The 230028-nt window shown below is 62.6% G+C and carries 196 protein-coding genes, 4 tRNA genes and 2 pseudogenes (1 of these 202 only partly in view); 85 read left to right on the top strand and 117 right to left on the bottom strand.

All coding sequences use genetic code 11. The annotated features are described in order from the left end of the window. Nucleotides 1-120: 120 nt before the first annotated feature. The 4 genes from AC1MEK_RS13085 to AC1MEK_RS13070 all read right to left on the bottom strand — a co-directional run bounded on the left by AC1MEK_RS13085 (nt 121) and on the right by AC1MEK_RS13070 (nt 4637). Nucleotides 121-1815, bottom strand: a complete 1695-nt coding sequence (locus AC1MEK_RS13085; RefSeq protein ID WP_480396702.1) for a multidrug ABC transporter permease/ATP-binding protein — start codon at nt 1813-1815, stop codon at nt 121-123. Between the two features lie 50 nt (nt 1816-1865). Continuing rightward, nucleotides 1866-2417: a sigma-70 family RNA polymerase sigma factor gene (locus AC1MEK_RS13080; protein ID WP_480396701.1), complete on the bottom strand. Its 552-nt coding sequence runs from the start codon at nt 2415-2417 to the stop codon at nt 1866-1868. A gap of 355 nt (nt 2418-2772) precedes the next feature. Next, on the bottom strand, nt 2773-3831 hold the full coding sequence (locus AC1MEK_RS13075) for a hypothetical protein (RefSeq protein ID WP_480396700.1): 1059 nt from the start codon (nt 3829-3831) through the stop codon (nt 2773-2775). Nucleotides 3832-4067: 236 nt separating this feature from the next. Beyond that, the gene (locus tag AC1MEK_RS13070) at nt 4068-4637 is read right to left on the bottom strand and encodes an NUDIX domain-containing protein (protein WP_480396699.1); all 570 of its coding nucleotides are present in this window, start codon (nt 4635-4637) and stop codon (nt 4068-4070) included. Between the two features lie 209 nt (nt 4638-4846). Here AC1MEK_RS13070 and AC1MEK_RS13065 point away from each other — a divergent pair, with 209 nt between their 5' ends. Continuing rightward, on the top strand, nt 4847-6592 hold the full coding sequence (locus AC1MEK_RS13065) for an OPT family oligopeptide transporter (protein WP_480396698.1): 1746 nt from the start codon (nt 4847-4849) through the stop codon (nt 6590-6592). A 324-nt stretch (nt 6593-6916) separates the two neighbouring features. Here AC1MEK_RS13065 and AC1MEK_RS13060 read toward each other — a convergent pair whose 3' ends face one another. Further along, nucleotides 6917-7696, bottom strand: a complete 780-nt coding sequence (locus AC1MEK_RS13060; RefSeq protein ID WP_480396697.1) for a molybdate ABC transporter substrate-binding protein — start codon at nt 7694-7696, stop codon at nt 6917-6919. Nucleotides 7697-7891: 195 nt separating this feature from the next. Between AC1MEK_RS13060 and AC1MEK_RS13055 the strand changes: the two genes are divergently transcribed. From AC1MEK_RS13055 to AC1MEK_RS13045, 3 genes are all read left to right on the top strand, one after another. Then, nucleotides 7892-8569: a response regulator transcription factor gene (locus AC1MEK_RS13055; RefSeq protein ID WP_480396696.1), complete on the top strand. Its 678-nt coding sequence runs from the start codon at nt 7892-7894 to the stop codon at nt 8567-8569. Continuing rightward, complete coding sequence (locus AC1MEK_RS13050) at nt 8547-9947, top strand: sensor histidine kinase (protein WP_480396695.1); 1401 nt, start codon at nt 8547-8549, stop codon at nt 9945-9947. Before AC1MEK_RS13055 ends, AC1MEK_RS13050 begins: the two co-directional genes overlap by 23 nt. A 111-nt stretch (nt 9948-10058) precedes the next feature. After that, the gene (locus tag AC1MEK_RS13045; protein ID WP_480396717.1) at nt 10059-11225 is read left to right on the top strand and encodes a D-alanyl-D-alanine carboxypeptidase family protein; all 1167 of its coding nucleotides are present in this window, start codon (nt 10059-10061) and stop codon (nt 11223-11225) included. Nucleotides 11226-11259: 34 nt separating this feature from the next. Here the strand turns inward: AC1MEK_RS13045 and AC1MEK_RS13040 are convergent, their stop codons facing one another. Together AC1MEK_RS13040 and AC1MEK_RS13035 are read right to left on the bottom strand one after the other, a co-directional pair. Then, nucleotides 11260-12186, bottom strand: a complete 927-nt coding sequence (locus tag AC1MEK_RS13040; protein ID WP_480396694.1) for a Gfo/Idh/MocA family protein — start codon at nt 12184-12186, stop codon at nt 11260-11262. Nucleotides 12187-12223: 37 nt separating this feature from the next. Next, nucleotides 12224-13399 (bottom strand): XylR family transcriptional regulator, encoded by a 1176-nt coding sequence (locus AC1MEK_RS13035; protein WP_480396693.1) that lies wholly within the window; start codon nt 13397-13399, stop codon nt 12224-12226. A 173-nt stretch (nt 13400-13572) separates the two neighbouring features. Between AC1MEK_RS13035 and xylA the strand changes: the two genes are divergently transcribed. The 7 genes from xylA to AC1MEK_RS13000 all read left to right on the top strand — a co-directional run bounded on the left by xylA (nt 13573) and on the right by AC1MEK_RS13000 (nt 20501). After that, nucleotides 13573-14889, top strand: coding sequence for a xylose isomerase (gene xylA / locus AC1MEK_RS13030; protein ID WP_480396692.1), 1317 nt, complete (start codon nt 13573-13575; stop codon nt 14887-14889). Nucleotides 14890-15179: 290 nt separating this feature from the next. Next, nucleotides 15180-16181, top strand: coding sequence for a D-xylose ABC transporter substrate-binding protein (gene xylF, locus AC1MEK_RS13025; RefSeq protein ID WP_480396691.1), 1002 nt, complete (start codon nt 15180-15182; stop codon nt 16179-16181). A gap of 188 nt (nt 16182-16369) precedes the next feature. After that, nucleotides 16370-17938 carry a D-xylose ABC transporter ATP-binding protein gene (xylG, locus tag AC1MEK_RS13020; RefSeq protein ID WP_480396690.1) on the top strand — a complete coding sequence of 523 codons (1569 nt, stop codon included), beginning with the start codon at nt 16370-16372 and terminating at the stop codon, nt 17936-17938. Then, nucleotides 17939-19075, top strand: a complete 1137-nt coding sequence (locus tag AC1MEK_RS13015) for a sugar ABC transporter permease (protein WP_480396689.1) — start codon at nt 17939-17941, stop codon at nt 19073-19075. A 217-nt stretch (nt 19076-19292) separates the two neighbouring features. After that, complete coding sequence (locus AC1MEK_RS13010; RefSeq protein WP_480396688.1) at nt 19293-19883, top strand: eCIS core domain-containing protein; 591 nt, start codon at nt 19293-19295, stop codon at nt 19881-19883. Nucleotides 19884-19984: 101 nt separating this feature from the next. After that, nucleotides 19985-20227 carry a CopG family ribbon-helix-helix protein gene (locus AC1MEK_RS13005; protein WP_480396687.1) on the top strand — a complete coding sequence of 81 codons (243 nt, stop codon included), beginning with the start codon at nt 19985-19987 and terminating at the stop codon, nt 20225-20227. Further along, nucleotides 20217-20501: a type II toxin-antitoxin system RelE/ParE family toxin gene (locus tag AC1MEK_RS13000; protein ID WP_480396686.1), complete on the top strand. Its 285-nt coding sequence runs from the start codon at nt 20217-20219 to the stop codon at nt 20499-20501. Before AC1MEK_RS13005 ends, AC1MEK_RS13000 begins: the two co-directional genes overlap by 11 nt. Before the next feature lie 100 nt (nt 20502-20601). On the opposite strand, the gene dusA is transcribed toward AC1MEK_RS13000, so the two are convergent. Next, nucleotides 20602-21612: a tRNA dihydrouridine(20/20a) synthase DusA gene (dusA, locus tag AC1MEK_RS12995; protein ID WP_480396685.1), complete on the bottom strand. Its 1011-nt coding sequence runs from the start codon at nt 21610-21612 to the stop codon at nt 20602-20604. A 123-nt stretch (nt 21613-21735) separates the two neighbouring features. Beyond that, nucleotides 21736-22245 carry an N-acetyltransferase family protein gene (locus AC1MEK_RS12990; RefSeq protein ID WP_480396684.1) on the bottom strand — a complete coding sequence of 170 codons (510 nt, stop codon included), beginning with the start codon at nt 22243-22245 and terminating at the stop codon, nt 21736-21738. A 568-nt stretch (nt 22246-22813) separates the two neighbouring features. Here AC1MEK_RS12990 and tal point away from each other — a divergent pair. Continuing rightward, nucleotides 22814-23740: a transaldolase gene (gene tal / locus AC1MEK_RS12985; RefSeq protein ID WP_480396683.1), complete on the top strand. Its 927-nt coding sequence runs from the start codon at nt 22814-22816 to the stop codon at nt 23738-23740. Between the two features lie 904 nt (nt 23741-24644). On the opposite strand, the gene rssC is transcribed toward tal, so the two are convergent. Both rssC and rssB read right to left on the bottom strand, forming a co-directional pair. Continuing rightward, complete coding sequence (gene rssC, locus AC1MEK_RS12980; RefSeq protein WP_081569474.1) at nt 24645-25127, bottom strand: anti-sigma factor antagonist RssC; 483 nt, start codon at nt 25125-25127, stop codon at nt 24645-24647. Then, nucleotides 25127-26308 (bottom strand): two-component system response regulator RssB, encoded by a 1182-nt coding sequence (gene rssB, locus AC1MEK_RS12975; protein WP_480396682.1) that lies wholly within the window; start codon nt 26306-26308, stop codon nt 25127-25129. Before rssB ends, rssC begins: the two co-directional genes overlap by 1 nt. Nucleotides 26309-26574: 266 nt before the next feature. Here rssB and AC1MEK_RS12970 point away from each other — a divergent pair, with 266 nt between their 5' ends. Beyond that, nucleotides 26575-26874, top strand: coding sequence for a PilZ domain-containing protein (locus AC1MEK_RS12970; RefSeq protein ID WP_480396681.1), 300 nt, complete (start codon nt 26575-26577; stop codon nt 26872-26874). 312 nt (nt 26875-27186) lie between these two features. Further along, on the top strand, nt 27187-27408 hold the full coding sequence (locus tag AC1MEK_RS12965) for a hypothetical protein (RefSeq protein WP_480396680.1): 222 nt from the start codon (nt 27187-27189) through the stop codon (nt 27406-27408). A 40-nt stretch (nt 27409-27448) separates the two neighbouring features. Here AC1MEK_RS12965 and AC1MEK_RS12960 read toward each other — a convergent pair whose 3' ends face one another. The 6 genes from AC1MEK_RS12960 to AC1MEK_RS12935 all read right to left on the bottom strand — a co-directional run bounded on the left by AC1MEK_RS12960 (nt 27449) and on the right by AC1MEK_RS12935 (nt 33565). Continuing rightward, nucleotides 27449-28243 carry an acyl-CoA thioesterase gene (locus AC1MEK_RS12960; RefSeq protein ID WP_480396679.1) on the bottom strand — a complete coding sequence of 265 codons (795 nt, stop codon included), beginning with the start codon at nt 28241-28243 and terminating at the stop codon, nt 27449-27451. Between the two features lie 99 nt (nt 28244-28342). Further along, a complete protein-coding gene (locus AC1MEK_RS12955; protein WP_480396678.1) occupies nt 28343-29122 on the bottom strand; it encodes a CHAD domain-containing protein in 780 nt (259 codons plus the stop codon). 20 nt (nt 29123-29142) lie between these two features. Then, complete coding sequence (locus AC1MEK_RS12950; RefSeq protein ID WP_480396677.1) at nt 29143-31146, bottom strand: transglutaminase TgpA family protein; 2004 nt, start codon at nt 31144-31146, stop codon at nt 29143-29145. A gap of 13 nt (nt 31147-31159) precedes the next feature. After that, a complete protein-coding gene (locus tag AC1MEK_RS12945) occupies nt 31160-32143 on the bottom strand; it encodes a DUF58 domain-containing protein (protein ID WP_480396676.1) in 984 nt (327 codons plus the stop codon). Next, nucleotides 32113-33030 carry an AAA family ATPase gene (locus AC1MEK_RS12940; RefSeq protein WP_480396675.1) on the bottom strand — a complete coding sequence of 306 codons (918 nt, stop codon included), beginning with the start codon at nt 33028-33030 and terminating at the stop codon, nt 32113-32115. Before AC1MEK_RS12940 ends, AC1MEK_RS12945 begins: the two co-directional genes overlap by 31 nt. A gap of 256 nt (nt 33031-33286) precedes the next feature. After that, nucleotides 33287-33565, bottom strand: coding sequence for a hypothetical protein (locus AC1MEK_RS12935; protein ID WP_166595210.1), 279 nt, complete (start codon nt 33563-33565; stop codon nt 33287-33289). A 177-nt stretch (nt 33566-33742) separates the two neighbouring features. On the opposite strand from AC1MEK_RS12935, the gene AC1MEK_RS12930 reads away from it, so the two are divergent. Beyond that, entirely contained in the window at nt 33743-34801 is a 1059-nt protein-coding gene (locus tag AC1MEK_RS12930; RefSeq protein WP_480396674.1) for a patatin-like phospholipase family protein, read from the top strand. A gap of 12 nt (nt 34802-34813) precedes the next feature. Here AC1MEK_RS12930 and AC1MEK_RS12925 read toward each other — a convergent pair whose 3' ends face one another. The 6 genes from AC1MEK_RS12925 to kdpF form a co-directional block, all read right to left on the bottom strand. Continuing rightward, nucleotides 34814-35503 carry a response regulator gene (locus AC1MEK_RS12925; protein WP_480396673.1) on the bottom strand — a complete coding sequence of 230 codons (690 nt, stop codon included), beginning with the start codon at nt 35501-35503 and terminating at the stop codon, nt 34814-34816. Between the two features lie 247 nt (nt 35504-35750). Next, a complete protein-coding gene (locus AC1MEK_RS12920; RefSeq protein WP_480396672.1) occupies nt 35751-38408 on the bottom strand; it encodes a DUF4118 domain-containing protein in 2658 nt (885 codons plus the stop codon). 181 nt (nt 38409-38589) lie between these two features. Beyond that, entirely contained in the window at nt 38590-39147 is a 558-nt protein-coding gene (gene kdpC, locus AC1MEK_RS12915; protein WP_480396671.1) for a potassium-transporting ATPase subunit KdpC, read from the bottom strand. Nucleotides 39148-39222: 75 nt separating this feature from the next. Beyond that, nucleotides 39223-41289 carry a potassium-transporting ATPase subunit KdpB gene (gene kdpB, locus AC1MEK_RS12910; protein WP_480396670.1) on the bottom strand — a complete coding sequence of 689 codons (2067 nt, stop codon included), beginning with the start codon at nt 41287-41289 and terminating at the stop codon, nt 39223-39225. A 10-nt stretch (nt 41290-41299) separates the two neighbouring features. Then, nucleotides 41300-42994 carry a potassium-transporting ATPase subunit KdpA gene (kdpA, locus tag AC1MEK_RS12905; protein WP_480396669.1) on the bottom strand — a complete coding sequence of 565 codons (1695 nt, stop codon included), beginning with the start codon at nt 42992-42994 and terminating at the stop codon, nt 41300-41302. 5 nt (nt 42995-42999) lie between these two features. After that, the gene (gene kdpF / locus AC1MEK_RS12900) at nt 43000-43095 is read right to left on the bottom strand and encodes a K(+)-transporting ATPase subunit F (RefSeq protein WP_037009437.1); all 96 of its coding nucleotides are present in this window, start codon (nt 43093-43095) and stop codon (nt 43000-43002) included. Nucleotides 43096-43529: 434 nt separating this feature from the next. Here kdpF and AC1MEK_RS12895 point away from each other — a divergent pair, with 434 nt between their 5' ends. The 3 genes from AC1MEK_RS12895 to xopAW all read left to right on the top strand — a co-directional run bounded on the left by AC1MEK_RS12895 (nt 43530) and on the right by xopAW (nt 46435). Then, nucleotides 43530-44282 (top strand): response regulator, encoded by a 753-nt coding sequence (locus tag AC1MEK_RS12895; RefSeq protein WP_480396668.1) that lies wholly within the window; start codon nt 43530-43532, stop codon nt 44280-44282. After that, nucleotides 44279-45379 carry a sensor histidine kinase gene (locus AC1MEK_RS12890; protein ID WP_480396667.1) on the top strand — a complete coding sequence of 367 codons (1101 nt, stop codon included), beginning with the start codon at nt 44279-44281 and terminating at the stop codon, nt 45377-45379. Before AC1MEK_RS12895 ends, AC1MEK_RS12890 begins: the two co-directional genes overlap by 4 nt. Before the next feature lie 300 nt (nt 45380-45679). Further along, nucleotides 45680-46435 carry a XopAW family type III secretion system calcium-binding effector gene (gene xopAW, locus AC1MEK_RS12885; RefSeq protein WP_480396666.1) on the top strand — a complete coding sequence of 252 codons (756 nt, stop codon included), beginning with the start codon at nt 45680-45682 and terminating at the stop codon, nt 46433-46435. Between the two features lie 55 nt (nt 46436-46490). On the opposite strand, the gene AC1MEK_RS12880 is transcribed toward xopAW, so the two are convergent. The 8 genes from AC1MEK_RS12880 to AC1MEK_RS12845 all read right to left on the bottom strand — a co-directional run bounded on the left by AC1MEK_RS12880 (nt 46491) and on the right by AC1MEK_RS12845 (nt 52857). Beyond that, nucleotides 46491-47543, bottom strand: a complete 1053-nt coding sequence (locus AC1MEK_RS12880) for an AI-2E family transporter (protein ID WP_480396665.1) — start codon at nt 47541-47543, stop codon at nt 46491-46493. A gap of 99 nt (nt 47544-47642) precedes the next feature. Continuing rightward, nucleotides 47643-48473: a DUF4892 domain-containing protein gene (locus tag AC1MEK_RS12875; protein WP_480396664.1), complete on the bottom strand. Its 831-nt coding sequence runs from the start codon at nt 48471-48473 to the stop codon at nt 47643-47645. A gap of 138 nt (nt 48474-48611) precedes the next feature. After that, complete coding sequence (locus AC1MEK_RS12870) at nt 48612-49466, bottom strand: alpha/beta hydrolase (RefSeq protein WP_480396663.1); 855 nt, start codon at nt 49464-49466, stop codon at nt 48612-48614. Continuing rightward, nucleotides 49463-50296 carry an alpha/beta fold hydrolase gene (locus AC1MEK_RS12865; RefSeq protein WP_480396662.1) on the bottom strand — a complete coding sequence of 278 codons (834 nt, stop codon included), beginning with the start codon at nt 50294-50296 and terminating at the stop codon, nt 49463-49465. The genes AC1MEK_RS12870 and AC1MEK_RS12865 overlap by 4 nt, the downstream gene beginning before the upstream one ends. 116 nt (nt 50297-50412) lie before the next feature. Continuing rightward, nucleotides 50413-50856 (bottom strand): hotdog fold thioesterase, encoded by a 444-nt coding sequence (locus tag AC1MEK_RS12860; RefSeq protein ID WP_480396661.1) that lies wholly within the window; start codon nt 50854-50856, stop codon nt 50413-50415. Nucleotides 50857-51010: 154 nt separating this feature from the next. Then, on the bottom strand, nt 51011-51469 hold the full coding sequence (gene sixA, locus AC1MEK_RS12855; RefSeq protein WP_480396660.1) for a phosphohistidine phosphatase SixA: 459 nt from the start codon (nt 51467-51469) through the stop codon (nt 51011-51013). Next, nucleotides 51466-51810 carry a DUF4389 domain-containing protein gene (locus AC1MEK_RS12850; RefSeq protein WP_480396659.1) on the bottom strand — a complete coding sequence of 115 codons (345 nt, stop codon included), beginning with the start codon at nt 51808-51810 and terminating at the stop codon, nt 51466-51468. Before AC1MEK_RS12850 ends, sixA begins: the two co-directional genes overlap by 4 nt. 21 nt (nt 51811-51831) lie before the next feature. Then, nucleotides 51832-52857, bottom strand: coding sequence for an NAD(P)H-dependent glycerol-3-phosphate dehydrogenase (locus AC1MEK_RS12845; protein WP_480396658.1), 1026 nt, complete (start codon nt 52855-52857; stop codon nt 51832-51834). 283 nt (nt 52858-53140) lie between these two features. Here AC1MEK_RS12845 and AC1MEK_RS12840 point away from each other — a divergent pair, with 283 nt between their 5' ends. The 3 genes from AC1MEK_RS12840 to fabB all read left to right on the top strand — a co-directional run bounded on the left by AC1MEK_RS12840 (nt 53141) and on the right by fabB (nt 57010). Then, nucleotides 53141-55066: a response regulator gene (locus tag AC1MEK_RS12840; RefSeq protein ID WP_480396657.1), complete on the top strand. Its 1926-nt coding sequence runs from the start codon at nt 53141-53143 to the stop codon at nt 55064-55066. A gap of 197 nt (nt 55067-55263) precedes the next feature. Next, nucleotides 55264-55779, top strand: a complete 516-nt coding sequence (gene fabA, locus AC1MEK_RS12835) for a 3-hydroxyacyl-[acyl-carrier-protein] dehydratase FabA (protein WP_480396656.1) — start codon at nt 55264-55266, stop codon at nt 55777-55779. Between the two features lie 10 nt (nt 55780-55789). Beyond that, the gene (fabB, locus tag AC1MEK_RS12830) at nt 55790-57010 is read left to right on the top strand and encodes a beta-ketoacyl-ACP synthase I (protein WP_480396655.1); all 1221 of its coding nucleotides are present in this window, start codon (nt 55790-55792) and stop codon (nt 57008-57010) included. An 84-nt stretch (nt 57011-57094) separates the two neighbouring features. Here fabB and AC1MEK_RS12825 read toward each other — a convergent pair whose 3' ends face one another. Then, nucleotides 57095-58720, bottom strand: coding sequence for a methyl-accepting chemotaxis protein (locus tag AC1MEK_RS12825; protein ID WP_480396654.1), 1626 nt, complete (start codon nt 58718-58720; stop codon nt 57095-57097). 212 nt (nt 58721-58932) lie between these two features. Here AC1MEK_RS12825 and AC1MEK_RS12820 point away from each other — a divergent pair, with 212 nt between their 5' ends. Then, nucleotides 58933-59802 (top strand): pirin family protein, encoded by an 870-nt coding sequence (locus tag AC1MEK_RS12820; protein ID WP_480396653.1) that lies wholly within the window; start codon nt 58933-58935, stop codon nt 59800-59802. A 202-nt stretch (nt 59803-60004) separates the two neighbouring features. Here AC1MEK_RS12820 and AC1MEK_RS12815 read toward each other — a convergent pair whose 3' ends face one another. After that, complete coding sequence (locus tag AC1MEK_RS12815; RefSeq protein ID WP_480396652.1) at nt 60005-60730, bottom strand: dienelactone hydrolase family protein; 726 nt, start codon at nt 60728-60730, stop codon at nt 60005-60007. 76 nt (nt 60731-60806) lie between these two features. Next, nucleotides 60807-62711, bottom strand: coding sequence for a molecular chaperone HtpG (gene htpG / locus AC1MEK_RS12810; RefSeq protein WP_480396651.1), 1905 nt, complete (start codon nt 62709-62711; stop codon nt 60807-60809). A 330-nt stretch (nt 62712-63041) separates the two neighbouring features. On the opposite strand from htpG, the gene AC1MEK_RS12805 reads away from it, so the two are divergent. Beyond that, on the top strand, nt 63042-63296 hold the full coding sequence (locus AC1MEK_RS12805) for a hypothetical protein (RefSeq protein ID WP_480396650.1): 255 nt from the start codon (nt 63042-63044) through the stop codon (nt 63294-63296). A 74-nt stretch (nt 63297-63370) separates the two neighbouring features. Here AC1MEK_RS12805 and brnQ read toward each other — a convergent pair whose 3' ends face one another. The 10 genes from brnQ to sdhC form a co-directional block, all read right to left on the bottom strand. Then, nucleotides 63371-64684: a branched-chain amino acid transport system II carrier protein gene (brnQ, locus tag AC1MEK_RS12800; protein ID WP_480396649.1), complete on the bottom strand. Its 1314-nt coding sequence runs from the start codon at nt 64682-64684 to the stop codon at nt 63371-63373. A 1185-nt stretch (nt 64685-65869) separates the two neighbouring features. After that, a complete protein-coding gene (gene sucD, locus AC1MEK_RS12795; RefSeq protein ID WP_480396648.1) occupies nt 65870-66754 on the bottom strand; it encodes a succinate--CoA ligase subunit alpha in 885 nt (294 codons plus the stop codon). Then, complete coding sequence (sucC, locus tag AC1MEK_RS12790) at nt 66754-67920, bottom strand: ADP-forming succinate--CoA ligase subunit beta (RefSeq protein ID WP_480396647.1); 1167 nt, start codon at nt 67918-67920, stop codon at nt 66754-66756. Before sucC ends, sucD begins: the two co-directional genes overlap by 1 nt. A 204-nt stretch (nt 67921-68124) precedes the next feature. After that, nucleotides 68125-69564, bottom strand: a complete 1440-nt coding sequence (gene lpdA / locus AC1MEK_RS12785; protein ID WP_480396646.1) for a dihydrolipoyl dehydrogenase — start codon at nt 69562-69564, stop codon at nt 68125-68127. Between the two features lie 164 nt (nt 69565-69728). Then, nucleotides 69729-70967 carry a 2-oxoglutarate dehydrogenase complex dihydrolipoyllysine-residue succinyltransferase gene (gene odhB / locus AC1MEK_RS12780; protein ID WP_480396645.1) on the bottom strand — a complete coding sequence of 413 codons (1239 nt, stop codon included), beginning with the start codon at nt 70965-70967 and terminating at the stop codon, nt 69729-69731. A gap of 41 nt (nt 70968-71008) precedes the next feature. Beyond that, nucleotides 71009-73840 (bottom strand): 2-oxoglutarate dehydrogenase E1 component, encoded by a 2832-nt coding sequence (locus AC1MEK_RS12775; protein ID WP_480396644.1) that lies wholly within the window; start codon nt 73838-73840, stop codon nt 71009-71011. Nucleotides 73841-74125: 285 nt separating this feature from the next. Next, nucleotides 74126-74830 (bottom strand): succinate dehydrogenase iron-sulfur subunit, encoded by a 705-nt coding sequence (locus tag AC1MEK_RS12770; protein WP_480396643.1) that lies wholly within the window; start codon nt 74828-74830, stop codon nt 74126-74128. Nucleotides 74831-74841: 11 nt separating this feature from the next. Continuing rightward, on the bottom strand, nt 74842-76614 hold the full coding sequence (gene sdhA, locus AC1MEK_RS12765) for a succinate dehydrogenase flavoprotein subunit (protein ID WP_480396642.1): 1773 nt from the start codon (nt 76612-76614) through the stop codon (nt 74842-74844). Between the two features lie 3 nt (nt 76615-76617). After that, on the bottom strand, nt 76618-76986 hold the full coding sequence (gene sdhD / locus AC1MEK_RS12760) for a succinate dehydrogenase, hydrophobic membrane anchor protein (RefSeq protein WP_480396641.1): 369 nt from the start codon (nt 76984-76986) through the stop codon (nt 76618-76620). Continuing rightward, entirely contained in the window at nt 76980-77366 is a 387-nt protein-coding gene (gene sdhC / locus AC1MEK_RS12755) for a succinate dehydrogenase, cytochrome b556 subunit (protein ID WP_480396640.1), read from the bottom strand. The genes sdhD and sdhC overlap by 7 nt, the downstream gene beginning before the upstream one ends. 350 nt (nt 77367-77716) lie before the next feature. Here sdhC and gltA point away from each other — a divergent pair, with 350 nt between their 5' ends. Then, a complete protein-coding gene (gene gltA, locus AC1MEK_RS12750; RefSeq protein ID WP_480396639.1) occupies nt 77717-79006 on the top strand; it encodes a citrate synthase in 1290 nt (429 codons plus the stop codon). A 75-nt stretch (nt 79007-79081) separates the two neighbouring features. Here gltA and AC1MEK_RS12745 read toward each other — a convergent pair whose 3' ends face one another. From AC1MEK_RS12745 to AC1MEK_RS12705, 9 genes are all read right to left on the bottom strand, one after another. After that, complete coding sequence (locus tag AC1MEK_RS12745; protein ID WP_480396638.1) at nt 79082-79687, bottom strand: START domain-containing protein; 606 nt, start codon at nt 79685-79687, stop codon at nt 79082-79084. Nucleotides 79688-79755: 68 nt separating this feature from the next. After that, nucleotides 79756-80013: a YkgJ family cysteine cluster protein gene (locus AC1MEK_RS12740; protein WP_480396637.1), complete on the bottom strand. Its 258-nt coding sequence runs from the start codon at nt 80011-80013 to the stop codon at nt 79756-79758. A gap of 94 nt (nt 80014-80107) precedes the next feature. After that, nucleotides 80108-80812 carry a translation initiation factor 2 gene (locus tag AC1MEK_RS12735; protein WP_480396636.1) on the bottom strand — a complete coding sequence of 235 codons (705 nt, stop codon included), beginning with the start codon at nt 80810-80812 and terminating at the stop codon, nt 80108-80110. Between the two features lie 118 nt (nt 80813-80930). Beyond that, complete coding sequence (locus AC1MEK_RS12730) at nt 80931-82370, bottom strand: aminotransferase-like domain-containing protein (protein WP_480396635.1); 1440 nt, start codon at nt 82368-82370, stop codon at nt 80931-80933. Nucleotides 82371-82597: 227 nt separating this feature from the next. Continuing rightward, entirely contained in the window at nt 82598-83413 is an 816-nt protein-coding gene (locus AC1MEK_RS12725) for an OmpA family protein (protein WP_480396634.1), read from the bottom strand. After that, nucleotides 83410-83775, bottom strand: a complete 366-nt coding sequence (locus tag AC1MEK_RS12720) for a DUF4398 domain-containing protein (RefSeq protein ID WP_480396633.1) — start codon at nt 83773-83775, stop codon at nt 83410-83412. Before AC1MEK_RS12720 ends, AC1MEK_RS12725 begins: the two co-directional genes overlap by 4 nt. 10 nt (nt 83776-83785) lie before the next feature. Continuing rightward, nucleotides 83786-84610, bottom strand: coding sequence for a substrate-binding periplasmic protein (locus tag AC1MEK_RS12715; RefSeq protein ID WP_480396716.1), 825 nt, complete (start codon nt 84608-84610; stop codon nt 83786-83788). Between the two features lie 141 nt (nt 84611-84751). Next, nucleotides 84752-85681, bottom strand: coding sequence for an electron transfer flavoprotein subunit alpha/FixB family protein (locus AC1MEK_RS12710; protein ID WP_480396632.1), 930 nt, complete (start codon nt 85679-85681; stop codon nt 84752-84754). Then, nucleotides 85682-86431: an electron transfer flavoprotein subunit beta/FixA family protein gene (locus tag AC1MEK_RS12705; RefSeq protein WP_480396631.1), complete on the bottom strand. Its 750-nt coding sequence runs from the start codon at nt 86429-86431 to the stop codon at nt 85682-85684. It abuts the gene before it with no gap. A gap of 528 nt (nt 86432-86959) precedes the next feature. Between AC1MEK_RS12705 and AC1MEK_RS12700 the strand changes: the two genes are divergently transcribed. Next, complete coding sequence (locus AC1MEK_RS12700; protein ID WP_480396630.1) at nt 86960-88624, top strand: electron transfer flavoprotein-ubiquinone oxidoreductase; 1665 nt, start codon at nt 86960-86962, stop codon at nt 88622-88624. Between the two features lie 139 nt (nt 88625-88763). On the opposite strand, the gene AC1MEK_RS12695 is transcribed toward AC1MEK_RS12700, so the two are convergent. Further along, nucleotides 88764-89669 (bottom strand): AraC family transcriptional regulator, encoded by a 906-nt coding sequence (locus tag AC1MEK_RS12695; protein ID WP_480396629.1) that lies wholly within the window; start codon nt 89667-89669, stop codon nt 88764-88766. Between the two features lie 178 nt (nt 89670-89847). Between AC1MEK_RS12695 and AC1MEK_RS12690 the strand changes: the two genes are divergently transcribed. Continuing rightward, nucleotides 89848-90900: an NAD(P)-dependent alcohol dehydrogenase gene (locus AC1MEK_RS12690; RefSeq protein WP_480396628.1), complete on the top strand. Its 1053-nt coding sequence runs from the start codon at nt 89848-89850 to the stop codon at nt 90898-90900. A 110-nt stretch (nt 90901-91010) separates the two neighbouring features. Here the strand turns inward: AC1MEK_RS12690 and AC1MEK_RS12685 are convergent, their stop codons facing one another. From AC1MEK_RS12685 to AC1MEK_RS12665, 5 genes are all read right to left on the bottom strand, one after another. Further along, nucleotides 91011-91811: an IclR family transcriptional regulator gene (locus AC1MEK_RS12685; RefSeq protein WP_480396627.1), complete on the bottom strand. Its 801-nt coding sequence runs from the start codon at nt 91809-91811 to the stop codon at nt 91011-91013. 65 nt (nt 91812-91876) lie between these two features. Beyond that, nucleotides 91877-93190, bottom strand: a complete 1314-nt coding sequence (locus AC1MEK_RS12680) for an MFS transporter (protein WP_480396626.1) — start codon at nt 93188-93190, stop codon at nt 91877-91879. A gap of 194 nt (nt 93191-93384) precedes the next feature. Continuing rightward, nucleotides 93385-94533: a galactonate dehydratase gene (dgoD, locus tag AC1MEK_RS12675; protein WP_480396625.1), complete on the bottom strand. Its 1149-nt coding sequence runs from the start codon at nt 94531-94533 to the stop codon at nt 93385-93387. A gap of 66 nt (nt 94534-94599) precedes the next feature. After that, the gene (locus AC1MEK_RS12670; protein WP_480396624.1) at nt 94600-95232 is read right to left on the bottom strand and encodes a 2-dehydro-3-deoxy-6-phosphogalactonate aldolase; all 633 of its coding nucleotides are present in this window, start codon (nt 95230-95232) and stop codon (nt 94600-94602) included. 1 nt (nt 95233) lies between these two features. Continuing rightward, entirely contained in the window at nt 95234-96250 is a 1017-nt protein-coding gene (locus AC1MEK_RS12665; RefSeq protein WP_480396623.1) for a 2-dehydro-3-deoxygalactonokinase, read from the bottom strand. 252 nt (nt 96251-96502) lie between these two features. Here AC1MEK_RS12665 and AC1MEK_RS12660 point away from each other — a divergent pair, with 252 nt between their 5' ends. After that, nucleotides 96503-97666: an acyltransferase family protein gene (locus AC1MEK_RS12660; protein WP_480396622.1), complete on the top strand. Its 1164-nt coding sequence runs from the start codon at nt 96503-96505 to the stop codon at nt 97664-97666. A 182-nt stretch (nt 97667-97848) separates the two neighbouring features. On the opposite strand, the gene asd is transcribed toward AC1MEK_RS12660, so the two are convergent. From asd to leuC, 4 genes are all read right to left on the bottom strand, one after another. Next, nucleotides 97849-98961 carry an aspartate-semialdehyde dehydrogenase gene (gene asd, locus AC1MEK_RS12655; protein ID WP_480396621.1) on the bottom strand — a complete coding sequence of 371 codons (1113 nt, stop codon included), beginning with the start codon at nt 98959-98961 and terminating at the stop codon, nt 97849-97851. A gap of 81 nt (nt 98962-99042) precedes the next feature. Continuing rightward, nucleotides 99043-100125, bottom strand: coding sequence for a 3-isopropylmalate dehydrogenase (leuB, locus tag AC1MEK_RS12650; RefSeq protein WP_480396620.1), 1083 nt, complete (start codon nt 100123-100125; stop codon nt 99043-99045). Nucleotides 100126-100351: 226 nt separating this feature from the next. After that, entirely contained in the window at nt 100352-100996 is a 645-nt protein-coding gene (gene leuD, locus AC1MEK_RS12645) for a 3-isopropylmalate dehydratase small subunit (protein WP_480396619.1), read from the bottom strand. A 10-nt stretch (nt 100997-101006) separates the two neighbouring features. After that, nucleotides 101007-102431, bottom strand: coding sequence for a 3-isopropylmalate dehydratase large subunit (leuC, locus tag AC1MEK_RS12640; protein WP_480396618.1), 1425 nt, complete (start codon nt 102429-102431; stop codon nt 101007-101009). Between the two features lie 158 nt (nt 102432-102589). On the opposite strand from leuC, the gene AC1MEK_RS12635 reads away from it, so the two are divergent. Both AC1MEK_RS12635 and AC1MEK_RS12630 read left to right on the top strand, forming a co-directional pair. Beyond that, nucleotides 102590-103483 (top strand): LysR family transcriptional regulator, encoded by an 894-nt coding sequence (locus AC1MEK_RS12635; protein ID WP_480396617.1) that lies wholly within the window; start codon nt 102590-102592, stop codon nt 103481-103483. An 87-nt stretch (nt 103484-103570) separates the two neighbouring features. Further along, a pseudogene (locus AC1MEK_RS12630) lies at nt 103571-105655 on the top strand (putative bifunctional diguanylate cyclase/phosphodiesterase); the annotation flags it as partial. A gap of 207 nt (nt 105656-105862) precedes the next feature. On the opposite strand, the gene AC1MEK_RS12625 reads toward AC1MEK_RS12630, so the two are convergent. The 9 genes from AC1MEK_RS12625 to gltX form a co-directional block, all read right to left on the bottom strand. Continuing rightward, entirely contained in the window at nt 105863-106306 is a 444-nt protein-coding gene (locus AC1MEK_RS12625; RefSeq protein WP_480396616.1) for an Hsp20 family protein, read from the bottom strand. A gap of 113 nt (nt 106307-106419) precedes the next feature. After that, nucleotides 106420-107379 carry a tRNA dihydrouridine synthase gene (locus tag AC1MEK_RS12620; protein WP_480396615.1) on the bottom strand — a complete coding sequence of 320 codons (960 nt, stop codon included), beginning with the start codon at nt 107377-107379 and terminating at the stop codon, nt 106420-106422. Nucleotides 107380-107446: 67 nt separating this feature from the next. Next, nucleotides 107447-107887, bottom strand: coding sequence for an acyl-CoA thioesterase (locus AC1MEK_RS12615; RefSeq protein ID WP_480396614.1), 441 nt, complete (start codon nt 107885-107887; stop codon nt 107447-107449). An 82-nt stretch (nt 107888-107969) separates the two neighbouring features. After that, nucleotides 107970-108509: a TetR/AcrR family transcriptional regulator gene (locus AC1MEK_RS12610; RefSeq protein ID WP_480396613.1), complete on the bottom strand. Its 540-nt coding sequence runs from the start codon at nt 108507-108509 to the stop codon at nt 107970-107972. A gap of 156 nt (nt 108510-108665) precedes the next feature. After that, nucleotides 108666-108741 (bottom strand) — tRNA-Glu (locus AC1MEK_RS12605). 48 nt (nt 108742-108789) lie between these two features. Next, a tRNA-Ala gene (locus tag AC1MEK_RS12600) sits at nt 108790-108865 on the bottom strand. A 52-nt stretch (nt 108866-108917) separates the two neighbouring features. Then, a tRNA-Glu gene (locus AC1MEK_RS12595) sits at nt 108918-108993 on the bottom strand. Nucleotides 108994-109078: 85 nt separating this feature from the next. Next, nucleotides 109079-109154: transfer RNA gene (locus tag AC1MEK_RS12590), tRNA-Ala, on the bottom strand. Between the two features lie 234 nt (nt 109155-109388). After that, on the bottom strand, nt 109389-110870 hold the full coding sequence (gene gltX, locus AC1MEK_RS12585) for a glutamate--tRNA ligase (RefSeq protein ID WP_480396612.1): 1482 nt from the start codon (nt 110868-110870) through the stop codon (nt 109389-109391). Nucleotides 110871-111099: 229 nt separating this feature from the next. Here gltX and AC1MEK_RS12580 point away from each other — a divergent pair, with 229 nt between their 5' ends. From AC1MEK_RS12580 to AC1MEK_RS12560, 5 genes are all read left to right on the top strand, one after another. Then, complete coding sequence (locus AC1MEK_RS12580; RefSeq protein WP_480396611.1) at nt 111100-112155, top strand: HlyD family secretion protein; 1056 nt, start codon at nt 111100-111102, stop codon at nt 112153-112155. Further along, nucleotides 112145-113695 (top strand): MDR family MFS transporter, encoded by a 1551-nt coding sequence (locus AC1MEK_RS12575; RefSeq protein WP_480396610.1) that lies wholly within the window; start codon nt 112145-112147, stop codon nt 113693-113695. The genes AC1MEK_RS12580 and AC1MEK_RS12575 overlap by 11 nt, the downstream gene beginning before the upstream one ends. A gap of 155 nt (nt 113696-113850) precedes the next feature. Beyond that, nucleotides 113851-118104, top strand: coding sequence for an RHS repeat-associated core domain-containing protein (locus AC1MEK_RS12570; RefSeq protein WP_480396609.1), 4254 nt, complete (start codon nt 113851-113853; stop codon nt 118102-118104). Between the two features lie 2 nt (nt 118105-118106). After that, the gene (locus AC1MEK_RS12565; RefSeq protein WP_480396608.1) at nt 118107-118430 is read left to right on the top strand and encodes a hypothetical protein; all 324 of its coding nucleotides are present in this window, start codon (nt 118107-118109) and stop codon (nt 118428-118430) included. Between the two features lie 217 nt (nt 118431-118647). Further along, nucleotides 118648-118905, top strand: a complete 258-nt coding sequence (locus AC1MEK_RS12560; RefSeq protein WP_480396607.1) for a hypothetical protein — start codon at nt 118648-118650, stop codon at nt 118903-118905. 175 nt (nt 118906-119080) lie between these two features. Here the strand turns inward: AC1MEK_RS12560 and AC1MEK_RS12555 are convergent, their stop codons facing one another. The 3 genes from AC1MEK_RS12555 to AC1MEK_RS12545 all read right to left on the bottom strand — a co-directional run bounded on the left by AC1MEK_RS12555 (nt 119081) and on the right by AC1MEK_RS12545 (nt 121996). Next, the gene (locus AC1MEK_RS12555) at nt 119081-119515 is read right to left on the bottom strand and encodes a RidA family protein (protein WP_480396606.1); all 435 of its coding nucleotides are present in this window, start codon (nt 119513-119515) and stop codon (nt 119081-119083) included. 67 nt (nt 119516-119582) lie between these two features. Beyond that, nucleotides 119583-120899 (bottom strand): flavin-containing monooxygenase, encoded by a 1317-nt coding sequence (locus tag AC1MEK_RS12550; RefSeq protein ID WP_480396605.1) that lies wholly within the window; start codon nt 120897-120899, stop codon nt 119583-119585. A gap of 143 nt (nt 120900-121042) precedes the next feature. Then, on the bottom strand, nt 121043-121996 hold the full coding sequence (locus AC1MEK_RS12545; protein WP_480396604.1) for a GlxA family transcriptional regulator: 954 nt from the start codon (nt 121994-121996) through the stop codon (nt 121043-121045). Nucleotides 121997-122445: 449 nt separating this feature from the next. On the opposite strand from AC1MEK_RS12545, the gene AC1MEK_RS12540 reads away from it, so the two are divergent. From AC1MEK_RS12540 to AC1MEK_RS12520, 5 genes are all read left to right on the top strand, one after another. Continuing rightward, nucleotides 122446-123309, top strand: a complete 864-nt coding sequence (locus AC1MEK_RS12540) for an alpha/beta fold hydrolase (protein ID WP_480396603.1) — start codon at nt 122446-122448, stop codon at nt 123307-123309. Further along, nucleotides 123306-124025: a hypothetical protein gene (locus tag AC1MEK_RS12535; protein ID WP_480396602.1), complete on the top strand. Its 720-nt coding sequence runs from the start codon at nt 123306-123308 to the stop codon at nt 124023-124025. The genes AC1MEK_RS12540 and AC1MEK_RS12535 overlap by 4 nt, the downstream gene beginning before the upstream one ends. An 11-nt stretch (nt 124026-124036) precedes the next feature. After that, on the top strand, nt 124037-125071 hold the full coding sequence (locus AC1MEK_RS12530) for an alcohol dehydrogenase (RefSeq protein ID WP_480396601.1): 1035 nt from the start codon (nt 124037-124039) through the stop codon (nt 125069-125071). 25 nt (nt 125072-125096) lie between these two features. Further along, nucleotides 125097-126104 carry a zinc-binding alcohol dehydrogenase family protein gene (locus tag AC1MEK_RS12525; RefSeq protein ID WP_480396600.1) on the top strand — a complete coding sequence of 336 codons (1008 nt, stop codon included), beginning with the start codon at nt 125097-125099 and terminating at the stop codon, nt 126102-126104. A gap of 265 nt (nt 126105-126369) precedes the next feature. Beyond that, nucleotides 126370-126702: a helix-turn-helix domain-containing protein gene (locus AC1MEK_RS12520; protein WP_480396715.1), complete on the top strand. Its 333-nt coding sequence runs from the start codon at nt 126370-126372 to the stop codon at nt 126700-126702. On the opposite strand, the gene AC1MEK_RS12515 is transcribed toward AC1MEK_RS12520, so the two are convergent. Continuing rightward, nucleotides 126681-127286 (bottom strand): TetR/AcrR family transcriptional regulator, encoded by a 606-nt coding sequence (locus AC1MEK_RS12515; protein WP_480396599.1) that lies wholly within the window; start codon nt 127284-127286, stop codon nt 126681-126683. The genes AC1MEK_RS12520 and AC1MEK_RS12515 overlap by 22 nt on opposite strands. A 174-nt stretch (nt 127287-127460) precedes the next feature. On the opposite strand from AC1MEK_RS12515, the gene AC1MEK_RS12510 reads away from it, so the two are divergent. The 3 genes from AC1MEK_RS12510 (at nt 127461) to argE (ending at nt 130848) form a co-directional block, all read left to right on the top strand. Then, entirely contained in the window at nt 127461-128855 is a 1395-nt protein-coding gene (locus AC1MEK_RS12510) for an aspartate aminotransferase family protein (protein WP_480396598.1), read from the top strand. A 165-nt stretch (nt 128856-129020) separates the two neighbouring features. Continuing rightward, nucleotides 129021-129695 carry a DUF1028 domain-containing protein gene (locus AC1MEK_RS12505; protein ID WP_480396597.1) on the top strand — a complete coding sequence of 225 codons (675 nt, stop codon included), beginning with the start codon at nt 129021-129023 and terminating at the stop codon, nt 129693-129695. Then, nucleotides 129688-130848, top strand: coding sequence for an acetylornithine deacetylase (gene argE / locus AC1MEK_RS12500; RefSeq protein WP_480396596.1), 1161 nt, complete (start codon nt 129688-129690; stop codon nt 130846-130848). Before AC1MEK_RS12505 ends, argE begins: the two co-directional genes overlap by 8 nt. 123 nt (nt 130849-130971) lie before the next feature. On the opposite strand, the gene AC1MEK_RS12495 is transcribed toward argE, so the two are convergent. Next, nucleotides 130972-131877 (bottom strand): LysR family transcriptional regulator, encoded by a 906-nt coding sequence (locus AC1MEK_RS12495; protein ID WP_480396595.1) that lies wholly within the window; start codon nt 131875-131877, stop codon nt 130972-130974. 235 nt (nt 131878-132112) lie between these two features. On the opposite strand from AC1MEK_RS12495, the gene AC1MEK_RS12490 reads away from it, so the two are divergent. From AC1MEK_RS12490 to AC1MEK_RS12460, 7 genes are all read left to right on the top strand, one after another. Beyond that, nucleotides 132113-133639 (top strand): aldehyde dehydrogenase, encoded by a 1527-nt coding sequence (locus AC1MEK_RS12490; protein WP_480396594.1) that lies wholly within the window; start codon nt 132113-132115, stop codon nt 133637-133639. Nucleotides 133640-133855: 216 nt separating this feature from the next. Beyond that, the gene (locus AC1MEK_RS12485) at nt 133856-135256 is read left to right on the top strand and encodes a purine-cytosine permease family protein (RefSeq protein WP_480396593.1); all 1401 of its coding nucleotides are present in this window, start codon (nt 133856-133858) and stop codon (nt 135254-135256) included. Next, nucleotides 135253-136887, top strand: a complete 1635-nt coding sequence (locus tag AC1MEK_RS12480; RefSeq protein ID WP_480396592.1) for a GMC family oxidoreductase — start codon at nt 135253-135255, stop codon at nt 136885-136887. Before AC1MEK_RS12485 ends, AC1MEK_RS12480 begins: the two co-directional genes overlap by 4 nt. A 466-nt stretch (nt 136888-137353) precedes the next feature. Beyond that, nucleotides 137354-138340, top strand: coding sequence for an ABC transporter substrate-binding protein (locus AC1MEK_RS12475; protein WP_480396591.1), 987 nt, complete (start codon nt 137354-137356; stop codon nt 138338-138340). A 23-nt stretch (nt 138341-138363) separates the two neighbouring features. Further along, nucleotides 138364-139167: an ABC transporter permease gene (locus tag AC1MEK_RS12470; protein ID WP_480396590.1), complete on the top strand. Its 804-nt coding sequence runs from the start codon at nt 138364-138366 to the stop codon at nt 139165-139167. Further along, the gene (locus AC1MEK_RS12465) at nt 139155-139994 is read left to right on the top strand and encodes an ABC transporter ATP-binding protein (protein ID WP_480396589.1); all 840 of its coding nucleotides are present in this window, start codon (nt 139155-139157) and stop codon (nt 139992-139994) included. Before AC1MEK_RS12470 ends, AC1MEK_RS12465 begins: the two co-directional genes overlap by 13 nt. A 125-nt stretch (nt 139995-140119) precedes the next feature. Further along, a complete protein-coding gene (locus tag AC1MEK_RS12460; RefSeq protein ID WP_480396588.1) occupies nt 140120-140992 on the top strand; it encodes an NAD(P)-dependent oxidoreductase in 873 nt (290 codons plus the stop codon). 12 nt (nt 140993-141004) lie between these two features. Here AC1MEK_RS12460 and AC1MEK_RS12455 read toward each other — a convergent pair whose 3' ends face one another. Beyond that, entirely contained in the window at nt 141005-141556 is a 552-nt protein-coding gene (locus tag AC1MEK_RS12455; RefSeq protein ID WP_480396587.1) for a helix-turn-helix domain-containing protein, read from the bottom strand. A gap of 147 nt (nt 141557-141703) precedes the next feature. On the opposite strand from AC1MEK_RS12455, the gene AC1MEK_RS12450 reads away from it, so the two are divergent. Together AC1MEK_RS12450 and AC1MEK_RS12445 are read left to right on the top strand one after the other, a co-directional pair. Further along, nucleotides 141704-142486, top strand: coding sequence for an aldolase (locus AC1MEK_RS12450; protein WP_480396586.1), 783 nt, complete (start codon nt 141704-141706; stop codon nt 142484-142486). A 26-nt stretch (nt 142487-142512) separates the two neighbouring features. Further along, nucleotides 142513-143400: a dihydrodipicolinate synthase family protein gene (locus AC1MEK_RS12445; protein ID WP_480396585.1), complete on the top strand. Its 888-nt coding sequence runs from the start codon at nt 142513-142515 to the stop codon at nt 143398-143400. A gap of 45 nt (nt 143401-143445) precedes the next feature. Here the strand turns inward: AC1MEK_RS12445 and AC1MEK_RS12440 are convergent, their stop codons facing one another. After that, nucleotides 143446-144375 (bottom strand): LysR family transcriptional regulator, encoded by a 930-nt coding sequence (locus AC1MEK_RS12440; protein ID WP_480396584.1) that lies wholly within the window; start codon nt 144373-144375, stop codon nt 143446-143448. Nucleotides 144376-144510: 135 nt separating this feature from the next. Between AC1MEK_RS12440 and AC1MEK_RS12435 the strand changes: the two genes are divergently transcribed. Then, on the top strand, nt 144511-145638 hold the full coding sequence (locus AC1MEK_RS12435) for an alkene reductase (RefSeq protein WP_480396583.1): 1128 nt from the start codon (nt 144511-144513) through the stop codon (nt 145636-145638). Nucleotides 145639-145687: 49 nt separating this feature from the next. Here AC1MEK_RS12435 and AC1MEK_RS12430 read toward each other — a convergent pair whose 3' ends face one another. From AC1MEK_RS12430 to AC1MEK_RS12415, 4 genes are all read right to left on the bottom strand, one after another. Beyond that, the gene (locus tag AC1MEK_RS12430; protein WP_480396582.1) at nt 145688-146263 is read right to left on the bottom strand and encodes a VapC50 family PIN domain-containing toxin; all 576 of its coding nucleotides are present in this window, start codon (nt 146261-146263) and stop codon (nt 145688-145690) included. Continuing rightward, nucleotides 146260-146727 (bottom strand): helix-turn-helix domain-containing protein, encoded by a 468-nt coding sequence (locus tag AC1MEK_RS12425; RefSeq protein ID WP_480396581.1) that lies wholly within the window; start codon nt 146725-146727, stop codon nt 146260-146262. The genes AC1MEK_RS12430 and AC1MEK_RS12425 overlap by 4 nt, the downstream gene beginning before the upstream one ends. A 320-nt stretch (nt 146728-147047) precedes the next feature. Then, on the bottom strand, nt 147048-147566 hold the full coding sequence (locus tag AC1MEK_RS12420; protein WP_480396580.1) for a cytochrome P460 family protein: 519 nt from the start codon (nt 147564-147566) through the stop codon (nt 147048-147050). A gap of 139 nt (nt 147567-147705) precedes the next feature. Continuing rightward, complete coding sequence (locus AC1MEK_RS12415) at nt 147706-148521, bottom strand: AraC family transcriptional regulator (RefSeq protein ID WP_480396579.1); 816 nt, start codon at nt 148519-148521, stop codon at nt 147706-147708. A 153-nt stretch (nt 148522-148674) separates the two neighbouring features. Here AC1MEK_RS12415 and AC1MEK_RS12410 point away from each other — a divergent pair, with 153 nt between their 5' ends. The 4 genes from AC1MEK_RS12410 (at nt 148675) to AC1MEK_RS12395 (ending at nt 153284) form a co-directional block, all read left to right on the top strand. Then, nucleotides 148675-149901 carry an MFS transporter gene (locus tag AC1MEK_RS12410; RefSeq protein ID WP_480396578.1) on the top strand — a complete coding sequence of 409 codons (1227 nt, stop codon included), beginning with the start codon at nt 148675-148677 and terminating at the stop codon, nt 149899-149901. Between the two features lie 498 nt (nt 149902-150399). Further along, a complete protein-coding gene (locus AC1MEK_RS12405) occupies nt 150400-151170 on the top strand; it encodes a substrate-binding periplasmic protein (protein ID WP_480396577.1) in 771 nt (256 codons plus the stop codon). 2 nt (nt 151171-151172) lie between these two features. After that, nucleotides 151173-152516, top strand: coding sequence for a GGDEF domain-containing protein (locus AC1MEK_RS12400; RefSeq protein ID WP_480396576.1), 1344 nt, complete (start codon nt 151173-151175; stop codon nt 152514-152516). A gap of 18 nt (nt 152517-152534) precedes the next feature. Further along, nucleotides 152535-153284, top strand: coding sequence for a substrate-binding periplasmic protein (locus tag AC1MEK_RS12395; RefSeq protein WP_480396575.1), 750 nt, complete (start codon nt 152535-152537; stop codon nt 153282-153284). Nucleotides 153285-153362: 78 nt separating this feature from the next. Here the strand turns inward: AC1MEK_RS12395 and AC1MEK_RS12390 are convergent, their stop codons facing one another. Together AC1MEK_RS12390 and AC1MEK_RS12385 are read right to left on the bottom strand one after the other, a co-directional pair. After that, nucleotides 153363-154058 (bottom strand): ATPase, encoded by a 696-nt coding sequence (locus AC1MEK_RS12390; protein WP_480396574.1) that lies wholly within the window; start codon nt 154056-154058, stop codon nt 153363-153365. Between the two features lie 313 nt (nt 154059-154371). Beyond that, a complete protein-coding gene (locus AC1MEK_RS12385) occupies nt 154372-155709 on the bottom strand; it encodes an aminotransferase-like domain-containing protein (protein ID WP_480396573.1) in 1338 nt (445 codons plus the stop codon). 89 nt (nt 155710-155798) lie between these two features. On the opposite strand from AC1MEK_RS12385, the gene AC1MEK_RS12380 reads away from it, so the two are divergent. Beyond that, complete coding sequence (locus tag AC1MEK_RS12380; protein ID WP_480396572.1) at nt 155799-156695, top strand: DMT family transporter; 897 nt, start codon at nt 155799-155801, stop codon at nt 156693-156695. A 51-nt stretch (nt 156696-156746) separates the two neighbouring features. Here AC1MEK_RS12380 and AC1MEK_RS12375 read toward each other — a convergent pair whose 3' ends face one another. Together AC1MEK_RS12375 and AC1MEK_RS12370 are read right to left on the bottom strand one after the other, a co-directional pair. Then, a complete protein-coding gene (locus AC1MEK_RS12375; RefSeq protein ID WP_480396571.1) occupies nt 156747-157706 on the bottom strand; it encodes a 3-hydroxyacyl-CoA dehydrogenase family protein in 960 nt (319 codons plus the stop codon). A gap of 36 nt (nt 157707-157742) precedes the next feature. After that, nucleotides 157743-159110, bottom strand: a complete 1368-nt coding sequence (locus AC1MEK_RS12370; RefSeq protein ID WP_480396570.1) for an MFS transporter — start codon at nt 159108-159110, stop codon at nt 157743-157745. A gap of 215 nt (nt 159111-159325) precedes the next feature. Between AC1MEK_RS12370 and AC1MEK_RS12365 the strand changes: the two genes are divergently transcribed. Next, complete coding sequence (locus AC1MEK_RS12365) at nt 159326-159955, top strand: histidine phosphatase family protein (protein ID WP_480396569.1); 630 nt, start codon at nt 159326-159328, stop codon at nt 159953-159955. Between the two features lie 7 nt (nt 159956-159962). Here the strand turns inward: AC1MEK_RS12365 and AC1MEK_RS12360 are convergent, their stop codons facing one another. Further along, nucleotides 159963-160763 (bottom strand): DeoR/GlpR family DNA-binding transcription regulator, encoded by an 801-nt coding sequence (locus AC1MEK_RS12360; protein WP_480396568.1) that lies wholly within the window; start codon nt 160761-160763, stop codon nt 159963-159965. Between the two features lie 435 nt (nt 160764-161198). Beyond that, nucleotides 161199-162089, bottom strand: coding sequence for an RluA family pseudouridine synthase (locus AC1MEK_RS12355; protein WP_480396567.1), 891 nt, complete (start codon nt 162087-162089; stop codon nt 161199-161201). A 365-nt stretch (nt 162090-162454) separates the two neighbouring features. Between AC1MEK_RS12355 and AC1MEK_RS12350 the strand changes: the two genes are divergently transcribed. Continuing rightward, nucleotides 162455-162718 carry a hypothetical protein gene (locus AC1MEK_RS12350; protein WP_480396566.1) on the top strand — a complete coding sequence of 88 codons (264 nt, stop codon included), beginning with the start codon at nt 162455-162457 and terminating at the stop codon, nt 162716-162718. 42 nt (nt 162719-162760) lie between these two features. On the opposite strand, the gene AC1MEK_RS12345 is transcribed toward AC1MEK_RS12350, so the two are convergent. The 3 genes from AC1MEK_RS12345 to AC1MEK_RS12335 form a co-directional block, all read right to left on the bottom strand. Next, nucleotides 162761-163000 carry a glutaredoxin family protein gene (locus AC1MEK_RS12345; RefSeq protein ID WP_480396565.1) on the bottom strand — a complete coding sequence of 80 codons (240 nt, stop codon included), beginning with the start codon at nt 162998-163000 and terminating at the stop codon, nt 162761-162763. A 44-nt stretch (nt 163001-163044) separates the two neighbouring features. Continuing rightward, complete coding sequence (locus AC1MEK_RS12340) at nt 163045-164130, bottom strand: acyltransferase family protein (protein WP_480396564.1); 1086 nt, start codon at nt 164128-164130, stop codon at nt 163045-163047. 120 nt (nt 164131-164250) lie between these two features. Further along, on the bottom strand, nt 164251-165459 hold the full coding sequence (locus tag AC1MEK_RS12335) for an ammonium transporter (RefSeq protein ID WP_480396563.1): 1209 nt from the start codon (nt 165457-165459) through the stop codon (nt 164251-164253). Between the two features lie 356 nt (nt 165460-165815). Here AC1MEK_RS12335 and AC1MEK_RS12330 point away from each other — a divergent pair, with 356 nt between their 5' ends. The 8 genes from AC1MEK_RS12330 to AC1MEK_RS12295 all read left to right on the top strand — a co-directional run bounded on the left by AC1MEK_RS12330 (nt 165816) and on the right by AC1MEK_RS12295 (nt 174880). Then, nucleotides 165816-166130, top strand: coding sequence for an ElaB/YgaM/YqjD family protein (locus AC1MEK_RS12330; RefSeq protein ID WP_480396562.1), 315 nt, complete (start codon nt 165816-165818; stop codon nt 166128-166130). Between the two features lie 5 nt (nt 166131-166135). Next, a complete protein-coding gene (locus tag AC1MEK_RS12325; protein WP_480396561.1) occupies nt 166136-166522 on the top strand; it encodes a phage holin family protein in 387 nt (128 codons plus the stop codon). Continuing rightward, complete coding sequence (locus AC1MEK_RS12320) at nt 166519-166860, top strand: hypothetical protein (RefSeq protein ID WP_480396560.1); 342 nt, start codon at nt 166519-166521, stop codon at nt 166858-166860. The genes AC1MEK_RS12325 and AC1MEK_RS12320 overlap by 4 nt, the downstream gene beginning before the upstream one ends. Before the next feature lie 122 nt (nt 166861-166982). Next, the gene (locus AC1MEK_RS12315; RefSeq protein ID WP_480396559.1) at nt 166983-168146 is read left to right on the top strand and encodes an EAL domain-containing protein; all 1164 of its coding nucleotides are present in this window, start codon (nt 166983-166985) and stop codon (nt 168144-168146) included. 86 nt (nt 168147-168232) lie between these two features. Continuing rightward, entirely contained in the window at nt 168233-169564 is a 1332-nt protein-coding gene (locus tag AC1MEK_RS12310) for a deoxyguanosinetriphosphate triphosphohydrolase (protein WP_480396558.1), read from the top strand. 275 nt (nt 169565-169839) lie between these two features. Continuing rightward, nucleotides 169840-170238 (top strand): response regulator, encoded by a 399-nt coding sequence (locus tag AC1MEK_RS12305; protein ID WP_480396557.1) that lies wholly within the window; start codon nt 169840-169842, stop codon nt 170236-170238. Between the two features lie 362 nt (nt 170239-170600). Beyond that, entirely contained in the window at nt 170601-171227 is a 627-nt protein-coding gene (locus tag AC1MEK_RS12300) for a response regulator (RefSeq protein WP_480396556.1), read from the top strand. Between the two features lie 8 nt (nt 171228-171235). Beyond that, on the top strand, nt 171236-174880 hold the full coding sequence (locus AC1MEK_RS12295; protein WP_480396555.1) for a transporter substrate-binding domain-containing protein: 3645 nt from the start codon (nt 171236-171238) through the stop codon (nt 174878-174880). Between the two features lie 33 nt (nt 174881-174913). Here AC1MEK_RS12295 and AC1MEK_RS12290 read toward each other — a convergent pair. Beyond that, nucleotides 174914-175489: pseudogene (locus tag AC1MEK_RS12290) on the bottom strand (transposase); the annotation flags it as partial. 216 nt (nt 175490-175705) lie between these two features. Here AC1MEK_RS12290 and AC1MEK_RS12285 point away from each other — a divergent pair. Beyond that, nucleotides 175706-175912 carry a DUF2790 domain-containing protein gene (locus AC1MEK_RS12285; protein WP_480396554.1) on the top strand — a complete coding sequence of 69 codons (207 nt, stop codon included), beginning with the start codon at nt 175706-175708 and terminating at the stop codon, nt 175910-175912. 51 nt (nt 175913-175963) lie between these two features. On the opposite strand, the gene AC1MEK_RS12280 is transcribed toward AC1MEK_RS12285, so the two are convergent. The 9 genes from AC1MEK_RS12280 to yghX all read right to left on the bottom strand — a co-directional run bounded on the left by AC1MEK_RS12280 (nt 175964) and on the right by yghX (nt 189842). Continuing rightward, complete coding sequence (locus tag AC1MEK_RS12280; RefSeq protein ID WP_480396553.1) at nt 175964-176668, bottom strand: GntR family transcriptional regulator; 705 nt, start codon at nt 176666-176668, stop codon at nt 175964-175966. A 128-nt stretch (nt 176669-176796) separates the two neighbouring features. Next, on the bottom strand, nt 176797-178623 hold the full coding sequence (atzF, locus tag AC1MEK_RS12275) for an allophanate hydrolase (RefSeq protein WP_480396552.1): 1827 nt from the start codon (nt 178621-178623) through the stop codon (nt 176797-176799). A 157-nt stretch (nt 178624-178780) separates the two neighbouring features. Then, nucleotides 178781-179641 carry an alpha-amylase family protein gene (locus AC1MEK_RS12270; RefSeq protein ID WP_480396551.1) on the bottom strand — a complete coding sequence of 287 codons (861 nt, stop codon included), beginning with the start codon at nt 179639-179641 and terminating at the stop codon, nt 178781-178783. A 19-nt stretch (nt 179642-179660) separates the two neighbouring features. Next, nucleotides 179661-181628, bottom strand: coding sequence for an NfrA family protein (locus AC1MEK_RS12265; RefSeq protein ID WP_480396550.1), 1968 nt, complete (start codon nt 181626-181628; stop codon nt 179661-179663). Then, a complete protein-coding gene (locus AC1MEK_RS12260) occupies nt 181625-183757 on the bottom strand; it encodes a glycosyl transferase family protein (RefSeq protein ID WP_480396549.1) in 2133 nt (710 codons plus the stop codon). The genes AC1MEK_RS12265 and AC1MEK_RS12260 overlap by 4 nt, the downstream gene beginning before the upstream one ends. 11 nt (nt 183758-183768) lie before the next feature. Then, nucleotides 183769-185985, bottom strand: coding sequence for a hypothetical protein (locus AC1MEK_RS12255; protein ID WP_480396548.1), 2217 nt, complete (start codon nt 185983-185985; stop codon nt 183769-183771). 153 nt (nt 185986-186138) lie between these two features. Further along, complete coding sequence (gene wecB / locus AC1MEK_RS12250) at nt 186139-187371, bottom strand: non-hydrolyzing UDP-N-acetylglucosamine 2-epimerase (RefSeq protein ID WP_480396547.1); 1233 nt, start codon at nt 187369-187371, stop codon at nt 186139-186141. Between the two features lie 644 nt (nt 187372-188015). Further along, nucleotides 188016-188831: a TolB-like translocation protein gene (locus AC1MEK_RS12245; RefSeq protein WP_480396546.1), complete on the bottom strand. Its 816-nt coding sequence runs from the start codon at nt 188829-188831 to the stop codon at nt 188016-188018. 123 nt (nt 188832-188954) lie between these two features. Then, the gene (gene yghX, locus AC1MEK_RS12240) at nt 188955-189842 is read right to left on the bottom strand and encodes a YghX family hydrolase (protein WP_480396545.1); all 888 of its coding nucleotides are present in this window, start codon (nt 189840-189842) and stop codon (nt 188955-188957) included. Between the two features lie 786 nt (nt 189843-190628). Here yghX and AC1MEK_RS12235 point away from each other — a divergent pair. Then, nucleotides 190629-192758, top strand: coding sequence for a cytochrome-c peroxidase (locus AC1MEK_RS12235; protein WP_480396544.1), 2130 nt, complete (start codon nt 190629-190631; stop codon nt 192756-192758). Nucleotides 192759-192900: 142 nt separating this feature from the next. Next, a complete protein-coding gene (locus AC1MEK_RS12230; RefSeq protein WP_480396543.1) occupies nt 192901-193761 on the top strand; it encodes a CAP domain-containing protein in 861 nt (286 codons plus the stop codon). A 665-nt stretch (nt 193762-194426) separates the two neighbouring features. Here AC1MEK_RS12230 and AC1MEK_RS12225 read toward each other — a convergent pair. Next, nucleotides 194427-195311 carry a LysR family transcriptional regulator gene (locus AC1MEK_RS12225; RefSeq protein ID WP_480396542.1) on the bottom strand — a complete coding sequence of 295 codons (885 nt, stop codon included), beginning with the start codon at nt 195309-195311 and terminating at the stop codon, nt 194427-194429. Between the two features lie 115 nt (nt 195312-195426). On the opposite strand from AC1MEK_RS12225, the gene argC reads away from it, so the two are divergent. After that, on the top strand, nt 195427-196350 hold the full coding sequence (gene argC, locus AC1MEK_RS12220; protein WP_480396541.1) for an N-acetyl-gamma-glutamyl-phosphate reductase: 924 nt from the start codon (nt 195427-195429) through the stop codon (nt 196348-196350). Between the two features lie 11 nt (nt 196351-196361). On the opposite strand, the gene AC1MEK_RS12215 is transcribed toward argC, so the two are convergent. After that, a complete protein-coding gene (locus AC1MEK_RS12215) occupies nt 196362-197270 on the bottom strand; it encodes a LysR substrate-binding domain-containing protein (RefSeq protein WP_480396540.1) in 909 nt (302 codons plus the stop codon). Nucleotides 197271-197474: 204 nt separating this feature from the next. Here AC1MEK_RS12215 and AC1MEK_RS12210 point away from each other — a divergent pair, with 204 nt between their 5' ends. Together AC1MEK_RS12210 and AC1MEK_RS12205 are read left to right on the top strand one after the other, a co-directional pair. Next, nucleotides 197475-198449, top strand: a complete 975-nt coding sequence (locus tag AC1MEK_RS12210; protein ID WP_480396539.1) for a DMT family transporter — start codon at nt 197475-197477, stop codon at nt 198447-198449. Beyond that, entirely contained in the window at nt 198446-199600 is a 1155-nt protein-coding gene (locus tag AC1MEK_RS12205) for a gamma-butyrobetaine dioxygenase (protein WP_480396538.1), read from the top strand. Before AC1MEK_RS12210 ends, AC1MEK_RS12205 begins: the two co-directional genes overlap by 4 nt. A 214-nt stretch (nt 199601-199814) precedes the next feature. On the opposite strand, the gene eutC is transcribed toward AC1MEK_RS12205, so the two are convergent. From eutC to eat, 3 genes are read right to left on the bottom strand one after another with little or no spacing between them, the layout of a single operon-like run. After that, nucleotides 199815-200633, bottom strand: a complete 819-nt coding sequence (eutC, locus tag AC1MEK_RS12200; RefSeq protein ID WP_480396537.1) for an ethanolamine ammonia-lyase subunit EutC — start codon at nt 200631-200633, stop codon at nt 199815-199817. Nucleotides 200634-200678: 45 nt separating this feature from the next. Then, on the bottom strand, nt 200679-202070 hold the full coding sequence (locus tag AC1MEK_RS12195) for an ethanolamine ammonia-lyase subunit EutB (protein ID WP_480396536.1): 1392 nt from the start codon (nt 202068-202070) through the stop codon (nt 200679-200681). A 27-nt stretch (nt 202071-202097) separates the two neighbouring features. Further along, nucleotides 202098-203450, bottom strand: a complete 1353-nt coding sequence (gene eat, locus AC1MEK_RS12190; RefSeq protein WP_480396535.1) for an ethanolamine permease — start codon at nt 203448-203450, stop codon at nt 202098-202100. A gap of 472 nt (nt 203451-203922) precedes the next feature. Here eat and qhpR point away from each other — a divergent pair, with 472 nt between their 5' ends. The 3 genes from qhpR (at nt 203923) to AC1MEK_RS12175 (ending at nt 207323) form a co-directional block, all read left to right on the top strand. Then, nucleotides 203923-204966 carry an AraC-like transcriptional regulator QhpR gene (qhpR, locus tag AC1MEK_RS12185; protein ID WP_480396534.1) on the top strand — a complete coding sequence of 348 codons (1044 nt, stop codon included), beginning with the start codon at nt 203923-203925 and terminating at the stop codon, nt 204964-204966. A 300-nt stretch (nt 204967-205266) separates the two neighbouring features. Continuing rightward, nucleotides 205267-206580, top strand: coding sequence for a C4-dicarboxylate transporter DctA (locus AC1MEK_RS12180; RefSeq protein WP_480396533.1), 1314 nt, complete (start codon nt 205267-205269; stop codon nt 206578-206580). Nucleotides 206581-206621: 41 nt separating this feature from the next. Continuing rightward, complete coding sequence (locus tag AC1MEK_RS12175) at nt 206622-207323, top strand: FadR/GntR family transcriptional regulator (RefSeq protein WP_480396532.1); 702 nt, start codon at nt 206622-206624, stop codon at nt 207321-207323. A gap of 220 nt (nt 207324-207543) precedes the next feature. Here AC1MEK_RS12175 and AC1MEK_RS12170 read toward each other — a convergent pair whose 3' ends face one another. The 5 genes from AC1MEK_RS12170 to AC1MEK_RS12150 all read right to left on the bottom strand — a co-directional run bounded on the left by AC1MEK_RS12170 (nt 207544) and on the right by AC1MEK_RS12150 (nt 212225). Next, nucleotides 207544-208812: an MFS transporter gene (locus AC1MEK_RS12170; protein WP_480396714.1), complete on the bottom strand. Its 1269-nt coding sequence runs from the start codon at nt 208810-208812 to the stop codon at nt 207544-207546. Nucleotides 208813-209000: 188 nt separating this feature from the next. Beyond that, nucleotides 209001-210161 carry an L-talarate/galactarate dehydratase gene (locus tag AC1MEK_RS12165; RefSeq protein ID WP_480396531.1) on the bottom strand — a complete coding sequence of 387 codons (1161 nt, stop codon included), beginning with the start codon at nt 210159-210161 and terminating at the stop codon, nt 209001-209003. Between the two features lie 178 nt (nt 210162-210339). Then, nucleotides 210340-211392 carry a LacI family DNA-binding transcriptional regulator gene (locus tag AC1MEK_RS12160; RefSeq protein ID WP_480396530.1) on the bottom strand — a complete coding sequence of 351 codons (1053 nt, stop codon included), beginning with the start codon at nt 211390-211392 and terminating at the stop codon, nt 210340-210342. A gap of 288 nt (nt 211393-211680) precedes the next feature. Further along, a complete protein-coding gene (locus tag AC1MEK_RS12155; RefSeq protein WP_480396529.1) occupies nt 211681-211917 on the bottom strand; it encodes a hypothetical protein in 237 nt (78 codons plus the stop codon). A gap of 44 nt (nt 211918-211961) precedes the next feature. Next, complete coding sequence (locus tag AC1MEK_RS12150) at nt 211962-212225, bottom strand: DUF2790 domain-containing protein (RefSeq protein ID WP_480396528.1); 264 nt, start codon at nt 212223-212225, stop codon at nt 211962-211964. 305 nt (nt 212226-212530) lie between these two features. Here AC1MEK_RS12150 and AC1MEK_RS12145 point away from each other — a divergent pair, with 305 nt between their 5' ends. Both AC1MEK_RS12145 and AC1MEK_RS12140 read left to right on the top strand, forming a co-directional pair. Continuing rightward, on the top strand, nt 212531-213271 hold the full coding sequence (locus AC1MEK_RS12145) for a response regulator (RefSeq protein ID WP_480396527.1): 741 nt from the start codon (nt 212531-212533) through the stop codon (nt 213269-213271). Then, nucleotides 213268-214581, top strand: coding sequence for a sensor histidine kinase (locus tag AC1MEK_RS12140; protein WP_480396526.1), 1314 nt, complete (start codon nt 213268-213270; stop codon nt 214579-214581). Before AC1MEK_RS12145 ends, AC1MEK_RS12140 begins: the two co-directional genes overlap by 4 nt. 133 nt (nt 214582-214714) lie before the next feature. Here the strand turns inward: AC1MEK_RS12140 and AC1MEK_RS12135 are convergent, their stop codons facing one another. Next, complete coding sequence (locus tag AC1MEK_RS12135; protein ID WP_480396713.1) at nt 214715-216850, bottom strand: TonB-dependent siderophore receptor; 2136 nt, start codon at nt 216848-216850, stop codon at nt 214715-214717. Nucleotides 216851-217229: 379 nt separating this feature from the next. On the opposite strand from AC1MEK_RS12135, the gene AC1MEK_RS12130 reads away from it, so the two are divergent. Together AC1MEK_RS12130 and AC1MEK_RS12125 are read left to right on the top strand one after the other, a co-directional pair. Further along, nucleotides 217230-219395, top strand: a complete 2166-nt coding sequence (locus AC1MEK_RS12130) for a PA5441 family protein (protein WP_480396525.1) — start codon at nt 217230-217232, stop codon at nt 219393-219395. A gap of 23 nt (nt 219396-219418) precedes the next feature. Next, complete coding sequence (locus AC1MEK_RS12125; protein WP_480396524.1) at nt 219419-220132, top strand: DUF3142 domain-containing protein; 714 nt, start codon at nt 219419-219421, stop codon at nt 220130-220132. A 158-nt stretch (nt 220133-220290) separates the two neighbouring features. Here AC1MEK_RS12125 and AC1MEK_RS12120 read toward each other — a convergent pair whose 3' ends face one another. Genes AC1MEK_RS12120 through AC1MEK_RS12110 form a run of 3 tightly spaced genes read right to left on the bottom strand, consistent with a single transcriptional unit; the run spans nt 220291 to nt 223256 of the window. Continuing rightward, the gene (locus tag AC1MEK_RS12120) at nt 220291-220608 is read right to left on the bottom strand and encodes an AtuA-related protein (RefSeq protein WP_480396523.1); all 318 of its coding nucleotides are present in this window, start codon (nt 220606-220608) and stop codon (nt 220291-220293) included. Next, complete coding sequence (locus tag AC1MEK_RS12115; protein ID WP_480396522.1) at nt 220605-221963, bottom strand: acyclic terpene utilization AtuA family protein; 1359 nt, start codon at nt 221961-221963, stop codon at nt 220605-220607. Before AC1MEK_RS12115 ends, AC1MEK_RS12120 begins: the two co-directional genes overlap by 4 nt. Continuing rightward, the gene (locus AC1MEK_RS12110) at nt 221964-223256 is read right to left on the bottom strand and encodes a CitMHS family transporter (RefSeq protein WP_480396521.1); all 1293 of its coding nucleotides are present in this window, start codon (nt 223254-223256) and stop codon (nt 221964-221966) included. Between the two features lie 267 nt (nt 223257-223523). Between AC1MEK_RS12110 and AC1MEK_RS12105 the strand changes: the two genes are divergently transcribed. The 5 genes from AC1MEK_RS12105 to efeO (AC1MEK_RS12085) all read left to right on the top strand — a co-directional run bounded on the left by AC1MEK_RS12105 (nt 223524) and on the right by efeO (AC1MEK_RS12085) (nt 228978). After that, nucleotides 223524-224417, top strand: coding sequence for a LysR family transcriptional regulator (locus AC1MEK_RS12105; RefSeq protein WP_480396520.1), 894 nt, complete (start codon nt 223524-223526; stop codon nt 224415-224417). Between the two features lie 237 nt (nt 224418-224654). After that, nucleotides 224655-225524 (top strand): iron uptake transporter permease EfeU, encoded by an 870-nt coding sequence (gene efeU, locus AC1MEK_RS12100; protein ID WP_480396519.1) that lies wholly within the window; start codon nt 224655-224657, stop codon nt 225522-225524. Between the two features lie 8 nt (nt 225525-225532). Then, nucleotides 225533-226741, top strand: coding sequence for an iron uptake system protein EfeO (gene efeO / locus AC1MEK_RS12095; RefSeq protein ID WP_480396518.1), 1209 nt, complete (start codon nt 225533-225535; stop codon nt 226739-226741). 68 nt (nt 226742-226809) lie between these two features. Beyond that, complete coding sequence (efeB, locus tag AC1MEK_RS12090; protein ID WP_480396517.1) at nt 226810-228129, top strand: iron uptake transporter deferrochelatase/peroxidase subunit; 1320 nt, start codon at nt 226810-226812, stop codon at nt 228127-228129. Nucleotides 228130-228156: 27 nt separating this feature from the next. Further along, nucleotides 228157-228978 carry an iron uptake system protein EfeO gene (efeO, locus tag AC1MEK_RS12085; RefSeq protein ID WP_480396516.1) on the top strand — a complete coding sequence of 274 codons (822 nt, stop codon included), beginning with the start codon at nt 228157-228159 and terminating at the stop codon, nt 228976-228978. 320 nt (nt 228979-229298) lie between these two features. Here the strand turns inward: efeO (AC1MEK_RS12085) and AC1MEK_RS12080 are convergent, their stop codons facing one another. After that, nucleotides 229299-230028, bottom strand: the 3' portion of a protein-coding gene (locus AC1MEK_RS12080) for a molybdopterin-dependent oxidoreductase (protein WP_480396515.1). 41 nt of this gene lie beyond the right edge of the window; the window shows 730 of its 771 coding nt (coding positions 42-771); the start codon falls outside the window, past its right edge; its stop codon occupies nt 229299-229301.

The following is a 230028-nucleotide window of genomic DNA, read 5'->3' as shown; positions in this document are numbered from 1 at the left end:
TGTGTGAACCGCGTCGCAGAGTTTTTCTGGCAGTGAGCGCGCATCGAGAATGAGTAAGACTGATTATCATTACAAAGACGCCTGAGCCTTCAGGCTGTTTAGTCTTGTGCGCAGAAAAACTTACAAAGCCTTTACATTTTTCATCTGATACGCGCCGCCGATTTCATGGACGGCATCACGGCTGGCGTTCTCCCGGCGATCACCCTGCAATTCGCTGAGTTGGCCGGACTCCATCTTCACCAGCCGGTCGGCCAGGTCGAAGTATTGATCGTCGTGGCTGATGGCGAATACGGTGATGCCCGCCTGTTTGAACATCGGCAACAGCTCGCGGTAGAAGAAGCGGCGGAACAGCGGGTCCTGATCGGCGGCCCACTCGTCCAGCAGCAGGATGTCGCGCTTCTCCAGCAACGCCAGCAACAGCGCCAGGCGCTTGCGCTGGCCCTGAGAGAACCGGGTGTCGAGCAGATGCCCGTCGCCGATCTGCACCTTGTGCTTCATGTGCAGTTGTTCGAGCCAGTGCTCGATGTGGCTGGCGTCAGCGTTTTCGCCGTTGTCGCCCAAGAGTTGCGAGAACAGGTGGAAGTCGGTGAACACGCTGGCGAAAAGGTGACGGTAGGCCAGCCAGTCGTCTGCGCCGATGGCCTGGCCATCGATCAGGATGGAACCGGCCGACGGGCGATACAGGCCACTGAGCAGGCGCGCCAGGCTGGATTTGCCGCTGCCGTTGCCGCCCATCAGGAACACCGTTTCGCCACGCTTGAGGGTCAGGCTGACCGGGCCGACATCGAAACCGGGCTCGTCGCCCTGGGCCGGGTAGTGATACTCCACGTCACGCAGTTCCAGGGTCTGCCAGTGGCCGACGATATGGCTCGGCGCGACTTCGAAGCTCTCGTGATGCTCGGCCAGGGCCAGCGACTCGACCTTGTCCAGCGCCACGCGCCCGGAGACCTGCGCCGGAATCGCCGCCACCGCCAGCACCAGCGGCGTGCGCATGAACAGCACGGTCAGCGCGTAGGTCGCCGCCACTTCAGTGGGCGCCCAGCCCAGGCCGTTGGCCAGATAGAACGCCAGGCCGATGGTGCCCAGCACCATGATGTTGGCCCAGTTGCTGGCCAGGCCGTGGTAACGGTCAGCCAGGGTGAAATGCTCGCGATAGCGCAGCGCGGCGGCGTCGAAGGTTTCTTCGTACAAACGCCGGGCGCGGTCGCGGTTGAGGGTCAGTTCCTTGCGCCCGTCGATCACGCCCTGATAGCTCTGGTACAGCTTGTCTTCGGACTCACGCAGCGCGCGGATGTGGGCATTGAGCTTGCCCACCAGCAGCCAGCCGACGCCCAGGGTGAAGGCCATCCAGCACAGGGTGGTGACGAACAGCGAGGGCGACAGCCAGGCCAGGTAACTGAACGCCGCAACGCTCAGCACCGTGCCGTAGATCAGGTCCGGCAACTGCACGAAGGCCATGGTCACGGCACGGATGTCGCTGGACAGGCTGGCGAAAATCTTCGCCCCGCCAATGGATTCGATGCGCTCGATGTTGGTGTCCAGCAGGCGCTTGACCATCACCCGGCGCAGGCCGTAGACGAAGCGATGGCCCAGCGCGGTCAGCGACAGCGAGGCGCCCGAAGCCAGCGCCAGCAGCACCACCAGCATCAGGCCGAACTGCCACAAGGCCGTGCCCAGGCCGTCGTGGGTGCTGATCATGCGCTGGTTGACGAAGGCGATCACGCCGACGCTCAGCAGGCCGCTGCTGATGCTCAGCAACAGCACCATCGCGAGCGGCCAGCGGTATTGCGCAAAGACCAGACGAATTAATTTCATGGATGACTCCGGGCAGTGAAAACAAAAACAGAAAGTGGAAATGCCGGCGATCAGATCTCGCCCAGCCGCGAGCGACAGTGGGACAGCGTGTCGCGCAGGAGGAAATTGACCATGGTCGGCGAGGTGCCAATGACCTTGGCCACATCGCGCTGGGTGTAGCCCTGGATCTGGCTGAGGTTGAAGACGATGCGCATGCGCTTGGGCAGTTCGTTGAGGGCGCCGACCAACTGGTTGACCGACTCGCGCCCCGCCAGCACCCGCTCGGGGGACACGTCGAAGCGCGGTTGTTCGTCGAGTTCGGTTTCAACGCCGTGGTTGCGTTCCAGGCGCTGACGACGCAGGCGGTCGATGGCCAGGTTGCGCACCACACGGAACATGTAGCGCGCAGGCTCGATGGAGGCCAGGTCGCTTTCGAGCATTTTCACGAACGCATCCTGCACCACGTCTTCAGCGCGGGCACGGCAGCCGAGGAATTTTGCCGCCAGGCGCAACAGCCCTTCGCGGTGCGTGTGATAGGTGCCCGTCAGGGCGTCGAGGTGCGGATCAATCGCCACACAGCCCTTGCCCACACCGGTCGCGCGAAGCCTTATTGGCTGGCTCATTGCTGGATGAAAATCCATGTTATTCGACATCCCCGGTTACAAAGGAACGCGAAGAATAACGCAAACGATTCTCATTGCAATGTAAGAAAATTTACCGTCCTGTGAAACTTTCGTTATAACGACGTGGTCGTTTTGTTGTCCGACGAGTGGTAGCCGTATAGTGGCAAATATCATCTAAGCCAATGATTTAAATGGATTAAACCAAGTGGTTCGTTTGTCGGACGAGGAGATGATTGAGGCTAGACGAGGATTTTTCCCTGTCAAAAAAATTGTTTCAGGGACGATACAAATCGCTTCAGTCCTGCGACCTGCGTCGCAAAATCTGCCCTGTTCGCCACCCTCCCCGACATGCCCGTCACTGCAGCAACAACTCAGCCCCCGCTGCGGCGGATCCGCTGGGCCTGGGGTTGGATTTCTCGGGTGAGGTTCCACCACTGGGTCCGCTCTTGCCGGTCACCGCCGTGCCGTTGACCGTAGAGCTTTCATCGCCCTGGGAGGCTTTTCCCGGTGCAGCAGGCGCGGCCTTGTTATCAACGGGTTTTGCCGCGCCCTTGTCCGCGCCGCCCTCCTTGACCTCGCTGCCCGCATCCACGGAGCGACCGGGCAGTGCAAAGGCTTTCACCAGCTCCGAACGACGCTGGTACTGCTTCATGAGATCTTCCCTGAGTTGAGCTTTCTGCTCCTGGGTCAGGCCCAGATCATCACTGAGGATGGCATTGCGCGTGGTCAGAATCTCGGCATCCAGCGCCGCGAGCATTTCCGTACTGCTCAATGTCTTCTTGGCTTCCAGTGTGGTGGCTTTGCTCACGATGGAAGAAAGTGCCACGGTCAGCGAGCACAAGTTGTGGTAGTAAATGGCGTCCGACACCGCAGTGTAATAACTGTACTCGGCCGTGGAGTCTCCAAACTTCAGAGAAATGGCATCGCGCAGAACAGAACGTGAACTTCTGATCTCTTTGACGATGTTGGGCATCAGAATGCCCGAGAACATTTCATCGTTGATCGATTGTTCAGTGGCCGATGTCACGGCCGACACCCCAGCCAGGTTCTGTCCGGCACGCCCGGACACGATCGCCGCCGCCGTTGCGGTGGCAGTGGCGAGAAACCCGAAAGACACGTTGTTGGCGGCACGCCGGGTGTCGACTGCCTCGATGAACTGATTACAGTTGATGTCCGATTTGGCCAGCAGCCGGGCCTGCACCTGATTGCGGTACGCCGGGTTGGCGGCCTGCGCATCCGTGGGGCTGAACAGCTGGTCCAGTTGTTCTTTTTCCAGGCTTTTATCATCGACGATGCCGCTGGAGCGACCGGATTTCACCAAGTCGAGTTTTTTCGCGGCCTCGGAAGGATTCAACGGGCTGGTGCCGCTGCAGGCGCAGAGAAGAGAGCACACCACAATGACTGAAAGTTTCATGTTCACGTCCCTTTGAATGAACTCTTTTATCCACTGAAGTTCATGAAAAAGACCGCGTCAACACAATGTTTAAAAATATAAAATGACGCCATTAAACCGCCAAGCGCCAACGAAGCTTTATAGATTACTTTGCCAGCGCTAGGCACCTTCAAATCAAGTTGAACAACACCGTTATGAATGAAAAGCACATTTAAACCTTCACTCGTTTGAGTGAAAGTTCCACTCGAATTGATGTATTACTTGATCAAGCGTAACTCCAGATACTGCAGCAGCATGATGGTCTTGCCATCAGCGATTTCCCCACTTTCGACCATGGCGATGGCCTGTTCGAACGACAACTCCAGCACTTCGATGTCTTCCCCCTCCTCTTCCAGCCCGCCGCCGTCGCTGATGCGATCGTCAGGCGCATATTCGCCGACGAAAAAGTGAATGCGCTCGGTGACCGAGCCCGGGCTCATGAAGGCATCGAAGACCTTGCGTACCGACCGGACCACGTAACCGGTTTCTTCTTCGGCTTCCAGGCGGATGCGCTGTTCGGGGCTGGCGTTGTCCAGCAGGCCCGCTGCCGCTTCGATCAGGTAACCGCTGTGATCGTTGACGAACGCCGGCATGCGAAATTGCCGGGTCAGTACCACGGTGCGTCGTTCCAGGTTGTACAGCAGGATGGTCGCGCCGTTGCCGCGGTCATACACCTCGCGGGTCTGCGACTGCCAGCTGCCGTCGCGGCGCTGCAGGTCGAAGCTGTACTTCTTGAGCACGTACCAGTTGTCGGAGAGGGTTTGTTCGGCAGTGATGCGGATCGGCATCCGGTGCTCCTTGGCGGCATTGATTACAGAGACCTCTGAAGGCGGGCAGTTATAGCGCGAATCGGCCTGTCGCAGGCGAATGCCGCGCTATCACCCCGGACTATTCAGCGCGTTGTTCCGGCACCTGAACAGTGCCCGAGGATGAACCTTCGGCAGCGCAAGGACTCACTTGTTCAAGTCCGGATTCGACCGCCAGCACAGGATTGCCCATGGTTCCAGCCACCGTCAGGCCCGGGTCAACGACCCGCATCGAACGCGAACTGAGCCTGCGCGCGGTCATGACCGGCGCGGTGCTGGGCATTTTGCTCACTCCGTCGAACGTCTACGCCGGATTGAAGATCGGCTGGTCGTTCAACATGTCGATCATCGCCCTGCTGGTGGGTTTCGGCCTGTGGCAGAACCTGGCGCGGCGCCATGCCCGGCAACCTGCGTGGACGCTGCACGAGAGCAATATCAACCAGACCGTGGCCTCGGCGGCGGCGTCGATCATCTCCGGCGGGTTGGTGGCGCCGATTCCCGCCTGGACACTGCTCACCGGCCAGCAACTGGACCCGCTGCCGATGATGGCCTGGGTGTTTTCCGTGAGTTTTCTCGGCATCTGGATCGCCTGGTATTTGCGCCCCACCCTGCTCAACGACCACGGCCTGAAATTTCCCGAGGGCATGGCAACCCTGGAAACCCTGCAGCACATCTACCGCCATGGGCAGGAAGCGGTGGTGCGGATCAAGGTGCTGTTCGGCGCAGCGTTGCTGTCGGGCCTGGTGAAGTGGGTCGACGGTTTCGTCTGGGCGATTCCACGCTGGGCGCCAAACGCGCAACTGGAGCGGCTGACGTTCACCTTCGATCCGTCGCTGTTGTTGCTGGGTTTTGGCGGGATCATCGGCATTCGTGTCGGCTTGACCCTGCTGTTTGGCGCGGCGTTGGCCTGGGGCGGGTTGGCACCATGGCTGATCGCTAACGCGTGGGTGCCGATTGCTCCGGACGCCAGCGGCCCGCAGTTCGCCAGACTGGTGGAGTGGCTGTTGTGGCCCGGCGTGAGCCTGATGGTGTGTTCGACGCTAACCGCTCTGGGGGTGCGGTTATTCAAGGTGCCCAAGGCTGTATCCGCCAGCAGGACGCCACGAGCGCGGGCGCCCTTCTCGCCCGGCCCCGCGCTGGGCCTGGTGTTGTCGGTCGCGCTGGTGGTGGCGTTGCAGGTCGCGCTGTTCGGTATCGATCTGTGGATGGCGCTGCTGAGCATTCCGCTGGCGATCTGCCTGGCCGTCGTGGCCGCGCGGGTGGTGGGTGCCACCGGTATCGCGCCGATCGGCGCCATCGGCAAGCTGTCACAGCTGACCTTCGGCCTGATTGCGCCGGGGCAGGTGTCGATCAACCTGATGAGCGCCAACACCGCCGGGGGCGCGGCCGGGCAATCCACCGACCTGATGAACGATTTCAAGGTCGGCCTGGCGATTGGCGCGACACCGAAAAAGCAGGTGGTGGCGCAATGCATCGGGATTTTCATCGGCAGCGTGGTGGGCGTGCTGGTGTACCTGGCGCTGATTCCCGACCCGCAGCACATGCTGCTCACCGAGCAATGGCCCGCCCCCGCCGTCGCCACCTGGAAAGCCGTGGCGCAAACACTCAGTCACGGGCTGGAGGCGCTGTCGCCGCAGATCCGCTGGGCGATCTTCATCGGCGCATTTTTTGGTGTGCTGCTCGGCGCGCTGGACAGCCTGCTGCCGCCCCGCCTGGCACGCTGGCTGCCCAGCAGCGCAGCGCTGGGGCTGGCCTTCGTGCTGCCCGCGTCGACCTCGCTGATGATGGGCCTGGGCGCGGTGCTGACCTGGATCGTCAGCCGCCGCTGGCCCAGCCTCACCGAACGCTTCGCGATCACCGCAGCCGCCGGGCTGATTGCCGGGGAAAGCATCGTCGGGGTGGGGGCTTCGTTCTTCGAGATGTTCAAGAACCTCTGATCTCCCCTGGAGGAGCGAATTCATTCGCGAAAAGATTTTCAGGCGACACCGATGCAGCGCCTGCCCCACCGCACTCGCGAATGAATTCGCTCCTACAGGATCGTGCAACACGCAGCATCGCGGCTGGGGATGGGCAGCGACTATCGATTGTATCGATAACCAACATACGCCAGACCGCCGTTCATTTTATCGGCGCGGTTGGGGATCATGGCCACCTCGAAAACCCGAACAAGGATTGCCCCGATGTCCATCAACCTGACCATTGCGCTGATGCTGGTTGTTTCGTTCTCCATTGCCCTGGCAGGTGTCGGTCACTTCTGATGGTCAGCGCGCCGGTATCAGCCCGCCCTTGCTGATCGCTTCTTTCCCCGCCTTCGAATTCAGGAACGCCAGCAACGCCCCCGCCTGCTCCGAGCGGGCGCTGCCTTTGACGATGGCCGCCGAGTAGAGCTTCATCTGCTGGAACGGGTCGGGAATCAGGCCGACGATCTCCACGCCGTTCACCGATTGCAGCTCGCTCATCTGTTGCAGGCCGATCTGTGCTTCGCCGCTGGCCACGCTCTCGCCTGCCGACGTGCCCTCAATCAACTTGCTCTTGAACTCGGCAGGCATTTGCAGGTGCGGGAACAGCCAGTGGGTCAGGTACAGGCCGCTGGCGTTGTTGGAATAGGCCACCGATTGCGCATTGAGCAGGGTTTCGCGAAACGCCGATTCGCTGCCGATGTCGGGCTTCTCGGCGCCGGCGCGTACGACCAGGGCGATGAAGGATTTGCCGAAATCGACCCGCGAGGCGCTGTCCACCCGCCCCTGGGCCACCAGTGCATCCATGGTCGAACGGGTGCTGAACACCAGGTCCGCCGCCGACGCTGCGGCCAACTCGGCCCCGGTGGACTGGCGCGAGGCCTCGGAAAATCCCACGACCTCAAGCTTCAGCCCGTCAGTGTTTTCATAACCGGCGACGATGTTCTGCATGGCCGCGGCGATGGTGTCGGCGCTGAACAGCGTCAGGGTCTGCAGCGGCTTCTTCGCGGGCAGGGCCGCGTGCAGCTGGCTGGCGCACAACAGCGAAAGGCCCAGCATCAGGGCCGTCAGTGAACGTCTCAAAACAGGCGTTTCCTTGCGGGTAAAAATGATCAGCCATGTCACAGGTCACGTGCATGTCATGGGTGGGCAACGCTACCCCAGACCCACCCCATCAGGCATTAACCCAGGTTAAGAAAAGTTTAGTTTGCCGTTCAACGGTCCTGTTAGCCGCCTCAATGGTCTTACAATGCCCGGTCATCACAGCTGGAGCACCCCATGAACCGAGCGTTGGTCATCGAGGATGACGAAGTCACCGCCCAGGGCATCATCGCGGAACTGGCCGCCCACGGCTTCACCGCACAATGGGCCGCCACCGGCCGCGACGGCCTGTCGCTGGCCATCGCCGGCGGCTTCGACGCCATCACCCTGGACCGCATGCTGCCGGACTTCGACGGCCTGACCATCGTCAGCACCTTGCGCGGGCTCGACATTCAGACACCGGTGCTGATGATCAGCGCGCTGTCTGACGTCGACGAGCGCGTGCGCGGCCTGCGCTCCGGTGGCGACGACTACCTGACCAAGCCGTTTTCCATGGTCGAGATGGTGGCGCGCCTGGAAGTGCTGCTGCGCAACCCCGCCGCCAGCGGCAACGACCATTGCCTGTCTTTCGGCAACCTCAGGCTGGACTTGATCGACCAGCGCCTGACCTGTGACGGGACGCACATCGCGCTGTTGCCCACCGAGTTCAAGTTGTTGACCTACCTGATGCGCAACGCCGGCCAGCTGGTCACCCGCACCATGCTGTTCCAGGAAGTCTGGGGTTATCACTTCGACCCCGGCACCAACATCATCGAGGTGCACATCGGCCGGCTGCGCAAGAAGATCGAGGCCCACGCCACGCCGGTGATCCAGACCGTACGGGGAGCAGGCTATGTTCTGGTCGAAAAGGACTGACCGCTGGCGCTCCAGCAACAGCCGCCTGATCGGCCTGTACGCGCTGTTCTTCGTGGCCTGGGGCGCGATGTTCACGGGCGTGCTGTACTGGGAGATTTCCCAGTATCTAGGCAAGGTCGCCGAGCGCACGCTGATGCAGCGGGCGCATTACTACCAGAAGATCGACGACGCCTCGCTGGTCAGCGAGCTGGCCGCCAGCGAAGCCTATGCGGTGGCAGGCATCGACGCCTACGGCTTGTTCGAAGCGGACGGCACGCACATCGCGGGCGATCTTTTGAAACTGCGCGCCAGCCTGCCCGATGACGCCAAGGTGCACTACCTGGAGCGCGGCCTGAGCATCGCCCTGCCCGACGAGCAGACCCGCAGCAGCCACGCCTTGCGGGTGACCCGACCGGACGGTCGAATCCTGATCCTGGCCCGCGATGGCGGCTCGATTTCCGCCGTGGGCGGGATCATCGGCCAGGCGCTGTTCTGGGGGCTGTCGCTGACCCTGATTCCCGGGCTGATCGGCTGGTGGCTGCTCAGGCGCCGCCCGCTGCGCCGGGTCGAACGCTTGCAGCGCAGCACCGAAAGCATCGTCTCGGGCAATCTGCGCGAGCGCCTGCCGCTGTCCAGCCGCCGCGACGAACTGGACATGCTGGCCGACGCGGTGAACGTCATGCTCGAACACATCGAGCAGCTGATGCACGAGGTCAAGAGCGTCTGCGACGGCATCGCCCACGACCTGCGCACACCGCTGACACGCCTGCGCACGCGGCTCTATCAACTGCAGCAACTGCCCCTTCAGGCGCAGCACAGCCAGACGCTGGACCTGGCGCTGGAAGAGAGCGAGTCGATCATGCTGCGCTTCCAGGGCCTGCTGCGCATTTCCGAGCTGGAAGACACGCGGCGCCGGGGGGCTTTCGAGCCTTTCGCCGCCGATGAGCTGCTGCGTCAGGCCCATGAATTCTACGAGCCCATGGCCCATGACAAGGGCCAGAGCCTGCACCTGCAGCTGCACGCCGACATCCCGCCGTTGCAGGGCGACGTGGCGCTGTTGTTCGAGGCGCTGGTCAATCTGCTTGACAACGCGATCAAGTTCACACCCCACGGCGGCAGGATCGATCTGGCCTGTCGGCACGACGCCGATGCGCTGCTGATCGAGGTCTGCGACAACGGCCCGGGCATTGCGCTCAATGAGCGCAGCAGCGTCACGCGCAGGCTGTATCGCGGCGACGTGTCGCGGCAGACACCGGGGCATGGCCTGGGGCTCTCGCTGGTCACCGCCGTGGCGCGCCTGCACGGTTTCAGCCTGAGCATCGGCGAGGGCGACGGCGGTGTCGGCGCGCGGGTTGTGCTGCGTTGCCCGCTGCGCAATCCGGCGCTGGCGCCAACCTAAACTTTTCTTAACTTCGCTTCATTTGAGGCGCGGGCCCGGGGCCACTAGTTTGGCGGCCTTTCTGTCCAGCCAAGGCCCCTTTCTGTGAAGCATCCGATTCTGCGGCTCAGCCTGTTTCTCGTCTGTTCGCACCTGACCTGCGCCTTCGCGGCGCCCATTCCAGCAGGCCCCGCAGGCGCGATGGTGCCAGCCCCGCCGCAACTGACCGCCAAGGCCTGGGTGCTGATGGACGCCGCCAGCGGCAACGTGATCGCCAGTGAAGACCCGGACGAACGCCTGCCGCCGGCCAGCCTGACCAAGCTGATGACGGTGTACGTGGCCACCCGGCAGATGCAGGCCGGCGGCCTGAAACCTGACGATCTGGTGACGGTGAGCGAAAACGCCTGGAACACCGGTGGCTCGCGGATGTTCTTGAAGCCAGGCAGCCAGGTGGCGGTGCACGACCTGCTCAAGGGCGTGGTGATCGACTCGGGTAACGACGCGGCGGTGGCCCTGTCCGAGCACATCGCCGGCAGCGAAGACAGCTTTGCCGAACTGATGAACACCACCGCGCAGAAGCTGGGCCTGAGCAACACCCACTTCATGAACCCCACGGGGCTGCCGGCCGAGGGGCATTATTCCTCTGCCGACGACATGGCCAAACTGGCCCGGGCGATCATCAACGACGAAACCGCCTACTACGAGTTGTATGCTCACAAATACTTCACCTGGAACAACATCAAGCAGCCCAACCGCAACCTGTTGCTGTGGCGGGACAACACGGTCGACGGCCTGAAAACCGGCCACACCGAGGCGGCGGGCTACTGCATGGTGACCTCGGCGGTGCGCGACGGGCAACGGCTGATCACGGCCACCTTCGGCTCCACCAGCATCGCCAACCGCGCGGCGGACGCGGAAAAACTGCTGACCTACGGCTACCGGTTCTATGACACTCAGACCTACCAGAAAGCCGGGCAAGCCGTGGCCACGCCCATGGTCTGGAAGGCCGAAGGCAGCAGCGTGCCAGTCGGGCTGCTGGACGACGTCAGCCTGACCCTGCCCAAGAACCCGCACCGCAAGACCGAAGCCCGCGTTCACATCGACAAGCCGCTGGTAGCGCCCATTGCGATCGGCGATGTGGTGGGCACGTATGCGCTGTACGAGGGCGACAACAAACTCGCCGAACGGCCACTGATCGCCCTGCAGGCCGCCCAACCCGGCCCCTGGTGGAGCCGGGCGTGGGATTCGTTGCGGTTGTTCGTGGGCCATCTGTTCGGGGAGTGGTCGGACGCGGCGTAAATTCGTTCGTGTTCACCCTCCCGTGGCGGCACGATCACTCATGAAACGCGGGAACCGTTTCCTTGCTGCCCACGAAGAAGCTGTCCGCCACGATGCGCAGCGGCTGCAGGTCCAGGTCGCTCTTGCGATCGGCGATCAATTGCGCGAAGTGGCGGTACATCGCCGGGTACTCGCCCTCCTCCGACACCCGCTGCACCACGCCATCGACCGTCACCTGCGCGCCGCCCGAGTCGAGCCTGAGCATGCCTTCGTCGCAGTGCAGTTCGATGCGCCACAGCTCGTTGTCGCTGTGGTCGAAATCGAATTCGGCCAGCACCTCGATCTGCCCGCTTCCACGGATCGCCAGGTTCGCGGCGATCGGCGACTGGCAGTTCTGCGGCACGCTCAATTGCGCGGACTCGACGAACAGCGCCCCCGGCAACAGCTCGGTGACGATCGACAGCGCGTTGATGCCCGGGTCGAACACCCCCAGCCCACCGGCCTGCCAGATCCAGGTCTGGCCCGGGTGCCATTTGCGCACCTGCTCTTTCCACTCCACGCGCACCTGTTTGAGGGTCTTGCCCTTGAGCCACGCTTGAGCGTTCTGTACACCGGGAGCAAAGCGCGAATGCCAGGCGAACAAGCCAGTGACACCGGCCTTTACGACGTCATCGACCAGGGCCATGGCCTCGCCCAGGGTCGAGCACGGCGGCTTTTCCACCAGCACGTGTTTGCCTGCATCCAGCGCCTGTTGCACCAGCGCGAAGCGCCCCTGGGGCGGGGTGCAGAAGGCAATCGCATCCACCGGCGGCCCGTCGCTGAGCAGCTCGGCCAGCGAGCGGAAATTGGCCACGCCCGGGCAGGGCTGGCCCAGTGTCGCCACCGCCACCAGCTCCAGGCCCGGGTTGGCGAGGATCGCCGGCACATGCTGGTCCTGCGCGATCTTGCCGTAGCCCACCAGCCCTATTCGAATCGGATGCATCGATGACTCCTGTTTTGTTGTTATCTGGATAAACGAATCAGTGGACCTGCGCCTGATATTCCCGAGGCGTACAGCCGAACTCGCGGCGGAACACCGTGTGCAGATACTGCGCCGATTTGAAGCCGCAGTGCTGGGCGATGTCGGCGATGGCCGAGTCGCTCTGCTCGAGCCTTGAAGCTGCGGCGGTCAGTTTGAAGCGCAGGATTTCATCGTGCACGCTGCAGCCACGCTCCTTGCGAAAGTGCGACTCCAGCGACGAGCGCGACACGCCGACGTACCCAGCTACCTGCGCAGTCTTGATGCCCTGGCAGGCGTACTGCCGAATGAAATGCAGCGCCTGCATGACGTACGGATTGCCCAGCGGCTGATGCAGGCTCGACGCCTGGACGTTGATCGCTTCCGGCGGCACCAGAATCTGGCTGCTACTCGATGGCATGCCATGCAGCATCTGATGCAACAGCCGCGCAGCGGTGCGGCCCATGCTCTGGGTGCCCTGAATCACGGAACTCAGTGGCACGCGGGTCAGGGTGCGGGTCAGCGGATCGTTGTCGATGCCGATCAGCGCCACCTGCTCGGGCACGGCGATCCCGGCGGTCAGGCAGGCTTGCAGCAACTGGCGGGCGCGGGCGTCGGTGACGGCGATGATGCCGATGGGCTTGGGCAGGCTGTGCAGCCAGGCGATCTGCTGCTCCACGGCGCTGTCCCACAGCGGTGCACTGGTGCCCAGGCCACGGTAGATTTCCCCACGCAGGCCATCGCGCTTGAGCAACCGGCGAAACGCCCGCTCGCGCTCCTGGGCCCAGCGATTGCTCTGGGCCTCGGGCAGGCTGAAGCAGGCGAAGCGTGTGAGCCCGGCCTCGATCAGGTGCTCGTACGCCAGCTTGATCAGGGCGAAATTGTCGGTGGCCACATAGGGGATGTTTTTTGGATAGGCGTCCGGGTTCTCAAAGGAGCCGCCCACCGCCACCACCGGCAGTTTGCTCCCGGCCAGCGCTTCGCCGATCAGCGGATCGTCGAAGTCGGCAATGATGCCATCGCCCTGCCAGCGTTCGATGCCCTTGAGGCGGCAGAGAAAATCCTCCTCCAGAAACAGGTCCCACGATGCGCGGGTGCTGCTCAGGTAGTTGCCGATGCCGCTGATGATGCCGCGGTCGTAGATCTTGCCGCCGTTGAACAACAGGGCGATGCGGTGAACGGGCGGGACGGTTTTCATTGTTTTTCCCCGGGCCTGTCTCGAAACAGATGGCACAGACTAGGCCCGCGCAAGCCGAATCTCAATACTCAAAATCGAACACCGGGTTGGTGATTTTCGTAATCGGCGGGCCTAGGGCCGTTGCTAGTATCGGCTCGACAACGGCTTGAACCAGAACAACAAGGAACCCACCGATGCCCTGCTTCCCCGAGATCGACCGGATTCGCTACGAAGGCCCGGACAGCGATTCACCCCTCGCCTTTCGCCACTACGAGGCCAACAGAATCGTGCTCGGCAAGCCGATGCGCGAGCACCTGCGCATGGCCGCCTGCTACTGGCACACCTTCGTCTGGCCGGGGGCCGACATGTTCGGCGTCGGCACCTTCAAGCGGCCGTGGAACCGGCCGGGCGACGCCATGGAACTGGCCCGCCTGAAGGCCGACGCCGCGTTCGAGTTCTTCTCCAAACTGGGAATCGACTACTACAGTTTCCACGACACCGATGTGGCGCCGGAAGGTGCGAGCCTCAAGGAATACAGCCGCAACTTCGCACAGATGGTCGACGAGCTCGAACGCCATCAGGAACAGAGCGGCATCCGCCTGCTGTGGGGCACCGCCAACTGCTTCAGCAACCCGCGTTTCGCCGCCGGCGCTGCGAGCAACCCGGACCCGGAAATATTCGCCTGCGCCGCCACCCAGGTGTTCAGCGCGATGAACGCCACGCAACGCCTCAAAGGCGCCAACTATGTGCTGTGGGGTGGCCGCGAGGGCTACGAAACCCTGCTCAATACCGACCTCAAACGCGAGCGCGAACAGCTCGGGCGCTTCATGCGCATGGTGGTCGAGCACAAGTACAAGATCGGCTTCAAGGGCGACCTGCTGATCGAGCCCAAGCCTCAGGAACCGACCAAGCATCAGTACGATTACGACAGCGCCACGGTGTTCGGCTTCCTGCATCAGTTCGGGCTGGAGAAGGAAATCAAGGTCAACATCGAAGCCAACCACGCGACCTTGGCGGGCCATAGTTTCCACCACGAAATCGCCACGGCGGCCTCGCTGGGCATTTTCGGCAGCATCGACGCTAACCGTGGCGACCCGCAGAACGGCTGGGACACCGACCAGTTCCCCAACAGCGTTGAAGAGCTGACGTTGGCGACCTACGAGATTCTCAAGGCGGGCGGTTTCAAGAGCGGCGGCTTCAACTTCGACTCCAAGGTGCGCCGCCAGAGCCTGGATGAAATCGACCTGTTCTACGGCCACGTCGCCGCCATGGACGTGCTCGCCCTGGCTCTGGAACGCGCCGCCGCGATGATCGAAAACGATGTGCTGCAGCAGTTCAAGAACCAGCGCTACGCCGGCTGGGACAAGCCGTTCGGCCAAGCCTTGCTGTCAGGGGATTTCAGCCTGGAATCCCTGGCGCAGCACGCGCTGGAGCATGAGTTCGATCCGCAGGCAGTCAGCGGGCGGCAGGAGATGCTCGAAGGGGTTGTGAACCGGTTTATCTACAAATGACCCCAACCCCGTAGCAGCGCGGCTTGCGCACTCATAAGCGTGAGCTTGCGAGCTGCAAACCTGTGGGAGCCAACTTGCTGGCGAATGTGGTGTGTCAATCGTCATCTTCTTCACTGACACACCGCCCCGCCGGCAAGCCGTGCTGCTACGAAATCGGGAGATCCGGAGGGCGGTTACATTCTCGCGACAATTCGTTGCTCCGCGCGCGCAACCAACGCTCTACAGTTTCACCCGCTGCACGTTTCACGCTCAGGAAGTGCCTCTAAACAAAAATAAAAGGACGCACCACAATGAAAAACCTGAAACTCACCCTGCTCGCCAGTGCCCTGGCGCTGCTCAGCCTGCCGGTCATGGCCGATTCGGCCCATCCGAAAATCGGTTTCTCCATCGACGACCTGCGCCTGGAGCGCTGGTCCCGCGATCGCGATTACTTCGTCGCGGCGGCGGAAAAGATGGACGCCAAAGTGTTCGTGCAGTCGGCCGATGCCAACGAGCAGAAGCAGATTTCCCAGATCGAAAACCTGATCTCCCGTGGCGTGGACGTGATCGTCATCGTGCCCTTCAACGCCACCGTGCTGACCAACGCCGTGGCCGAGGCCAAGAAGGCCGGGATCAAGGTGGTGTCCTATGACCGCCTGATTCTCAACGCCGACATCGACGCCTACATCTCCTTCGACAACGAGAAGGTCGGCGAAATGCAGGCCGCCGGCGTGCTCAAGGCCCAGCCCAAGGGCAACTTCTTCCTGCTCGGCGGCGCGCCCACCGACAACAACGCCAAGGTGCTGCGCGAAGGCCAGATGAAAGTGCTGCAGCCGGCCATCGACAAGGGCGACGTGAAGATCGTCGGCCAGCAGTGGGTCAAGGAATGGAACCCGACCGAGGCACTGAGCATCGTCGAAAACGCCCTGACCAAGAACAGCAACAAGATCGACGGCATCGTCGCCTCCAACGACGCCACGGCCGGTGGCGCGATTCAGGCACTGGCCGCGCAGAAGCTCGCCGGCAAGGTGCCGATCTCAGGGCAAGACGCCGACCTTGCCGCGGTCAAGCGCGTGCTCGAAGGCACCCAGACCATGACCGTCTACAAGCCGCTGAAACTGATCGCCTCCGAAGCGGCCAAGCTCTCGGTGCAACTGGCGCGCAACGAGAAACCGGCGTTCAGCTCGCAGTACGACAACGGCACGAAAAAGGTCGACACCATCCTCCTGACCCCGACGCCGCTGACCAAGGACAACATCGATCTTTTGGAGAAGGACGGGTTCTACACCAAGGCGCAGTTGGCCGGGCAGTAATCCCTGGCTCAACCCCGGCCCGTAGCAGCACCGCTTGCGCACTAACAAGCGCGAGCTTGCGAGCTGCAAACCTGTGGGAGCCAGCTTGCTGGCGAATGCGGTGTGTCAATCGCTATCTTCTTCACTGACACACCGCGCCCGCCGGCAAGCCGTGCTGCTACGGATCTGCGTACTCTGGAATCCGCACCATGTCCGACTACCTGCTGCAAATGAACGCCATCGTCAAAACCTTCGGCGGCGTGAAGGCCCTCAACGGCATCGATATCAAGGTTCGTCCCGGCGAGTGCGTCGGCCTGTGCGGCGAGAACGGCGCGGGCAAATCGACGCTGATGAAAGTGCTCTCGGCGGTCTATCCCCACGGCACCTGGGAGGGCGAAATCCTCTGGGACGGCCAACCGCTACGTGCCCAGTCGATCCGCGACACCGAAGCGGCCGGCATCGTCATCATCCACCAGGAACTGACCCTGGTGCCCGACCTGTCGGTGGCCGAAAACATCTTCATGGGCCATGAGCTGACCCTGCCCGGCGGGCGTATGAATTACCCGGCGATGATCCACCGCGCCGAAGCCCTGATGCGCGAGCTCAAGGTGCCGGACATGAACGTCTCGCTGCCGGTTTCGCAGTACGGCGGGGGCTATCAGCAATTGGTGGAAATCGCCAAGGCGTTGAACAAGCAGGCGCGTCTGCTGATCCTCGACGAGCCCTCGTCGGCCCTGACCCGCGCCGAGATCGAGGTGTTGCTGGACATCATCCGAGACCTCAAGGCCAAAGGCGTGGCCTGCGTCTACATCTCGCACAAGCTCGATGAAGTGGCAGCCGTATGCGACACCATCTCGGTGATCCGCGACGGCAAGCACATCGCGACCACGGCCATGGCCGACATGGACATCCCGAAGATCATCACCCAGATGGTCGGCCGCGAAATGAGCAACCTCTACCCCAGCGAGCCCCACGCCATCGGCGAGGTGTTTTTCGAGGCGCGCAACGTCACCTGCTTCGATGTCGACAACCCCCGGCGCAAGCGCGTCGACGACATTTCGTTCTCCCTCAGGCGTGGCGAAATCCTCGGCATCGCGGGGCTGGTCGGCGCCGGGCGCACAGAGCTGGTGTCGGCGCTGTTCGGTGCCTATCCCGGGCGCTACCAGGCCGAGGTCTGGCTGGACGGCACGCTCATCGACACCCGTACCCCGCTCAAATCCATTCGCGCCGGGTTGTGCATGGTGCCCGAGGATCGCAAGCGCCAGGGGATCATTCCCGATCTTGGAGTGGGCCAGAACATCACCCTGGCGGTGCTCGACAGTTTCTCGCACCTAACGCGCATCGACGCCGAAGCGGAACTGGGCAGCATCGACCGGGAAATTGCGCGTATGCACCTGAAAACCGCCAGCCCGTTTTTGCCCATTACCAGCCTGTCCGGCGGCAACCAGCAGAAAGCCGTCCTGGCCAAAATGCTGCTGGCCAAACCCCGGGTGCTGATCCTCGACGAGCCTACGCGCGGCGTGGACGTGGGCGCCAAATACGAGATCTACAAGCTGATGGGCGCGCTGGCCGCCAGCGGCGTGTCGATCATCATGGTGTCTTCGGAGCTGGCCGAGGTGCTGGGCGTTTCCGACCGGGTGCTGGTGATCGGCGAAGGCCAGTTGCGCGGCAACTTCATCAACAAGGACCTGACCCAGGAACAGATCCTCGCCGCCGCCCTCACCGCACCTGCTGCACAGAACAATAACGAACGGCCAAATGTCGAGAGAACGCTGTAAATGAATCAGCTCAAACAATTGTTCACCCGCTACAAGATGCTCGCACTGGTCATCGCCATCGCCCTGATCTGGCTGTTTTTCAGCTGGCAGACCGAAGGCGGCTTTCTCACCCCGCGCAACCTCTCCAACCTGCTGCGGCAGATGTCCATCACCGGGATTCTCGCCTGCGGCATGGTGCTGGTGATCATCAGCGGCGAGATCGATCTGTCGGTCGGCTCGCTGCTCGGCTTGCTCGGCGGGCTGGCGGCGATTCTCGACGTGGTCTATCACCTGTCGCTGCCGCTGAACCTGGCCATCGTGACCCTGTGCGGGCTGCTGATCGGCCTGGCCAACGGCAGCATGACCGCCTACCTGCGCATTCCTTCGTTCATTGTCGGGCTGGGCGGCATGCTGGCGTTTCGCGGGATTCTGCTGGGCATTACCGGCGGCACCACCATCGCGCCTGTGTCGCCGCAACTGGTGTATGTCGGCCAGGGTTATCTGCCGCCGCTGGCCGGGATCACCCTGGGCGTGGTGTTGTTCGCCCTGGCCCTGTTCCTGACCTGGCGCCAGCGGCGCAACCGCGCCCTGCATGGGCTGGCTGCGCACTCGATAGTGCGTGACGGATTGCGCATCGTGCTGATCGGCGCGGTACTGGCCGGGTTCGTTCATACCCTAAACAGCTACGACGGCATCCCGGTGCCGGTGCTGTTGCTGCTGGTGTTACTGGGACTGTTCAGTTACATCACCAGCCAGACCGTGTTTGGCCGCCGCATCTATTCGGTGGGCAGCAACATGGAAGCCACGCGCCTGTCCGGGATCAACGTGCAGGCGGTGAAACTGTGGATCTTCGGCATCATGGGCGTGATGTGCGCCCTGGCCGGCCTGGTGAACACCGCCCGGCTGGCCGCCGGTTCGCCCTCGGCCGGCAACATGGGCGAACTCGACGCCATCGCCGCGTGCTTCATCGGCGGCACCTCCATGCGCGGCGGCTCGGGGACGGTCTACGGCGCACTGCTCGGTGCCCTGGTGATCACCAGCCTGGACAACGGCATGTCCATGCTCGACGTCGACAGCTACTGGCAGATGATCGTCAAGGGCAGCATTCTGGTGCTGGCGGTGTGGGTGGATGTGAGTACGCGCGCAGGGCGGCGGTAGATTCCGCCGCGCAGGGCGGCGGTAGATTCCGCAGGTCCCGTGGGAGCCGGCTTGCTGGCGAATGCGGTGTGTCATTCAACCTATCGTTGACTGACCGGACGCGTTCGCCAGCAAGCCGGCTCCCACGGCCTTCGGCCAGAAGCGGATCGCGGTTATCTTGCATTTATCCAGTGAGGGCACTATTTACAGCAGGGCCAAAGCCTTTTTGGAACCGCCCATGCGCCACCACCTGCTCGCCCTGCTCCTGACCTGCCTCACCGCGAGCGCCAGCGCCGATCCGACCTCCTGCCCTATCGGTGAAAAACTCATCTGCCTGAACGGCTGCTTCTGCCTGCCGGACATCGGCCAGGTGCTGGGCAGCGGCATGCCCACCGACGTCACCCAGATCGCCGCGCCTGCGCTGGCGCTGTGGCTGACACAATCGCGAGCCGAGGCGGCCCTGAGCCTGACCCAACCGATCCCCGAGGCCATCCGCGAAAAACTCTTGCGCTGGTACCCGCCCAGCGTGCTCGACGCCGCACTCTATAAGGTCGGCGACAACGGCGAACTCAGCGCCGCCAAAGCGATGCTGCAAAACCCCGACATTGGCGCCGTGACCCTGATCGATATCATCGTCTTTCGCACCGAACAGGACGCCGAACACAACGTCTCGCTCTGGGCCCATGAACTCAAGCACGTCCAGCAATATCAGGAATGGGGCGTGGCGGGATTTGCCCAACGCTACACGCTGGACTTCAACGAGGTCGAAGCGCCTGCGTACGAGATTCAGACCAAGGTGGGACGGGTGATGCGGGGGTTGGATCCGTGAAGGGATTCGCCGCGTGACACAGGATGCGACAGCCTGTGCATTCCTCGAGGTCTTCGCGGGTGTAAGATGCGCACTGTCCAACCTCCACAACCGAGGCGCCCATGAGCCAAATATCCCTGAATCTGCCGGAAGACCTGTCGGATTCCCTCACAGAGCTGGCCAAGCAACATGGGCAAAACGCGAGTTACCTTGCCGTGGATATCCTGCGTGACTACATCGAGTATGAAACCACGCTCGCTGGCCAGATCGAACTGGCCGTCAAAGAAGCAGATAACGGGAATTTCGCCACTGATGAACAGGTAGCTGCCGTTCGCGCCCGACGCAGGAGTCAGGATGCGGGTTGAGTGGCTTGAGAAAGCCCTCAAACAGCTGAGCGACGAAGCCGATTACATCGCCCTTGAAAACCCTCGGGCCGCAGATGAATTTTCAGATGCAATCTTCGCCAGCGTGGACAGGTTGGCCAGTTTTCCGGCGCTGGGACGGGTTGGCAGGATCAAGGACACGCGTGAATGGGTTGTTCCAGATTGGCCGTATCTGATTCCGTATCGCCTGAGAAGTAACTCGCTGCAGATTCTCGGGGTCTTTCACACTCGGCAAAAACCGCGTCAAAGATGGTGAAAAGGCTACGGGCAATAACCAAGTTTCAACCTTGACCCGCGTCGTTCCAATGATGGATTGGACGGACCGTCACTCACGACCCTGTGAGCTCCCGATCAGCTCACCGCCCTTCCAGCAACGCCCCTGCCTTGTCCAGCAAACCCAGCGGGTCGTCGGTCTTGTGGATGTCCACTGACAGCAACTGACGGAATTTGCGTGCGCCGGGGAAGCCCGTGCCCAGGCCCAGGACGTGGCGGGTGATGTGGTGCATCGAGCCGCCGTCGCGCAGGTGGGCTTCGACGTAGGGGCGCAGCTGGGCCAGCGCCTCAACGCGGGTGATCGCAGGCGCGGTGCCACCGAACAGTTCGCGGTCGACTTCGGCCAGCAGGTATGGGTTGTGATAGGCCTCGCGGCCGAGCATCACGCCGTCGAAGGTCTGCAGGTGTTCGCGGCATTGTTCGAGGGTCTTGATGCCGCCATTGAGGATGAATTCAAGGTCCGGGAAATCGCGTTTCAACTGGGCGGCGACGTCGTAGCGCAGTGGCGGAATTTCGCGGTTTTCCTTGGGCGACAGGCCTTCGAGGATGGCGATGCGGGCGTGGACAGTGAAACTGGTGCAACCCGCCTCTCGAACGGTGCCAACGAATTCGCACAGTTGCTCGTAACTGTCGCGGCCGTTGATGCCGATGCGGTGCTTGACCGTCACCGGGATCGACACCGCGTCGCGCATGGCCTTGACGCAATCGGCCACCAGCTGCGGGTGACCCATCAGCACCGCGCCGATCATGTTGTTCTGCACCCGATCGCTCGGGCAGCCAACATTGAGGTTGACCTCGTCATAGCCTGCGGCCTGGGCCAGGCGCGCGCTGGCCGCCAGATCCGCCGGATTGCTGCCGCCCAGTTGCAACGCCAGCGGGTGCTCGCTCTGGTCGTGGCGCAGGAAGCGCTCGCTGTCGCCATGCAGCAGCGCGCCGGTGGTGACCATTTCGGTGTAGAGCAGCGCATTTTTCGACAACAGGCGCAGGAAGAACCGGCAATGCCTGTCCGTCCAGTCCATCATCGGCGCGACAGAAAACCTCCGGCTGACCGGATCGGCTGAAGTTGCGAGGTTTTCTGCGGGCACGCTCTGCATTGACACGATTCTCATTGACTACCGTTTACCGCCGTTTCCAAGGGCGCTTCTGCCCTATCACTCGAAAAAGGCGCGACAGTCTATCAGGAAAGCCCGACGTCCGAGCACAGGCCGACGCCCTGCTCAGGCGGCCGGAAACGGGCGAACCATCACCAGGTCCCGATGCAGGTCCGCACCACAGACGAATGTGGTTTCGCCAACCTGTTCAAAACCGTTGCGCTGGTAGAAACGTATGGCGCGCGGATTCTGATCGTTGACCGTCAGGCGGATATCGCTCGTAACCGTTGCAAGGGTTTCGCTCATCAGCAATTGCGCCGCGCCCGTGCCGTGCTGGTCGGCGGCGACATAGCAGCGAGTCAGCTCCGGAACGCCATCGGCGGCAGGGATGTCGATGTTTTCCGGCGAGGCGGTGATCAGGCTGAAGCCTACAATGGCCTGTTGGTTTTCCACCACCAGAAGACGCAGATCCGCGCGGTTCAAGGCGGACCTGAAGCAGTCCGGAGTCAGGTTTTCGGCGGCGTAACGCGCAAGCTCCGCTTCAGGCGTGTCGGGCGGGCAGGCCAGATGGAACGTCTGAGTGGCGATGACACTGATGGCATCGGCATCATCCATTGCCGCAGGGCGGACATTCATAGTGCAGACACTCCACGGTCTATAAGGCGTCCCGCCACGATACCGCGCGGCGAGGCAAAGGTTAACGACTCGCGGCACTTTATTCCGGGCATAAAAAAACCCGCCGAAGCGGGTCGTTTTTCAGTTCAACACCATTCCAACATCCTGTCGGCAGCGCTCCGCGCAAATGGTTGATCATCCTGATCCTGGAAGCGGGTCCGTCGCTTCAGTTGATGGATCCAAGATACCGCTGCAGTGTTACAGTTCATAGAGCGAGTTCGCGCCGCAACGTGTAAGTCATTGCCTACAGGGTTGGCACACCAACGCCAGCGTCATGGGCCGGGAACCACTGGCCCAACCGAGGCTCCAAGCAGTCTGGACCGAGCATCCGCCCTCCTCGGCAACCGATCGTCATCCCTCTGGACTGATCCCGTATCGATCATGTTTCGCAGGTTGCGCGGCTGAACGTGCGGGCCTGCTGTTTGCGCAAATGCAGGCCTGTGAATCAGCCGCCTGGATGCGGTTTATGGCCTTGAGTGACCGGCGGTGCTCGGGTAATGTCATCAGACCCACAGGACAGAGCACGCTCATGACTTCCAAGCTGGAACAACTCAAAAAGATCACCACCGTCGTCGCCGATACCGGCGATTTCGCTGCCATCGAAAAGCTCAAGCCGGTCGATGCCACCACCAACCCTTCCCTGCTGCTCAAGGCCGCCTCCAGCGAGAGCAACGCCGAGCGTCTGAAGGAAGCCTTCAGCGGCGCCAAGGGCGACATTGGCCTGGCCAGCGACCGTTTCGCCGTGGCCATCGGCCAGGAAATCCTCAAGGTGGTACCGGGCCGTGTTTCCACTGAGGTGGACGCGCGCATTTCCTTCGACACCAACGCCTGCATCGAACGCGCCGAGCGTCTGGTCGATCTGTACGACAAGGCCGGTATCGGTCGCGACCGCATTCTGATCAAGCTGGCTTCGACCTGGGAAGGTATCCGCGCAGCCGAGCAGCTGGAGAAGAAAGGCATCCAGTGCAACCTGACCCTGCTGTTCTCCTTCGCCCAGGCCCAGGCCTGCGCCGATGCGGGCGTGTTCCTGATCTCGCCGTTCGTGGGCCGCATCTACGACTGGTACAAGAAGGCCGAGGGCAAGGAATACGTGGGCGCGGAAGATCCGGGCGTGAAGTCGGTGACTCGCATCTACAACTATTACAAGGCCAATGACTACAAGACCGTGGTCATGGGCGCCAGCTTCCGCAATCTGGGGCAGATCGAAGAGCTGGCCGGTTGCGATCGTCTGACCATCAGCCCTGACCTGTTGCAGAAGCTGTCCGAAGACACCGGCACGCTGGTGCAGAAGCTCAAGCCGGGTAATCCTGGCGAGCCGCGCCAGATCTTGAACGAGGCGCAGTTCCGCTGGGCGTCGAACGAGGATGCGATGGCGACCGAGAAACTGGCTGAGGGTATTCGTCAGTTTGCTCGCGATCAGGAGAAGCTGGAGGCTTTGTTGCGCGCCAAGGCGTAAGGTTCCGGCTTCACAGCGTTGAAAAGGCGGCCTCTTTGCGGGGGCCGCCTTTTTTGTTTTTTGTTCAGACTCGACAGCGGAGGTGTGGCTGAGCTTTTTGTTCTGGCTAACGCCAGACCTGTTTCAAGATCAAGAGCGCTCTTCCTAACGTCAGACCTGTTTCGACTTCGTCGAGTTACTTGATGACCCCAAGTAACCAAGGGTTCTCGCTCCACTGTCCGGCCCCTCCTTCGTCGGGGTTCCCTCCCTCCGGCATTGCTCCGGGGGCACGCCGCAAATGGGCCATCCATGGCCCACAGCGGCTTGCCGGGCATCCATGCCCGTCATCCCCCTACGCAACGCCTGCGCTCGGCCTCCCAAAGTCGCAATTTGTGGCGCCTTTGATTTTTGCGCTCGGGAACACCAAACCTCCCCGTAGCAGCACGGCTTGCCGGCGGGAGCGATCTTGAGGACGCCCCCGCCGGCAAGCCGTGCTGCTACGGGGGGGCATCGCCCTCGTGCTTTTGATTTGGCTTTTGATCTTTATACGCGATGGCCCAAACGCCACAGAACGCGACTTGGGTGCAGGCTGAATGGAGGTCTCGCGGAGTGGGTCGAGCCGCATGGATGCGGCGAGAGGCGTGTGGGCCATGGATGGCCCTTTCACGCCGGGCCCACGGAGCGAGGCCGGAGTGAAGGAACCTCGACGAAGGAGAGGCCAAACCAGGAGCAAAAGCCCTTGGTTACTTGGGGCTTTTCCAAGTAACTCGACGAAGTCGAAACAGATCTGACGTTAGGAAGAGCGCTCTTGATCGTAGTTCGACGAAGTCGAAACAGGTCTGGCGTTAGCCAGAACATCTCAACGCCAATGCAAATTTCGAAGATAAACGCGACGACAGTGCCACCAAGAACACTTGCGCGCTAGCTACTGGTGCTCCAGCGCATTAACCAAATCCCGAAACGCCTCGCGATTGGAATCATTGAGCCCCATCAGAATCTTGTGCGCTTCAAGGACCTTGGCCTTGACCACATCCTCGCACTGATCCTGCGAAGGCAGGTCGCACAGCGACTCAGGCCGTGGAATCGGCCGGCCGACGATGTTGAACACCTGATCGAAGCCCATCGACTGCAACAGCCGCGTGATGTCTTCGTGGGTGGTCACGACAGTCGGCAAGAGACCGGCCTTCTGACGCGACAGAATGGAGAGCTTGGCCAGAAGACCAAGGGTTGTGCTGTCAATGCTGCGCGTTTCGGTCAGGTCGATCACCACGGTGGAAAAATTCATCGAGGTGAAAATCCTTTCGATCGTCGCATCCAACGCCGAGCACAGCGTCAGGCGCACTTCACCCACGAATTTCAGGACGAAGGTGCCATCTTGCTCGGCAAACTGGATTCTACCGGTACTCATCAAAGGTTCCTGCTCAACACTAACAAGGCGATATCATCCGGCATCTCCCCGAGTGTGGCCAATCCAAACTTATCACGCAGGCCATCCAGGCTGCCGCCCGCCGACTTGACCAGTTCAGGCAAGTTGGCTTCTTTCTCTTTGAGTGTATCACCTGGCAACAGGTCCAGAATGCCATCAGACAACAGCGTCAGACTAAAGGACTCGGGCAAGTCAAGCACGTGGTCCGAATAGGTCGCCTCGTTGAACAGCCCCACCGGCAGACCGCGGCCTTCCAGGTAGCGGGCTTCGCCCGGGGTGTAGAGCACCGGCAACGGCAGGTGCCCACCCACGCTGTAGGTCAGTTTGCCCGACTGCTCGTCGATCACGCCGCCGACCATCGTCACGTGCTTGCCCAGCTTGCAGCTGATCAGCCCGCGGTTGATGTGGCCCAGCACGTCCGACGGCTTGAACTCGGGCAGCATGCCGCCGCGCTTGGATTCGAACAACAGGCGCGTGGTCATGAACTTGAGCAGCACGGTGATGAACGCCGAAGACGCACCATGGCCGGACACGTCCGCCAGATAGAACGCCACCCGGCGCTCGTCGACGCGGAAGTAATCGACGAAATCCCCCGACAGATACAGCGACGGAATGATTTCGTGTTCGAACTCGAACGAGTCGATCGCCCAGGGGCTGGTCGGCAGCATGTTCATCTGCACCTGGCGCCCGGCGTCCTGATCTTCCTGGAGCAGGTGCAGGCTGGCTTCGAGCTCGCGGTTGGCGGTCTCGAGCTTCTGGCGATACAGCTTGTTTTCCTGCAGCAGCCGCGCACGGTCCAGCGCACGACGCACCGAGTGCTCCAGCACGGCCAAGTCTTCGAGGGGCTTGATCAGGTAGTCGGCCGCGCCCAGACGCAATGCCTCGACGGCATCGCTCATGACACCCGCGCCGGAGACCACGATGACCGGGGTTTCCGGGGCAAGGCTGGTCACCTGACGGATCAGTTCCAGACCGCCCACCTGAGGCATGCGCAGGTCGCAGATCAGAAGATCAGGCTTCTTTTGCTCGAAGGTCTGTAGACCCTGCAGCCCGTTACTGGCTTGCAGGACGCTGAACCCACTGTCTTCCAAATAGGCCGCGAGACTCGCGCGCACTACTTCGTCGTCATCGATAATCAGCAGCGTGGCACTGGTTTTTTGCATGTGGGCAAACGGCGCCAGATCAGGTTGGCGTACACGGTCCGATTCTGTCAGGCCGCGTACTGGATTCGCTTCTAGCCTCTCTGGAAACGGTAGCGGATTTTTGATCAAACGCTTCACTTGTCAGAGGTGCCCTTCAAGGCGCAGACGGTACTCCCATCCGCCGGGCGTTTCAAGCGTGCTCCAGCGGTCGGTGGACGTCTTTACATCGCAAATCACCGAGAGTTATAAGAACCATCAAATCAGCAACAAAAACGAAGGATGAGCCCATGGGCCAGATTGATCGCGACTATGCCGAGAAACGAGACTACATCCGTATGCGCGTCGATGCGGACATCAGCCTGATCTACGCGGGCCAGATCATTCCGGCGGTTTGCGTGGATTTATCCAGCTCAGGCATGCAGATCAAGGCTTCGCGCTCGTTCAAGGTGGGTGACCGGATCAGCGTGCGCATCGAGTCGGATCATCCTGCACTAAAGGGGCTTGAAGCTGATACCGAGGTGGTATGGGTGGCTGACATTCAGGGTGATGTGCAGAAGCTGGGGCTGACGATCCTGAAAATGAAGTGATGGCACTTCGGAACTCGGTCACAGTTTCAAAACATTTCTTAAAATAGTCGGAGCCGATGGCGATCGACGAGAGATTGGGTTGTTGCCCAGGGTTCTGCCTGACGGCTGTCACGTTTTTAGAGTCAAGGTCAAGGTCAAGGTCAAGATCACGATCTTGATCTTGAACTAGCCCCACATCCCACTCAGCGATTGCCGAAACCCATCCCCCCTATCAACCCGATAGCAAACCTGAATTCGCCGCCACCCCCCACCCGGCCTATCCTGAACCCATCAGAAACAATTCTTGTTCAGTATCCATGGAGGCCAGCGATCATGCCCAAGTTCATCACCAACCTGCACCTTGATGACTTCTTCTCCAGCGTCAGCAAAACCGGCCTGTCGCCCAACGTCGTGCTGTCGTCCATGGCCTTCCCGCTGTCCATCGTTTCAGGCTTGCTGCTGCTCGACGGGGCACTGAACGCCAGCATCACCTCTGCCGGGATCGGCGTGCTGGGCCTGATCGCCGCCCAGGCCATCAAGACCCGAGGCCAGTAAGGTCTCGGAGCAGGTCGGCCCTCGCATATCCCTCCCGCGCTTACCCGAACACCGTCACTGTCTGGCGGCTCATCGCCACTAACTCCCCTTTCGACGTCCACAACCCAGCGGCCACATGGCCATAGCCATCGCGCGCGTGCTCGATCACTGCACGGTATTGCGTCCAGTCACGGGTCGTCATCGCTGGCAGCGGCTGCACAAACTCGATGGTCCAGGTCAATGAACTGCCCGGCGCCGGCTTTTTCAGGTGCGGCAATGTCGCCGGAGGCCAGGTGTCGACCAGGGCCAGCAGATGGGCTTCGGTCAAAGGTTCTTCCTCAACATCACGCAGACGCGCGTAGCCGCCAATGGCCGGCGATGGCGTGTTCGAATACGGCATCCCGCCCAGCGCCCAGCGCATTTCGATGAAACGCAGGTATTCAGGCATCACCCCGGGCACGAACGGAAACGCCGGAACTTCATCAACCGCTTTGAACGAGGGCGCAGGCTCAGCGGCCACCGCGATCGCCGATTCACGCGGAGCGCCGAAACTGCCCTGAATCAAGGTGACGGTTTCACCGTTCTGCACCGCCCGGCCCAGCACCTGAGTGACCGCCTTGCCCTCGCGCAGGATTTCCACCTCGAAGGCAATCGGCACGTCAATCGCGGGCGGGCCGACAAAGCAGATCGCCAGCGAACGCACCGGCCGGTCGGCGGGCACTTTCGCGCGCATGGCTTCAAATTGCAGCGCGGCCATCAGTCCGCCGAAACACGAGCGGCCCTGGCCCCAACTGCCGGGGATGGAAACTGAGGCGGGATTGTCACGCACCGCATCGAGCAATTCGGAAAATTTCATGCGCACTCCTCAAAGGGGTCGACAGGTTTTTCCGGATGTTAGCGGGGTGAAAACCGCAGGACAGGGCTCATAACTGCCAATCCTGCGGCCTGATCGGGATCAGTGAACGGGCGCTTTGCCGAAACAGGCGTGAAACAGCCGGTCCAGTGCCTTGTCGGATTTTTCTTCGGCTTGCAGGATGCCTAATTCCCATCCCGCGACACAGGGCGAAAGGTCCGACTCTTTTTCGGCCTGAGCCAGCCATTGCAGATGATCGTGCCAGTCGCCCAGTGCTCCCTGTGCCGACTTGAGCCGCTTCTGCATGCCCTCGGGTTGATGACTCAGTTCGGGATAAGCTTCGGCGGCGTAGCGCACGCGCTTGATCAGCAGACGCAGGCGATGGCGGTCGTGGGCCGGATCGGCCATGGCCTCGCGCAGTTGCGTCCACTGTTTGTCCATGCGTTTTTCGATGCGTTGGCGCAGCTTTTTCAGCAGGCCATGACGCTGCTGGGCGCGCAAAAACGAAGGCAGTTGATCCAGTACGCCCAACAGGCGGTTGAGCTCGGCTGAAGTGGCGACCTGCGGGCAGGCCGACTCCAGATGTCTGGCGCGCTTTTGCGCCGCCTGCTCCAGCCCCTGTTTTTGCAGAAAACCGGCAAGCACCTGCATGTCGCGCAGTGGCGTGGTCAGCTCGCCCACGCCCTTGGCGGCTTCCTCGACCTGATCCATCCCCGGCAAGCCGCGCATCGGCCGCAACACGCTGCGCAGACGCCGAACCGTGGTGCGCAGATCATGCAGCGCTTCGCTGTCGGTCGACGCGACCAGCCGCGCATGACAGGCCAGCAATTTGATATTGAGACTGAGAATCTCGGCGATCAGATGATCGACCATGGCTGACATCGAACCCTCTCCTTAACGCATCATGATTGCGACTTGTCTTTGACTGCCGAAAGGCGCCACGGCAGGCTACGGCGCAAATATTTCAAACGACGGCGCAAATGGCCGACCGAACCGGGCGTACCAGCGTAGCGTTGTGCCTCGAACTCCCGGGCAAATTCCTCGATCGCCTCGGCCTGAGCCGGGAAACGCAGTGCCGCGCGGCGGGCGAATGCCTGGGCGCCCTCGCCTTGCCCACGTCTGAGACCATGGCGGGCCAGCAGTCGTTCGAAGGCGCTGAACAAACGCAGCTGCGAATCGCTTTCTCGGCGCCAGGGCTTGAACAGCCAGAGCGCCAGCAAGCCCAGGATCACCACTGCCGCGCCAGCGAACACCGGCGCCTGAAACCCCGAGAACCAGCGCCCCAGCACCTGCAATTGTTGCTGGCCTTGATAGCCCAGCACCCAGCGCTGCCAGCCGTAGTTGAGGTTATCCCAACTCAGGCGGATCGAGTTGACCCAGGCCAGATGACGATAGCGCAGCGCCGACATCGGCGAGTCGCCAAGAAAATCCTCGTCGGCGGCCAAGGCCTGCTCCAGCCCCTGTTCGATGCGCGCAGGCGCCACCGCTGCGGTCGGGTCGACGCTGCGCCAGCCGACACCGGCCTCCCAGTATTCGACCCAGGCGTGGGCATCGAACTGACGCACGCTGAGGTAATTTCCGTCAGGATTGAGCTCCCCGCCCTGATAGCCCGCCACCACTCGCGAAGGAATGCCAGCGGCGCGCAACACGAAGGTCATCGCCCCGGCGTAATGCGCGCAGAAGCCCGAACGGCTGCCGAACAGGAAGTCATCGATGCTGTTGGGCCCCAGCGCGGGCGGTTTGAGGGTGTAGTGGAACGGCTGTTCGGTGAAGTACGACAGCAAGGCGTCGACCAGCATGCCGGGCTTGGGGTAGCGGCGATGCAGATCGGCCGCCCATTCCCGGGTTTCGGGGTTGACCTTGGCGGGCAATTGCAGGTTCTGCGAGCGGGCGCCGTCGCTGAGCACGGTCTCGCGCACCGCGTCCGGCCAGGAGGTGACCGTGTACAGCATCGACTGGTCGATGGGCCGCCGGCGCTGCCAGCGGAAATCGCTCATCTGGCGCACGCCGGCCAGGTCCGTTTCGCCGACATCCAGGGTCATCAGCCAGGGTTTGCCGGTGGGCTCCATGACCACGCTGTAGCTGAGTTTGTCGCCCTCACGGCGCCAGTCAGGCGCGTCCGGCACCTGCGCCCGGGAGGATTGCGACCAGCGCCTGCCGTCGAACTGCTCCAGGGTCAGGCCGCGCCAGTACTGCTGGTTGCGCGGTGGAATCGGCCCTTCGAAACTGGCCCGAAACACCAGCGCCGCCGACTTGCTCAACTCGGTGATGTCCGCAGGCGCCATACTATCGGACAGGCCGGTCAGGGCCTTGTTGCTGGGCTGGGGCAGCGACCACAGCGGGTCCAGCCGCGGAAAGAACAGAAACAGCAGCAACATCAGCGGCACGGCCTGCAACAGCAGCTTGGCCGAGAGCCACAGGGTGTCGGCGGGCCGGCTGGCGAAACCGGACTGCTGCAAGCCAATCAGCGCCGCCAGCAGCGTCGCAATGGGCAACAGCGTGAACAGGCCCCACAGCAGCGCGTCTTCGAACAGGTAGCCGACCGCGACACAGAAGAAGCCGAGGAAGATCAGCACCAGCGCGTCGCGGCGGGTCTGCATTTCCAGCATCTTGAGAATGAACGCCGCGATCAGCAGCGCCGCTCCCGCGTCGAGCCCCACCAGGCTGCCTCGCGCCAGAAAGATCCCGCCGGCGGTGCCCACCAGCAACGCGCATTTGACCCAGGTGCCGGGCATGCGCACGCGCATGCGAAAGATCTGGATACGCCAGAACGAGCACACCAGCCACAACAGAATCAGCGCCACCGGCACGTGCAGGGAAAACGGCACGATGACCAACGCCTGAGCGATCAACAGCCAGTTCAGGCTGACCCGCGGGATCGGTTTGGCGAGGTTGGTCAGGGTCATGACCGCCCGCCCCTCATGCCCGCACGCCGTACAGCGCCAACTGGCGCAGGCAGGCCTCGCGATGGGCGTCGCCGCTGTCGACCGCCGACAGAAAACCCGGCAGGCGCAAGGCGAACGGCTGCTGACGGTGGGACAGTTCCAACACCCAGTAACACAAACGCGACAGGCGCTCCTCGATGTCGCCGCCCAGCGCCATGAAGTCCAGGCACAGGTCATGGCCGCTCAGGTCGGTGAATTCCTTGACCATCAGGCCCTGCCCTCGCGACCAGGCCTTCCAGTGCATGCGGCGCATCGAATCGCCGGGCTGCCAGGGTCGCAGGCCCTGATAATCGTCGACGCCTTCGCCGCGCGTGGCCTGGCCATCGTCTTCGGCGTGGGGTTGCACGCCCTGCAGCAAGGGCATGCTGCCCGGCACCGGGCGCGGGTAGATCAGCACGGTCTGTTCCAGGTCCAGCCAGCTCCAGGCGCGGAAGATGCCCAGCGGGAACACGCTCTCGACCCGCAAGCGCGGGGCCCGAAGCCAGCCGCGGTTGATCGCGGGCAAGGTCAGCGCCACCTCCACCTGGCTGTCAGGGTCGACATCCGCCTGTTCCAATTGCTCGGTGTCCCAGCCCAGCGCAATGGCATGATGGGCGCTGGCCGCGCTTTCCAGGCGCAGGCGCAGTTGTACCGGCTCGCCGACGAACACCGAGCGGGCGTTGCTGGCGCTGAGCACCAGGCCGGTGAAATTGCGGTAGGTGTGCAGAATCGCCAGGATGCCCACCGACAGCATCAGAAAAGTCAGACCGTAGGCCAGGCTGTTCTGGTAGTTGATCGAGACCAGCAACAGCAGAAACAGCACGAACGCGTAAGTGCCACCGACCCGGGTCGGCAGTATGAAAATTCGACGGTGATTGAGCTCGATCCGCGAAGCCGGGGGGATTCGACGCCCCACCCAGCGCTGCCAGAGCGGCTTGAACTGTGCAATCAAAGCACCGGCACCTCGCGCAGCAGCCACTGGACCAACGCCCCGCCACCATGCCCGGTCGGATCGGTGCGCTCGCGCAAGCGATGGCCGATCACCGCAGGCAGGATCGCCTGAACGTCCTCAGGTATCACGTAATCACGACCGATCAGCAAGGCCCAGGCCCGCGCCGCCGACAGGATCGCAAGGCTGGCCCGGGGCGAAAGCCCGTAGGCGAATTGCGGCTGGCTGCGCGTGGCGTCCACCAGCCTGAGCACGTAGTCGACCAGCGCATCACTGGCGCGCACCCGCCGCGCCTCTTCCTGCAGGGCGGCCAATTCAGTGTGGTCGATAATCGGCTCGATGCGCGGCAGAATTTCCCGTCGGGATTCGCCCAGCAACAGCGCTTTTTCCGCCGAGCGCGCCGGGTAGCCCAGGGACAGGCGCATCAGAAAGCGGTCCAGTTGCGACTCGGGCAAGGCGAAGGTGCCACCCTGGCTGAACGGGTTCTGGGTGGCAATGACGAAAAACGGATCGGGCAACAAGCGGGTTGCACCTTCGATGGTCACCTGCCCTTCTTCCATGGCTTCGAGCAAGGCGCTCTGGCTCTTGGGCGTGGCCCGGTTGATTTCGTCGGCCAGCACCAGTTCGGCGAAGATCGGCCCGGGATGAAAGGTGAACTGCCCGGTTTCCCGGTCGAAGATCGAAGTCCCGAGAATATCCCCGGGCAACAGATCGGAAGTGAACTGGATGCGCTGAAAACTCAGGCCCAGCACGCGGGCCAGGGTGTGGCTGAGGGTGGTCTTGCCCATGCCGGGCAGATCTTCGATCAGCAGGTGGCCGCCCCCGAGCAGGCAGGTCATGGCCAATCGAACCTGTGGCTCCTTGCCCAGTACCACCTCATTGATCGCGTTCAGACACAGATCGAGTTTTCTGCCCATTGGAAGGCCTCCCCAGGCGACTGCTCATGGCGTTGGGACTGCAAAAAATGCCAGACGTGCAGCCACTTTAAAATCAGCGTAGGCCTTTTCGCCAGTACGGAGAGAGATTGGGGAGGATTTATTGCAGATAGCGCCGCAGGGTGGGAAACCTGTAGGAGCGAATTCATTCGCGAAAGATTGATCAGGCGACAGGGATGCATCAGGTGCACCGGCCAATCGCGAATGAATTCGCTCCTACAGGGTGGATCGCGTTAAATCAACGCCCGGCGCGCGACTCACGAATATAGAAACGCGCCTTCTCGGCCTTCTCGTTACAGCCCTCGAAGGCTTCGAACTGCTGCTGGGTCTTGGCGCCGGTCAACAGCGACAGCGCCTTGGAGTAACTGACAGTACCGGCAAATCCTTCAGCCTTGGCCAGATCCAGCTCATGCCAGGCGGCATCCAGATTCGTCGCGCAACTGTCGCGATAGGCGGTTTTACCGGCGCAGCCTGTGAGAACAAGGGCGAGCAGCGGCAGGCAGATCCAGGCTTTCATGGGGTGTTACCTCAACAATGGATATCGACGATGCGAGTTGGACGGTGCGGCGATGCAAAAGTGCCATAACCTGCCGTCGCACAGCACCTGTTTTATGTCGCACGGGTTATACAAACACCTGATGATTCGCGGCAGCCTTGGGCGTAGGGTAGAAGCACTGCAACGGGGGACCTGCCAATGAAAAAAAGAATAGCGCTGGTGTTGGGGTCCGGGGGTGCCAGGGGCTATGCGCACATTGGGGTGATCGAGGAGCTGGAGCGGCGCGGTTATGACATTGCCTGCGTCGCCGGGTGTTCGATGGGGGCGGTGATCGGCGGGATTTATGCCGCCGGAAAACTGCCGCAGTACCGGGCCTGGATCGAGAGCCTGGATTACCTGGATGTGCTGCGCCTGGTGGATGTGAGTTTCCGCCTGGGGGCGATTCGCGGGGAGAAGGTGTTCGGGCAGATTCGTGAGATCGTCGGCGAGGTCAATATCGAGGATTTGCGCATTCCCTACACCGCCGTGGCCACCGACCTGACCAACCAGCAGGAAATCTGGTTCCAGGAAGGCAATCTGCACGCGGCCATGCGCGCCTCGGCGGCGATTCCCAGCCTGTTCACCCCGGTGGTCCAGGGCAATCGCACGCTGGTGGACGGCGGCTTGCTCAATCCGCTGCCGATCGTGCCGGTGGTGTCCAGCCACTGCGACCTGATCGTGGCGGTCAACCTCAACTCCACCAACCAGAAGCAGTATCAGTTGCCGGTGATCGAGCGCCCGCCGGCGGTAAAGAAGCGCTTCGACAGCCTGATATCGTCCATCGGCTCGCACCTGCCGTTCCGGCGCAAGCTGGAGGTGGCCGGGGACGATGTGTTGCGTCTGGAGCAGGACAGCCTGAAAGCCACGGCGGCCATTCTGCCCAATCCATGGCTGGGCTCGGACGCAGAATCCGCCGACCCGCAAGGCCAGCAACCGGCCGCCGCGCCCACTGAGCCGGGTGCGCCGAAATCGGCCAGTGGCGCGGTGATCGTCGACAACGTCGGCCCGGCGTCATTGCTGGACCTGATCAACCAGAGCTTCGAGGTGATGCAGACGTCGCTGGCCCAGTACAAGATCGCCGGTTACCCGCCCGACATCCTGATCAACGTGCCCAAGCGCGTGTGCCGGTTTTTCGAGTTCTACAAGGCGCCGGAGTTGATCGCCCTGGGCCGGGAGATCGCCCGCGATACGCTGGATCGGTATGAGCGCGAGCATTGAGGGCGACGGTATTCAGGGCATTACCAGGCGATAACCCACCCCCGCCTCGGTAACGATGAAGCGGGGCGCTGCCGGGTCGTCGGCGAGCTTCTGGCGCAGGTGGCCGACGACGATGCGCAGGTAATGGGTATCTTCTACATGGGTCGGGCCCCAGATGTCCTTGAGCAGTTGCTGCTGGGTGATGACCCGCCCGGGATGGCGCGCCAGTTGCGCCAACACCGCGTATTCCTTGCGGGTCAGGGCGACTTCGCTGTCGTCCAGGGTGACCCGGCGATAGGCCAGGTCCACGGTCAAGGGGCCGATCACCAGTGCCGACTCGGTCTGCCCGGTGTCCGGCGCCTGACGCAGCAATGCGCGTATCCGCGCCAGGAACTCCTGGATGCCGAACGGCTTGGTCACGTAGTCGTTGGCCCCCGAATCCAGCGCCCGCACCTTTTCCCCTTCGCTGGCGCGCACCGAGAGCACCAGCACCGGCACCGCCGACCATTCGCGAAACTGGCTCAGCACGTCCTGGCCGTCGATGTCCGGCAGGCCGAGGTCGAGCACCAGCAGGTCCGGCTTGTTCAGCGCCGCCTGGCTCAGGCCCTCGCTGCCGGTGCCGGCTTCGAGCACTTTGTATCCCTGTGACGCGAGGCTGATGCGCAGGAATTTGCGAATCTGCGGCTCGTCGTCGATCACCAGAATGGTTGCCGTCTGGCTCATGGTTGTCCTGTCGAATTGTCTTCATCGTTATCTCATCGCCGCACGGCTTGCCGGCGACGCAGCCCTCACGATTGATCCCGCGGGCAAGCCCGGCTGCTACGGATTTATAGCGTACGCATGATCCGCGCTCGACACAGATCCCGTAGCAGCACGGCTTGCCGGCGGAAGCGATCTTGAGGACGCCACCGCCGGCAAGCCGTGCTGCTACGGACTGCGCTATGAGAACCCAGCGTAACCGATTCCCGGCTCACGACGCCTGCTCCACTTCCGCCTGGGGCTGGGCCTGCAACGGCAGGTGCAGGCTGATGCAGGTCCCGCGCCCCTCGATGCCGTCACCGACGCTGATGCGTCCGCCATGGGCGCCGACCATGCCCTGACAGATCGCCAGCCCCAGGCCCGTGCCCTGCCCGCCCCGGTCGCCGCGGGCGGCGGTGTAGAACATGTCGAAGATCTTCGCCCGCTCGTCCTCCGGAATACCAGGCCCCTCGTCGCTGACCGCGAACACCAATTCGTCGGCCGAAGGATGCACCTGAATCTGCAGGCGGCCATGCACCGGCGAGAAGCGCGCGGCATTTTCCACCACATTGATCAGCGCCTGCTCGATCAGCGCCGCGTGTACATACAGCAGCGGCAATTCGGCCGGTACGTCGGTGCTGACGGCAAGCGGCGCCAGCACTGCGCGCAAGCGGTTCAAGGTGCTGCCGACGATGTCCGCCGGCGCGACCCAGTCCCGCGCCAGTTTCAGCGCGCCATGGCCCAGACGGGTCATGTCCAGCAGGTTCTGGATGTAGCGATCCAGGCGCTCGGCTTCATCGCGAGTGCCTTCGAGCAATTCCTGACGATCGCCCGGCGGAATGGCTTCGCCCAGCGCCAGCAGGCTGTCGATGCTGCCGCGCATGGCGGTCAGCGGCGTGCGCAGATCATGGGACACCGAGGCCAGCAAGGCGCTGCGCAGTTGCTCGGTTTCCCCGTGCAGGCGCGCGGCCTCCAGATCCTCAGCCAAGCGGGCGCGAGCCAAGGCCTGACCCAGCGGCTGGCTCAGGGCCGTGAGCAGGCGCCGACGCTGGGCAGTGAAATTCTGCCCCGCCTTTGGCCTGACGCCGAGCAAGGCCAGTGGCGCATCGTCGACCCACAACGGCAGAAACCACCAGCCGCCCGCAGGCAAGGTGCCGGTGCCCTTGCCAGCAGGCTGGCCGTGCTGCCAGGCCCAGTCGGCAGCGGCGCGCTCGAACTCGGAAAGCTCCACCCCCGCGCCGCTGTCGACCTTCCAGCCCTGCTGATTGGGGTTGTCGAAAATGCAGATCTGCAACTCCTGCCAGCCCGCCAGATGCTGTTCGGCAGCGCTGAGCACGGCCTGGCGGTCGGTGGCGGCCGTCAGGCGCCTGGACAGGTCGAGCAGCTCGCTGGTTTCTTCCTGGGTGTCGCGCAGCGCCTGCAATTGCCGGCGCTGGCGCGCGGCGAGATTGCCGGTCAGGGCCGCCATCATCAGGAAGAACAACAGCGTCAGCACGTCTTCTTCGCGCTGGATGCTCAGGGAGAAGTTCGGCGGGATGAACAGAAAGTCATAGGCCAGGAATGACAGCACCGAACAGACCATCGCCGGCCCCACGCTGCTGCGCACGGCCACCAGCAACACGGCGGCGAGGAACACCAGCGAGATATTCGGCAGCGCCAGCACGCTCGCCACCGCCCAGGCCAGCGCGCTGGCGCCCAGCGTCGCGACGACGGCCAGCAGGTAATCGAACCACGGCGTGACCCGAGGGATGTTCGAGCGCGGTTGATCGGGCCGCACCTCGCTGTCGAGCACGTTGATTTCCAGGCCGTGGGTGTTGCGCAACAGACGCGCCGCCAGCCCGCCGCCGAACAGGCGCCGGCGCAACAAGGGCCGCGACTGGCCGACCAGCACCAGGCTGGCGCGGCGTTCGGCGGCATGTTGAATCAATGTTTTCGCCACTTCCGGCGCACGCAGCACCACCACTTCGCCACCCAGCCGCTCGGCCAGTTGCTGGGCGTTCTGCAGGCGGCTGCGGGCGACCTCGTCGAAGAACCGGCCATTGTCGACGTGCACCAGGCTCCACGGCAGATGCCGGCGCTGGGCCACGCGGCTGGCATGGCGCACCAGCCGTTCGGCCTGGGCATCGCCGTCGATCCCGACCAGCAAGCGGCCACGCACCGCAGGCGCGGCCTGGCCCAGCTGTCGATAACCCTGGGCCAGGTCGTTATCGACCTGCGCGGCGGCGGTCTGCATCGCCAGTTCGCGCAGGGCGGTGAGGTTGGTCTGGGTGAAAAACGCATCGATCGCTGCCCGCGCCTGCTCCGGCACGTAAACCTTGCCATCGCGCAGGCGCTCCAGCAGCTCGCGGGGCGGCAGGTCGATCAGCACCAGCTCGAAGGCCTCCTGCAGCACCCAGTCCGGCAGGGTTTCGCGCACCTGCACGCCGGTGATGCCGCGCACCTGATCGTTGAGGCTTTCCAGATGCTGGACGTTGACGGTGGTGTAGACGTCGATCCCCGCCGACAGCAGCTCCTGGATGTCCTGCCAGCGCTTGGCGTGGCGGCTGCCGGGTGCATTGCTGTGGGCCAGTTCGTCCACCAGCGCCAGTTTCGGCCGGGCCTTGAGCAGGCCGTCCAGGTCCATTTCTTCGAGCATCACGCCGCGGTATTCACTGCGCACCATGGGCAGCTGCGACAGGCCGCCGAGCAGGGCCTCGGTTTCGCTGCGGCCATGGGTCTCCACCACGCCCACCAGCACCGATACACCCTGGCGCATCTGCGTGTGCGCGGCCTGCAGCATGGCGAAGGTCTTGCCCACGCCGGGCGCGGCACCCAGAAAGACCTTGAGCCGCCCACGGTCATCCCGGGGAAGTGAAGCCAGCAAGGCGTCGGCACGGGTGTTGGAGTTCACGATGGTTGTCCTGATGATTCTTTCATTGTTCGAAGTGTCGAGCCTTGCAACGGACCTGTGGGAGCCGGCTTGCTGGCGAATGCGTCGGGCCAGATACATCGATGTTGCATGACGCACCGCATTCGCCAGCAAGCCGGCTCCCACATTAGGCGACCGCGTTCATATTTTGCGATTAGTTCAACTATCTCGCCTGCGGCAACGCATTCAAACTCTGATTCAACGCCAGCACATTCACCACCGGCGGGCCAATCAGCGAATGTTCGGTGTTGGCCGCCACCAGCCGCTGCACCGTCTCGCGCGGCAGGTGCCGGGCCACTGCCACGCGGGTTACCTGGTAATCGGCCGCCGCCGGCGACAGATGAGGGTCAAGGCCGCTACCCGAGGTGGTCAAGAGATTCAGCGGCACCGGCCCCTGCCCTTCGACCTTTTCCTGCGCGGCATCATCACCGATCCGCTTGGCCAGCGCCGGGTTGCTCGGCGCCAGATTGCTCGCGCCGCTGGCGACCGTGGCATAAGCGCCAGCGGACGGGCGCGGATGAAACCACTCTTCGCCGCTGAAGTTCTGCGCGATCAGCTCCGAGCCGCGCACCTTGTCCTGATCGTCATACACCAGGCTGCCATTGGCCTGCTCGGGGAGCGCCACCTGCGCAACGCCCGTCACCACCAGCGGATAAGCCACGCCGGTGATCAGGGTCATCAACACAATCAGGCTCACGGCGGGACGCACTATAGTCGACATTTTTTCAATCCTCGATTTCATCATTGGCTGCGGTCGGTTCTCTCCAGAGGCACACGACCGCAGCACGAAGAACAGCTAAACCAGATGCAGCGCGGTCAGCAGCAGGTCGATGACCTTGATGCCGAGAAACGGCACCACGATCCCGCCCAGGCCGTAGATCAACAGGTTGCGCCGCAACAGATGCGCTGCGCTGGCCGCCTGCACCCGCACGCCGCGCAATGCCAGTGGAATCAGCACCACGATGATCAGCGCGTTGAAGACGATGGCCGAGAGAATCGCGCTCTGCGGGCTTGCCAGGTGCATGATGTTGAGCACACCCAGCTGCGGATAAATCGCCGCGAACAGCGCCGGCAGAATGGCGAAGTACTTGGCCACGTCGTTGGCGATGGAAAAGGTGGTCAGCGCGCCGCGGGTCACCAGCAACTCCTTGCCGATCTGCACCACGTCCAGCAGCTTGGTCGGGTCGCTGTCCAGGTCGACCATGTTGGCCGCCTCGCGCGCCGCCTGGGTGCCGTCGTTCATCGCCATGCCGACGTCGGCCTGGGCCAGGGCCGGGGCATCGTTGGCGCCGTCGCCGCACATGGCCACCAGGCGCCCGTCGTTCTGCTCCTGGCGAATACGTTCGAGTTTCTTCTCGGGCGTGGCTTCGGCGAGCACGTCATCGACGCCTGCCTCGGCGGCGATCGCAGCAGCGGTCAGCGGGTTGTCGCCGGTCACCATGACGGTGCGAATCCCCAGTTTGCGCAGCTCATCGAAGCGCTCGCGGATGCCAGGTTTAACCACGTCTTTCAGGTGAATCGCACCCAGCAGCCGGTCATCGACACACACCAGCAGCGGCGTGCCGCCGGTCTTGGCGATCTTGTCGACTTCCCGGGCCAATGGCGCTGGCAGGTCGCTGCGATCACGGCCGATGAACTTGAGCAGCGAATCCACCGCACCCTTGCGATACACGCGGCCGTTGTAGTCGACGCCCGACAGGCGGGTCTCGGCGCTGAACGGCACGGCGGTCAACTCGCTCGATGCGGGCTCGACGATCGGCTGCAACGCACGCAGGTACTCGACGATGGATTTGCCCTCGGCGGTATCGTCCGCCAGCGAGGCGAACAAGGTGCCTTCCACCAGTTCCTTGCCACTCACCCCAGGCGCGGCGTACACCGCCGAGCAGCGACGGTTGCCGAAGGTGATGGTGCCGGTCTTGTCCAGCAGCAGGACGTGAACGTCCCCCGCCGCTTCCACGGCACGGCCGGATTTGGCGATCACGTTCAGGCGCACCAGGCGATCCATCCCGGCAATCCCGATGGCCGAGAGCAGCCCGCCGATGGTGGTGGGAATCAGCGTCACCAGCAGCGCCACCAGAAACACCAGCGGCAGATCACCGCCAGCGAAGTGGGCGAACGGCTGCAGGGTCACCACCACCAGCAGAAAGATAAGGGTCAGGCCGATCAGCAGGATGTCCAGCGCCACTTCGTTGGGGGTCTTCTGGCGTTTGGCGCCTTCGACCAGTGCGATCATGCGGTCCAGGGTCGACTCGCCGGGGTTGGCGCTGATGCGCACCAGCAGCCAGTCGGAGACCAGACGCGTGTTGCCGGTGACCGCCGAACGATCGCCGCCAGATTCACGAATCACCGGCGCGGATTCACCGGTAATCGCCGCCTCGTTGACCGCCGCGATGCCTTCGATGACCTCGCCGTCGCCGGGAATCAGCTCACCGGCTTCGACCCGCACCACATCGCCCTTGCGCAGGGTACTGGCGTTGACCATCAAAAAGCCGCCGGTCTCGCCGCGCACCCGCGCCTTAAGGCCTTCGGTCCCGGCCTTGAGGCTGTCGGCACGGGCCTTGCCACGACCTTCGGCCAGGGCTTCGGCGAAGTTGGCGAAGAGCACGGTGAACCACAGCCACAGGGCGATCTGCACCGCCACAAAGGTCGGCACCGCCGGGTTGGGAATCACACACAGGACAGTGGTGAGGATCGCCGTCAGCTCGACGACCAGCATCACCGGCGCGCGTTGCAACTGGCGCGGGTCGAGCTTGACGAAGGCCTGGATCAGCGCCGGGCGCCACAGCTGGGCGATGCCGGTCTTGACCGATTCGGCGGCCACCGAGGGTTCAGCATTTTTAATCACAGGAGCAGGCATGTTCATGATTCGTTCCTCAGAAACCCAGGCTCAGATGTTCGGCAATCGGCCCCAGGGCCAGGGTCGGCAGGAAAGTCAGGCCGCCCACCAGCAGGATGGTCACCGTCAGCAGGGTGACGAACAGCGGGCCGTGGGTCGGGAAGCTGTTCAGGCCCAGCGGCGCAGTCTTCTTCGCCGCCAGACTGCCCGCCAGCGCCAGCACCGGCAGGATGTAGCCGAAGCGGCCGATGAACATCGACAGGCTCAGCATCAGGTTGTGGAACAGGGTGTTGGCACTGAAGCCGCCGAACGCCGAGCCGTTGTTGGCCGTGGCCGAGGTGTAGGTGTAAAGCAGCTGGCTGAAGCCATGGGCGCCGGGGTTGCTCACCGCACCCGCAGGGCCTGGCAAGGAGGCCGCCAGCGCGCCGAACACCAGCACGCCCACCGGCATCACGATCAGGGTCGCAACCAGCAGCTTCACTTCCCGGGCCTGCAGCTTCTTGCCCAGGTACTCCGGGGTACGGCCAATCATCAGGCCGGCCAGGAACACCGCGATCAGCACGTTCAGCAACATGCCGTAGAGGCCCGCGCCGACGCCGCCGAAGATCACCTCGCCGACCATCATGTTGGCCAGTGCGATCATGCCGCTGAGCGGGTTGAGGCTGTCGTGCATGCCGTTGACCGAGCCGTTGGACGCCGCCGTGGTGGTGGTCGCCCACAGCACGGTGGCGGTGGTGCCAAAGCGGGTTTCCTTGCCTTCCATCGGCGCGGTCTGCTCGACGCCGGCGATGTTCAGCGCCGGATTGGGCTGGTACTCGGCCCACAGCGCGGTGGCGCCGCCGATCAGGAACAGCACCAGCATGCAGGCGATGATCGCGCGGCTCTGGCGCATGTCCTTGACGTAGTGGCCGAAAGTGAACACCAGCGCCACCGGAATCAGGATGATCGAGACCAGCTCCAGCAGGTTGCTCCAGGCCGTGGGGTTCTCGAACGGGTGCGCCGAGTTGACGCCGAAGAAGCCGCCGCCGTTGGTGCCCAGTTGCTTGATCGCGATCTGGCTGGCGGCCGGGCCCAGGGGAATGGACTGGTCAGCGCCTTGCAGGGTGACCGCGTCAACATAGTGGGCGAAGGTTTGCGGCACGCCCTGCCAGACCAGCAGCAGCGCCAGCACGATGCACAGCGGCAGCAGGCCGTAGAGGGTGGCGCGGGTCATGTCGGCCCAGAAGTTGCCCAGGTGCTGCGTCGAACGCCGGCCGATGCCGCGACAGAACGCGACCAGCACCGCGATACCGGTGGCGGCACTGACGAAGTTCTGCACGGTCAGGCCGGCCATCTGGCTCAGGTAGCTGAGCGACGCCTCGCCGCTGTAGCTCTGCCAGTTGGTGTTGGTGACGAAGCTCATCGCCGTGTTGAACGCCAGCGACCACTCCATCCCCGGCAAGCCCTGAGGGTTGAGCGGCAGCGCGCCCTGAAACAGCAGGATCGCGAACAACACGACAAACCCCGCCAGGTTGAACGCCAGCAGGGCCAGGGTGTAGGTCTTCCAGTTCTGCTCCACCGCAGGGTCGACGCCCGACAGCCGATAACAGATGCGCTCCACCGGCCCCATCACCGGGCTCAGCCAGGTGCGCTCGCCTTCCATGACCTTGTAATAGAAGCGGCCCAGCAACGGCGCGGGCAAGAGCACCAGCGCGAAGAAGGCCAGAATCAGCAGATAGTCGTAACCGTGCATGGCCGTCACTCCTCGACCCGACCGGCGCGCAGCAGCGCCACCAGCAAGTACACGAACAACCCTGCCGCCAACAGCAGTGACACCCCATCCAGAACGCTCATCGAAACACTCTCCGTCATACGGCGATTGCCGTGTGCAGGAATTGTCTTCATGAGGGGTGTAAAGGAACGAGACCGAGAGCCGCCGTCGCGCATAAAGAAAGCGTAAAAACGCTCTAAAGCTCACGCCGATCCCTGTGGGAGCCGGCTTGCTGGCGAATGCGGTATGCCATTCACTGCATCGGTGTCTGACACACCGCATTCGCCAGCAAGCCGGCTCCCACGGCCTTTGGCCAGAAGCAGGTCGCGACATAGCAAGTCTCGCGGTTTGAGGCCTGCCGATCGAAACTTGCCTCTTGTAGCTTTCTTGATACATTCAAGACATTGCGCCGACACCTCGCACCATCACCCTTCCGCCCCGCTCGCCAGCGAAGTAGCATGGCGAGGTCGTTCCTCATCCGCGGCCCTCCCCGGCGGCATCACATGGCGGCAGCAACATGCAAACAACCCCTGACAGCAACCCCGCCAACGCGCCGGCCGAAGAGCGTCGCTGGAGCACCCGCGCGCTGATCGTCGATGACGACGTGCCGATTCGCGAGCTGCTGTGCGATTACCTGGCCCGCTTCAACATCCAGAGCACCGGCGTGACCGACGGTAACGCGATGCGTCAGGCCCTGGCCGACGAAACCTATGACGTGGTGGTGCTGGACCTGATGCTGCCCGGCGAAGACGGCCTGTCGCTGTGCCGCTGGCTGCGCAGCACCTCGGACATCCCGATCCTGATGCTGACCGCCCGCTGCGAACCTACCGACCGCATCATCGGCCTGGAACTGGGCGCCGACGACTACATGGCCAAGCCGTTCGAGCCGCGCGAACTGGTGGCCCGCATCCAGACCATCCTGCGCCGCGTGCGTGACGACCGCACCGAAGAGCGCACCACTCTGCGCTTCGACAACTGGCGCCTGAACAGCGTGCTGCGCCAGCTGACCGCGCCCGACGGCCTGGTGGTGCCGCTGTCCAACGCCGAATTCCGCCTGCTGCGCGTGTTCCTCGAACGCCCGCGCCGGGTCCTGAACCGCGAACAATTGCTCGACGCCGCCCGCGGGCGCTCCATCGAAGCCTTCGACCGCAGCATCGACCTGCTGGTCTCGCGCCTGCGCCAGAAACTGGGTGACGATCCCAAGTCCCCGCAACTGATCAAGACCGTACGTGGCGAAGGCTATATGTTCGACGCCAGGGATATTGGTTGATCCGCTCGGCCGACACCCTCTTCGCCCGCCTGTTCGGCGGCGCGCTGCTGGCCATTGTGCTGGCCCACCTGTTGGCGTTCGTCTGGTTTCACTACTACGGACCGAAAATGCCGCCTCCGCCTGCCTACGAGCAGCGCCAGGAAGCGACCCGACCTGCGCCTGGAGCGCAGCATCAAGCGGATGACTCGTTGTCCGACATCGCGATGGACGCCCTGCGTCCGCCGCCACCGCCGCCGGGGCGCCCGCCGATGCTGGGCATTCCGGTGATTCCGCTGCTGTTCCAGCTGATCAGCCTGGTGATCGCCGCCTGGTTCGGCGCCAAGGCCCTGAGCCGGCCGATCAAGCGCATGAGCGATGCCGCCGAGCGCCTGAGCGAAAACCTCGACAGCCAGCCGCTGATCGTCGACGGCCCACGTGAAGCGCGCCAGGCGGCGCTGACCTTCAACCTGATGCAGGAGCGCATTCGCGAACAGGTGCAGCAACGCGGGCGCATGCTGGCGGCGGTCTCCCATGACCTGCGCACGCCGCTGGCGCGGCTGAAGCTGCGGGTCGAACAGATCGAGGAGCCCAAGCTGCACGGGCAGATGACCCAGGATCTGAACGACATGATCGCCATGCTCGACGCCACCCTGACCTACCTGAACGAGCAGCGCACCAGTGAAGCCCTGCAATATTTCGACGTGCAGGCGCTGATCGAATCGCTGACCGAAAACGCCCAGGACAACGGCGACGACGTACAAGCAAGTGGCAGTTGCCGCCCGTTCAAATCCCAACCCATGGCCCTGCGCTCCTGCCTGCACAACCTGATCGACAACGCCCTGCGTTATGCAGGACACGCGCGTGTGGTGATGGAAGACTCCAGCGAGCGCCTGCTGGTGCGGGTGATCGACACCGGCCCCGGCATCCCGGAAAACCTGCGCGAGGCGGTGTTCGAGCCGTTTTATCGGGTCGAAGGTTCACGCAACCGCAATTCCGGCGGCGTCGGCATCGGCATGACCATCGCCCGCGAAGCCGCCCGACGCATGGGCGGCGATCTGCGCCTGGAAGAAACCCCGGGCGGCGGGTTGACCGCCGTGCTCGATTTGCCCCGGGTCTGAGCCCAGCCTGTTCGTCCCGTCACACCGCGCATCGCAGACGCCGCCCATTTCTGTGGGAGTGAGCTTGCTCACGAAACGGCCGGTCAATACGCCGAATTTCCTGCCCAAGGTAATGCGCTTTCGTGAGCAAGCTCACTCCCACAGAGGTGTCAGGCTTCAAGGTATCGATAAGGATCAGATGCCCCGGCCGACGCGTAAGCCCCGCGTTACACAATCCACATACGCTGGACACCCTCAGCCCCGAGGCTGCACAAGCCGGTAAACCGAGCCGGCTCTACTCATCCGAAAGGAGGCAGTCCGATGATCTCAGGCATCAGCTCCAGCAGCAGTTACACCGGCTATTCCAGCACCAGCAGCACCAGCGCCACCGGCAACAGCAAGAAGTTTGCCGAGGACCTGCTCAAGAAACTCGACACCAATGGCGACGGCAGCATCGACAAGGACGAGCTGAGCTCGGCCTTGTCTTCCGACGCCAAGGACGGCATCACCGTCAGCCTGAGCAAGGCGTTCGGCGATCTGGACAGCAACGACGATGACAGCCTGGACGCCGACGAACTGGCCGCCATGACCCCACCGCCGCCACCGCCCATTCAGATGGACGCAGGCTCGGCCGCCGACGAGGCGCAGGACCTGCTCAGCGCGCTGGACACCGACGGCGATGGCAGCGTCAGCAGCGACGAACTGACCGCAGCCCTCAGCAGCACCGACAGCAGCGCCGACAGCACAAAAGTGTTCGATGCGCTGGACACCAACAAGGACGGCACCGTCAGCCTCGACGAACTGACCGCCAGCCTGCAGACCCAGCAGCCGCCTCCACCGCCACCGTCGTCGACCCAGAGCGCCAGTGATCTGTTCAGCAGCCTGGACGCCGATAGCGACGGCAGCATCACCGAGTCGGAACTGACCTCGGCGCTGCAGGCCAGCAGCAACAACAGCGACTCGAACACCACCACCCAGGCCACCGAGGCGCTGAACCGCATGGTGGCGGCCATCAGCAACAGTTACAACCTCAACAGCGGCGCAACGGCGGGCAAGTACCTGAGCATTTCCGCCTGACGCAAAAGACCGCCGCCGGGCATGGCCTGACGGCGGTCAAGTATCGCCATCTGCTCTATTTGGGCAGTTGCCTGGCGCGGCTGTCGGCGACCCAGTCCAGCAGCAGGCTGTAGGCCACCGCCAGCAAGGTCGGGCCGATGAACAGGCCGATGAAGCCGAAGGCCAGCAAGCCGCCGAACACCCCCAGCAGCACGATCACCAGCGGCAGGTTGCCGCCGCGGCTGATCAGGTAGGGCTTGAGCACGTTGTCCACGCCGCTGACGATGAACGTGCCCCACAGGCCGAGAAACACCGCCATTCCGTATTCGCCCTTCCAGGCCAGCCACGCCGTGGCCGGAATCCAGATCAGCGGCGGGCCCATGGGCACCAGGCTGAGCAGGAAGGTGCCGATCCCCAGCACCAGCGCCCCCGGCACACCGGCGATGAGAAAACCGATCAGTGCCAGGATCGCCTGGGCCGCTGCCGTGCCGATCACCCCGTTGACCACCCGCTGCACCGTACCGGCGACCAGATCGACGTAGTACTGCGCCTTGTCGCCGATCAGCCGTTCCAGCAGGCTGAGCACGAAGGCCGCGAGCCTGGGCCCGTCGCGATAGAAGAAAAACACGAACACCAGACTCAACGTCAGCTCCAGCATGCCGCCGCCGATCTGTGCGCTGCGGGCCAGCAGCCAGTTGCCGACCTGCCCCAGATAGGGTCGCACGCTGGCCAGCATCGCCGCGCCCTGCTGATCGATCGTCGTCCAGTAGCCCACCAGCCGGCCGCCGACGAACGGGATGCTGCCCAACCAGCTCGGCGGGTCGGGCAACCCGTCCACCTGCACATCGCGGACGAACGCCGTGGCGTCGCGCACGTGATCGGCCAGGTTGAAACCCAGCCAGACCAGCGGCGCCAGCACCAGCACCATCCAGCCCACGGTCAGGATGCTCGCAGCCAGTGATTCGCGGCCGTTCAGCGCGCGGGTCAACAGGCGCATCAGCGGCCAGCTGGCAAAGGCCAGCACCGCTCCCCAGAACAGCGCCGACCAGAACGGCGCCATTACCCACAAGCAGGCACCCAGCAGGGCCAGCAGGAGAATCTGCACCAACAGGCGGTCGTTATTGAGCATCGGTCAGTCCGCAGCAAAGAAGTCGAGAAGGTTCAAGCACGAGGGCGAACCCGCAGGCTCGCCCAGGCATGAGTCGCAACGCCAAGCATAGAGCCTGGATCAGCGAATGAGTTCGATGGCCAGCCCACGGGTTTGCGTGCTGCCGACCTCAAGGCGCGCGGCACGCACGCCGGCGTTGACCAGCGCCTGACGCCAGGCCTCGCTCTGCGCACCGGACAGCGTCACCCGCAGCGTGCTGTCCAGATTCAGCCCGCGCGACAACAAGGTGATCCAGGGCTGCGCCGGTTCGCCGCCGAGCATGGGCAAGTCCAGGTCGCCACTGGTTTTCAGCTCACGCAGCAAGGTGGCGGACGTGGGCAGCAGCTCACCCAGCGGCGCGTTGGCCTGGAACTGCTCGACGTGCAACAGCGCCCGGCGATTGCCGCGGGTGATGCTGTACAGCGCCACCAGCGTGTCGTTGGCAGGTTCGGCCAGGCGCAACAGCAGATAGGCCTGTCCGTTGTCGGCGCCATACAGGCGGGCGTTGCCGAACACTTCATTGGCCCACAGGCTGCTTTCGCCACAATCGCGGGCCTGGCACCAGAACAACAATTGCGCGCCCTGCTTTTGCAGCGCTTCGCGGGCGGCGGTGAAGGCCTCGTCGGCGGAACGCTCGGGTGGCAGTTGGTAGGTCACGGACGCAGCATTGCCGCGGGCCGCCACCTGGCCGTCGAAACGCAGCTGGCCGCTGATCTTGCGGATCGAGCCCATGGGGTAGATGCGTTCGAGTTCGGCGCCGGGTTTGTAATCGATGATTTCGGCATCCACCGGACGCGGGACGATGGAGAAATCCTGACTGCCCGCCACGTCGGCGGCGTGGCTGACGCTGGCAGCGCCGCTCAGGCACAGCAGCAGACCGAACGCACGGGCAATGCGCAAAGGCCGGTTCATGGGGCGTTCTTCGGCGGGCAGACAAAGACCGCAGCGGCGTGCGGTCTGTGCAAAGGCGGGCAAGCGGGGTTCGAGCGGTGGTCCATCCGGCAGTCTCCTGTTTCAACCCGCTCAGCCTCGGCAGTTGCGCCGCGCAAGTCAAGAAACGGCGAAGAACCGATTGAAACAGTCTGCAACAGCGTGTGTACCGGCCTCGTCATTCAGGTGCAGATGGTGCCCGCCCGGCAGGAGCGTCACCTCGAACGGCACGCTGGCCAGCAGCTCCTTGTTCTGCGCGAGCATGCCCTCCTCGGCCACCACCAGGTGCGCCGGGCAGCGCACGGCATTGACGAACGACATGGCCTGGGCGCGGGTCAGGCGGGTCGGCGAGGCCAGGGTCAGGCGGCTGTCGCTGCGCCAGGTATAGCCGCCGGGCACCGGCATCAGGCCGCGCTGGGCCAAGAGTTCCGCCGCCTCGCGACTGACCGCGACCATGCCGCGCATGCGCGCCTGCACGGCGCGGTCCATGTCCGGATACACCGGCTTACGCTTGTCGAACTGGCTCAGTTGCGCCTGCAGTGCAGCGCCCATGCGCTCGGCGGCGGCCTCAGGCTCGCCCAGCGGCGGAATCAGGCCGTCGATCAGCGCCAGCCGGTTGATGCGCTCGGGCACGGCACCGGCGAGGATCACCGAGACGATCGCCCCCAGTGAATGCCCGAGCAGGGAAAACTTCTCCCAGCCCATCTGCTGCGCCACTTGCAGCACGTCGTGGGCGTAATCGGGCAAGCCATATCCGGCGCCCGGCGGGCGATGATCGGAATGCCCGTGCCCGGCCATGTCCAGCGCCAGAATGCGCAGGCCGCCCAGCCTGGGCGCCAGCCGGACAAAGCTGTTGGCGTTGTCCAGCCAGCCGTGCAAGGCGATCACCGGCAGGCCATCCTCGGGGCCGAATAGATGCGCGGCCAGTTCGATGTGCGGCAGGCTCAAGCGGATTTCTTCGACCGAACAACTCATGCGCGCGCTCGCTGGCTGCCCTGATGATCGTTGGCACTCCGGGCCCTGGCGGCCCAGCGGGAAAACAGGTTCTTGAGCATCTGCGCGGTGTCCTCGGGGTGTTCGAGCGGGAACATGTGCCCGCCCGGTACCGAAAGATACTCGCCTTCGCGCATGCTTTTCACCGACATCGCATGATGGCGGCGCACCACATCGCTGTGCTCGCCGCGCACCATGGCCAGCGGAACCCGCAGATGACGGGCCATGCCGGGGCTGGTGTGGGGCACGCTACGGTAGATGCTGATTTCGGTGGCCGGGTCGAAACGCAGGCGCAGTTGCTCGCCATCGGCTTGCAGGCCGTGCAGCAGATAGGCTTCGAAGCATTCAGGATCGAAACGACGGAACAGGCTCTTGCCGGAAAAATAGTGCCGGGCAGCGTCCAGATCACTGAACACTTCGCGACGCCCCAGGGTGCGCCCCGCCGGCGTGATGCGGTCGATAAAACCGAAGCGCTTGGCCGCGCGGATCATCCATTGATCGAAGCGCGTGAGCACTGGCGAATCGAGCATCACCACGCCGCGGTACAGCTCCGGATGGCGCAGCGCCGCGTGATAGTGCAGCACGCCACCCAGAGAATGCCCCACGCCCCAGACCGGCGCGGGCTGCTGACTCAGGTGATGAATCAGCTCATCGACCAGATTGGGCCAGTTGTCGGTCACCGGAAAACGCGGATCGTGGGCGTGCTGGCCCAGGTGGACGATTTCGTACTCATCACCCAGCGCGGCGAACAACTTGCCGTAGGTGGCCGAAGGAAAGCCATTGGCGTGAGCGAAAAAAACGGGTTGGGTCATGCCGGTGCATCCAGAAACCTTGATCAGGCCTCAATTGTGCGCACCGGGCCTGGGCAGCGGCAATGACCGGAAATGCCATCGGGGATGACACTCCGGTCACCCTGTAAAAGCCGGGATCAACGCGCTGGCGGCTGCTCACCATGGGGCACGACCGCGACGGTCAGGCGGGAAATGCAGCTGGCCTTGCCGTCGTCGCTGGTCAGGCGGATGTCCCAGACGTGTGTGGTGCGGCCGATGTGCACCGGGTGCGCCACCGCCGTCACCCGCCCGCTGCGCAGGCCGCGCAAATGGTTGGCGTTGACTTCGATACCGACGCAGAAGTACTTGCTGGTGTCGATGGCCAGGTAGCTGGCACTCGAACCCACGGTCTCGGCCAGCACCACCGAGGCGCCGCCATGGAGCAGGCCGTAGGGCTGATGGGTGCGATGATCGACGGCCATGCTGGCGGTCAGGGAGTTGTCGTCGAAGGACTCGAAGCGGATATCCAGCAGCTCACCGATGGTGTTTTTCTGCATGGCGTTGAGGGCTTCGAGGTTGGGGGTTTCGCGCCACAGGCTCATTTTTTCGTCCTTGTTGTTAGAGAGTCGGATTGGAGTTCGATGGGTCATTGTAGGAGCGCGCTTGCCCGCGATGGCGTGGTGTCAGGCAACATATCTGTCGCAGATAGATCGCAATCGCGGGCAAGCGCGCTCCTACACCGTTCTAAGGGGAGGCTCACCCGCAATGCCGCACCCCGATCAGGCTCATCGCCCCGGCCAGCGGGAAATCGCCTTCAAGCTCGGCAAGGCTTGCGGTGTGCATCGGCTGGGCCTGTTGCAGATTGCCGTGCACCGCAAGGCCGATCAGCGTGCCCACCAGCGGCTGATGGCTGACCAGCAGTACATCGTCCGCGGCGTAGAGGTCCAGGTTGTCCAGCACCTTGCGCGGGTCGCTGTCCGGGGTCAGCCAAGGCACGGTGACCACCGATTCGGCAAAGCCCAGCGCCTGACGCACCAGCTCTGCAGTCTGCTGCGCCCGCACGTAGGGGCTGGCGATGATGAAACGCAACGGCTGGCCCAACAGGTGCGCCGCGCTGGCGAGTACTTCCTGGCGACCGTTGTCGGTCAGCTCGCGCTCGGCGTCGGTGCGCGCGCGGTTCTGGGCTTCACCGTGACGCAGAATCCACAACTTCATAGCTTCGGTTCCTCGTCGCGCACCGGGTGCTCGGTCGCAGGCACCGAGTGCGGCGCTTCGCCTTCTGGCGCGCGCGGCGTCGGCCAGTCACCAAACGGCCAGGGCTTCTGGTCGGTGTGAAAGGTGCCGAAACGGCCGATCTGTGCCAGGAACTGGCTCAGGCTGTCACCGAACGACATCAGGCTCAGGCTCGGCGCGCCGTAGAACAGGCGGTAGGCCAGTTGCACCAGCACCACCACCGCCAGGACGATTTCCGCGACCTGCCAGATCACCAGGAACACCAGCATCCAGAGGATGCGCAGCAGGATCGATTCGTGTTGCTTGATTTTGGACTCGTTCAAGAGCGTCTCCCGGATCTGGAATCAGTTGAAATCGCTGGTGGAAATGAAGTCGACGTCGGTCTTCGGTTCGGCGCGCATCAGCAGTTCGATGACCTGCTCCAGCGTGCGGCCTTCGAACAGGATCGCATGCAGCCCGGCCACCAACGGCATGTAGACCTGCGCTTCCTGGGCGCGAGCCTTGAGCACCTTGAGCGTGTTGACGCCTTCGGCGACCTCGCCCAGACGGGTCACCGCCTCGTCCAGGCTCAGGCCCTGGCCCAGGGCAAAACCGACCTGATAGTTGCGGCTCTTGGGCGAGGAACAGGTGACGATCAGATCGCCCACTCCGGCCAGGCCCAGGAAGGTCATCGGGTTGGCGCCCTGGCTGACCGCGAAGCGGGTCATTTCCGCCAGGGCGCGGGTGATCAGCATGCTCTTGGTGTTCTCGCCCATGCCCAGCGCCACTGCCATGCCGGAGATGATCGCGTAGACGTTCTTCAGCGCCCCGCCCAGCTCCACGCCGAAGCGGTCGGCGCTGGCGTAGACACGGAAGGTGCGCCCGTGCAGCACGCTCTGCACATGCTGGCACAGCGCTTCGTCTTCGCTGGCCACCACCGTGGCGGTCAGCGCGTGTTCGGCGATTTCCCGCGCCAGGTTAGGCCCGGAAAGCACGCCGATGCGCGCCTTGGGGGCGATGTCTTCGAGGATCTCGCTCATCAGCTTGAAGGTCTGGGCTTCGATGCCCTTGGTCAGGCTCACCAGCATCTTGCCGGTCAGCAACTCGACATGGGGCGTCAGAACGCTGCGCAGGGCACTGGACGGCAAGGCGACGAAAACCAGTTGGCTCGCGCTCAATGCCTGTTGCAGGTCGGTGACCGGCTCGACCCCGTCCAGCACCTTGATGCCCTTGAGGTAACGCGGGTTCTCGCGATTGACGCGGATGGCCTCGGCCTGTTCGGGGTCACGCATCCACTGCAACACGCGGTGACCATTCTGCGCCAGCAGGTTGGCCACGGCGGTTCCGAAGCTGCCGCCACCCAGCACTGCGATCGGTTGCTGTTGGGTCATAAAACAATCCATCTAGAGCCATCAGAACTGGCGATGGCAGCATTATACGGAGCGCCGTGCTCGCCACCAGCGGGAAAACACGACCGTGAATGCATCAAGGCCAAACCCTACCTTTCACAAGGAAATGCCCTACGACTCGGTTAAGATGCGCGCCCCAGATGAAAATTCCGCGGCGCCGCCCATGAGCTATCGTTAGCACGCTTGCTGACGAGACTGTGCTCGATGAAACCGGCCTTGCCCCCACACTGGCGAACGAATCACCCATGACGACCGGAATCATGCCATGACGGCACAACGTTGCTGGAACATCAGCACACGCACCCAGATCCTCAGCCTGGGCCCCGCCCTGCTGCTGACACTGCTGCTGATCAGCTTTTTTACCGTGGTGCGCATCCAGGACCTGCGCCAGGAGCTGACCCATACCGGCCAACTGATCGCCAACCAGCTGGCTCCAGCCTCCGAATACGGCGTGATCGTGGGCAACGACGACGTGCTGGAGCGGCTGATGAAAGCCACCATGAGCACGCCCCACGTGCGCTTCCTCGAAGTACAGGACAGCAACGGCACGGTGCTGGTGCATGTCGAGCAACCCGTCGAGGCCGGCCATGCCCGGCAGATCGAGGTGTTCCAGGCGCCCATCCGCCTGCAGCAGGTCAACCCCAAGGACACGCCTGAACAGGACATCGACGATCTCGCCAGCGTCCCGGTCGAGGACTATCTGGGCCGCGTGCTGGTGGGCATGTCCAGCGAGGCCTTCAACCTGCGCGAGCAGGAAATCCTGCTCAAGGCCGGCATCCTCGCTCTCTTCGCCCTGCTGTTTACCTACATTCTGGCGCGGCGCCTGTCCTTGAGCCTGTCCCAGCCGATCAGCGCCATGAGCGATGCGGTCAAGGCCATCCAGCATGGCGACTACACAGTGCCGCTGCCGGTGGCGGACGACGCGGAACTGGGTGACCTGGCGCGGCACATCAACAACCTGGCGCTGGGGCTGGAGAAAGCCAGCCGCGAACAGAAAAAGGCCATGGACGAGCTGATCCGCACCCGGGAAGAAGCCGAGCGCGCCAACAGCGCCAAGTCGGAATTCCTGGCGATGATGAGCCACGAACTGCGCACGCCGATGAATGGCGTACTGGGCATGCTGCAGTTGATGGAAACCACCAAAATGACCGAGGAACAGGCCGAATATGCGGCGCTGGCCAGCGAGTCCACCGGGCATCTGCTGCGGGTCATCAACGATATTCTCGACTTCTCGCGCTTCGAGCGGGATGCGATGGAGCTTGAGAACATTGCCTTCAACCTCGCCGAGCTGATTTCCACCTCGGTCCAGGCCTTTGCCCACAACGCGCAACAGCGTGGTCTGACGCTGGAAGTCGATTTAACGCCGGGGCTGGAGCTGCTGCGGGTCAAGGGCGACCCGACGCGCATCCGGCAGATTCTGGTCAACCTGATCGGCAACGCGCTGAAATTCACCGAGTTCGGCAGCGTGCGGGTCGAAACCACCTGGCAGCAGCAGGACGCCCAGCAGATTCTGTTCACCTGTGCGGTGCGCGACAGCGGCATCGGCATTTCGCCGGATCTGGTGGAATCGATGTTCGACGCGTTTCAGCAGGCCGACAATTCCATTTCCAGACGTTACGGCGGCACCGGCCTGGGCCTGCCCATCGCGCGCAATCTGGCCGAGCGCATGGGCGGAACCCTCAATGCCCAGAGCAGCGAGGGGCTGGGCTCGGTGTTCACGCTGCAAATCCCGCTGCAAGTGATGCAGCAGGAAGAACCCAAGCCACAGCCGGGCGCAGTGGGCGAATTGTCGCAGGAGCGCGAAGGCTGCGTGCTGCTGGTGGAGGACAACCCGGTCAACCGCACAGTGGTCGAAGCCATGCTGCGCAGCCTCGGATTGCAGGTGAGCGTGGCCGGTGATGGCGCCGAAGCGGTCAGCATGGCCAGCAAGGAAAAATTCGCGCTGGTGCTGATGGACTGCCGCCTGCCGGTCATGGACGGCTATGAAGCGACCCGCAGAATCCGCCAGTTGCCGGGGCTCGATACCCTGCCCATCGTCGCGCTGACCGCCAACGCCCGCCACGGGGACCGGGAAATCTGCCTGCAGGCGGGGATGAATGACTACCTGGCCAAACCCTTCAAACGCACTGATCTGCAGCAGGTTTTGCAGCGCTGGCTGACCTTTAAGCCATCTGTGACTGGCGATAAATGATAAATTGCGGCAGTCTTGTGTGCCGTGATCGATCCGCAGATGCGTGCGAACGGACAATTTCAGTGCACAGGTGTGCATTCATTTCGCCTGTGCTGTGACTTTCATTACAACGCAATAGTCTATGAGTAGGCTGCCAGCCGAGGGATGACCCGCTGGTCAGAGGTACGTATGCCGCACAGGATTATCGAGGAGCTCGCATGACCAAACAAAACGCCTTTACCCGGGAAGATCTGTTGCGCTGCAGTCGCGGCGAGCTGTTCGGCCCAGGTAATGCGCAACTGCCCGCCCCCAACATGCTGATGATCGACCGGATCGTCAAAATCAGCGAAGAAGGCGGCAAGTACAACAAAGGTGAATTGGTCGCCGAGCTGGATATCACCCCGGACCTGTGGTTCTTCGGCTGCCATTTCGAAGACGATCCGGTGATGCCGGGCTGCCTGGGCCTGGATGCGATGTGGCAACTGGTCGGTTTCTTCCTGGGCTGGCAAGGCCTGCCGGGCCGCGGCCGTGCGCTGGGTTCGGGCGAAGTCAAATTCTTCGGCCAGGTCCTGCCGACCGCCAAGAAGGTCACCTACAACATTCATATCAAGCGCGTCCTCAAGGGCAAGCTGAACCTGGCCATTGCCGACGGTTCGGTCACCGTGGACGGTCGCGAAATCTACACCGCCGAAGGCCTTCGCGTCGGCGTGTTCACCTCCACTGACGATTTCTAAGGGTATTCGCATGCGCCGCGTCGTTATCACGGGTCTAGGCATTGTTTCCTGCTTGGGCAATGACAAAGAGACCGTCTCCGAAAACCTGCGTAAGAGCCGCCCTGGTATCCGCTTCAATCCGGAATACAAGGAAATGGGCCTGCGCAGCCAGGTTTCCGGCTCCATCGACCTGAACCTCGAAGAGCTGATCGACCGCAAGATCTACCGCTTCGTCGGTCACGCTGCTGCCTACGCCTATCTGGCGATGCAGGACGCAGTCAAGGACTCGGGCCTGACCGAAGAGCAGGTGTCCAACCCGCGCACCGGCCTGATCGCCGGCTCCGGCGGCGCTTCGACCCTGAACCAGATGGAAGCGCTGGACATCCTGCGCGAGAAAGGCGTCAAGCGTGTTGGCCCATACCGCGTGACCCGCACCATGAGCAGCACCGTGTCGGCGTGCCTGGCCACCCCGTTCAAGATCAAGGGCCTGAACTACTCCATCGCTTCGGCTTGCGCCACCAGTGCCCACTGCATCGGTACCGCCATGGAACAGATCCAGATGGGCAAGCAGGACGTCGTGTTCGCCGGCGGCGGTGAAGAAGAGCACTGGAGCCAGTCGTTCCTGTTCGACGCCATGGGCGCCCTGTCCAGCAAGCGCAACGACAGCCCTGAAAAGGCTTCCCGTGCCTACGACAACGACCGTGATGGCTTCGTCATCGCCGGTGGTGGCGGCATGGTCGTGGTCGAGGAACTGGAGCACGCTCTGGCCCGCGGCGCGAAGATCTACGCGGAACTGGTCGGCTACGGCGCCACTTCCGACGGCTACGACATGGTCGCGCCAAGCGGCGAAGGCGCCATCCGCTGCATGCAGCAGGCGCTGTCCACCGTCGACGGCAAGATCGACTACCTGAACACCCACGGCACCTCGACCCCGGTCGGCGACGTCGCGGAAATGAAAGGCGTGCGTGAAGTGTTCGGCGCCGACGCGCCGGCGATCAGCTCCACCAAGAGCCTGTCGGGTCACTCCCTGGGCGCCGCCGGCGTTCACGAAGCGATCTATTGCATGCTGATGATGGAAGGCAACTTCATGGCAGGTTCGGCGAACATCGACGAACTGGACCCGGAAGTGGCGGATCTGCCGATCCTGACCCAGACTCGCGAAAACACCGAGCTCAACCTGGTCATGAGCAACAGCTTCGGCTTCGGCGGCACCAACGCCACCCTGGTAATGAAGCGCTGGACCGGCAAGTAATACGGTCCTGGCGGTAAAGAAAAGGCGCTCTTCGGAGCGCCTTTTTTTATCTGTGGGTTTTGCCGCCCCGTAGCAGCACTGCCGTCACACCGAAAACGCCGCCACCATCCCGTTCAGATCGTTCGCCAGGCGCGACAGATCCTGACTGGCCGCGCTGGTCTGGTTGGCCCCTGCCGAACTCTGCAGGGCCAGATCGCGGATATTGGTGATGTTGCGGTCGACCTCACGGGCCACCTGCGCCTGCTGCTCGGAGGCGCTGGCGATGACTGTGTTGCGTTCGGTAATGACGGTGATCGCGGTCGCGATCTCGTCCAGCGCCACGCCGGCCGATTGCGCCAGCTCCAGGGTCGAACGGGCTCGGGTGTTACTGCCCTGCATCGCAGCCACCGCTTGGTCGGTGCCCTGGCGGATGTCGCCCACCAGCGTTTCGATTTCCTGGGTCGACGACTGGGTGCGATGGGCCAGTGCCCTCACTTCATCGGCCACCACCGCGAAACCGCGCCCCGCCTCCCCTGCCCGCGCCGCCTCGATCGCCGCATTGAGCGCCAGCAGGTTGGTCTGCTCGGCCACCGAGCGGATCACATCCAGCACCTTGCTGATGCCGTACACCTTTTGCGCCAGGGTTTCCACCTGATCGCCCGTGCGGGTGACGTCCTGCGCCAGGTGATCGATCGAAGCGACCGTCTCCTGAACCTGTTGCCGCCCGCGCTGGGCGATGCGCTCGGACTCATCGGATGCCTGGGAAGTGGCCACGGCATTGCGCGCCACCTCCTCCACCGCCACGGTCATCTGATTGATCGCCGTGGCCGCCTGATCGATCTCCAGGCTCTGCTGGTGCAGGCCGCGGGTGGAGTCCTCGGTCACCGTGCTCAACTCTTCGGAAGCCGACGCCAGTTGGTTCGACGAGTCGGAAATGCGCAGGATGGTGTTGCGCAGGCTCAACTGCATCGCCTTGAGCGCCTCCAGCAGCCGCGCCGGCTCATCGCGCCCTTGCACCTTGATATCGGCGGTCAGGTCTCCCGAGGCAATCACCTGGGCGATGCCCAGCGCCTGGGCCAGCGGCTGAAGGATGCTGCGGATCAAGCCCCAGGCCAGCGCCAAGGTAATCAACGCGGTGAGCACCATCATGGTCGCGACCCAGCCCTGCGCACTGCCAAACACCTTCTTCGCGACATCGGCAGCGTCGTTGGCGCCCTGCTTGTTCAGGGCCGTCAGCGCGTTGAGCGCCTGGGTCATGGTGTCGGCGTACTGATTCATCTCGCCATTGATCACCTGCACCGCGTCATCCACGCGGTTTTCCCGGGACAGCTCCATCACCCGGTTCTGGCGCTGCAAGTACGCTTGCTTGGCAGCCACGAAGCGCTGGTAGAGGTCGCGCTCGCGGGCGACTTCGATCATCGCGGCATAGCGTTGCTCGGCCGACTGCAGTTCGGTCTTGAGCTGCTCGATCTTGTCGTAGTTCTGCTGCAAGGCCGCAGCATCGCGACCGATCATCAGTCGCAGCGTAAGGGTACGGATCCGCATCAGATCCTGCCCTATGGCGCCCAGCTCCATCACGCTGGGCAGCCATTTGTTCTCTACCAGATCCGACTGCTTGCGCATGCTCGACATCTGCATCAGCGCAAACGCGCCCAGTGCGAAGACCAATAATGCCAGCGCGCCGAAACCCAGCCCGGCACGGGGCGCAATATTCATGTTTCTTACGCTCATTATGGGTCCCTCCCCAAAATCCCTGCCTTCGAAGTGTGGCCGGTAATCGCCATCGATATCGGCTGGACGCGCTAGATTCTGTAGGACAATTCCGCGATTTATTTGAGATCAATTCGCAATACCACCGTTCGATGACATTTGTCCGCACAGATGATCCAAACGGTGGTACTGATCGCGCGTATCCTGTTGCCATGTCCTCCGAGAGCCCTGCCATGTTGACCATCAAACCCCGCGCCGAAGACGTCGAAGGCCAGCCGATTCTGCGGCCGCTGCCGTCCGCCCAGTGCCGCAGCGTCGGACCTTTCGTGTTTTTCGACCACATGCTGGAAACCACCTACGCCCCGGGCACCGGGATGGACATTCGCCAGCATCCGCACATCGGCCTTTCGACCCTGACCTATCTGTTCGAGGGGCAGATCCAGCACAAGGACAGCCTGGGCAGCGACCAACATGTGCAGCCCGGCGAAGTCAGCTGGATGACCGCCGGCAGCGCCATCGCCCACATCGAACGCACGCCGCAGGCGATTCATGACGCAGGTTCGCGTCTGCATGGCCTGCAGGTCTGGCTGGCCTCGCCGAAAAGCCATGAACAGGGGCCGGGGCATTACAGCCACCACCCGGCAGCCACCCTGCCGCTCAGTGACACCATGGGCATCAGCATTCGTATGATCGCGGGCAACGGGTTTTGTCTTGAGTCGCCGGTGCCGGTGCTGTCACCCACGCTGTACGCCGAAGTGAAGATGCAGACCGCCACCACCCTGCTGATTCCCGCCGAGCACGAGGAACGCGCGCTGTACGTGATCGAGGGAGAGGTGCTGCTCGATGGTGAGCCTGTGGAACCGCGCAGCCTGATCGTGCTCGATCAAGGCGACGAACCCACACTGTGCGCACAAAGCGAGTGCCATGCGGTATTGATCGGCGGCGCGCCACTGGATGGGACAAGGAGGATGAACTGGAACTTCGTCGCCAGCGACCCGGCATTGATCGATCAGGCGAGAGCGAAATGGGCAGCCGGCGATTGGCCGACGGTGCCGGGGGAAGTGGCGCGGATCGAGTTGCCTGCGCCGAGACGGCCGCAATGACCGGCGCGCGATTCGCGTAGCAGTCCGGCTTGCCGGCGATAGCGATCGTGAGAACACCGACAATCAGCCGCCGATAACCAGACCTGTAGGAGCGAATTTATTCGCGATGCGATGTTTCAGGCCATACATCTCCAGCGCCTGAAACATCTTCGCGAATGAATTCGCTCCTACAGAGGCTTAGCGGCGTGTCAACGAGAACGCATCAACCCGCGAACACCTCATCCAGCAGATTGTGCATCGCAGTAAACGCGCGCTTGGAGACGACCGGGTTGTACATCTGCACGCCCGGGTTGTTCGCGTGCGGGTCGGTGAAGGAATGGAACGCGCCGCCGTAGCTGAGCAACTGCCAGTCGACATTGGCCTCGTTCATTTCGGCTTCGAAGGCTGGCAACTGCTCTTTCGGCACCAGCGGGTCGGAAGCGCCGTGCAGCACCAGCACCTTGCCCTTGATGTTCTTGGCGTCGGCCGGGTTGGTGGTGTCCAGCGTGCCGTGGAACGACACTGCAGCCTTGAGCGGCGCACCGGTGCGGGCCAGCTCCAGCGCGCAGCAACCGCCGAAGCAGAAACCGAAGGCGGCCAGGCTGTTCTTGTCCACCGCTGCGACCGACTGAGTGGTCAGTTGATCCAGCGCCGTCTGCATGCGTTTGTTCAGCAGGCCACGGTCGTTCTTGAGCGGCATCATCGCGGCCAGTGCCTGATCGGCGTTGGTCGGACGTACATTCTGACCATACAGGTCGGCCAGCAGCACCACATAGCCCTTGCCTGCGACCTCCTTGGCGATCTGCTCGGCATCGGCGCTGATGCCCATCCAGTTAGGGGCCATCACCAGGCCCGGTGCCGCCTTGGCACCTTGACTGAACACCAGACGGCTTTCGTAGCTCTGGCCATCAATCTGATACACCACGGACTGCACAGTAACGTTGCTCATTGCTGACTCCTGCTATCGAGAAGGTAGGACATCAAATGACAAAACCCGCCGAAGCGGGTTTTGACGGTTGCGAAGGTTAAACCGAAAGCTCGACCAACAACTTGTTCAAACGGCGCACGTAGGCGGCCGGGTCTTTCAGGCTGTCACCGGCTGCCAGCGCGGCCTGGTCGAACAGGATGTGCGACAGCTCGCCGAAGCGCTCTTCGCTCTGCTCGTTGTCCAGCTTGCCGATCAGCGGGTGAGTCGGGTTGAACTCGAAGATCGGCTTGGAATCCGGCACCTTCTGGCCGCTGGCTTCCAGGATCTGACGCATCTGCAGGCCCAGGTCCTGCTCGCCGATGGCCAGAATCGCTGGCGAGTCGGTCAGGCGGTGCGACACGCGCACTTCGCTGACGGCATCACCCAGTGCGGCTTTAAGGCGCTCGATCAGGCCTTCCTTGTCCTTGGCGACTTCTTCCTGGGCCTTCTTGTCCTCTTCGGAGTCCAGCTTGCCCAGGTCCAGATCGCCACGGGCCACGTCGACGAAGCCCTTGCCGTCGAAGTCGCTCAGGTAGCTCATCAGCCACTCGTCGATGCGGTCGGTCAGCAGCAGCACTTCGATGCCTTTCTTGCGGAAGACTTCCAAGTGCGGACTGTTCTTGACCTGCGCGTAGCTTTCGCCGGTGAGGTAGTAAATCTTGTCCTGACCTTCCTTGGCACGGGCCAGGTAGTCGGCCAGGGCAACGCTCTGCTCGCCGCTGTCGTCGGAGGTCGAGGCGAAACGCAAGAGGCCTGCGATCTTCTCCTTGTTGGCGAAGTCTTCGGCCGGGCCTTCTTTCATCACCTGGCCGAAGTTTTTCCAGAAGCCTTTGTATTCTTCAGGCTGGTTCTTCGCCAGTTTTTCCAGCATGTCCAGCACGCGCTTGGTCAGCGCCGACTTCATCGAATCGATGATCGGGTCTTTCTGCAGGATCTCGCGGGACACGTTCAGCGACAGGTCGTTGGAGTCGACCACGCCCTTGATGAAACGCAGGTACAGCGGCAGGAACGATTCGGCCTGATCCATCACGAACACGCGCTGAACGTACAGCTTCAGGCCGCGTGGCGCTTCGCGCTGGTACAGATCGAACGGCGCGCGGGCCGGCACGTACAGCAGCGAGTTGTATTCCAGCTTGCCTTCGACCTTGTTGTGGCTCCAGCTCAGCGGGTTCTCGAAGTCGTGGGCGATGTGCTTGTAGAACTCCTGGTATTCCTCGTCCTTCACCTCGGTGCGAGGACGGGTCCACAGGGCGCTGGCGCGGTTGACGGTTTCCCATTCCTGCACCGGCGCAGGCTCGCCTTCCACGGCGATCTGCTCTTTGGGCAGCTCGATCGGCAGCGCGATGTGGTCGGAGTACTTCTTGATGATGTTGCGCAGGCGGTAGCCGTCGGCGAACTCGTCTTCACCCTTTTTAAGGTGCAGCACGATGCGGGTGCCGCGCTCGGCCTTCTCCACGGTGGCGACTTCGAAATCGCCCTCGCCTTTCGAAGACCAGTGCACGCCTTCGCTGGCCGGCAGGCTGGCGCGACGGCTGAACACGTCGACCTTGTCAGCGACGATGAACGCCGAGTAGAAGCCCACGCCGAACTGGCCGATCAGGTGCGAATCCTTCTTCTGATCGCCGGTCAGGTTTTTCATGAAATCGGCCGTGCCGGATTTGGCGATGGTCCCCAAGTGGGTGATCACATCTTCGCGGCTCATGCCAATGCCGTTGTCTTCGAGGGTGACGGTCTGCGCTTCCTTGTCGAAGCTCACACGGATCTTCAGCTCCGCGCCGCCTTCGAGCAGTTCAGGCTTGGACAGCGCTTCGAAGCGCAGCTTGTCGACGGCGTCGGAGGCGTTGGAAATCAGCTCGCGCAGGAAGATTTCCTTGTTCGAATACAGCGAATGGATCATGAGGTGCAGCAGTTGCTTTACCTCGGTCTGGAAGCCCAGGGTTTCCTTTTGAGTTTCCACACTCATGGTCATCAAACTCCAATCAGTCCACACAAATAGGGGTAGCCGCCAAGCCCGTGACAGAGGGGCTGGACGGCGGGTTGTCATCAAGGTGGGGGCAGCGCGAAGGATTTCAAGAGCGCCCGAGGCGTGACTATGCGGATCTTCATCAACAATAAAGTCTGACTGTTTTGCCAGCCGTCAGCGTACCCACCGAAAAAACGTTTAACCTGCGTTAACCTCTGCGCAGGCGTAACAGCGAAGAAACACCTGTTTATTTATCTGCTGCAAACATGGAACTAACACAATAAGCGCATGTTCGAAGGGACAACGATGTTCAATAAGGAGAAACACCCCATGCGTAAGACTTTAGCCATTGCCCTCATGCTCTCTGCCACTCTGGGTCTCGCTGCCTGCGATAAAAAATCCGAGGATAAACAGCAAGATGCCAACAAGGCTGCGCAGCAGTCCCAGGAGTCGATGCAACAGGCTCAAGACAAAGTGAACGACGCTGCCAAAGAAAGCCAGGAAGCCGCGCAGAAGAACGCCGAAGCCGCGCAAGAGCGCGCCAAAGAAGCCAACGAACAAGCCCCTGCCGCAACTAAGCAGTAAGTTCCCTATTGGCAGAAATAAAGCGTCCAAAAATAAAGCCCGCAATTGCGGGCTTTATTTTTATCCGGCGACTATCAAGCCAGCGCTTCGCTGCGCTTGCCAATCACCCGGTCGACCACGAACGCGGCGAACAGGGTAATCAGCGAGGGGATCAGCCAGGCCAGCCCCTGATCGCTCAGCGGCAAGTGTGCCAGCGCGTCAGGCAGGTAAGCCTCGAGCCCCGCCCCTTTCACCGCATCGACCATGCCGAACACCAGCGACACCAGCATCACCGGCGCGACGATGCGCCCCTGAACGTGCCAGAAATCCTTGCAGAAGCTCAGCGCCACCAGCGCGATGCACGGCGGGTAGATCGCGGTCAGCACCGGAATCGAGAAGTGAATCAGGTTGGTCAGCCCCAGGTTGGACACCAGCAGCGAGAAACCGGCCAGAATCACCACCAGCGCCTTGTAGGACAGCGGCAGCAGGCGGCTGAAGTACTCGGCACAGGCGCAGGTCAGGCCCACGGCGGTGACCAGGCAGGCCAGCGAGATCAGGATCGCCAGGAAACCACTGCCCAAGGTGCCGAAGGTGTGCTGGACATACGCGTGCAGGACAGCTGCACCGTTGGTGGCGTCCGCGGCCACCGCGTGGCTGCCCGAACCCAGGCGGAACAGGCTGATGTACACCAGCGCCAGGCCCAGGCCCGCGATCAGGCCGGCGATCACCGCATAACGGGTGATCAGACGCGGCGACTCGACACCCCGGGAACGGATGGCGTTGACGATGACGATGCCGAACACCAGCGCGCCCAGGGTATCCATGGTCAGGTAGCCATTGATGAAGCCCTGGGAGAACGGCGCCGCCACGTAGGCAGGCTGGGCGGTGCCGATGTCACCGGCCGGCAGCGCGAACGCCGCGATGCCCAGCACGGCCAGCGCGAAGATCTTCAACGGCGCCAGGAAACGCCCGACGGTGTCGAGCAGACGACCCGGGTACAGCGAGATCCAGAACACCAGCAGGAAATACACCAGGCTGTAGAGGAACAGCGCCAGCGGGCTCTCGCCGGTGATCGGCGCCAGTCCCACTTCAAAGGACACGGTGGCGGTACGCGGCGTCGCGAACAGCGGCCCTACCGACAGATAGCACACCGCGGCCAGCACCGTACCGGCGACTTTGCCGATGGGACTGCTCAGGGCGTCCATCGCGCCACCGACCTTGGCCAGCGCGATCACCGTGACGACCGGCAGGCCGACCGCAGTCACCAGAAAGCCCAGCGCCGCCATCCACACGTGCGGACCGGCCTGCAGGCCTACGATCGGGGGGAAGATGATATTGCCAGCACCTACGAACAACGCGAACGTCATGAAACCCAGTGCCAGGATGTCCTGGCCTTTCAACACTTTCATCTAAGGAAACCACACTGCAGAATCGGAATTAAGAAGAGGATTTCCCCATGGGTGAGGGAAATGCTGCCCGTCCTTTTAGAACAGGCCCTGGGGCTGCGAAGTCGCTCCTTGTGGGGGCCGACCGCGCAAAATGGCGGGTAGACTACCCTATTTGCGACGTCGTTTCAGGACCTGGCGACCGATGAACGAACTTTCGTGTCGCATTATCGGAAAGGTCCTACGGTTTTTTAGCGTTCGCGGGTGCGGGGTTCAGAAATCGCGCTGTGTCAGATGCAAATTGATCGTCTTTGCGATTGCCTCCGGCGGGTTCTGCCTAACGGCAGAAGCGTTTCGACTTCGTCGAGTTACTTGGAAAAGACCCCCAAGTAACCAAGGGGTCCTGCTCCTGGTTTGGGTCCTCCTTCGTCGGACTACCTTCACTCCGATCTCGCTCCGTGGGCCCGGCGCGAATGGGCCATCCATGGCCCCGCGCCTCGCGCGGCATCCTGCCGCTTGGCCCACTCCACGAGACCTCCGTTCAGCCTGCACCCAAGTCGCGATTTGTGGTGTCTGGGCTATCGCGCATGAAGATCAAAATCAAAAGCGAGGGTACACCGCCCCGTAGCAGCACGGCTTGCCGGCGGGGGCGATCTTGAGGGCGACCCGCGAGCAAGCTCGGCTGCTACGGGATTGAGGGTGTCATTCGATCGCATACACACCACATCCCCCGGGGGACGGCGTTAGCCGGTTGCTTTTGATTTGGCTTTTGATCTTCGTGCGCAATGGCCCAGACAACGCAAAACGCGACTTGGGTGCAGGCTGAATGGAGGTCTCGTGGAGTGGGACGAGCGACAGGATGTCGCGAGAGGCGTGTGGGCCATGGATGGCCCTTTCACGCCGGGCCCACGGAGCGAGACCGGAATGAAGGAAGTCCGACGAAGGAGGACCCAAACCAGGAGCAGGACCCCTTGGTTACTTGGGGGTCTTTTCCAAGTAACTCGGCGAAGCCGAAACGCTTCTGCCGTTAGGCAGAACCTGCGATCAACCACGCGCCCGAGTTGTTTCAGGCATATCGCACAACCAGGTTTTACGACGACTGCGTCGCCGATCGCGGGCAAGCGCGCTCCTACAGGGTCCGCGGCTAGAAAAAACAAAAGCCACCCGAAGGTGGCCTTTGTCGATCAGACAATGATCAGCAAGCCATGCTTACTTCTTCATTTCCCAACCAGTCAGCTCGGCCAGGGCCTTGCCGATGTCAGCCAGCGAACGCACGGTCTTCACGCCAGCGTCTTGCAGCGCAGCGAATTTCTCGTCTGCAGTGCCTTTGCCGCCGGAGATGATCGCGCCAGCATGGCCCATGCGCTTGCCCGGAGGAGCAGTCACACCAGCGATGTAGGAAACGACCGGCTTGGTCACGTTGGCCTTGATGTAGGCAGCCGCTTCTTCCTCGGCCGAACCACCGATCTCACCGATCATCACGATCGCTTCGGTCTGTGGGTCGTTCTGGAACAGCTTCAGGATATCGATGAAGTTCGAACCCGGGATCGGGTCACCACCGATACCGACGCAGGTGGACTGACCGAAACCGGCGTCAGTGGTCTGCTTCACGGCTTCATAGGTCAGGGTGCCGGAACGCGACACGATACCGACCTTGCCTGGCAAGTGAATGTGACCTGGCATGATGCCGATCTTGCACTCGCCCGGAGTGATCACGCCTGGGCAGTTAGGGCCGATCAGGGTAACACCCAGCTCGTCGCACTTGACCTTGGCATCCAGCATGTCCAGGGTAGGAATGCCTTCGGTGATGCAGATGATCAGCTTGATGCCGCCGAACGCTGCTTCCAGGATCGAGTCCTTGCAGAACGGAGCCGGAACGTAGATCACGCTGGCGGTAGCGCCAGTGGCTTCTACAGCTTCGCGAACGGTGTTGAACACCGGCAGGTTCAGGTGGGTGGTACCGCCTTTGCCTGGGGTCACGCCGCCAACCATCTTGGTGCCGTAGGCGATGGCTTGTTCGGAGTGGAAAGTACCCTGGGAGCCGGTGAAGCCCTGGCAGATGACTTTGGTGTCTTTATTGATCAGGACGCTCATTATTTGCCCTCCGCAGCTTTGACAACTTGTTGAGCAGCGTCGGTCAAGCTGGTTGCAGCGATGATGTTCAAGCCGCTTTCTGCCAGTACTTTAGCGCCCAGGTCAGCGTTGTTGCCTTCGAGGCGAACAACGACCGGGATTTTCACGCCGACTTCTTTCACAGCGCCGATGATGCCTTCGGCAATCATGTCGCAGCGAACGATGCCGCCGAAGATGTTGACCAGTACTGCGGCGACGTTGCTGTCGGACAGGATGATCTTGAACGCTTCGGTCACGCGCTCTTTGGTAGCGCCACCACCTACGTCGAGGAAGTTGGCTGGCTTGCCGCCGTGCAGGTTGACGATGTCCATGGTACCCATGGCCAGACCGGCACCGTTGACCATGCAGCCGATGTTGCCTTCCAGTGCCACGTAGTTCAGTTCGAACTTGGCAGCGTGGGCTTCACGTGGGTCATCTTGCGATGGGTCGTGGAAAGCCTTCAGCTTTGGCTGACGGTACATGGCGTTGGCGTCGATGTTGATCTTGGCGTCCAGGCAGTGCAGATCGCCGTCGGCCTTGATCACCAGCGGGTTGACTTCCAGCAGGGCCAGATCGTGGTCCTGGAACAGCTTGCCCAGGCCGACGAAGATCTTGGCGAACTGTGCAACCTGCTTGCCTTCCAGACCCAGCTGGAATGCCAGGTCGCGACCCTGGAATGGCTGAGCGCCAACCAGTGGGTCGATAGTGGCCTTGAGAATCTTCTCAGGTGTTTCGTGAGCGATTTTCTCGATGTCCACGCCACCTTCGGTGGAAGCCATGAACACGATACGACGGCTCGAGCGATCGACTACAGCGCCCAGATACAGCTCTTTGGCGATGTCAGTGCAGGATTCAACCAGGATCTTGGTAACGGGTTGACCGTTGGCATCAGTCTGGTAAGTGACCAGACGCTTGCCCAGCCACTGAGCGGCGAACGCCTTGGCGTCTTCCTTGCTCTTGACCAGCTTGACGCCGCCAGCTTTACCGCGACCACCTGCGTGAACCTGGGCTTTGACGACCCACTCGGTTCCGCCGATCTTGTCGCAGGCTTCTGCTGCAGCTTCCGGAGTGTCTACTGCAAAGCCCTTGGATACTGGCAGGCCGTATTCAGCAAACAGCTGTTTACCCTGATACTCGTGAAGATTCATGCTTTTTACCGTCTTCGTTAGGTACTGCGCTTCGGTGCTGCTCGCCGTGGCGTGCCGCACCACCTGTGACCGCTTCTCCCGGAAGGCCCCGCCCCGCCACCAAAGTGCCGGTTCGAAATCCGCCGGGAGTTCGAGTCCGACGGACCTTCCGCGGTAAGCCTTGCGAACAAGGCTTACGACGGGCGGTCCGCCGTGGTTTTTTTCTTAGCGTTTTTTCTTGTTCTGGATGTGGATGGCGCCGCCATTCACAGCCAGAGCAGCTTCGTGCAGCGCTTCGGACAGCGTCGGGTGGGAGAAGACCATCATGCCGATATCTTCGGCACTGGTGCCGAACTCCATGCCGATCGCGCCCTGCTGTACCAGCTCTGCCGCGCCTGGACCAATGACGTGTACACCCAGTACACGGTCGGTCTTGGCGTCAGCGATGACCTTGACGAAACCACCGGTGTCGTTGGCTGCCATTGCACGGCCGCTGGCCGCGAACGGGAACTGACCGACATTGACTTCAACGCCTTCAGCCTTGAGGGTCTGCTCGGTTTTGCCGACCCACGCGATTTCCGGGTGAGTGTAGATAACCGATGGGATCAGGTCATAGTTCATCTGGGTCTTGTGACCCTTGATGCGCTCAACCACCATGATGCCTTCTTCCGACGCTTTGTGTGCCAGCATCAGACCACGGACCACGTCACCGATCGCATAGACACCAGGAACGCTGGTCTCGCACTGATCGTTGACGAAGATGAAGCCGCGCTCGTCGATATCGACGCCGCTGTCGGCGGCCAGCAGATCGGTGGTCACCGGACGACGGCCTACAGCAACGATCAGGCGGTCGAAAGTGATGTTCTGCTCACCGTCTTTGTCGGTGTAGTTGACGACAACTTCGTTGCCGTTGACTTTCGAGCCGGTCACGCGAGCGCCCAGCTTGATGTCCAGACCCTGCTTGGTGAAGGTCTTCTGTGCTTCTTTGGCAACGCCTTCGTCGGCGGCTGGCAGGAACTTCTCCAGCGCTTCCAGAACGGTGACCTTGGAACCCAGACGGGACCAGACCGAACCCAGTTCCAGACCGATCACGCCGGCGCCGATCACGCCCAGACGCTCAGGCACGGCCTGGAATTCCAGGGCGCCGGTGGAGTCGACGATCACGTTCTGGTCGACCGGAGCCGGCGGAATGTCGATCGGACGCGAGCCGGAAGCCAGGATGATGTTGTCGGCTTCGATGACTTCGGTGGTGCCGTCAGGCTTGGTCAGCTCGACTTTCTTGCCGGCCAGCAGCTTGCCGTGGCCCTGCAGGGAAGTCACGCCGTTGGCCTTGAACAGGCTGGCAACGCCGCCGGTCAGGCCTTTGACGATCTGGGACTTGCGACCGACCATGGCCGGTACGTCCATTTTCACGTCGCCGGAAATGGAGATGCCGTGCACGTTGAACTGGTTTTTCGCTTCGTAGAACTTCCAGGAGCTGTCCAGCAGCGCCTTGGACGGAATGCAGCCTACGTTCAGGCAGGTACCGCCGAGAGCCAGCTTGCCCTCTTTATCCTGATACTTCTCGATGCAGGCAGTCTTGAGACCAAGTTGCGCAGCCTTGATGGCGGCAACATAACCGCCAGGGCCTGCGCCAATCACTACCACGTCGAATTTCTGGGACATAAAAAAGTTCCTTTAGCGTCAATCTTCAAGCTACAAGCTGCAAGTGCGCCCGCATTCTACAGCAGACTCGCCTTCCAGCTTCTGTGAGATGTAGCGTCGCGGCCGAGGCCGCAAGCCGCCCGCTTCTTTTACAAAGCATGCGGCCTGCAGCCTGTGGCTGCTTTTTAGATATCCAGCAACAGACGAGCCGGATCTTCCAGCAGGTTCTTGATGGTCACCAGGAAAGTTACAGCTTCCTTACCGTCGATCAGGCGGTGATCGTAGGACAGCGCCAGGTACATCATCGGACGAATCACAACCTGACCATTGATCGCCATCGGGCGCTGAATGATGTTGTGCATGCCCAGGATAGCGGCTTGCGGCGGGTTGACGATCGGGGTCGACATCATCGAACCGAAGGTACCACCGTTGGTGATGGTGAAGGTACCGCCAGTCATCTCGTCGATGGACAGTTTGCCGTCACGGGCTTTCTTGCCGAAGGTGGCGATGCCGCCTTCGATTTCAGCCAGGCTCATCTGCTCGGCGTTACGCAGCACCGGAACCACCAGGCCACGGTCGCTGGAGACGGCAACGCCGACGTCCGCGTAGCCGTGGTAGACGATGTCCGAACCGTCGATCGAGGCGTTGACTGCCGGGAAGCGCTTCAGTGCTTCGGTGGCCGCCTTGACGAAGAACGACATGAAGCCCAGGCGCACTCCGTTGTGGGACTTCTCGAACAGGTCTTTGTACTTCGAACGCAGTGCCATGACTTCGGTCATGTCGACTTCGTTGAAGGTGGTCAGCATCGCCATGTTCGACTGGGCTTCGACCAGACGCTTGGCAACGGTGGCACGTACGCGAGTCATCGGTACACGCTTCTCGGTGCGATCGCCAGCGGCGAACACAGGAGCGGCAGCGGCAGGAGCAGCAGCAGGCTTGGCAGCAGGCGCAGCGGCCGGAGCGGATTTCTTCGCTTCGATGGCAGCGACGACGTCTTCCTTGGTCACGCGGCCGTCTTTGCCGGTGCCCTTGATGCTGGACAGCGCGATGCCGTTCTCTTCAGCCAGTTTGCGAGCAGCCGGAGCGCCGATGGCGTCTTCGTCACTGGCAGCAGCGGCGGCTGCAGGAGCAGCGGCAGGTGCGGCAGCCGGAGCAGCAGCGGCAGCAGGTGCGGCCGAGGCAGTAGCGCCTGCGTCCAGGGTCGCGATCAGCTCGTTGGACAGGACGGTGTCGCCCTCGCCCTTGACGATGGAAGCCAGAACGCCGTCAGCTTCGGCCAGCACTTCGAGAACGACTTTGTCGGTTTCGATGTCGACCAGCAGCTCGTCACGTTTTACCGCTTCGCCCGGCTGTTTGTGCCATTTGGAAATGGTGCCGTCGGCAACGGATTCCGGGAAAGAGGGGGCTTTGATCTCAATAGCCATTGTCTGTAATTCCTTAATTCGGTTTCTAGTGCGCGAAGGCGTTAAACAGTGAACGCGTCTTGCAGCAGTTTTTCCTGCTGTTCGGCGTGCATCGAAGCGTAACCACAAGCTGGAGCAGCGGAGGCGTCACGACCGGCGTACTCGAGAACGAGGTTGCGGTTGTGATTGCCGATGCTGCGGCGCAAGTGATGCTGGCTGCTGTACCAGGCGCCCTGGTTCATCGGCTCTTCCTGGCACCAGACCACATTGGTCAGGTTGGTGTAAGGCGCGATGGCCTCCATCAGGTCGTCTTCCGGGAACGGATAGAGCTGCTCGATACGCACGATGGCGATATCTTCGCGGCCTTCGGCACGGCGTTTTTCCAGCAGGTCGTAGTAGACCTTGCCGCTGCACAGCACCAGACGGGTCACCTTGGCGGCATCGAGGGTGTCGATTTCCGGGATGACGGTCTGGAACGAGCCTTCGGCCAAATCTTCCAGCGTGGAGATCGCCAGCTTGTGACGCAGCAACGACTTCGGCGACAGCACCACCAGCGGTTTGCGCAGCGGGCGAATCACCTGGCGGCGCAACAGATGGTAGATCTGCGCAGGCGTGGTCGGCATGCACACTTGAATGTTGTGTTCGGCGCACAGCTGCAGGTAACGCTCCAGACGCGCCGAGGAGTGCTCGGGGCCCTGGCCTTCGTAGCCGTGAGGCAGCAGCATGGTCAGACCGCACAGACGGCCCCACTTGTGCTCGCCGCTGGTGATGAACTGGTCGATCACGACCTGTGCACCGTTGGCGAAGTCACCGAACTGGGCTTCCCAGATCACCAGCGCGTTCGGCATGGTCGTCGAGTAGCCGTATTCGAACGCCAGTACCGCTTCTTCCGACAGGAACGAGTCGTACAGGTCGAAGCGAGGCTGACCGGCATACAGGTTCTGCAGAGGCACGTAGGTGGTGGCGTCTTTCTGGTTGTGCAGCACGGCGTGACGGTGCGAGAACGTACCGCGACCGACGTCTTGCCCTGTGATACGTACCGGGTGACCTTCGAACGCCAGGGTGGCGTAGGCCATGGTCTCGGCGTAGCCCCAGTTGATCGGCAGGCCACCGGCTTGCATCTTCTGGCGGTCTTCGTAGATCTTCTGGACCTGACGCTGAACCACAAAACCTTCCGGCAGCTCCATCAGCTTGGCCGACAGTTCCTGCAGGGTCTTGAGGTCGAAACGGGTGTCGTGACGCGCAGTCCAGGCGTGGCCCAGGTACGGACGCCAGTCAACGAACAGCTCTTTGTTCGGTTCCTTGACCAGGCTCTTGACCACATGCATGCCGTTGTCCAGCGCATTGCGGTACTCGTCGACCTTGGCCTGGGCCCCTGCGGCGTCCAGCACGTTGGCCGCAGCCAGTGCGTCGGCGTACAGCTCACGGGTGGTGCGCTGCTTGGCGATCTGCTGGTACATCAGAGGCTGGGTGCCGCTTGGCTCGTCGGCCTCGTTGTGGCCGCGACGACGGTAGCAGACCAGGTCGATAACCACGTCACGCTTGAACTGCATGCGGTAGTCGATGGCCAGCTGGGTCACGAACAGGACCGCTTCGGGGTCATCGCCGTTCACATGGAGAATCGGCGCCTGGATCATCTTGGCAACGTCGGTGGCGTACTCGGTGGAACGCGAGTCCAGCGGGTTGCTGATGGTGAAGCCGACCTGGTTGTTGACCACGATGTGGATCGTACCGCCAGTCTTGAAGCCGCGGGTCTGCGACATCTGGAAGGTTTCCAGGACCACGCCCTGACCTGCGAACGCAGCGTCACCGTGGATGGAAATCGGCAGCACTTTCTCGCCAGTGGCGTCGTTGCGGCGGTCCTGACGGGCGCGCACCGAACCTTCGACCACAGGCGACACGATCTCCAGGTGAGACGGGTTGAACGCCATCGCCAGGTGAACTTCGCCACCCGGGGTCATCACGTTGGACGAGAAGCCCTGGTGGTATTTCACGTCACCGGAACCGAGCTCGACCTTCTTCTTGCCTTCGAACTCGTCGAACAGCTCGCGCGGGTTCTTGCCGAAGGTGTTGACCAGAACGTTCAGACGGCCACGGTGGGCCATGCCGATGACGACTTCCTTGGTGCCGTAGGAACCGGAACGCTGGATCAGCTCGTCGAGCATCGGGATCAGGCTTTCGCCGCCTTCCAGACCGAAACGCTTGGTGCCCGGGTATTTGGTGCCCAGGTACTTCTCCAGACCCTCGGCCGCGGTGACGCGCTCGAGCAGGTGGCTCTGAATGTCGGCTGGGTAGGCTGGACGGCCACGCACGCTTTCGAGGCGCTGCATGAACCAGTTGCGCTGGTTGGAATCGACGATGTGCGTGAACTCGGCGCCGATGGTGCGGCAATATGTCTTCTGCAAAGCGTCGACGATTTCGCGTAGGCTCGCCTCCTCCTTGCCGATGAACAGGTCGCCGGCACGGAACGTGGTATCGAGGTCAGCGTTGGTCAAACCGTAATGGTTGATCGACAGGTCAGCTGGCGCAGTACGCTTCCACAAACCCAGAGGATCGAGTTGCGCACCCTGATGGCCGCGCATACGGAATGCCTGGATCAGTCGCAGCACTTCGACTTGCTTCTTCTCGTGTTCGCTGCTCACGCTACCGGCGGATACCGGTTGGGCGCGGCGCTGGTTTTTGCCCAGCAACACGAAATGATCGCGAACCGTAGAGTGCGATACATCGGTGGCAGCGCCGCCATCGGCTGGCAGCGTCTGAAAGTAGGTGCGCCATTCTTCTGGCACAGCGTTAGGGTCGTGCAGGTAGAGCTCATAAAGCTCTTCCACATAGGCAGCGTTACCACCTGAAAGGTGGGCGCTGTTCCACATGCGCTGCATCACGCTTTCTTGCATGCTTGGTCACCCTCGGTTAGGGGACACCATCGGCGTGGGCGCCGTCGCAGACTCGAAAATTCCAGGCAGCCATGTATCAGGCGCTGACTGTAACAAGTCGCTCAGGATCACGCAGATAGCCCGGGTACCAGCCCGGATGCCCCTGCTGGTCTCATTTCTTCAAAATAAGAGCCGAAGCCATACGGCCACTGCTCAGGTTAAAACCACGGCGCCGGTTGAAGCCTGCGCCGCGGTCGTTACGGGTACAACATTTGCAATTCTTGCGGGTACATCAGTAAAGCAGACTCAGATACCGCTTTGCAGAAGCATGCTGCGAACGTGACCGATAGCCTTGGTAGGGTTCAGGCCTTTAGGGCATACGTTCACGCAGTTCATGATCCCGCGGCAGCGGAACACGCTGAACGGATCGTCCAGCGAGGCCAGACGCTCCTTGGTCTTGGTGTCACGGCTGTCAGCCAGGAAGCGGTAGGCTTGCAGCAGTGCAGCAGGGCCCAGAAACTTGTCCGGGTTCCACCAGAAGGACGGGCAGCTGGTCGAGCAGCAAGCGCACAGGATGCACTCGTACAGACCGTCCAGCTTTTCGCGCTCTTCAGGCGACTGCAGACGCTCGATGGCCGGAGCCGGCGTGTCGTTCTGCAGGAATGGCTTCACCTTCTCGTACTGCTTGTAGAAGATGCTCATATCGACGACCAGGTCACGAATCACAGGCAAACCAGGCAGTGGACGCACGATCAGCTTGTTGTTCTTGACCACAGCGGACAGCGGCGTGATGCACGCCAGGCCGTTCTTGCCGTTGATGTTCATGCCATCGGAGCCGCACACGCCTTCACGGCAGGAACGACGATAGGAGAAGCCCTCGTCCTGTTCCTTGATCAGCGCCAGTACGTCCAGAACCATCAGGTCCTTGCCACCGGTATCGACGTCGAACACCTGAGTGGTAGGCGCCGAGTCGGTGTCGGGGTTGTAACGATAAACTTCGACTTTCAACATGGTAGCCACCCTTAGTAAGTCCGGACTTTTGGTTCGAACGCCGGTACGGTCTTCGGCGCGAAGTTGACGCCACGCTTGGCGACGCGCTTCTCACCCGGGTAGTACAGGGTGTGGCACAGCCAGTTGACGTCATCACGGTCTTCGTAGTCTTCACGGGCGTGGGCGCCGCGGGACTCGGTACGGGTGTTCGCGGCGATCGCGGTCGCCTCGGCGACTTCGAGCAGGTTCTGCAGCTCGAGCGCTTCGATACGCGCGGTGTTGAAAGCCTGGGACTTGTCGTTGATCTTGACGTTGGCGATACGGGTCCGCAGCTGGGCCAGTTGTTCGATGCCCTTCTGCATGTATTCGCCGGTACGGAATACACCGAAGTAGTTCTGCATGCAGCTCTGCAGCTCGCGCTTCAGGCTGGCAACGTCTTCACCTTCAGTACGGCCGTTCAGCGCGTTCAGACGGTTCAGTGCAACGTCGATGTCGGTGTCGCTGGCGTCGGCGTATTCGATACCGTCGGACAGCGCTTTTTCCAGGTGCAGACCGGCAGCACGACCGAACACAACCAGGTCGAGCAGCGAGTTGCCGCCCAGACGGTTGGCACCGTGTACCGATACACACGCCACTTCACCTACGGCGAACAGGCCAGGAATGATCTGGTCGTTGCCTTCGGCGTCCATGGTGATGGCCTGGCCATGAATGTTGGTGGCAACGCCGCCCATCATGTAGTGGCAGGTCGGAACGACCGGGACCGGCGCGACGACAGGGTCGACGTGGGCGAAGGTCTTGGACAGTTCGCAGATGCCTGGCAGGCGGCTGTGCAGCACTTCCTCGCCCAGGTGGTCCAGCTTCAGCATCACGTGGTCGCCATTCGGGCCACAGCCGTTGCCGGCGATGATTTCCTTGACCATCGAACGGGCCACGACGTCACGACCGGCAAGGTCTTTGGCGTTCGGAGCATAACGCTCCATGAAACGCTCGCCGTGCTTGTTGATCAGGTAACCGCCTTCACCGCGGCAACCTTCGGTGACCAGTACACCTGCGCCGGCGATGCCGGTCGGGTGGAACTGCCACATTTCGATGTCCTGAACCGGAACGCCTGCACGCAGCGCCATGCCGATACCGTCACCGGTGTTGATCAGGGCGTTGGTGGTCGACGCGTAGATACGGCCGGCACCGCCGGTGGCCAGTACAGTCGCCTTGGACTTGATGTACATGGTTTCGCCGGTTTCGATGCAGATCGCGATCACGCCGACGAAGGCGCCTTCGGAGTTCTTCACCAGATCGACGGCGTAGTACTCGTTCAGGAAGGTGGTGCCCGCTTTCAGGTTGCCCTGATAAAGGGTGTGCAGCAGTGCGTGGCCGGTACGGTCAGATGCCGCGCAGGTACGTGCTGCCTGGCCGCCTTTACCGAAGTCCTTGGACTGGCCGCCGAACGGACGCTGGTAGATACGACCGGTTTCGGTACGCGAGAACGGCAGGCCCATGTGGTCCAGTTCGAAGACCGCAGCCGGGCCTTCCTGACACATGTATTCGATAGCGTCCTGGTCGCCGATGTAGTCGGAACCCTTGACGGTATCGTACATGTGCCAGCGCCAGTCGTCGTTCGGGTCGGCCGAAGCGATGGCGCAGGTGATGCCGCCCTGGGCGGATACGGTGTGCGAGCGGGTCGGGAAGACCTTGGTGACTACAGCGGTCTTGTGGCCGCCCTGAGCCAGTTGCAGCGCAGCGCGCATGCCCGCACCGCCGCCACCGATGATGATGGCGTCGAACGAAAGTGTATTAATGCTAGCCATGAATCAGATACCCCAAAGAATCTGCACACCCCAGACGAAGTACGCGAACATCGCGACACCGCACGCCGACTGGAACAGGAAACGCACTGCCGTTGCGGACTTGCCCAGCGCCATCGGCGTCAGGTAGTCGGTCGCGACGGTCCACATGCCGACCCAGGCGTGAGCGCTCAGGGCGACCAGGGCCAGCAGGCTGAAGATGCGCATTGCAGTATGGGAAAACAGGCCGTGCCAGGTGGCATAGTCCATGCCAGGGTGCGCGACCACGTATCCGATCAGGAAGATGAAATAAGCCGCGAGAACGACCGCAGAGACGCGTTGCGCCATCCAGTCGTAGAGGCCCGAACGAGAAAGGTTCGTTACGCTGGTTACCATATCCAAACTCCCGCCAGAACGATCAGCACCACGGAAATGGCGATGAGGATTTTCGAGCCCAGCTTGCCGCCTTCCAGCGTCTCACCGATACCCGCGTCCATGATCAGGTGACGAACGCCCGCCACCAGGTGATACAACAGGGCGGACAGAATCCCCCACGCAATGAGCTTGGCCAGAGGACTGGTCAAGGTCGCCTTCATGTCGGCGAAACCTTCTTCGGAGCCCAGCGACACGCTCAAGGCATAGAGCATGAACACGAGACCGATGAAGATGATGATGCCGGAGATGCGATGAAGGATCGACGTGATCGCGGTGATGGGGAGTTTGATGGTCCTTAGGTCTAGGTTTACAGGTCGTTGGCTTTTCACGGCTTTTTTCACACTGAAGAGCCCCTAACAATCAGGGCAAGTTGTTGGGAAGTGCACTGGTCAGGTACCCACTACCCAGGAAGTGACCAACCCCAGAAAACCGGGCCTGAAAGCCCCTGGCGGTCGGACGCCGAGTATAGACAGTTAGCCGCCTAATGACAACGCACCGACCCACCCCTAATGGCTGATTGCTTTAGTGGAATAAAAGGCGTAAATGGCGGGTATTTTCGAGGAAAACCTCGGCTTAAAGCCTTCTGCCACAAGACTTTTGGCAAATTGACTTTAGAATTTATCTCACTATAGTGATGCGGGCCCTGCGTGGGGGGCCTGTCTGATGATTTGAAGCATAAATAGGAGGCCACATGGCTGACAAAAAAGCGCAGTTGATCATCGAGGGCGCTGCCCCCGTCGAGCTGCCCATTCTGACCGGCACAGTTGGTCCCGATGTAATCGACGTACGCGGCCTGACCGCCACCGGACGCTTCACATTCGACCCAGGCTTCATGTCGACCGCCTCATGCGAATCCAAGATCACCTACATCGACGGTGACAAGGGCATTCTGCTGCACCGCGGCTACCCGATCGAGCAACTGGCCGAGCAGTCCGACTACCTGGAAACCTGCTACCTGCTGCTCAATGGCGAGCTGCCCACCGCCGAGCAGAAGGCCCAGTTCGTCGGCAACGTGAAGAACCACACCATGGTTCACGAGCAGTTGAAGACCTTCTTCAACGGCTTCCGTCGCGACGCCCACCCGATGGCCGTCATGTGCGGCGTCGTCGGCGCCCTGTCGGCGTTCTACCACGACTCGCTGGACATCAATAACCCGCAGCACCGCGAAATCTCCGCCGTGCGCCTGGTCGCCAAGATGCCGACCCTGGCTGCGATGGTCTACAAGTACTCCATGGGCCAGCCCATGATGTACCCGCGCAATGACCTGAGCTACGCGGAAAACTTCCTGCACATGATGTTCAACACGCCGTGCGAGATCAAACCGATCAGCCCGACGCTGGCCAAGGCCATGGACCGGATCTTCATCCTCCACGCCGACCACGAACAGAACGCTTCGACCTCCACCGTGCGCATGGCCGGCTCCTCGGGTGCCAACCCGTTCGCCTGTATCGCCGCCGGTATCGCTGCACTGTGGGGCCCTGCCCACGGCGGCGCCAACGAGGCCGTACTGACCATGCTCGATGAAATCGGCGATGTCTCGAACATCGACAAGTTCATCGCCAAGGCCAAGGACAAGAACGATCCGTTCAAGCTCATGGGCTTCGGTCACCGCGTTTACAAGAACCGCGACCCGCGCGCCACCGTGATGAAGCAGACCTGCGACGAAGTGCTCAAGGAACTGGGCATCAAGAACGATCCGCAGCTGGAACTGGCCATGCGCCTGGAAGAGATCGCCCTGACCGATCCGTACTTCATCGAGCGCTCGCTGTACCCGAACGTCGACTTCTACTCGGGCATCATCCTGAAGGCGATCGGCATTCCGACCAGCATGTTCACCGTGATCTTCGCCCTGGCCCGTACCGTCGGCTGGATCTCGCACTGGAAAGAAATGCTCTCCAGCCCGTACAAGATCGGCCGTCCCCGCCAGCTGTACACCGGCGAGCAGGCTCGCGATATCGTGCCACTGGCCGAACGCAAGTAAGCGCACCGCAACAACGAAAAAGGCTGCCAGTGGCAGCCTTTTTTCATTCCCGCAACAACTGTATCGGTCAGCCGATTACTGCGTCGCGCGCTCCCTCAACGCCTTGAGGGTATTGAACGGCGCATCGACCACGAACTTGTTGGCCAGCCACGACGGCACGCTGCCACCCGGCTCCGTGTGCACCTGATAGGTCACTTCGGTCTCGTTCGGGCCCTTGGGTACCAATTTCCAGAAACCCTCGACCTGCGCCACGCGGACGAAGCCTTTTTCTTCGGGGATGTAGTTAGGCTGCCCCAGCAGATTGCGCGTCAGCGTGCCGTCGGCGCCTTCGACCGTGGTGATCTGCAGCACTGAATCTCGCGGCGTGACCGGCCATGGCGTGTTGAACTGGGTGTAGGTCCAGGTCTTGTCGCCTTCGTGCTTGAGCACTTTCTGCGACTTGCATTCATGCACCCAGGCACAGGCGCCCGCCACATCTTCCTGGAGGCTGCGCAGCTTGGCGACGCTGGCCTTGATCGTGGCCACGCCCTGATACGCCTTGTACTGAGAGCCTGAGACGTCACTGAGAGACACCTTGATGCCGTCCTCGTTCTTGGCGACTTTCCAGTCCTCGGCCTGTGCAGCGCCGGCCACCAGTACAGTCAATCCAACTCCAAACGCAATCCGGTACAGCGAACCCATTGTCTTATTCCTTGTTGTCTTAAGTTCTGGTGTCGTTTCAGATGCCTCTACTGCATGCCCTCCTCGCCTCAGGCGACGGATGTGGCCTGCTCCCACCAGCCGATCAAGCGAATCGCTTCTTCGGAACTGCTGCCACAGACTTCGGGATCCGCGCCAAACCCGCCGCACACTGCAGGGCGCTCAGGCCGACCGAAGATCAGGCAGAAACTGTCTTCGGACAACTGCACGCAGCGCACGCCCGCCGGCTTGCCCAGGGGCATGCCGGGAATCGGCGACGAAATGGAGGGCGCAATGCAGCAAGCGCCACAGCCCGGACGGCATTCCATGGAAACATTCTCTTGAGAGACAGTGGGACGACAAGATCTTACCCGCTAAAACGCGCGTTTGAAAATGAGGGATTTTGCCTCAACGACCGCCGGATCACTGTTTGAATTTGAAATCCAGCGCCGCGCCGTCCACGTCCTTGCGCGCCTCATTGCGAAGCTGCAACTGCATTTCATTGCTCAGCAAACGCCCCTGCAGCTGGAAGTCAGAATCGCCACCACCCTCGGGAAACATCTTGGGCAACAGCGGTTTGGCGCCGGGAGACGGGGACTTGGCGCGATTGCCCGCAGTGATCACATTCGGCGGCGGGCTCAGTTGCTTGACCATGTCGGGCGGCAGACTGAGGTCCAGCACAGCCTTGGGCAGGCGGGTTTCCTTGACGATCTGCGAAGCCGGCTTGGTCTTGCTGGCGACCGGCGCGCGATTGGCCACCTCGGCGTTATCCGCTTTGACCTTGGCGGATCTGGCGTTCGCGCTGGGGGTCTTTTTCTCGACGGCTGCGGCTTTGGCCGGCGTGGTGATTTTCTTCGCGGCTTCGGATTTGACCGAATCGGGCTTGCTCGCTGCCACCACTGGCACAACAGCGACATTGGGCGCCAACTGGTGAACGACCGGCGCGGGCTTTTCAGGCGGCTTTTCAGGGGAAGGCACAACAGGCGCAGGCGCCTGCGCAACTTTGGCTTCAGGGACCGCAGCAGGCGCGACAGCAGTGACTTTGGGCGGCGCTGCAGGCGGCTTGTCAGCATCACAGGCACTGAGCAACACCACCAACATCAAACCGACACAGCGTAGTGAATTCATAAATCGAACGGCAGAAAAAAGGCAGAAGCCAATATGCTGGCTCTTTGCATGGCCGCTGACAAGTGAAGGACCTGTCAGCCAGCCCCTTAAAGTTGTGAGAAACGATAGCGACGAGAGTTCACCAGGATTGACCGGCGTCCTGACACAACTGCTTGGCCAGCATGCCCAGCGTCATCAGCGCGCGTTCCGCTTCGCGATTCCACGGCATGCCACAGTTTAGACGAATGCAGTGGTTGAACTGCTCCGTGTTACTGAAAATCAGGCCAGGGGCGATGCTGATGCCCTGCTCCAGTGCGCGGACATGCAGCTCCTGGGTATTCACGCGTCCCGGCAAACTGATCCAGAGAATGAACCCGCCTGCCGGCCGGCTGATCTGCGTGCCCTCCGGAAACATCTGCTGCACGCCCAGCTGGAACGCGCTGACATTCTTGCGGTGTTCCTGGCGGATATAGCGCAAATGCCGGTCATAGCCGCCATTTTCCAGGTAGGACGCCACCGCCATTTGCGTCACGCTGCAGGCCGAGTGAGTGCTGAAGGTCTGCAAACGCTGGATTTCCGCTTGGTATTTGCCGGCGATCATCCAGCCGATGCGCACGCCCGGCGACAGCGTCTTGGAAAAACTCGAACAGTAGATGACCCGCCCCAGCCGATCGAACGCCTTCAGGGCCTTGGTCTTGTTCTGCTCGTACATCAACTCGCCGTAGATATCGTCTTCGATCACCTGAATATCGAAGTCCGACGCCAGGCGCAGCAGCTGTTTCTGGCGCTCTTCGGGCATGGTGCTGCCCAGCGGATTGCTCAGCCGCGAGGTCATTACCAGCGCCTTGATCGACCACTGGTTGGCCGCCAGTTGCAAGGCTTCCAGGCTGATGCCGGTGTTCGGATCGCTGGGGATCTCGATCACTTTCAGGCCCAGCAGGTCAGCCAGCTGCAACAGGCCGTAATAGGTGGGGGATTCGGCAGCAATCAGATCGCCGGGACTGGTCAGCACCCGCAGTGACATCTGCAAGGCGTCGACACAGCCGTGAGTGATGACGATTTCCGAAGGATCGACCACCACGCCCGCATCGCGCATGCGAATCGCCACCTGGCGGCGCAGCGGCTCGAAGCCGGGGCTGAACATGTAATTGAAGGCCCGCGGGCTTTGGAAGCGGGTGACCTTGGCCAATTGCTGATGCAGCGCGCGCAACGGCAGGTAGTCGATGTGCGGCACCGCCGCGCCAAAAGCGAACACCCCTTCCCTGCGCGCCTCGACCAGCACCTGCTGAATAATGCTGGCGCGGGTGACCAGGCCGGGCCGCTCGACCCGGGCGATATCGGGTGTCGGCGCCGTCAGCGCAGGGGTCTGGTGAACGTAGTAGCCGGACTGCGGGCGCGCCCGGATCAGGCCCTGATCTTCGAGGTTGGCGTAGGCCTGCAGCACCGTCGCGTGGCTGACGTTGAGCTGCGAACTCATTTTGCGCACAGAGGGAACGCGCTCGCCGGGCTGATAAACACCCCGACGAATATCCTCGGCCAACTGCTGGGCGATGCGTTGATACAGCAGAAGATTGGTCATTTCGCGTCCCTCGAGATCATTTTTGATGCCTGCACAAACATGGCGCGGCGATCAAAGCGTGAAGATCACCGGAACAGTTGTGAAGTGTACTGGGACAGTTTGGTAGCAGGCTAGCAATACTTGAGTGTGCTGAAAAAATTTATGCGGCATAAGCGCCAAATGACAGGCCGATGCGCACAAAAAAGCCCGACTTTCGCTGAAAAAAGTCGGGCTCGATGACAAAAAACTTAGCGCGCGGTGCTTAAATGGCCTTTTTCGTCAGAAAAAACGATCTCAACCCGGCGATTCTGCGCCCGACCACGCTCAGAAGAGTTCACGTCGACCGGAAACTGGTCGCCGTAACCTTCAACCTGAATGCGCTCGTCTTCGATGCCCAGGTCAGCCAGCACATCGGCCACAGCCTGTGCCCGGTCCCGCGACAACTGCAGGTTTTCCTCGCTGTCGCCGGTGTTGTCGGTGTAACCCTCGATGCGCACCACCCGCTTGGGGTTGAACTGCAGGAACTGCACAACCTTGAGCACCGTACGGTTGGCCGAGATTTTCAGTTCGGCCCGGCCAGTATCGAACAGCATATCGCCCAGGGTCATGACCAGACCACGCTCGTTCTGCTGGGTCGACAGGCTGATGACCTGGTCCTCGGCCCACTTGCCCTGCTGCTGGGCACCGGCCAGCTTGGCCTCGCGCAACGCCAGTTGCAGACGCTGACGTTCAAGCTCCAGCCGCGCGAGCTTTTCCTGATTGAGCAGCAACTGGCTGTGCTCGCTGGCAATCGCGCTGTAGCGGCTGCTCAGGTAGGCGTAATGACTGACATCATCCGAGCTGCCGATGTAGCCGGACAACCGCTCGGCACGCCCGAGCAACTCTCCGGCGCGAATCACGTCCTTGGGCGCGCTGCGCAGTACGTTGGTGTCGTTCTTGATTTTCTGGAAATCGGCATTGGCGCCCTGCAGAGCCTTTTCGCTGTTCTGATGGCCGGCGCAGCCGTACAGGCCGGCACTGGTCAACAGCAGGCACACACTCAGGACTCGCGGGATACGGTTCATTGTGCCGCCCCCAGCTGCTTGCGCAGACGCTCGATGCGCGCGTTTACCTGAGCCACTTGCTCGGCGCTTTTTTCGGTCAGCACGCGGGCCTCGGCCAGGCGCGCATCCAGCTCGGCCTGTTCGGCCTGCATGCGCGCATCCTTGTAGGATTTGTCAGCCATGTCGGCCCGGGCCTGAGTCAACTTGGACTGCGCCGTGGCCATGTCCGCCTGATCGTCCGTGGCACCGACCGCTGTGGCCTGGGATACGGCCTGCTCGGTGAGTTTCATCTGCTCGCTGGGGGCCGGGTCATTGGCGCAACCGAACAACGAAACGAGCGCCAGGGCGGCGAGTGAAAATCTTGTTCTGGAAAGAAAGCTCAAAAAAACATTCCTACTGGTGTGTGGCGCTGCTCGGCTGTTGCAGCTGGGCCTTCCACAGTTCCAGATTGCGGGTCACCGCTTCGCTGGAACGACCGGAAGCCGCCAATTCTGTCATTTTTTTCGCCAGCTGTCCGCGCAGCCAGGGATCGTTGCATGCCGAGTTGAACGACAGCGCCAGATACAGGCCGGGCCGATCCAGCGGCAAGGGTTGCGCCATCAGGTCCTTGGACATGCCCAGGGTCTGGATCAGTGCCATGCCGGCATATCGACCGGCCAGTACAAACTCCACCTGACCGAGCATCAGCTTTTGAAAGGCCTGGGTCAGGTTGGGCTGTTTTTCCAGGGTCAGGTGATCCTTGATGGCGTTTTCAAACGCGGAGGTCACCCGAGTCTTCTCGGACACGGCACCGGGATGGCCTTGCAGATCAGCCAGCGAATTGAACGGCTGCGCCCGCCCTGCCCGGGTCCAGACCATAATTTCATTCTGGGCGATGGGCGGATGAATGAAATCCAGCGACTCCAGCTCCGTGGATTTCAGTGGCGTGTCGGCGAGCAGGTCCATGCGCCCGGTGCGCACCTCTTCCAGCGCCTGGCTGCGCTTGCCGGCGAACAGGAACTCAAGCTTGACGCCCATCTGGCTGGCCGCTTCCTTGAGCAGGTCGGCGTTGGCGCCCATCAGATGCGTGGGGTCCTGCGGGTCGCGCCACAGGTACGGCGGCGCATCCGGGCTGCCAGTGACGACCAGCCGATCGCACTTGCCCGCCGCTACGGCCGCCATCGATGGCAACAGCAGCAACCCGGCCACCAGCGATGTCAGCGTCTGCCTTGGCGACAACATGGTTACATCCTTTTTTCGGCCAATAAAAAACCCGCTCATTCAAAACTGATCAAACCTGCAGTATCGGCAATTGCCAATGACTACCCTTTGAGATCAGCCCGAAACGAACGGGTTCTCTTTATAAGTCAGACGACTGGATTAGACCAGCTTCTCCAACTCAGGTACGGCTTCGAACAGATCCGCCACCAGACCGTAGTCGGCCACCTGGAAGATCGGTGCTTCTTCGTCCTTGTTGATCGCAACGATCACTTTGGAGTCTTTCATACCGGCCAGGTGCTGGATCGCGCCGGAGATACCGACGGCAATGTACAGCTGTGGCGCAACGATCTTGCCGGTCTGGCCGACCTGCATGTCGTTCGGTACGAAGCCTGCGTCGACCGCGGCGCGCGAAGCACCGACGGCAGCGCCCAGCTTGTCGGCCAGGGCGTACAGGTGTTTGAAGTTGTCGCCGTTCTGCATGCCGCGGCCGCCGGAAACGACGATCTTGGCAGCGGTCAGTTCAGGACGGTCGGACTTGGCCAGCTCTTCGCCGACGAAAGCCGATTTGCCGGCGTCATGGGCAGCGCCCACTGCTTCAACGGCAGCCGAACCACCTTCGGCGGCAACGGCGTCGAAGCCGGTGGCGCGAACGGTGATGACCTTGACCGCAGCGGTGGACTGCACGGTGGCGATGGCGTTACCGGCGTAGATCGGACGCTTGAAGGTGTCAGCCGATTCAACCGAGATGATTTCGGAGATCTGGTCGACGTCCAGTTGAGCGGCGACGCGCGGCAGGATGTTCTTGCCATTGGAAGTCGCGGCAGCCAGTACGTGGCTGTATCCCGAAGCGAGCTCGACGATCAGCGGCGCGACGTTTTCCGGCAACTGGTGGGCGTAGGCCGCGTTGTCGGCAACCAGCACTTTGGAAACGCCCGCGATCTTCGCGGCCGCTTCAGCCACGGCGCCTACGTTCTGGCCGGCGACCAGCACGTGAATGTCGCCACCGATCTTGGCGGCAGCGGCAACGGTGTTCAGGGTAGCAGGCGCGACGGCACCGTTTTCGTGTTCAGCGATTACCAGGATAGTCATTTAGATTACCTTCGCCTCGTTCTTCAGTTTCTCGACCAGTTCAGCCACCGACTTGACCTTGATACCCGCGCTGCGTGCAGCAGGCGCTTCGACTTTCAGGGTCTTGTTGGTCGAGGCAGTGGAAACACCCAGCGCGTCCGGCGTCAGGGTTTCCAGCGGCTTCTTCTTCGCCTTCATGATGTTGGGCAGCGACGCGTAGCGTGGCTCGTTCAGGCGCAGGTCGGTGGTGACGATGGCCGGCAGGTTCAACGAAACGGTCTGCAGACCGCCGTCGATTTCGCGGGTCACGGCAACCTTGTCGCCCGACACTTCGACCTTGGAGGCGAAGGTGCCTTGAGCGTAACCGCTCAGGGCCGCCAGCATCTGGCCGGTCTGGTTGTTGTCGCTGTCGATCGCCTGCTTGCCGAGGATGACCAGCTGTGGCTGCTCTTTATCGACAACGGCCTTGAGCGCCTTGGCCACGGCCAGGGAAGTCAGCTCTTCAGCGGTTTCGACGAGGATGGCGCGGTCGGCACCCAGAGCCAGCGCGGTACGCAGTTGCTCCTGGGCGGTGGTCGGGCCGACGGATACGACGACGATTTCGCTGGCAACGCCTTTCTCTTTCAGACGAACCGCTTCTTCCACGGCGATTTCGCAGAAAGGGTTCATCGACATTTTGACGTTAGCGAGATCGACGCCGGAGTTGTCCGCCTTGACGCGAACCTTGACGTTGTAGTCGACCACTCGTTTGACAGCTACAAGAACCTTCATGGATTCCTCGTTACTCTCCGGTGAAAAGAAAATCGCCCGGCCCTGCCCGGCGATGGGTACACGTCAGTGTAAAGAACACCTCTGAAAACAGCGTATTCGTCGTTGCTTAACGGTGAGTTCGGCAAAAAACAACCGATCCCCCCGCGTAATCCAAGCCAGCACAGGACCATGCGTGTAAACTGCACAGCGCCTGAAATGCCCGGCCACAAGGGTAAACGGGCGGGCCGGCAACACGGCTTTCAGAGGTATTCCATTCGCCAACGGCTAGCCTTCGGCGAGCGCAAAACCGCCCGTATCTTGACCGGAACGCCTGGTCGGGTCAATACGACAAAAACGCCAGTCACAAGTCGCGCCCCTATGTTTTATCAGGGTTTCAGCCATTTCAAACAAACGTTTGTATTGGACCTGCAAGGTGGTGTAGATATAATGCGCCCCTTTGAGATGACGCTTGGGTGACAACGCCCCCAAAGCGCCAGTTTTTAGCTTCTTATAAAAAAATACCGTTGTGCCTTGATCAGGAGAGAGTCAGTGGAACGCGAATTTATGGAGTTCGACGTCGTCATCGTCGGCGCAGGCCCCGCCGGGCTGTCTGCCGCATGCCGTCTGAAACAGAAGGCCGCCGAAGCTGGCCAGGAAATCAGCGTCTGCGTGGTGGAAAAAGGCTCGGAAGTCGGTGCCCATATCCTCTCCGGCGCCGTGTTCGAACCACGCGCACTGAACGAACTGTTCCCTGACTGGAAAGAACTGGGCGCCCCGCTCAACACGCCCGTCAAAGGCGACGATATTTATGTGCTGACCAGCAGCGATGCCGGCACCAAGGTTCCGGGCATGTTCGTGCCCAAGACCATGCACAACGAAGGCAACTACATCATTTCCCTGGGCAACCTGTGCCGCTGGCTGGCGCAGCAGGCCGAGAACTTGGGCGTGGAAATCTACCCCGGCTTCGCCGCCCAGGAAGCGCTGATCGACGAAAACGGCGTGGTGCGCGGTATCGTCACCGGCGACATGGGCGTGGACCGCGAAGGTCAGCCCAAGGACGGCATGTACACCCCGGGCATGGAGCTGCGTGGCAAGTACACGCTGTTCGCCGAAGGCTGCCGTGGCCACATCGGCAAGCAACTGATCAAGCGCTTCAACCTGGACAGCGAGGCCGACGCCCAGCATTACGGCATTGGCCTGAAGGAAATCTGGGAAATCGACCCGGCCAAGCACCAGCAAGGCCTGGTGGTGCATACCGCCGGCTGGCCGCTGGACGTGATGGGCACCGAGAACACCGGCGGCTCGTTCCTTTATCACCTGGAAAACAACCAGGTGGTGGTCGGCCTGATCGTCGACCTGTCCTACGCCAACCCGTATCTGTCGCCGTTCGACGAGTTCCAGCGCCTCAAGCATCACCCGATCCTTGCGCAGTACCTGGAAGGCGGCAAGCGCGTCAGCTACGGCGCCCGCGCCATCTGCAAGGGCGGCCTGAACTCGCTGCCGAAAATGGTCTTCCCCGGCGGCGCGCTGATCGGCTGCGACCTGGGCACCCTGAACTTCGCCAAGATCAAGGGCAGCCACACCGCGATGAAGTCCGGCATGCTGGCCGCCGAGTCGGTGGCCGATGCGCTGCTGGCAGGCAGTGAAGGCGGCGACGCGCTCGACACCTACGTGCAGGCGTTCAAGGGCAGCTGGCTGCACGAAGAACTGTTCGCCAGCCGCAACTTCGGCGCGGCGATCCACAAGTTCGGCCCACTGCTGGGCGGTGCCTTCAACTACATCGACCAGAACTGGTTCGGCGGCAAGATCCCGTTCACCTTGCACGACAACAAGCCGGACTACGCCTGCCTGAAGCTGGCCGCCGACTCGAAGAAGATCGAGTATCCAAAGCCTGACGGCAAGCTGAGCTTCGACAAGCTGAGTTCGGTGTTCATCTCCGGCACCAACCATGAAGAAGAACAGCCGTGCCACTTGAAGCTGAAGGACCCGAACATCCCGATCAGCGTCAACCTGCCCAAGTACGACGAACCGGCGCAGCGCTACTGCCCGGCGGGTGTGTATGAGGTGGTGACTCAGGAAGATGGCAACAAGCGCTTCCAGATCAACGCGCAGAACTGCGTGCACTGCAAGACCTGTGACATCAAGGACCCTTCGCAGAACATCACCTGGGTGACCCCGGAAGGCGCAGGCGGGCCGACTTACCCGAATATGTAACCGGCGCTCACCCCCCCCTGTGGGAGTGAGCTTGCTCACGAAAGCTGACGACATAACGCTGAACCAGCGTCTGCATACAGCCCCTTCGTGAGCAAGCTCACTCCCACAAGGATTGTGCCATCCCCTCGCACGTCACTCCTCAAGCGGACGCCTTCAACTGCGCACCCTCCTCCCCCGGGCTGCGGTCGAAATAGCGCTTGTACTCGCGGCTGAATTGCGAGGCGCTCTGATACCCCACCCGATGGGCCACCTGCCCCACCGCCAGGCCTTCGCCGATCAGCATCTGCTGCGCCTTGAGCAGACGCAGGCGTTTCAAGTACTGCACCGGGGACAGCATCGTGCTGCGTTTGAAGTGCTCATGAAACGTCGACACGCTCATGTTCGCGCAACTGGCCAGTTGCTCGACGCTCAAGGCCTCGCTGTAGTGATCGCGCAGGTGGTGCAACGCCACGGCAATGCGGGCGAAATGCCCCTGCTGTTCGACCAGCGCCCGCAGCACACCGGCCTGCGGCCCACGCAGCGCCACGTACAGCACCTCACGCACCCGGGCGGCGCCCATCACCTGCGCATCCAGAGGGTCATGCAGGCACTGCAGCAGGCGCTCCACGCTCTCGCGCATCGACTGATCCAGCTCGGCCGAACTCATGGACTCCGGCGTCTGCGCCTTGACCGTGACGTCCGGCGCCTGCCCCATGGCCTGCACCAGTTCACTGAGCATGGTGCGATCAATCGACACCGCAACGCCGTACATGGGCTCTTCCTCGGTGGCGAAGGTCTCGCACATGAACGGCACCGACAGCGCCTGCACCAGATAGTGACCTGCGCCATATTCCAGGGTACGCGCCCCCAGCCGCGCGAGTTTGCTGCCCTGGGCGAGGACCACCAGGCTCGGCTCGTAAATCTGCGGGCTGCTGGCCGAGTAGTGATTCCAGGACAGCACCTGCACGCCGTCGACCCGGGTGTCGACGAAGCCGGGACGGATGGCCAGTGGTTTGATCAGGGACACCAGCAAGGCGTTGGCGTCAGAGTGAAGCGTCAGGGACATGGGGCAACCAGGCAGAGGATCAGACACTGGCATGATCGCAGATCTGCGCCTGCGCGCATCCCCTGCCGATCAAGGTTCGGAGGAATAGGCATGACTCACGTAGAAACGGACATGGCCGCACCCGGCCCTGCTGCGCACAATGCACCGCCTCAACACTCAGCACTTTGCGAGGCATCACATGTACACAGCTATCGGTTACGCCGCCCAGTCGGCCACGGCTCCCCTCGCCCCCATGACTTTCAACCGTCGCAGCCCGCGCCCTGACGACGTTGCCATCGAGATTCTGTACTGCGGCGTGTGCCACTCCGACATCCACCAGGCACGCAACGAGTGGGGCATTGCGGTCTACCCGCTGATGCCGGGCCACGAAATCGTCGGCAAGGTCACTGAAGTAGGCGCCAACGTGACCCAGCACAAGGTCGGCGACCTGGTCGGTGTCGGCTGCATGGTCGACTCTTGCCGCCATTGCGAAGCCTGCGCGGCGGACCTGGAGCAATACTGCCTGGAAGGCCCGACCCTGACCTACGCCACGCCGGATCGCGTCGACGGCAGCAACACCATGGGCGGCTATTCAAACAGCATCGTGGTCAGCGAACACTTCGTGGTGCGCATTCCGGAGAAACTCGACCTGGCCTCGGCCGCGCCGATTCTCTGCGCCGGCATCACCACCTACTCGCCGCTCAAGCATTACGGCGTCAAGGCCGGTGACAAGGTCGGCGTGCTGGGCATGGGCGGCCTGGGCCACATGGGCATCAAGTTCGCCAAGGCCATGGGCGCGGAAGTCACCCTGTTCACCCGTTCGGCGAGCAAGGCCGAAGAAGCCCGCCGTCAGGGTGCCGATCACGTGATCGTCTCCACCGACGCCGAGCAGATGAAGGCTGCGGCCGGTCGTTTCGACTTCCTGCTGGACACCATTCCGGTGCAACACGACCTCAACCCCTACCTGGAAACCCTGCGCTTCGATGGCGTGCACATTCTGGTGGGCCTGATCGAGCCGATCGACCCTGCGGTCCACGCGGCCAATCTGGTGATGAAGCGTCGCGTACTGGCCGGTTCGTTGATCGGCGGCATCGCCGAGACTCAGGAAGTGCTGGATTTCTGCGCCGAGCACGGCATCAGCTGCGACATCGAGATGCTCGACATCAGGAACATCAACCAGGCTTACGAGCGCATGATTGCCGGTGATGTGAAATACCGGTTCGTGATTGATATGGCGACGCTCAAGGCTTAATCCCCGCGCCCCTGTGGGAGCAAGCTTACTTGCGAATGCGGTCTGCCATTCACGTTGATGGCGAATGACAGATCCCATTCGCAAGCAAGCTTGCTCCCACAGGTTTTGTTTTACCCACCCAACTCTGCCGACAACCGCGCCGCCACGGCCTTGATCACCGGCACCAGCTCGGCCATCTTCTCCAGCGGCATGTAAGGCACGGTACTGGCAATGCTGATCCCGGCCACGATGCCCTTGCTGGCATCGCGAATCGGCGCTGCCACGCAGCGAATCGACGGTTCGTTGTCTTCCAGATCGAACGCATAACCGCCCTTCACATACTCGTGCATGCGCTCGCGCACCTGCTCCCAAGTCTGCTCCTGATGCGCGGGCCACTGCGGGTTTCTCGCCACCTCCGGCACGCTGATGTCGTACAGCCGCTGCCACTCGCTTTGCGGGCTGTCCAGCAGCAGCGCCTTGCCGATACCGGTGCGTGCCAGCGGCATGCGACGCCCCACCCGCGAACGCATTTCCGGGCCATTGCGGCCGGGATTCTTGTGCAGGTACAGCACCTCGTCGCCATCGCGAATTGCCAAGTGCACGGTGTCGCCGGTCAGCGCCGACAACTCGTCCAGATACGGCTGCGCCAGCATCGCCAGCGGCAACTCTTCGCGCGCCTGAAAGCCCAGCTCGATCAGCTTGGGGCCCAGCAGATAGCCCACTTGCGGCAGCACCCGCAGGTAGCGCTCCTCCACCAGGCAGCTGGCCAGTCGATGGGTCGTACTTCGCGTCGTGCCGATCAGCCGCGCGATCTCCTTGAGGTCCCGCGCGCCGCTGGCCACCGCCTGCACCACGCCCAGGCCGCGCAGCAGCGTTTGCGTGCCGGTGGGAGCGGCTTCTTTGCCAGCACCAGTGTCTGAGGAAGGTTGCATATCACGCCTTATCGAATCGGAAAGCTGGCGGCATTATCGTCGCCAGCCTTTATCCATACCAGCCGTTACAGCTCGATGCGCTCGACCTTGCCCACCAACAGGATGTAGGAAAGTGCACCGAGCAATGCCAGAACGGCGATGTAGGTGATGGCCGGGGCGAACGACGCGCCGGACGCCAGAAAGCCGATCACGATCGGCGTCGCGATCGCCGCCAGGTTGCCGATCAGGTTGAACGTGCCGCCGGTCAGGCCCAGCAGACGCGCCGGGGCCAGGGTCGAGACCAGCGACCAAGTGATCGACGCCAGGCCATTGCCGAAGAACGCCAGTGCCAGGAACATGATCACCAGCGGCGTGGACTCGACGTAGTTGGCGCCGATGATCGAGGTGGAAATCAGCAAGCCGGCGATGATCGGCAGCTTGCGGGCAAAGCCCACGCTGTGGCCGCGACGGATCAGCCAGTCGGAGAAGAACCCCGAACACAGTACGCCGACGAAGGCGGCGAGAAACGGCAGCGACGCCAGCAGGCCGGATTTGATGAAGTCCATGCCACGGTATTTCACCAGGTAGGTCGGGAACCAGGTGAGGAAGAACCACAGCGTCGAGTTCAGGCAGAACTGGCCCAGATAAATGCCCCACAGCTTGCGCTTGCTGAGCACAATGCCCAGATCGCCCCATTTGAAACCGGCCTTCTCTTTGGCCGTGTCTGTCTGGATATCCACCAGGCCGCCGCCGTCCTTGATCAGCTCGATTTCGCCCTGATTCACGCCCTTGAAATCACGCGGCTCACGATAGACCGAATACCAGATCACCGCCCACAACACGCCGACGGCACCGGTGGCGACGAACACCATGTGCCAGCCGAATGCGGTCTGCAGCCAGGCCAGCACCGGGGTGAGGAACGCAAGGCCCACGAACTGCCCGGAGGTGTAGAAACCCACGGCCGTGGCGCGTTCTTTTTCCGGGAACCAGGCGGTGACCACGCGGCTGTTGATCGGGTACGCCGGGGCTTCGAGCGCGCCGACCGCCATGCGCAGCAGGAACAGGCCGATGAAGCTGCCGACGAAGCCCAGGAAGATGGTCGCGATCGACCACAGGGCCAGGGCGACGGTGTACAGGATGCGTGGCGGCACGCGGTCCACCAGCCAGCCGCCGGGCAGTTGCATGGCGGCGTAGGTCCAACCAAACGCCGAGAAGATCAGGCCGACGTGCACCGGATCGATGCCCAGCTCGCTGGTCAGTGCGGGCGCGGCGATGGAGAGGTTGCTGCGGTCCAGGTAGTTGATCACCACGGTGATGAACAGCAGGACCATGATGAAAAAGCGCTTTCGGGTAGGCGTGGCGGTGACCGCCCGCGCCTCTTGCAGGGTCTGTGTGCGCATGGGAAAGGTGCCTCTTTTTATGTTTATGTGAGGTCTGGATGAATAGGGGTGCCTATACGTACGTCTTCGCGAGCAAGCTCGCTCCCACATTGGTTTTGAGGTGTCGCGCACATTGAAGGCTTATGCACGCCCTGTGGGAGCGAGCTTGCTCGCGAAGGGGTCGACGCAGGGCTTGCGTCAACCCCCGATTCGACTCACCACTCGGCAAAACTGCCATCGGCATGGCGCCAGATCGGGTTGCGCCAGCGATGGCCGACCGCGGCACGCTCCTTGACGTATTCCTCGTTGATCTCGATGCCCAGCCCCGGACCGTTAGGGATCTTGACCATGCCCTTCTCGTAGTCGAAGACCGCAGGGTCCTTGACGTAATCGAGCAGGTCGTTGCTCTCGTTGTAGTGAATGCCCAGGCTCTGCTCCTGAATGAACGCGTTGTAGCAGGCGGCATCCAGCTGCAGGCACGCCGCCAGGGCGATCGGACCCAGCGGGCAATGCAGCGCCAGCGCCACGTCGTAGGCCTCGGCCATGTTGGCGATCTTGCGGGTTTCGGTGATGCCACCGGCGTGGGAAGCGTCCGGCTGGATGATGTCGACGTAGCCTTCGCTCAACACGCGCTTGAAATCCCAGCGCGAGTACAGACGCTCGCCCAGGGCGATCGGCGTGCTGGTCAGCGGCGCCAGTTCCTTGAGCGCCTCGTAGTTCTCGCTGAGCACCGGCTCTTCGATGAACATCAGCTTGAACGGATCCAGCTCCTTCATCAGCACCTTGGCCATGGGTTTGTGCACCCGGCCATGAAAATCCACACCGATGCCGACGTTGGGGCCGACCGCGTCACGCACGGCGGCGACGTTCTCCAGCGCCAGGCTGACCTTGTCGAAGGTATCGATGAACTGCAGCTCTTCGGTGCCGTTCATCTTCACTGCGGTGAAGCCCCGCCCTACTGCTTCCTTGGCTGCGCGCGCGGTGTCGGCCGGGCGATCGCCGCCGATCCACGAGTACACGCGAATCTTGTCGCGCACCTGGCCGCCCAGCAGGTCGCTCACCGAAACGCCCAGCGCCTTGCCCTTGATGTCCCACAAGGCCTGGTCGATACCGGCCAGCGCACTCATGTGCACCGCGCCGCCACGGTAGAAGCCACCGCGATAGAGCACGGTCCAGATGTCTTCGATGTTGCGTGGGTCTTTGCCGATAAGGTAGTCGGACAATTCATCAACGGCGGCAGCCACCGTGTGCGCGCGCCCTTCGACCACCGGCTCGCCCCAGCCTGTGACGCCCTCGTCGGTCTCCACTTTCAGGAAACACCAGCGCGGCGGGACGATGAAGGTCGTGAGTTTGGTGATTTTCATATCGATCTCTCTTATTCGAAGACGCTGTCCAATAGCCCCGCGTCCGGCGCGGGTGCTTGCAAATGATCAAGCCTGCGCGGGCCGGTACTGCTTCCACGCCGCCACATACTGTGCGGCCCGCTCGGCGACGTCGGCTGCGCTCATGCCCGGCTTGAACAGCCCCGAGCCCAGACCAAAGCCGCGTACACCGGCGTCCAGAAACACTTTCATGTTGTCCGGGGTAATGCCGCCGACCGGCAGCAGCACCGTGCCTGCCGGCAACACCGCCAGCCAGGCCTTCACCACGGCGGGGCCCATCTGCTCGGCGGGGAACATTTTCAGCACGTCCGCGCCCTCGGCCAGTGCAGCAAAGGCTTCGGTCGGCGTGGCCACGCCCGGGGACAGGAACAAGCCTTCGGCCTTGGCCGCGCGCAGTACCTGAGGATCGCTGTGAGGCATGACAATCACCTGCCCACCGGCTTCCTTGACCTGCCGTACCTGCTCCGGCGTGAGCACGGTACCAGCGCCGATCAGGCAATCGGCGGGCAGGTTCTGACGCAGCAGACGGATGCTGTCGTACGGTTGCGGGGAGTTGAGCGGGACTTCGATGACGCGAAATCCGGCCTTGTACAGGACTTCACCGATGGCTGGGGCTTCTTCGGGCCGCAGGCCGCGCAGGATGGCGACCAGGCCGTTTTGCGCCAGGGCTTGTTTGAGCATTTCAGTTCTCGACAGAAAGGGGCTGGCCTGCGGCCGCCGAATGGGAAGAAATCAGGCCGGCCTGCAACGCCACCTGCCACAGGCCGCGTTCGGTGGCCTGTTCGGCCAGGGTTACCTGGGGAAAACCGTTGGCGTCGAGGGCGCGCTGGTAGCGCTCCAGCAATGGGCCACTGCCAATCAGGATCACGCCGGGCAGGTTCGCCCCGCCACTCTTGAGCAACTGCGCCAGGGCGACGACTTCATGGCCGATCAACAGCCCTGACAGGTAGTCGGGCTGCGCAGCGCCGGACAGCTCACCGGTCAGGCCCAGGGTCCGGCAGCTGAAAATGGTCGACAGCGGGCCGGCGGCGCCATGCGCGGACTGCGCCACCTGCACGCCACGGTCGAAGGCGGCCGCGTCAAACGCGTCGCTACGCTGCATGGTGCGGCCCAGGATGGTGTGGCTGGAAAGCGCAGCGAAGACCTCGCCGGTCATGAAGGTATCGAAATGCACGATGCTTCCTTCGGCCGCCCTCACCCACTTCGAATGGCTGCCGGGCAGGCCGATCAGCAATGGCTTTTGCGCCTCGCTTGCGGGCAGCGCGCTGAGAATGCCCAGCACCTGGGTCTCTTCGCCGCGCATGACGTTGGGCAGCGCCGAGCGTTGCAACACACCGGGGATGATGTGCAGATCCACGCCACGCAGGCTGCGCACCTGAACAAGGCCTGCGCTCAGGGCCGCAACGCTGGCGGGCGTCTGCTGATACGGCGCCTCGCGCCAGCCCTGGGCGCTGCCGACCATGCCGCAGACGATCACCGGCAAGCCCGGCTGGGCATCGAGCCAGTCACCACAGGCCTGGTCGAAAGCCAGTTCGAAACCGTCGCTGCACAGCTGCCCCGCCACCTGACGCGGCGCGGACGCCAACTGCATGATGCCCGCGGCGAGCGAGCGTTGTTCCAGCACCCGGCCGTTTTCGCCGAGCCGATACGCGCGAAGGGACGTCGTGCCCCAGTCGAGCGCAATCAATTGCGCCTGCATGGCTTCACCTGATTGTTATTGAAGAGTGAATGCAGGCGGACTATAAACCCGAATCGCGACTTATCTCAATATGTAAATTTCAATCCCATATATTGGGATTTTGCCTTTTGCGACAAACGTACCTGCCTGTGATGCCCTGCCACTGGTAGTTCGACAAATCCTTGAGCCATACTCGCCATCGCTGGCCCTTTGCCCGCGCTGCCGTTCTGCTGCCTGCCACCGACTACACTCATCTACAAAAGGACCCGTCAGATGAAGCGATTCCTCGTGCTCGACAGCTTTCGCGGCCTTTGTGCAGTGGCATTGATCGTTCATCACTCGCACATTGAACGCAGCATCACGGAACTGACGTTCTTCCGTAACGCCAGCCAGTTCGTGGGTTTCTTCTTCGCCTTGAGCGGCTTTCTGATCTACCGCCGCTACGTCAACCATCTCGGCACGCCCAGGCTTCTGGGCGAGTTCGCCGTGACCCGCACCTGCCGCGTGCTGCCCCTGCACATTGCGGTGCTGCTGTTTTTCATCGGGTTCGAGTGCCTGAAGCTGGTGCTGGAGCGCTATGGCCTGTCGCTCAATTACCCGGCCTTCAGCGGGGATCGCGCGCCCAGTGAAATCCTGCCCAATCTCTTGCTGATCCAGGCATGGTGGCCGACGTTCAATGCGCTGTCGTTCAACTACCCGTCCTGGTTCATCAGCGTCGAATTCTGGATCTGGATGATGTTCGGGCTGCTGGTATTTTGCGTGCCGCAGATCGCCCGCAAGCTGTTCATCGTGCTGTGTGTGCTGGCTTTCGTGGCGCTGTACAAGGATTTCAACCTGATTCCGCGCAACGTGCTGTGGGGCGTTTCCTGTTTCTTTGCAGGCGCCATCACTTACCGGCTGTATGTCCGGCTGCATGACTATGCGCCGGGCGCGCTGCTGGCCAGCCTGTTGGAGGCCGGGATACTGGCGGCGATCTACTGGGTAATGATCGAGGGCGAGCAACCGCTGACCATCCAACTGGGGCTGCTGTTCTGTGCGGCGATTCTGATCTTTTCGTTCGAATCCGGCCTGATCTCGCGGCTGCTGCGCCTGAGGTTGTTCCCGGCGCTGGGCAAGTTGTGGCTGTCGATCTACCTGACCCATGCGGCAGTGATTTTCGTGCTGGCCACGGGCATCGCAGTAGCGGCCAAGTTCACCGGTTACAGCCTGCTGGTCGACCGCCCCGGCGAGGCCACCGGAACGATGCTGCGCTACCTGAGCACCGGCAGCGCGCTTAACGATAATCTATTGATGTTGCTGGTGGTGGTGGCCGTGGTGGTGATTTCGATGCTGACCCACTGCTACATCGAGGCTCCGGGGATTCGCTTTGGCAAGCACTGGAAACACGGCACGCTGTTCCACCGGCGCAAGGACGACCCGCCGCAGGAACAGGCCTGAAGATCGACTTGTGGGAGCCGGGTTGCTGGCGAATGCGGTGTGTCCCTCAACGCAACGGTGCCTGACACTCCGCATTCGCCAGCAAGCCGGCTCCCACGGCCTTCGGCCAGAAGCAGATAGCGAGCATAAAAAAACCGCCCATAAAGGCGGTTTTTTCATTCATGCATCACACCCGTCGCGAATCAACGCTCCAGGAGGATACGCAGCATGCGGCGCAGCGGTTCGGCGGCGCCCCACAGCAGTTGGTCGCCCACGGTGAATGCGCCCAGGTACTGCGAACCCATGTTCAGCTTGCGCAGACGGCCCACCGGGATGTTCAGGGTGCCGGTCACGGAGGTCGGGCTCAGCTCCTGGATGCTGGCTTCGCGGTTGTTCGGCACCAGCTTGACCCAGGGGTTGTGCTGGCTGATCAGGCCTTCGATGTCGGCGATCGGCACGTCTTTGTTCAGCTTGATGGTCAGCGCCTGGCTGTGGCAACGCATGGCGCCGATGCGCACGCAGATGCCGTCCACCGGGATCGGGCTCTTGAAGCGGCCCAGGATCTTGTTGGTTTCGGCCTGGCCTTTCCACTCTTCGCGGCTCTGGCCGTTCGGCAGTTCCTTGTCGATCCACGGGATCAGGCTGCCGGCCAGCGGTACGCCGAAGTTTTCGGTCGGGAACGCTTCGCCGCGCATGGCTTCGGCCACTTTGCGGTCGATGTCCAGGATCGCGCTGGCCGGGTTGGCCAGGTCGTCAGCGACCGACGAATGGATGGTGCCCATCTGTTTGATCAGCTCGCGCATGTTCTGCGCGCCGGCGCCGGAGGCCGCCTGGTAGGTCATGGCGTTCATCCACTCCACCAGACCGGCTTCGAACAGGCCGCCCAGGCCCATCAGCATCAGACTGACGGTGCAGTTGCCGCCGATGAAGTTCTTGGTGCCGGCGTCCAGCTGCTGGTCGATGACCTTGCGGTTGACCGGATCGAGCACGATCACCGCGCTGTCGTCCATGCGCAGCGAGGATGCAGCGTCGATCCAGTAACCCTGCCAGCCCGCCTCACGCAGCTTGGGGAACACCTCGTTGGTGTAGTCGCCGCCCTGGCAGGTCAGTACCACGTCCAGGGTCTTGAGCTCGTCGATGCTGTAGGCATCTTTCAACGGAGCAATGTCCTTGCCCACCGACGGGCCTTGGCCGCCGACGTTGGAGGTGGTGAAAAAAACCGGCTCAATGAGATCGAAATCCTGCTCTTCCAGCATGCGCTGCATGAGCACGGAACCAACCATACCGCGCCAACCGACCAGACCTACACGTTTCATCGCAACTACACCTTAGTTAAAAGTGGGGCCCCTTCTTGCAGAGAGCGCAAAGCTCAACATTGCAGCAGTGGGCCCGAGATATTACAGATTGCGCAGCGCGGCGACTACGGCGTCACCCATTTCCTGCGTACCGACTTTGGCATTGCCTTCGGACCAGATGTCACCGGTGCGCAGGCCTTGATCGAGCACCAGGCTCACGGCCTTCTCGATGGCGTCTGCGGCGGCGTGCTGATTGAAGCTGTAACGCAGCATCATCGACACCGACAGAATGGTCGCCAGCGGGTTGGCGATGCCCTTGCCCGCGATGTCCGGCGCCGAACCGTGGCAAGGCTCGTACATGCCCTTGTTGTTCGAATCCAGCGACGCCGACGGCAGCATACCGATGGAGCCGGTGAGCATCGAAGCTTCGTCCGACAGAATGTCGCCGAACATGTTGTCGGTGACCATCACGTCGAATTGCTTCGGCGCGCGGACCAGCTGCATGGCGGCGTTGTCGACGTACATGTGGCTCAGTTCGACGTCCGGATAGTCTTTGGCCACCTGCTCGACCACTTCACGCCACAGCTGGCTGGACGCCAGCACGTTGGCCTTGTCCACCGAGCACAGCTTCTTGCCACGCACGCGGGCCATGTCGAAGCCCACGCGGGCGATGCGACGGATCTCGCTTTCGCTGTACGGCAGGGTGTCGTAGGCCTGGCGCTCGCCGTTTTCCAGCTCGCGGGTGCCACGTGGCGCGCCGAAGTAGATACCGCCGGTCAGCTCGCGAACGATGAGGATGTCCAGGCCCGAGACGATTTCCGGCTTCAGGCTCGAGGCCTCGGCCAGTTGCGGGTAAAGGATGGCCGGGCGCAGGTTGGCGAACAGGCCCAGTTGCGAACGGATCTTCAGCAGGCCGCGCTCAGGGCGGATGTCACGCTCGATGGTGTCCCATTTCGGGCCGCCCACGGCGCCCAGCAGCACGGCGTCGGCCGCGCGGGCACGTTCCAGGGTTTCGTCGGCCAGTGGCACGCCATGCTTGTCGATGGCCGCGCCACCGATCACGTCGTGGCTCAGTTCGAATCCCAACTGGTACTTGTCGTTGGCCAGTTCCAGGACCTTGACCGCCTCAGCCATGATTTCCGGACCGATGCCATCACCAGGGAGAATCAGAATCTGCTTGCTCATAACACCCTCTTATCAATATGTGCATCGGCGCTACTGGAGCGCCGATTGAAAAAGCAATTTTACTCGGGTGCATGCCACATGGGCTTGCCACGCCGTGTATCTGTGGGAGTGAGCTTGCTCACGAAAGCGGATGTCTATCCAGCAGCAATGCAAGCGCGCTACTGCCAATTCGTGAGCAAGCTCACTCCCACAACGATCACATGTATGCCACATGTAATCCGATCAATCAGGCGTCGCGGAACAACCACGGCTGCGCCGCGCGGTGTTTGCTCTCGAACGCGGCGATCGCATCGCCGTCCACCAGGGTCAGGCCGATGTCGTCCAGACCGTTGAGCAGGCAATGCTTGCGGAACGCGTCGACTTCAAAGTTGTACACCTTGCCATCTTCGCCGGTGACTGTCTGCGCCTGCAGGTCGATCTTCAGTTGATAGCCTTCCTTGGCCTCGACCGCCTTGAACAGCTCATCGACTTCGCTTTCAGTCAGGATGATCGGCAAGAGGCCGTTCTTGAAGCTGTTGTTGAAGAAGATGTCGGCGTAGCTCGGCGCGATGATGCTGCGAAAACCGTACTCTTCCAGCGCCCATGGCGCGTGCTCGCGGCTGGAGCCGCAGCCGAAGTTCTCACGGGCCAGCAACACGCTGGCGCCCTGATAACGCTCGTGGTTGAGGACGAAATCCTTGTTCAGCGGGCGCTTGGAGTTGTCCTGATAAGGCTGGCCCACGTCCAGATAACGCCACTCGTCGAACAGGTTCGGACCGAAACCGGTGCGCTTGATCGACTTCAGAAATTGCTTGGGAATGATCTGGTCGGTGTCGACGTTGGCGCGATCCAGTGGAGCGACCAGGCCGGTGTGCTGAGTAAATGGCTTCATGCTGGGCTCCTTAGTGCTGGCTCATGGTACGAACATCGACGAAACGGCCGTTGACCGCCGCCGCTGCCGCCATCGCCGGGCTCACCAGGTGGGTACGACCACCGGCGCCCTGACGGCCTTCGAAGTTGCGGTTGGAGGTGGACGCGCAATGCTCGCCACTTTCCAGGCGGTCCGGGTTCATCGCCAGACACATGGAGCAGCCAGGCTCACGCCATTCGAAACCGGCTTCGATGAAGATCTTGTCCAGGCCTTCCTTCTCCGCCTGCTCTTTGACCAGGCCCGAGCCCGGTACCACGATCGCCTGCTTGATGGTCGCCGCCACCTTGCGGCCTTTGGCGATGTCCGCCGCCGCGCGCAGGTCTTCGATCCGCGAGTTGGTGCAGGAACCGATGAACACGCGGTCGAGCTGAATGTCGGTGATCGCCTGATTGGCGGTCAGGCCCATGTACTTCAGGGCGCGCTCGATGGAACCACGCTTGACCAGATCGGCTTCCTTGGCCGGGTCCGGTACGTTCTGGTCCACTGCCAGGACCATTTCAGGCGAGGTGCCCCAGCTCACTTGCGGCTTGATCTGCGCAGCGTCCAGCTCGACTACGGTGTCGAACACCGCGTCGTCGTCGGACACCAGGTCTTTCCAGGCGGCGACCGCGGCATCCCATTGCTCGGCCTTCGGCGCGAACGGACGGCCCTTGACGTAAGCGATGGTCTTTTCATCGGTGGCCACCAGACCTACACGCGCGCCCGCCTCGATGGACATGTTGCAGATGGTCATGCGGCCTTCAACGGACAGGTCACGAATCGCGCTGCCGGCGAACTCGATGGCGTGGCCGTTACCGCCTGCGGTACCGATCTTGCCGATGATGGCCAGCACGATGTCCTTGGCGGTGACGCCGAACGGCAGTTTGCCTTCGACTTTCACCAGCATGTTCTTCATCTTCTTGGCGACCAGGCACTGGGTGGCGAGCACGTGCTCGACCTCGGAGGTGCCGATGCCGTGGGCCAGCGCGCCGAATGCGCCGTGGGTGGAGGTGTGCGAGTCGCCGCAGACCACGGTCATGCCCGGCAAGGTAGCGCCCTGCTCCGGGCCGATGACGTGAACGATGCCTTGACGGGCGTCGTTCATCTTGAATTCGGTGATGCCGTACTCGTCGCAGTTGTCGTCCAGGGTCTGGACCTGCAGGCGCGAAACCTGGTCGACGATGGCGTCGATGCCGCCCTTGCGCTCAGGGGTGGTCGGTACGTTGTGGTCCGGGGTCGCGATGTTGGCGTCGATGCGCCAAGGCTTGCGACCGGCCAGACGCAGGCCTTCGAACGCTTGCGGCGAAGTCACTTCATGGATGATGTGGCGGTCGATGTAGATCAGCGCCGAGCCATCGTCGCGCTGTTTGACCAAATGCGAATCCCAGAGCTTGTCGTAGAGCGTTTTGCCAGCCATCAGACGGTTTCCTCATCAGCGTGTTTCTGTGCCTCGGGCCGGACGTCTCGATGACCTCTCTTAAAAACCCCTTGGCTTGTGGGGAAGATGCTATGGAATATGCTTAAATAACTCAAATTCATAATTTTCATGCTTTGGATAACCAACAGGAATTCGAGATGGACCTGGCTAACCTCAACGCCTTTATCGCCATCGCCGAGACCGGCAGCTTCTCGGCGGCGGGCGAGCGCCTGCACCTGACGCAACCGGCCATCTCCAAGCGCATCGCCGGGCTTGAGCAACAATTGAACGTGCGCCTGTTCGACCGGCTGGGCCGTGAAGTGAGCCTGACCGAGGCTGGCCGCGCCCTGCTGCCCCGCGCCTATCAGATCCTCAACGTGCTGGACGACACCCGTCGCGCCCTGACCAACCTGACCGGCGAAGTCACCGGCCGCCTGAGCCTGGCCACCAGCCATCACATCGGCCTGCACCGTTTGCCCCCACTATTGAGGACATTCACCCGCACCTACCCCAACGTCGCACTGGATATCGAGTTTCTCGATTCCGAGGTCGCCTACGACGAAATCCTTCATGGCCGCGCTGAGCTTGCGGTGATCACCTTGGCCCCCGAACCCCATTCACTGGTCAAGGCGGTGGCGGTGTGGGACGACCTGCTGGAGTTCGTCGCAGCGCCGGAACACCCGCTGGCCAATATCAAGCACGTGGGTCTGGCCGACATCGCCAAGTATCCGGCGGTGTTTCCCGGCGGCAACACCTTTACCCATCACATCGTCAGCAGCCTGTGCGAAGCCCAGGGCATCAAACCCGATATCGCCATGAGCACCAACTATATGGAGACGATCAAGATGATGGTGTCCATCGGTCTGGCATGGAGTGTGCTGCCCAGAACCATGCTGGACGAACAAGTTGCCCGCATCACGCTGCCAGGCATACAGCTGCGCCGCGAGCTAGGCTACATTGTCCACACGGAACGCACGCTATCGAACGCCGCCAAAGCGTTCATGGCGCTGCTCGATGCCCAGGCGACCGGCCTGAGCGGTGAAGCTCACTGATCGACATACTGGCTTTCAGCCTTCAAGGCTCGTGATCACATGCCCACTACCGCAGACAATCCGCTGTTACAGTTGACCGGCCTGGCTCTGACCGCGAAGGAGTCGGAGAAACACTTCTCGACGCTTTTCAATCTCAGCCCCAACGTCGTGCTCCTCACCCGCTTCGAAGACGGGTTGATCTGCAATGCCAATTGCCATTTTGAAACCACCTTCGGCTGGGCACTGGCCGACTGCGTGGGCCGCACCACGCTGGAAATCGGTTTGTGGACGGATCCGGCGCAACGCCAGTTGGCGCTGGACAGGACCTTTGCCTCGCCGCTGCCGGCCAATCTGGAAACCCAGTGGCAAGGGCGCCAAGGCAGCGCCCATGACGGCACGCTGTACACGCAGAAAATCGAGCTGTCCGACGGCCTTTACCTGCTCAGCACCTTCATCGACACCACCGAACACAAGCGCGCCCAGCAGGCGCTCAAGGCCAGTGAAGAAAAGTTTGCCCGCGCGTTTCACTCCAGCCCCGACGCCATCATCATCACCGAGAAGGCCACCGGGCGTTACATCGAGGTCAATGACGGTTTTTCCCGGCTGTCCGGTTACAGCGCCGCCGATGTGCTGGGGCGCACGGTGTTCGAATTCGTCATCATGGCCGACATCACCCAGCGCGAGCGGCTGATCCAGGAAGTGCAGGACCAGGGCCGGGTGCGCAACCGCGAGCTGCTGGGGCGCAACAAGAATGGCGAGATCATCACCGTCGACGTCTCCATCGACCCGCTGGAACTCAACGATACCCCGTGCCTGCTGATCACCGCCCGCGACATCAGCCAGCTGAAGAACGCCCAGGCGCAGATCCAGCACCTGGCCTATCACGACCCGCTGACCAACCTGCCCAACCGCGCGCTGCTGATGGACCGCCTGAGCCAGCAGATCGCCCTGCTCAAGCGCCACGACCTGCGCGGCGCGCTGCTGTTTCTCGATCTGGACCACTTCAAGCACATCAACGATTCGCTCGGCCACCCGGTGGGCGATAGCGTGCTGAAGATCATCACCGCGCGCCTGGAAGCCAGCGTGCGCATGGAAGACACCGTGGCGCGGCTGGGCGGCGACGAATTCGTGGTGCTGATCAGTGGCCTGGAAGGCAGCCGCGACGAGGTGATCGATCAAGTGGCGAGCCTGGCCGACACGCTACGTGAACTGCTGGCCGAGCCGATGTTTCTCGACGGCCACCGCTTGCAGGTCACGCCGAGCATCGGCGTGGCGTTGATCCCCGACCACGGCTCGACCCCCGCCGACCTGCTCAAGCGCGCCGACATCGCCCTGTACCGGGCCAAGGACGCCGGGCGCAACGCCACCCAAATGTTCCACGACACCATGCAAAAGGCCGCCAGCGACCGTTTGCGCCTGGAAAACGAACTGCGCCAGGCCCAGGCCCGGGGCGAGTTCAGCCTGTGCTACCAACCTCAGGTGAACACCCGCGGCAACCGCATCGTCGGCGCCGAAGCGCTGCTGCGCTGGCGGCACCCGACCCTGGGCAACCTGCCGCCGAACCAGTTCATCAAGGTCATGGAAGAAAGCGGGATGATCCTGGAAGTCGGCAGCTGGATCCTCGAAGAAGCCTGCAAGACCGGCGGCGAGTTGATCCGCAAGGGCCTGATCGACACCCGCGACTTCAACCTGTGCGTGAATATCAGCCCGCGGCAGTTTCGTCAGGCCGACTTCGTCGAGCGGGTGGAGACCTGCCTGCGCACCTTCGAGCTGCCCCACCGCTTGCTGAAACTGGAAATCACCGAAGGCATCGTGATCCAGAACCTGGACGACACCATCGCCAAGATGCTGAAACTCAAGGCGCTGGGCGTGACCTTCGCGATGGACGACTTCGGCACCGGCTATTCCTCACTGACCTACCTCAAGCGCCTGCCGGTGGACGCGCTGAAGATCGACCAATCCTTCGTGCGCGACGCCACCAGCGACCCCAACGACGCGGAAATCGTGCGTGCCATCGTGGCCATGGCGGCCAGCCTGAATCTGGCGATCATTGCCGAGGGCGTGGAGTTGCAGGAGCAGCTGGATTTCCTGGCTCAACTCGATTGCCATCTGTACCAGGGGTTTCTGTTCAGCGAACCGCTGAGCGTGGCGGGATTCGAGGCGTTGTTGCGCGAGCGGATGGAAAAAGCCTGAATCGCCGGACACACGCTTTGCCTCTGGCCGAAGGCCGTGGGAGCCGGCTTGCTGGCGAATGCGTCAGGGCAGTCACCCATGAGTTGAATGAACCACCGCATTCGCCAGCAAGCCGGCTCCCACAGGGTTCCGTATACGGCAGTCGAATAGATAGTTCGGACACAAAAAGGCGCCCCGAAAGGCGCCTTTTTTCAGCTCGACATCACATCAATGCGCCAGGGTCTTCTGGCCGTTGATCTGGATGCGCTTTGGCTTGGCCTCTTCAGGCACCAGGCGCAGCAGGTCGATGTTCAGCAGGCCATTGGCCAGAGCTGCGTTTTTCACTTCGATGTGGTCAGCCAGGCGGAACGACAGCTTGAATGCGCGCTGGGCGATGCCCTGGTGCAGGAAGGTCACGCCTTCTGCGCCCTTGTCGCGCTTGCTGCCGGTGACGGTCAGCACGCCCTTCTCGACCTGCAACTCCAGGTCATCTTCCTGGAAACCCGCAGCCGCGATGACGATGCGGTATTGGTCATCTGCGTGTTTTTCGACGTTGTAGGGAGGGTAGGTGCTGGCCGACTCGTTGCGGGCGGCCGATTCGAACAGGTCGTTGAAGCGGTCGAAGCCCACGGAATGACGGAACAGTGGAGCCAGAGAGAAAGCGGTAGTCATGTGAATCTCCTGATAAATCAGCAAGTGTTTGTATCCGCGACCCGACTTCGGCATCGCGTAACCCTTAGATAGGGCCCGTCACTTCGCTTTCAAGAGTCTCTCTGAACATTTTTTCAGGCCGCTTCCTGTTCGGTCACGCCCAGCATCTGGCTGATGCGCTCGCAATCGGTTTCCCGGCGCAGGGCATCGAACATCACGGTCGCCTCTGGATAGCTCTTGGTCAGCAGAACCACCCACTGCTTCAGACGGCCCGGCGCCTGCACCCGGGTCATCTTGGCCAGCGCCTGTAGCCAGAAAGAGCGCAGCAGCGGCTGCAGCTCGTCCCAGGTCATCCCGACCACGTCCCGCCCCGCTTCGGCCGCAGCGATCTGCCGGCCCAGATCAGGACGCGCCACCAGCCCGCGGCCGATCATGATGTCCCGCGCGCCGCAGATTTCCCGGCAGCGGCGCCAGTCGTCCACGGTCCAGATTTCGCCGTTGGCGATGATCGGGATCTTCACCACGTCCTGGATCTTGCCGATCCACTCCCAGTGCGCCGGCGGCTTGTAACCATCGACCTTGGTACGGGCGTGAACCACGATGTGCTCAGCGCCGCCAGCCTCCAGCGCCCGCGCGCAATCCAGCGCAGGCTCGGTGCTGTCGTAGCCCAGACGCATCTTGGCGGTGACCGGAATGTGCGCCGGCACGGCGCGGCGCACGTGGCTGAGGATCGAGTGCAGCAGCTCCGGCTCCTTAAGCAATACCGCCCCGCCTCGCGACTTGTTCACGGTCTTGGCCGGGCAGCCGAAATTCAGGTCGATCACCGGCGCGCCCAGCTCGGCGGCCAGCGCTGCGTTTTCTGCCAGGCATACCGGGTCCGAACCCAGCAACTGCACGCGCAACGGCACGCCCGCGCGGGTTTTCGCGCCGTTGTGCAGCTCGGAGGCGAACTTGTAGAAGTAGTGATCGGGCAGCAGACGCTCGGTCACCCGAATGAACTCGGTCACGCACCAGTCGATGCCGCCGACCTGAGTCAGCACATCGCGCAGAATGTCGTCGACCAGGCCCTCCATGGGCGCCAGAGCAATTTGCATGGATCACACACTCGAAAAAAGTCCGGCAGTTTACGCAGTGACGGCCGGATTGGGAACGGGCCGTGCGTCAGGCCAGCGCCATCTGCAACGCCGGACCATAGCCCTCGATGAACTCGGTGGGCATGCGCTTGGGCTTGCCGGTGGACAGCTCGATGCAGACAAAGGTGGTCTGCGCACGCAGCAAGGTGGCGCCGTCGCTCGGACGCTTGAGCTGGAAGCGTCGGGTCATCTTCAGGCGCTGGTCCCAATCGACGATCCAGGTGCCCAGTTGCAGCTCGTCATCCAGATAGGCGCTGGCCAGATAGTCGATTTCGTGACGCACCACCGCCATCGCCCGGTCCAGCCGCCGATACTCGGTCAGATCCAGCCCCAGTTGCTGTGAGTGCCGCCAGGCGCAGCGTTCGAGCCAGGTCACGTACACCGCGTTGTTGGCGTGCCCCAATCCATCGATATCGTCGTCGCTCACTTGCAGATCGATGACGAACGGCGTTGCCAGATCCCAGACCATGCTCGTTCCTGCCCTCAAGAATTGATTCGGCGGTCAGTGTAACGAAAAGCATCTTCAGGTGAAGGTTTGTGTCCGGATTGGCCTACTGCACGGCTGACTTCGCCGCACGCAGCACGCGATCGGACATCTCGCACGGCCCCAGCGCCCGGGCCAGCGCCAGGCCACCCAGCATCAGGGCGATATCGGCCAGGGTCTTGTCGGTTTCTTCGGGGCTGGATGCCAGTTGCGCGACCATCAGCTCGATGTGCTCGGACAGTGCATCGCGAAAATCATCCGACAGCCGGGCCATCTCGCCAATGGCAGTGGGCAGCGGGCAGGCGTGGTCTTCGGCATCGCGGTGTTTACGCGACAGATAGAACGCGGCCAGCAAGGCGCGGCGCTCGTCACCGGGCAGTTGTTCGTCAATGGTGGCGACCATTTGCCGCCGCTCGCTGAGCAACTGGTTGAACGCCTCCAGCATCAGGGCTTCCTTGCTCTCGAAATGGGCGTAGAAGCCACCGACGGTCAGCCCCGCCGAACCCATGATCTCGTTGACGCTAGGCTCGACCGGCCCGCGCGCGATCAGGGCTGCGCTGGCGGCACCGAGAATACGTTCGCGGGTCTGTGCTTTTTTGTCGTTCATGTTCGCCTCCCGGATGATGGCGATAATATTATCCGCATCATGGGGGATGGCAAGAGGAAGGCGTTGCAAGCGGCGGGCGGGAAAAATAAAACCCCGAAAAAACAAAAGGGCCATTCAATAATCGAATGACCCTTGGTCTCGCAGAGCGAGAAATCGTGGCGTCCCCTAGGGGACTCGAACCCCTGTTACCGCCGTGAAAGGGCGGTGTCCTAGGCCACTAGACGAAGGGGACGCAAAACCTTCTGTCAGGTTCGTTCAACTTCAACGAACCCTGGCGAATTGGTGGAGCTAAGCGGGATCGAACCGCTGACCTCCTGCATGCCATGCAGGCGCTCTCCCAGCTGAGCTATAGCCCCGGATTTACGCCTCTCGGCGGAGTTCAACCTTGCGGCATCACTCGGTGAAACGTGGCGTCCCCTAGGGGACTCGAACCCCTGTTACCGCCGTGAAAGGGCGGTGTCCTAGGCCACTAGACGAAGGGGACGTAACCCTTGCGTACCCGATCGGCGCTGGTTCCGATTCGCGGTACAAATCCCAAGGCAGTGTAGCCAACCTTGAAACTTCTAATTTGGTGGAGCTAAGCGGGATCGAACCGCTGACCTCCTGCATGCCATGCAGGCGCTCTCCCAGCTGAGCTATAGCCCCACATTACACTCTCGGATCACGCTGCGTTGCCGCTGTGTTTTCCGTGTTGCCGTGTGGACGGGGCGCATATTAAGTGCGACCCAGGTACCTGTCAAACTTTTTTTAAACAAATTTCAAAAAAAATTTCCGGGATAACAATCACTTACCACCCTCCCCCGGCTTTCCCCAACAAAAGCAGGGGCTTGCCGCCTCTGTCACGCCGCAGGCTTGCAGCGTGACAGACACATTCACTCCTCAGCCGATGGCGCCGAGCAGCTTTTCCCACTCCTTGTTTTCTTTCTTCGAGACGCCGCCCAGCATGTCCAGCGCCTGGCGCAAGCGATAACGGGTCAGGTCCGGGCCGAGGATTTCCATGGCGTCGGTCACCGACACCGAGTTGGCTTGCCCGGTGATCGCGGCGAACATCAGCGGCATGGCATCGCGCAGTTTCAGTTGCAGATGCTCGACCACCGCCTGGATGCAGCCGGTAATGCGGTCCTTCTCCCACTGACGCAGGGATTCGAGCTTCCACAGGATCAGCTGCATCACCTGACGCACCTGCTCGGGCGAGAGCTTCTTGTGTTCGAACAGCTTCGGATCCGGGTTCACCCCACCGGCGAAGAAGAAACCGCCCAGCGGCGCGACCTGGCTGAAGGTCTCGACACGACCTTGCACGTGCGGCGCGATCTTCATCATGTAGTCGCTGTTGAACGCCCACTTCTGCACGCGCGCAGCGAACTCCTCGACCGGCAGTTCACGCAGCCACTGGCCGTTGAGCCAGGACAGCTTCTCGATGTCGAAGATCGGCCCGCCCAGCGAGACGCGGTTCAGGTCGAAGTTGTCGACCATTTCCTGCAGCGAGAACTTCTCGCGCTCGTCCGGCATCGACCAGCCCATGCGGCCCAGGTAGTTGAGCATCGCCTCGGGCATGAAGCCCATGCGCTCGTAGAAGGTCACCGAGGTCGGGTTCTTGCGCTTGGACAGCTTGCTCTTGTCCGGGTTACGCAGCAGCGGCATGTAGCACAGTGCCGGCTTTTCCCAGCCGAAGTATTCGTAAAGCAGGATCAGCTTCGGCGCCGACGGCAGCCACTCCTCACCGCGCAGCACGTGGGTGATGCCCATCAGGTGGTCGTCGACGACGTTGGCCAGGAAGTAGGTCGGCAGGCCGTCGGTCTTCATCAAGACTTGCATGTCCATGCGGTCCCACGGGATTTCCACGTCACCGCGCAGAATGTCCGGCACCACGCAAACGCCTTCGCTCGGCACTTTCATGCGGATCACATGGGGCTCGCCAGCGGCCAGACGGCGCTCGACTTCTTCCTTGGACAGCAGCAGCGCGCGGCCGTCGTAACGCGGGGTTTCGCCACGGGCCATCTGCTCGGCGCGCATCTGGTCCAGTTCTTCGGCGGTGCAGAAGCACGGGAAGGCGTGACCGGCGTCGACCAGTTGCTGGGTGTACTTCTTGTAGATGTCGCCGCGCTCGCTCTGACGGTACGGGCCATGGGGGCCGCCGACATCCGGGCCTTCACTCCACTCGATGCCGAGCCAGCGCAATGCGTCGAAAATCTGTTGTTCGGACTCGCGGGTCGAGCGCAGCTGGTCGGTGTCTTCAATGCGCAGGATGAATTCGCCGCCGTGCTGCTTGGCGAAGCAATAGTTGAAGAGCGCGATGTAAGCCGTGCCAACGTGGGGGTCGCCGGTGGGCGATGGCGCGATGCGGGTGCGAACGGTGGTCATGAAAATTTCCGAATAGGTCGAACAAGCCGCGAATCTTAGCAGGCGCAGCCCTCGCCGCTCCAGCGCCGGGGATGGATTCACTCAGGCGGTATTTGAGCGTAGCCAGTGCGCAGCCATGTGCCAGAAATGAATACCGGATTATCACTTCCAGTCATTATTTCAACGATAGCTAGGTGCCAGACCTCAAACACTGATAAATTTCCTTACATTCTAATAATCAAGAACGATCATGCCTGCCCAACTGAAACGCCGTCTGTTCATCTTCCTTGCGGTGGTCTTACTGATCGCCCTCGCCTTCTTCGCCCAGTGGTATTTCAAGGGGCGTTTTGTCGAAACCACCGACAACGCCTACGTCCAGGGCGAGATCACGCGGATTTCCAGCCAGTTGGGTGCGCGGGTCAGCGAAGTGCTGGTTCAGGACAACCAGCACGTCGATGAAGGCCAGTTGCTGGTGCGCCTGGAGCCCGATGACTTTCGCCTCGCCGTCGAACGTGCCCAGGCCACGCTCGCCACCCGCGAAGCCGAGCGGGTGCAGGCCCAGAGCAAGCTGACCCAGCAATCGAGCCTGATCGCCGCCAGCGACGCCCAGGTTCAGGCCAATCAAGCGACGCTGGGACGCACCCAGCTTGACTTGGCACGCCTGCAAAAGCTGCGCAAACCGGGCTTCGTCTCTGAAGAACAGGTCACCACCATGACCGCCGACAGCAACGTCGCCCGCTCCCAGGTGAGCAAGGCCCAGGCCGATGCCCAGAGTCAGCGCCAGCAGGTGACCGCGCTGAGCGCCGAACTCAAGCGCCTCGACGGGCAGATCGCTTCGGCCCGCGCGGATCTGGCCCAGGCTGAAATCAACCTCAAGCGCACTGAAATCCACTCGCCCATCAGCGGCACCATCGGCCAGCGCGCCGCGCGCAACGGCCAGTTCGTCCAGGGCGGCGCCTACCTGCTGTCGATCGTCCCCGACGAAGACATCTGGGTGCAGGCCAACTTCAAGGAAACCCAGATCGAACACATGGAAATCGGCCAGCGCGCCGAGCTGACCTTCGACAGCTTCCCCAGCACGCCGATCCACGGCCGGGTCGACAGCCTGTTCGCCGCCTCCGGCGCGCAGTTCAGCCTGCTGCCGCCAGACAACGCCACCGGCAACTTCACCAAGGTGGTGCAGCGCATTCCAGTCAAGCTGACCTTCGCGGCAGACAACCCGCTGCATGGCAAGATTCGTCCCGGCATGTCGGTGACGGTGGCCGTCAACATCAAACCCGCGAACGACGCCGACAGTGGCCGGTGACGAACTGATCCGCCCGGTCGGCGAACCGACCCGGCGCGACTGGATCGCGGTGATGAGCGTGATGCTCGGCGCCTTCATGGCCGTGCTCGACATCCAGATCACCAACTCCTCACTCAAGGACATTCAGGGCGCGCTGTCGGCGACCCTTGAGGAAGGCTCGTGGATTTCCACCTCCTATCTGGTGGCCGAAATCATCATGATCCCCCTCACCGCCTGGCTGGTGCAGTTGCTCTCGGCAAGGCGGCTGGCGGTCTGGGTGTCGTTGGGTTTCCTCGCCTCGTCGCTGCTGTGCTCCATGGCCTGGAGCCTGGAAAGCATGATCGTGTTTCGCGCCCTGCAAGGCTTCACCGGCGGCGCGCTGATTCCCCTGGCGTTCACCCTGACCCTGATCAAACTCCCGGAACATCACCGCGCCAAAGGCATGGCGCTGTTCGCCATGACCGCCACCTTCGCCCCGTCCATCGGCCCTACCTTGGGCGGCTGGCTGACCGAAAATTTCGGCTGGGAGTACATCTTCTACATCAACGTGCCGCCGGGGCTGGTGATGATCGCCGGGCTGATGTACGGCCTGGAGAAGAAGGCGCCGCACTGGGAGCTGCTCAAGAGCACCGACTACGCCGGCATCGTCACCCTCGGCGTGGGCCTGGGTTGCCTGCAAGTGTTCCTCGAAGAAGGCCATCGCAAGGACTGGCTCGAATCCAGCCTGATCGTCACCCTGGGCAGCATCGCCCTGCTGAGCCTGATCACTTTCGTCATCATCCAGTTTTCCAAAGCCAAACCGTTGATCAACCTGGGCATCCTCGGCAATCGCAACTTCGGGCTGTCGAGCATTTCCAGCGTCGGCATGGGCGTCGGGCTGTACGGTTCGGTGTATTTGCTGCCGTTGTACCTGGCGCAGATTCAGGGCTACAACGCCCAGCAGATCGGCGAAGTCATCATGTGGATGGGTATTCCGCAGCTGTTCCTGATCCCGCTGGTGCCGCAACTGATGAAAGTCATCCCGCCCAAGGTCCTGTGCACCCTGGGTTTCGGCCTGTTCGGCGCGGCGAGTTTCTTCTCGGGCGTGCTCAACCCGGACTTCGCCGGGCCGCAGTTCAACCACATCCAGATCGTCCGCGCCCTGGGCCAGCCGATGATCATGGTCACCATCTCGCTGATCGCCACCTCCTACATTCAGCCGCAGGACGCAGGCTCGGCGTCGAGCCTGTTCAACATCCTGCGCAACCTGGGCGGCGCCATCGGCATCGCCCTGCTGGCGACCTTGCTGGATGCGCGGACCAAGACCTACTTCGACTACTTGCGCGAGTCCATCTCCCCCGCCAACCCGCAAGTGGCCGAACGCATGGCACAGCTCAGCGAGCGCCTGGGCAACGAGACCGCAGCATTGGGCAAACTCAGCGAAATCACCCACCAGCAGGCGGCGATCATGGCCTACAACGACGCGTTTCATTTCGTCGCGCTGGCCCTGGGGATCAGCATGCTGGCGGTGATGCTGACCAAAAGGCTGCCGGCGGGGATGAAGGGGGGTGAAGCGCACTGAAGCCAGCCGTTTCGTCAGTGCCGATAGGATCTGTAGACGCAGTGTTGTAGGCCCTTTCTGAAAACGCTGTAACCCCTGCCTTTTGTGTTTCAGCGCCCGGACAGCAGCCTTTTCTTCCCCTAGATTCCGCGTTTTTCTCAAGCGCGGATCAGGGAATGACAGACGCTCTCTGGGCGGCCCGACAGGGCGATGCCCTTGCTCACAGCTCGGTGATGGCCGACGTGTTCGGCGGCGCACTGGAAGTGGTCGCCAATGTCGCCATCGGCGTTGCCGTGACGGCGGCGATCGTCGGTGCGGCGGGCCTGACATTGGCCACCGGTGGCCTCGGTGCCTGTGTGCTGGGCGCCGTGGTCGGCGCGGCCGTTGCAGTCGGCATGCAGCTCACGGGAGCCGACAACAAGCTCAGCGAGTTCTGCCACAGCCTGGGCAATGGCCTGTTCCCGCCGACGGTCTGCGCCCAGATCACCAGCGGGTCGCCCAACGTCTTCATCAATGGCCTGCCTGCGGCGCGAGCGGCCGGTTCCATCTCAAGCTCTGCCATTGAGCTGCCCGAAGATGCGGCGCCCGAAGGCACCTTTCTCGATATGGCCAAGGGCTTTTTCTCGGAGTTGTGGCGGCCCACCGTGGCAACGCCCGATCCCGGCGCCAAGCCCTTGCCCAACGATCAGATCACCTGCGAAAAGCACCCCGGCATGCCGGGACAGTATCTGGCCGAAGGTTCCAGCAAGGTCTTTATCAACGGCCAGCCTGCCGTGCGCAGCGGGGATCGCAGCACCTGCGATGCGACGGTGGTGTCCTCAGGGCAGATTTCACCGAACGTGCGCATCGGCGGTGGCAAGGCGGTGGTGCGCAGCATCCGCAGCGGCAAGACGCCAGGCGTCGGGCTGGCAGTTTCGGCCCTGATGATGCTCAAGGGCGGGCCAGCGAAATTCGTCAGCAACCTGCCCTGCATGCTGCTCGGCGGGATCAACGCTTATGCCGTCGGCTCGGTCGCAGGTGCGCTGGAGCGAGCGATGGCCGGTTCGCCCCGTCCAGTGCACGCGGCGACCGGCGCCAAAGTGCTGGGCGGCGCTGAGGAGCTGGATTTCGTCCTCCCCGGCGTATTGCCGATTGTCTGGCAGCGCTTCTACAACAGTCGCGACGAGCGTCGAGACGGGCTGTTGGGAGCAGGCTGGAGCCTGCCGTTCGAGGTGAGTGCCGAGGTCGATGAAAGCGGCCTGATCTACATCGACGAACAGGCGCGGCGCATCGACATGGGCGTCATTCCCCTGGGCGGCGCGGTGTTCAGCGCGGGCGAAGGGCTGGCGGTCAAGCGGCATGGCGATGGCCGGCTGCTGATCGAGAGTGAAGACGGGATTTATCGGCTGTTCGAGCCTCACCTGCTCGATCCCAACCACTTGCGGCTTTCGCAACTGGGCGACCGCAACGACAACCGCATTCATCTGGTGTACGACACCCAGGGGCGCCTGTCTCGGCTGCACGACACCCTCGATCAGGTCCGCCTGCAACTGGTGTATTCGACTCGCTGGCCTTCACGCATTGAACACGTCGAACGCGAGCTCGATGACCAGACTTGCGAAGTGCTGGCCCGTTACGCCTATGACGGCAACGGCGATCTGTGCGAGGTGCGCAATGCGCTGGACAAGGTTCAGCGGCGTTTCGCTTATGACGCGCAGCGGCGCATGGTCGAGCATCAGTTGCCGACCGGCCTGCATTGCTTCTATGAGTGGGCACGGATCGACGAACGTGAATGGCGCGTGGTCCGCCACTGGACCGACGACGGCGAAGAATACCGGTTTGACTACGACCTAGATGCTGGCACTACCACTGTCACCGACGGCCTCAACAGGCAAAGCGTCCGGCGCTGGAACCGCCAGCATCAGATCATCGAATACCGCGACAACCTCGCCCACGCCTGGCAGTTCTCCTGGAACGACGATCGCCAACTGCTGGGGGCCGTCGATCCCAAGGGCGGCCGGTGGACATACAGCTATGACGAAGCAGGCAATCTGGCATCGACCGAAGACGCGCTCGGGCGGATCGATTCCACGCTGTGGCTGGAGCATTGGTCCCTGCCCAAGGTGCAGACCGATGCAGCAGGCAATCATTGGCAATACCGCTACGACGCGCGGGGCAATCGCACCCACGCAGTCGATCCACTGGGCCACATCACCCGCTATCGCTTTGATGAACGCGGGCGGGTCGTTGAAATCATCGACGCCAATGGCAGCGGCCAAAAGCTGCACTGGAACAGCCTCGGCCAACTGACGCATCAGCAGGACTGCTCCGGTCAGCGCACCGAATTGGGCTACGACCCTCGCGGCTTTCTCGAACAGGTCACCGACCCACTCGGTGAACAAACCCGGTATTGGCATGACGCCCAAGGCCGCTTGCTGCAACGCCAGTCGCCTGTCGACCGCACCGAACGTTTCCTGCGCGATGACAGCGGGCTGCTGATCGGCTATGCCAACGCCGCCGGAGAAATCACCCGCTACCAGTACGACCGCCGCGGCCGGATACGGCAACGCACCGATCCGCATAATCGCAAAGTGGAAGCCGGTTATGACGCCTATGGTCGGCTGGAAAACCTGACCAACGAGAATGGCGAGCGCTACCGGTTTGCCTGGGATGACTGTGATCGGTTGCTGGCGCAGCAGGATCTGGATGGCAGCCAACGGCGCTATCGCTACGACGCGCTGGGCGATCTTGTCGGTGTCGAGCAAATTGCCGGGCAGGAGGCAATCACCCATAGTCTGGAGCGCGATGCGGTTGGCCGACTCGTTGCCAAGATCACCTCCGATGGCCGCACTGACTACGAGTACGACCGGCTCGACAACCTGCTCAGCGTCACCTTTACCGATCTTGACGGTGAGCAAAACTACGTCGATTTCCGCTACGACGCTCTGGGCCAGCTACTCAGCGAAACCACCTCGTCCGGCGCGATCCACCACCGCTACGACGAACTCGGCAACCTGATCCAGACCCGAACGCCCGACGGCCGCTGGATCAACCGCCTGCGCTACGGCAGCGGCCACCTGCACCAGCTCAACCTCGACGGCCAACTCGTCTGCGACTTTGAGCGCGACAAGCTGCATCGAGAGGTGCTGCGCACTCAGGGCCAGATCAACACCCGCAGCGAATATGATCGCAGCGGCCGCTTGACTGGTCGAACCCGCCGCCGGAACGACCGCCCTCGCCCGCTGCCTGCGGACAGCACGACAGGATACGAATACGACCTCACCGACAACCTCATCGCCCGAGAGCAACGTAGCGCTCAGGGCAATCAACGCACCCTGCTCCACTACGACTCCAGCAGCCGAATCATGTCCACCCAGGACAGTCATCAAGGCCTGTTGGAACGCTTCGCCTACGACCCCGCCGCCAATCTTATGGACGGCCTGCAATCGGACGCCGGTCGCGTCAAACACAACCGGCTCCAGACTTATCAGAACAAACGCTACCGCTACGACGGCTTTGGTCGACTGATCGAGAAATACAGCAACCGCCGCGGCACCCAGCACTTCGCCTACGACGCCGAGAGCCGCCTGACCGAAGTGCGCAACCACAACGGCCACGTCGTGCGCATGACCTACGACCCGCTCGGGCGACGCATCGGCAAAACCGAACACCATCCAAGCGGCCATCAGATCAGCGAAACGACGTTCATCTGGGACGGCCTGCACCTGCTGCTCGAAGAGCAGAACACCCTGCCGACCCTCTACCTCTACGCCGAAAACAGCCACGAACCCGTGGCGAGAATCGATGGTCGAGGCGAACACCAGAACATCCGCTACTACCACAACGCCCCCAACGGCCTGCCCGAACAACTCACCGAACTCGAGGGCAGCATCGTCTGGCAGGCGCGCTATCAGGTCTGGGGCAACACCACACAGGAGACCCGCGAGCCATACTTCGTCGAACACCAGAACCTGCGCTTTCAAGGTCAGTACCTTGATCGCGAGACCGGACTGCACTACAACACCTTCAGGTTCTACGACCCGGATGTAGGGCGGTTTACCACGCCCGATCCGATCGGGTTGGCGGGTGGGCTGAATCTTTATCAGTACGCGCCGAATCCGATTGGGTGGGTGGATCCGTGGGGGTGGACGTGCGTTCGCGTTCGTCACTACACGAATAAGAAGGGGCTAGAGGGTATCAAAGACTCAGGCGTCATCATGGCTCGGGACAAAGGTCGAGTTTATGTCGAACCAGCGAAAAACAAGCCACTTAACGAGGTCGAAGCGCAAACCAAATATTCGATCAAAAGAGGCAAAGGCAAGCACTACGTAGAAACCGACGTGCTTGAAAGCGAGTTAGAGTGGGTAAAAAATCCGAAGTATCACACGCACGAGCTTACTATCAAAGGCGACTTAACCTTAAAAAACCCAACTTTTACTCTGAGAAAGTAGCCATGAAAAAAGAAAATGAAACGATAACCCTTAGCGGCGAAAAGGCTATCGAGGTGCTATGCGAAATTGAATATATGCTCATCTCGCTTAGAGACATCGCGAATTACTATTACCTTCATCCTGACAGGCCTCCCACTCCAGAAACAGACATTGCCTACGCACTGGAGACTACAAGATTCATTGATGAAAACCGGATAAACGACCGATTAAATAAAATGCGGAATATACTTTCGGAGCCATTCAATTCTGAAACTGGTGACGATGATATGGATGACATAGAACGGGCTGTTGAAAACCTAAATTACTGGTGCAAGCCGGGTGATTAAAAGTACCGCTGCAACGCGTTTTTTCTTGCCGCAGCAATCCGGACAAATCTTTTTGTACCCTTCTGTATCCCACCACCCCACAGATACACCACCCTGCAATCTCACCCATCCACGCACACAAACGCGATACACCCGCACGGTTTACTAGGCACGTCGAACAGCGCAGCCCACCCACGGGCAGCGCACACCTAACCTAGAACCTTGCAGGAGTTACGCCATGAAACGCCAGATCCTTCTCAGCATCGCCCTGACCGCCCTCGCCGCCAACGTTTTCGCCGCGGATGGCGCCGAGCATCTAAAGCAATACCAGAGCGCGCAGATCAGCGCCCCGGCCGTCACTCAGGAACGTGTCGCATCCGACGGCTCCGATCACCTGAAAGCTTTCCAGACAGCCAGCGTGACCTTCGATGTGAAGAATGCCGAGACCGTGGCCGATGTGCGCTCGGAGTTTGGTTCGCAGTACCAGCGCTATTGATCGGGCTGACCACGGCAGCGGCCTTGAGGACGCCCCGCCGGCAAGCCGTGCTGCTACGGATGGTAGTGACGCAAATACTGCGTCCAACTTCGCCCCCCGTAGCAGCCGGGCTTGCCCGCGGGAGCGATCTCGAAATCGCCCCCACATTAAAGCCCGTGCTGCTTTGATCAGCCTTTCACTGCTGCGGTTGCCAGTCATCCGGCACCACGGCAATCACATCGATTTCCATCAGCCATTGCGGCTGGCCGAGCCCGGAAATCACCAGCCCCGTGGAAATCGGGAACACGCCTTTGAGCCACTTGCCGATCTCCTGGTACACCGGCTCGCGATAGCGCGGGTCGATGATGTAGGTAGTGGTCTTGACGATGTGCGATAGGTCCGAACCCGCCTCTTCCAGCAGTTGCTTGACGTTCTTCATCGCCTGTTCGGCCTGGGCGCGCGGATCGCCCAAACCCACCAGATTGCCTTCGAAATCGGTGCCGATCTGGCCGCGCACGTAGATCGTGTTGCCTGCCCGGACGGCCTGGCACAGGTCGTTGTCCAGCGCCTGGTTCGGGTAGGTTTCCTTGGTGTTGAACATGCGGATGCGCGTGTGGGTTGGCTGGGCCATGTGCAATTCCTTGAATAGATGAGGTTGGCCGCGCTGCGGGGAACGGATCAGCGCGGGTTGAAAAGTTTCAGGCGCTGACCGCAGGCTTGCTCGAAACCGGCGCGGCGATTTGCGCAGCCTGGCGCTCGGACGCATCGCGGTAGGTCAGATACTGGCGCTGGATGGCGATGTGATCGGCCACGTACTTGGCGTCGTGCCAGACACCCCAGATAAACGACGAGCCGCGCCGCGACTGCCAGGGCAGGCCGAGGAAGTAGATGCCTGACTCTGTCGACACACCGCGCTGGTGCGCAGGCTTGCCCTTGGCGTCGAAGGCGTCGACCTTCAACCAGCTGTGGTCGGTGGCAAAACCGGTGGCCCAGATGATCGTAGTGATCCCGGCCTTGGCCAGGTCCAGCTCGAGAATCGGCTTGCGCACGCATTCCGGATCCGGGAACACCCGGCGCGCTTCCGGCTCCAGCGGCAGGTCCAGGCCGTTGCGGGCGATGTAGGCGTCGGCGGCGTCGAGCACGGCCAGGTAGTTTTCATCGCCGCGGGCCAGGTTTTCTGCCAGGTCCGGCTGAAAGCTCACCACGCCGTTGTCGAACGAACGGGTCACGCCGACCAGCTTCATACCGCGCTGGGCCAGCTCGCGAAAGTCCACGGTCTTGCCGCCATGGGCACCACTGACGGCGATGGTCACGTGTTCCCTGCCCGGCTTCATCGCCGCCTGATCCCACTCGCCGAGCACGCCCAGCCACCAGCAGAAATCGCGGTTGCGATAGGCACGCGGCGGCCGGTCATGCTGGCCCACCGAGAGATAGACCTCCTTGCCTGCGCGCTGCAGTTCATCGGCGATCTGCGTCCCGGAAGATCCGGCGCCGACCACCAGCACTGCGCCTTCGGCCAATTGCTGCGGGTTGCGGTATTGCGCGGAGTGGATCTGGGTCAGGCGCGCATCGTTTGGCGCAATGGCCGGAATCACCGGACGCTGGAACGGGCCGGTGGCGACCACTACGCGATTGGCGGCGATCACGCCTTCTGACGTCTCGACCGTGAAGCCTGGGCGGCCGACGTTGCGCTCCACCTTGCGCACTTCGACCCCGGTGCGGATCGGCGCATTGAATTTGCGCGCATAGGCTTCGAAATAATCGGCGACCCGCTCTTTGCCAGCGAAAGCGTCGGGGCTCAGGTCGTCGAACTCCAGGCCCGGAAAGCGATCGTGCCAGGCCGGGCCGTTGGCCACCAGCGAGTCCCAGCGCCCGCTGCGCCAGGCTTCGGCAATGCGGTTGCGCTCCAGGACCAGGTGCGGGATGCCCAGTTTGCTCAAGTGCTCGCTCATGGCCACGCCGGCCTGACCTGCGCCAACCACGAGCGTATCGATTTCAATGTTTGCTGCTGTCATGCCTGTGTCCTTCACGAAGGCGGGTGTGGACGCATTCTGTGCAGGATCAGGGGATAGCGAAATTATGATTTTTGTCGTCGCAGAGCAGGAAAAACCTAGGGGCTGAGTTCCCAGTCTTCGAAATCAGCCGCTGGCTTGCCGCCTCAGCCGTATTCGACTTCCCGGGACTCTCGACGCATCGACTGCGGAGAAACCCCCAGTTTGCGAATGAAGACTTCGCGCAGGTGACGCCTGTCGCGAAACCCGGTTTCCCGGGCAATCACTTCAAGGGAATGATGGCCTCGCTCAATCATGTTCCTCGCCGTTTCCAGGCGCAGTTTCTCGACGGCCTTGGCGGGAGAATGGCCGGTTTCGGCGAAGAAAACCCGGCTGAACTGCCGCTCGCTCAGGTGCACGACAGCGGCCAGGGTTTCAACGCTCAAGGGGCCTGAGAGGTTGGCACGGGCGTAATCCAGCGCGAGTTGCACGCGGTCGGATTTGGGCGCGAGCTTGAGCATTTCCGAGTGCTGAGACTGCCCGCCCGATCTGCGGTGGTACATGACCAACACCCGCGCCACACCATTGGCGATGTCCGGCCCCAGGTCTTCCTCGACCATCCCGAGGGCCAGATCCATCGCAGCGGACAGCCCGGCGGATGTCCAGAGATTGTCGTGGTTGATGAAAATCAGGTCCGAATCGACCTGGGTTGCCGGGAAGCGCTGCTGCAGCAGCTGCGCATAAGCCCAGTGCGTGGTGACCCGGCGGCTGTCCAGCAGCCCGGCTTCGGCCAGAACGAAGGCTCCGGTGCACAAGCCGGCGGTACGTCGACAGGTCTTGGCAGCGGTTCTCACGAAATCCAGTTCTTCGGCGCTGGTGCTGCGATCGACCGGGTTGACGACGCCCGAGACCATCCAGGTGTCGGCCAGTGCCGCATCAATGGCGGCCTGGGTGCTGACCCTGGCCCCGACCGAGGACGTGACCTCGCCACCACGCAAGGAATAGTTGGTGACCTGGTAGACCTGAGACTTGGCGACCACATTGGCGAACTCGAACACCGATTGGGTGCCCAGGGCCATGACCTGAAAGCCTTCCGTCAAAAAATAGCCGATTCGATGCATGTCTCTCCCCCAGCGTCATGTCCGAAAACACGACCATAAATGTCATTTTATTTCCAGTCAATGCGATGCAGTATGCCAGTCAAATGAAACACGACAGTGACCGAATAACGGTAATAACCCGACTAACAAACTCGCTATCCACTGCAACGCCAGCGCAACTTTAAACGCTATATAACCCGCCCTGCAATCTGACTATTCTCATTCACAGGCCGGCAGTATGCGCGCGCATCGCGACCTCCATATTTCGGGACGAAACCGCTCTGGAGCGGCGCTTTCAGAACACCGAAAAAAAGATGACTCAATAAGTTATAGATCATTATCCACTGACAGGATAACCGCGCACGAATTAAACAGTCCGCATCATTAAGCATCAGGCACCCGTACACAAACACGCCCAACACCCACGTGCTCACTCTAACTTTCCAGCCGCCCACTTCACGGATAACAAGATGACTGAATACTCCGCAAGCGCACAAAGTCCAACTCGCTTCATTGAAGTCAACGGCAGGCAACTGGCCTATCGCACATTCGGCAGCGGCACACCACTTGTGCTCTGCGTGCGTTTTCGCGGCACGATGGACTCGTGGGACCCGCTGTTTCTGGACAGCCTGGCCGAGCAGGGTTTTCAGGTGACGGTTTTCGATTACAGCGGCCTGGGACAGTCCAGCGGCGAGCGCACCTACAACCCGGCGTCGCTGGCCAAGGATGCGATTGAGCTGATCTCGGCACTGAAGCTCGGCAAAGTGGTGATCGCAGGCTGGTCGCTGGGCGGTATTGCCGCGCAGATCGTGCTTGCTCAGGCGCCGCAGTGGGTGAGCCATGTCGTGCTGCTGGCGACCACGCCGCCTGGCCAGCTGGTCAAGCCGGGCGAAGCGTTGTTCTACGAGCTGGCAAAGCGGGAGAACGACCTCGAGGACTTCGTCAGCCTGTTCTTCGAACCCACATCCCAAGCAAGCAGGGCTGCGGCCGAGCGCTCATGGCAGCGCCTGAACACACCTCGCGACGATGCAAGCCCCGAGGTTGAACATGCCTGGGCTGCCGCGCAGCTGGGCGATGCCCCTCGCAACCCGATGTTCCCGGCAGATGCCGTGCTTCATGTGCTGAAAACCACCGAGGTGCCGGTGCTCCATCTGGGTGCCGACCACGACATCGTGTTTCCGGTGGAGAACTGGTACGCGCTGAGCGATCAACTGCCGACCCTGCACATCGTCACCTTCCCCAGCGCCGGGCATGGGCCTCAGTTGCAACACCCTCGCGCCGCCGCCCGGCATATCGCGACCTTCGTCGCTGCGTCCAGCGGAGACAACCAATGAGCGACCTGATCGAATTCGCCCTGAACGCCGCCGGAGGCCTGGAACGCTTCAACGCTTTTCGAAGCGTCTCGGCGACCCTGCACCACAGCGGCGTCCTCTGGCCTCTGAAGAAATGCGACGGCGTGCTGACCGATTCGCGTGTCACCGTGCAGCTCCATGAACAGCGTGTGTCCCATGGCCCTTTTGCACCGGGAACCGATCATTCGGTCTACACGCCCTCACGCGTCGAGATCCGCCGGGAGGATGGCAGCCTTGTCGAGGCGCTGGACGCTCCACGCGCATCCTTCGAAGGGTTCGAGATGGAAACGGCCTGGTCCCGCCCACAGCTCGCGTACTTTGCGGGCTACACCATGTGGACCTACCTGACGTCGCCATTTCTGCTGCGCCATCCTGGCGTGCAGGCGCAAGAAATCGAGCCCTGGTCAGTCGATGGCCTGCCGTGGCGGCGGCTTCGCGTCGAATTCGCCCCTCACATCGCCAGCCACAGTTCAGTCCAGACACTCTACTTCGACAGCGACGGCCTCATGCGCCGCCATGACTATGAAGTCGACATTCAGGGCCGCAACGCCGCAGCCCGTTACCTCAGCGATTACGTGGAAGTACAGGGCATCCGGATGCCGACGCGTTTTCGCATTTACCCACGCACTCCCGACAACCTGGCCCTTGCCGAGCCCTTGATTGTCGGCGTTGACCTCTCGGACTTTCATTTCGAATAAGCAGGTGACTCATGACTACAAACGCAACTTACCGCGCCGTCATCGCGACTGCGCCCGGCCAACTGGAATTGGTCGAACGCCTTGTCCCGGAACCCGGCCGCGGCCAGGTGCGCATCCGGGTCGAAGCCTGCGGCGTCTGCCATTCCGACAGCGCCACAGTGGAAAATCTCACGGGAAACATCAGCTACCCACGGGTACCAGGCCATGAAGTGGTCGGCCGGATCGAAGCGCTGGGTGCTGACGTCCAGGGCTGGAAAACCGGCGAACGTGTCGGGGTCGGTTTTCTGGCAGGCGAAGATGGCACCTGCCCGTCCTGCCGTCACGGTGACCTGGTCAATTGCCACAACCCGGTGATCACCGGCATGACCCACGACGGCGGCTATGCCGAGGTGATGCTGGCCGAAGCGCGCGGGCTGGTACGCGTGCCCGAGTCACTGGATGCAGCCGAGGCGGCGCCCCTGCTCTGCGCCGGGCTGACCACCTTCAACGCCTTGCGCAACTCTCCCGCGCGTGCCGGTGATGTCGTGGCGATTCAGGGTCTCGGCGGTCTGGGCCATCTGGCGGTGCAGTTCGCCCGCAAGATGGGCTTCTACACCGTGGTGATCGCCCGCGGCGCCGACAAGGCCGGACAGGCGTTGGCCCTTGGCGCTCATCGCTATATCGACTCCACCGAAGAGCCGGTGGCCGACGTGCTGCGTTCCCTGGGCGGGGCGAAAGTGGTGCTGGGCACTGCGCCGAGCGGTCAGGGCATGGCGCAGACCATCCCCGGGCTCACTGCAAGGGGCCAACTGGTGGTACTCGCCGTCCCCGGTGAACCGCTGAGCGTCAATGCCACCGACCTGATTTTCGGCGCGCGCTCGGTGGTCGGGGCCCTGACCGGAACCGTCCCGGACAACGAACAGACGCTGGCCTTCGCCAACCTGCAGGACATTCGTCCGCTGATCGAGACATTCACCCTGGACCAGGCGCAAGAGGCCTACGACCGCATGATGCGGGCCGAAGTGCGCCTGCGCGCCGTGCTGGTCATGAACCCCGCCCACCCATGAGCGACGCAAAATCAGGAGCCCTGCCATGAAAGCCATTGTTTACGATCAACCGGGATTGCCCATCGATAACCCCAACGCTCTGTATGAGGCCGAGCTTCCCGTGCCTGAGCCAGGCCCAAACGATCTGCTGGTGAAAATCCAGGCCATCTCGGTCAACCCGGTCGACAGCAAGTTGCGCCTGAGCATGCCCACCAAGGCCCCGCGCGTACTGGGCTGGGACGCTGTCGGCACGGTTGTCGCAACAGGTCCCGGCGTCAGCCTGTTCAAGGTCGGCGATGAGGTATGGTACGCCGGCGATATCACCCGCCAGGGCAGCTACGCCGAGTACGGTCTGGTCGATGAGCGCATCGCCGGACATCGTCCGAAATCGATCCCGGTGTCCGATGCGGCAGCCCTTCCGCTGACCGGCATCACCGCCTGGGAGCTGCTGTTCGATCGGCTGAGGATCCCGGAAGGTGGCGGCAACGGCCAGACCTTGCTGGTCATCGGCGCGGGTGGCGGTGTGGGTTCGATCCTGCTTCAACTGGCGCGCCAATTGACCGGCCTGACCGTCATCGCCACCGCCTCCAGACCCACCACCCGCGAGTGGGTCAGTGCCTTGGGCGCGCACCACGTCATCGACCACGGGCAGCCACTGCAGCCGCAGCTCGCGGCGCTGGGGCACAACGAGGTCGAACACGTGATCAGCCTGACTCACACTGACACGTACTTTGAGCAGATCGTCGCCCTGCTCAAGCCCGAGGGGCAGCTCGCCCTGATCGACGATCCCGCCACGCTCGATGCCATGCCGCTCAAGCGTAAATCGATTTCACTGCACTGGGAGTTCATGTTCACCCGCTCCATGTACAAGACCCGGAGCATGCTCAAACAGCACGAGCTGTTGAATCGAATCGCGCAACTGATCGATTCAGGCACGTTGAAGACCACCCTGGGCACGCACCTGGGCACCATCAACGCAGAACACCTGCGCCAGGCGCACCGCCTCATCGAAAGCCACCAGACCAAAGGCAAGCTGGTGCTGGAAGGTTTCTGACCTCCTCTGATCGCATCGCCCTCTCAAACCCGAATAGCCATTGCCCCGCAGCACGCGGGGCGATGGCTCGGCACACCTGGAGGCGTGGAAATGGCGTTCGCCTCACTGCGAGGATTTCACCGGTTTTTTCGAGTACAGGAGCTGTTCCTTGGCTGAATCACACGCCCCCGCACTTACGCCTGCGGCTGCACCGCAATGTCCATCCGGCACACATACCCTGCGCGAGCATCTGCTGCCGTGGAAAGTGAAAAAGGCCAAAGCGCTGATGATCCGGCTCATGATTCAAGGGTGTTCAGTAGCAGGCATCGCCAGGGAATGCGCCATGTCCAGAAGCCACTTTACCCGCTCGTTCAAGAACGCGACCGGCATGTCGCCTCATGGCTGGCTGCAGCGGGAAAAGGTGCGCAAGGCCGAGGAACTGATCAGATCGGGAACGATGAGCATGTGTCAGATCGCACAGGAATGTGGATTTTCCGATCAGGCCTATTTCACCCGGGTGTTCAGCAAGCTCAACGGCGTCAGCCCCAAGCGCTGGCAATTGCAGCACCTGTCCCGGCAGGCGACTGCCTTCGACGCTCAGCCGCTCAACATCCCATGACACATCAACCCCAACACACTGCGCATGTGCGCCGCATGAGCCTGGCGATCGGGCGCTGCCTCAGTTGCCAGGCGAATGAACGCCAGGTTCGCGTACTGGTTGAACAGGGTCGCGGCGACGTCGATGTCAACTGACTCACGCACCTTGCCCAGTTGCTGAAAGTGCTGCAGCAGCGAGCGGGCGGCCTCGACCACCGCCGCATTCCACGGGCCGAAGGCTTCTGCCAGCTCACCGGTGAACAGGTACGGCGCCAGCTCCCGCCATAGCGACGCCGGCATGGCCTGCAGCTGGTAGCGGGTCATCAGCCCTTCGAGTTCGCAGAGCGCTTCCAGCGGGTCAGAATGTTCATCCAGATTGGCCCGCGCCTCGCTCATCGCCTGTTCGTCAGGGGCCTTGAGCAGGGTGAGCAGGATCTCCTGCTTGCCGCCGAAGTAATTCACCACCGTGGGCGCCGAGACCCCGGCCTGATTGGCGATCTGTTCAAGGGTCGTTGCGGCGAAGCCATTGCGCTTGAACAGGGCCAGCGCGGCCTGGGCGATGTCGTGTCGGCGCTGTTCTTTCTGCCGCTCTCTCAATCCGGTCATGGGGGCTCTGGGTCGCTCTCGGGTGGCGTCGTCGATGGCTGGCAGGTTACGAAATTCGGTTTTTTCCCACAAATATTTTCTTTACAAAAATATTTTTAACTGACAAAAATTGATGCACAACACAGCCCCTCCCCCGGCGAAACCGGCGCGGGCGAACCCCAAAGGAGATGCGTCATGACCATTCAACTCGACAGCGAAATCAACGGCGGCCGCAGCACGAGCGACTATCAGGCGTCCGATGCGGCCCACCACATTCACGCGTTCGTCGACCAGAAAGCCCTCAACCAAGAAGGCCCGCGGGTGATGGTCAGGGGCGAACGGCTGGCGCTGTGGGACAACGACGGCAAGCGTTATCTGGACGGGATGTCGGGCCTGTGGTGCACCAACCTGGGCTACGGGCGCAAGGACCTGGCCGCCGCTGCCAGCGCGCAGCTGGAGCAACTGCCGTACTACAACATGTTCTTCCACACCACCCACCCGGCGGTGATCGAGCTGTCGGAGTTGCTGTTCAGCCTGCTGCCGCCCCACTACAGCCACGCGATCTATACCAACTCCGGCTCCGAGGCCAACGAGGTGCTGATCCGCACCGTGCGCAAGTTCTGGCAGGTGATGGGCAAGCCCGAGAAGAAGGTCATGATCGGCCGCTGGAACGGTTACCACGGCTCGACCCTGGCGGCGACGGCGCTGGGCGGCATGAAGTTCATGCACGAAATGGGCGGCACCATTCCGGACGTCGCGCACATCGACGAGCCTTACTGGTTCGCTCACGAGGGCGATCTGAGCCCCGAGGAATTCGGCCTGCGCGCGGCGCGCCAGCTGGAAGACAAGATTCTGGAGCTGGGCGCAGACAAGGTCGCGGCCTTTGTTGCCGAGCCGTTCCAGGGCGCCGGCGGGATGATCATTCCCCCGGCCACGTATTGGCCTGAGATCCAGCGTATCTGCCGCCAGTACGACGTGCTGCTGTGCGCTGACGAAGTGATCGGCGGTTTCGGCCGCACCGGCGAATGGTTTGCCCACCAGGCGCTGGGCTTCGAGCCGGACACGCTGTCCATCGCCAAGGGCCTGACCTCGGGCTACATCCCCATGGGCGGCCTGATTCTGTCGCGGCGCATGGCCGAGGCACTGGTGGAAAAAGGCGGCGTGTTCGCCCACGGCCTGACCTACTCCGGGCACCCGGTGGCCGCTGCGGTGGCGATCGCCAACCTCAAGGCGCTGCGCGACGAGCACGTGGTCACTCAGGTGAAAAACGACACCGGCCCTTACCTGCAGAACTGCTTGCGCGAGGTGTTCGGCAATCATCCGCTGGTGGGTGAAGTTCAGGGCGTCGGGCTGGTGGCGGCGCTGCAGTTCGCCGAGGACAAGGCGACGCGCAAACGCTTCGCCAACGAGAACGACATCGCCTGGCGCTGCCGCACCATTGGCTTCGAGGAAGGCATCATCATTCGCTCGACCCTGGGCCGCATGATCATGGCTCCGGCCTTGGTCGCTACTCGTGCCGAACTCGATGAGCTGGTGGACAAGACGCGCATCGCCGTGGACCGCACCGCGCGCGAGTACGGGCGCCTGTAAGCTTCGCGTCGGGGCACAGGCAAGTTTTTCCGTAAGCAGGCTCCACAAAAAACCTCGTTTCGCAGGCTGCACCGCATCTCCAGAATGCAGCCATGTCCCATCTTCCGGCCCGGCACCTGCCGGGCCGGAAGATGGCAGGTCAGGACGAAACAGGACGAACACACCATGACGTTTTCAATCGTCGGCCGTTGCGCCGAAACAGGTCAACTGGGCATCGCCATCAGCTCCTCCAGCATCGCCGTCGGTGCGCGCTGCCCCTGGCTGCGTCCCGGGGTCGGCGCCGTCGCCACCCAGAACATCACCCTCCCCGCCCTTGGCCCGCAAGTGCTCGACCAGATGGAAAGCGGCCTGACGCCGGCCCAGGCACTGGACAAGGCCCTGACCAGCAACGGCTACAGCCAGTTTCGCCAGCTCACCGCCATCGACCACCTGGGCCAGACTGCGCACTTCAGCGGCAGCCAGACCCTGGGCACGCACAATGCGATTTCCGGCGAGCAGTGCGTCGGCGCGGGCAACATGCTGGCCAGCCGTGAAGTGATCGAGAAGCTGGTGCACACCTTCGAAACCAGCGGCGGCCAGCTCGCCGACCGGCTGATCGCCGCTATGCAGGCCGCAGTGGCCGCCGGTGGCGAAGCCGGTCCCGTGCACTCGGCGGCGCTGGTGGTGGTCGGCGAACTGACTTGGCCGATCATCGATCTGCGCGTCGACTGGGCCGACGAAAACCCCATCGGCAAGCTGGCGCAGTTGTGGGCCGATTACCGCCCGCAGATGCAGGATTACATCACCCGCGCGCTGGACCCGACCAAGGCCCCGAGCTATGGCGTGCCGGGCGATGAGTGAGTCCTTGAACAGCCAGCAACTGCTGGCCGCGCTGGTGGGTTTCGACACCACCAGCCGCGAGTCGAACCTGCAGTTGATCGAGTTCGTGCGCGACTATCTGGCGCATCTGGATGTGCCCTGCGAGCTGATCTACAACGCGCCGCGCAGCAAGGCCAATCTGTTCGCCAGCATCGGCCCTGCGCACGTGCCCGGCATCGTGCTGTCCGGCCACACCGACGTGGTGCCGGTCGACGGGCAACCCTGGACGGTGCCGCCATTCGAGCTCAGTGAGCACGACGGCAAGCTGTTCGGACGCGGCACCGCCGACATGAAAGGCTACATCGCCTGCGTGCTCGCCGCCGTCCCCGCCCTGCTTGCCGCGCCGCTACGGATGCCGGTGCATATCGCGCTGTCCTATGACGAAGAAGTCGGTTGCCTCGGCGTGCGTTCGCTGCTGGCCGAATTGGAACAGCGCCCGGTCAAACCGCTGCTGTGCATCATCGGCGAGCCCACCGAACTCAAGCCGGTGCTCGGCCACAAGGGCAAGCTGGCGATGCGTTGCGACGTGCACGGCGCCGCGTGCCACTCGGCGTATGCGCCGCAGGGCGTGAATGCCATCGAGTACGCCGCCGAGTTGATCGGCGAGCTGGGCCGCATCGGCCAAGGCTTGCGTGCGCCTGAGTTGCACGATCCGCGTTTCGACCCGCCCTTCACCACGGTGCAGACGGGCGTGATCAGCGGCGGCAAGGCCTTGAACATCGTGCCGGCCGACTGCCGCTTCGATTTCGAGGTGCGCGCGCTGCCGGCACACAACCCGCAGGACGTCGCCGAGCAATTGCAGCAGTACGCCCAAGAGCAGGTGCTGCCGCGCATGCAGGCGGTCAATCCGGGTAGCGACATTCGTTTCTCGCCGCTCTCGGCGTACCCGGGCCTGGCCACCGACGCCAACAGCCAGGCCGCGCGATTGATCGCACAGTTCTGTGGCTCGGAGGAATTCACCACCGTGGCGTTCGGCACCGAGGGTGGGTTGTTCGATGCGATCGGCATTCCCACCGTGGTGTGCGGGCCGGGGAGCATGGATCAGGGGCACAAGCCCGATGAGTTTGTCAGTGTCGAGCAGCTTGATGAGTGCAATGCGATGCTGCGGCGGATGATCGAAAGCCTGCGAATTTGAGACCACACGCGCCCCACCCGTAGCAGCACGGCTTGCCGGCGGGGCGGTGTGTCAGTCACAGATACTTCGTCTGATACACCGCCCCGCCGGCAAGCCGTGCTGCTACGGGGATGTGTGCCGAATTCATTTCGGCGCCAATTCTTCCTGGCAATAATCCACAAACAACTGCGCAGGCTTGGTCAGCTGCGCGCGGCGCAGCCAGGCAGCGGAGAGGCCCGAGCCGGTCACTTCTTCGGCCAGCGGCACGCACACCAGTTTCTGCCCGTCGTAGGTGTAATCGGAGGTGGGGCGAGTCACCAGGATCGAAAAGCCGAACCCGCGCCCGACCATGCCCCGGACCATCTCGATGGACGGCGAGCTGAACTGAATGTGCGGGGTCAGACCGCGCTCTTCGAAGATGCTCACGAAGTAAGTACGACTCGGCTGCACATCCAGCAGCACCATGGGTTCGAGCACCAGATCATTGAGCGACACCTTGGCCTGATGGGCGAAGCGATGACCCTCGGGCAACAGCGCGTAAGGCTGCTGCGGCGCCATCAGCGACACAGTGTCGATGGTGCTGTCCAGATCGTGCTCGTAGAGGATCGCCAGATCGATGCTGCCCGAGGTCAGCGCCTGCACCAGTTCCTGCTGCTCGCCATCACGAATGCGGATTTCCACCCCCGGCCAGCGCTCGCGAAACCCTGCGATCAGGCGCGGCAGGTACAGCGGCGCCACGGTTTCGAAGCAGCCGATGTCGATCTGCCCGGCCACTACGTCGTTGTCAGCCAGCGCGTTCTGTTCGAACTCATGGGCGACTCGCAAAAGCTCCTGGGCCTTGCGGTAGAAACGCGCGCCGCTGGGGGTCAGCGACACGCCCTGGGCGTGATGCCGGATAAACAACTGCACGGCGAAACTTTCTTCCAGGTGCTTGATCGCGGTGGAGACCGAAGGCTGGGCGATGTAGAGCTTGCGCGAGGCTTCGGCGACGCTGCCGCACTCCACCGTGGTGACGAAATACTTCAGTTGTCGCAGGTTGTAGGCTGCCATTGCTACCTCAGACTCGATGATGCTTGCCCCGGGATCGTGCGCGTTATTCTGCGTTGTCCGGCCCTCTGGAGAAACAAGCAAATTCCTCTCTATTGAGGCTAAAAAACCTCTCCCCGAAACGGTGCGAATCTGCACCAGCGTAGTGCGTTTCTGCCGAGTTTTTTTATCGATAGCGAACACATTTTTAATAATTTCCTGCCCTCCCCACATCGCCCACTATCGGCACAACTGATCAATGACATGGCCCACAGAGGCCATCCGGGAGTGTGCAGTGACGGATCTGAAAAGCTGGCAGCGCCTTGCGCAGAATCAACCCTTCATCGACACGGCGAATATCGCAGGCAAAGCCCATCGGGCGCAGAGCGGCGAAACCTTCGCCGTGATCAACCCGGCCACCAACGCGCTGCTGGCCAACGTCGCCGCCTGCTCGGACGCCGATGTCGATCAGGCCGTGCGCATCGCCCGCCAGAGCTTCGCCACAGGCCCCTGGGCGCGCATGCAGCCGCGCGAGCGCAAAGCGATCCTGCTGCGTCTGTCCGAGCTGATTCTGGCTAACCGCGAAGAGCTGGCGCTGCTCGACTCCATGAGCATGGGCAAGCCGGTGATGGACGCCTACAGCATCGACGTGCCCGGCGCCGCCCATGTGTTCGCCTGGTACGCCGAGAGCCTGGACAAACTCTACGATCAGGTCGCGCCCACCGGCCCCGGTGCACTGGCAACCATCACCCGCGCGCCGCTGGGCGTGATCGCAGCCGTGGTGCCGTGGAACTTCCCGCTGGACATGGCCGCCTGGAAGCTCGCCCCTGCGCTGGCCGCCGGCAACAGCGTGATCCTCAAACCCGCCGAGCAGTCGCCCTTCTCCGCCCTGCGCCTGGCCGAACTGTCGCTGGAAGCCGGTGTGCCCGAGGGCGTGTTCAACGTCATCACCGGCCTTGGCGAGCAGGCCGGTCGCGCCCTGGGCTTGCATCCGGACATCGACGCACTGGCCTTCACCGGTTCGACTCAGGTCGGCAAATACTTCATGCAGTACGCCGGGCGGTCGAACCTCAAGCAGGTGTGGCTGGAGTGCGGCGGCAAGAGCCCGAACCTGGTGTTCGACGATTGTCAGGATCTGGATCTGGCCGCCGAGAAAGCCGCGTTCGGAATTTTCTTCAATCAGGGCGAAGTCTGTTCGGCCAACTCGCGGCTGCTGGTGCAACGTTCGATCCACGACGAGTTCGTCGAGCGCCTGATCGCCAAGGCCAGCCAATGGCAGCCGGGCGACCCGCTGGACCCGGCGAGCAAGATGGGCGCCATTGTCGACGCCACTCAGGCGGCGCGGGTGATGGATTACATCGCCGATGCCGGCCAGGGCGGTGCGCAACTGGTGGCCGGTGGCGACCGGGTGATGATCAACGGCTCGAACAATTTCATCCAGCCCACGCTGTTCACCGGCGTGACCCACGACATGCGCCTGTCCCGCGAGGAAGTGTTCGGCCCGGTGCTGGCGATCACCCCGTTCGACGATGAGGACCAGGCCGTGCAGATGGCCAACGATCACATCTACGGGCTGGCCGCGTCGGTGTGGAGCGACGACCTCAACCGCGCCCACCGCGTGGCGGCGCGCCTGAACGCCGGGACGGTGTCGGTCAATACGGTGGATGCGCTGGACGTCTGCGTGCCCTTCGGTGGCGGCAAGCAATCGGGCTTCGGCCGCGACCTGTCGCTGCATTCGTTCGACAAATACACGCAGCTGAAAACCACCTGGTTCCAGTTGCGCTGAGGCGTTGGCACAGAACTTGAGCGCAAGGCCAGCCTGAAGGCACCACCCGCCCCGTAGCAGCACGGCTTGCCGGCGGGAGCGGTGTATCAGTCACCAACGATATCGACTGATCGACCGCCCCGCCGGCAAGCCGTGCTGCTACGTGGGCCAAGGTGGCCTTCGGATTTGAATTCATGCCCCGGCAGCTTCGCCCGGGCGCTACCCGAGTAAACACCCATGCACAACAACGACTCCAGCGCCTCCACCCTGGAACTGAGCACCATCCAGCCCATCGCCGCCGACCAGCGCCATGGCCGCGCGCGTGACCTGTTCACCATCTGGTTCGGCTCCAACATCATGCTGCTGACCGTGGTCACCGGCGCCCTGGCAGTGACCGTGTTCAAGCTGCCGTTCATGACCGCCATGCTCGCGCTGATTCTGGGCAACCTGATCGGCGGCATCTTCATGGCCCTGCACTCGGCACAAGGCCCGCAACTGGGCGTGCCGCAAATGGTGCAGACCCGCGGCCAGTTCGGCTCCTACGGCTCGCTGCTGGTGGTCGCGCTGGTGGTGATCATGTACCTGGGCTTCTTCGCCTCCAACCTGGTGCTGGGCGGCCAGTCGCTGCACAGCCGCTACCCACTGTTCAGCACCAACCAGGGCATCGTGCTGGTGGGCCTGATCAGCGTGGTGGCGACGGTATTCGGCTATCGCCTGATCCACGCTTACACGCGTTTGATGTCGTATCTGTCCGGTGCGGTTCTTTTGTTGTGCTTCATCTGGATCATCGCCGTGCACGGCCTGCCGAGCGACTTTCTGCAACGCAATGAATTCAGCCTGGCGGGTTTCCTCGGCACGCTGTCCATCGCCGCGCTATGGCAGTTGGCGTATGCGCCCTACGTGTCGGATTACTCGCGCTACATGCCGGCCGACACCGGCAGCAAGGCGGCGTTCTGGTCCAGCTACTGGGGCTGCTGCCTGGGCTCGATCCTGCCGATGGCACTGGGCGTGATCGTCGGTTTGAGCGTCGAAGGCGACATCATCGCCGGCGTCGTCGAGATGACCGGCAGCATCGCCACGCTGGTGGTGGCGGTGTTCTCCATCGGCATCGCCGCCACCAACGCCATGAACCTGTACTGCGGCACGCTTTCGGCCATCACCGTGGGCCAGACGCTGGTGCCGAAGTGGTCGGCAGGTGCGGCGTCCCGGGCGATCACCGCACTGGTGCTGTTTTCGATCTCGCTGGCACTGGCGCTGCTGGGCCAGGACGACTTCATGGCCAACTACACCAACTTCATCCTGTTGCTGCTCTACGTGCTGGTGCCGTGGACCGCGATCAATCTGGTGGACTACTACCTGGTCGCCCACGGCAGCTATGACGTGGCCTCGTTCTTCCGTCGCGACGGCGGCATCTACGGCTACTTCAACTGGACTGCCGTGGGCTGCTACGTGCTCGGCGTGCTGGTGCAGATCCCGTTCATGTCCACCGAGCTGTACACCGGCGTCATCGCCAAGGCCATGGGCGGCGCCGATGTGTCGTGGATCGTCGGCCTGGTGGTGATCTCGCCGGTCTATTACCTGGCCAGCCGTCGCCGCTCGCGCAATCAGGCCTTGAGCCCAGTGGGGAAAAACGCATGAAAACCGATTTCGACTACATCATCGTCGGCGCCGGTTCCTCCGGTTGTGTGCTGGCCAACCGTCTGAGCGCAGACCCTTCCGTCAGCGTGTGCCTGATCGAAGCGGGCAGCCACGACAACAGCCTGCGCATCCAGACGCCCGCCGGCACCATCACCCTATACAAGAGCAAGAAGTACAGCTGGAACTTCTTCAGCGCGCCGCAGAAAACCCTCAACGGCCGCTCGCTGCACACCCCCCGCGGCAAGGCGCTGGGTGGATCGAGCTCGATGAACAGCATGATCTACATCCGTGGCCACGCCAGCGATTATGACCGCTGGGGCCAGGCCGGTTGCCCGGGCTGGGACTGGAACGGCGTGCTGCCGTACTTCAAGAAGTCCGAGAACAACCGTCTAGGCCAGGACCCGCGTCTGCACGGCACCGGTGGCGAGCTGAATGTCGAGGCGGCCCGCGATCCGAACCCGGTCTCGCGGCTGTTCGTCAAAGCCGCGCAACGTGTGGGCATTCGTCAGAACGACGACTTCAACGGCGAGCAGCTGGAAGGCTGCGGCATCTACAACCTGACCCAGAAAAACGCCCGGCGCCTGTCGAGCTATCGGGCGTTCGTCGCGCCGGTGATCGAGCGCCCTAACCTCACGGTGATTACCGACTGTTCGGTGCAGGCGGTGAATATCGAGCAGCGTGTGGCCAGAGGCGTGAAGGCGATCGCCGAGGGGCAGCAGATGATCCTCAATGCGCGGCGCGAGGTGATTCTCTCGGCGGGCGCACTGGGCAGCCCGAGCCTGTTGCTGGCTTCAGGCGTAGGCCCGGCTCAGGATCTGCGTAACGCCGGGATCAAGCTCGAACACGACTTGCCGGGCGTGGGCAAGAACCTGCAAGACCACCTCGACGGGCTGGTCACCGTGCGCTCGAAAAGCCCGCTCACCCTGGGCTTTTCCCTGGGTTCGCTGCCAAGCATTCTGCTCTCGCCGTTTCGCTATCTGGCGCGCAAGAAAGGCTGGTTGACCACCAACTATGTCGAGGCTGGCGGCTTTGCCCGCACGCCGCTTGCGGAGTCGTTGCCCGACGTGCAGTTTCACTTCGTGCCGGGCTACCGCAGCCATCGCGGGCGGCTGTTCGAATGGGGCCATGGCTACGCGGTGCACACCTGCGTGCTGCGCCCGAAAAGCATCGGCGAGATCCGTCTGGGCCAGAATGGCAAGCCTGTGATCGACTTCAATTTCCTCTCCGATCCCGATGACGCCAAGGTGCTGGTCGAAGGCCTCAAGCTTGCGCGCAGGATCCTTGCCGATCAGCAGTTCGACGGTATCCGCGGCAAGGAAATGCTGCCCGGCGCCCACGTACAGACCGACGAACAGCTGATGACCTACATCCGCGACTACGCCGCCACCGTGTTCCACCCGGTGGGCACTTGCAAGATGGGCGTCGACGCGATGGCGGTGGTCGATCCCGAGCTCAGGGTGCACGGCATCGAAGGCCTGCGGGTGGTCGACGCCTCGATCATGCCGACCCTGATCAGCGGCAACACCAACGCGCCGTGCATCATGATCGGCGAGAAGGCGGCGGACATGATCCTGCGTGGCGCCAGCCAGGCCGGTGCTCGAGCGCAATCAGCACACGCCACCGCCCTCTGATCTCACCTGTAGCACGGCTTCTGCCCGGAGGGCGTAGGAGCCTTGCTTGCAGGCGATCTGGCGCGCAGCGGCAGCGAAACCATGCGCCTCGGCACTGTCAGACATACCGCGTGCTCAGGGTTTACTGCCGCTGCGCGCCAGATCGCCTGCAAGCAAGGCTCCCACGCCCTCCGGGCAGAATCAAAAGCGAACCCAAACGTCCTCAAAAGAACGCCGTTTCCTGCACCGAGAAGCGGCGTTCATCAGCGCAAGCGCCCCACCTTCGCGCACATTTCCCACCCCAGTTTTTTCCTCATCAGCGACCACATATTTACTAATTTTCGCAGGCCCCGACATGGGCCAACATCAACCCTGCCCTACAGAGGCAAGAGGTCCATCAGAGGCCACGAGCGTTGTTTGTTTTTGGCGTCTAGCCCCACTGCCCCGTGAATAACGATTTTAAAAAACACCAATCCGGGAGTGTTCAATGATCAAGTCTTTCGTATCGCGTTGTGTGCGTCCGCTGGCCGTCACTGCCCTGGCGGCCGGCATCGCCAGCGGCGCCCAGGCCGGCACCCTCTCCATCGGTCATACCACCTGGGTCGGCTACGGCACCCTGTACCTGGCCCAGGACCTGGGCTACTTCAAGGAACAGGGCCTGACCGTCGAATTGCCGACCATCGAAGAAGCCTCGATGTACATGGCCGCCCAGGCCTCGGGCAAGTTGTCCGGCTCGGCTTCGACCATCGATGAAATCCTCAAGTACCGCCCGCAGTTCTGCTTCAAGGCCGTGGCCGCGCTGGATGAAAGCCACGGTGGCGACGGCGTGCTGGTGGGCAAGGACGTCAACAGCCTGAAGGATCTGAAAGGCAAGGCGGTGGCCGTCAACGAAGGTTCGGTCTCGCAGTTCTGGCTCAACTACCTGCTGAAAAACGCCGGCATGAAGATGAGCGACCTGACCATCCAGAACATGACCGCCGACGACGCCGCCACCGCCTTCATCGCCGGCCGCGTACCGGCTGCCGTGACCTGGGAGCCGCACCTGACCGGCGTGCGCAACAAGCAGCAAGGCAAGGTGCTGGTGGACAGCAGCACGACCCCGGGCGTGATCGTCGACGTGGTCGCCCTGAGCTGCGATGTCATCGACAAACAACCGCAGGACGTCAAGGCGCTGGTGTCCGGCCTGTACAAGGCGGTGCAGTACACCAAGGACCACCCTAAAGAGGCCTACGCGATCATGGCCAAGGGCGTCGGCGGTTACCTGGCCGACCCGAAGGAGCTGGAAGCCGCAGCCCAGGGCGTGCGTTTCTATGACCAGGCCATGAGCGAAAAACTGCTGGGCAGCAACGGCAGCAGCGGCGATGCGGCCGGCGTGATCAAACTGGCCAACGAGACTGCCAGCGAACTGCAGGGCAAGCCGTTCAACGTCAGCTTCAACGACCTGGTCGACAACCGTTACATCAGCCCGAAATAACTCAGGCGAATCAGGAGCACCTCATGTCCAAGCGCAATTCGTGGCTGAACCGCTGCATCACGCCCAAGACCAGCCTGCCGGTGCAGGTGATCTGGAGCGCCAGCGGTCTGGCCTGGGCCCTGCTGATCGGCCTGTGGGCGATCCTTTCCTACGGCGGCGTGGTGCCGTCGATGTTTCTGCCCACCCCGGGCGCGGTGTTCGACGCGGCCATGCGCCTGGCTCATGACGGCACCCTGGGGCCGCACGTGTGGGCCAGTGTCGAGGTGGTGATGGTCGGTTTCATCATCTCCTCGGTGGTCGCCGTACCGATCGGCCTGTTGATGGGCAGCTTCCGGGTGGTGCAGGCGTTTCTCGAACCGCTGGTGAACTTCATCCGCTACCTGCCGGTGACCTCCTTCGTGCCGCTGTTCATCCTGTGGATCGGCATCGGCCTTGAGCAGCGCGTGTCGATCATCATCTTCGGCGTGTTCTTCCAGCAACTGGTGATGATCGCCGACGTGTCCAAAGGCATTTCCAAAGACCTGATCAACGCCTCCTACACCCTGGGCTCGAACCGTCGCGATGCCGTGCTGCACGTCATCGCCCCGGCCTCCTTGCCCGGCGTGCTGGACACCCTGCGCGTGACCATGGGCTGGGCCTGGACCTACCTGGTGGTGGCCGAGCTGGTCGCCGCGAGCAGCGGCCTGGGTTACCTGAGCTTGAAAGCCATGCGCGGCTTCCAGGTGGACGTGATTTTCCTGGCGATCGCCGTCATCGGCCTGCTGGGCCTGATCACCGATCAACTTTTCCGACTTCTTCGCCTGAAGGTGGCCGCATGGGCTCAGTAACCGTAACTTCCCCGATCATGCTCCGACCCACGCCTGTCACCGCACCGGCCACGCCAAGGCTGCGGGTCGACAACGTCAGCCTGCAGTACAAGACGCCGTCGGGCAGCACCTTCACGGCGCTGGACAAGGTCTCGTTCGACGTGCCCGACCAGCAGTTCGCCGTGTTGGTCGGCCCGTCGGGCTGCGGTAAGTCGAGCCTGCTGTACCTCACCGCGGGCCTGGCCGAGCCGACCTCCGGCGACATCTACGTGGGCGGCCAGCAGGTCGACGGCCCGGGCGCCGATCGCGGCATGGTGTTCCAGAGCTACACGCTGTTCCCCTGGCTGACCGTGCGCAAGAACATCGAATTCGGCCTCAAGCGCCGGGGCATGCCTGCCGCCGAGCGCAAGGAGATCGTCGACTTCTACCTCAACGAAGTGGGCCTGCTGCGTTTTGCCGACAACTACGCCAAGCAGCTGTCGGGCGGCATGATGCAGCGCGTGGCCATTGCCCGTGCGCTGGCCAACGACCCACAGATCCTGTTGATGGACGAACCCTTCGGCGCCCTCGACAGCCAGACCCGCCTGCACATGCAGCAACTGCTGTTGAAGATCTGGGAACACAGCAAGAAGACCGTGCTGTTCGTCACCCACGACATCGACGAAGCGATCCTGCTGGGCGACCGCATCTTCGTCATGGGCGCACGGCCCGGGCGGATCAAGCAGACGCTGGACGTGCCCATGGGCCGCCCGCGCAACCTGGACATGGTCATGGACCCGGATTTCATCCGCATGAAACGCGAGATCTTCCACCTGCTGCACGACGGCCCGGAGGAACATCTGGACTGATCAAGCCGGGCGCAGCGGACGCGCCCGCCCGACACCTTCGTATGACCGCGCAGCGCGGTGGGCAGTGCTAGAGTCTGTCGCCAGACGCGCCACTTACCTGCGCCATCGACGAAGGAGTACATCGGATGAAAATCGGTTTCCTGGGCCTGGGCAACATGGGTCAGGCCATTGCCAGCAACCTGCTCAAGGGCGGCCACCAACTGTTGGTCTGGAACCGCTCGCCCCAGGCCACACAGCCGCTGGTCGAACTCGGCGCAAAGGCCGTCGCCGAACCGGCCCAGGCTTTCGCCGCCGACGTGGTGTTCAGCATGCTGGCCGACGACAAGGCCCTGCGCTCGGTGCTGATCGATTCAGGCCTGCTCAAACAACTCAAGGCGCCGCTGATCCATGTGAATCTGGCGACCATCGCCGTGACCTTCGCCGACGAGCTGGCCGAGTTGCATCAGGCCCAGGGCGTCGACTACATCGCCGCGCCCGTGATGGGCCGCCCCAACGTCGCCGCCGCGGCGCAACTGAACATCCTCGCCGCCGGCCCTGAAAAGGCCATCGACACCGTGCAGCCGCTGCTGGACCTGATCGGCCGCAGGACCTGGCGTCTGGGCGAGAAGGCCTCGCAGGCCAACGCGATGAAACTGGCGACCAACTTCCTGCTGGTTTCGGCAGTGCAGGCCATGAGCGAGGCCTCGGTGCTCGTCAGCCGCCACGGCCTGAAATCGACCGACCTGGTGGACCTGGTGTCCAGCACCATCTTCACCGGCCCGGTCTATTCCGGCTACGGCGCCCTGATCGGCCAGCGCCACTACGAACCGGCCGCGTTCAAGGCGGTGCTGGGGCTCAAGGACGTCGACCTGATTCTCGCTGCCGCCAGCCAGGTGTCGGTGCAGATGCCGAGCGCCGAGATGATCCGCGCCAATCTGCAAGCGGCGGTCGAGCATGGCGACGGCGAGAAGGACCTGGCCGTGCTGGCCGAAGTCGAGGAGCGGCGCAACCTCGGGTGATCGCAGGCGGGCTCACTGCTCGTCGTCTTGCTCGCTGTGCACGACCACCAGCAACTGGGCCTGCACCTCCCCCACCGAACGCAGGCGATGGGGCTTCTGCGCGTTGAAGTGCAGCGCATCGCCGCGCTCCAGAATCACCCGCTCGTTCATGAAGTCGACCTCGACCCGGCCTTCATGGACGAACAGAAATTCTTCGCCCACGTGTTCCTTGAAGGTGGTGCCCGCAAACTCCGGCGGCGGAAACATCATGAACGGCAGCAGGTTGCGGTCGCTGACCTGATGGGCCAGCACCGCGTAGCTTGAACCCTGTTCGCTGTTGGCCAGCATGTGCCGCTGGTCATGGCGCACCAGGCTGTAGCTGTCGAGGTTCGCCTGGCTCTCGCTGAACAGGTCCTCGACGTTGACGTGCAACGCCTTGGCCAGCTTCAGCGCGGCGGCGATCGATGGCGTGTTCAGGCCCCGCTCGACCTTGGACAGGTAGCTCTTGGTCAGCCCCGAGCTTTCGGCCAGCGCCTCAAGCGTGACCCCCATTTTCTTGCGCAGCAGCTTCAAACGAATGGACATGGGTAAAAACTTTTTCCGTCGAACGGCGAAATTATACGTTGCCAATGACACCTTGTGTCATTAGGATTGTTTTGTGTCATTTAAACCGACCCGCCCCTCACGACGCTCGCTTCCCTGACACCGACCTTAGCTGCCGAGGACCCTGCAATGGCCACGACTCTGGAACTCTCGAAAGAACATCTGATCTCGCATTCCAACGCGAAGATGGATACTACGTTAAAAGACAACACCTGGACGATCCGCCAGAAACTGGCGCTGACCTGCCGCATCCTGTTCGACAACGGCCACGACTCGGGCCTGGCCGGCCAGATCACCGCGCGCGGCGAGCAACCGGGCACCTTCTACACGCAGCAACTGGGCCTGGGCTTCGACGAAATCACCGCCAGCAACCTGCTGCTGTTCAACGAAGACCTTGAAGTGCTCGAAGGCCACGGCATGCCCAACCCGGCCAACCGTTTCCACACCTGGGTCTACCGCGCACGGCCGGACGTGCAGTGCATCATTCACACGCACCCCACGCACATCGCCGCGCTGTCGATGCTCGAAGTGCCGCTGGCGGTCTCGCACATGGACCTCTGCCCGCTGTACGACGACTGCGCCTTTCTCAAGGACTGGCCCGGCGTACCGGTGGGCAACGAAGAAGGCGAAATCATCTCCGCCGCCCTGGGCGACAAACGCGCCGTGCTGCTCTCTCACCACGGCCAGCTGTCCACCGGGACTACGGTAGAGGAAGCCTGCGTGATCTCGGTTCTGATCGAGCGCGCCGCCAAGCTGCAATTGCTGGCGATGTCGGCCGGAGAAATCCAGCCCATTCCCGCCGCGCTTGGCAACGAAGCTCATGACTGGATTTCCCGGCCCAAACGCCACGCCGCCGCCTTCAACTATTATGTGCGTCGCACCCTGCGCCAGCACGTCGACTGCCTCGCCTGACCTACTCGCTTCCTGGAGCACTGCACATGTCCACCCCATCGATCCACGGCATCATCGGCTACACCATCACCCCGTTCAACGCTGACGGCCAGGGCCTGGACCTCGCCGCCCTCGGCACCTCCATCGACCGCCTGATCGAAGGCGGCGTGCATGCCATCGCGCCGCTGGGCAGCACCGGCGAAGGCGCTTACCTGAGCGACGCCGAGTGGCAGGACGTCGCCGAGTTCAGCACCGCCTACGTCAACAAGCGTGTGCCGGTGATCGTCAGCGTGTCCGACCTCACCACCGCCAAGGCCATCGCCCGGGCGCGCTTCGCCGAAGCCCACGGCGCCGATGCGGTGATGGTGTTGCCAGCCTCGTACTGGAAGCTCAGCGAGAAAGAAATCCTGCAGCACTACCAGGCCATCGGCGACAGCATCGCCACGCCGATCATGCTCTACAACAACCCGGCCACCAGCGGCACCGACATGTCGGTGGACCTGATCCTGCGCATCGTGCGCGCCGTGGAAAACGTCACCATGGTCAAGGAAAGCACCGGCGACATTCAGCGCATGCACAAGCTGCAGCAACTGGGCGAAGGCCAGGTGCCGTTCTACAACGGCTGCAACCCGCTGGCGCTGGAGGCGTTCGTGGCGGGCGCGAAAGGCTGGTGCACCGCGGCGCCGAACCTGATTCCGGCGCTGAACCTGGACCTGTATCACGCGATTCTCGAAGGCGATCTGCCAGGGGCGCGGGAGTCGTTCTATCGTCAGTTGCCGATGCTGGAATTCATCCTCAAGGGCGGTTTGCCTGCGACCATCAAGGCCGGTCTGCGCATGACCGGGCTGGAAGTCGGCGATCCGCGTCTGCCGGTGTTCCCGATCGACGAAGCGGCGCGCACCCAGTTGCAGAAACTGCTGGCGGACCTGCGCTGATCCACTGCGCGAATGCCCGGCCCATACGCCGGGCATTCACCCTCTTCAATCGCCCAGATCGTCCCAGTACGGCGGCGAGCCGATGGCCTGCAGAAAGTAATCCCACACCGCGCGGGTCTTCTGCGAGCGCAGGCGGTTTTCCGGTGAGATCAGATGAATCTGGCTGGGGATTTCCGCCACCGCCCCTGACCATTGCGGCAGCAGCTTGACCAGTTCCCCGCGGGTAAAGCGCTCCTTGCTGAACAGCCACGACGGAAACAGCACAATGCCCCTGCCCGCCAGCGCGGCCTCCACCAGCACTTGCGCGTTGTTGCTGCGCAACGGCCCGTTGACATCGATGACCTGCGCCTGCCCGCCTGCGGACGGGCGAAAATACCAGCGCTGGGCGCCATCGTTGCCCTTGTAAACCAGGCAACAATGCTTGCGCAGATCGTCGGGCGACTGCGGCGTGCCGTACTTTTCGATGTACCCGGGGCTGGCACAGAGCACGTGCTGCTGGTCGCAGATCTTGCGCCCGATCAGCCCTGAGTCCTGCAGGTGCCCGACCCGAATCGTGATGTCGAAGCCCTCCTGCACCGGGTCGAGATAGGCGTCCGACACCGCCAGCTCCACGGTCAATTCCGGGTACTGCTCATACAAGCCGTCGAGCAGTCTGACGATATGCAACTGCCCCAGCGCCACCGGTGCGTTGATCCGCACCAGGCCACGAACGCCGCCGCCCTTGCCGGTGACCTGCTCGTCGGCAGCGTCCAGCAGTTCCAGCACTTCACGAATCTGCAGGTAGTAGCGCTCGCCCGCCTCGGTCAGCTTCACCGCGCGGGTGTTGCGAAACAGCAGTTGCTGGCCGACCTCGCGCTCCAGCGCTGCGATGAAGCGCGAAACAGACGAGGCCGGCACCTGAAAGTGCCGCGCGGTGGCGGAAAAACTGCCCGTGACGGCCACCATGGCAAAGAAACGATGGGCCTTGAGGTGCATATCTGAGCCTCTTTCAGATTGCTTTAATCGCAATAGTCTTTTGCGAATGCGCTGCATTGTGGCGGTTTCAGCACGACTCTACCATCGCCGCATTCTTCACTTTCACCTGCCACATGGCAGCCGGAGACTGTTTCGATGATTGATCTGTTCGACAAATACGACCTCAACGGCCTGACCCTGAACAACCGTTTCGTCATGGCGCCGATGACCCGCTCGCGCGCACCGCAGGACATCGCCAACTCGCAGATCGCCCTGCACTACACCCAGCGCGGCACTGCCGGCTTGATCGTCTCCGAAGGCACGCCGATCTCCCGCGAAGGCCAGGGCTACCTGTTCAACCCGGGCATCTTCACCCCTGAGCAGATCGCCGGCTGGAAGCTGGTCACCGACTCGGTGCGCAGCGTGGGTGGGCGCATGTTCGCCCAGCTGTGGCACGTGGGCCGAGTGTCCCACACCTCGATCCAGGTCGACGGCAAGGCACCGGTCAGCTCCACCGGCAAGGCCGCCGAAGGCGCCATCGCCTTTGGCTATGACGAAAACGGCGAGCCGGGCTTCGTTGCCACCTCGACACCGCGCGCCCTGAGCACCGAGGAAGTCGGCCGCGTGGTCGAAGACTTCGCCCAGGCCGCGCAGAACGCCATCGACGCAGGTTTTGACGGCGTGGAAATCCACGGTGCCAATGGCTACCTGATCGAGCAGTTCCTCAACCCGCGGGTCAACGACCGCACCGACCGCTACTCGGCCCAGAGCCTGGAAAGCCGGCTGCGCTTCGTCTTCGAAGTGGTCGACGCCGTCAGCGCGCGCATCGGCGCCAACCGCGTCGGCATTCGTATCTCGCCGTATGGCCAGTTGTTCGACATGCCGATCTACCCGGAAATCGACGAAACCTACTCGGCGCTGTGCGCCGGCATGAACCAGCGTGGCATCGCCTACGTGCACGTCATGGACCAGTCGCACTTCTTCCTCGCCCAGGAAGGCGCCGACGCCCAGGAACAGGCCCTGCGCACCCTGCTGCAACACTGCAAGGCGCAACTGGGCAATACCGCACTGATCCTCGCCGGCGACATGACCCTGGAACGCGCACAGGACCTGATCGACGCCCGCCTGATCGACCTCGCCGGCTTCGGCCAGCCCTTCATCGCCAACCCTGACCTGGTGGCGCGCCTGAAGAACGGCTGGCCGCTGACCACACCGGATCGCGAGACCTACTACGGCGGCGGTGAGAAGGGGTATGTGGATTATTCGCCGTATGTGGCGGGGTGAATGGGCTTGCGCCAGGGATGGCGAGGTCGCGGGCTGGTGGCGTCATCGATCAGATGACCACTTTGAATTCGCCTAACAAGGCAGTGATTTGCACCAGCCCCTGGCGGCGCAACATATCCAGATAATCATCCGCGATCATCGCAGGCCTCTTTAGGCAGCGGCGTTGCTGCGCCGCCGCCTCGATCAGGGCGGCGCGGTCCAGATCCCAGAGGTCGACGAGAAAATCATCGGGATGAATCGCTTCGACTTCGTAGGTGTTGAGGATGTGCTTTGGAAAATCCTTGCCATTGGCGGTGACGATGACCGAGGCGCCGCCATGGATGGCAGCGGCCAACACGTGACGATCATTCGCGTCGGGTAACTCCAGCCCAGCGATCAGAGCCTGATAATGGGTCACCAACGCATCGGGAATTGCTGTGTCCATCAACTCGGCCACTCTGTCGAGCTTTTCCGGCGCAAGGTCCGGACGCCGCTTCAACAGATTGCGCTTCCACTCATCATGGATGTCCTGGCTCCAGCGAGCCCGGTAAATGCCTGTCAGCGCCACGCGTAGCAACAAATCGCGCATGGGCGCCGGGTACAGCACGTTCGCGTCCAGTACAGCCGTGAAGGATGTATGCCTCATTCATGCTCCATACCCAACTCCTGAGATAACCCGGATAACTGCTCCATCGCGTCGTGACTGGTTGCGTCCTGCCGTTTCTTGTACGCCATCAGGTCAGCGAACCTGACCCGACGATGCCGGTTGATCTTGGTGTGCGGTATCACGCCTTCATCCAGCAACCGGACCAGATAAGGTCGCGAGACATTGAGCAGATCCGCCGCCTCCTGCGAGGTGAGTTCGGCGTGAATCGGCACGATCCTGACCGCATTGCCCAGTGCCAGCTCGCTGAGGATTTCATCGAGCAACCGAAGCGCCAGCGTGGGCAATTGCACCGTGTGAATCCGGTCCTGCTGGTCGACGATGTCGACCCGTTGAGTTTCCTGTTTTGTCGATAGAAAGCCCGCCAGCTGGCGTCGGGTCTGTGCGGCGGCTTCTATGACGTGTTTATCCGGGAGCGATGTGTGATCGCGATCTGGCAAAGTCATGACGGCTCCAAAATCGTAGGTATGGGATCAGGTTTCAATGGCTGATTTGTATCCTGGAAAGATGGGGTAGCTCGCGAGGAAAATGCCCACATCACGCGGGGAATGTGGCTGTCGGAGAGATCGTCAAAACGACGCGGGTGTTGGGCTTTTCTTCGTCTTTGGTGTGCATGCAGGGAACGTTATTCGAAACAAACGAAACGCACAAGAATAAAACGAAATATTCGAAACGAGAATTGCTGACGGGTGTTGTACGATTTTTCCCTGAAACAATCAGCCGCCCTGCAAGCGAAGGGCGGCGCTGCTTCGGTACGGAGCTTGACTCAAGGCGCCCAGCGGCTGAACACCAGATCATGGTCCTTGACCCGAGCCTGGTGGCAGCCCAGGCAGGTCTGGTGTTGTTTTTCGTCCACCGGCACGCCGTTGACGAAGCGGCCGAAGCCCCAGCCGCCGGAGTCCTTGTACTTGACCGAATCCTTGACCATGAACTGCACGGTGGTGGCCGCGCCGGGGACGCCCGCCGGTTCGAACTCGGTGGACTGGGCGTGCTTCCACGCCAGCTTGGTCAGGATGGTGCCGTCCGGAAACGGCAGCGTGCCTTCCTTGTAGGCCTTGACCGCGATGTCGTTGCCCAGCACGGCGCGGATTTCGTTGAGCGGGGCGCCTTCGGTGGCGGGGGCGATCAACTGCCACTGGCGGTAGCCGTCGGGGATGGTCACGCCATAGATCGGCGAGGCCTTGGCGGCGCTGTCATCGGCATGGGCGACCACGGCGGTCGCACCGGCGGCGGTGATGAGGGTGGCGCAGACGCTGGCGAATATCCCGGTTCTGATCCGTGGCATGGGCGGTCTCCTGTGTGTTGTGGCGGGCTGTGAGACCTGCACGATAGGAGCACCATGTGTCGTCGATGTATCGACGCCAGGCCGATTTGCAACGCAGTGTAGGATTGCCCCGTTTCAACACACTGCAATACAAACCCCATCAACGGCGTGAGACGAACTCCCTCGGCGACTCACTCATCACCCGCTTGAACATCGCGCTGAATGCACTCTGGCTGGCGTAGCCCAGATCCCGGGCGATCTTGCCCACGGCCTGGCCCTGCTCCAGCCGGTCAATGGCCGTGGCCAGGCGCACCTGCTGCAGCCAATGACGAAAGGTCAGCCCGGTTTCCTTGATGAACAGCCGTATCAATGTGCGCGTACTGGCGCCGATCCGGTCGGCCCAGAGCTCCACCGAATGCGCGTGCTCTGGATGGTCCAGTATCGCGCTGCACACGCTGATCAGCCGGCGATCCTGCGGCCAGGGAATCTGCAGCGGCAGGCTTTGCGCGGCGGCGATCTCGTGCAGGATCAGCGCGACAATGTGCGAGTTGCGCCCCTCTTGCGGGTATTCGATGGGCTGCTCGGCCAGCGCCAGGATCAACTCGCGCAACATGACCGAGACCTCGACGATCTTGCAGCTGTCGCCGAACGGCGCGGCGATATCCGGCTCGATGTACACCGAACGCAGCCGCACGGGGCTGAGCATCAACTGGTCATGGACGATCCCCGGCGGAATCCACAGCGCCCGCCGTGGCGGCAGAAACCACAGCCCCTGCTCGGTGACCGCGCGCATCGTGCCGCTGGCCGCATAGAGAATCTGGCCGTGACGATGGACGTGGGGCGCGTTGTATTCGCCGGTCTGCTGATCGCGCACCAGCACGGTCATCGGCCGGGCGACGTCGCGGTAATCCTGATAATCCTCGCTGCGCCCGGTGGACGGCGGGTCGGCAGCGACAATGCGCACAGTGGGTTTCATCGATAAAGGCTCGGCGGCGGACTGCGACTATGTCGCTCGTCGGTAGGTGCTCCGTCAAGGGAATTTGTCACTTTCTCGACAATATCTGGCATTTGCCATTTTCTTGCAGTGATTAGCATGGGCCTCATCGACCAACGTCTTGAGGGTTTGCCCATGTCAGATTCGCGCCGCTCTCCCATTCAGTTGCACACGACCCGGACGCACACCGTCGCGGCCGTGATCGGCCTGCTGGTGCTGTCCATCGCGCTGCGCCCGGCCATCGTCTCCATCGGACCAATCCTGTTGCTGATCCAGCAGCACTTCGACCTGAGCTTCACCCAGGCCGCCCTGCTCACCTCGATCCCCGACATCTGCATGGGCGTGTTCGCGCTCATGGCGCCCAACCTCACGCGCCGCTTCGGCACCGACCGCTGCGTGGTCGCGGCACTGGCCTTGCTGGGCGTGGCCACCGTGTTGCGCGCGGTCTCGCAAGGGCCGGCATTCCTGCTGGCGAGCACCTTTCTGGTGAGCGTCGGCATCGCCATTGCCGGGGCCTTGATTGGCGGCTGGATCAAGGCGCACTTCCCGCATCGGGCGGCGTTGTTCATGGGCATCTACGCCGCAGGCCTGAGCCTTGGCGCGACCCTGGCGGCCGTCTTCACCGCACCGATTTCGCAACTGGCGCAAGACTGGCGCGTAGGCGCCGGCATCTGGGCGCTGTTGTGCGTGAGCGCCATCGTGAGCTGGCTGTGGATGGCGCGGCGCTTTGCCTCGGCGGCCACTCAGCCCAAGCCTGCCGCACAGCGCGCACGCCTGCCGTGGGGCAATCCGCGGGCGTGGCTGGTGGCGTTCAATTTTGGCGCCGGGCAGTTCGTGGTGTACGCGCTGTTCGCCTGGCTGGCCCCGGCTTCGTCCGAGTCAGGCGTGACTTCATTGCCGTCCGGGGTGTTGCTGGGGATGTTCACGGCGGTGTTCGCGGTGGCCAGCGTGGGCGCGGGGTTGGTCCCGGGTCAGGCCCATGACCGGCGTGCAATGCTGGGGTTTTCGACGCTGCTGGCCGCGCTGGGCATCGCCGGGATGGCCTTCGCACCAGGCTGGGCACCTGTGTTGTATGTGGTGTTGGCGGCGATCGGTCTGGGGATGGGTTTTACCGTGGCCATGACCCTGCCGCTGGATAACGCGGCGACGACCGACCAGGCTGGTGCGTGGACGGTGTTCATGTTGTTTGTCGGCTACCTGATCGCGGCGCTGGGGCCGGTGTGTTTCGGGTGGCTGCGGGATTTCACCGGGGGGTATGGGCTGGCGTACGAGATGCTGTTCGCGGTGCTGGTGGTGATGTTGGGGGTGACGCCGTTGCTCGGGTCTTCGCGGGGGCGTGAGCTGCGGGGTTCGGTTGCTTGATTGGGTCAGGGTCAAGATCAAGGTCAAAAGCGCTCTTCCTAACGTCAGATCTGTTTCGACTTCGTCGAGTTACTTGAAAGGATCAAGTAACCAAGTCCTTCTGCTCCTAGTTTGGCCCGACTTCGTCGGGTCCCTTCATTCCGGTCTCGTTCCGTGGGCTGGGCGCGCTGGCCCATCCACGGCGCCGTACATGGAGCGAAACCGGAGTGAGGGTACCTCGACGCAGTCGAGGCCAAACCAGGAGCAAGACCGCTTGGTTACTTGGGGGTCTTTTCCAAGTAACTCCACCAAGTCGAAACAGATCTGACGTTAGGAAGAACGCTTTTGACCTTGACCTTGACCTTGATCCCCCAATCCCCCCACAAGGTACATGATAAACACCAGCCAATCCCTCAAGTGCCCGCCCCCTCAGCCGATACCCCGACAGCAAAGGCAGTTGATCACGTGGCCAAGGCCCACTGGATGAGCGCCCGACTGCCGTCGACGAGGTAGCCATCCATGACGCCCCCCACGCTCAGACTCAAGGCCCGCAGCGCGCTTTATGCCGCCGTGCTCGCGTGCCTGAGCGTTGGTGCCGCCCGGGCTGAACCGATCCGGGTGGTCACCGAGGAACTGGCGCCCTACAACATGACCCGTGACGGCCAGCTGACCGGCATGAGCACTGAAGTCGTGCAAGCCGTGCTCAAGGAAGTCAACGCCCAGGCCACGTTCCAGTCCATGCCCTGGGCCCGCGCCTACGACCTGGCGCTGCACGACCCCAACGTGCTGATCTATTCGATTACCCGCACCCCGGAACGCGAACACCTGTTCAAATGGGTCGGCACCATCGCCGCCTCGCGCTGGTACATCTATTCCGCGGCGAGCCACCCCATCCGCCTCATGGACCTGGAGGACGCCCGCGACTGGCAGACCGCGACCGTCAACGAAGACGTCGGCGAGCAGTACCTGGTCGGCAAACGCTTTGTCGTCGGCCAGCAGCTGCAACCGAGCAACCGCTACGAACTCAACTACCAGAAGCTGCGCACCGGCCACGTCGACCTGTGGATCTCCGACGAGCTGAACGCCATCTGGCTGGCACGTCAGGCTGGCGACGACCCCGAGCGAACCTTGGTGCAATCCTTGCGTGTGCCTGAACTCGAAGAGTCCGGAGGGTTCAACATGGCTTTCAGCGCCGCGACGCCTGATGCTACCGTGGCGCTGTTTCAGAAAGGGCTGAAGACCATCCGTGAAAACGGAACCTTCGATGCCATTGCGCGGAAATGGAATTGAGCATGCTCGCAGAGTCCGAATCGAACCTCGCCCGCGACACCGCCTCGACGCGCACAGGCTCCCTGGCCCGCAGGCTGGTGGTGGCGACGCTGGCTTTCTGCTTGCTTTTCACCGCCGCGACGGTCGCGGTGCGCACCTGGTTCGCCTGGAACAACAACCTGGCGACCATGAACGCCGAATTGAGCCTGATCGACCAGGTCTTCCAGGGCACGCTGTCTAAAGCGGTCTGGGAGATGGATAACGACGCGCTGCAGGCGCAGATCGACAGCGTTGCGCTGGCCGCCCCGGTGGGCAAGGTCGAGCTGAAAATCCTGCGGCCCGGGCGCGCCGCCGAAGTGCTGCAACGCCAGCATGACGGCCATGCCGGCTCGGTCCTCGCCCCGGCCCTGCATCGCCAACTCACCGTCAGCCCCTACCCCGGCGCCAACGAAGTGGTAGGCGAGCTGACTATCGAAGGCGACGAGAGCCTTTTGTGGAAGCGCCTGTGGAAAGAGGTCTGGATCATCATGCTGACCCAGATCATCCAGTCGCTGGCGCTGGCCGGGCTGATCATGGGCATGTTCAATCGCTCGGTGACCCTGCACGTCAAACGCATCGCCCGCCATCTGGAACAACTGACGCCGCAGAACCTCAAGCATCACCTGACGCTGGGGCGCAACGTCAAGGCCAGTGACGAGCTGAACATGCTCGAAGCCGGGGTCAACGACTTGCAGGACAAGCTGGCCAATCACCTGGAACGTCAGGCCCGCGACGAAATCGCCCTGGCCGCCAGCCGCGACCATCTGGCCGAAGTGGTCGAGCAGCGCACCGCGCAATTGCAGGCGGCGAACATTCGCCTGGAAGCCCTGACCCGCTTCGACCCGCTGACGGGCCTGGCCAATCGTCGGCACTTCGACGAGCTCAAGGAACAGGAATTCAACCGCGCCCTGCGCCACAAGCAGCCGTTTTCGGTGCTGATGTGCGACATCGATTTCTTCAAGCTCTACAACGACACCTACGGCCACGCCCTGGGCGATCAATGCCTGCGCGACGTGGCCCTGATCATGAGCGCGTTGTTTTCCCGTTCCGGTGAACTGGTGGCACGCCTGGGCGGCGAAGAATTCGCGGTGCTATTGCCGGGGCAGACCGCCGAACAGGCCCGGGCCTCGGCCGAGCGCCTGCGCGAACAGCTGGCCAGCCAGAAACTGCCCCACCGTGCATCGAAGGTTTCACCCTATGTCACCCTCAGCATCGGCGTCGCCGAGCTCGATGTGGCGAACATGGACCGTTTCGACCAGTTGTTGCAAAGCGCCGACAAGGCCTTGTACCGGGCCAAGAGCCAGGGCCGCAATCGCTGCGTGATCTGATCAGGGAGAGTATCCGCAATGAGCACCACCACCCATTCGATCAGGCAGCGCTCGCTGGCCTTTTCTGCCGCTGTGCTGATGCTGGCGTGCCTGAACGCCCGGGCCGACACCCTGCAGGTGGTCACCGAAGATTCCTCCTACAGCTCGTTCGAGAACGGCAAGGTGGTGGGCGTGGCCAGCGAAATCGTCGAAAAGACCCTGGCCCGCGCCGGTATCACCGATTACCACATGACCCTCTACCCCTGGGCGCGCGCCTATGACATGGCGCGGCTGGAGCCCAACGTGCTGATCTACCCGATCATCCGCAGCCAGGAGCGCGACCCGCTGTTCAAGTGGGTGGGCGAGCTGGATCAGGTCACGCCCATGTTCTACAAGCTGCGCGAGCGCCGCGATGTGGTGGTCAAGAGCCTGCAGGACGCCAAGAACTACAGCGTCGGCGTGGTGCGCGACGACTCGCGCCAGGAGTACCTGGAGGGCAAGGGTTTCAACAAGATGGTGATTTCGTCCAACAACCTGGACAACCTGCGCAAGCTACTCAGCGGCCAGGTTCTCTTGGTGCCGATGCCCGAACGCGAGGCGCGGGAGCAGTGCGAGGATCTGCACATCGCCTACGAAGACCTGGAAGCCGTCTATACCCTCGACGAGCTGTCCAAGGGCCTGTACGTGGCGCTCAGCCTCAAGACCCCGGACGAAACGGTCAAACGCATCACCACCGCCTTCGCCCAGTTGAAGGATGACGGCACCGTGGCCAAGGTGCTGGCGCAATAACAGCCCCCACCTGAAATGCAAACGGCCCTGCCACAAGGCAGAGCCGTTCTCGAAGACTTGCCGGATGACTGCCTGCGATCAGTTGCCCGCCACCTGAGCCACTTCACCAGAAGTCACCAGCGCCTTGAGCGACAGGTCGAACTGTTTCAGGGCGTTGATCTGCAGTTCGCGCTGTTGATCGATCTGCGCGGCGATTTCAGGGGCAGCCTTGTCATGCACCCAGATCGAACTCAGTTCTTTCTCGCCCAGGCCCTCGGCCTTGCCGATGTATTGCAGGTTGGCGTCGTAGAACTTGGCGATGTAACGGGCTTCGAACTTGCTGTTGCGCTGGGTCACCAGCTGGCTGTAAGTGTCGAGCATCACCACCACATCGGGACGCGCCTTCATCAGTGCATCAAGATCGTCATAGACGGTGACCGAGGCAAACTCCTTGGACAGCGAAGCCTTGAGCCAGTCGATGGCCAATTTCGGATCGGAACTGTTGATGAAGGCATTGCTGATACGCGAATCCAGCTTGCCGTTCTGAATGCCCTTGAGCGCGACAGCGTGGTAGCGCTCCAGGTATTCAAGGGTGCCGACGGTGTTTTCGCTGTAGAGCACGCCCACCGACTGCGACTTTTTCAGGCCCAGGGCGCTGTCGGCCACCGGCAGGAAATGGCACGACTGCTCGCCTGCGGCATAGCTTGGGGCGACGTCTGCGGCGTAGGAAGGGGCAGTGGCGGCAAGGCCACCGGTCAATACGGCGAGAAGAGCCAGCAGGGTTGAAATTCTCATCGCGTACATCCTTCTTAAAGCCAGTTCGGTATGGCTCTATCCTGCGCCTTTACTGGAAAAAAAGAACTCCCGTTTCTTGATGTTCACTATCGATTTCACGAATGGTAGGCGCAGGGAGAAAGTCTTTTACGCATTCGCGAATAAAACAACTTTCCTATAGGCATGATTGGACTAACTACACCGCTAAAGTGCCTGAATACCATGCGTATGAAGGCACCACCCTCCCCGTAGCAGCACGGCTTGCCGGCGGGAGCGATCTTGAGGACGACCCGCGGGCAAGCCCGGCTGCTACGGTCAATACGCACGATTGGGCTCAACACGCGGCAAAATGGAAAATCGTCTGGCGAACGTTGTGCAGCGCACCGGTCAGCGTAACCGGGTCCAGTGACCCCAACGCCAGGCGCAACGCATGGGGCACCGGGCTGCCAACGGCGAAGGGTTCGGCGGTCGACACCGCAATATTCTGCGCCAGCAAGGCCACGGCCACCTGATCGGCGCGCGCCTCTTCGGGCAGCGGCAGCCAGACGAAATACGACGCCGGATGGCCGATCACCTCAAGCCCGGCCAAGGCCTTTCTCGCCAGCCGCTGGCGGCTCATGGCGTCCCGACGTTTCTCGGCTTCAAGGCGCGCAACGGTGCCATCTTCCAGCCAGCCGCAGACCAGCGCCGTCATCACCCCGGGCGTGTTCCAGGTCGTGGCCCTGATCGTGCGCTCGATGGCCGGTACCTGTTCAACCGGAGCGACCACGAAGCCGACACGCAGGCCGGTGGCGACGTTCTTGGAAAATCCTGAAACGTAGACCGTCCGCTCCGGCGCCAGGGTCTGCAACGGAACCGGCGGGTTGTCGGCGAGAAACGCGTAGGCCGCGTCCTCGATCAGCAGCAGATCATGTTCCCGAGCCATGTCCGCCAGACGCCGGCGCCAGGGCAGGTCCAGCACCCAGCCCATGGGATTGTGCAGCGTCGGCATGGCGTAGACCGCCTTGATCCGGCGCTTGTTGCAGAGCTTTTCAAGGGCATCGAGATCGGGGCCGTTCTCGTTCAGCGGGATTGGCACCAGTTCCAGCCGATGGGCCTGGGCGATCACCTTGAAGCCCGAATAGGTGAGCGCATCCACCGCCACCACATCCCCCGGTTTGAGCAGGCCCATGACCGTCGCCGCCAGGCCGTGCTGGGCGCCGCTGACGATCAGCACCTGCTCGGCGCTCACCGCCAAGCCACGGTCGATCAGATGCCGGGCGATACAGGCTCGTTCATGCAAACGCCCGGCGTGGGGCTGATAGCGCAGCAGCGCGTCCAGATCTCCCGACAGCGCCAGTTGCCGCAACCCGGTACGCAGCATTTCCGCCTGCCCCGGCAGCGCCGGATAGTTGAAATTCAAATCCAGCACCCCGGCGACGCTGGCCTTTTGATCGACGCCATGGCTCAACGGCAGTGCAATCTCCCGCACGAAGGTGCCGCGCCCGGTCTCGCCGCTGATCAGGCCCATGGTCTCCAGCTCGGCGTAGACCCGGGACGCCGTCACCAGCGCCAGCCCGTGCTGCTCGGCCAACTGCCGGTGAGTCGGCAAACGGGTGCCTGGCGGCAGCGTACCGGAGGTGATGTCACTGGCGAAGGTATCGACCAGGATCTTGTAGCGGGCGCGGGGCATGGGCGCTGTATCCATGACAATTTTTTGATTGTCATGATTTTGCGCCTTAGCATTCCCGGCAAGCAACCATCGAATACGAGGCAGGCCCCATGGAACAGGTATCCAAGCTGGACAACCGCAGCACAGCCAGCGCTTCGAGCGGCTGGCTCAACGGTCTGATCGGCGTGATCATTTTCAGCGGTTCCCTGCCCGCCACGCGGATTGCCGTACAGGAAATCGCGCCAGTGTTCCTCACCGTGGCCCGCGCCTCGATCGCCGGGGCGGTGGCGCTGTGCATGCTGTGGCTGCTCAAACAAGCGCGCCCACAGAAGAACCAGATAGTGCCCTTGCTGATCGTCGCCCTCGGCGTGGTGCTGGGCTTTCCGCTGCTCACCGCCCTGGCCTTGCAGTACGTCACTTCGGCGCATTCGATTGTGTTCGTCGGCCTGTTGCCGCTGGCCACTGCCGCGTTCGCCGTGTTGCGCGGAGGTGAACGGCCGCGTCCGGTGTTCTGGTTGTTTTCGCTGTTGGGCAGCGCACTGGTGGTCGGCTACGCCTTGGCGCAGGGGCTCACTGCATCGCCCAAAGGCGATCTGCTGATGTTGCTGGCGATGCTGGTCTGTGGGCTGGGCTATGCCGAAGGCGCGAAGCTGTCGAAAACCCTCGGCGGCTGGCAGGTGATCAGTTGGGCGCTGGTATTGTCGTTGCCGGTGATGCTGGCCCTGACCTGGTGGACCGCGCCCGCCTCGTTCGCCCACATCAGCCTGCCGGCCTGGGCGAGCCTGGGTTACGTGTCGCTGTTCAGCATGCTGATCGGCTTTGTGTTCTGGTATCGCGGGCTGGCGCAGGGCGGGATTGCCGCCGTCGGCCAGTTGCAATTGCTGCAGCCGTTCTTCGGCCTGGCGCTGGCGGCGACGCTGCTGCACGAACAGGTCAGCCTGGGGATGCTCGGGGTGACGATGGCGGTGATTCTGTGCGTGGCAGGTGCGCGCCGGTTTGCAAAATGAATGTCAGGGCCCGATCGTGATCGGGCCCTGATTCAGGTCTCGGCTCGCGGTTTAACTGACCAGGCCCGGCGCAGGCCCCAACTCGGCGCGCAGCTTGCTCAGGGCGGCATACGCCTTGTCTCGATACGCCAGCAGTTCGCTGCGTTTTGCCGGGTCGATCTCAAGGAAGCCATGCCCGGACTTGAGTCCCAAATTGCCGCCGTCCACCAGCGCCTGCAACGCACCCGGCGCCGCCAGACGCTCGCCGTAAGTCCCGGCCAGGGTCTTGTAGGACGAGGCGTAGACATCCAGCCCCGCCATGTCGCCGATGGCGAACGGGCCAAACAGCGCCAGACGAAAACCGAAGGCATTGCTGACCACCAGATCGACCTGCTCAGGCGTCGCCAGCCCCTCTTCCACCACCATCACGGCTTCTTTATAGAGGGCGAACTGCAGGCGGTTGGCGACGAAGCCCGGCGTATCGGCGACCCGCGCAGGCACCTTGCCCACCGCGCGGATCAGCGCTTCGAGCGTGTCCACATGGGCTGGCAGGGTGTGCTCGCTGGCGATCAGTTCGACGCTGGGAATGAACGGCGCCGGGTTCATCCAGTGCACCCCGAGAAAACGCTCGGGGTGGCTGACGAACTTCGCCAGCTCGCCAATGGGAATCGCCGAGGTGTTGGTGCCAATGATCGTGTCGACCGCACAGGCCGCCGACACGCGGCCCAGCACTTCACGCTTGATGTCCAGCGACTCGGGCACCGCTTCGGTGACGTAATCCACGCCTTCCACCGCCTGCTCGATGGTCGCCGCCGCGCTGAGATTGGCGCTCAGACGCGAATGGGCGTCTTCGGGAAACAGCCCCGCTTCGGCAAACGCCTGGCCCTGCTTGAGCAGACGCTCAAGGTTGGCCTTCGCCACATCGCCGGACACATCCCCCAGCACCACCTGCGCGCCACCCAGCGCCAGTACCTGTGCAATGCCGCCGCCCATGTAACCCGAACCGACAACCGCGACTTTCTTGATGGTCATACCCTACTCCCGACAGATAAATGAAAGGCTCGCCGATCAGAGGTGCTGATCGCTGCGATCCTTGAGACTCGACAGGGCCAGCGCGGCGATCACTCCGCCCGCCGCCAGATAGGCCGCCACGGCGTAACCGCTGCCGAAGCTGACCAGCAGAAACGAAGCGATCAGCGGCGCCGGGCCGCCCGCCACCAGCGACGACATCTGGTAGCCGACACCGGCCCCGGTGTAGCGCACGTGGACCGGGAACTGCTCGGAGATCAGCGACGCCTGGGCACCGTACTGAATGGCGTGGGGCACCAGCGACAGGGTGATGGCGATGAAAATCAGCGTCTCGTTGCCCGAGTTCAACACCCAGAAATACGGGAACGCCATGAGGATCAGCACCGCGCAACCGAAGTAATACATGCGCCGGCGCCCTACCCGGTCGGCCAGGTTGGAGAAGATCGGCAGCAGGATCAGGTCCAGCACCGCCGCCGCCAGGGTGCCGAGCAGCACGAAGGTTCGCGAGACGTGGGCGTTCTGCGTGGCGTAATCGAGGATGAACGCGGTGAAGATGTAGAACGGCATCTGCTCGGACATGCGCAGGAACGCCACTTTGACGATCTCGCGCCAGTGATGGCGGACCACGAACTTGAGCGGGCTCTTCTCGATCTGTTGGGTCTGCTTCTTGGCTGCGAACGACGGCGTCTCTTCAATCGACAGCCGCACCAGCAAGCCCACAACCACCAGGAAACCGGACAGCAGGAACGGAATGCGCCAGCCCCAGTCCATGAAATGCTCGCCGGTGAAATAGCTTGAACCCATGACCGCCGAGGTCGACAGAATCAGGCCGATGGAAGTGCCCAGTTGCGGCCAGGCACCGGCCGCGCCGCGTTTCTTCTGGTCGCCCCACTCCAGCGACATCAACGCCGCCCCGCCCCACTCGCCGCCCACGCCAAAGCCTTGAATCAGGCGCAGCAGAATCAGAATCGCCGGCGCCCACAGGCCGATGCTTTCATAAGTGGGTAAAAAACCGATCAGAAACGTCGCAAGCCCCGTCATCACCAGCGTCACGATCAATGTGGTCTTGCGCCCGACCCGATCACCGAAATGGCCGAACACCGCCGCACCGATCGGGCGAATGGCGAAGGCGATGGCGAAGGAGGCGAACGACAGCATCAGCGAGACGAGCCGGTCGTGCGTGGGAAAAAATAACAACGGAAACACCAGCGCGGCGGTCGCGCCGTAGATGTAATACTCGTACCACTCGATGGTGGTGCCGATCAGGCTGCCTACCGAGGCACGCCGCCGCTGTTTGAGTTGATGCGCGGTCGGCGCTGCGACCTGCTCTGAGATGGGTTGTGCGCCAGAATCAACGCCGGGCCTGACTGAACCGCCGCCCGCCATGGTGCCGTCGAGTGTAGACATGAAGCTGCCTCCGTTATTTTTATTGGGAAAGGCAAAGCGGGCGAAACGTCCTGGGCAAGGCCGTCGGGCTTGCGCTCTGTCCTGAGCAACGCGATTGTCGATCATGTGACGGAGCCACAATATTTGTTAATTATTCACACTGTCAAGCTGAATGCGTTAACCTTTCACACCAAGGTGTATTTTTTTCACAGCTGATTTCACAAGCAGGATGTTCAATGACCCAGCACGCACAACCCCCTGTCACCCTCTACCTGATCCGCCACGGCGAGACCGACTGGAACGCCCGGCGCCTGTTACAGGGCCGCCGCGACATTCCGTTGAACAGCGTGGGCCAGGGCCAGGCCGTGACATCCGGCACCTGCCTGAAATGGCTGCTGCCGCACGCAAGCTCGGTGGATTTCATTGCCAGCCCTTTGAGTCGCACGCGCCAGACCATGGAAATCGTGCGCCAGCAGCTGGGCGTGGACGCGACGGACTACCGCACCGATGAACGACTGGTCGAGATTCACTTCGGCGAGTGGGAGGGGCTGGACTGGCAACAGATCGCCGAACGCCAGCCGGAAGACTTCAAGGCCCGTCAGGCCGACCCGCTGAATTTCATGCCCACAGGCGGCGAGAACTACCCCCATGTGTTCGAGCGGGTGGGCAGCCTCTTGGGTTCATTGCAACGCGACACGGTGATCGTCGCCCATGCCGGCGTGCTGCGCAGTTGCCTGGCGCTGCTGACCGACGTACCGGACCGCGAAGTGCCGCTGCTGGAGATCCCTCAGGATCAGGTGCTGATGATCCGCGAGGGCCGGTTTGTCTGGCTGCGCGCCAGCCAGGCGGCGGATGGCAGAGGCTGAGTGGATTTCAGGCCAGGATCAGCTCGATCCCCGACCGCCGAATGCCCGCCGCCGAATCCGGGGTCAGGGCGTCGTCGGAAATGATCGGGTCGAAGCGATCCAGGCCCGCGACCTTGTACATGCCAAAGGTGCCGTACTTGGAACTGGTGGCCATCAGCACCACCTGAGAAGCCCCGGCGATGGCGGCCTTCTTGACCTCGACCTTGGCTTCAGAGGGCGTGGTGATGCCGCGCTGCAGGTCCCAGGAGCTGCTGGAAATGAAGGCGATGTCGGTGGCCAAATTGCGCAGGGTGTCGGCGGCCAGGGTGCCGATGCCGGTGATGTTGTCGTGGTCCAGCTCGCCGCCAGTGTGGATCACCTTGATGTTGCGCGCCTCGGCCAGCGCCATGACGATGCTGAAATCGTTGGTAACCACGGTCAAACCGCCCAGCTCGATGATGTGCGGCACCAGGCACAGCGTCGTGGTGCCCGCGTCCAGGTACACCACCATGCCGGGCTTGAGGTATTGCGCAGCCACCACCGCCATGCGCCGCTTCTGCTCGGCTTCGAGGATGACCCGGTTGTGATGGCTGGGCTCGGGGCTCATCTGGCTGGCCAGGCGCACGCCGCCGGGCACCGGAAACACCAGCCCTTCCTGTTCCAGCACGGCGATGTCGCGGCGCACGGTCATGTGCGAGCAATTGAAGATTTCCGTGAGCTGCACGACGCTCAGGGTCTGCTCGCGGCGGAGCCTGCGAACGATCATCTCGCGACGTTGCGATGGCAGCATCGGTGCACCTTCCGGTGCCGGGAGCGGATCTTCGTTCATGGTGGCTCGTTGCGTGGAAAACAGGGCGGGTAGATTAACGCAGAATGAGGATGTGCCGTAGGGCGTTGGGGGCAGAGCAAGATCAAGATCAAAAGCGTTCTTCCTAACGTCAGACCTGTTTCGACTTCGTCGAGTTACTTTGTTTCGGCAAAGTAACCAAACCATTGCTCCTGGTTTGGGTCCTCCTTCGTCGGACTTCCTTCATTCCGGCCTCGCTCCGTGGGTACGGCGCGAATGGGCCATCCATGGCCCCGCGCCTCGCGCGGCATCCTGCCGCTTGGCCCACTGCGCGAGACCTCCATTCAGCCTGCACCCAAGTCGCGATTTGTGGTGTCTGGGCTATTGCGCACGAAGATCAAAATCAAAAGCCAGATCAAGAGCGTGAGGGCAATGCTCTTCGTAGCAGCACGGCTTGCCGGCGGGGCGGTCTGTGGGTCACCAATCCAGCTTGATTCGGCTCTCGAACACCCGCTCCTGCCCCGTCACCGGATCGATAAACCGCAGCCCCTGCGCCAGCAGCTTCAGCGGTTTGGCGTAATCGTCCACGGCGTCCTTGATGACCTCGGGGTAAAACGGGTCGTTGCAGATCGCGGCGCCCAACGCTGCCATGTGCACGCGCAGTTGATGCTTTTTGCCGGTGACCGGGTACAGCCCGTAGCGCCACAGCTCGCCATTGCGCTCGCAGACCTCGATGCGGGTTTCGGTGTTGCTCGGGCCCTCGCCTTCCTGCATGCGGAAAAACGGCTCGCCGTCGACCAGCCGACTTTTGTGCACCCGGGGAAATTCCAGCTCGGGCAAGGCGCGGGCGATGGCTTCGTAGCGTTTGTCGATCTGCCGTGTAGGAAACAGCGCCTGGTAAGCCGAGCGACTTTCCTTGTTCGCCGAGAACAGCACCAGCCCTGCGGTGTGGCGGTCGATGCGGTGCAGCGGTACCAGGTTCGGATTGCCAAGCGTGCGGATCAGGCGCCGCAGCAGGGTCTGCTCGACGTATTCGCCCGCAGGCGTCACCGGCAGGAAATGCGGTTTGTCGGCGACCACCAGATGCTCGTCTGCATACAAGATGCTTTCCTGCACCGGGATCGGCGTCTCGTTAGGCACTTCGCGGAAGTAGTGAATGCGCAGCCCTTCGCGATAGGGCAGGTCCACGGCGATGGGCCGCCCTTCCCCGTCCAGCACCCGCCCCCGATGGATGCGATCCAGCCACTGCTCGCGGCCGATGGCGCTGAAGCGCTCGCACAGGCAGTCGAGCACCGTCAGCCACGGGCCGGGCGGCAGATAAAGGGTGCTGGCCTGGGTGTCGGCGGGGGTGAAAACGGACTGCGACATGAACGACTCTGGATCGGGAAAGGCAGGGATTATCCCTCAGCCAAGGTGCATGTGCGAGCGTGCGACAAACGCGACGGCGCGCGACGATATGTCGCAGCCAGATTGACTACCAGTTGTCTGACGACTACATGAGTCCGATAGCCAGCTAACTAGATTTGTTCTAAAATGTTTCCAAATCGGCAAGCAGGCGCGAACCCGAACGCTCATCCACTCATCGATGAGCAAAACCGAAAACGCCTGCCAGATCTGACCTCATAAAAAGAAAGCCCGTCCTCGACGGGCTTTTTTCGTTTTCAGCTTTTGCAAAACGCGCGTCAGGCGCGACTGCCGCAACGAATTGTTCATTTCAAACTTGAGGTAACACCATGCTCGGCCAACTGTTTCAATGGATCAAACGCCTGTCCACCGGCACCCCTGTCGAAAACGAAGAAAACTACTCGCAATCCTTTTCTGACGACGAAGACGTGGGCCGCTGGACCTTCATGTCCGTCGCCATCATCTTCACCCTGAGCCTGTACGTTGTGGCGGGTCTGGGCTACTTCGCCAAGGTCCACGTCTGGGACGGCATGACCGAAGCGCAGAAAGAAGCCGTTGCCAAGGCGATGGTCGTGGACACTCAGTATCTCTAACTCAGTATCTCCAAGCGCAGGCGATAGAATATCTCTACGCCTTCAATTGCGCAGAAACAGCACCACCTGATCGGTGTCGAACGGCCAGTCCAGTTCGGCACCGGTGTCGGTGCGCCGCAGCACCGGAATCCGCAAACCGTAGGCGGCATTCATCGCCTCGTTCTCGGCGATGTCGATCAGCTCCACCAACAGCCCCCGCTCCACCAATTCCATCAACTCGGCCTCAGCGACTTCGCACAGATGGCAGCCCAGGGTTCCGAACAGTTGGCATTCTGGCAGCATGAGACGGTCCTCCGGTCACGGGCGGCAAGAGACAGAGCGCCAGTTTAGGCCCGCCCCGAAATACCGTCGAGCCTGAAGCGACGCCGGGAAAATTCATTGGACCGATCCAGTATCGGCTTCTCGAAGCAGCGATAGCCCACCCAGCCATAGCACAACACCGCCGCCATCATTAGCACTGTGAACAGCAGGTTGTCGGCCAGCGAATCCGGCCAATCGCCCAGCGCTTGCCACAGCCGCCCGATCACACCCAGCACCAGCAGATGCGACAGGTAGATCGTGTAGGACATGTCACCCACCGCAACCAGAAACGTCGGCATACGCAGGTATCGGCGTCGCTCCAGCAGCGCCAGCGCGAAAATCAGCGTGCCAAAAACCGCGCCCACCGCAAACATCCGCAGCAACCCATGATCATCGAACAGCCGGTAATAGCCGATCAGGCCAATGCCCGGCAGCAGTGCAATCAGCAATGCCGCCACCACTGCCGACGTGGGAATGCGCGCGCTGTGCCGACTGTAAAAAAGCATCGCCAGCGCCACGCCAGCGATGAACTCCAGCGCATAGGGGTGCAGCATGATGCGCAATGCCGGGTTGAAGTCCTGCCAGTCTTCAAGGGTGTTGAACGCCAGCAGAATCAGCGCCCATCCCGCCAGAAACACCGGTAGCCAGCGCTCGCGAAAACACATAAGCCCCGTGAACACCAGGTAGAACCACAGCTCGAACAGCAGCGACCAGGCCACCATCACCAGCAGCACCTGATCGTTGGGCAGCAGCAAGAACGACATCAGCAGATTGGACGAACCGTGGGTGGAATTGACCATGCCCGGCTGCACCAACAGCACCGCCAGGGTCAGGAAGTAGTACAGCCAGTACGTGGGATAAATCCGCGACACGCGGTTGAAGAGAAACCGCTGGGACTCGGCGCGCTGATGAAAGCGCCCGCGGCTGACAATCACCATCACGAAACCGCTGATGACGAAGAACAGATCGACCCCCAGCTGGAAAAAATCCAGCAGCGGCGGCAACAGGCTGTCACCGCCGGAATACTTGTGCTCCACGGCGGTCATGTGGAACAGCACCACCCCCAGCACTGCCACGCCCCGGGCGCCCTGAAGGGAATAGATACGCTCCATCGTCCACTCCTACAGCGAGCCGCGACCTGCGACGGTGGCGGAAAATCAGGAATGTCGAGGGGCAATGCCGCTGCTGGCCATGCCCACCCGCTCGCGAGTAAGCATAGCCAAGCTCGGGCCTCAGTCGTGGCTGACCGCGCCGATCTTGTGGATCGACAGGTCGGCGCCGTAGTACTCCTGCTCCTGATTCAGGCGCAGGCCCAGGCAGCACTTGACCAGCCCGTACACGGCAAAGCCGCCGGCCAGCGCGATGACGATGCCCAACGCGGTGCCGATCAGCTGGCTGACCAGGCTGACACCGCCGATACCGCCCAGCGCCGACTGCCCGAAAATGCCGCAGGCGATGCCGCCCCAGACGCCGCACACGCCGTGCAGCGGCCACACACCCAGCACGTCGTCGATCTTCCAGCGCACCTGAGCCGCAGTGAAGCACCAGACGAACAAGGCGCCGGCGATCACGCCGGTAAGCAACGCGCCCACCGGGTGCATTAGGTCGGAGCCGGCGCACACCGCCACCAACCCGGCCAGCGGGCCGTTGTGCAGGAAGCCGGGGTCGTTGCGGCCGACGATCAGCGCCGCCACGGTGCCGCCGACCATCGCCATCAGCGAGTTGACCGCCACCAGGCCGCTGACGCCGTCCAGGGTCTGCGCGCTCATGACGTTGAAGCCGAACCAGCCGACGATGAGGATCCACGAGCCCAGCGCCAGAAACGGAATGCTCGACGGCGGATACGCCACCAGCTTGCCGTCGCGATAGCGGCCATTGCGCGCACCGAGCAAGGTCACCGCCGCCAGCGCCAGCCAGCCGCCCATGGCGTGCACCACCACGGACCCGGCGAAATCATGGAAGCTGGCGCCGAAGGTCTTGAGCAGCCAGGCCTGCAGGCCGAAGTTGCCGTTCCACACCATGCCCTCGAAAAACGGGTAGACGAAGGCGACGATCAGCACCGTGGCGCACAGCTGTGGCGCAAACTTGGCGCGCTCGGCGATGCCGCCGGAGATGATCGCCGGGATGGCCGCCGCGAAGGTCAGCAGAAAGAAGAACTTCACCAGCCCGTAGCCGTGATCGGTGGCCAGCACCGATGCAGGCTGCAGAAAGGTCACGCCGTAGGAAATCCAGTAGCCAATAAAGAAGTAGGCCAGGGTCGAGACGGCGAAGTCGCTGAGGATCTTCGACAAGGCGTTGACCTGGTTCTTCTGCCGGACCGTGCCGACTTCCAGAAAGGCAAAACCGGCGTGCATGGCCAGAACCATGACCGCGCCGATCAGAATGAACAGGGTATTGGAGCTGTGGATCAGGGTTTCCACAGCGCTTTGCACGTTTTCCATCGAGAGGCAGGCCTGCAATTAATGAAAAGCACCAAAGCAGCACAACCTTTCTGTCCGCTCTACGAAAAAGCACCAAATAGGCGCACATCGAAGAGCCTGCGACCCGCTTTGGCGCACACAGACGGGCAGAAATGTTGGACGCCGGGGCGTTTTTCCAGGTTTTATGATTGGGCATCACTGTTTCGGCGGTTGGGCCGATACCCGCGCTCTGCATTGGAGCGCGCCGCCTCCCTGGCGCACCATCGCAAAGCAAAACCTGTACCAGTCGACAGCTGAGTATCGGCCACCGATTGGAATGAACCTTCGGTTATGCGCCATACTCGAAACCCCATATTGCCACCCCAACGGAGAACACCATGGCTCGCCCGACCGCAGAGAAAGCCCAGGACATATTGATGGCAGACTTCCAGACGCTGGTTGCCGATACGGAGAAGCTGCTGGAGCACACGGCGTCTCTGGCCGGCGAGCAGGCTGACGAGCTGCGTGACCAGATCAACGACAGCCTGTTGCGCGCCCGTGAAACCCTGGCGCTGGCAGAGCAGACCCTGCGCGAACGGGGCAAGGACGCACTGGCGGCCACTGAAGATTACGTGCAGACCAATCCATGGCAGTCAGTGGGGATCGCCGCCGGCGTGGGCTTCCTGCTGGGCCTGCTGGCCACCCGGCGCTGATCGGCATGACGGCTGAAACGGGTCCGACCGGGACCGACCACACCTCCTCGCCGCGCCGCCTGGGTGCGGCTTTTCTGGGTCTCTTGCACAGCCACGTCGAGTTGTTCGGCATAGAGTTGCAGGAACAGAAAGCCCGCACCGTCAGCCTGCTGCTGTTCGCAGGCCTGGCGCTGGTGTTCGCCCTGCTGCTGCTGATCGGCCTGTCGGCGCTGCTGCTGATTCTGGTCTGGGACAGTTATCGCCTGACCGGCATCATCGGCCTGTGCGTCTTCTATACGCTGGCAGCGCTGTTCTGCGCCCTGCGGCTGAAGGCGGCGATCTTCGACGAGTCCTCACCCTTCCATTCCACCCTGGAAGAACTGGCCAATGACCGCGAGCGCCTGATGCCATGAGCGACCTCAAACTGCCGCAGACCCACAACCGCCGCGAGCTGCGCAAGGCGCTGATCCGCCTGCGCATGGAAATGCACCGCCAGGAGATCCGTCACGAATCCGCGCAGCTGATGCGCCCCCTGCATCGCATGCGCGGCATGGCCAACGACCTGCCCGGTTCGCTGGGCATCAAGCACGCACCGCTGTGGGGGATCGGCATCGTTTCCCTGCTCGGCTTCCTGACCGGCAAGGGAGCGCGTAGCCGGCGCACCGGCAGCGTCACCCAGCTGGTCAAGCTCGGCGCGAGCCTGATGCCGTTGATCAAACTGATCCTGCAAGGCTCCTCTCGTCGCCCCTGAGATGGCCCTTTGGCTGCATTCTTGCAACAGACCCTGACTTACCCCCCGGCTCGACAGTTGTGTCGAGCCGAGGTGTGTTCGAGTGTCGACAATAAAGCCAATAACCCATTTAAGGAGGCCATGTGATCGATGGGCAACCGCTAGCCTGTTTTCAGCCGTTCATCGATACCGCGACGGGCCGCATTGCGGGGGTAGAAGCACTGGGCCGTCTGCGTCAGGACGATGGCCGCCTGCAATCCGTGGGGCCGCTGTTCGCCGACCCGCGCAGGCCTGCCGCCGAGCTGCGCCGCCTTGACCGGCTGATTCGCGACGACGCCATGCGGCGCCTGCACGAAGCCCCTGCCGACTGGTTTCTGAGCCTGAACATTTCTCCGCGCTGGATCAGCCGCCTGCGCCCCGACCAGCCGCTGCCCAGCCTCAAACAGCTGCAGCGTCATGGCATCGCCGCGCAGCGGATCGTCTTTGAAATCACTGAGCTTGGCGGCGACAGCCAGCGCCTGAGCGACGTGGTGGCGCGCTATCGTCAGGCCGGCGCGCGGATCGCCATTGACGACTTTGGCGCAGGCTACTCGCAACTGGATCGGGTGCTGGCCCTGCAGCCAGACATTCTCAAGCTCGACATGCGCCTGTTTCAGGCCGCCGCCCGCGGCGGGCCGAGCAGTGATGTGGTCAAGGCCCTGGCGCAGATGGCGGAAAAGACCGGCTGCTGGATCATCGCCGAAGGCGTGGAAACCGAGGCTGAGCTGCATTTTGCCCTCGAGTGCGGTTCCCGCTACGTGCAGGGCTTTCTCTTCGCCCAGGCCGAAGAGGACTTCTTCAGCGCCGACGCCTTCGTCGAGCGTTTCGCCCAGTTGCGTGATCGCTACGTGCAACAGAAAGTGGTCGAACGCGAACGCCTGATGACCCTGCGCCGGCAACTGGGCCAGCTCATGCAGCGTCTGCAGGGCTGGGCCGAGGGCGATGCACCACTGGCCGATCTGCCGGATGTAAAAGACTTCCCCTGGCTGCTGCGCTTCTATCAATGCGATCGCCACGGCACTCAGCTCACGCCCAATCTGGAATGGCGCAACGGCGCCTGGCTGGCCGACGCCCGCTATCTGGGCCACAACTGGTCCTGGCGCCCGTACTTCTATCACTTGCTCGCCGAGGGCTGGCATGAGCGCCGCCTGACCCTGTCCAACACCTACCGCGACGCCACCAGCAACCAGTACTGCCTGACCGCCGGGCAGTTTTTCGACAATGGTCAGAGGCTGCTGCTGATCGATATCGACGCGGCGGGTTTCTGATTTACCCAAGGTCGCAATCGGGCACTTGCAGGCCGCCTGACGAACCGTGAAGCTAGGGCCGGTGATCACTCGATGGAGTACCGGCCTTGGATTGGCAAACCCTGCTCACCCGCGAGCGCCTCGGCAAGACCCTGCACAGCCCTGAAGAACTGGGGCGCAGCCCGTTCCACAAGGACCACGACCGGATCATCTTCTCCGGCGCCTTCCGCCGCCTGGGGCGCAAGACCCAAGTGCACCCCGTCACCAGCAACGACCACATTCATACCCGCCTGACCCACTCGCTGGAAGTCAGCTGCGTGGGCCGCTCGCTGGGCATGCGCGTGGGCGAAACCCTGCGCAGCGCCCTGCCCGACTGGTGCGAGCCGAGCGATCTGGGCATGGTCGTGCAGTCGGCGTGTCTGGCCCACGACATCGGCAACCCGCCCTTCGGCCACTCGGGCGAAGATGCCATCCGCAACTGGTTCAAACAGGCCGCCGGGCGCGGCTGGCTGGACGCGATGAGCGAAGCCGAACGCAATGACTTTCTCAATTTCGAAGGCAACGCCCAGGGCTTTCGCGTGCTGACGCAGCTCGAGTACCACCAGTTCGAGGGCGGCACACGGCTGACCTACGCCACCCTGGGGACCTACCTGAAATACCCGTGGACGGCGCGCCACGCCGACTCGCTGGGCTACAAGAAACACAAGTTCGGCTGCTACCAGAGCGAACTGCCGATCCTTGAGCAGATCGCCGGCAAGCTGGGCCTGCCGCAACTGGAAGACCAGCGCTGGGCGCGGCACCCGCTGGTGTACCTGATGGAGGCCGCCGATGACATCTGCTACGCGCTGATCGACCTGGAAGACGGCCTGGAAATGGAGCTGCTCACCTATCCCGAGGTCGAGTCGCTGCTGCTGGGGCTGGTGGGTGACGATTTGCCGGAAACCTATCGCCAGCTGGGGCCGGGCGATTCACGCCGGCGCAAGCTGGCGATCCTGCGCGGCAAGGCCATCGAGCACCTGACCAACGCCGCCGCCCGCGCCTTCGTCGAGCAGCAGGACGCCTTGCTGGCAGGTACGCTGCAGGGTGATCTGGTCGAGCACATGCACGGTCCGGCCAAGCGTTGCGTGCTCAACGCCAAGGACATGGCGCGCAAGAAAATCTTCCAGGACAAACGCAAGACCCTGCACGAGATCGGCGCCTACACCACCCTGGAAATCCTCCTCAATGCCTTCTGTGGCGCGGCGCTGGAGCAGTTCGACGGACACACGCCGTCGTTCAAGAGCCGGCGCATCCTTGATCTCTTGGGCAACAATGCGCCGGACCCTCACTGGCCGCTCCACACCTCGTTCCTGCGGGTGATCGACTTCATTGCCGGCATGACCGACAGCTATGCCAGCGAGATGGCGCGGGAAATGACCGGACGCTCCAGCCCGATCTGATGGCCGCGTCCGGTTTGATTGGCAGGAGCCCGAAGTCCTGTATGACTTCGGGCTTTTCTTTTCATGATTTAAGGAAAAGAAAACTCGAACTTCGGAAACGTCCTACACGCAGATAGGAATCGTCTTATCGCCGCTTCATGAACCCTGCCGAATAATCCCGCCGTCCAAGCACCCCGGACCCGACGCTCGCCTGCCCTGAAGCCGCACCCGCGCCTTGCCACAGCCGCTGACAGCGCGCCCCGATCAGCCACCCATGACCCTTTCCGGACGAACCGATGCTCAAGAATGACCTGCGAATCCTTCTGGTAGAGGACCACCCCTTTCAGCTGATTGCGCTGCAGATCCTGCTCAACAACCACGGGCTGTATCGGGTGACGCCAGCGCTCAATGCCATCGAGGCGCTCGAAGCCCTGGAGCGCAGTGCCGAACCTTACGACCTGATGTTGTGCGATCAGCGCCTGCCCGGCATGCCCGGCACCGATCTGATCGAGATCGCCAGCCAACGAGGCCTGATCCGCAACGCCGTGCTGCTCAGCGGCCTTTCGCCGTCGCAACTGGCTGATCTGCAGACCAGCGCCCTGGGCAGAGGGCTCCCATTACTCGGTTGCCTGGTCAAGCCATTGAACACCCTGGAGCTTTTGCAACTAATCTCTGTCGACGCAAGTGACTTGTGACGCCCCTACGGCATCGAACTTGACACTCGCCATTCAGGCAACACCTTGCACCTGAGTTCTGGTACGGGGCAACTCTGCGCTTCAAAAAGTTTACAACGATTAAATATGTAGTCCAATTCCGAAATTTGCGTAGGAACATTCCAAAACGAAATAAACGCGCCGCGTTTGATAACCATAATTTAATGCCCAGCCGCGCCGCCTCTTTATACATCCTTGTGTAATTCGAGCGTTTACGTACGGAAAGCCGCTAAATTTTGTAGGAACTTTCCTATATATGACCGCCGACCTGTTCTGTCCATGCGCGTCATCCAACATCTGCGATAAGGTGCGCGCTTTCTTTGCTGCCTGTTATGGATTGAATCATGAACTCAGTTTTTATCATCGACGATCACCCTGTCGTTCGGCTGGCCATCCGGATGCTGCTGGAGAACGAAAACTACGAGATCGTCGGCGAGACCGACAACGGCGTGGACGCCATGCAGATGGTCCGCGAATGCATGCCGGACCTCATCATCCTCGACATCAGCATCCCCAAACTTGACGGTCTGGAAGTGTTGACCCGTTTCAACGCCATGAACCTGCCTGCCAAGATTCTGGTATTGACTGCACAGGCACCCAGCCTATTTGCCATACGTTGCATGCAGTCCGGCGCATCGGGCTATGTGTGCAAGCAGGAAGACCTCAGTGAACTTGTCAGCTCAGTCAAAGCTGTATTATCCGGCTACAATTATTTCCCGAGCCAAGCCCTCGGCGCATTGTCGCCGGAGGATGGCGACCCGGAAGAACTCGAGCGTTTCAAACTGGTCAACGATCGCGAATTGATGGTGTTGCAGCTATTTGCTCAGGGGCGAACTAACAAGGAAATCGCCAAGGGCATGTTTCTGAGCAACAAGACGGTGAGTACCTACAAGACTCGCCTGATGCAAAAACTCAAGGCCAAGACTCTGGTTGAACTGATCGAGATGGCAAAACGCAATTCGCTGGTGTGAGAGATAGGATGTCGAAGGGGCTAAAGGACTACTGGATAGCAGCCGTATGGATCTGCCTGGGTTTCATCGTTCAGGCACCTGCCGATGCGGCCGAACGTTACACCCTGCTGAGCCGCTCCAACCCGGCGCACATGGACGTCACGCTGGACCGGGCTCAATGGCAGTGGGTGCGCAACAAGCGCGAATTGATCCTGGGCACCAGTGCGCCGGACTACCCGCCTTTCGACATGACCCTGACCGGCCACGATTATGAAGGTTTCACCGCCGATTACGTCGGCATACTGGGCCGGGCGCTGGAGTTGCCAGTCAAGGTGCTGCGTTTCGAGAGCCGAGACCAGGCCATCGACGCCCTGATCCGCGGTGACATCGACCTGTTGGGCAGCGCCAACGGCTATGAAGCGGCTGCACGGCAGCTCACCCTGTCATCACCCTATGCGATCGACCAGCCGGTGCTGGTCACCCGCACCGGCGAAACCCGGTCGCTGACCGATGGCCTCAACGGCCTGCGCCTGAGCATGGCGTATCACTACCTGCCGCCGGACGAAATCAGCGCCCTCTACCCCAAGGCTCGCCTGCAGACGTTTCCCTCCTTCCAGAGCGCAATCAACGCCGTGGCCTTCAATCAGGCCGACGTATTTCTGGGCGACGCCATCTCCACTCACTACGTGATCAGCAAGGGCTATCTGAACAACATCCAGATGGCCAATTTCGGCAAGCACGAGGCCAACGGGTTCAGCTTTGCCGTGCGCGCCGACAATCCGGCCTTGCTGAACATCGTCAACCTGGTGCTCAAGGGCGTCCCCATCGAGGAACGCATTGCCATTTCCAAACGCTGGGGCGCCGGCAGCGACCTGATGCTGACCGACCAGAAACTGCTGCTGACCCAGCGCGAAGAGCGCTGGATTGCCCAGCACCCCAAGGTGCGCGTGCTGATCAATGATGCCTACGCGCCCCTGACATTCTTCGATGCCAGCGGTAATTTTCGCGGGGTGACCGCCGACCTGCTGGACCTGATCCGGCTGCGCACCGGCCTGCAGTTCGAGGTCAGCCGTGCGCCCAGCATGAGCGACATGATGAACCGGCTCAGTCAGGGCCAGGCCGACCTGATCGGCGCGATGGTCCCCAGTGACGAACGCGAGGCACGCTTCAATTTCAGCCGCCCGTACATGGACAACGCCTTTGTGCTGGTCACCCGCAAGGAGACGGCAAGCCCGGCCAATCTGGAGCAGTTGGACGGCAAGCGGGTGGCCCTGGCCCTCGGCAGCCCGATACTGCCCTACCTGCGCCAGGCCTGGCCGCGGATCTATCCAGTGGAAGTCGACAACCCGGCCCAGGCGTTGGACCTGCTGGCCCATGGCAGAGTGGAAGGCGCCGTGACCTCACTGTTCAGCGCCAGCTACTTCATCTCCTCCCGGGCACTGCAGGACGCTCTGCAAATGCGCGTGACGGTGGGCCAGGAACCCGCGCGCATCGCCATGGCGACCTCGCGCAACGCCACCGAACTGACCGCCATCATCGACAAGGCGCTGTCGAGCATCGCCCCCGAAGACCTCGCCGTGATCAACAATCGCTGGCGCACCTACATCCCGCCCAGCCGCGGGGCCTGGCAGGACTATCAGCTGCTGGTCTACCAAATTCTCGCTGGCGCCGGCGTCCTGCTGCTCGGCTCGCTGGCCTGGAACGCCTGGATGCGCCGCCAGATCAAACAGCGCGAACGCGCCGAGCGGGCATTAAACGACCAGTTCGAATTCATGAGTGCGCTGGTCAACGGCACCCCGCACCCCATCTACGTGCGCGACTGCAACGGCCTGTTGAAGATGTGCAACGAGAGCTACCTGACCGCGTTTTCGGCACAACGTGAAGAGGTGATCGGCAAGAGCATCCTCGACGGCGTGCTCAGCGATGCCCAGGAAGCGCGCCAGTACGTTGCCGACTACCAGCAGGTCATGACCGACGGCGCGCCGATGATTCTCGACCGCTCGCTGCACATCGGCGACCGCTCGTTGACCATCTACCACTGGATCCTGCCGTTCCGCGATTCCCTGGGCCAGGTTCAAGGCATCATTGGTGGCTGGATCGACATCAGCGAGCGGCGCCAGTTGATTGAGGATCTGCAATCGGCCAAGCAGCAGGCCGATGACGCCAACCGCGCGAAAAGCACCTTTCTGGCGACCATGAGCCACGAAATCAGGACCCCGATGAACGCGGTCATCGGCATGCTGGAACTGGCCCTCAAACGCGCCGATCAGGGGCAGCTGGATCGCCCCGCCATCGAGGTCGCCTACAGCTCGGCCAAGGATCTTCTGGAGCTGATTGGCGACATCCTCGACATCGCCCGCATCGAATCCGGCCGCCTGACCCTGAGCCCCGAACGCGCCAACCTGCGCCAGCTGGTCGAATCTGTGGTCCGCGTGTTCGACGGCCTGGCCCGGCAGAAAGGCCTGACGCTGCAGCTGGATCTGGACAGCCGCACCAACTTGGACGTGCTGATCGACCCGCTGCGCTTCAAACAGATTCTCTCCAACCTGATCAGCAACGCCATCAAGTTCACCCAGCAGGGTCAGGTCCGGATCAGCCTGCAGAGCGAGGATGCGAGCAACGAGCAGTTGATCCGGCTTGTGGTGGTCATCCAGGACAGCGGCATCGGCATCTCCGAAGAAGACCAGCAGCGCCTGTTCGCCCCCTTCGCCCAGGCCGACAACAGCGGCCAGCTGGCCAGGACCGGCGCCGGGCTGGGCCTGGTGATCTGCCGCAACCTGTGCGAAATGATGGGTGGCACCCTGACTCTGGACAGCCAGCCAGGTACCGGAACCCGGGTGCAGATGACGTTCGAGCTGATGACCCTGGACCCGTTGGCCAGCCTGCCACCTCCCAAAGACAACGACGCGCAGGGCAGCGCCACGCTCGATATCCTCGTGGTCGACGACCACCCCGCCAACCGTCTGCTGCTGTGCCAGCAACTGGGTTTTCTCGGCCATCGCTGCGACGTCGCCGAGCAGGGTGCCGAAGGTCTGGAACACTGGCTGGCCGGGCGCTTCGATCTGGTGATCGTCGACTGCAACATGCCGGTGATGAACGGCTATGACCTGACCCGTGCCATTCGCGCCCATGAACAGGAACAGGGCCAGGATCCGTGCATCGTGCTGGGCTTCACCGCCAACGCCCAGCCGGAAGAAAAGCAGCGCTGTCGCGAGGCGGGCATGGACGATTGCCTGTTCAAGCCGATCAGCCTGAGCGCACTCAACGATCGGCTGTCCCGCGTGGACGTCAGGCAAAGCCGTGCCGCCTCACAGCCAGCCAGGGCTGCCTTCGAGATGCGCAGTATCGTGGCCCTGACGGGAGACCGGCCGGAGATGATCCGGCACCTGATCGATCAGCTCATCAGCAGTTGCCGGGACGATGCGAGGAAACTGGAGGAAGTGACGGCCTCGGGCGACCGGCAAGCGATCCACGATGTCGCGCACAAGATCAAGGGGGCGGCGAAGATCATCAGCGCCGGACAGGTGATCGAGTTGTGTGGGGAGTTGGAGCGGGCTTGTGATGATCAGGCCTTGGCTGCCGAAATCGCGCGGCTTGCCCACAGCCTTGGGGATGCGATGGAGGAATTGGAGGGGGCGTTGGTTGGGCAGCGACAGGGGTCTGAGATGGGCTGAGGCGCTGTTCCGTTTTTAAGGTCAAGGTCGTCCACGATTCCGAACCCGGATCTTGACCCTCAGGGCGTCGAAGAAAATCACTGGGTACATCGGCTCCAGCGGTCGCAGTTGCCACGCGCCCACTTCTTCCATCACCGCATCGGTCACTGAGCTGATGAAGTCGTGGGAAACGTCAGTGCCGTACTGTTCACGCAGGAAAGCGCTGATCTCACGTACCGTCATGCCGCGGGCGTACATGGCGATGATCTTGTCGTCAAAACCGGTAAAACGGCGCTCGTGCTTGGGGATCAGGATCGGGGCAAAACTGCCGTCACGGTCGCGTGGAATATCCAGCTTCAACGGGCCATCGTCAGTCAGAACGGTTTTGCCGCTGGAGCCGTTGCGCTGATTCTCGCTGTCTTCAGGGCGTTTCTCACCGAGCGCGTAGCCCAAGTGATGGCCGAGCTCCGCACCCAGTGCGCGCTCGACCAACGCCTTTTTGAAGGCCATCGAGATGTCTTGAATTGCCTCGGCGGTCATCGGACCGCTGACGAACTGTTCGACCAGCTCTTTGGGGATGGCTGGCAAGTTTTTCTTGGCCTCTGGGGCCGGGGTCTTTTTGCTAGGCATGCTATGCACCTTAAACGCATGTGATGCCCGAACACACATTACTGACAGTCCCCCTGTTGTATCGCTCTGTATCTCCCCCCTCCCCCCATACATTTCCTTGCTCACCCCCCGGTCCCACGACACATCCGAGATACCCCACCAGCGTTAAATGGATTCTATCGAGGCCACACACAGCGCCTCGCAACAGAACCCATCACTGCTCTGGAGCACACCACCATGAACTCAAAAAAACTGACCGTCGCCGCCTGCCTGTTCGCCGCCCTGAACGTCTGCACCTTCGCCGCCCGCGCCGAAGCCGCCACCCCGGACACCGCCACCTGCGGCCTGGTCACCAGCCACATCACCTACAAGGACAGCCACGGCAAGACCCAGATGCTCGACTACCTCAAAGCCGTCGACAACTGCCACAACCAGAACGGCTGATCGCGCTGCACACCCCGCGCCCGCTCCGCCCTCCGGACCGGGCGCAAGAGCCTAGGCGCCCACCTGCCGCGCCACATGCAACCGATGCAAAGTGATCTTGCGCACCTCCTGCTTGCTCAGCTCGATATGCCGCGCAAGCAACTGCTGAGCATCCTCCACCCGCCCCGACAGCAAGGCCTCGAGAATCTGCCCATGCTCGGCGTAGGTGGCATCGATCCTCGCCCCTTGAGTGAAATCCAGACGCCGGATGATGCGGATCTTTTCGGTGATCTCCAGGTGCATGCGCGCCATCTCGGCATTGCCCGTCGCTTCCACCAACACACAATGAAAACGCTCGTCCAGCGCCGACACCTGCGCGGCATCACGAAGGCGCTGCGCCTCTGCCACCAGCCATGTGGCGCGTAACTCGCCGATTAGCGGATTGCCCGGCAGATCCATCTGCGCCAAGCGCGCCAGCGCTGCGGTTTCCAGCACGATGCGCACGTCGTACAGCTCTTCGAAGTAATTGAAATCGAACGCCTTGACCTGCCAGCCACTGCGAAAGTGCACCTGCAGATAGCCTTCGCGTTCCAGCCGGTACAGCGCCTGGCGCACCGGCGTGCGGCTGGCCTGAACCCGCTGCGCCACTTCGTTTTCGCTGAAGCGATCGCCGGGCAGCAGGCGGAATTCGAAGATGTCGTCCTTAAGTTGCTGGTAGATGCTCTCGACCCGGTTTTGCGGACGATCGCCTTCGGCTTTCAGTTGAGCGATTTGCATGGTTGTTTCCATAAATATTGCGAAGTACTCCCCGTAGCAGCACGGCTTGCCGGCGGGGCGATAGGTCTGTCACCAAAATGTCGACTGACACAACGCTCCCGCCGGCAAGCCGTGCTGCTACGAGCGAATCAGGCGGGCTCGGGCTTTTTCAGGCTGGCAATGTACGCCCGCCAGCCACCGAACCCGGTGATGTCCAGCGCACCGGCAATCGCCCACGGCTCGCAAATGAACCCCTTCACACTGCGCCCGTCGACCAGGGTCAGGTTGCCAATCCCCAGCGGCGCGGGAATCTCGGCGACGAACTCGCCAAAGCGCGCCAACGGAATGTCCCACAGCTCGACGATGATCGACTGCCCGCCCTGCGCACGGGCCAGACCCGGTTTGGGCGGCACGGTGCCGGGCAGTGCGTAGAGGCGGTAGTCGGCTGCGGTCAGGGTCTGCTCGACGAACACCGCATCGCGAGTGGTCAACTGGAAGTTCAGCGGCATGCCGGTCAGGTGTGCGCCGACCACCGCCACCCGCACGCTGCCTTTTGCCGGAACCGATGCAGGCTTGCTGGCAGGCAATGCACGCCCGGTCGCGCCGAGGGGCAGGTTCAGGTGCGCCTGCCACTGCTTGCCGAAACTCGCCAGTGCGCTGTCATGCCAGGCCGGTGCGATCAGGGTGATGCCCGCTGGCAATCCATCGCTGCGCAACCCGGCGGGCAACGCCAGCGCCGAGAGGTCGGCCAGGTTGGTGAAGTTGGTGTAGAAACCGAACTGCGAGTTGTACAGCACCGGCTCCTCTTGCATGTCGGCAAGGGTGCGAATCGTGGCCGAGGTCGGCACCACCAGCGCATCGAAACCTGCCAGCGCCTCGTTGATTTTGCGGCTCAGCTCGGCACGCAGGTATTCGGCCTTGTAGGCATCGCAGGCGCTGTAGCCCAGGCCGTTGGCGACAATGCCGCGCACCACCGGGTTGATCGCATCCGGGTTGGATTCGAACATTGACGCCAGCGCCACCGTGCGCTCGGCCACCCACGAGCCGTAATACAGCTGCTCGGCCAGGGCCTTGAACGGCGCGAAATCGATGCGACTGATCTCGGCGCCCATCTTGCTCAGGGTCAGCAGCGCCTGCTCGTAGACGGCCTGGTTCTGGCTGTCGCCGAAAAACTCCAGAGTGTCCGGCACCGCAAGCTTCAGGGCGGCGCTGAAACCCACCGGCGCCGAGCCGGGGTTTTTCCGCGAATAGGCGTCACTGGCATCGAAGCCTTCGGCAATCCCGGCCACGCACTCGGCGTCCTCGACGGTCAGGGCGAACACCGAGATGCAATCGACGCTGCGGCACGCCGGCACCAGCCCGGTGTTGGACAGCCGGCCCTTGGTGGGCTTGAGCCCGACGATGTTGTTGAAGCCCGCCGGCACCCTGCCCGACCCTGCGGTATCGGTGCCCAGCGAGAACGCTACCAAGCCGCGGGCGACCACCGAGGCCGAGCCCGAACTGGAACCGCCGCTGACGTAATCGGGGTTGAAGCTGTTGGGCACCGCACCGTAAGGCGAGCGAGTACCGACCAGGCCGGTGGCGAACTGATCCAGGTTGGTCTTGCCCATCAGAATCGCGCCCGCCGCGCGCAGCTTGGCGACGACCGTGGCATCGCATTCGGCGGTGTAGGCGAACTCGGGGCAGGCAGCGGTGGTTGGCCACTGCGCGGCGTCGATGTTGTCCTTGATGGCGAACGGCACGCCATACAGCGGCAGCTGGCTCAAGTCACCCTCGGCAGCATCCAGACGCGCCTGCAACTCGGCCAGTTGCGCACTGAGCTGCGCGGGGCTGACGAGGGAAATCCAGGCAGTGTCGCCTTCAGGGTAGGCGTCGCGCAGCGCCATCAGGGCTTGCGGGGTCAGCTCGCCTTTGCGATAGGCGTCGAGCCATTCATTCACGGTCCAGCCGAACTGCGGGTTTTGAGCGTCTTGCATGGTGGATTCCATCTTGTATCCAAGTTTGAATCCAGCAAAAGCAAGAGCCGGGCCATGGTATTGCAGGCCTTGATTTTCGAGGGTTTGAGCACCATTCCAGGCAAAAGCAGCGAACGCGCATGCCCAGTGATGAAGCACTGCCGCCTGATTCTGGTGCCTATTTCAACAACCCCTCCACCAACTGCGGGGTCACATAGTGCGGGCCGTCGAACAGGTACAGCGGGTAGCCCGCGTACGCAGCCATCTGCGGTTTCAATTCTTGCACCGTGGCCGAACGAAAGCCGCCGCCAACCTTGGGCCGGAACGCTTCGACGATGATCCTCACCCGCTTGGGCCCGAGGCTTTCGCGCAGGGCATCGGCGTAGGTGCGGGCGACCGGCGCGCTGCGGGCGTAGACACCGACGCCGTCCTGAAAGAACACACCTATGTCATCCGGCAGCCACGACTTGAGCCAGTCGGCGGTGGCTTGCGGGCCGATGTTGGCGCCGTCGTAGACGCTGATCCACAACGGCCTGGGCAGCCGGGCCAGCAATGCGGGCAGCTCCTTGGCGCGGCTCCAGCTGGGGTCGACTTCGGCTGGAAAGTACCAGCCAGTAACGTTGAGCGGCGTTTTCACTTTGGCCATGCGTTCGGAGAGCACGGCCAGTTCTTCGATGTTGTCCCGCGAGCGGTTTTCGCTGAAAAAACCGGCCAATCCGACAATCGCATCCCGCGCCCAGGGCGCCTTGGCGATGCGCGCCCAATCCGGCAGCACCGGCACTTCGGGCAGTCCGGAACCGGCGACGAACGCCTGCCCGTCCACCGCCGTCCACTGGATCAACAGCTCGCGGGCGCCGAGTTGGTCCCACTCGCCGTCGATGTTCACCGTGGCGTTATCCGGCTGCCAGACAATCCCGGTGATGTCAGGCCGCTCACTGTGCCCCAGCTCGTACAGTGCGTCGATCGCCACGCAGACGAGGCCGATCACCAGCGCGATCAGTGTGGCCTTCACTCCGTGTTTCCTTGCGAATCCCTTCATCGAATCCCTCCCATCCCTGTCACCAGGAATAGGTCATGCGTGCGAACACCCCTTGCGCGCTGTCGTCACCGAAGATCTTCTCGCGGTACTGCACGGAAAAGTCGATATAGGACTGCGGCGCCTTGTGCTTGGTTTCACGGAACCAGTAGCGCACGCCGATCCCGACCCCGGCCCCGCCGGCGCTGTCGGAGGACGTGTGGTTGCGCCCGAGCGCATCGACCTGGCTGTGCATTTTGGAGTCGTAATTGGCCGCCGCCACAATGTGCGGAAAGATCACCAGCCGTGGGCTGATGCTGTCCAGGCGAATGCTGCGGCCCAGTTGCCACTCGCTGTTGAAGTAGTTGCGTTTGTCGCGCAGGTAGCGCCCGCCTTCGGCGTAGAACTGCGAAGTCCACCAACTGGGTTTGTCGACCCGCAGATCAGTGCCGATGCTCGAACCATAGCCCAGACGCACCAGCCAGTCGCCACTGACATTGCTGCCCGCCAGCGGGAAGGTGCGCTCGAACGCGGCCATGACGTTGTATTCGGTGAACGGCTTGATGCGGATGCCGACCGCGCCCTGCAATGCGTCCAGCCCCTTGTCATTGTCGCTTTCCTTGTTCCACAGGGTGTCGGTGACGCGGCCGTACAACTCGACGAAGCGCGCATCGCGATAGCCTTCCGGGCGCCAGAAGATTTCGGTGCTGTTCTGCAGGCTGTCATTGCTGCTGCTCGGCGCGCCGTTCAGGCCGTTGCTGGTGCTCGCCCCGCGATAGGTGGTGGTGTTGGTCACACCCCAGACCCGCGAGAGGTCCGAGACCGCGCGGCGGGTGTCGAACACCTGTTGGTCGGGCATCTGCAGATCGCCGGTCTGCTGGTAATCGAGCACGCGTTTGAAGTAGGCGATGGCCTGCACATCGTCCGGCGCGCGCATCGCCGAATAGGCGGCATCCTGGGTTTCCTTGGGCGTCAGGCCCTTGCTGCGGTCGACTCGCTTGAATTCCTCCAGCGCGCCCTTGTCGTCACCGGCCTGGCTGAGAAAGTAGGCAATCTGCACTTCGTCGCCGGGCTTCAACTGGCCTTTGGCCCGGGCCTGCTGCATCCGTGTCAGCGCCTCTTTCGGCTGACCCAGCGCGGCGTACAGCGAGGCCTGATCGCGCAGTGGCAGCGAGCCGACCGCCAGTGCCTGGGCGAAGTCCTGCTGCGCCCCGCTCTTGTCGCCCAGGCGCATGCGCATCTGCCCACGCTGGGCCAGCAAGGTCGCGTCGTTGCCGTTCAAGGCCAGGGCTTCGGTGGCCGCCGAGCGCGCCTCGCTCCACTGCTCCTGTGCGATCAAGGCGCTGACCAGCAGGCGTCGGTAGGCGATTTCATGGGGGAAGCGGCGCACCACGTCACGGGCGTAACTGACCGCCGCATCGTTGTCACCACGGGCCAGGGCGGCGTAGCCGGCGGCCGCGATGTTGACCGCCCGTTGCTCATGGATCATGTCCAGACGTCGGCTCAGTTGCGGCGATTCACCCAGCACCGCAATGGCCTCATTGGTCGCCGCTTCAGCTTCGTCGAGGTGCTGCTGACGTTGCAGCGCCTCGATCAGCATCATGCGGTAATCGGGATTCATCGGCGCTTCGCTGATCGCCTTGCGCGCATAGTCGGCGGCCAGGTCATAGTCACCGTTGGCATAGGCGCGCAGCGAGCGATCGCCGTTGCGAAAGCCCTTCTTGTTGCCGGGGTAACGCTCGGGGTGATCGCGGCGATCCTTGTCGCGCTCGGCCAGCTGGATAAGTTTGCGCAGGCGGTCGACATCGCTGCGCTGGCGCAGGGCTTCCTGGGCCCTTTCGATGGCCAGGTCGTAATCCTTGTCGTTGTAGGCCTCGTAGGCCTGGTTGGCGATCTCGAAGGCTGGCCCGGTCAGTGCCAGCGGCAGGATCTGCGGCTGCGTGGTCGAGGAATACTGCGCCTGACACAACGCAGGCAGGACGCTCAGGCCCAGAAAAATCGGAAGTCTCATGAGGGCTGCTCCGTCGGTGCGTCCGGTGAGGAATGGCGGTGTTGGCGGGCGACGGCTTGCTCGATGGTTTCGCGCGACAACACGCCGCTGTCCACCAGGTAGTCGCCGATGCGGCCATGGATGTGCGGCCTGTAGCCGAGCATGGCGCGGTTGAAGGTCTGGCGATCGAGCAGGCCCTGCTCGATCAGCAGGTCGCCCAACAGCGGCGTGGCGGCAGGCAGCGGTTGTCCGGCCACTACGTCCAGCCGGCGCAGTTGCTCGACGATCTCGCTTTCCCGGGCAATCAGCTGCACCGGTTCTGCACCCATCTGCTCGGTGATCTGTTGCAAGCCCTCTTCCGGCAAGGGGCTGGCCACGGCGATTTCCGGGCGGCCCTCAACGTCCAGCGCCAGCGGCACCACGCGCCAGCGCAGGCAGAATTCATCGGGCAGCGAGGCCTGCGTCTGGCCTTGAGTGCGGACCTTGGCGGCGATGTCGAACACCCGCGGCAGGTCGTTCTGAAAGGCGATGGCCTCGGCCAGGGTCTCGTCGTCGAGCCAGCCGTGGCTGAGCAGAATGCGGCCCAGCGGCAGTTGCCGGGTCTGTTGTTGTTCCAGCGCGGTGGCGAGTTTTTCATCGCTGATCGCCTGCCACGACAACAACACGCTGCCCAGTTTGCGCGGCGCCTGGGCGATCAAGTCGGTGGAGGGAAAATCGTGCATGGTCTTGTCCCAGACCAGCTTGCGGTTGAGCAGCTTGCCCAGCAGAAACAGCCGCCAGGCCCGGGCGGCGGCCATGAAGTTGACGAAGTTGCCCACCACCATGCGCGGCATCGACAGCAGGCCGTGCTGCCAGCCATAAATGATGGTGGTGAAGTAGCAGCGATGGGCCATGCGCCAGAGCAGCGCGACGCCGTTGGCCGCCAGCAGCACGCCCACCCAGCCGTTGCTGTCGAACGGGGTGGGGAAACTGGTGTTCCACAGGCCGCTGGCGCGCAGCACGATCAGCGCCAGCAACTGCGCAAGAATCACGTAGGCGATGATGCTGACGAACGAAGTGACCACACCCTTGCGGTCGCGAAACAGCAGATACCGGTTGGCCAGCGAGCCGCTCCAGCCCATCTGCTCCCAGCCCTGCAGACCGATGCCCAGGGTCCAGCGGGCCTTTTGCCGGAACGCGGTGCGGAAGGTGTCGGGGAAGAACTCACGCACACACAGCGGCATGTCCAGGGTCGACTCGTACGGCTCGCGAAACCAGGATTTGCGCAGGATCCGGTACTGCACCGGAAAGCGTACGAAGATCGCGCTCATGCCGTAACGGGCCAGCCGCGCGCCGACGTCGTAGTCCTCGGTCAGGCTGTCGGTGTTGAACGGCTGGTTATGGGTTTCATCGGCCAGCACCTGCAAGGCGCGGCGCGAGAAGCAGGTGCCGACGCCCGCCGAGGGCACGCTGTCGCTCAGGCTCTCGCGTACCACCAGGTCCTTGCCGTGCCACTCGGCGAACTCGTCCATGTAGGTGCCGGCGACCCACTCGTACCAGTTGCGTTCCAGCGACACCACCGGCAACTGGATCATGTCCTTGCGCGGCAGCAGGTAGTTGAACAGGCGCAACTCCAGCGGATGCAGCACGTCTTCGCTGTCGTGCAGCACCACCCCGGCGAAGTTCACCGCGTGGGTCTGCTCGTAGTGGAAGATCGCCTGAGTCACCCAGTTCAGGCAGTCCGCCTTGCAGGTCGGCCCGGCGTGGGGCACTTCCACCCGGTGCAACTGCTTGTAGCGCCGACGCATGCGCTCGACTTCATCGATGGTGCGCTGGTCGTTGATGTAGGTGCCGACGAACACCCGGTAGTTCTGGTAGTCCAGGGTCGAGACCATGTTCTCGATCATTGGCGCGATGACGTCGTACTCCAGCCACGCCGGGACCATGATCGCCAACGGCTGCTCGTCGCGGGCGATCAATTGCTCGGCAGTCAGCGGACGGTAGCGCCGCTCGGCGGTGAACTTGCGGTACAGGCGCCGGGCCCAGTACCAAAGGTCGATGAACAGGTCATCGAGGCTCGACACCAGGATGATCGTCGCGACCACGAGGGTCGCGACCTCCAGCGCGCTGTAGTAATGGGCCAGCCAGTAAGGCCAATAAAGCGAGGTCATCGCGGCTCCCGTTATTGACGATTGCGACGGGCGCGGGCGCCGGCCAGCAGCAATACGATCAAGCCGATCACGGCCGCCGGAATCAGCCACAGCGCCGACGGTTTACGCCAGGCGTCGAGGCCTTTGGGTTCATCGTCATCGATCATCTGGCTGCCAGTCGGATCCTTGGCATCGAAGGTGGTCAGCGGGCCGTTGTCGCCCAGCACCGTGACGTTGCCGCGCTCGAGCAGCACCGGGCGTTCGAAGTTCGGCGCCTGGCCACCGAGGGTGCGATAGATCATGCCGTGCTGGCTGCCGGACTCGACCACCTGCAACGCGGCCAGGTGATTGAGCGACTTGAGGTCCAGTAGCGTCTGCTCCTTGTGATGGATCAGCAGATGGCCCTGGGCGTCGACCTGCAGCGATTCGTCGCTGTCCTTGACCGGCACTTCAAAGGCCAGGAAGGCCTTGTCAGGGGTGATCGCCGAGCTTGCGTCTGTGTTCACTTTCAAATCCGCGCGCAGCGGCGAGACACCACTGGCGCTGGCCACGCGAATCAGCTGCGGCAGGCTGCTCGCCGGGCGCTCCAGATAGCCTTGCGGGATCAGCACCTGAGCGCCAGCGGCGAAGCGCGCGGCCATGCCGGAGAAGTCGCCGTCCAGCGCACTTTTCTCCAACGTGATATGGCTGCTGGGCAAAACCGCCACCGGGAATGCCTGAGGCGTTTCCCGGCACAGGTCGCTGACCGGCTGGCGCTGGAACGACACGCGCAGGATGTTCTGCGCGCCCAGTGCGTAGCGCGGGATGCGCGCCTCGATGCGCTCCTTCTGGCCGTTGGCGTTCAGTTGCGCGGCGCCGATCAGGTAGTCGTTGAGGAACAGGCTGGCAATCGGCGACGTGCCGGAAGCGCCGGGGGCTGCGGCGACGTCCACCGCCGCGTAAGTCGGAATGCGCCCGTCGTAGGCCACGCTGCCGAGCGGGAAGCTCGCGCTCCAGTCGGCCTTGGCCAGCACGTCGACGCTGCCGGGCTTGCCGCCCAGGCGAGTCAGCGCCACGCGACCGTCATCGCTGAGGGGCATGTTCGCCTCCTCACCCACGGTCAACTGGCGAGTGCGGGCGAGCTTGTTCCAGGCCGCGGTGAACAGGCCGATGGCCTTGCCTGCAGCGTCCCGATTGATCATCAACAATGGATGAGCGCCGAGCATCGCCAACCGAACGTTTTCGCTGCCGTTCGCATTCAAGGCCTTGCCGGTGTGTCGCTCGCGCCACTGGTTGAACGCGCTGGCCGCGCTCGGATCGAGGCTCTGAATCTGCCGCTGCAGGGCGTCGAGCGCGTCATTAACGGCCTTCGTCAGCTGCGGATCGCTGACGGCCAGGTCAGCGTTCAGCGCAGGGCCCTGGCCGAGCATCAGCAGCGCGCCGATCTGCGCCGGATCGTCCAGCGTGCGCAGGCCTTTGCCGTCAAGGCTGGCGAACGCCGGGATCGCCTTGAGCTCGGCAGGAATGCTCAACGCGCTCACATCAACGCTGTCGTTCACCTGCGGGAACTGCACGATGCGCGCCTGCTTGCCGATGCGCTCCAGCGCCACACCCAGGCGCCAGGCGGCGTCGTAACTGGCGCTGGACAGCGTGCCGGGGGCCACCAGAATCCCCGGTTTGCCAGGCAAGGCGTTCCAGGCCGCACCGACGTCCCGCAGTTGATCGGCATCGAAGCTGTAGCTCAGGCGCGTGTCGGGATCGATGCGCAGCACGTTGCCGATGGCCCGTTCGTCCTCGCACTGCACGCGGGAAATGATCGACGACCAGGCCACGCCCAGGCGCACCGAGCCGCTGTCGCGGGGCGATTTGTCGACACCGAGCACGGCACTGGCATTACCTTCGCCCTCGTTAAGTCCAAGCGCCCGCACCGGATAGCCGTCCAGCGACAACAGCAGCGTGTTGCGCCCCGCGTCGCCATTAAGGTAACTGGCATCGAAATGCAGCGTGGCATCGGTCAGCGGCACGTCCGCCGGGACCGGCAGGTACAGCTCGCGACGGGCATCGCGGGCATCCAGCACGATGGGCCGGTCGATGCCCAGGTCGCGCAGCTCGATGCTGCGCTGCTGGCGGGTGTCGGCGCTCAGGCGGCTGATGGCCTGGCTCAACGGGCTCTCTTGCGCGGCGGCGAATGCAGGTGCGACGGCCAACAGGCTGATGCTGCAGGCAAGGACGTGCAACGCCCCCGCGTGAACGGTAACGGAAGACTTCATTCAGGCAGATCTCGATCAAAACGTGTCAGGTGCGCGAACCCGGGTTCACCCGAGATCTGGCCGACCGTGTCGGCACAGATCCGGGCAAGGGTTCACGCAAAGGATTGCGGCGGGCGTCGTCACGGTGTGGCGCCCTGGGGCTTCAAGCCGTCGCTAATGCAGGCTGGAAACCGAGCGCAGTTGCACCGCAGGGCGCGGGGCTTCTTCGGGTTCGCATCGCCGTGCGGGCGTCTGCACCACGAACTCGTCCACGGGTCGCCCCATCAGGGCATCGACGATGCGCGCACAGGCCTTGCCATCACCGTAGGGGTTGGCGGCCTGAGCGGTCAGACGCCACAACGCTTCGTCGTCGAACAGCTCGCACACTCCGCGCACGATGGCATTGGGATCGGTGCCCACCAGGCGCACAGTCCCGGCGGCCACGGCTTCCGGGCGCTCGGTGACATCGCGCATCACCAGCACCGGCTTGCCCAGCGACGGCGCTTCTTCCTGCACGCCGCCGGAATCGGTGAGGATCACGTGGGCGCGCTGCATCAGGCGCACGAACGACAGGTAGTCCAGCGGCTTGATCAAGTGCACGTTGGGCAGCTCGCCCAGTTGCTCGGTCACCGGCCCCAGCACGTTGGGGTTCAGGTGCACCGGGTAGACGATCTGCACGTCGTCGCGCGCGGCCAGGGTGCGCAGCGCCTTGCAGATGTCGAGGAAACCTTCGCCGAAATTCTCCCGACGATGCCCCGTGACCAGCAGCACCTTGCGCTCCGGCACCAGGAAGTTGAACTGGCGGTCCAGCGCCACCCGCAGCTGGCGGTTGCTGTCGATGCGCGCGGCAGTCATTTGCAGTGCGTCGATCACCGTGTTGCCGGTGACGAACGAGGTACCCTGCAGGCGCTCGCCCAGCACGTTGCGCCGCGACTCTTCAGTGGGTGTGAACAGGTGATCGGAGATCAGGTCGATGTTGCGCCGGTTCATTTCCTCCGGCCACGGCTGGTGAATATCACCGGTGCGCAGGCCCGCTTCGATGTGCGCCACCGGGATGAGCCGATGAAACGCCGACATCGCCGCCACCAGCGCCGAAGTGGTGTCGCCATGCACCAGAACCTTGTCGGGCTGCACCTTCTCCAGCACCGGATCGATTGCGGCATAAAGCGCGGCGGTCAGGGTGTTCAGCGTCTGCCCGGGGGTCATGACGTCGAGGGTGTAATCGGCCTGGAGTTCGAACATGTCCAGCACTTGCGCCAGCATGCTCTGGTGTTGTCCGGTGATGCAGATTTGCGAGTCGATTCCCGGTTCCGCGGCCAGTGCCTTGACCAGCGGCGCCATCTTGATGGCTTCCGGACGTGTGCCGAAAATCGACAGGACTTTGAGTCTTGGATGAGCTCGAGCCATTCACATTCCTCCCGCGCATTTGCATGCGCCGCACGGCAGCGTACTTGTGGCCCGGGGGCTCAAGTCGCTCGAAAGTTGTAGTTAATGGTCGGACGGCTGTAATCGCAGAGTTGATTCGATCTTCACTTCACTGTGACGACAGGGCATTCCTTAGTGCCCGAAACAGGAAGGATTATTAGCAGATAAACATCGCAATGCAAAAGAATTTATAACGTTTTTAACAACTTCAGATATTTTTAAACTTTTGCAAAAACAAGGGGTCAATCTAGGGTTTGATCCAGCGCCAGCCCCGTTGCAGAGCGGTTATCGGACAGAGCAAAGTGTGCACGAGTTCCCAGACATGTGTAAAGCATTGAACTTTGTCGCGCTGTTCGCTGTCGCGTTTAAATCCATTCAATTGAAGGGATCAAATGAGAAAGGCGATAACAGTTATTTGACGTCATGGATCCAACTCTAGTATCGATCAGGCTGTAGTGCACGCACTTATATGACATTTGTGACAGGTGGAATTATTGCCCACTAGCAAAGTTAATGGGTTCACAGTGTAGGAGTGAGCTTGCTCGCGAAAGCGTCGTGTCATTCACTGCCATTGTCGCTGACACACCGCATTCGCGAGCAAGCTCACTCCTACAAAGGGAGCGCGTTCATTCAGCCGAGATCGCCAGTTGCAGCACACGATCACGTCCACCCTCGGCCAGCAGGTACTTGCTCTGCCCCACCGGCAACAGGGCCTGCGGTGCGCGCAGGTTGGAGAGGATCACCTGCAGCTTGCCGCTGTTGTCGCGCAGCCACAGCCGTGCCTGATGGGTCTGGTCCTCGACGACCCACAGGCCGCGCTCGTCGCACAACAGAAAGGTCGGCTCCTTAAGGCCATCCAGATAGACCGGGTCCTTGCCGTCCTCGGTCAGCTCGCGCACCTGCCCGGCTTCCTTGACCGTGTAGAGCATCTTGTTGCCGGGGCAGGTCTCGATGGATTCGGATTCGCTCAGGCGGTTCCTGAGCACCTCCAGCGCCTGGGTGCGTGCGTCGTAGCGCATCAGCCGGCCATCGCCCTTGCGGTCTTCGATCACGTACAACAACGGGCCGTCGGCCTTCAGGCCCTGAGCATCGTTGGCCATGAACAACGGCGTGACCTTGCCATCCTTGAGCAGCGACACCGGTGCGTCCGCGGTCTCCTGGCTGAACGCATGGCCGCCCATGTAGGCTTCCAGGCCATCGGGCTTGGTCAGGTCACCGACGATCAGCGAGCGCTGGCCGTCTGCGGTGATGCGTTGCACGCTGCCCTGGTTTTTGCGCAGCTCTTCGGTCACCAGCAGGTTGCCCTGTGCGTCGATGGCCAGTCCCGCAGCCTTGGGGATGTCGTCGTGGGCCACTTGATAATCCCAGCCGGCAGCGGCGCTGACTGGCGCGAAGTGCTGCCAGGCAAAGAACCCACCTGCCGCCAGCAGGGTCAACGACACCGCTGCCGCGCCTCGAAAAAGCCACTTGCCTCTACCGCTGGAAACACTCGTCATCCTGTCCTCAGATGGTCCAGTTCAAAGGTCGGCGCTGCGGCCGGACCCGGCAGTGTGCATCAGAGTGCGTCAAACCAGGTACTTGTTAAACCATTTGATCGTGCGATCCCAGGCCAGGCGCGCCGCCGCATCGTCGTAACGCGGGGTCGAGTCGTTGTGAAAACCGTGGTTCACGCCCGGATACACATAGGCCTGGTAGGTCTTGCCGGCTGCCTTCAGGGCCTGCTCGTAGGCCGGCCAGCCATCGGTGATCGGCTTGTCGAGTTCGGCGTAATGCAGCAACAACGGCGCCTTGATCCGCGCCACGTCTTCGGCCTTGGGCTGGCGACCGTAGAACGGCACGGCTGCGGCCAGTTCCGGATAGGCCACCGCCGCCGCGTTGGACACCCCGCCGCCATAACAGAAACCGGTGATGCCGACCTTGCCAGTCGAGGCGTTGTGGGCCATCAGCCATTCGATCCCGGCGAAGAAGTCGTTCATGAGTTTTTCCGGGTCAACCTTCTGCTGCAGTTCGCGCCCTTTGTCATCGTTGCCCGGATAGCCACCCACCGACGACAGCCCGTCCGGCGCCAGCGCCACGAAACCGGCCTTGGCCAAGCGCCGTGCGACGTCTTCGATGTACGGGTTCAAGCCGCGGTTCTCATGCACCACCAGCACCGCCGGGACCTTGCCGGTGGCCTTGGCCGGACGCACCAGATAACCACGTACCTGGCCGTTGCCTTTGGGTGAGGGATAGGTGATGTACTCGGCGAGAATGTCGGGGTCGGTGAACTCGACCTGCTCGGCCAGCGCATAGTTGGGGCTCAGCGAGGCGAGAATCGCCGTGACGGTCAGGCCGCCCAAGGTGAACAGCGCAGCGCGGTCGAGAAATTCCCGGCGGTTGATCTTGCCGTGAACGTAGTAATCGTAGAGTTCGAGCAGCTCGGGGGAGAAATCCTTGGCGGTCAGACGGGTCATCGGTGCACTTCCTCAGCGATTGTCGACAGGCCGCGACAGCCAGGGGCGATGTCACGGCAAGGAACAATCATTAAAGCAGTGATGGGTGATCTTGACCGGTGTCTTTGTAAACGGGCGTGATGGGACCGACAACAGCCGCGCATCAAACGCAGCGACTGCTTTGCCATGTAAGCCCTGACTTTTAATATATTAACGCGCCATAGCTTACGCCGTGCCATTTAACACGGACGCCACTTATTAGCTGTCGACCATCTCATTAAATTCTGATGAGACGACAAATTGTTCAGGGGTATATCCATTACCCAAAACTTCCACTTCGCGCACCTGCAACAAGTGCACAGCAATTTGTTTGCCAGCTTTTCACAGCCGCGCAGAACTACACACAAGCCATTGTATTTATTGAATTTAACAACCTGCAACGACGCAAACGGCGCCCCCATTTTCGGGTCAAAACACCCCCATTCAGTGGGTAAAAACGCCAAGTGGATCCTGTTTGACGTACTTGAAAATCCTTGAAGTAAGCCAACACTTCAGCCCTCGAAAATATTTCAAAATATATCTTTCTTTTTTTTATGGCAGCGCTACAGTCACTCTCAGCAGACCTCCGTCTTTCAGAACGGCATTGACACTGGCAACCGAACACGCCGGTTTATATCTGCGTCGTGCAAACCCACTCCACGTCGACGTGTTCTTCACGCAGACCGCGGATCTTTTGCGCCCGTTTTTTTCGAGAGTGTTTTCTACAAGAACAACGACAGCCACCCACTCATCGAGAGTGCCCAGATCATGAATTACCTGATTAGCTTTCGATCCTTGCGTCTGAACGCCAGCCTGATCGCCGGATTACTGGTTGCGCCACTGACCTTCGCGGCGGCCCCGGCGGAAGTCGACCCCGGCCCCGCAGCGGACACCCCCACCCTGCAATCGATGCGCGGCCTCACCCCGCCCGATCCGTCCGGCACCGAGGGCGGACGCAAGGTCGACCTGATGGGCGACTTCGTGCTCAACCGCGACGCCGCCATCCGCCTGGGCAAGGCGATGTTCTGGGACCAGGACTTCGGCAGCGACGGCTACACCGCCTGCGCTTCCTGCCATTACCACGCGGGCGTCGATCACCGCATCACCAACCAGCTCAACCCCGGGCAGGCCCACACCAACCCCAACGTCGCGTCGCTGTTCAACAAGCCGTTCATTGCGCCGAACATTCCCGGTGACGTGCCCTCCTACACCACCCTCTCCGGTGGCAAGGGCGGGCCGAACTACACCCTGAAGAAAACCGACTTCCCCACCCATGTACTGGCCGATCCGCTGGATCGCAACTCGGCCATCGTCTATTCGAGCGACGACGTGGTGGGTTCGGCCGGGGTGTTCGAAGCCAGCTACGTGCGGCCTCGCCAACCGCGCTTCGACCGCTGCACCCAGCAGATGGACCCGCTGTTCACCGTCAACAAGGTCAGCGTGCGGCGCACCACCGGGCGCAACGCGCCCAGCGTGATCAACGCCGCGTTCAACGTGCGCAACTTCTGGGACGGGCGGGCCAACAACGTGTTCAACGGCTTCTCGCCGTTCGGCAACCGTGACCCGGACGCCGGCATTTACGTGACTTCCGGCAGCAATCCGATCGCCACCAAGGTGCGCCTGGCGCTCAACGATGCCTCGGCCGCCTCCCAGGCCGTCGGCCCTCCCGGCAACGGCGTGGAGATGTCCTGCGGCGGGCGCAACTTCGCCGACATCGGCCGGCGCATGCTCGACTCGCTGGTGCTCAGCCATCAACGCATCGCCACCAACGACTCGATGCTCTCATCGATGGCCGTGCGCAGGCCCAGCTATCGCGACATGATCAAGGCTGCGTTCCATCCACGGCTGTGGAACGCCACGCAACCGGTGTCCCTGGGCGGCGTGGACTACGCGCAGATCGAGGCCAACTTCTCGCTGTTCTTCGGCCTGGCGATCCAGATGTACGAGGCCACGCTGGTGTCCGATCAGGCACCGCTGGACGCCTACCTCGCCGGCAACACCCAGGCCATGGACGCCCAGCAGGTCGAGGGCATGAACCTGTTCACCGGCAAGGGCAAATGCGTGGCCTGCCACGCCGGCCCCGAACTGACCAACGCCGCCACCCGCCTGCGTCTGGAACCACGCGAGCGCATCGAACGGATGGTGATGGCCGACAACCTGATCACCCTCTACGACAACGGTTTCTACAACACCGGCGTGCGTCCGACCGAGGAAGACCTGGCCGTGGGCGGCAGCGATCCGTGGGGCAACCCGCTGTCCTTCACCCGCCAGTACAACAGCATCCTGCAGGGCCAGAATGTGCCCGATCCGTTCGACGTCGACGTGTGCAAGTTCGAGGCGCCGCTGAGCCCGGCCATTCCCTGCGATGCCTCGCTCAAGCCCAACGTCAACTTCCGCGATTCGGTCGACGGCGCGTTCAAGACCCCGACGCTGCGCAACATCGCCCTGACCGGCCCGTACTTCCACAACGGCAGCCGCTCCACGCTCAAACAGGTGGTGGAGTTCTACAACCGTGGCGGGGATCGGCGTGGCCAAGACGCCAACAACACCACCGGCTTCGATCATCCGAGTGTGAGCCAGCACAACATGTCCAACCTGGACCCGGACATGACCAACCTCAACCTGACCCCGAGCGAGATCGACGCGCTGGTGCGCTTCATGGAAGTCAGCCTGACCGACCCGCGCGTGGCTTGGGAACAGGCGCCGTTCGACCATCCTTCGCTGACCATCGCCCAGGGTGAAGTCGGCGACGAGAACAGCGTGGTCACCCGGCCGGTGGATGCGCAGTCGAGCACGCCACGGGCCAAGGATCAGGAGATCATGCTCAACGCCGTGGGCTCCACTGGACGCCGTCCGGCTGATGGCCCGCTGCTGCCATTCGTCAACGATCTGCGTTAGCCCATCGACGCCGACCGGAGGGTTCTCCGGTCGGCGTTCACCTCCCGCGTTGCAGGCTGGATGAAATTTGCATCCCGTCTGCAACTTGTCTGCAAAGGCTCAGTCATATCGGCGCCCTGAAATCCGCCGAGCTGTTCGTCCCATGCGTCCATCTGTTCGCTCCTCCCGCGTTGCGCTGTTCTGCCTTGCCACTTCCCTTTATCTGATTGCCCCACCCGTCCACGCCGATGGCGAACGGCAGCTGGCCCAAGCCATCAACAGTTACCGGGCGCATCCTCAGCGTTGCGAAGGACGGATCGGTGCGCCCATGGCGCCGTTGTCGTTGAAGTCCAGCGTTGCGCTGCCGGTGGGTTACGGCGGCAGCCTGCGCGAAGGCTTGAAGGCCGCCGGTTACCAGGCGGCCTCGGTGCAGAGCGTGCAACTGGTCGGCGCCCGCGATGCCGGTGCGGCCTTTGCCATGCTGCAGCGCGAGTACTGCGACACGCTGCTCGACAGCCAGGCCGCCGATCTGGGCATCAGCCATGCGGGCGGCGAATGGCAACTGGTGTTTGCCAAGCCCTTGCTCGATGCGCGGTTGGGCGATGTGCGCAGTGCAGACCGGGCGCTGCTGGCACAGGTCAATGCCGCCCGCGCCACCCCGCGTATGTGTGGCTATCGCCGTTTCGCCGCGGCGCGGCCCTTGAGCTGGAGCAACACCCTGGGCGCTGCGGCGCAGGGTCACAGTCGGGCGATGGCTAACGAAAACTATTTTGCCCATCAGGGGCTGGACGGTGACACCCCGGCGGATCGTGCGCGCGGCGCGGGTTATCGGGGGCGGCAGATCGGCGAGAACATCGCCGCAGGCCAGGGCTCGCCGACTCAGGCCATGCAGAGCTGGCTGGCAAGTCCTGGGCACTGTGCGAATCTGATGAATCCGATGTTTACTCAGGTGGGGGCGGCTTATGCGACCAATACGCGCAGTGAGTTGGGGATTTACTGGACGATGATGTTTGGGGCGCAGTGAGCTTTGGGCCCACATCCGTGGGGGGCGGTGTTTGGGCGAGCGCGGTCTGTCTGCCGAGATTTTTTTGACTGTTCTGACGTGGGTTCTGCCTAACGGCAGAAGCGTTTCGACTTCGTCGAGTTACTTGGAAAAGACCCCCAAGTAACCAAGGGGTCCTGCTCCTGGTTTGGGTCCTCCTTCGTCGGACTTCCTTCATTCCGGTCCCGCTCCGTGGGCCCGGCGTGAACGGGCCATCCATGGCCCACACGCCTCTCGCGGCATCCTGCCGCTCGACCCACTCCGCGAGACCTCCATTCAGCCTGCACCCAAGTCGCGTTTTGTGGCGTCTGTGAGATGTGTGCATGAAGATCAAAAGCCAGATCAAAAGCACGTTTTAGGTGCTCGCGATCTGCTTCTGGCCGGAGGCCGTGGGAGCGCAGCTTGCTCCGGGCCGCGATCGGACGATCTGGCGCGAAGCGGCAGCAAACCCTGTACACGCGGTCGGCCCGACACGGCCAGTTCGCCTGATTTCACTGCCGCTTCGCGCCAGATCGTCCGATCGCGGCCCGGAGCAAGCTGCGCTCCCACGCCCTTCGGGCAGAATCAAGAGCGAACCGAACCCCCGCGGGCAGAATCAAGGGCAGACCGTGCGCGCTTGCAGGCAGAATCAAGGGCGGAGCACGGCGCTACAACGCCTCCAACCCCCACAACACCTGCAACACATGGGCGGTGGAGCGTTCGACTTCGCCGGCGCGGTGGGCGATGCCCAGTTCGCGCCAGAGTGGCGGTTGTAGTTCACGCATGACGATGCGGCTGTCGGGCAGTGGGGTCGAGGCTTCGTGGGGAAGCAGCGTGGCGCCATAGCCGGCGGCCACCAGGCTCTTGATGGCGTCGTTGTAGTTGAGCTGGATGCGTGGCGTGGGTTGCGGGCCTTCGCTGGCGAACCATTCGCTGACCTGGCGCGACAGACGTGTGCTGTTGTCGTTGAGGATCAGTGGCTGCCCGGCCAGCCAGGTGGGCGTGATCGGGTCCGGGCATTCGCGCCGGGCGGGAAGAAACGCCATGATCGGGTCGCGCCGCCAGGTCTTGATCTGCAGGCCCTTGACCGGCGCCTGGGGCAAGGCGATCACGCCGATGTCGAGGCTGCCTTCGGCGAGTTTCTGCAGGGTCTGCTGGGAGGTCAGCACCGCCACCTGCACGTCAATGCCTGAATGCCGTTGCTCCAGGATCTCCAGCGCCTGGGGAATCAACTGGGCGATGACCCCGGTGGACGCCCCCAGTCGCACCCTGCCCGCCCGTCCCTGCACCTGACGCTCGACGTCTTCCAGCGCCTGCTCGGCATCGGCCAGCAAACGCCGGGCGCGTTCGATCAGGGTTTCGCCGATGGCGGTGGGCTGCACCCGCCCGCGGCTGCGGGACAACAGGCTGCCGCCCACGCGGGCCTCCAGGTCGGCGATGTGCAGGCTGACCGTCGGCGGCGCCAGGTTCAGCAGCCTGGCGGCCTCGGCGAATGAGCCATGGTCGGCAATCGCCACCAGCGTGCGCAAACGGTCCAGACTGATTTCTCGCATGGGTCATTTCTCGCTTCAGAAAAACTGAACCTGATCGTTATCAAATTCAACTTTTCCTATCTTAAACCCTGCCCGAAGATGATCGCCATCGATCACTTTCAACGAGCATCCTTCCATGACCCTTCCAGTGGTTTTCATCGACGGCGACCAGGGCACTACCGGCCTGCAGATCCACCAACGGCTGCAAGGCCGTACCGACCTGAAGCTGGTCACGCTGCCCGCCGAACAACGCAAGAATCCCGTCAGCCGTGCTGCCGCGATCAACGCCTGCGACATCGCCATTCTGTGCCTGCCGGACGACGCCGCTCGCGCCGCGGTGGCCAGCATCGAGAACCCGGACGTGCGGGTGATCGACGCCAGTTCCGCGCACCGCACCACACCGGGCTGGGTCTACGGTTTTGCGCAGATGAGCGCCGGGCAGCAGCAGGCCATCACCCGCGCCAAGCGCATCACCAACCCGGGCTGCTACCCGACCGGCGCCATCGGCCTGTTGCGTCCGCTGCTGGACGCAGGCCTGGTGCCTCAGGATTACCCGATCAGCATCAACGCGGTGTCCGGCTATTCGGGCAAGGGCCGCGCAGGCGTCGATGAGTTCGAGGGGCCGGACGCCGCCAACGCCACACCGTTTCAGATCTACGGCCTGGGCCTGACGCACAAGCACGTGCCCGAGATCCAGCAGTACAGCGGCCTGACCGAACGCCCGGTGTTTCTACCGGCCTACGGCTCGTTTCGTCAGGGCATCGTGCTGACCGTCGCGCTGCAACTGCGTCTGCTGCCCGAAGGTGTCACCGGGCAAAAACTGCATGCCTGCCTTGAGCAGCACTACGCGGGCAGCGAATACGTTGAAGTGATGGCAATGGACGCGTCCAAAGCCCTGACCGGGCTGGACCCACGGGTGCTCAATGACACCGACAAGCTGCGCCTGATGGTCTTCGAAAACGCCGGCCACGTGCTGCTCGCAGCGGTGTTCGACAACCTGGGCAAAGGCGCGGCCGGGGCGGCGGTGCAGAATCTGGATCTGCTGATCGCGGGCGCATAAACCGCCCGCGCTCAACCAAGCCCCAGTTCGGCCCGCAACCACTGCAGCAGCAGGTTCGCCTCCTCCCGGCGAGCCTGTCCGTGGCGCCGATACACCGACAGCGCCTGATCCAGGTGCACGCTCTGGCTGAACGGCGCGACCAGCGTGCCGTTGTCGAGCATGCGCTGGGCCGTGCGCCGCCAGCCCATGGCCAGGCCGTGCCCTTCCACGGCCGCGTGCAGCATCAGCGAATAACTGTCGAACGCCAGCCCCCGCGCCTTCGGCGGCAACTCATGGCCGAAAGTCGCCAGCCACGTATCCCATTCCAGTTGATAGGCCGGCTGCGCCTCGTGATGCAGCAGCGTATGGCTGGCCAACCCGTCCAGCGCGATCGGTACTTCGCGGCCTTTCAGATAGGCCGGGCTGCACACCGGAAACACCTCGTCGGCGGCCGTGAACAGCAACGGGTGCAGGCCGTGGTCGCGGTTGCTGCTCTGCATCGCCACGTCGAAGTAGCCCTGAAAGTCGGTCAACGGCTGGGCCCAGGTGACCATCTTCAGCTCGATTTCGGGGTACTGCTGGTGGAAGTTCGCAAGCCTTGGCATCAGCCAGTGAAAGGCCTCGCAGGGCTGACAGAGCAAGACCACCTCGTTGCGCCCGGCCGTGCCGCGCAGGCGATCGGAGGTGCTGGCCACCTCGCGCAATGCATGACTCAGGGTAACGCTTAGCTCGCGTCCGGCATCGGTCAGGAACACCGCACGATTGCGCCGCTGGAACAGCGCTATACCCAAGTCTTCTTCGAGCGCACGAATCTGCCGGCTGACTGCTGCCTGAGTCAGATTCAGCTCCTCGGCAGCGCGGGAGAAACTCAACAGGCGCGCAGCAGCCTCGAAGGGCAACAGGCTGGCCAGCGGGGGCAGGGATTTACCGAGCTTATTCATAATTTCTGGTAATGCATCGAGACAAAGACATCATTTGTAGCACAGCCTCGACGCCAAGCAATATGCCCTCACCGCGCCCCCCGTAGCAGCACGGCTTGCCGGCGGGGCGGTGTGTCTGCGCCATGAATATCGGCTGACACACCGCGACCGCCGGCAAGCCGTGCTGCTACGAGGTGTCATCCTCCAACCAGCCCAGAGACCGCCATGCCCCGCTCGATCATCATTCAAGGCGTCGCCTTCGCCGTGATCGCCACCCTGTGCTGGGCCTGCAATTTCATCGCGCCCTATGTGCTGCACGGCCACGGCATCGCCGACTTCATGCTGGTGCGGTTCATCATGGCCGGGTTGTTGGGGGCGCTGGTGCTGCCGCTCTATCGTCGGCAACTGCGTGGCCTCAAAACCCGCCAGTGGCTGACCGGCATGGCCCTCGGCGCCTTGGGTTATCTGGCCTACAGCAGTTGCATCGCCGGCGGGGTGATCTACGGCGGGCCGCTGATGATCGCCGCTTTCATCGGCGCGGTGCCGGTGTTGCAGGCGCTGCTGGGCAACGCACAACACCGCTCGCTGCGCTGGGGCCAGTTGGCGATGCCGCTCGGCCTGTTGTGCCTGGGGCTGGTGCTGATCAACCTGCAGGTGCTGACCGACTCGCCCGCAGCCGGCACCCAACTGTGGACCGGTCTCGGGTTCTCCTTGGGCGCGGTGCTGCTGTGGCTGTCGTTCAGCGTGGTCAACCAAAGCTCGGTCGAGCGCTTGCACACCGGAGCCACCGGCGCCTGGACCTGCCTGATGATGATCGGCGCCGGCCTGGCCGCGCTGCTGCTCACACCGCTGGCCTGGTCCCATGATCTTTTGCGCCTGCCCGCCCAGGGCTTTGCCACGCCCGCGGCGTTGAAGCTTTACGCCAGCGCGGCGCTGATCGCCCTGCTGTCGTCGGTGATCGGCGCCTGGGCCTGGAACCACGCTTCCCGCCGCCTGCCGATGGTGCTCTCGGGGCAACTGATCGCCCTGGAATCCTTCTTCGCCACCGTACTGGGCCTGGCCTTTCATGGTCGCGCACCGAGCCTGCTCGAAGCCACCGGCCTGGTGCTGATTCTGTTCGGCGCCGTCTGCTCGGTGCGAATCATCCTGGCGCCCGCCCGCACCTCTTCACTGACCCGACCCAGGAGCCTCACTGAATGAACGCCATCGCCGACTACCGCAGCTATCCCCTGATCAGCCCGCTGCTCAGCGTCCAGCCGTACCCGGAGCTGATCAAAGTGACCTGGTCGGATCAACGCTGCAGCCCTTTTCATCTCATGTGGTTGCGGGACAACTGCCCCTGCCCGAAATGCGTCTACAGCGTCACCCGCGAGCAGGTGTTCGAGATCGCCGACGTACCGGAAGACCTTGCCGCGCGGGATGCCGACATCGACGACTCGGGCGCCCTGTTCGTGCGCTGGAGCGACGGCCATGAAAGCCGCTTCGACCCCGGCTGGCTGCGCGCGCACTCCTACGACGACGAGTCCCGCGCCGAGCAAGAGGCCAGTCGCCCGCGAAAACAGCGTTGGGTCGCCGGGCTGCAACTGCCGGTGTTCGAGTACGAGGCGGTGATGAGCGACGATCAGGCGCTGCTTGGCTGGCTGCTCGCCGTGCGCGATGTCGGCCTGACCCAGGTGCGTGGCGTGCCCACTGAGCCGGGCTCGCTGAGCCAGCTGGCCAAACGCATTTCGTTCATTCGCGAGAGCAACTTTGGCGTGCTGTTCAACGTGCAGTCCAAGGCCAACGCCGACAGCAACGCCTACACCGCTTTCAACCTGCCGCTGCACAGCGACTTGCCGACCCGCGAGTTGCAACCGGGCTTGCAGTTCCTGCATTGCCTGGTCAACGACGCCAGCGGTGGCGACAGCCGCTTCGTCGACGGCTTTGCCATTGCCCAGGCGCTGCGCGAGGAAGATCCGCAGGCTTATCGTTTGCTGTGCGAGGTGCCGGTGGAGTTTCGCAACAAGGATCGCCACAGCGACTACCGCTGCCTGGCGCCGGTGATCGCGTTGGATGCGCGGGGTGAGGTGGCCGAGATTCGCATGGCGAACTTCCTGCGCGGGCCGTTCAGCATGCCTGCGGAGCTGATGCAGCCGTATTACCAGGCCTATCGACGCTTCATCGAGATGACCCGTGAGCCGCGTTTTCAGTTCCGCCAGCGTCTTGAGGCAGGCCAGCTGTGGTGCTTCGACAACCGCCGCACCCTGCACGCCCGCGACGCCTTCGACCCGGCCAGCGGCGCGCGGCATTTCCAGGGATGCTATGTGGATCGGGATGAGTTGTTGTCGCGGATTCTGGTGCTGCAGCGGTAATCAGACTCTGTCGCGATCTGCTTTTGATTCTGCCCGGAGGGCGTGGGAGCTCGGCTTGCCAGCGATCTGCCGGGCACCGGCAGTAAACCCTGATAACGCGGTTTACCTGACACAACCCAATCCCATGGTTTTGCTGCCGGTTCCCGGCAGATCGCCGGCAAGCCAGGCTCCCACGGCCTTCGGCCAGAAGCAAATCGCAGGCTGGACACACAGCTCACGACCCAATCAAGAAATTCCCCGGCCGCGCGCTGGAACCCGCCTCCAGCACCGGCACCTGCGCCTCATCCTTGAGGTTGACCCCCGACAACTGCCGCCGCCACGCCTCGCGCATCAGGTACAGCAGTTTGTGCGCGGCCATCGCATAGCTCATGCCTTCGAGCCGCACGTTGGAGATGCAGTTGCGCGCTGCGTCGTTCAACCCCACTTTCGGTGCGTAGGTGAAATACAACCCCAGGCTGTCCGGCGAGCTGAGCCCCGGGCGTTCGCCGATGAGGATCACCACCATGCGTGCCTTGAGCAGTTGCCCCACTTCATCGGCCACCGCCACCCGGCCCTGTTCCACCAGCGTCACCGGCGCCAGGCTCCAGCCCTCGGCGCTGGCCAGTTCGTCGATGCGCTCGAGCATCGCCAGGCTGTGACGCTGCACGGCCAACGACGACAAACCGTCGGCCACCACCACGGCCAGATCGAAGCCCTCGACATGTGTCTGGGCGTACTCACCCAAACGCGCTGCCGACTCTTCGGACAAGCGCCGCCCCAGATCGGGCCGTTGCAGGTAAATGTTGCGATCCGCCGCCGAGCTGTGAACGGTCAACACTTCGCGCCCTCGGGCCTTGAGCTGTTCGCTCAGCGCCGCGTGATCGAACGGCAGGTGCACCGCATCCCGCGCCTGGGCGTGGGCGAACTGGAAATCCAGTTGCGCGGCGGTCGGCAGGCTGGTGCCGGCATGGCCCAACGCAATGCGCGCCGAGGTCAACGAGCGCAGTTGGCGCCAGGCATCAGGCTGGGCGGGGGTCTTGTTGTCATCTTTCATGGCCAATCCTTCTTTACACCTGCAACCGCTATTTCACCTGCTGAATCACTTGATCTGCGCCAGCGCCTGGCGGAACAGCGGCGGCACGCCCTGCCCCAGGCGCACGCCGCCGTCGTCCTGGCGCAGGATGTCCATGCGCGTCAGCCACTCCTCGAACTCGGGCGCCGGGCGCAGGCCGATGGTCTTGCGCGCATACAGGGCGTCGTGGAACGAGGTGGTCTGGTAATTGAGCATCACGTCATCGGAGCCGGGAATGCCCATGATGAAATTGATCCCCGCCGTGCCCAGCAAGGTGAGCAGCACGTCCATGTCGTCCTGATCGGCTTCGGCGTGGTTGGTGTAGCAGATGTCGCAACCCATGGGCACGCCCAAGAGCTTGCCGCAGAAGTGGTCTTCGAGCCCGGCGCGGATGATCTGCTTGCCGTTGTACAGGTATTCCGGGCCGATGAAACCCACCACGGTGTTGACCAGAAACGGGTTGAAATGCCGCGCCACGGCGTAGGCACGGGCCTCGCAGGTTTGCTGGTCGACGCCATGATGCGCGTTGGCCGACAGCGCACTGCCCTGCCCAGTCTCGAAATACATCAGGTTGTTGCCCAAGGTGCCGCGGTTCAGGCTCAGGCCCGCTTCGTAGCCTTCGCGCAGGATTTCCAGGCTGATGCCGAAGCTGCTGTTGGCCGCTTCGGTGCCGGCGATGGACTGGAACACCAGGTCCAGCGGCACGCCCTTCTCGATCGCCGCCACCGATGAGGTGACGTGGGTCAGCACGCAGGACTGAGTGGGAATCTGGTAATGGCTGATGACGCCGTCGAGCATCTTCAGCAACTCGCTGATGGCGCTGATGCTGTCGGTGGCCGGGTTGATGCCGATCATGGCATCGCCGTTGCCGTACAGCAGGCCGTCGAGCACGCTGGCGGCGATGCCTGCCGGGTCATCGGTGGGGTGGTTGGGCTGCAGGCGGGTCGACATGCGCCCGCGCAGGCCCACGGTGTTGCGAAAGCGGGTGACGACGCGAATTTTTTGCGCCACCAGCACTAGGTCCTGCACGCGCATGATCTTCGACACCGCCGCCGCCATTTCCGGGGTCAGCCCCGGGGCCAGCGCCTTGAGGCTGGCCTCGGTGGCGTCGTCCCCCAGCAGCCAGTCGCGAAAGCCGCCCACGGTCAGGTGGCTGACCGGGGCGAAGGCTGCGGCATCGTGGCTGTCGACGATCAGCCGGGTGACTTCGTCCTGCTCGTAGGGGATCAGCGCCTCGTTCAAGAAGCGCTTGAGCGGCACCTCGGCCAGGGCCATCTGCGCCGCCGCACGCTCGGCATCGCTGCCGGCGGCGACCTCGGCGAGGAAGTCGCCGGACCGCGCCGGGCTGGCCTTGGCCATGAGTTCGCGCAGGCTGTCGAAGCGCCAGACCATGCCACCGATGCTATGGGAAAAGCTCATACACACCCGTCCTTCGTCAATCCGCGTTTAACCGGCCACGGCAGCAACCGAGTCGCGACCGCGCACCACTTTGCAGAACAGTGCACCCACCGCCATCAGGCAGATGAAGATGCCGCAGATTACCGCGTTGAACCAGACCATGGCGATCAGGCACACCACCGCCAGCACCAGCGCGATGCCCGGCACGATCGGGTAGCCCGGCGCCATGAACGTACGTTCGAGATTCGGCTCGCTGCGACGCAGCTTGAACAGGCTGAGCATGCTGATGATGTACATCACGATAGCGCCGAATACCGACATGGTGATCATCGCGGCGGTCAGGGTCATGCCTTGCAGGTTGACCAGGCCGTCGCTGAGGATCGCGGCGATACCGATCACGCCACCGGCGATGATCGCGCGGTGCGGGGTCTGGAAGCGCGACAGTTTGGCCAGGCTCGGCGGCAGGAAGCCCGCACGGGCCAGGGCGAAGAACTGGCGCGAGTAGCCCAGGATGATGCCGTGGAAGCTGGCGACCAGGCCGAACAGGCCGATCCACACCAGCATGTGCATCCAGTTGGAGTTGTTGCCGACCACGGTTTTCATCGCCTGCGGCAGCGGGTCGTTGATGTTCGACAGGGCGCGCCAGTCACCGACGCCGCCGGCGAAGATCATCACACCGATGGCCAGCGCCACCAGGGTCAGAATGCCTGCGATGTAGGCGCGAGGGATGGTGCGCTTCGGATCCTTGGCCTCTTCGGCGGCCATGGCCGCGCCTTCGATGGCGAGGAAGAACCAGATCGCGAACGGGATCGCCGCAAAAATACCGCTGACCGCCGGCAGGCTGAAGGTGTCGGAACCGGCCCAGCCACCCAGGACGAAATTGCTGAAGCTGAAGCCCGGCGCCACCACGCCCATAAACACCAGCAACTCGGCGACGGCCAGCACGGTGACCACCAGCTCGAAGGTGGCGGCGATGCTCACGCCGAGGATGTTCAGGGTCATGAACACGAAGTAAGCGCCGATGGCCGCGACCTGCGGATTAAGCGACGGGTACTGCACGTTGAGATAGGCGCCGATGGCCATGGCGATGGCCGGTGGCGCGAAGACGAATTCGATCAGTGTGGCCAGGCCGGCGATCATCCCGCCTGTAGGACCAAATGCACGCAAGCTGTAAGCAAACGGGCCACCGGCGTGAGGAATCGCCGTGGTGAGTTCGGTGTAGCTGAAGATGAAGCAGGTGTACATCACCGCCACCATCAGCGTGGTGACCAAAAAGCCCAGCGTACCCGCCGCGCCCCAGCCGTAACTCCAGCCGAAATATTCGCCGGAAATCACCAGGCCCACGGCCAGCCCCCACAGATGCAGGGTGCCCAGAGTCGGTTTGAGTTGTGTAACAGTCATGTGTGTTTACCCCGCAAGCCAGGTGACGGAATGTGTCTGCCAGCGAGAATAGCCACCGATTGCCGGCCAAGGCTTGACCGCAAGGCACGGGAGTTGTCCTGTGCGGTCAAGTTTTGCGACTGATTTTGCGGGGTGCGCCAAGGCGGCGCACGGATTGGGCTGCGTGCTTTATTGAGGGTCAAAAATGAGGTTGGCTGACACCGCGTTACCCATGGCGTTGGGTCGTGAAGTAGCAGGTCCAACGATATGCACTCAATCGCTCAGTCCGACACATGACCTGTGGGAGTGAGCTTGCTCGCGAAGGGGCCGGGACATCCAGCACCCCTTCAGCGCCTGAAATAAAGCTTTCGCGAGCAAGCTCGCTCCCACAGGTCTACAGGCGGTCATCCGCGACGAACACTGGGTAATCTGTAACAAGGTACGACATTTGCTTGAAAGAAATTCATACAGACCATGACGGCCGTTCATCACGATGTTTCAAACCCTGATCCCGACCCCGGCTTCCAGCACCACTGCCGCCAGCAATCGCGGCGTGCTGTCGGCTGCCGCCAATGGTCTGGACGGATTCATCGTGCAGCATGGCGGCGATCTGGACCGGGTGTTCGGCCGCTCCGGCATCGACCCCGAGCAACTGCTGCACCCGACCCTGAGCCTGCCGCTGCCCAATTACTGCAAGGTGCTGGAAGAAGCCGCGCGCCAGACCGGTTGCGACAATTTCGGCCTGCGCTACGGCCAGCAGTTTCAGCCTCAGGCCCTGGGCCTCTTGGGTTACATCGGCCTGTGCTCGGCCACCCTGGAAGAAGCCCTGATCAACTTCTCCCAGGCCTTTCCCTTTCATCAGCACAGCACGCTGATCGAGCTGGTGGATCAGGGCGAGTGTTACCGCTTTGATTATCAGGTGCGTCACGGCGCGATCAACGAACGCCGCCAGGACGCCGAACTGACCATGGGCATGGCGCTGAATCTGGTGCGTCATGTGCTGGGCCCGGACTGGGCGCCGCGTCAGGTGGCGTTCGAACACGCCCGCCCGCAGGACTGGCAGGAACACCGCGAAGCCTTTCATGCCGACGTGCTGTTCGGTCAGGGCTGCAACTCGCTGCTGGTGCCCAAGGCCGACATCATCGCCAAGGCGATGCCCGGCAGCGACCCGATCCTGCTGATGCTGATCAAGGACGCGATTCGCCAGCTGGGCGATACCGGCGGCGAACCCTTGCTGCTGGAGCGTGCCCGGCAATCGATCCTCGCCACCCTGCACCTGGGCGAACCGGTGCTCGACGAAGTCGCCCACCATCTGGGCCTGTCCGAATGGGCCCTGCAACGCAAACTGCGCGACCTGGGCCTGAGCTTCACCCAACTGGTGGACCAGATCCGCCAGGACTCGGCCATCGCCCATCTCAGACAAGGCCAGCTCAGCGTCACGCAACTGGCCTCCCTGCTCGGCTACTCGGAAACCAGCGCGTTTTCCCGGGCGTTCAAGCGCTGGTTCGGGGTCAGCCCGAAACAGTGGCGCGAGTAACCCATCTGCCCTGACTCTCCGCGATCCCTGTGGGAGCCGGCTTGCTGGCGAATGCGGTGTGCCATTCACCGTTGCAGCGTCTGACCCACCGCAATCGCCAGCAAGCCGGCTCCCACATTGATCTTCGGTGTTTCTGAAAGACCACTGGTCAGACCGGTAAGATCTTTTCAGCTCGCCTCTTGTTTCAAATCGTTTCCCGGGCCTAGACTGACCCCGCATTGGACATACCGGTAAGACCACAATAATTAAGTCCGACCGCAGGCTAACGCCCGGTCAGGACACCGACTAGAGATCCTGATCATGCTCAAATGGTGCTCCCGTTCGATTTTCCTTCAGGTTGTCATTGGTTTGATGCTCGGCATCATCTGCGGCCTGGCCCTTCCCGAATTCTCCTCGCAACTCAAACCCCTGGGTGACGGCTTCATCAAGCTGATCAAGATGCTGATCGGCGTGATCGTGTTCTGCGTGGTGGTCAGCGGCATCTCCGGCGCTGGCGACCTGAAAAAGGTCGGCCGCATCGGCCTCAAATCCGTGCTGTATTTCGAAGTGCTGACCACCATCGCGCTGGTCATCGGGCTGATCGTGGCCTACGGCACGGGGCTGGGCAACGGCGCCAACATCCATCTGGACCAGCTCTCCGTAGCGGACATGGGCGATCTCACCGAGCGCACCAAGCAGATCCACGGTGCGTCGACCTTTCTCATGGACCTGATTCCGACTTCGGTGATCGGCGCCTTTGCCGACAACAACATCCTTCAGGTGCTGCTGTTCGCCGTGCTGTTCGGCAGCGCGCTGAATCTGGTGGGTGAGTCGGCCAGCGGCATCTCGCGGCTGATCAACGAGCTGAGCCACGTGGTGTTTCGCATCATGGGCATGATCGTGCGCCTGGCACCGATCGGCGTGTTCGGCGCCATCGCCTTCACCACCAGCAAATACGGCGTGCAATCGCTGCAGCACCTGGGCAGCCTGGTGGCGCTGTTCTACCTGACCTGCTCGGCGTTCGTGCTGATCATTCTGGGCGGCGTGATGCGCGCTTCGGGGCTGAAGATCCTGCCGTTTCTCAAGTACCTGCGCGAAGAACTGCTGATCGTGCTCGGCACCGCCTCCTCCGACGCCGTGCTGCCACAAATCATGCGCAAACTGGAACACATGGGCATCGGCAGCTCCACCGTGGGCCTGGTGATTCCCACCGGCTATTCGTTCAACCTCGACGGGTTCTCGATCTACCTGACCCTGGCCATCGTCTTCATCGCCAATGCCACCGGCACGCCGCTGGCGCTGACCGACCTGTTGACGATCCTGCTGGTGTCGCTGATCACCTCCAAGGGTGCTCACGGCATCCCGGGTTCGGCGCTGGTGATTTTGGCCGCGACCCTGACTGCCGTGCCGGCGATTCCGGTGGTGGGCCTGGTGCTGGTGCTGGCCGTGGACTGGTTCATGGGCATCGGCCGGGCACTGACCAACCTGATCGGCAACTGCGTGGCCACCGTCGCCATCGCTCGCTGGGAACGCGACATCGACGTCAAACGGGCCAACAACGTCCTGGCCAGCAAACAGGGGTTTGCCTTTCAAACCAAGAAGAACCCCGCCCCACTCCACCAACAGGAATTCTGAAGCGTGCTCGCACGCTTCACTGACAGAGCAGGAACGACAGGATGATCAGTTCATCGACCGTGGTTAACGGCGTAGTCGAAAAATTGCGCGAGGCACTGGCCCGCGGGCAGTGGCGCTCCGGCGACATGCTGCCGGGCCAGCGCGAACTGGCCGAACAGCTGGGCATCAGCCGGCCGAGCCTGCGCGAAGCGGTGATCGTGCTGGAAACCCTGGGCCTGGTGCGCTCGATGCCGGGCAAGGGCGTAGTGGTGCTGGACGAACCTTCGGTGCAGTCCGTGGCGCCGGTGGTTGCCAGCGGCGTGGCAGACGCGACGCTGGCCGATGTCATGCAACTGCGTTACACGCTGGAGCCGTTCATTGTCAGCCTGTTGGCGCAGTCGATCAGCCAGAAGGAAATCGCCGAACTGCGCCTGACCCTGATGGACATGCGCGATGCGCTGGAGGATCAGGACAGCGAGTCGGGCAGCAACGCCTACATCGCCTTCCACGAGCAGTTGTTCGCCCTGACCTCGAATCCGATTTTCAGCAGCATGGTCCAGCAGACCAGCCAGGCCTTGAAGCAATGCGCGCCGACCCTGCGCAACACCCCGGAACACCTGGCCGCGCGGCTCAAGGAAACCGAAGCGCTGGTACGCGCGATCCGCAACAAGGACAGCGCCGGCGCCAGTGAGTTGATGCGCGAGCATATTCTTCAAGAAGGCCAGCGCATGGAGGTGGAGCTGGATATTCCGGGGCGGGGTTGAGGAGTCGACACGATCCCGCCTTTGATTCTGGCCGAAGGCCGTGGGAGCTTGGCTTGCCAGCGATCTGGCGCGTAGCGGCAGTAAACCCTGATCACTCGGTACGAATGACACTATTGAGTCGCCTGGTTTTGCTGCCGCTGCGCGCCAGATCGCAGGCAAGCCGGCTCCCACGGCCTTCGGCCAGAAGCGAGATCGTGGTTACCCCAGATCCCGCTCTTCGTCACGCCTGGCGCTGCAACTGCAACCGCTTCAACTGGCCCATGCTCAAAAACGCCAGCGCGCCCACCAGTGCATGCGCCGCCACCACGTACATCGCCCCGGAGAACGAGCCGGTGGACTGCACGATGTAGCCGATCACGATCGGGGTGAAGATGCCCGAGAAGTTACCGAACATGTTGAACAGCCCACCCGCCATGCCGGTGATTTCCTTGGGTGAGGTGTCCGACACCAGCGTCCAGTCCACCGCCACCACGCCCTTGCCGAAGATCGCCAGGGACATCAGCGCCGTTACCACCCACATCGACTCGGTGAAGTTGCAGAACACAAGCGTCGCGCCCATAGTCATGCCGCACACCAGCGGGATCTTGCGCGCCACCGACAGCGAGCAGCCCTTGCGGATCAGGAAGTCGCACACCGCACCGCCACACAAGGCGCCGAGCAGGCCGCAGATGCCGGGAATCGCGGCAATGGCGCCCGCTTCCATGATGTTCAACCCACGGCCCTTGACCAGGTACACCGGGAACCAGGTCAGGAAGAAATACTGCAGCGAGGTGTCGCAGTATTTGCCCAGGTAGATGGACCACATCATCGGGCTTTTCAGCAGCACCTTCAGGTCCGAGAAACGCGGCTGGAAACCGCCCTTGGCCTTGGGTTTGTCCAGGTCCACCTGCGCCCCGCCCTCACGCAAGTGCTCAAGCTCGGCGCTGTTGACCATGGGATGCTCGGTCGGTGGTTTGACCAGTTTGAACCAGACCAGGCTGACCAGAATGCCCAGCCCGCCCATGAACCAGTACACATGCTCCCAGCCATAGCGGTGCGCGATGAAACCCATCGCCGGCGCCAACAGCACCACCGACATGTACATCGAGGAATTGAAGATCACCGTGGCCAGGCCGCGCTCCTGCAACGGAAACCACGCCGCGACGATCCGGCTGTTGGCCGGGTACACCGGCGCCTCGATCAGCCCCAGCAAGAAGCGCAGCACGAACAGCGTGCCAATGGCCACCGGCACCGAGAAGAAGCCGATCATGCCCTGAGCGACAGTGATGGTTGACCAGAGAAACAGCGACAGGCCGTAGACCTTCACCGATCCGAATTTGTCGAGCAGCCAGCCACCGGGCAACTGACCGATCACGTAGGCCCAGGCGAACGCCGAAAACATGTAGCCCAGGGTGACGGAGTTGATGCCCAGCACCTCGGTCAGGGCGGCGCCGGTGATGGATAACGTGGCGCGGTCGCCCACGTTGATGGCGGTGACAATGAACAGCATCGCCAGAATGCCGTAGCGCACCCGGGTGCGCGTGGCGGTGGCGGCTATGGGCGCCGCCGAATGTGCAACATTGGAAGTTTCCACATGAAAGCCCTCATCTTGTTTTTATAGATCGGCCAGCAAGAGCGCCCCGTGCGAGGCGCTCCCGGTCATGTACAGACGCTTTGCTTTTTTTTGGGGGGGAGCGGTCAGGCGCGGGTGCCCACCTCGGCCACTTGCGCAGTCCACGCCTTGACCTGCTCGCTCAGCGACAGGCCCAGGCCCGGACGGGTCGGCACCAGCATGCGGCCGTTGCGGGTTTCCAGGCGCTCGTTGAACAGCGGCTCCATCCACTCGAAATGCTCGACCCACGGCTCGGTCGGATAGGCCGCGGCCAGGTGCACGTGCAACTCCATGGCAAAGTGCGGCGCCAGCATCAGCCCGGCCTGCTCGGCCATCGCCGCGACCTTCAGGTACGGGGTGATACCGCCGACCCGTGGCGCGTCGGGCATCAGGAAATCGGCGCCGCGCAATTTGATGAACTCGGCGTGCTCGGCCACGCTGGTGAGCATTTCACCGGTGGCAATCGGCGTGTCGAACTGCTGCGCCAGCGCGGCGTGGCCCTCGGCGTCGTAGCAGTCCAGCGGCTCCTCGATCCAGATCAGGTTGAATTCCTCGAAGCGGCGGCACATGCGCTGGGCAGTCGGGCGATCCCATTGCTGGTTGGCGTCGACCATCAGCGGGAAGTCATCGCCCAGGTGTTTACGCACGGTGGCGACGCGGTGCAGGTCGATCGCGCAATCCGGCTGGCCGACTTTCAGCTTGATGCCGCCGATGCCCTTCTCCCGGGACATGTCGGTGTTGTGCAGCAATTGCTCCAGCGGCGTGTGCAGGAAGCCGCCGGAGGTGTTGTAGCAGCGCACCGAATCCCGCTGAGCGCCCAACAGTCGCGCCACCGACAGGTTGGCGCGCTTGGCCTTGAGGTCCCACAGCGCCACGTCGAAGGCGCCGATCGCCTGGGTCGACAGGCCGCTGCGGCCCACCGAGGCACCGGCCCAGCACAGCTTGGTCCACAGCTTGGCGATGTCGCTGGGGTTTTCGCCGATCAGCGCCGGGGCGATTTCCTTGGCATGGGCGAACTGGCCCGGGCCGCCAGCACGCTTGGAGTAGCTGAAACCCAGGCCGCGATGGCCGTCTTTGGTTTCGATCTCGGCCACCAGAATGGCGATTTCGGTCATCGGCTTCTGCCGACCGGTCAGCACCTTGGCGTCGCTGATCGGGTTGGCCAGCGGCAGGAACACCGAGGAGACCTTGACCCAGGTGATCTGGTCGTTGTCGCCGGACAGGTTGTTTTCTTGTTGTACGAGCATGGATTCGCGCCCCTGATCTGTGTGCTGCATTCGAAATTGGAAGGCAATGATTGCGCAATCATCTAGACCGGTAAAAAAGGCAATCAGCCTGAAAAAGCCGATCACCATGGGCCGGATCTTACACTGATTGCGCAATCATTCAAGAGTACGTTTGTCGGCGAATCTGAAAAATCGGGGATCAGGTGCTGGCGCGATCGATCAGGGTAAAGCCGGTATCGACCCGCACGGCTGAGGCGCTGGTGCTGCGCTCGGCGAAGCGGTCGAGCAAGGCCTGAGCCACCTGCAGGCCGATGCGATTGCCGTCTACGCGCACGGTGGACAACGCCGGGTGCACCTGCGCGGCGCTGCTCAGGTCGCCAAAACCCATCACCGCCAGATCCTCGGGCACGCGCAAGCCACGGCTCGCCGCCTCGGCCAGCACACCCTGGGCGACGGTGTCGGAACTGCACACCACCACATCGGTGGTCACGCCGCTATCGAGCAACCCGGCCAGCCCTTCCCTGCCCACCTGCAGCGTGGCCGGTGGCGCGAGAATCTGCATCGGCACGTCATCGACGCCGTGCTTTTTCAGCTCCGCCGTCAGCGCGTTCAGGCGGCGCAGACCACGAGGGTCGCCGATGGCCACGATGGAAAAACGCTTGTAGCCCTTGCCCAGCAAATGCCGCGCGGTATCGATGCCGACCTGCTCGTGGGAGAACCCCACCAGCATGTCGATCGGGTCTTCACTCAAGTCCCACGCCTCGACCACCGGAATTCCCGCCTGGGCCAGCCGCACCCGGCTGGACTCAGTGTGCAGGGTACCAGTCAGCACGATGCCGTCCGGGCGTCGCCCGAGCACCGCTTCGAGGAGTTTTTCTTCCTGCTCGGCGTCGTAGCCGGTCAGGCCGAGCAGCGTCTGGTAGCCGGCCTGGGTCAGCCGGTCCATCAGGGCCTGCACCGTGTCGGCGAAGATCGAGTTGGCGATGGTCGGCAGAAAGATCGCCACCAGCCGGCTCTTATTGCTCGCCAGGCTGCCCGCCAGCATGTTGGGCACGTAACCGGTCTTGCGCACCGCCTCGCGCACCTTCTCCCGCGTCTCCTCGGTGACCAGATCGGGCCGGTTCAACGCCCGCGACACCGTCATGGGCGACACGCCCGCCACTTTGGACACATCGATCAAGGTAAGACTCGACGCCTTCTTCGGCACCGTCGACGACTCGTGCCCGGCAGGCTTGCCTGGTTTTTTCGGCATGAAGAATTCCGCTTCCAACCCATGAAAAACGCCGCCGCCCAAAGGTGAGCGGCGCAGGAGGGGAATTTAACAAAGCTTGGGGGGACAAGCACTGGAATATGCGGAGGTGCAAGGGCTGCCGGCGACAGCGACCTCAAGAACGCCTCGCCGGCAAGCCGTGCTGCTACGGGGGCGGGGTATGTCACGCAATCTATAAGCACCACAGCCCGACGTAGCAGCAAGGCTTGCCGGCGGGGCGTCTTCGAAATCGCCGCTGCCAGCCAGCCGAACCGTCGCGCTGCATCAGCCTCACGCCAACCGGCCAATCGCCGTGTGCTCGGACCCGCCCTCGGCCACGGTCTGGCCGTGGTTCTGAAGCCACATGCCCAGCGGGGTCTGGTCGGAGCCGTTTTCGGCGACTTTCGGCGCCAGCTGGAAGCACTGGCCCTGGTCGGCGCAGGCTTTTTGGGTGGCGGCGCCGGCGTCGATGGCGATGCCTGCCAGGGTGAAGCCGATGGCGGTAAGGGCGATTTTCAAGCGTTTCATGGCGTATTCCTCGATTCGTGGGTAAACGGGGCTTTAATCAGCAATCAGTTGTCGTTGTCGCAGCTCTGGGCGACGGACAGGTAGTTCAGGGTCTGCTTCTGGCCGTGGGAGTCGACGTACTTGAGGTGGCTGCCGACCACGCCGCAGGCGGGGCTTGAGTCCGAGTCGGAAGACAGGCTGCGGGCGATGTCCAGGTGCTCGCCGTACATGAAGTTGTGCGCTGGCACGTTGTCCTGGGCCTGGGCCGACAGGCCAGCGAGGCTGAGGACGGAAAATACGGCGGCGATAGTCAGGTTTTTCACGTTCATGTTCGTCTCCGGGTATTCAAGGGTTTTCAGTAAGGGGTTCGAGGCGCTGTGTTTGCGTTGTCTCGATGGGTCCCATTGAACGCCCGGCAGGTATCCCGGATGTGTCGCCAAACGCTGGAAAGTAATCACTAAGTGTCATAGCGCCGTCTGGATACACAACGATACATTTGCGCTGGAAAAATCCGTTTTTGCATCCGGATGTAAGCATTCAGGTGCCAGATACAGTGCAATACAAAGGGTGGCAGGCAAGCCGCGCGCGGCTCGTTAAGATGCGCCACAGGTCAATGAATACGGGGAGTTGAGCAATGGAGCACGTGGACCACATTCTGATCGTCGATGACGATCGCGAGATCCGGGAACTGGTGGGCAACTACCTGAAGAAGAACGGGCTGCGCTCGACGGTGGTCGCCGATGGCCGGCAGATGCGTGCCTTTCTCGAATCCAATCAGGTCGACCTGATCGTGCTGGACATCATGATGCCCGGCGACGACGGTCTGCAGCTGTGTCGCGAACTGCGCACCGGCAAGCACAAGACCACCCCGGTGCTGATGCTCACCGCCCGCAGCGACGAAACCGACCGCATTATCGGCCTGGAAATGGGCGCCGACGATTACTTGGTCAAACCTTTCGCCGCCCGCGAACTGCTGGCGCGGATCAACTCGGTGCTGCGCCGCACGCGGATGTTGCCGCCCAACCTGATCGTCACCGAAGCCGGGCGTCTGCTGGCGTTCGGCAAATGGAAACTGGACACCACCGCCCGCCACCTGCTGGACGCCGAAGGCACCGTGGTCGCCTTGAGTGGCGCCGAATACCGCCTGCTGCGTACCTTCGTCGATCACCCGCAGCGTGTGCTCAGCCGCGATCAGTTGCTGAACCTGACCCAGGGCCGCGACGCCGACCTCTTCGACCGCTCCATCGACCTGCTGGTCAGCCGCCTACGCCAGCGCCTGGGCGACGATGCACGGGATCCGGCCTATATCAAGACCGTGCGCAGTGAAGGCTATGTGTTCACCTACGCCGTGGAAATTCTCGGGGACGCGGTATGAAATTTCGCTTCGGCTGGCCGCGCACCCTGGCCTCGCGGCTGTCGCTGATTTTTCTGATCAGCCTGGCGCTGGCCCATGGCATGTCGTTCGGCTTGCAGTTCTACGAGCGCTACCAGAGCGCGATGACCCTGATGCTGGGCAACCTGGAACAGGACCTGAGCACCACCATCGCCGTGCTCGAACGCCTGCCCGCCGACGAGCGCGCCGCCTGGCTGCCGCGTTTCGCCCATCCCAACTACATGTACATGCTCGGCACCGGCAAGACCGGCCCGGCGATGGACATGAGCAAGGTGCCGGTGTCGGTAAAGTCGATGCAGGCCACGCTGGGCAACGACTACGCCCTGAGCTTCAACAATATCAATGACAGCCGCCCGCACTATCAGGCACACCTGACGCTCAAGGACGGCACGCCGCTGACCATCGACGTGCGTCCGTCGATCACCCCGCTGTCGCCGTGGTTGCCGCTGCTGTTGATCATGCAACTGGTGCTGTTGGGCGTGTGCACCTGGCTTGCGGTACGCACGGCGATTCGTCCGCTGACCCGGCTGTCCGAGGCGGTGGACAACCTGGACCCCAATGGCGACGGCATTCGCCTGGACGAAACTGGCCCCACCGAAGTGGCCTATGCCGCCGTGGCGTTCAACACCATGCAGCAGCGCATCGCCAATTACGTGAAGGAGCGCATGCAGTTGCTGGCGGCGATTTCCCACGACCTGCAAACCCCGATCACCCGCATGAAACTGCGCGCCGAATTCATGGACGAGGGCATCGAGAAAGAGAAGCTGTGGAGCGATCTGTCCGAGATGCAGCATCTGGTGCAGGAAGGCGTGGCCTACGCCCGCAGCATGGACACCTCCACTGAGGCCAGCCGCCGGGTGGATCTGGATTCGTTCCTCGACAGCCTGATGTTCGACTATCAGGACATGAACAAGCAGGTGGAGCTGTGCGGCAAGACCGGCGCGGTGATCCAGACCCGCCCTCATGCCTTGCGCCGGGTGCTGGTGAACCTCACCGACAACGCCCTGAAATTCGCCGGTGCGGCCGAGATCAAGGTGCAGGTCAATGCCGACCAGAGCCTGGCCGTGCAGGTGCTCGACCGCGGGCCGGGGATTGCCGAGGCGGAGTTGCCGGAAGTGCTCAAGCCCTTCTACCGCGTGGAAAGCTCGCGCAACCGCGACACCGGCGGCACCGGCTTGGGCCTTGCGATTTCCCAGCAACTGGCCCACGCCCTGGGCGGCTCACTGAGCTTGTCCAACCGCGAGGGCGGCGGGTTGTGTGCGCAGTTGAGTTTGCCGGCGGCGGTGAAATAGAAAGTTGCGTAAACCTCACCCGTAGCAGCACGGCTTGCCGGCGGGAGCGATATGACTGTGACGAATATGTTGCCTGACACACCGCTCCCGCCGGCAAGCCGTGCTGCTACGGGGCGGGGTGTCATTCAGAACATCAGAACTCCAGCTTCGCCCGCGCCACCAGTTGCCGTGGCTCGCCGATGGAAATGGCCGGTGAACCCAGGCCGCTGGCCGAGGTGTAGTACTTCTCGTCGAACATGTTCTTCAAGTTCAGTTGCAGCGTCAGGTCGCGCTCGTCGAGCTTCATCTTGTAGGCCACGAACGCATCGGCCACCTTCGACGACGGCAGGTAGTACTCGGTCCCGGAACCGTCGTTCACGCCCCAACGGCTGGCAAAGCGCGCACCGGCGCCGGCCCGCAGATCACCGATGCCGACATGGCCGAAGTCGCGGGTCAGGTACACAGCGCCGGTATGCTTGGACACGCCATCGAGCGGCTCGCCCTTGAGCACCGGGTCTTCCAGCACCTTGGTGTCGGTGTAGGCGTAGCTGGCGGTGATGCTCCAGAACGCGTCCAGTTGCCCGGTGATGTCCGCTTCAAGCCCACGCGAACGCACCTCGCCCGATACCCGCGTGCAGGTTTCGCTGCCATTCACGCCGCAAGGCTCGCTGGTCTGCACGTTCTGCTTGTTGATGTTGAACAGCGCCACGGTGGCGGTGATCGCATCGTTCTGGAACTTGGTACCGATCTCGTAGGCCTTGCCCTCCTCCGGCGGCAAGTCGCCAATCGGCGAGGCAATCGAGGTGTTGGGGCGGAACGACTCGGTGTAGCTGCCGTACACCGACCAGTCCGGCTGAATCAGGTAGACCAGCCCGACCCGCGGCACCACCTTGCTGTCCTTCACATCGGCGCCGACCACGAACGGCCGGCCCTTGCCGGTCATCTCGTCAAAGGCGTCGTAACGCAGGCCCGCCTGGAAAATCCATTGATCGTTCAGATGAATGGCGTCCTGCACGAAGAACGCATGGGTGCGTAGGTGGTCGGTCTGGTCGCTGTTGGCAGCGCTGACTGTGCTCGGCTGCTGGGTGACGCCGTACACCGGGTTGTTGTAGTTGAAATCGGTGCGGTTGGCGCTGCGATACAGGTCGCCCAGTTCGCGGTAGTTCTTCATGTAATCGGCGCCGAACAGCACCTCGTGGCGCACATCGCCCCAGTACAGGTTGCCGAGCATGTTCACAGTGGCGGTGTGTGCGTACTGCACGGCATCGCGGGTGGCATCGCCACGGCGGGTGACGGCGCCAGTGTTGTAGTTGGCCGAGATGAAGCGGGACTGATAGTCGTTGTAGTAGTTGCGGCTGTAGGCGTAACCGGTGCGCAGGGTCCAGGTGTCGTTCAGGCGATGGTCCATGCGCAGGTCCAGCGAATCGGAACGCCCGGTGGTGACGTTGAACGGCTCGTCCAGACGGCGATTGCGTGGGATGTCGAGCACCTTGCCGGTCTTGGTGTTGATCTGTGTGCCACGGTCGAACGGCACCGAGTATTCCATGTGCTCGTAGGCCACCGAAACGGTGGTGTCGTCGCCGTACCAGGCCAGCGACGGCGCGATTACCGACTGGTCGATGCTGCCGAAATTGCGCCAGTAGTCGTAGTTCTGCTTGTCGGCGATGAAGCGGTAGGCCAGGCCGTTGCTGCCGATCGGGCCGGTCAGGTCGATCTGCTCGCCGCCGCCGCCGAAGCTGCTGCCGAACACCGAAATCGAACGGGCGTCGACCAGTTGCGGTTTCTTGGTCACCACGTTGATCACCCCGCCCGGGTCCTGCACGCCATAGAGCATCGAGGCCGGGCCTTTGAGCACTTCGATGCGCTCGATGGTCGGGGTGAAATTGCGCGCCTGCACCGACTGCATACCGTCGCGCATGATCGAGTTGTCGCGGTTGGTGCCAAAGCCACGCTTCTGAATCGCATCCTGGGTGCCGCCCAGGGTGTTGCCCTGCTTGACCCCGCTGACTGCGTTGATCGCTTCATCCAGACTGGTCGGCTGGCGGTCTTCGATGACCCGGTTGGTGACCACGTTGACCGTCTGCGGCACTTCCACCAGCGGCGTTTCGGTGCGGGTGGCGACCGAGGCCTTGCGCGCCTGATAACTGGTGCGGCTGTGCTCGGTTTCGCTGACTTCGCGCTGGGAGGTGGCGTCGATATTGGTGGCGTCCAGTTGCATCTCTTCAGCGAGCGCTAATGGGCTTGCGCCCAGCGAACACCACAGCGCGGTGGCCGAACAGACGCTCAGCAAGGAGGCGGGACGTGAAGCGAAACGGGCGAAGGAACCGGTCATGGGTGGTAAATCCTGGGGTGTCGAGTGGTGGTGGCGTTCGCTGAAAACGAATCTGATTCTCACTACACGGATGCCGCGGGGATTTACCTCACCTCTTTTCTGAAAAATTTTCCGTTTCGCGCACAACCCGTAGCAGCACGGCTTGCCGGCGGGAGCGATATGTCTGTGACGACGATATTGCCTGACACAACGCTCCCGCCGGCAAGCCGTGCTGCTACGGGATTTGCGGTGACTTCATGATCTAGTTCAAAGTGCCATCAATCCGGTTTTGCTGAAACAAGCTGTATCATTCGCCGCGCCTCACCCTCCTCCTACGTAGCGAAATCAAGGATTGTTCATGCGTACCCGCTCCCTGACGCCTCTTGCATTGATCATCGGCGCGACGCTTTCTGGCCAGGTTCAGGCCAGCGGTGACGACTCCTGCTACCCCACGTGGTCGCTGCTGCGCGACTCGCTGGATGTCTGCAACAACCTGGCTTTCCTGACACCCGGCAATGACAGCCGGGTCAACCTGCGATTGCTGCTGGCCGACCGCAAGGCGCTGGAAATCAAACCCGCTGCGCTGACCGAGGACGAACTGTCCGAAGGTTTCGGCCCCGTGCCGTTCCCGGTGGCGCGGCTGGACATTGCCGAGATTGAGGGTGACGAGAGCGAGGAATCGGGCAAGGCGGCGCTGAGCGATCTGCTGGAAAAACTCGGCATCAAGCGCGATTCCACCGACAGCGCGGGCCAGGCCTTTCTGCAAGGCGAAGGCAGCCGCTGCCGCAGCAACCGCGATGATAGCGCCGCGCAGTTTGTCGGCCAGTTGCTGGGCAGCGCCACCCTCCCCGACGCCGAGCGCAAGAGCCTGGCGCGTAGCCGCGTACAATTGCTCGACGCCTGTACCTGGGAAGGCGAGAAACTGACCGCGCTGCTGCCCACCGACATCCAGTCGGCCGAGGGCCAGGGCTTTCTCACCTACCTCAAAGCCGCCACGGATTTCTACAGCGGCCGTTTCGCCGACGCCGAAAAAGGCTTTGCCAGCCTGAGCGACAGCGCCCAGCCGTGGCTCAAGGAAATCTCGCTGTATATGGTCGCCCGCACCCTGCTCAACGACGCCCAGCAGAACGCGTTCGACGAGTACGGTACGCGCAAGGACGACCTTGATCCGGCGCCCTACGCCAACGTCGCACAGGCCTTCGAGCAGTATCTGAACGCCTACCCGAAAGGCACCTACGCCGTGTCCGCCAAGGGCCTGCTGCGCCGCGTGCACTGGCTGGCGGGCGAAAGCGACAAACTGGCGGGCGACTACGTCTGGCAATTGACTCAGGCCGACGACCAGCAGCGCAATGGGTCGATGGATGCGCTGATTCAGGAAGTCGACAACAAGCTGCTGATCACTTCGTCTGGCAACCTCGCCACCCCGCTGCTGACCGCGACCAACGACCTGATGCTGATGCGTCCGGACGGCTCGGCGAAGCTGACCCGCGAGCAATTGCTGGCGCAGAAGGACGTGTTCGCCGAGCAACCCGCGCTGTTCGATTACCTGCAGGCGGTGTTCGCCTTTTACATCGAGCACAATCCCGGCGAGGCGCTGAAGTCGCTGCCCAAGGACGTCCCCGCAAGCCTTGATTACTTCAGCTTCAGCCAGCAGACCCTGCGCGGCCTGGCGCTGGAAGCGAGCAACGACTTGCCGGGCGCCCAGGCGCTGTGGCTGAAACTTTTGCCGCAGGCGAAGCAGCCGCTGCAACGGGAGCAACTGGAACTGGCGCTGGCCATCAACTATGAGCACAGCGGCCAGCTCGCCAAGGTGTTCGCCGCCGACTCACCCGTTCAGTCAGCGCAAGTGCGGCTGATTCTGCTGGGCAAGCTGGCCGGCCGCGAGTTGTTGCAGCAGCAGATCACCCAGGGCATCAGCGCCAGCGAGAAGGCTACTGCGCAGTTCGTGTTGCTGTACAAGGACCTGCTGCGCGGCCAGTACGCCGACTTCGCCGAGGACCTCAAGGCGCTGCCGCAAAAGCCTGCCGACGACAAGCTCGGCACCAGCCTGGGCTATGTCTATGGCGCGGGCCAGAGCCTGCAGTTGTTCCGCTGGAACGGCGACAAGGCTGAGTCCAGTTACAGCTGTCCGAGCATCGCCGACACCGCCGCAGCCTTGCAGGCCAACGGCAAGGACCCAAAAGGCCTGAACTGCCTGGGCGAATTCATTCTGCGCAACGGTCTGGACAGCATGCCGCTGGATCAACGCCCGGCTTCGCCACAACTGGCCAGCAGCGAACCGGGTTTCAAGGGTGAGGTGTTCTCCCGTCTGGACGGCTATCAGAGCGTGATCGCCAACAACGCCGCCCCCCGCGACGACAAGGCCTACGCGCTGTACCGCGCGATCAACTGCTATGCGCCGTCGGGCTACAACAGTTGCGGCGGCAAGGACGTGGCGCCGTCGGTACGCAAGGGCTGGTTCAGGCAGCTCAAGAGCACCTACGCCCAGACGTCGTGGGGCAAGTCGCTGCAGTATTACTGGTAGTGAATACGCCGTTGCGCTTGGCAATGAAAACACGGCTGTGTGCGCTGTTGATCGCCTGGCTCGGCGTGAGTCCGGCTTGGGCGGGAGTGGATGCGCGGGATCACGACGCATTCTGGCTGTGGAGCGGCGTGGCCTCGCAGCCGGTGCTGGAGCAGGCCAAAACCCTGTATGTGTTGCAGGGCCAGATCTTCGCCCCGCGCCGCGACCGCCAGCGGGTGGATTTCATCGCACAGGGCATGAGCGTCAGTCGCCTGCAGCAACAGGAGCTTTGGATCGTCTACCGCGCCCATACCCTGCGCTGGCCGGAGTCGGTCTACCGCCAGATGCTGGGGCAGGTTTCGCGCTGGCAACAGGCGGGCAATGCGGTCGCCGGCGTGCAGATCGACTTCGACGCCCGCACCCGCTACCTGCAGGATTACGTGACCTTCCTCAAAGACCTGCGCCAGCGCCTGCCCGCCCGCTACAAGCTGAGCATCACCGGGCTCATGGACTGGAGCAGCAACGCCGATCCGCAGGCCATCGGCCAGTTGCGCGGCGTGGTGGATGAAGTGGTCGTGCAGACCTACCAGGGCCGCCACAGCATCCCCGACTACGCCGCCTACCTGCCACGCATGAGCCGCCTGGGGCTGCCGTTCAAGGTGGGGCTGATTCAGGGCGGGGACTGGAATGCGCCGGATTTTCTGCAGCACAGCCCATGGTTTCGCGGGTATGTGGTGTTTTTGCAGAATCGAAAATGAATAGCGCAAGCGTGCGAGCTTCACACCTGTGGGAGCCGGCTTGCTGGCGAATGCGGTGTGTCATTCAACCTTTTGATGTCTGACACACTGCATTCGCCAGCAAGCCGGCTCCCACGGCCTGCGGCCAGAATCAAATGCAGACAGCGGCGTGCTTTCAATCAGATGTCGATATCCAGCAACGCCGCGCCCAGCGCCTTGCCGTGGGCATCCAGGGCCAGCGAGCGGGTCACGCCGCCCTTGAGGATGCCCGGCAGCACGAAGTTCAGCGCATGGACATTGGGCAACTCATAGCGCCGCACCGGCCCGGCGCTCGGGTCGAGCAAGCCGGCAAAATGTGCCGTTACCCGCTCGATCGTCAGTTGCTCACACAGACGCGGATAATCCTCCGCCTTGAAGGCGATCACCGAGACATTCGAGGTATCGCCCTTGTCCCCAGTACGGGAATGGGCCAGCTCACGCAATTTGACTGCACTCACGATGCATCCTCCAGATGAACCTGTGGCTTGACCGCATCGCGATCGAGCAACAGCGACGCCACCGCCACCACCTGGCGCACGCCCTTGGTCGCCCCGCCGCCGCCATAGGGGCCGTTGGTGTAAAGGGTTTCCACTTCACTGCCGATGCGCACGGCGCAGGCCTTGTCCGCGCAACGGGCAGCCACCCGCAAGCGCACTTCCCAGGGCTCGGCCTGGGCCCGGGAACCCAGTTCAGCGCCGTGCAGCGAATCCACGCCAATCAGCTCGGCCCGCACGTCATCGCAGACCACGCCAATGATTTTCAGCCGCTCCAGCACCACCTCCCGGGCCAGTCGCGCGCGGGCCAGCGCGCCGGGCCCGCCGTAGGAAATCTGTCCTTCACCGATCCAGCCATCCAGATAGCCCACCGAGACTTTCAGCGTGTCCGGGCGCGCGCGGCCCTCGGCACCGGAGGCCCTGACCTGATTCTCGGCAATGGCGCTGAACGACACCCCGGAAAAATCCGCCGTCACGTCCGGCGTCAGATACGCCTTCGGATCATGCACCTCGTAGATCATCTGCTCGGTGCAGGTCGCCGTGTCGATGCGCCCGCCAGAGCCTGCGACCTTGGCGATCACTGCGTGCCCTTCAGGGTCGACTTCGGCCAGCGGAAAGCCCAGTCGCGCCAGATCCGGCACATCCTTGTAACCGGGATCGGCGAAGTAGCCGCCGGTGATCTGCCCGGCGCATTCGAGCAGATGACCGATCAGCGTGCCGCGCCCCAGGCGGGTCCAGTCGTCTGCGGCCCAGCCGAACTCGAACAGCTGCGGGGCGAGAAACAGCGAGGGATCGGCCACCCGCCCGGTGATCACCACATCGGCGTCGGCCCTGAGCGCATCGACGATGCCCTCGGCGCCGAGATAAGCGTTGGCAGAAATCAGCCGCTCGCCCAGCGAGCCGACCGTGGCGCCGTTGTCCAGCAACTGCTCGGGATCGAGGCGGGCGAGCACGTCATCGCCGGTCAGCGCCGCGACCTTCAGGCCATGCAGCCCCAGCTCGGCAGCAATGCGCCGTACTTCTCTGGCCGCCGACAGCGGGTTGGCCGCGCCCATGTTGCTGATCAGCCGCAGGCGCCGCTGACCGGTTTGCCGCCCACGGGCCACGAATGGCAGCACACGGCGCATGCGTTCACCGAGCAGCGGGTCAAAACCGGACTCGGGATCGCCCAACCGCGCCTGTTGCGCCAGGGCGATGGTGCGCTCGGCCAGGCATTCGAACACCAGATAATCCAGCCCGCCCTTGCCGGCCAGCTCCACCGCAGGCTCGATGCGGTCGCCCGAATAACCGGCGCCAGAGCCGATACGTAAGGTTTTCATTCAGAACACTCCCAGCAGCAGTGCGGTCAGGGTCATCAGCACCGATGCGGCAAACAGAAACGGGATGGTGAAACGCTGATGGTCGGCCAGTTCGATCTTGCACAGGCCCACCAGCAGGAAGGTCGCAGGCGTCAGCGGGCTGACCGGAAAGCCGGTGGTGTGTACGCCCAGCAAGGAAGCCTGGGCCACTTGCAGCGGGTCGACGCCCAGGGCGCGACCGACTTCGGCGATCACCGGCATCACCCCGAAATAGAAGGAATCCGGGTCGAACAACAGGCTCAATGGCATGGACAGGAAACCCACCACCATCGGAATCAGCTTGCCGTGCCCGGCGGGAATCTGCGCCACGGCCACCTCGGCCATGGCCTTGAGCATGCCGGTGCCCTGCATGATGCCGGTGAACACCCCGGCCGCCAGAAGAATGCTGGCCATGGTCAGCGCGGTTTTTGCGTGGGCATCGATCCGCGCCCGCTGGGCGTCGACGTTCGGGTAATTGATGCACAGCGCCAGCACGGTGCCGACCATGAACATCACCACCGGGTCGACCCAACCGGCGATCATCACCGCCATGACCACGACCGTCAGCAGCAGGTTGAGCCAGAACAGACGCGGGCGGCGCAGCACTTCTTCCTGCTCGGTCAGCACGCGCTCGGGGACGACATCCACTTTTACACCGGCACCCAGGCCCAGGCGTTTTTCTTCACGACGCCCCAGCCACCAGGCCGTGGCGAACACAAAAGCCAGGCCGACGATCTGCACCGGAATCAACGGCTGGAACAGCTCGGCCACCGGCACATGCAGGGCTGCCGACGAACGCAGCACCGGTCCGGTCCAGGGCAGGAAATTCACCCCCGCCGCCATCGCCGCGACGCACGCCAGAATCCGCCGGTCGATACCCAGCCGCGTGTACAGCGGCAGCATCGCCGGCACCGTCACCAGAAAAGTCACCGCGCCGGAGCCGTCCAGATGCACCAACAGCGCCAGCAGCGCGGTACCCACCACGATCCGCGTCGGGCGCGTACCGACCGTGCGCAGGATGCGGTCGATGATCGGGTCGAGCATCCCGGCGTCGGTCATCACCCCGAAAAACAGAATGGCGAACACGAACATGCCGACCACGGGGGCGACGTTCTTGATACCGGTGATGATGAAGGCGCTGGTCTGCAGGCCGAAACCGCCGATCAGCGCGGCGATGATCGGCAAGGCGATCAGGGCAACCAGAGGCGACAGGCGCTTGCTCATGACGGCGGCGAGCAAACAGAGAATGGTGATGACACCGAGTGTGGCGGGCATGGGCTGATCCTTCGTCATTCCTCTCCGGCGGGCGGCGGAACGAGCTGTTGTTGTTTTCAGCGAGTATCGAAACGGGGGTATGCTTTGTAAATTGAAATGTTCACAGGCTCATGTTCGGAAAAACAGAACGCAGGGCATGATTTACCCCGTAGCAGCACGGCTTGCCGGCGGGAGCGTTGTGTCAGGCAACATTTTCGTCACAGACATATCGCTCCCGCCGGCAAGCCGTGCTGCTACGGACGGTGTAAATAGAACAAGAGAGGCACCATGAAAAACTCGATCCAGCACATCCGCGCCTTCCTGGCCGTGGCCCACAGCGCCAGCTTCGCCAAGGCAGCGGTGGAGCTGAACCTCTCGCCCTCGGCGCTCACCGTGCAGATCCAGCAACTGGAAGACTGGCTGGGCGTTGCCCTGCTCGAACGCAGCCCGCGCCATGTCGCCCTGACCGCCGCCGGGCAGAGCGCACGCGGGCCGATGGAAAAACTGCTGCTGGACCTGGACAACATCGTCAGCGGCTCCCGCGATCTCGCCGCCCTGCGCCGTGGCGTGGTGACCATCGCTGCCCTGCCCTCGATGTGCTCCGGCGCGTTGCCACCGATCCTCAAGCGCTTTCGCCAGCAGTTCCCCGGCGTCGAGGTGCGCCTGCGCGATGTGGTGGCCCAGCGCATCGATGCGCTGGTGCGCGAAGGGGAAGTGGATTTCGGCCTGGGCGTGCGGGCACGACTGGGCCACGGGCTGGAGTTCGAGGTGGTGATGATGGACCGCCTGAGCCTGTTCGTGCCGCTGGACCATCCGCTGGCTTCACGCCAGTCCATTGCCTTGGCGGAACTGGCCGGGCAACCGATCATCCTCACCGGCCGCGACAGCAGCGTGCGCGAGCGGGTGGAACGGCTGTTCGCTGAAGAGGGATTGGCGCTGACGCCGGGGCTGGAAGCCAACTACATGTCGACGGTCATGGCCCTGGTGCGCCAGGGGCTGGGGATGACCCTGCTACCGGAATCTGCCGACGAAGGCCGCGGTGATCTGGCGCAGGTGCGCATCGAGCATGCGGGGGTGAATCGGGAGATCGGTTTGATCACCCGGACGGGCTACGGGTTGAGCCCGGCGGCGCAGCGGTTTGTCGAGGTGATGAAGAATGAGTTGCCAACTTGCGCCCCGTAGCAGCACGGCTTGCCGGCGGGGACATTCTCAAGATCGCTCCCGCTGGCAAGCCATGCTGCTACGGGTCGGTTTCTGATGTGGCTGAACGCGACCTGAACACCTGCACAAATCCCAGAAATTGCAAAAAAACAAGTATGCTCATTCAATAATGAGTATCATTATGTTACCACTGGCTGAATGCGAATGCTTCTGGCTGCGTTCACGCCGCACACCCTATCAGATTTGCTCCGGTGATAAATGCTTGTTCCATTCTTGATCATGTTGCGCGAGGGGATTGAAGCCGCGCTTATCGTTGGCATCATTGCCAGTTACCTGCGTCAGACCGGCCGTGGCGAGTGGATGCCCGCCGTGTGGATCGGGGTTTTCCTCGCAGCGGCCCTGGCGCTGTTCGTCGGCGGTGGTCTGGAAATGGTCAGCGCCGAATTCCCGCAGAAGCAACAGGAACTGTTCGAAGGCCTGGTGGGCCTGGTGGCCGTGATCATTCTAAGCTCCATGGTGTTCTGGATGCGCAAGGTGGCGCGCTCCATCAAACACGAGCTGCACGCCTCCCTCGATGCCGCATTGGCCGGTTCGAAAAACCAGACCTACGCGCTGATCGCCATGGTGTTCTTCGCCGTGGCCCGCGAGGGTCTTGAAACCGTGTTCTTCCTGCTGGCGATCTTTCAGCAGAGCGAAGGGGCCTCGGCACCGCTGGGCGCCCTGCTGGGGCTGCTCATCGCAGTAGCCATCGGCTTTGCCATCTACAGCGGCAGCATGCGCCTGAACCTGGGCCGGTTCTTCCGCTGGACCGGCCTGTTCATCCTCGTGGTGGCAGCAGGCATTCTCGCCAACTCGGTGCAGGCGCTGCACGAAGCCGGCCTGTGGAACCACTTCCAGACCGTGGTCTTCGACATCAGCACGATTCTGCCCATGGACGGCCCGACCGGCTCGGTGCTGGCCGGCATGTTCGGCTATCAGGATGCCCCGACCGTCAGCGTGCTGACCGTCTACCTGGCGTATCTGGTGTTCGCGCTGGTGCTGTTCTTCCTGCCGCAACCACGGGTAGTTAGTCTGCCTACCCGCCCGGCCCATGAACACGGCCACTCTTCTTCAGTTACGAATAAATAAGGGCAACCATGACCACCAGTCCCACCGGCCTTCCCGAGAAAGCCAAGCCTAAACGCGCCCTGCAATTCGCGGTCGCGGGCTCCGTGATTCTGATGATCGCCGCAGGCGGCCTGTTCTATTACGCGTCCCAGGCGGCGCAGAAAAAGCGCATCGCCAACGCGGGCAACGAAACCGTGGTGACCATCCACGCCAAAAACTGCGAACCCAACGCCCTGACCGTGCCTGCGGGCAAGAACGCGTTCCGTATCGTCAACGCCTCCGAACGCGCCGTGGAATGGGAAATCCTCGACGGCGTACTGGTGATCGAAGAGCGCGAGAACATCGCGCCCGGCCTGAGCCAGATCATCAACGCCAACCTGCAACCGGGCGACTACGCGATCACCTGCGGCCTGCTGAGCAACCCGCGCGGCACCCTGCACGTGACCCCGACCGCCGAGTCGGAAGCGGCGGCCAAGGCCCGTCCTTCGATGGTGGCCTTCATCGGCCCGCTGTCGGAGTACCGCGTGTACCTGAGCACTCGCAGCAGCGCATTGATCCGCGCTGTCAACGACTTGCAGCAGGCCATCGAAGGCGGTGACCTCGCCGCCGCCCAGAAAGCCTACGCCCCTGCGCGTGCTGCGTACCAACGCATCGCCCCGGCCGCCCAGCGCCTGGCCGAACTGGACAACGCCATCAACGCCCGCGCCGACTACTTCGAAAAACGCGAGCAGGATCCTGCTTTCGGCGGCTTCCACCGCATCGAATTTGGCCTGTTCTCGCAGAAGTCGGTCGATGGCCTGGCACCAGTGGTGCAGAAGCTGCAGAGCGACATCGCTTCGCTGAAAGAGCAACTGCTGGCCCAGACCATTGCCCCCGAGCAGCTGGCAAGCATGGTGGTACGCAACATCAGAAGCCTGGCCGAGATCCGCAGCAACGGCGAGGAAGAGCGCTACAGCCACATCGATGTCGGCGGTTTCGCCGCCAACCTGGAAGGTACGCGCAAGGTTGTCGACCTGCTGCGTCCATTGCTGGCCAAGACCTCGAACGATGTGCTGAAGAAGATCGACGACGCGGCCACCGCGCTGGACGATCAGTTGCTGATGCTCAAGAGCGACGACGGCTACAAGCCGTATGACCAGGTCAGCAGCGAGCAGAAGAAACAGATTTCCGACAAGGCCAAGGCACTGGCCGATGCACTCGATGGAATCGATCCGGCCCTGGGCCTCACCGGCCTGTAAGCGTGCCCGGGCGGGTGCCCAATGCGCCCGCCTGGCCTCTTGAAACCCGAGCGAAGTAAGCATTCACCATGAAAGAGTTCGATTCAACCAACGCCCCGATTTCCGCTGAACGCCGTCGTGTCCTGCTCGGTCTGGGCGCTGCCGGCGCCGCCATTGCCGGTGCCAGCATCAGCGGCAATGCGCTGGCAGCAACCGCGCCTGCACAAGTGACCGAAGCGCCGAAAAGCGACAAGACCCAGGACCACAACGAATTCCACGGCATCCACCAGAGCGGGATCGTCACGCCGCGTCCGGTCGCCGGCATGATGGTGTCCTTCGACGTACTGGCCCAGGACCGTGAAGACCTTGAGCGCCTGTTCCGCACCCTCAACGAGCGCATCGCCTTCCTGATGACCGGCGGCGCCGTGCCCCAGGTCGACCCGAAGCTGCCGCCACTGGATTCCGGCATCCTCGGCCCGGTGGTGACCCCGGACAACCTGACCATCACCGTGTCGGTAGGCGACTCGCTGTTCGATGAGCGCTTTGGCCTGGAACACGTCAAGCCCAAGCGCCTGCAGCGCATGGTCGGCTTTCCCAACGACGCGCTGGAAGCGGCCTGCTGCCACGGCGACCTGAGCATTCAGTTCTGCTCCAACGCCCCGGACAGCAACATCCACGCCCTGCGCGACATCGTGAAAAACCTGCCGGACCTTCTGCTGGTGCGCTGGAAACAGGAAGGTACCGTACCTGCCCAGCCGCCGCTCAAGCCGGGCCAGACGCCGGAAAGCGCACGTAACTTCCTGGGCTTCCGTGACGGCTCGGCCAACCCGGACTCCAACAGCCAGAAGACCATGAACGAAGTGGTCTGGGTCCAGCCGGGCAGCGACGAGCCAGCCTGGGCAGTCAACGGCACTTATCAGGCGGTGCGGATCATCCGCAACTTCGTCGAGCGCTGGGACCGCACGCCACTGCAGGAACAGGAATCGATCTTCGGTCGAACCAAGGCCGCCGGTGCGCCGATGGACGGCAAGAAAGAGACCGACGTACCGGACTACACCAAGGACCCGGAAGGCAAAATCACCAAGCTCGATTCGCACATTCGCCTGGCCAATCCGCGCACCGCAGAGACCCAGAAGAACCTGATCCTGCGTCGCCCGTTCAACTACTCCAACGGGGTCAACAAGAACGGCCAGCTGGACATGGGCCTGCTGTTCATCTGCTACCAGCAGGATCTGGAAAAAGGCTTCATCGCCGTGCAGACGCGCCTGAACGGCGAGCCGCTGGAGGAATACCTCAAGCCCACCGGCGGCGGTTATTTCTTCACCTTGCCGGGCGTCAAGGACAACAACGATTTCATTGGCCGGTCGCTGCTGGCCGCTGCCGCCGCTGTAAAAACAAAAACTGCCTGACAACCCTTACCTCACAGGAAGAGCTCCATGAAAAAGTCGCCTCTCGCGCTGTTGGTTACCCTTGGCTTGTTGCAGACCCCCTCCGTGTTCGCGGCCACCGCGCCACTGGATCTGGTGACCCCGGTTTCGGACTACAAGATCTACGTGTCGGAAAACGTCGACAAGCTGGTCGTGGACACCCAGAAGTTCACCGACGCCGTGAAGAAAGGCGACGTGGCCACCGCCAAGAAACTTTTCCCGACCACTCGCGTTTCCTACGAGTCCATCGAGCCGATCGCCGAGCTGTTCAGTGACCTGGACGCGTCGATCGACTCGCGCGAAGACGACCACGAAAACGGCGTGAAGGCCGATGATTTCACCGGCTTCCACCGCCTGGAGTACGCGCTGTTCTCGCAGAACACCACCAAGGATCAGGAAAAGTTCGCCGACAAGCTGCTGGCTGACGTCAAAGAGCTGCAATCGCGCATCGCCGACATGACCTTCCCGCCGGAGAAAGTGGTGGGCGGCGCCGCCGCGCTGATGGAAGAAGTCGCTGCGACCAAGCTGTCCGGTGAAGAAGACCGTTACAGCCACACCGACCTGTATGACTTCCAGGGCAACGTCGACGGCTCGAAGAAAATCGTCGACCTGTTCAAGCCGCAACTGCAGAAGTCTGATGCAGCCTTCGTAGCCAAGGTCGACAAGAACTTCGCCACCGTGGACAAGATCCTGGCCAAGTACAAGACCAAGGACGGCGGCTACGAGACCTACGACAAGGTCAAGGAAGCCGACCGCAAGGCCCTGGCCGGCCCGGTCAACACCCTGGCTGAAGACCTGTCGCAGATGCGTGGCAAGCTCGGTCTGAACTGAGTAACCACAGTCCTGTAGCAGCACGGCTTGCCGGCGGGGCGGTGTGTCAGGCGAAATATTCGTCACAGACAGACCGCCCGCCGGCAAGCCGTGCTGCTACGACGGCGAACAAAAAATCCCGCCAGCCGAGAGATCGGCAGGCGGGATTTTTATTCGGCGCACTACAAAACGCGATGGGCAATGCAATCTGCTTCTGCCCGGAGGGCGTGGGAGCCGGCTTGCTGGCGAATGCAATGTGCCACACACGGATGTGTTGAATGACACGCCGCATTCGCCAGCAAGCCGGCTCCCACAGGTTGCATTGACCCCCAGACCTGCCATCAAATCCCGCTGAACCAGTTATACCCCTGATCCTCCCAATACCCGCCCGGATAGTCGTTGCTCACGAAGATCTCGACGATGTGCTTGGGGTTCTTGAAACCCAGTTTGGTCGGCACGCGGATGCGCAGCGGGTAGCCGTAGCTCGGTGGCAAGGCCACTTCGCCGAAGTCCAGCGCCAGCAGGGTTTGCGGGTGCAGCGCGGTGGGCATGTCCAGGCTCGAGTAATAGCGGTCGGCGCATTTGAAGCCGACGAACTTGGCCGTGGTGTCAGCACCCACGTGTTCGAGAAAAGTCCTCAGTGGCACCCCGCCCCACTGCCCGATCGCGCTCCAGCCTTCGACGCAGATCAGCCGGGTGATGTCGGTGCGCTGCGGCAGTTTGCGCAAGCCTTCCAGCGTCCACGGCGCCTTGTCGCGCACCAGCCCCGAGACGCCGAGTTTCCAGTCCGCCACATCCAGATCGGGAATGTCGTCCTCGGCGTAATAGGCGTTGAACGGGAACGGATTGCGGATCTGCTCCTTGCTGAAGGTGGGCGCCAGTTTCTGCCCGCTGAACAGCCAGGCCTGCACCCGGTCGTTCCAGCGCGACATGCTCCACAGCACCTTGTCGACCTGATCGCCGTCCTGCAGGTTGCAACCGCTGAGCATTGCCATGGCGCCCACGGTCAGGCCGCCCTTGAGGAAGTGCCGGCGTTGCAGGTTTTCCAGTTGGGTCTGCTGCGCAGGTTCC

The sequence above is a fragment of the Pseudomonas sp. 2 genome (assembly GCF_056627435.1).
This window is presented reverse-complemented; position numbering and strand designations above follow the sequence as displayed.

Bases quoted from the DNA above. Each gene is read 5' to 3' on its own strand.
- AC1MEK_RS12545 (WP_480396604.1), bottom strand. From the start codon at position 121,996: ATGCATCGAATCGGCTATTTTTTGACGGAAGGCTTTCAGGTCATGGCC.
- AC1MEK_RS12670 (WP_480396624.1), bottom strand. From the start codon at position 95,232: ATGCTCAAACAAGCCCTGGCGCAAAACGGCCTGGTCGCCATCCTGCGC.
- AC1MEK_RS12530 (WP_480396601.1), top strand. From the start codon at position 124,037: ATGACTACAAACGCAACTTACCGCGCCGTCATCGCGACTGCGCCCGGC.
- AC1MEK_RS12710 (WP_480396632.1), bottom strand. From the start codon at position 85,681: ATGACTATCCTGGTAATCGCTGAACACGAAAACGGTGCCGTCGCGCCT.
- AC1MEK_RS13035 (WP_480396693.1), bottom strand. From the start codon at position 13,399: ATGAAAACCGTCCCGCCCGTTCACCGCATCGCCCTGTTGTTCAACGGC.
- eutC (WP_480396537.1), bottom strand. From the start codon at position 200,633: ATGAAAGATGACAACAAGACCCCCGCCCAGCCTGATGCCTGGCGCCAA.
- AC1MEK_RS12635 (WP_480396617.1), top strand. From the start codon at position 102,590: ATGGACCTGGCTAACCTCAACGCCTTTATCGCCATCGCCGAGACCGGC.
- AC1MEK_RS12870 (WP_480396663.1), bottom strand. From the start codon at position 49,466: ATGAGTTGTTCGGTCGAAGAAATCCGCTTGAGCCTGCCGCACATCGAA.
- AC1MEK_RS12955 (WP_480396678.1), bottom strand. From the start codon at position 29,122: ATGTCAGCCATGGTCGATCATCTGATCGCCGAGATTCTCAGTCTCAAT.
- odhB (WP_480396645.1), bottom strand. From the start codon at position 70,967: ATGGCTATTGAGATCAAAGCCCCCTCTTTCCCGGAATCCGTTGCCGAC.
- AC1MEK_RS13005 (WP_480396687.1), top strand. From the start codon at position 19,985: ATGAGCCAAATATCCCTGAATCTGCCGGAAGACCTGTCGGATTCCCTC.
- AC1MEK_RS12570 (WP_480396609.1), top strand. From the start codon at position 113,851: ATGACAGACGCTCTCTGGGCGGCCCGACAGGGCGATGCCCTTGCTCAC.
- AC1MEK_RS12285 (WP_480396554.1), top strand. From the start codon at position 175,706: ATGAACTCAAAAAAACTGACCGTCGCCGCCTGCCTGTTCGCCGCCCTG.
- argC (WP_480396541.1), top strand. From the start codon at position 195,427: ATGACCCTTCCAGTGGTTTTCATCGACGGCGACCAGGGCACTACCGGC.
- AC1MEK_RS12460 (WP_480396588.1), top strand. From the start codon at position 140,120: ATGAAAATCGGTTTCCTGGGCCTGGGCAACATGGGTCAGGCCATTGCC.
- AC1MEK_RS12865 (WP_480396662.1), bottom strand. From the start codon at position 50,296: ATGACCCAACCCGTTTTTTTCGCTCACGCCAATGGCTTTCCTTCGGCC.
- AC1MEK_RS12690 (WP_480396628.1), top strand. From the start codon at position 89,848: ATGTACACAGCTATCGGTTACGCCGCCCAGTCGGCCACGGCTCCCCTC.
- AC1MEK_RS12380 (WP_480396572.1), top strand. From the start codon at position 155,799: ATGGAACAGGTATCCAAGCTGGACAACCGCAGCACAGCCAGCGCTTCG.
- AC1MEK_RS12485 (WP_480396593.1), top strand. From the start codon at position 133,856: ATGCACAACAACGACTCCAGCGCCTCCACCCTGGAACTGAGCACCATC.
- AC1MEK_RS12150 (WP_480396528.1), bottom strand. From the start codon at position 212,225: ATGAACGTGAAAAACCTGACTATCGCCGCCGTATTTTCCGTCCTCAGC.
- kdpF (WP_037009437.1), bottom strand. From the start codon at position 43,095: ATGAGCGTTCTGGATGGGGTGTCACTGCTGTTGGCGGCAGGGTTGTTC.
- AC1MEK_RS12130 (WP_480396525.1), top strand. From the start codon at position 217,230: ATGCGTACCCGCTCCCTGACGCCTCTTGCATTGATCATCGGCGCGACG.
- AC1MEK_RS12365 (WP_480396569.1), top strand. From the start codon at position 159,326: ATGACCCAGCACGCACAACCCCCTGTCACCCTCTACCTGATCCGCCAC.
- AC1MEK_RS13070 (WP_480396699.1), bottom strand. From the start codon at position 4,637: ATGCCGATCCGCATCACTGCCGAACAAACCCTCTCCGACAACTGGTAC.
- AC1MEK_RS12235 (WP_480396544.1), top strand. From the start codon at position 190,629: ATGAATTACCTGATTAGCTTTCGATCCTTGCGTCTGAACGCCAGCCTG.
- AC1MEK_RS12930 (WP_480396674.1), top strand. From the start codon at position 33,743: ATGAAAAAAAGAATAGCGCTGGTGTTGGGGTCCGGGGGTGCCAGGGGC.
- AC1MEK_RS12375 (WP_480396571.1), bottom strand. From the start codon at position 157,706: ATGACCATCAAGAAAGTCGCGGTTGTCGGTTCGGGTTACATGGGCGGC.
- AC1MEK_RS12465 (WP_480396589.1), top strand. From the start codon at position 139,155: ATGGGCTCAGTAACCGTAACTTCCCCGATCATGCTCCGACCCACGCCT.
- AC1MEK_RS12560 (WP_480396607.1), top strand. From the start codon at position 118,648: ATGAAACGCCAGATCCTTCTCAGCATCGCCCTGACCGCCCTCGCCGCC.
- AC1MEK_RS12730 (WP_480396635.1), bottom strand. From the start codon at position 82,370: ATGACCAATCTTCTGCTGTATCAACGCATCGCCCAGCAGTTGGCCGAG.
- AC1MEK_RS12745 (WP_480396638.1), bottom strand. From the start codon at position 79,687: ATGGGTTCGCTGTACCGGATTGCGTTTGGAGTTGGATTGACTGTACTG.
- kdpC (WP_480396671.1), bottom strand. From the start codon at position 39,147: ATGTCGACTATAGTGCGTCCCGCCGTGAGCCTGATTGTGTTGATGACC.
- efeB (WP_480396517.1), top strand. From the start codon at position 226,810: ATGAAAGAGTTCGATTCAACCAACGCCCCGATTTCCGCTGAACGCCGT.
- efeO (WP_480396516.1), top strand. From the start codon at position 228,157: ATGAAAAAGTCGCCTCTCGCGCTGTTGGTTACCCTTGGCTTGTTGCAG.
- AC1MEK_RS12505 (WP_480396597.1), top strand. From the start codon at position 129,021: ATGACGTTTTCAATCGTCGGCCGTTGCGCCGAAACAGGTCAACTGGGC.
- AC1MEK_RS12345 (WP_480396565.1), bottom strand. From the start codon at position 163,000: ATGCTGCCAGAATGCCAACTGTTCGGAACCCTGGGCTGCCATCTGTGC.
- AC1MEK_RS12740 (WP_480396637.1), bottom strand. From the start codon at position 80,013: ATGGAATGCCGTCCGGGCTGTGGCGCTTGCTGCATTGCGCCCTCCATT.
- AC1MEK_RS12820 (WP_480396653.1), top strand. From the start codon at position 58,933: ATGTTGACCATCAAACCCCGCGCCGAAGACGTCGAAGGCCAGCCGATT.
- AC1MEK_RS13080 (WP_480396701.1), bottom strand. From the start codon at position 2,417: ATGAGCCAGCCAATAAGGCTTCGCGCGACCGGTGTGGGCAAGGGCTGT.
- AC1MEK_RS12925 (WP_480396673.1), bottom strand. From the start codon at position 35,503: ATGAGCCAGACGGCAACCATTCTGGTGATCGACGACGAGCCGCAGATT.
- AC1MEK_RS12335 (WP_480396563.1), bottom strand. From the start codon at position 165,459: ATGGAAAACGTGCAAAGCGCTGTGGAAACCCTGATCCACAGCTCCAAT.
- AC1MEK_RS12260 (WP_480396549.1), bottom strand. From the start codon at position 183,757: ATGACCTCGCTTTATTGGCCTTACTGGCTGGCCCATTACTACAGCGCG.
- AC1MEK_RS12565 (WP_480396608.1), top strand. From the start codon at position 118,107: ATGAAAAAAGAAAATGAAACGATAACCCTTAGCGGCGAAAAGGCTATC.
- AC1MEK_RS12450 (WP_480396586.1), top strand. From the start codon at position 141,704: ATGGCCACGACTCTGGAACTCTCGAAAGAACATCTGATCTCGCATTCC.
- AC1MEK_RS12805 (WP_480396650.1), top strand. From the start codon at position 63,042: ATGCGTAAGACTTTAGCCATTGCCCTCATGCTCTCTGCCACTCTGGGT.
- AC1MEK_RS13010 (WP_480396688.1), top strand. From the start codon at position 19,293: ATGCGCCACCACCTGCTCGCCCTGCTCCTGACCTGCCTCACCGCGAGC.
- eat (WP_480396535.1), bottom strand. From the start codon at position 203,450: ATGACTGTTACACAACTCAAACCGACTCTGGGCACCCTGCATCTGTGG.
- AC1MEK_RS12660 (WP_480396622.1), top strand. From the start codon at position 96,503: ATGAAGCGATTCCTCGTGCTCGACAGCTTTCGCGGCCTTTGTGCAGTG.
- AC1MEK_RS12145 (WP_480396527.1), top strand. From the start codon at position 212,531: ATGGAGCACGTGGACCACATTCTGATCGTCGATGACGATCGCGAGATC.
- AC1MEK_RS12300 (WP_480396556.1), top strand. From the start codon at position 170,601: ATGAACTCAGTTTTTATCATCGACGATCACCCTGTCGTTCGGCTGGCC.
- leuD (WP_480396619.1), bottom strand. From the start codon at position 100,996: ATGAAGCCATTTACTCAGCACACCGGCCTGGTCGCTCCACTGGATCGC.
- AC1MEK_RS12265 (WP_480396550.1), bottom strand. From the start codon at position 181,628: ATGAGACTTCCGATTTTTCTGGGCCTGAGCGTCCTGCCTGCGTTGTGT.
- sixA (WP_480396660.1), bottom strand. From the start codon at position 51,469: ATGAAGTTGTGGATTCTGCGTCACGGTGAAGCCCAGAACCGCGCGCGC.
- AC1MEK_RS12165 (WP_480396531.1), bottom strand. From the start codon at position 210,161: ATGCTCGTACAACAAGAAAACAACCTGTCCGGCGACAACGACCAGATC.
- AC1MEK_RS12305 (WP_480396557.1), top strand. From the start codon at position 169,840: ATGCTCAAGAATGACCTGCGAATCCTTCTGGTAGAGGACCACCCCTTT.
- AC1MEK_RS12370 (WP_480396570.1), bottom strand. From the start codon at position 159,110: ATGTCTACACTCGACGGCACCATGGCGGGCGGCGGTTCAGTCAGGCCC.
- asd (WP_480396621.1), bottom strand. From the start codon at position 98,961: ATGAAACGTGTAGGTCTGGTCGGTTGGCGCGGTATGGTTGGTTCCGTG.
- AC1MEK_RS12395 (WP_480396575.1), top strand. From the start codon at position 152,535: ATGAGCACCACCACCCATTCGATCAGGCAGCGCTCGCTGGCCTTTTCT.
- AC1MEK_RS12155 (WP_480396529.1), bottom strand. From the start codon at position 211,917: ATGAAACGCTTGAAAATCGCCCTTACCGCCATCGGCTTCACCCTGGCA.
- AC1MEK_RS12270 (WP_480396551.1), bottom strand. From the start codon at position 179,641: ATGAAGGGATTCGCAAGGAAACACGGAGTGAAGGCCACACTGATCGCG.
- gltA (WP_480396639.1), top strand. From the start codon at position 77,717: ATGGCTGACAAAAAAGCGCAGTTGATCATCGAGGGCGCTGCCCCCGTC.
- AC1MEK_RS12825 (WP_480396654.1), bottom strand. From the start codon at position 58,720: ATGAGCGTAAGAAACATGAATATTGCGCCCCGTGCCGGGCTGGGTTTC.
- rssC (WP_081569474.1), bottom strand. From the start codon at position 25,127: ATGAGTACCGGTAGAATCCAGTTTGCCGAGCAAGATGGCACCTTCGTC.
- AC1MEK_RS12880 (WP_480396665.1), bottom strand. From the start codon at position 47,543: ATGCTCAATAACGACCGCCTGTTGGTGCAGATTCTCCTGCTGGCCCTG.
- AC1MEK_RS12175 (WP_480396532.1), top strand. From the start codon at position 206,622: ATGATCAGTTCATCGACCGTGGTTAACGGCGTAGTCGAAAAATTGCGC.
- xylG (WP_480396690.1), top strand. From the start codon at position 16,370: ATGTCCGACTACCTGCTGCAAATGAACGCCATCGTCAAAACCTTCGGC.
- AC1MEK_RS12475 (WP_480396591.1), top strand. From the start codon at position 137,354: ATGATCAAGTCTTTCGTATCGCGTTGTGTGCGTCCGCTGGCCGTCACT.
- sdhA (WP_480396642.1), bottom strand. From the start codon at position 76,614: ATGGCTAGCATTAATACACTTTCGTTCGACGCCATCATCATCGGTGGC.
- AC1MEK_RS12615 (WP_480396614.1), bottom strand. From the start codon at position 107,887: ATGGTCTGGGATCTGGCAACGCCGTTCGTCATCGATCTGCAAGTGAGC.
- AC1MEK_RS12170 (WP_480396714.1), bottom strand. From the start codon at position 208,812: ATGCTGTTCATTGTCACCGCCATCAACGTGGGCGACCGCGCCACGTTA.
- AC1MEK_RS12705 (WP_480396631.1), bottom strand. From the start codon at position 86,431: ATGAAGGTTCTTGTAGCTGTCAAACGAGTGGTCGACTACAACGTCAAG.
- AC1MEK_RS12355 (WP_480396567.1), bottom strand. From the start codon at position 162,089: ATGTCGCAGTCCGTTTTCACCCCCGCCGACACCCAGGCCAGCACCCTT.
- AC1MEK_RS12960 (WP_480396679.1), bottom strand. From the start codon at position 28,243: ATGAAATTTTCCGAATTGCTCGATGCGGTGCGTGACAATCCCGCCTCA.
- AC1MEK_RS12860 (WP_480396661.1), bottom strand. From the start codon at position 50,856: ATGAGCCTGTGGCGCGAAACCCCCAACCTCGAAGCCCTCAACGCCATG.
- AC1MEK_RS13040 (WP_480396694.1), bottom strand. From the start codon at position 12,186: ATGCATCCGATTCGAATAGGGCTGGTGGGCTACGGCAAGATCGCGCAG.
- AC1MEK_RS13075 (WP_480396700.1), bottom strand. From the start codon at position 3,831: ATGAAACTTTCAGTCATTGTGGTGTGCTCTCTTCTCTGCGCCTGCAGC.
- leuB (WP_480396620.1), bottom strand. From the start codon at position 100,125: ATGAGCAAGCAGATTCTGATTCTCCCTGGTGATGGCATCGGTCCGGAA.
- rssB (WP_480396682.1), bottom strand. From the start codon at position 26,308: ATGCAAAAAACCAGTGCCACGCTGCTGATTATCGATGACGACGAAGTA.
- AC1MEK_RS12280 (WP_480396553.1), bottom strand. From the start codon at position 176,668: ATGCAAATCGCTCAACTGAAAGCCGAAGGCGATCGTCCGCAAAACCGG.
- AC1MEK_RS12950 (WP_480396677.1), bottom strand. From the start codon at position 31,146: ATGACCCTGACCAACCTCGCCAAACCGATCCCGCGGGTCAGCCTGAAC.
- AC1MEK_RS12435 (WP_480396583.1), top strand. From the start codon at position 144,511: ATGATTGATCTGTTCGACAAATACGACCTCAACGGCCTGACCCTGAAC.
- AC1MEK_RS12255 (WP_480396548.1), bottom strand. From the start codon at position 185,985: ATGAAGTCTTCCGTTACCGTTCACGCGGGGGCGTTGCACGTCCTTGCC.
- htpG (WP_480396651.1), bottom strand. From the start codon at position 62,711: ATGAGTGTGGAAACTCAAAAGGAAACCCTGGGCTTCCAGACCGAGGTA.
- argE (WP_480396596.1), top strand. From the start codon at position 129,688: ATGAGTGAGTCCTTGAACAGCCAGCAACTGCTGGCCGCGCTGGTGGGT.
- AC1MEK_RS12540 (WP_480396603.1), top strand. From the start codon at position 122,446: ATGACTGAATACTCCGCAAGCGCACAAAGTCCAACTCGCTTCATTGAA.
- leuC (WP_480396618.1), bottom strand. From the start codon at position 102,431: ATGGCTGGCAAAACGCTCTACGACAAGCTCTGGGATTCGCATTTGGTC.
- kdpB (WP_480396670.1), bottom strand. From the start codon at position 41,289: ATGAACATGCCTGCTCCTGTGATTAAAAATGCTGAACCCTCGGTGGCC.
- AC1MEK_RS12180 (WP_480396533.1), top strand. From the start codon at position 205,267: ATGCTCAAATGGTGCTCCCGTTCGATTTTCCTTCAGGTTGTCATTGGT.
- AC1MEK_RS12105 (WP_480396520.1), top strand. From the start codon at position 223,524: ATGAAAAACTCGATCCAGCACATCCGCGCCTTCCTGGCCGTGGCCCAC.
- AC1MEK_RS12555 (WP_480396606.1), bottom strand. From the start codon at position 119,515: ATGGCCCAGCCAACCCACACGCGCATCCGCATGTTCAACACCAAGGAA.
- AC1MEK_RS12840 (WP_480396657.1), top strand. From the start codon at position 53,141: ATGACGGCACAACGTTGCTGGAACATCAGCACACGCACCCAGATCCTC.
- AC1MEK_RS12970 (WP_480396681.1), top strand. From the start codon at position 26,575: ATGGGCCAGATTGATCGCGACTATGCCGAGAAACGAGACTACATCCGT.
- AC1MEK_RS12400 (WP_480396576.1), top strand. From the start codon at position 151,173: ATGCTCGCAGAGTCCGAATCGAACCTCGCCCGCGACACCGCCTCGACG.
- AC1MEK_RS12415 (WP_480396579.1), bottom strand. From the start codon at position 148,521: ATGAAACCCACTGTGCGCATTGTCGCTGCCGACCCGCCGTCCACCGGG.
- AC1MEK_RS12580 (WP_480396611.1), top strand. From the start codon at position 111,100: ATGCCTGCCCAACTGAAACGCCGTCTGTTCATCTTCCTTGCGGTGGTC.
- fabB (WP_480396655.1), top strand. From the start codon at position 55,790: ATGCGCCGCGTCGTTATCACGGGTCTAGGCATTGTTTCCTGCTTGGGC.
- AC1MEK_RS12340 (WP_480396564.1), bottom strand. From the start codon at position 164,130: ATGGAGCGTATCTATTCCCTTCAGGGCGCCCGGGGCGTGGCAGTGCTG.
- AC1MEK_RS12205 (WP_480396538.1), top strand. From the start codon at position 198,446: ATGAACGCCATCGCCGACTACCGCAGCTATCCCCTGATCAGCCCGCTG.
- AC1MEK_RS12550 (WP_480396605.1), bottom strand. From the start codon at position 120,899: ATGACAGCAGCAAACATTGAAATCGATACGCTCGTGGTTGGCGCAGGT.
- brnQ (WP_480396649.1), bottom strand. From the start codon at position 64,684: ATGAAAGTGTTGAAAGGCCAGGACATCCTGGCACTGGGTTTCATGACG.
- AC1MEK_RS12390 (WP_480396574.1), bottom strand. From the start codon at position 154,058: ATGAGAATTTCAACCCTGCTGGCTCTTCTCGCCGTATTGACCGGTGGC.
- AC1MEK_RS12445 (WP_480396585.1), top strand. From the start codon at position 142,513: ATGTCCACCCCATCGATCCACGGCATCATCGGCTACACCATCACCCCG.
- AC1MEK_RS12330 (WP_480396562.1), top strand. From the start codon at position 165,816: ATGGCTCGCCCGACCGCAGAGAAAGCCCAGGACATATTGATGGCAGAC.
- efeO (WP_480396518.1), top strand. From the start codon at position 225,533: ATGACCACCAGTCCCACCGGCCTTCCCGAGAAAGCCAAGCCTAAACGC.
- AC1MEK_RS12935 (WP_166595210.1), bottom strand. From the start codon at position 33,565: ATGAAAGCCTGGATCTGCCTGCCGCTGCTCGCCCTTGTTCTCACAGGC.
- AC1MEK_RS12665 (WP_480396623.1), bottom strand. From the start codon at position 96,250: ATGCAGGCGCAATTGATTGCGCTCGACTGGGGCACGACGTCCCTTCGC.
- AC1MEK_RS12525 (WP_480396600.1), top strand. From the start codon at position 125,097: ATGAAAGCCATTGTTTACGATCAACCGGGATTGCCCATCGATAACCCC.
- AC1MEK_RS12610 (WP_480396613.1), bottom strand. From the start codon at position 108,509: ATGAACGACAAAAAAGCACAGACCCGCGAACGTATTCTCGGTGCCGCC.
- AC1MEK_RS12470 (WP_480396590.1), top strand. From the start codon at position 138,364: ATGTCCAAGCGCAATTCGTGGCTGAACCGCTGCATCACGCCCAAGACC.
- AC1MEK_RS12625 (WP_480396616.1), bottom strand. From the start codon at position 106,306: ATGACTACCGCTTTCTCTCTGGCTCCACTGTTCCGTCATTCCGTGGGC.
- dusA (WP_480396685.1), bottom strand. From the start codon at position 21,612: ATGCAGAGCGTGCCCGCAGAAAACCTCGCAACTTCAGCCGATCCGGTC.
- AC1MEK_RS12420 (WP_480396580.1), bottom strand. From the start codon at position 147,566: ATGCCACGGATCAGAACCGGGATATTCGCCAGCGTCTGCGCCACCCTC.
- AC1MEK_RS12685 (WP_480396627.1), bottom strand. From the start codon at position 91,811: ATGCAACCTTCCTCAGACACTGGTGCTGGCAAAGAAGCCGCTCCCACC.
- AC1MEK_RS13065 (WP_480396698.1), top strand. From the start codon at position 4,847: ATGGTTCCAGCCACCGTCAGGCCCGGGTCAACGACCCGCATCGAACGC.
- fabA (WP_480396656.1), top strand. From the start codon at position 55,264: ATGACCAAACAAAACGCCTTTACCCGGGAAGATCTGTTGCGCTGCAGT.
- AC1MEK_RS12440 (WP_480396584.1), bottom strand. From the start codon at position 144,375: ATGCACCTCAAGGCCCATCGTTTCTTTGCCATGGTGGCCGTCACGGGC.
- AC1MEK_RS12845 (WP_480396658.1), bottom strand. From the start codon at position 52,857: ATGACCCAACAGCAACCGATCGCAGTGCTGGGTGGCGGCAGCTTCGGA.
- AC1MEK_RS12225 (WP_480396542.1), bottom strand. From the start codon at position 195,311: ATGCGAGAAATCAGTCTGGACCGTTTGCGCACGCTGGTGGCGATTGCC.
- AC1MEK_RS12295 (WP_480396555.1), top strand. From the start codon at position 171,236: ATGTCGAAGGGGCTAAAGGACTACTGGATAGCAGCCGTATGGATCTGC.
- AC1MEK_RS13015 (WP_480396689.1), top strand. From the start codon at position 17,939: ATGAATCAGCTCAAACAATTGTTCACCCGCTACAAGATGCTCGCACTG.
- AC1MEK_RS12140 (WP_480396526.1), top strand. From the start codon at position 213,268: ATGAAATTTCGCTTCGGCTGGCCGCGCACCCTGGCCTCGCGGCTGTCG.
- AC1MEK_RS12875 (WP_480396664.1), bottom strand. From the start codon at position 48,473: ATGAACCGGCCTTTGCGCATTGCCCGTGCGTTCGGTCTGCTGCTGTGC.
- AC1MEK_RS13000 (WP_480396686.1), top strand. From the start codon at position 20,217: ATGCGGGTTGAGTGGCTTGAGAAAGCCCTCAAACAGCTGAGCGACGAA.
- yghX (WP_480396545.1), bottom strand. From the start codon at position 189,842: ATGACCCGTCTGACCGCCAAGGATTTCTCCCCCGAGCTGCTCGAACTC.
- atzF (WP_480396552.1), bottom strand. From the start codon at position 178,623: ATGCAAGACGCTCAAAACCCGCAGTTCGGCTGGACCGTGAATGAATGG.
- AC1MEK_RS12535 (WP_480396602.1), top strand. From the start codon at position 123,306: ATGAGCGACCTGATCGAATTCGCCCTGAACGCCGCCGGAGGCCTGGAA.
- AC1MEK_RS12895 (WP_480396668.1), top strand. From the start codon at position 43,530: ATGCAAACAACCCCTGACAGCAACCCCGCCAACGCGCCGGCCGAAGAG.
- efeU (WP_480396519.1), top strand. From the start codon at position 224,655: ATGCTTGTTCCATTCTTGATCATGTTGCGCGAGGGGATTGAAGCCGCG.
- AC1MEK_RS12410 (WP_480396578.1), top strand. From the start codon at position 148,675: ATGTCAGATTCGCGCCGCTCTCCCATTCAGTTGCACACGACCCGGACG.
- AC1MEK_RS12735 (WP_480396636.1), bottom strand. From the start codon at position 80,812: ATGAATTCACTACGCTGTGTCGGTTTGATGTTGGTGGTGTTGCTCAGT.
- AC1MEK_RS12770 (WP_480396643.1), bottom strand. From the start codon at position 74,830: ATGTTGAAAGTCGAAGTTTATCGTTACAACCCCGACACCGACTCGGCG.
- dgoD (WP_480396625.1), bottom strand. From the start codon at position 94,533: ATGAAAATCACCAAACTCACGACCTTCATCGTCCCGCCGCGCTGGTGT.
- sucC (WP_480396647.1), bottom strand. From the start codon at position 67,920: ATGAATCTTCACGAGTATCAGGGTAAACAGCTGTTTGCTGAATACGGC.
- AC1MEK_RS12620 (WP_480396615.1), bottom strand. From the start codon at position 107,379: ATGCAAATTGCTCTGGCGCCCATGGAGGGCCTGGTCGACGACATTCTG.
- AC1MEK_RS12350 (WP_480396566.1), top strand. From the start codon at position 162,455: ATGCTCGGCCAACTGTTTCAATGGATCAAACGCCTGTCCACCGGCACC.
- AC1MEK_RS12455 (WP_480396587.1), bottom strand. From the start codon at position 141,556: ATGTCCATTCGTTTGAAGCTGCTGCGCAAGAAAATGGGGGTCACGCTT.
- sdhD (WP_480396641.1), bottom strand. From the start codon at position 76,986: ATGGTAACCAGCGTAACGAACCTTTCTCGTTCGGGCCTCTACGACTGG.
- AC1MEK_RS13055 (WP_480396696.1), top strand. From the start codon at position 7,892: ATGAACCGAGCGTTGGTCATCGAGGATGACGAAGTCACCGCCCAGGGC.
- qhpR (WP_480396534.1), top strand. From the start codon at position 203,923: ATGTTTCAAACCCTGATCCCGACCCCGGCTTCCAGCACCACTGCCGCC.
- sucD (WP_480396648.1), bottom strand. From the start codon at position 66,754: ATGAGCGTCCTGATCAATAAAGACACCAAAGTCATCTGCCAGGGCTTC.
- AC1MEK_RS12515 (WP_480396599.1), bottom strand. From the start codon at position 127,286: ATGACCGGATTGAGAGAGCGGCAGAAAGAACAGCGCCGACACGACATC.
- AC1MEK_RS12695 (WP_480396629.1), bottom strand. From the start codon at position 89,669: ATGTCCCTGACGCTTCACTCTGACGCCAACGCCTTGCTGGTGTCCCTG.
- AC1MEK_RS12495 (WP_480396595.1), bottom strand. From the start codon at position 131,877: ATGGCAGCCTACAACCTGCGACAACTGAAGTATTTCGTCACCACGGTG.
- AC1MEK_RS12480 (WP_480396592.1), top strand. From the start codon at position 135,253: ATGAAAACCGATTTCGACTACATCATCGTCGGCGCCGGTTCCTCCGGT.
- AC1MEK_RS12160 (WP_480396530.1), bottom strand. From the start codon at position 211,392: ATGCCGAAAAAACCAGGCAAGCCTGCCGGGCACGAGTCGTCGACGGTG.
- AC1MEK_RS12385 (WP_480396573.1), bottom strand. From the start codon at position 155,709: ATGCCCCGCGCCCGCTACAAGATCCTGGTCGATACCTTCGCCAGTGAC.
- xylA (WP_480396692.1), top strand. From the start codon at position 13,573: ATGCCCTGCTTCCCCGAGATCGACCGGATTCGCTACGAAGGCCCGGAC.
- AC1MEK_RS12990 (WP_480396684.1), bottom strand. From the start codon at position 22,245: ATGAATGTCCGCCCTGCGGCAATGGATGATGCCGATGCCATCAGTGTC.
- gltX (WP_480396612.1), bottom strand. From the start codon at position 110,870: ATGACCACCGTTCGCACCCGCATCGCGCCATCGCCCACCGGCGACCCC.
- AC1MEK_RS12520 (WP_480396715.1), top strand. From the start codon at position 126,370: ATGATCCGGCTCATGATTCAAGGGTGTTCAGTAGCAGGCATCGCCAGG.
- AC1MEK_RS12425 (WP_480396581.1), bottom strand. From the start codon at position 146,727: ATGACTTTGCCAGATCGCGATCACACATCGCTCCCGGATAAACACGTC.
- AC1MEK_RS12125 (WP_480396524.1), top strand. From the start codon at position 219,419: ATGAAAACACGGCTGTGTGCGCTGTTGATCGCCTGGCTCGGCGTGAGT.
- AC1MEK_RS12210 (WP_480396539.1), top strand. From the start codon at position 197,475: ATGCCCCGCTCGATCATCATTCAAGGCGTCGCCTTCGCCGTGATCGCC.
- AC1MEK_RS12110 (WP_480396521.1), bottom strand. From the start codon at position 223,256: ATGCCCGCCACACTCGGTGTCATCACCATTCTCTGTTTGCTCGCCGCC.
- AC1MEK_RS12490 (WP_480396594.1), top strand. From the start codon at position 132,113: ATGACATGGCCCACAGAGGCCATCCGGGAGTGTGCAGTGACGGATCTG.
- xylF (WP_480396691.1), top strand. From the start codon at position 15,180: ATGAAAAACCTGAAACTCACCCTGCTCGCCAGTGCCCTGGCGCTGCTC.
- AC1MEK_RS12965 (WP_480396680.1), top strand. From the start codon at position 27,187: ATGCCCAAGTTCATCACCAACCTGCACCTTGATGACTTCTTCTCCAGC.
- AC1MEK_RS12360 (WP_480396568.1), bottom strand. From the start codon at position 160,763: ATGAACGAAGATCCGCTCCCGGCACCGGAAGGTGCACCGATGCTGCCA.
- AC1MEK_RS13050 (WP_480396695.1), top strand. From the start codon at position 8,547: ATGTTCTGGTCGAAAAGGACTGACCGCTGGCGCTCCAGCAACAGCCGC.
- AC1MEK_RS12195 (WP_480396536.1), bottom strand. From the start codon at position 202,070: ATGAGCTTTTCCCATAGCATCGGTGGCATGGTCTGGCGCTTCGACAGC.
- AC1MEK_RS12815 (WP_480396652.1), bottom strand. From the start codon at position 60,730: ATGAGCAACGTTACTGTGCAGTCCGTGGTGTATCAGATTGATGGCCAG.
- AC1MEK_RS12405 (WP_480396577.1), top strand. From the start codon at position 150,400: ATGACGCCCCCCACGCTCAGACTCAAGGCCCGCAGCGCGCTTTATGCC.
- AC1MEK_RS12325 (WP_480396561.1), top strand. From the start codon at position 166,136: ATGACGGCTGAAACGGGTCCGACCGGGACCGACCACACCTCCTCGCCG.
- lpdA (WP_480396646.1), bottom strand. From the start codon at position 69,564: ATGTCCCAGAAATTCGACGTGGTAGTGATTGGCGCAGGCCCTGGCGGT.
- tal (WP_480396683.1), top strand. From the start codon at position 22,814: ATGACTTCCAAGCTGGAACAACTCAAAAAGATCACCACCGTCGTCGCC.
- AC1MEK_RS12940 (WP_480396675.1), bottom strand. From the start codon at position 33,030: ATGGGCAGAAAACTCGATCTGTGTCTGAACGCGATCAATGAGGTGGTA.
- wecB (WP_480396547.1), bottom strand. From the start codon at position 187,371: ATGGCTCGAGCTCATCCAAGACTCAAAGTCCTGTCGATTTTCGGCACA.
- AC1MEK_RS12230 (WP_480396543.1), top strand. From the start codon at position 192,901: ATGCGTCCATCTGTTCGCTCCTCCCGCGTTGCGCTGTTCTGCCTTGCC.
- AC1MEK_RS12430 (WP_480396582.1), bottom strand. From the start codon at position 146,263: ATGAGGCATACATCCTTCACGGCTGTACTGGACGCGAACGTGCTGTAC.
- AC1MEK_RS12320 (WP_480396560.1), top strand. From the start codon at position 166,519: ATGAGCGACCTCAAACTGCCGCAGACCCACAACCGCCGCGAGCTGCGC.
- AC1MEK_RS12680 (WP_480396626.1), bottom strand. From the start codon at position 93,190: ATGCGCACACAGACCCTGCAAGAGGCGCGGGCGGTCACCGCCACGCCT.
- AC1MEK_RS13085 (WP_480396702.1), bottom strand. From the start codon at position 1,815: ATGAAATTAATTCGTCTGGTCTTTGCGCAATACCGCTGGCCGCTCGCG.
- AC1MEK_RS12115 (WP_480396522.1), bottom strand. From the start codon at position 221,963: ATGAAAACCTTACGTATCGGCTCTGGCGCCGGTTATTCGGGCGACCGC.
- AC1MEK_RS12215 (WP_480396540.1), bottom strand. From the start codon at position 197,270: ATGAATAAGCTCGGTAAATCCCTGCCCCCGCTGGCCAGCCTGTTGCCC.
- kdpA (WP_480396669.1), bottom strand. From the start codon at position 42,994: ATGCACGGTTACGACTATCTGCTGATTCTGGCCTTCTTCGCGCTGGTG.
- AC1MEK_RS12510 (WP_480396598.1), top strand. From the start codon at position 127,461: ATGACCATTCAACTCGACAGCGAAATCAACGGCGGCCGCAGCACGAGC.
- AC1MEK_RS12775 (WP_480396644.1), bottom strand. From the start codon at position 73,840: ATGCAAGAAAGCGTGATGCAGCGCATGTGGAACAGCGCCCACCTTTCA.
- xopAW (WP_480396666.1), top strand. From the start codon at position 45,680: ATGATCTCAGGCATCAGCTCCAGCAGCAGTTACACCGGCTATTCCAGC.
- AC1MEK_RS12725 (WP_480396634.1), bottom strand. From the start codon at position 83,413: ATGAACCGTATCCCGCGAGTCCTGAGTGTGTGCCTGCTGTTGACCAGT.